The sequence below is a fragment of the Jatrophihabitans cynanchi genome (assembly GCF_027247405.1).
In the GTDB taxonomy this organism is placed as follows: domain Bacteria; phylum Actinomycetota; class Actinomycetes; order Mycobacteriales; family Jatrophihabitantaceae; genus Jatrophihabitans_B; species Jatrophihabitans_B cynanchi.
Genome location: NZ_CP097463.1, coordinates 1,420,918 through 1,650,136 on the forward strand (window position 1 = coordinate 1,420,918; position 229,219 = coordinate 1,650,136).

General features: G+C 70.4%; 211 protein-coding genes, 1 tRNA gene, 1 other RNA gene, 3 pseudogenes and 1 riboswitch (2 of these 217 running past the window's edge). Of the genes and pseudogenes, 117 read left to right on the plus strand and 99 right to left on the minus strand.

The features are described 5' to 3' along the window. Both M6B22_RS06875 and M6B22_RS06880 read left to right on the plus strand, forming a co-directional pair. Positions 1–229 carry the end of an ACT domain-containing protein gene (locus M6B22_RS06875; protein WP_269445025.1) on the plus strand. 467 nt of this gene lie to the left of the window's left edge, so 229 of the gene's 696 nt are visible here — the last part of the coding sequence; the start codon falls outside the window, past its left edge; the stop codon is at positions 227–229. Between the two features lie 405 nt (positions 230–634). Then, the gene (locus M6B22_RS06880) at positions 635–1,147 is read left to right on the plus strand and encodes a DoxX family protein (RefSeq protein ID WP_269445026.1); all 513 of its coding nucleotides are present in this window, start codon (positions 635–637) and stop codon (positions 1,145–1,147) included. A gap of 296 nt (positions 1,148–1,443) precedes the next feature. Here M6B22_RS06880 and M6B22_RS06885 read toward each other — a convergent pair. From M6B22_RS06885 to M6B22_RS06905, 5 genes and pseudogenes are all read right to left on the minus strand, one after another. After that, positions 1,444–1,734: pseudogene (locus tag M6B22_RS06885) on the minus strand (integrase core domain-containing protein); the annotation flags it as partial. 107 nt (positions 1,735–1,841) lie between these two features. Next, complete coding sequence (locus M6B22_RS06890) at positions 1,842–2,885, minus strand: tyrosine-type recombinase/integrase (RefSeq protein WP_269442920.1); 1,044 nt, start codon at positions 2,883–2,885, stop codon at positions 1,842–1,844. Then, positions 2,872–3,858: a tyrosine-type recombinase/integrase gene (locus M6B22_RS06895; protein WP_269442921.1), complete on the minus strand. Its 987-nt coding sequence runs from the start codon at positions 3,856–3,858 to the stop codon at positions 2,872–2,874. The genes M6B22_RS06890 and M6B22_RS06895 overlap by 14 nt, the downstream gene beginning before the upstream one ends. Next, entirely contained in the window at positions 3,855–5,060 is a 1,206-nt protein-coding gene (locus M6B22_RS06900) for a tyrosine-type recombinase/integrase (RefSeq protein ID WP_269442922.1), read from the minus strand. The genes M6B22_RS06895 and M6B22_RS06900 overlap by 4 nt, the downstream gene beginning before the upstream one ends. 189 nt (positions 5,061–5,249) lie before the next feature. After that, positions 5,250–6,094, minus strand: a pseudogene (locus M6B22_RS06905) (IS3 family transposase); the annotation flags it as partial. A 111-nt stretch (positions 6,095–6,205) separates the two neighbouring features. On the opposite strand from M6B22_RS06905, the gene M6B22_RS06910 reads away from it, so the two are divergent. Next, on the plus strand, positions 6,206–6,688 hold the full coding sequence (locus M6B22_RS06910; protein WP_269445027.1) for a helix-turn-helix domain-containing protein: 483 nt from the start codon (positions 6,206–6,208) through the stop codon (positions 6,686–6,688). 19 nt (positions 6,689–6,707) lie between these two features. Here M6B22_RS06910 and M6B22_RS06915 read toward each other — a convergent pair whose 3' ends face one another. After that, positions 6,708–7,046: a hypothetical protein gene (locus tag M6B22_RS06915; protein ID WP_269445028.1), complete on the minus strand. Its 339-nt coding sequence runs from the start codon at positions 7,044–7,046 to the stop codon at positions 6,708–6,710. Positions 7,047–8,034: 988 nt separating this feature from the next. Here M6B22_RS06915 and M6B22_RS06920 point away from each other — a divergent pair. The 22 genes from M6B22_RS06920 to M6B22_RS07025 all read left to right on the plus strand — a co-directional run bounded on the left by M6B22_RS06920 (position 8,035) and on the right by M6B22_RS07025 (position 31,364). Next, a complete protein-coding gene (locus M6B22_RS06920; RefSeq protein ID WP_269445029.1) occupies positions 8,035–8,490 on the plus strand; it encodes a hypothetical protein in 456 nt (151 codons plus the stop codon). Beyond that, on the plus strand, positions 8,487–9,419 hold the full coding sequence (locus M6B22_RS06925) for a hypothetical protein (RefSeq protein ID WP_269445030.1): 933 nt from the start codon (positions 8,487–8,489) through the stop codon (positions 9,417–9,419). Before M6B22_RS06920 ends, M6B22_RS06925 begins: the two co-directional genes overlap by 4 nt. 155 nt (positions 9,420–9,574) lie before the next feature. Next, positions 9,575–10,189: an SAF domain-containing protein gene (locus tag M6B22_RS06930; RefSeq protein WP_269445031.1), complete on the plus strand. Its 615-nt coding sequence runs from the start codon at positions 9,575–9,577 to the stop codon at positions 10,187–10,189. A 12-nt stretch (positions 10,190–10,201) separates the two neighbouring features. Next, the gene (locus tag M6B22_RS06935) at positions 10,202–10,990 is read left to right on the plus strand and encodes a hypothetical protein (RefSeq protein ID WP_269445032.1); all 789 of its coding nucleotides are present in this window, start codon (positions 10,202–10,204) and stop codon (positions 10,988–10,990) included. Continuing rightward, a complete protein-coding gene (locus M6B22_RS06940; RefSeq protein ID WP_269445033.1) occupies positions 10,987–12,606 on the plus strand; it encodes a CpaF family protein in 1,620 nt (539 codons plus the stop codon). The genes M6B22_RS06935 and M6B22_RS06940 overlap by 4 nt, the downstream gene beginning before the upstream one ends. Next, positions 12,603–13,487 carry a type II secretion system F family protein gene (locus M6B22_RS06945; protein WP_269445034.1) on the plus strand — a complete coding sequence of 295 codons (885 nt, stop codon included), beginning with the start codon at positions 12,603–12,605 and terminating at the stop codon, positions 13,485–13,487. Before M6B22_RS06940 ends, M6B22_RS06945 begins: the two co-directional genes overlap by 4 nt. Further along, positions 13,484–14,380, plus strand: a complete 897-nt coding sequence (locus M6B22_RS06950) for a type II secretion system F family protein (protein ID WP_269445035.1) — start codon at positions 13,484–13,486, stop codon at positions 14,378–14,380. The genes M6B22_RS06945 and M6B22_RS06950 overlap by 4 nt, the downstream gene beginning before the upstream one ends. A 76-nt stretch (positions 14,381–14,456) precedes the next feature. After that, the gene (locus tag M6B22_RS06955) at positions 14,457–14,687 is read left to right on the plus strand and encodes a hypothetical protein (RefSeq protein WP_269445036.1); all 231 of its coding nucleotides are present in this window, start codon (positions 14,457–14,459) and stop codon (positions 14,685–14,687) included. 106 nt (positions 14,688–14,793) lie between these two features. Continuing rightward, positions 14,794–15,189, plus strand: coding sequence for a TadE family protein (locus M6B22_RS06960; RefSeq protein WP_269445037.1), 396 nt, complete (start codon positions 14,794–14,796; stop codon positions 15,187–15,189). Continuing rightward, positions 15,186–15,662: a TadE/TadG family type IV pilus assembly protein gene (locus M6B22_RS06965; protein WP_269445038.1), complete on the plus strand. Its 477-nt coding sequence runs from the start codon at positions 15,186–15,188 to the stop codon at positions 15,660–15,662. The genes M6B22_RS06960 and M6B22_RS06965 overlap by 4 nt, the downstream gene beginning before the upstream one ends. Beyond that, positions 15,659–16,138 carry a hypothetical protein gene (locus M6B22_RS06970; protein WP_269445039.1) on the plus strand — a complete coding sequence of 160 codons (480 nt, stop codon included), beginning with the start codon at positions 15,659–15,661 and terminating at the stop codon, positions 16,136–16,138. Before M6B22_RS06965 ends, M6B22_RS06970 begins: the two co-directional genes overlap by 4 nt. Next, the gene (locus M6B22_RS06975; protein ID WP_269445040.1) at positions 16,135–19,485 is read left to right on the plus strand and encodes a LysM peptidoglycan-binding domain-containing protein; all 3,351 of its coding nucleotides are present in this window, start codon (positions 16,135–16,137) and stop codon (positions 19,483–19,485) included. The genes M6B22_RS06970 and M6B22_RS06975 overlap by 4 nt, the downstream gene beginning before the upstream one ends. Before the next feature lie 682 nt (positions 19,486–20,167). Beyond that, the gene (locus M6B22_RS06980; RefSeq protein ID WP_269445041.1) at positions 20,168–20,953 is read left to right on the plus strand and encodes a hypothetical protein; all 786 of its coding nucleotides are present in this window, start codon (positions 20,168–20,170) and stop codon (positions 20,951–20,953) included. Positions 20,954–21,086: 133 nt separating this feature from the next. Then, positions 21,087–21,446 (plus strand): hypothetical protein, encoded by a 360-nt coding sequence (locus M6B22_RS06985; protein ID WP_269445042.1) that lies wholly within the window; start codon positions 21,087–21,089, stop codon positions 21,444–21,446. Continuing rightward, entirely contained in the window at positions 21,443–22,741 is a 1,299-nt protein-coding gene (locus M6B22_RS06990) for a hypothetical protein (protein WP_269445043.1), read from the plus strand. The genes M6B22_RS06985 and M6B22_RS06990 overlap by 4 nt, the downstream gene beginning before the upstream one ends. Then, positions 22,738–23,304 (plus strand): DUF6112 family protein, encoded by a 567-nt coding sequence (locus M6B22_RS06995; protein ID WP_269445044.1) that lies wholly within the window; start codon positions 22,738–22,740, stop codon positions 23,302–23,304. Before M6B22_RS06990 ends, M6B22_RS06995 begins: the two co-directional genes overlap by 4 nt. After that, positions 23,304–24,098, plus strand: coding sequence for a hypothetical protein (locus M6B22_RS07000; RefSeq protein ID WP_269445045.1), 795 nt, complete (start codon positions 23,304–23,306; stop codon positions 24,096–24,098). The genes M6B22_RS06995 and M6B22_RS07000 overlap by 1 nt, the downstream gene beginning before the upstream one ends. Then, positions 24,095–25,588, plus strand: coding sequence for a hypothetical protein (locus M6B22_RS07005; RefSeq protein ID WP_269445046.1), 1,494 nt, complete (start codon positions 24,095–24,097; stop codon positions 25,586–25,588). The genes M6B22_RS07000 and M6B22_RS07005 overlap by 4 nt, the downstream gene beginning before the upstream one ends. Positions 25,589–25,762: 174 nt before the next feature. Beyond that, on the plus strand, positions 25,763–27,307 hold the full coding sequence (locus tag M6B22_RS07010) for an SCO6880 family protein (RefSeq protein ID WP_269445047.1): 1,545 nt from the start codon (positions 25,763–25,765) through the stop codon (positions 27,305–27,307). Next, positions 27,304–28,887: a hypothetical protein gene (locus M6B22_RS07015; protein WP_269445048.1), complete on the plus strand. Its 1,584-nt coding sequence runs from the start codon at positions 27,304–27,306 to the stop codon at positions 28,885–28,887. Before M6B22_RS07010 ends, M6B22_RS07015 begins: the two co-directional genes overlap by 4 nt. Next, entirely contained in the window at positions 28,884–30,737 is a 1,854-nt protein-coding gene (locus M6B22_RS07020; RefSeq protein WP_269445049.1) for a type IV secretory system conjugative DNA transfer family protein, read from the plus strand. The genes M6B22_RS07015 and M6B22_RS07020 overlap by 4 nt, the downstream gene beginning before the upstream one ends. A gap of 12 nt (positions 30,738–30,749) precedes the next feature. Then, positions 30,750–31,364: a hypothetical protein gene (locus tag M6B22_RS07025; RefSeq protein WP_269445050.1), complete on the plus strand. Its 615-nt coding sequence runs from the start codon at positions 30,750–30,752 to the stop codon at positions 31,362–31,364. On the opposite strand, the gene M6B22_RS07030 is transcribed toward M6B22_RS07025, so the two are convergent. Continuing rightward, positions 31,361–31,603, minus strand: a complete 243-nt coding sequence (locus M6B22_RS07030) for a hypothetical protein (RefSeq protein ID WP_269445051.1) — start codon at positions 31,601–31,603, stop codon at positions 31,361–31,363. The two genes, M6B22_RS07025 and M6B22_RS07030, sit on opposite strands and share 4 nt — an antisense overlap. 237 nt (positions 31,604–31,840) lie before the next feature. Between M6B22_RS07030 and M6B22_RS07035 the strand changes: the two genes are divergently transcribed. The 5 genes from M6B22_RS07035 (at position 31,841) to M6B22_RS07055 (ending at position 40,863) form a co-directional block, all read left to right on the plus strand. Beyond that, on the plus strand, positions 31,841–32,995 hold the full coding sequence (locus M6B22_RS07035; protein ID WP_269445052.1) for a PDDEXK nuclease domain-containing protein: 1,155 nt from the start codon (positions 31,841–31,843) through the stop codon (positions 32,993–32,995). Positions 32,996–33,579: 584 nt separating this feature from the next. After that, the gene (locus M6B22_RS07040) at positions 33,580–33,960 is read left to right on the plus strand and encodes a hypothetical protein (protein ID WP_269445053.1); all 381 of its coding nucleotides are present in this window, start codon (positions 33,580–33,582) and stop codon (positions 33,958–33,960) included. Next, positions 33,891–38,984, plus strand: a complete 5,094-nt coding sequence (locus M6B22_RS07045) for a hypothetical protein (RefSeq protein WP_269445054.1) — start codon at positions 33,891–33,893, stop codon at positions 38,982–38,984. The genes M6B22_RS07040 and M6B22_RS07045 overlap by 70 nt, the downstream gene beginning before the upstream one ends. A gap of 146 nt (positions 38,985–39,130) precedes the next feature. Then, the gene (locus M6B22_RS07050) at positions 39,131–39,472 is read left to right on the plus strand and encodes a hypothetical protein (RefSeq protein ID WP_269445055.1); all 342 of its coding nucleotides are present in this window, start codon (positions 39,131–39,133) and stop codon (positions 39,470–39,472) included. Then, entirely contained in the window at positions 39,472–40,863 is a 1,392-nt protein-coding gene (locus M6B22_RS07055) for a hypothetical protein (protein ID WP_269445056.1), read from the plus strand. The genes M6B22_RS07050 and M6B22_RS07055 overlap by 1 nt, the downstream gene beginning before the upstream one ends. 233 nt (positions 40,864–41,096) lie before the next feature. Here the strand turns inward: M6B22_RS07055 and M6B22_RS07060 are convergent, their stop codons facing one another. After that, complete coding sequence (locus M6B22_RS07060; RefSeq protein WP_269445057.1) at positions 41,097–41,309, minus strand: ribbon-helix-helix protein, CopG family; 213 nt, start codon at positions 41,307–41,309, stop codon at positions 41,097–41,099. 83 nt (positions 41,310–41,392) lie between these two features. Here M6B22_RS07060 and M6B22_RS07065 point away from each other — a divergent pair, with 83 nt between their 5' ends. The 5 genes from M6B22_RS07065 (at position 41,393) to M6B22_RS07080 (ending at position 44,749) form a co-directional block, all read left to right on the plus strand. Continuing rightward, positions 41,393–41,671, plus strand: coding sequence for a PH domain-containing protein (locus M6B22_RS07065; RefSeq protein WP_269445058.1), 279 nt, complete (start codon positions 41,393–41,395; stop codon positions 41,669–41,671). Positions 41,672–41,680: 9 nt separating this feature from the next. After that, positions 41,681–42,070: an E2/UBC family protein gene (locus tag M6B22_RS07070; protein WP_269445059.1), complete on the plus strand. Its 390-nt coding sequence runs from the start codon at positions 41,681–41,683 to the stop codon at positions 42,068–42,070. Continuing rightward, positions 42,070–43,446: a ThiF family adenylyltransferase gene (locus tag M6B22_RS07075; protein ID WP_269445060.1), complete on the plus strand. Its 1,377-nt coding sequence runs from the start codon at positions 42,070–42,072 to the stop codon at positions 43,444–43,446. Before M6B22_RS07070 ends, M6B22_RS07075 begins: the two co-directional genes overlap by 1 nt. 188 nt (positions 43,447–43,634) lie before the next feature. Beyond that, entirely contained in the window at positions 43,635–43,808 is a 174-nt protein-coding gene (locus tag M6B22_RS22115; protein ID WP_407935656.1) for a DUF6527 family protein, read from the plus strand. Next, the gene (locus M6B22_RS07080; RefSeq protein WP_269445061.1) at positions 43,805–44,749 is read left to right on the plus strand and encodes an SDH family Clp fold serine proteinase; all 945 of its coding nucleotides are present in this window, start codon (positions 43,805–43,807) and stop codon (positions 44,747–44,749) included. The genes M6B22_RS22115 and M6B22_RS07080 overlap by 4 nt, the downstream gene beginning before the upstream one ends. Before the next feature lie 30 nt (positions 44,750–44,779). Here M6B22_RS07080 and mobF read toward each other — a convergent pair whose 3' ends face one another. Further along, entirely contained in the window at positions 44,780–50,620 is a 5,841-nt protein-coding gene (mobF, locus tag M6B22_RS07085) for a MobF family relaxase (protein WP_269445062.1), read from the minus strand. Positions 50,621–50,783: 163 nt separating this feature from the next. Here mobF and M6B22_RS07090 point away from each other — a divergent pair, with 163 nt between their 5' ends. The 5 genes from M6B22_RS07090 to istB all read left to right on the plus strand — a co-directional run bounded on the left by M6B22_RS07090 (position 50,784) and on the right by istB (position 55,989). Next, entirely contained in the window at positions 50,784–51,143 is a 360-nt protein-coding gene (locus tag M6B22_RS07090) for a hypothetical protein (RefSeq protein ID WP_269445063.1), read from the plus strand. Positions 51,144–51,344: 201 nt separating this feature from the next. Next, positions 51,345–52,493 carry a hypothetical protein gene (locus M6B22_RS07095; protein ID WP_269445064.1) on the plus strand — a complete coding sequence of 383 codons (1,149 nt, stop codon included), beginning with the start codon at positions 51,345–51,347 and terminating at the stop codon, positions 52,491–52,493. Beyond that, on the plus strand, positions 52,493–52,789 hold the full coding sequence (locus M6B22_RS07100) for a hypothetical protein (protein ID WP_269445065.1): 297 nt from the start codon (positions 52,493–52,495) through the stop codon (positions 52,787–52,789). The genes M6B22_RS07095 and M6B22_RS07100 overlap by 1 nt, the downstream gene beginning before the upstream one ends. Before the next feature lie 849 nt (positions 52,790–53,638). Continuing rightward, positions 53,639–55,171: an IS21 family transposase gene (gene istA / locus M6B22_RS07105; protein WP_331459800.1), complete on the plus strand. Its 1,533-nt coding sequence runs from the start codon at positions 53,639–53,641 to the stop codon at positions 55,169–55,171. Between the two features lie 38 nt (positions 55,172–55,209). Then, positions 55,210–55,989, plus strand: coding sequence for an IS21-like element helper ATPase IstB (gene istB, locus M6B22_RS07110; RefSeq protein WP_407935657.1), 780 nt, complete (start codon positions 55,210–55,212; stop codon positions 55,987–55,989). 726 nt (positions 55,990–56,715) lie between these two features. On the opposite strand, the gene M6B22_RS07115 is transcribed toward istB, so the two are convergent. The 3 genes from M6B22_RS07115 to M6B22_RS07125 all read right to left on the minus strand — a co-directional run bounded on the left by M6B22_RS07115 (position 56,716) and on the right by M6B22_RS07125 (position 61,131). Further along, positions 56,716–58,734: a hypothetical protein gene (locus M6B22_RS07115; RefSeq protein ID WP_269445068.1), complete on the minus strand. Its 2,019-nt coding sequence runs from the start codon at positions 58,732–58,734 to the stop codon at positions 56,716–56,718. A 457-nt stretch (positions 58,735–59,191) separates the two neighbouring features. Then, positions 59,192–60,292 carry a DUF262 domain-containing protein gene (locus M6B22_RS07120; protein ID WP_269445069.1) on the minus strand — a complete coding sequence of 367 codons (1,101 nt, stop codon included), beginning with the start codon at positions 60,290–60,292 and terminating at the stop codon, positions 59,192–59,194. Positions 60,293–60,342: 50 nt separating this feature from the next. Continuing rightward, positions 60,343–61,131, minus strand: a complete 789-nt coding sequence (locus M6B22_RS07125; protein ID WP_269445070.1) for an FRG domain-containing protein — start codon at positions 61,129–61,131, stop codon at positions 60,343–60,345. Positions 61,132–61,251: 120 nt separating this feature from the next. On the opposite strand from M6B22_RS07125, the gene M6B22_RS07130 reads away from it, so the two are divergent. Genes M6B22_RS07130 through M6B22_RS07150 form a run of 5 tightly spaced genes read left to right on the plus strand, consistent with a single transcriptional unit; the run spans position 61,252 to position 67,498 of the window. Next, a complete protein-coding gene (locus M6B22_RS07130; protein ID WP_269445071.1) occupies positions 61,252–63,582 on the plus strand; it encodes an ATP-binding protein in 2,331 nt (776 codons plus the stop codon). Next, positions 63,575–65,242 (plus strand): DEAD/DEAH box helicase family protein, encoded by a 1,668-nt coding sequence (locus M6B22_RS07135; RefSeq protein WP_269445072.1) that lies wholly within the window; start codon positions 63,575–63,577, stop codon positions 65,240–65,242. Before M6B22_RS07130 ends, M6B22_RS07135 begins: the two co-directional genes overlap by 8 nt. After that, on the plus strand, positions 65,239–65,874 hold the full coding sequence (locus M6B22_RS07140) for a hypothetical protein (protein WP_269445073.1): 636 nt from the start codon (positions 65,239–65,241) through the stop codon (positions 65,872–65,874). The genes M6B22_RS07135 and M6B22_RS07140 overlap by 4 nt, the downstream gene beginning before the upstream one ends. Then, positions 65,871–66,323 (plus strand): very short patch repair endonuclease, encoded by a 453-nt coding sequence (locus M6B22_RS07145; RefSeq protein ID WP_269445074.1) that lies wholly within the window; start codon positions 65,871–65,873, stop codon positions 66,321–66,323. Before M6B22_RS07140 ends, M6B22_RS07145 begins: the two co-directional genes overlap by 4 nt. Continuing rightward, positions 66,320–67,498 (plus strand): DNA cytosine methyltransferase, encoded by a 1,179-nt coding sequence (locus M6B22_RS07150; protein ID WP_269445075.1) that lies wholly within the window; start codon positions 66,320–66,322, stop codon positions 67,496–67,498. The genes M6B22_RS07145 and M6B22_RS07150 overlap by 4 nt, the downstream gene beginning before the upstream one ends. 472 nt (positions 67,499–67,970) lie before the next feature. Here M6B22_RS07150 and M6B22_RS07155 read toward each other — a convergent pair whose 3' ends face one another. From M6B22_RS07155 to M6B22_RS07210, 12 genes are all read right to left on the minus strand, one after another. Continuing rightward, complete coding sequence (locus tag M6B22_RS07155; protein WP_269445076.1) at positions 67,971–68,180, minus strand: hypothetical protein; 210 nt, start codon at positions 68,178–68,180, stop codon at positions 67,971–67,973. A gap of 34 nt (positions 68,181–68,214) precedes the next feature. Then, positions 68,215–69,423, minus strand: a complete 1,209-nt coding sequence (locus M6B22_RS07160) for a DUF6551 family protein (RefSeq protein WP_269445077.1) — start codon at positions 69,421–69,423, stop codon at positions 68,215–68,217. Further along, on the minus strand, positions 69,420–69,776 hold the full coding sequence (locus M6B22_RS07165; RefSeq protein WP_269445078.1) for a hypothetical protein: 357 nt from the start codon (positions 69,774–69,776) through the stop codon (positions 69,420–69,422). The genes M6B22_RS07160 and M6B22_RS07165 overlap by 4 nt, the downstream gene beginning before the upstream one ends. Positions 69,777–69,803: 27 nt before the next feature. Beyond that, positions 69,804–70,166 (minus strand): single-stranded DNA-binding protein, encoded by a 363-nt coding sequence (locus M6B22_RS07170; protein WP_269445079.1) that lies wholly within the window; start codon positions 70,164–70,166, stop codon positions 69,804–69,806. A gap of 120 nt (positions 70,167–70,286) precedes the next feature. Further along, entirely contained in the window at positions 70,287–70,730 is a 444-nt protein-coding gene (locus tag M6B22_RS07175) for a hypothetical protein (protein WP_269445080.1), read from the minus strand. Then, a complete protein-coding gene (locus tag M6B22_RS07180) occupies positions 70,727–71,467 on the minus strand; it encodes a hypothetical protein (protein ID WP_269445081.1) in 741 nt (246 codons plus the stop codon). Before M6B22_RS07180 ends, M6B22_RS07175 begins: the two co-directional genes overlap by 4 nt. A gap of 21 nt (positions 71,468–71,488) precedes the next feature. Continuing rightward, positions 71,489–72,154, minus strand: a complete 666-nt coding sequence (locus M6B22_RS07185) for a hypothetical protein (RefSeq protein ID WP_269445082.1) — start codon at positions 72,152–72,154, stop codon at positions 71,489–71,491. Between the two features lie 6 nt (positions 72,155–72,160). After that, complete coding sequence (locus tag M6B22_RS07190; RefSeq protein WP_269445083.1) at positions 72,161–73,726, minus strand: C40 family peptidase; 1,566 nt, start codon at positions 73,724–73,726, stop codon at positions 72,161–72,163. A gap of 699 nt (positions 73,727–74,425) precedes the next feature. Continuing rightward, positions 74,426–74,677: a helix-turn-helix domain-containing protein gene (locus tag M6B22_RS07195; protein ID WP_269445084.1), complete on the minus strand. Its 252-nt coding sequence runs from the start codon at positions 74,675–74,677 to the stop codon at positions 74,426–74,428. A gap of 121 nt (positions 74,678–74,798) precedes the next feature. Then, positions 74,799–75,122 (minus strand): hypothetical protein, encoded by a 324-nt coding sequence (locus M6B22_RS07200; RefSeq protein WP_269445085.1) that lies wholly within the window; start codon positions 75,120–75,122, stop codon positions 74,799–74,801. 196 nt (positions 75,123–75,318) lie between these two features. Then, positions 75,319–75,391, minus strand: a tRNA-Ala gene (locus M6B22_RS07205). A gap of 89 nt (positions 75,392–75,480) precedes the next feature. Further along, complete coding sequence (locus M6B22_RS07210; RefSeq protein WP_269445086.1) at positions 75,481–76,719, minus strand: hypothetical protein; 1,239 nt, start codon at positions 76,717–76,719, stop codon at positions 75,481–75,483. Between the two features lie 405 nt (positions 76,720–77,124). On the opposite strand from M6B22_RS07210, the gene M6B22_RS07215 reads away from it, so the two are divergent. After that, positions 77,125–77,400, plus strand: coding sequence for an HU family DNA-binding protein (locus tag M6B22_RS07215; RefSeq protein WP_269445087.1), 276 nt, complete (start codon positions 77,125–77,127; stop codon positions 77,398–77,400). Positions 77,401–77,465: 65 nt separating this feature from the next. On the opposite strand, the gene M6B22_RS07220 is transcribed toward M6B22_RS07215, so the two are convergent. Genes M6B22_RS07220 through M6B22_RS07245 form a run of 6 tightly spaced genes read right to left on the minus strand, consistent with a single transcriptional unit; the run spans position 77,466 to position 83,129 of the window. After that, on the minus strand, positions 77,466–78,812 hold the full coding sequence (locus M6B22_RS07220; protein WP_269445088.1) for a MauE/DoxX family redox-associated membrane protein: 1,347 nt from the start codon (positions 78,810–78,812) through the stop codon (positions 77,466–77,468). A 33-nt stretch (positions 78,813–78,845) separates the two neighbouring features. Further along, positions 78,846–79,481 carry an SCO family protein gene (locus M6B22_RS07225; protein ID WP_269445089.1) on the minus strand — a complete coding sequence of 212 codons (636 nt, stop codon included), beginning with the start codon at positions 79,479–79,481 and terminating at the stop codon, positions 78,846–78,848. After that, on the minus strand, positions 79,478–80,005 hold the full coding sequence (locus M6B22_RS07230) for a copper chaperone PCu(A)C (RefSeq protein ID WP_269445090.1): 528 nt from the start codon (positions 80,003–80,005) through the stop codon (positions 79,478–79,480). The genes M6B22_RS07225 and M6B22_RS07230 overlap by 4 nt, the downstream gene beginning before the upstream one ends. Further along, a complete protein-coding gene (locus M6B22_RS07235) occupies positions 80,005–80,694 on the minus strand; it encodes a YcnI family copper-binding membrane protein (RefSeq protein WP_269445091.1) in 690 nt (229 codons plus the stop codon). Before M6B22_RS07235 ends, M6B22_RS07230 begins: the two co-directional genes overlap by 1 nt. Positions 80,695–80,706: 12 nt before the next feature. Further along, positions 80,707–82,479 carry a copper resistance CopC/CopD family protein gene (locus tag M6B22_RS07240; protein ID WP_269445092.1) on the minus strand — a complete coding sequence of 591 codons (1,773 nt, stop codon included), beginning with the start codon at positions 82,477–82,479 and terminating at the stop codon, positions 80,707–80,709. Then, positions 82,476–83,129 (minus strand): hypothetical protein, encoded by a 654-nt coding sequence (locus tag M6B22_RS07245; RefSeq protein ID WP_269445093.1) that lies wholly within the window; start codon positions 83,127–83,129, stop codon positions 82,476–82,478. The genes M6B22_RS07240 and M6B22_RS07245 overlap by 4 nt, the downstream gene beginning before the upstream one ends. A 67-nt stretch (positions 83,130–83,196) precedes the next feature. On the opposite strand from M6B22_RS07245, the gene M6B22_RS07250 reads away from it, so the two are divergent. Continuing rightward, entirely contained in the window at positions 83,197–83,757 is a 561-nt protein-coding gene (locus M6B22_RS07250; protein WP_407935658.1) for a sigma-70 family RNA polymerase sigma factor, read from the plus strand. 36 nt (positions 83,758–83,793) lie between these two features. On the opposite strand, the gene M6B22_RS07255 is transcribed toward M6B22_RS07250, so the two are convergent. From M6B22_RS07255 to M6B22_RS07275, 5 genes are all read right to left on the minus strand, one after another. Further along, positions 83,794–84,168 (minus strand): DUF3817 domain-containing protein, encoded by a 375-nt coding sequence (locus M6B22_RS07255; protein WP_269445095.1) that lies wholly within the window; start codon positions 84,166–84,168, stop codon positions 83,794–83,796. Continuing rightward, positions 84,169–84,585, minus strand: a complete 417-nt coding sequence (locus M6B22_RS07260) for a hypothetical protein (protein ID WP_269445096.1) — start codon at positions 84,583–84,585, stop codon at positions 84,169–84,171. Between the two features lie 57 nt (positions 84,586–84,642). Next, positions 84,643–86,778 (minus strand): PKD domain-containing protein, encoded by a 2,136-nt coding sequence (locus M6B22_RS07265; RefSeq protein WP_269445097.1) that lies wholly within the window; start codon positions 86,776–86,778, stop codon positions 84,643–84,645. Between the two features lie 238 nt (positions 86,779–87,016). Continuing rightward, positions 87,017–87,820, minus strand: a complete 804-nt coding sequence (locus tag M6B22_RS07270) for a thymidylate synthase (RefSeq protein ID WP_269445098.1) — start codon at positions 87,818–87,820, stop codon at positions 87,017–87,019. 308 nt (positions 87,821–88,128) lie between these two features. Then, on the minus strand, positions 88,129–89,598 hold the full coding sequence (locus M6B22_RS07275; RefSeq protein ID WP_269445099.1) for a glycosyltransferase family 39 protein: 1,470 nt from the start codon (positions 89,596–89,598) through the stop codon (positions 88,129–88,131). Positions 89,599–89,915: 317 nt separating this feature from the next. Between M6B22_RS07275 and M6B22_RS07280 the strand changes: the two genes are divergently transcribed. Genes M6B22_RS07280 through M6B22_RS07295 form a run of 4 tightly spaced genes read left to right on the plus strand, consistent with a single transcriptional unit; the run spans position 89,916 to position 93,132 of the window. Then, positions 89,916–91,904 carry a S9 family peptidase gene (locus M6B22_RS07280; protein WP_269445100.1) on the plus strand — a complete coding sequence of 663 codons (1,989 nt, stop codon included), beginning with the start codon at positions 89,916–89,918 and terminating at the stop codon, positions 91,902–91,904. Continuing rightward, entirely contained in the window at positions 91,901–92,362 is a 462-nt protein-coding gene (locus M6B22_RS07285; RefSeq protein WP_269445101.1) for an NUDIX domain-containing protein, read from the plus strand. Before M6B22_RS07280 ends, M6B22_RS07285 begins: the two co-directional genes overlap by 4 nt. Before the next feature lie 36 nt (positions 92,363–92,398). Beyond that, complete coding sequence (locus M6B22_RS07290) at positions 92,399–92,644, plus strand: hypothetical protein (RefSeq protein ID WP_269445102.1); 246 nt, start codon at positions 92,399–92,401, stop codon at positions 92,642–92,644. Between the two features lie 50 nt (positions 92,645–92,694). Continuing rightward, on the plus strand, positions 92,695–93,132 hold the full coding sequence (locus M6B22_RS07295) for a flavin reductase family protein (protein WP_407935659.1): 438 nt from the start codon (positions 92,695–92,697) through the stop codon (positions 93,130–93,132). A 41-nt stretch (positions 93,133–93,173) separates the two neighbouring features. On the opposite strand, the gene M6B22_RS07300 is transcribed toward M6B22_RS07295, so the two are convergent. Continuing rightward, the gene (locus M6B22_RS07300; protein ID WP_269445104.1) at positions 93,174–93,377 is read right to left on the minus strand and encodes a hypothetical protein; all 204 of its coding nucleotides are present in this window, start codon (positions 93,375–93,377) and stop codon (positions 93,174–93,176) included. Between the two features lie 91 nt (positions 93,378–93,468). Between M6B22_RS07300 and M6B22_RS07305 the strand changes: the two genes are divergently transcribed. The 3 genes from M6B22_RS07305 to M6B22_RS07315 all read left to right on the plus strand — a co-directional run bounded on the left by M6B22_RS07305 (position 93,469) and on the right by M6B22_RS07315 (position 96,028). After that, complete coding sequence (locus tag M6B22_RS07305; RefSeq protein ID WP_269445105.1) at positions 93,469–94,437, plus strand: class I mannose-6-phosphate isomerase; 969 nt, start codon at positions 93,469–93,471, stop codon at positions 94,435–94,437. A gap of 113 nt (positions 94,438–94,550) precedes the next feature. Continuing rightward, complete coding sequence (locus tag M6B22_RS07310; protein WP_269445106.1) at positions 94,551–94,805, plus strand: hypothetical protein; 255 nt, start codon at positions 94,551–94,553, stop codon at positions 94,803–94,805. Continuing rightward, a complete protein-coding gene (locus tag M6B22_RS07315; RefSeq protein WP_269445107.1) occupies positions 94,802–96,028 on the plus strand; it encodes a DUF6895 family protein in 1,227 nt (408 codons plus the stop codon). The genes M6B22_RS07310 and M6B22_RS07315 overlap by 4 nt, the downstream gene beginning before the upstream one ends. 272 nt (positions 96,029–96,300) lie before the next feature. Here M6B22_RS07315 and M6B22_RS07320 read toward each other — a convergent pair whose 3' ends face one another. The 11 genes from M6B22_RS07320 to ftsE all read right to left on the minus strand — a co-directional run bounded on the left by M6B22_RS07320 (position 96,301) and on the right by ftsE (position 103,881). After that, positions 96,301–97,131 (minus strand): hypothetical protein, encoded by an 831-nt coding sequence (locus tag M6B22_RS07320; protein WP_269445108.1) that lies wholly within the window; start codon positions 97,129–97,131, stop codon positions 96,301–96,303. Next, the gene (locus M6B22_RS07325) at positions 97,124–97,624 is read right to left on the minus strand and encodes a SigE family RNA polymerase sigma factor (RefSeq protein WP_269445109.1); all 501 of its coding nucleotides are present in this window, start codon (positions 97,622–97,624) and stop codon (positions 97,124–97,126) included. Before M6B22_RS07325 ends, M6B22_RS07320 begins: the two co-directional genes overlap by 8 nt. A gap of 389 nt (positions 97,625–98,013) precedes the next feature. Next, positions 98,014–98,382 carry a DUF5615 family PIN-like protein gene (locus M6B22_RS07330; RefSeq protein ID WP_269445110.1) on the minus strand — a complete coding sequence of 123 codons (369 nt, stop codon included), beginning with the start codon at positions 98,380–98,382 and terminating at the stop codon, positions 98,014–98,016. Then, on the minus strand, positions 98,379–98,801 hold the full coding sequence (locus tag M6B22_RS07335) for a hypothetical protein (protein WP_269445111.1): 423 nt from the start codon (positions 98,799–98,801) through the stop codon (positions 98,379–98,381). The genes M6B22_RS07330 and M6B22_RS07335 overlap by 4 nt, the downstream gene beginning before the upstream one ends. Before the next feature lie 16 nt (positions 98,802–98,817). Next, positions 98,818–99,191: a transfer-messenger RNA gene (gene ssrA, locus M6B22_RS07340) on the minus strand. A gap of 59 nt (positions 99,192–99,250) precedes the next feature. Beyond that, entirely contained in the window at positions 99,251–99,883 is a 633-nt protein-coding gene (locus tag M6B22_RS07345; RefSeq protein ID WP_269445112.1) for a hypothetical protein, read from the minus strand. A gap of 145 nt (positions 99,884–100,028) precedes the next feature. Then, the gene (locus tag M6B22_RS07350; protein WP_269445113.1) at positions 100,029–100,799 is read right to left on the minus strand and encodes a hypothetical protein; all 771 of its coding nucleotides are present in this window, start codon (positions 100,797–100,799) and stop codon (positions 100,029–100,031) included. A gap of 42 nt (positions 100,800–100,841) precedes the next feature. After that, positions 100,842–101,720, minus strand: a complete 879-nt coding sequence (locus tag M6B22_RS07355; RefSeq protein WP_269445114.1) for an amidohydrolase family protein — start codon at positions 101,718–101,720, stop codon at positions 100,842–100,844. 9 nt (positions 101,721–101,729) lie between these two features. Next, positions 101,730–102,227 (minus strand): SsrA-binding protein SmpB, encoded by a 498-nt coding sequence (smpB, locus tag M6B22_RS07360; RefSeq protein WP_269445115.1) that lies wholly within the window; start codon positions 102,225–102,227, stop codon positions 101,730–101,732. A gap of 2 nt (positions 102,228–102,229) precedes the next feature. After that, on the minus strand, positions 102,230–103,141 hold the full coding sequence (gene ftsX / locus M6B22_RS07365; protein ID WP_269445116.1) for a permease-like cell division protein FtsX: 912 nt from the start codon (positions 103,139–103,141) through the stop codon (positions 102,230–102,232). Between the two features lie 50 nt (positions 103,142–103,191). After that, complete coding sequence (gene ftsE / locus M6B22_RS07370) at positions 103,192–103,881, minus strand: cell division ATP-binding protein FtsE (RefSeq protein ID WP_269445117.1); 690 nt, start codon at positions 103,879–103,881, stop codon at positions 103,192–103,194. 142 nt (positions 103,882–104,023) lie between these two features. Here ftsE and M6B22_RS07375 point away from each other — a divergent pair, with 142 nt between their 5' ends. The 3 genes from M6B22_RS07375 to M6B22_RS07385 are packed head-to-tail and all read left to right on the plus strand — an operon-like array spanning position 104,024 to position 106,696. Then, the gene (locus tag M6B22_RS07375) at positions 104,024–105,010 is read left to right on the plus strand and encodes an ABC transporter ATP-binding protein (protein ID WP_269445118.1); all 987 of its coding nucleotides are present in this window, start codon (positions 104,024–104,026) and stop codon (positions 105,008–105,010) included. Beyond that, the gene (locus M6B22_RS07380; protein ID WP_269445119.1) at positions 105,010–105,804 is read left to right on the plus strand and encodes an ABC transporter permease; all 795 of its coding nucleotides are present in this window, start codon (positions 105,010–105,012) and stop codon (positions 105,802–105,804) included. Before M6B22_RS07375 ends, M6B22_RS07380 begins: the two co-directional genes overlap by 1 nt. 58 nt (positions 105,805–105,862) lie before the next feature. After that, positions 105,863–106,696: an ABC transporter permease gene (locus M6B22_RS07385; RefSeq protein ID WP_269445120.1), complete on the plus strand. Its 834-nt coding sequence runs from the start codon at positions 105,863–105,865 to the stop codon at positions 106,694–106,696. A 174-nt stretch (positions 106,697–106,870) separates the two neighbouring features. Here the strand turns inward: M6B22_RS07385 and prfB are convergent, their stop codons facing one another. From prfB to M6B22_RS07425, 8 genes are all read right to left on the minus strand, one after another. Beyond that, positions 106,871–107,992 carry a peptide chain release factor 2 gene (prfB, locus tag M6B22_RS07390; RefSeq protein ID WP_407935660.1) on the minus strand — a complete coding sequence of 374 codons (1,122 nt, stop codon included), beginning with the start codon at positions 107,990–107,992 and terminating at the stop codon, positions 106,871–106,873. A gap of 65 nt (positions 107,993–108,057) precedes the next feature. Then, positions 108,058–108,495 (minus strand): pilus assembly protein TadG-related protein, encoded by a 438-nt coding sequence (locus M6B22_RS07395; protein ID WP_269445122.1) that lies wholly within the window; start codon positions 108,493–108,495, stop codon positions 108,058–108,060. After that, positions 108,492–108,947, minus strand: coding sequence for a TadE/TadG family type IV pilus assembly protein (locus M6B22_RS07400; protein ID WP_269445123.1), 456 nt, complete (start codon positions 108,945–108,947; stop codon positions 108,492–108,494). Before M6B22_RS07400 ends, M6B22_RS07395 begins: the two co-directional genes overlap by 4 nt. Continuing rightward, positions 108,944–109,351 (minus strand): TadE/TadG family type IV pilus assembly protein, encoded by a 408-nt coding sequence (locus M6B22_RS07405; protein ID WP_269445124.1) that lies wholly within the window; start codon positions 109,349–109,351, stop codon positions 108,944–108,946. Before M6B22_RS07405 ends, M6B22_RS07400 begins: the two co-directional genes overlap by 4 nt. A 7-nt stretch (positions 109,352–109,358) precedes the next feature. Beyond that, entirely contained in the window at positions 109,359–109,565 is a 207-nt protein-coding gene (locus M6B22_RS07410) for a hypothetical protein (RefSeq protein ID WP_269445125.1), read from the minus strand. Between the two features lie 44 nt (positions 109,566–109,609). Further along, positions 109,610–110,557, minus strand: coding sequence for a type II secretion system F family protein (locus M6B22_RS07415; protein WP_269445126.1), 948 nt, complete (start codon positions 110,555–110,557; stop codon positions 109,610–109,612). After that, a complete protein-coding gene (locus M6B22_RS07420) occupies positions 110,554–111,414 on the minus strand; it encodes a type II secretion system F family protein (protein ID WP_269445127.1) in 861 nt (286 codons plus the stop codon). Before M6B22_RS07420 ends, M6B22_RS07415 begins: the two co-directional genes overlap by 4 nt. A gap of 1 nt (position 111,415) precedes the next feature. After that, positions 111,416–112,657: a CpaF family protein gene (locus tag M6B22_RS07425; protein ID WP_407935661.1), complete on the minus strand. Its 1,242-nt coding sequence runs from the start codon at positions 112,655–112,657 to the stop codon at positions 111,416–111,418. Between the two features lie 229 nt (positions 112,658–112,886). Here M6B22_RS07425 and M6B22_RS07430 point away from each other — a divergent pair, with 229 nt between their 5' ends. Continuing rightward, positions 112,887–113,036 (plus strand): hypothetical protein, encoded by a 150-nt coding sequence (locus M6B22_RS07430; RefSeq protein WP_269445129.1) that lies wholly within the window; start codon positions 112,887–112,889, stop codon positions 113,034–113,036. Between the two features lie 5 nt (positions 113,037–113,041). Here the strand turns inward: M6B22_RS07430 and M6B22_RS07435 are convergent, their stop codons facing one another. After that, entirely contained in the window at positions 113,042–113,713 is a 672-nt protein-coding gene (locus tag M6B22_RS07435; RefSeq protein WP_269445130.1) for a hypothetical protein, read from the minus strand. A 177-nt stretch (positions 113,714–113,890) separates the two neighbouring features. On the opposite strand from M6B22_RS07435, the gene M6B22_RS07440 reads away from it, so the two are divergent. Next, positions 113,891–115,312, plus strand: coding sequence for a hypothetical protein (locus M6B22_RS07440; RefSeq protein WP_269445131.1), 1,422 nt, complete (start codon positions 113,891–113,893; stop codon positions 115,310–115,312). 5 nt (positions 115,313–115,317) lie between these two features. Here the strand turns inward: M6B22_RS07440 and M6B22_RS07445 are convergent, their stop codons facing one another. After that, on the minus strand, positions 115,318–117,057 hold the full coding sequence (locus M6B22_RS07445; RefSeq protein ID WP_269445132.1) for an MFS transporter: 1,740 nt from the start codon (positions 117,055–117,057) through the stop codon (positions 115,318–115,320). Between the two features lie 45 nt (positions 117,058–117,102). Then, positions 117,103–118,305, minus strand: coding sequence for an acyl-CoA dehydrogenase family protein (locus tag M6B22_RS07450; RefSeq protein ID WP_269445133.1), 1,203 nt, complete (start codon positions 118,303–118,305; stop codon positions 117,103–117,105). A 259-nt stretch (positions 118,306–118,564) separates the two neighbouring features. Between M6B22_RS07450 and M6B22_RS07455 the strand changes: the two genes are divergently transcribed. From M6B22_RS07455 to M6B22_RS07465, 3 genes are all read left to right on the plus strand, one after another. Beyond that, positions 118,565–119,908: a S53 family peptidase gene (locus M6B22_RS07455; protein ID WP_269445134.1), complete on the plus strand. Its 1,344-nt coding sequence runs from the start codon at positions 118,565–118,567 to the stop codon at positions 119,906–119,908. 126 nt (positions 119,909–120,034) lie between these two features. Then, positions 120,035–121,330 (plus strand): magnesium transporter MgtE N-terminal domain-containing protein, encoded by a 1,296-nt coding sequence (locus M6B22_RS07460; RefSeq protein WP_269445135.1) that lies wholly within the window; start codon positions 120,035–120,037, stop codon positions 121,328–121,330. After that, positions 121,323–121,826, plus strand: coding sequence for a DUF1003 domain-containing protein (locus tag M6B22_RS07465; protein WP_269445136.1), 504 nt, complete (start codon positions 121,323–121,325; stop codon positions 121,824–121,826). Before M6B22_RS07460 ends, M6B22_RS07465 begins: the two co-directional genes overlap by 8 nt. 14 nt (positions 121,827–121,840) lie before the next feature. Here the strand turns inward: M6B22_RS07465 and M6B22_RS07470 are convergent, their stop codons facing one another. Continuing rightward, positions 121,841–122,146 (minus strand): AzlD domain-containing protein, encoded by a 306-nt coding sequence (locus M6B22_RS07470; RefSeq protein WP_269445137.1) that lies wholly within the window; start codon positions 122,144–122,146, stop codon positions 121,841–121,843. Then, complete coding sequence (locus tag M6B22_RS07475) at positions 122,143–122,829, minus strand: AzlC family ABC transporter permease (protein ID WP_269445138.1); 687 nt, start codon at positions 122,827–122,829, stop codon at positions 122,143–122,145. Before M6B22_RS07475 ends, M6B22_RS07470 begins: the two co-directional genes overlap by 4 nt. Before the next feature lie 33 nt (positions 122,830–122,862). Here M6B22_RS07475 and M6B22_RS07480 point away from each other — a divergent pair, with 33 nt between their 5' ends. Continuing rightward, complete coding sequence (locus M6B22_RS07480; RefSeq protein WP_269445139.1) at positions 122,863–123,996, plus strand: Mrp/NBP35 family ATP-binding protein; 1,134 nt, start codon at positions 122,863–122,865, stop codon at positions 123,994–123,996. A 22-nt stretch (positions 123,997–124,018) separates the two neighbouring features. Here the strand turns inward: M6B22_RS07480 and M6B22_RS07485 are convergent, their stop codons facing one another. The 4 genes from M6B22_RS07485 to sigE form a co-directional block, all read right to left on the minus strand. After that, positions 124,019–124,471 (minus strand): sec-independent translocase, encoded by a 453-nt coding sequence (locus M6B22_RS07485; protein ID WP_269445140.1) that lies wholly within the window; start codon positions 124,469–124,471, stop codon positions 124,019–124,021. A 150-nt stretch (positions 124,472–124,621) separates the two neighbouring features. Then, complete coding sequence (locus M6B22_RS07490; protein ID WP_269445141.1) at positions 124,622–126,214, minus strand: S1C family serine protease; 1,593 nt, start codon at positions 126,212–126,214, stop codon at positions 124,622–124,624. 45 nt (positions 126,215–126,259) lie between these two features. Next, on the minus strand, positions 126,260–126,784 hold the full coding sequence (locus tag M6B22_RS07495; RefSeq protein WP_269445142.1) for a zf-HC2 domain-containing protein: 525 nt from the start codon (positions 126,782–126,784) through the stop codon (positions 126,260–126,262). After that, positions 126,781–127,407, minus strand: coding sequence for an RNA polymerase sigma factor SigE (sigE, locus tag M6B22_RS07500; protein ID WP_407935594.1), 627 nt, complete (start codon positions 127,405–127,407; stop codon positions 126,781–126,783). The genes M6B22_RS07495 and sigE overlap by 4 nt, the downstream gene beginning before the upstream one ends. A 93-nt stretch (positions 127,408–127,500) precedes the next feature. On the opposite strand from sigE, the gene M6B22_RS07505 reads away from it, so the two are divergent. Together M6B22_RS07505 and M6B22_RS07510 are read left to right on the plus strand one after the other, a co-directional pair. Next, entirely contained in the window at positions 127,501–128,859 is a 1,359-nt protein-coding gene (locus M6B22_RS07505; protein WP_269445144.1) for a pyridoxal phosphate-dependent decarboxylase family protein, read from the plus strand. Between the two features lie 21 nt (positions 128,860–128,880). Further along, positions 128,881–129,519, plus strand: coding sequence for an O-methyltransferase (locus tag M6B22_RS07510; RefSeq protein ID WP_269445145.1), 639 nt, complete (start codon positions 128,881–128,883; stop codon positions 129,517–129,519). 123 nt (positions 129,520–129,642) lie between these two features. Here M6B22_RS07510 and M6B22_RS22120 read toward each other — a convergent pair. Then, positions 129,643–129,825, minus strand: a pseudogene (locus tag M6B22_RS22120) (DUF6176 family protein); the annotation flags it as partial. A 148-nt stretch (positions 129,826–129,973) separates the two neighbouring features. On the opposite strand from M6B22_RS22120, the gene M6B22_RS07515 reads away from it, so the two are divergent. From M6B22_RS07515 to M6B22_RS07530, 4 genes are read left to right on the plus strand one after another with little or no spacing between them, the layout of a single operon-like run. Next, positions 129,974–130,261: a DUF4031 domain-containing protein gene (locus M6B22_RS07515; protein ID WP_269445146.1), complete on the plus strand. Its 288-nt coding sequence runs from the start codon at positions 129,974–129,976 to the stop codon at positions 130,259–130,261. Between the two features lie 9 nt (positions 130,262–130,270). Continuing rightward, entirely contained in the window at positions 130,271–131,206 is a 936-nt protein-coding gene (gene cofD, locus M6B22_RS07520; protein WP_269445147.1) for a 2-phospho-L-lactate transferase, read from the plus strand. After that, on the plus strand, positions 131,203–132,555 hold the full coding sequence (locus M6B22_RS07525; protein ID WP_269445148.1) for a coenzyme F420-0:L-glutamate ligase: 1,353 nt from the start codon (positions 131,203–131,205) through the stop codon (positions 132,553–132,555). The genes cofD and M6B22_RS07525 overlap by 4 nt, the downstream gene beginning before the upstream one ends. Further along, positions 132,555–133,382 (plus strand): serine hydrolase domain-containing protein, encoded by an 828-nt coding sequence (locus tag M6B22_RS07530; RefSeq protein WP_269445149.1) that lies wholly within the window; start codon positions 132,555–132,557, stop codon positions 133,380–133,382. Before M6B22_RS07525 ends, M6B22_RS07530 begins: the two co-directional genes overlap by 1 nt. Positions 133,383–133,395: 13 nt before the next feature. On the opposite strand, the gene M6B22_RS07535 is transcribed toward M6B22_RS07530, so the two are convergent. The 5 genes from M6B22_RS07535 to M6B22_RS07555 all read right to left on the minus strand — a co-directional run bounded on the left by M6B22_RS07535 (position 133,396) and on the right by M6B22_RS07555 (position 140,161). After that, positions 133,396–134,322 (minus strand): DNA-3-methyladenine glycosylase family protein, encoded by a 927-nt coding sequence (locus M6B22_RS07535; protein WP_269445150.1) that lies wholly within the window; start codon positions 134,320–134,322, stop codon positions 133,396–133,398. Further along, positions 134,322–135,392: a mannose-1-phosphate guanylyltransferase gene (gene manB, locus M6B22_RS07540; protein ID WP_269445151.1), complete on the minus strand. Its 1,071-nt coding sequence runs from the start codon at positions 135,390–135,392 to the stop codon at positions 134,322–134,324. Before manB ends, M6B22_RS07535 begins: the two co-directional genes overlap by 1 nt. A gap of 74 nt (positions 135,393–135,466) precedes the next feature. Further along, complete coding sequence (locus M6B22_RS07545; RefSeq protein ID WP_269445152.1) at positions 135,467–138,592, minus strand: VCBS repeat-containing protein; 3,126 nt, start codon at positions 138,590–138,592, stop codon at positions 135,467–135,469. Beyond that, positions 138,589–139,122, minus strand: a complete 534-nt coding sequence (locus tag M6B22_RS07550) for a hypothetical protein (RefSeq protein WP_269445153.1) — start codon at positions 139,120–139,122, stop codon at positions 138,589–138,591. Before M6B22_RS07550 ends, M6B22_RS07545 begins: the two co-directional genes overlap by 4 nt. Positions 139,123–139,309: 187 nt before the next feature. Continuing rightward, positions 139,310–140,161 (minus strand): glycosyltransferase family 2 protein, encoded by an 852-nt coding sequence (locus tag M6B22_RS07555; protein ID WP_269445154.1) that lies wholly within the window; start codon positions 140,159–140,161, stop codon positions 139,310–139,312. A gap of 118 nt (positions 140,162–140,279) precedes the next feature. On the opposite strand from M6B22_RS07555, the gene M6B22_RS07560 reads away from it, so the two are divergent. From M6B22_RS07560 to M6B22_RS07590, 7 genes are all read left to right on the plus strand, one after another. Further along, entirely contained in the window at positions 140,280–141,764 is a 1,485-nt protein-coding gene (locus tag M6B22_RS07560; protein ID WP_269445155.1) for an LCP family protein, read from the plus strand. Between the two features lie 73 nt (positions 141,765–141,837). Continuing rightward, positions 141,838–143,088, plus strand: a complete 1,251-nt coding sequence (locus tag M6B22_RS07565) for an LCP family protein (RefSeq protein WP_269445156.1) — start codon at positions 141,838–141,840, stop codon at positions 143,086–143,088. 1 nt (position 143,089) lies between these two features. Further along, the gene (locus tag M6B22_RS07570) at positions 143,090–143,809 is read left to right on the plus strand and encodes a TIGR03089 family protein (protein ID WP_269445157.1); all 720 of its coding nucleotides are present in this window, start codon (positions 143,090–143,092) and stop codon (positions 143,807–143,809) included. 85 nt (positions 143,810–143,894) lie between these two features. Further along, a complete protein-coding gene (locus tag M6B22_RS07575; protein ID WP_269445158.1) occupies positions 143,895–144,911 on the plus strand; it encodes a YeiH family protein in 1,017 nt (338 codons plus the stop codon). A 5-nt stretch (positions 144,912–144,916) separates the two neighbouring features. Further along, positions 144,917–145,831: a LysR family transcriptional regulator gene (locus M6B22_RS07580; protein WP_269445159.1), complete on the plus strand. Its 915-nt coding sequence runs from the start codon at positions 144,917–144,919 to the stop codon at positions 145,829–145,831. A gap of 18 nt (positions 145,832–145,849) precedes the next feature. Beyond that, the gene (locus M6B22_RS07585; protein ID WP_269445160.1) at positions 145,850–146,767 is read left to right on the plus strand and encodes a TIGR03619 family F420-dependent LLM class oxidoreductase; all 918 of its coding nucleotides are present in this window, start codon (positions 145,850–145,852) and stop codon (positions 146,765–146,767) included. Positions 146,768–146,820: 53 nt separating this feature from the next. Then, the gene (locus M6B22_RS07590; protein ID WP_269445161.1) at positions 146,821–147,225 is read left to right on the plus strand and encodes a VOC family protein; all 405 of its coding nucleotides are present in this window, start codon (positions 146,821–146,823) and stop codon (positions 147,223–147,225) included. A 90-nt stretch (positions 147,226–147,315) separates the two neighbouring features. On the opposite strand, the gene M6B22_RS07595 is transcribed toward M6B22_RS07590, so the two are convergent. Next, a complete protein-coding gene (locus tag M6B22_RS07595) occupies positions 147,316–148,479 on the minus strand; it encodes an acyl-CoA dehydrogenase (protein ID WP_269445162.1) in 1,164 nt (387 codons plus the stop codon). After that, positions 148,440–149,507 carry a type IV toxin-antitoxin system AbiEi family antitoxin domain-containing protein gene (locus M6B22_RS07600; RefSeq protein WP_269445163.1) on the minus strand — a complete coding sequence of 356 codons (1,068 nt, stop codon included), beginning with the start codon at positions 149,505–149,507 and terminating at the stop codon, positions 148,440–148,442. Before M6B22_RS07600 ends, M6B22_RS07595 begins: the two co-directional genes overlap by 40 nt. Before the next feature lie 187 nt (positions 149,508–149,694). Continuing rightward, positions 149,695–149,780: riboswitch (ZMP/ZTP riboswitch) on the plus strand. 21 nt (positions 149,781–149,801) lie between these two features. Between M6B22_RS07600 and M6B22_RS07605 the strand changes: the two genes are divergently transcribed. Beyond that, a complete protein-coding gene (locus M6B22_RS07605; protein ID WP_269445164.1) occupies positions 149,802–151,271 on the plus strand; it encodes a glycine hydroxymethyltransferase in 1,470 nt (489 codons plus the stop codon). 10 nt (positions 151,272–151,281) lie between these two features. Here M6B22_RS07605 and M6B22_RS07610 read toward each other — a convergent pair whose 3' ends face one another. The 5 genes from M6B22_RS07610 to M6B22_RS07630 all read right to left on the minus strand — a co-directional run bounded on the left by M6B22_RS07610 (position 151,282) and on the right by M6B22_RS07630 (position 154,568). Continuing rightward, complete coding sequence (locus M6B22_RS07610) at positions 151,282–151,659, minus strand: DUF1501 domain-containing protein (RefSeq protein WP_269445165.1); 378 nt, start codon at positions 151,657–151,659, stop codon at positions 151,282–151,284. Next, entirely contained in the window at positions 151,605–151,835 is a 231-nt protein-coding gene (locus M6B22_RS07615; RefSeq protein ID WP_269445166.1) for a hypothetical protein, read from the minus strand. The genes M6B22_RS07610 and M6B22_RS07615 overlap by 55 nt, the downstream gene beginning before the upstream one ends. A gap of 237 nt (positions 151,836–152,072) precedes the next feature. Beyond that, a complete protein-coding gene (locus tag M6B22_RS07620; RefSeq protein ID WP_269445167.1) occupies positions 152,073–152,912 on the minus strand; it encodes a UbiA family prenyltransferase in 840 nt (279 codons plus the stop codon). 50 nt (positions 152,913–152,962) lie between these two features. Further along, positions 152,963–154,174, minus strand: a complete 1,212-nt coding sequence (locus M6B22_RS07625) for an amidohydrolase (RefSeq protein WP_269445168.1) — start codon at positions 154,172–154,174, stop codon at positions 152,963–152,965. A 31-nt stretch (positions 154,175–154,205) separates the two neighbouring features. Then, positions 154,206–154,568: an ArsC/Spx/MgsR family protein gene (locus M6B22_RS07630; RefSeq protein ID WP_269445169.1), complete on the minus strand. Its 363-nt coding sequence runs from the start codon at positions 154,566–154,568 to the stop codon at positions 154,206–154,208. Positions 154,569–154,620: 52 nt separating this feature from the next. Between M6B22_RS07630 and gndA the strand changes: the two genes are divergently transcribed. The 5 genes from gndA (at position 154,621) to M6B22_RS07655 (ending at position 160,204) form a co-directional block, all read left to right on the plus strand. Next, on the plus strand, positions 154,621–156,051 hold the full coding sequence (gene gndA, locus M6B22_RS07635) for an NADP-dependent phosphogluconate dehydrogenase (protein WP_269445170.1): 1,431 nt from the start codon (positions 154,621–154,623) through the stop codon (positions 156,049–156,051). Positions 156,052–156,086: 35 nt separating this feature from the next. After that, the gene (locus M6B22_RS07640; RefSeq protein ID WP_269445171.1) at positions 156,087–156,575 is read left to right on the plus strand and encodes an RNA polymerase sigma factor; all 489 of its coding nucleotides are present in this window, start codon (positions 156,087–156,089) and stop codon (positions 156,573–156,575) included. Further along, positions 156,572–157,162 carry a methylated-DNA--[protein]-cysteine S-methyltransferase gene (locus M6B22_RS07645; RefSeq protein WP_269445172.1) on the plus strand — a complete coding sequence of 197 codons (591 nt, stop codon included), beginning with the start codon at positions 156,572–156,574 and terminating at the stop codon, positions 157,160–157,162. The genes M6B22_RS07640 and M6B22_RS07645 overlap by 4 nt, the downstream gene beginning before the upstream one ends. Continuing rightward, a complete protein-coding gene (locus M6B22_RS07650) occupies positions 157,159–157,860 on the plus strand; it encodes a 2OG-Fe(II) oxygenase (RefSeq protein ID WP_269445173.1) in 702 nt (233 codons plus the stop codon). Before M6B22_RS07645 ends, M6B22_RS07650 begins: the two co-directional genes overlap by 4 nt. Positions 157,861–158,236: 376 nt before the next feature. After that, positions 158,237–160,204, plus strand: a complete 1,968-nt coding sequence (locus M6B22_RS07655; protein ID WP_269445174.1) for a CASTOR/POLLUX-related putative ion channel — start codon at positions 158,237–158,239, stop codon at positions 160,202–160,204. A gap of 104 nt (positions 160,205–160,308) precedes the next feature. On the opposite strand, the gene gnd is transcribed toward M6B22_RS07655, so the two are convergent. Continuing rightward, positions 160,309–161,328 (minus strand): phosphogluconate dehydrogenase (NAD(+)-dependent, decarboxylating), encoded by a 1,020-nt coding sequence (gene gnd, locus M6B22_RS07660; protein ID WP_269445175.1) that lies wholly within the window; start codon positions 161,326–161,328, stop codon positions 160,309–160,311. 29 nt (positions 161,329–161,357) lie between these two features. After that, the gene (gene pgi, locus M6B22_RS07665) at positions 161,358–163,019 is read right to left on the minus strand and encodes a glucose-6-phosphate isomerase (protein WP_269445176.1); all 1,662 of its coding nucleotides are present in this window, start codon (positions 163,017–163,019) and stop codon (positions 161,358–161,360) included. A gap of 202 nt (positions 163,020–163,221) precedes the next feature. On the opposite strand from pgi, the gene M6B22_RS07670 reads away from it, so the two are divergent. Further along, a complete protein-coding gene (locus M6B22_RS07670; protein ID WP_407935662.1) occupies positions 163,222–164,478 on the plus strand; it encodes a UDP-glucose dehydrogenase family protein in 1,257 nt (418 codons plus the stop codon). Positions 164,479–164,509: 31 nt separating this feature from the next. Here M6B22_RS07670 and M6B22_RS07675 read toward each other — a convergent pair whose 3' ends face one another. Together M6B22_RS07675 and M6B22_RS07680 are read right to left on the minus strand one after the other, a co-directional pair. Beyond that, on the minus strand, positions 164,510–165,106 hold the full coding sequence (locus tag M6B22_RS07675) for an acVLRF1 family peptidyl-tRNA hydrolase (RefSeq protein ID WP_269445178.1): 597 nt from the start codon (positions 165,104–165,106) through the stop codon (positions 164,510–164,512). A 9-nt stretch (positions 165,107–165,115) separates the two neighbouring features. Beyond that, a complete protein-coding gene (locus tag M6B22_RS07680) occupies positions 165,116–166,093 on the minus strand; it encodes an EamA family transporter (RefSeq protein ID WP_269445179.1) in 978 nt (325 codons plus the stop codon). A gap of 73 nt (positions 166,094–166,166) precedes the next feature. Between M6B22_RS07680 and M6B22_RS07685 the strand changes: the two genes are divergently transcribed. After that, complete coding sequence (locus M6B22_RS07685) at positions 166,167–166,703, plus strand: CGNR zinc finger domain-containing protein (protein WP_269445180.1); 537 nt, start codon at positions 166,167–166,169, stop codon at positions 166,701–166,703. Between the two features lie 236 nt (positions 166,704–166,939). On the opposite strand, the gene M6B22_RS07690 is transcribed toward M6B22_RS07685, so the two are convergent. Together M6B22_RS07690 and M6B22_RS07695 are read right to left on the minus strand one after the other, a co-directional pair. Next, complete coding sequence (locus tag M6B22_RS07690; protein ID WP_269445181.1) at positions 166,940–167,833, minus strand: ABC transporter permease; 894 nt, start codon at positions 167,831–167,833, stop codon at positions 166,940–166,942. After that, entirely contained in the window at positions 167,830–170,415 is a 2,586-nt protein-coding gene (locus M6B22_RS07695; RefSeq protein ID WP_269445182.1) for an alpha/beta fold hydrolase, read from the minus strand. The genes M6B22_RS07690 and M6B22_RS07695 overlap by 4 nt, the downstream gene beginning before the upstream one ends. A 108-nt stretch (positions 170,416–170,523) precedes the next feature. On the opposite strand from M6B22_RS07695, the gene M6B22_RS07700 reads away from it, so the two are divergent. Beyond that, complete coding sequence (locus M6B22_RS07700) at positions 170,524–171,567, plus strand: glycosyltransferase family 2 protein (protein ID WP_269445183.1); 1,044 nt, start codon at positions 170,524–170,526, stop codon at positions 171,565–171,567. 6 nt (positions 171,568–171,573) lie between these two features. On the opposite strand, the gene M6B22_RS07705 is transcribed toward M6B22_RS07700, so the two are convergent. From M6B22_RS07705 to M6B22_RS07715, 3 genes are read right to left on the minus strand one after another with little or no spacing between them, the layout of a single operon-like run. Then, a complete protein-coding gene (locus tag M6B22_RS07705; RefSeq protein ID WP_269445184.1) occupies positions 171,574–174,339 on the minus strand; it encodes a CDP-glycerol glycerophosphotransferase family protein in 2,766 nt (921 codons plus the stop codon). Positions 174,340–174,349: 10 nt separating this feature from the next. Continuing rightward, positions 174,350–174,862: a 5-(carboxyamino)imidazole ribonucleotide mutase gene (purE, locus tag M6B22_RS07710; RefSeq protein ID WP_269445185.1), complete on the minus strand. Its 513-nt coding sequence runs from the start codon at positions 174,860–174,862 to the stop codon at positions 174,350–174,352. Next, positions 174,859–176,034, minus strand: a complete 1,176-nt coding sequence (locus tag M6B22_RS07715) for a 5-(carboxyamino)imidazole ribonucleotide synthase (RefSeq protein ID WP_269445186.1) — start codon at positions 176,032–176,034, stop codon at positions 174,859–174,861. Before M6B22_RS07715 ends, purE begins: the two co-directional genes overlap by 4 nt. A 91-nt stretch (positions 176,035–176,125) precedes the next feature. On the opposite strand from M6B22_RS07715, the gene M6B22_RS07720 reads away from it, so the two are divergent. After that, positions 176,126–176,620 (plus strand): GtrA family protein, encoded by a 495-nt coding sequence (locus M6B22_RS07720; RefSeq protein WP_269445187.1) that lies wholly within the window; start codon positions 176,126–176,128, stop codon positions 176,618–176,620. A gap of 7 nt (positions 176,621–176,627) precedes the next feature. Here M6B22_RS07720 and M6B22_RS07725 read toward each other — a convergent pair whose 3' ends face one another. Then, on the minus strand, positions 176,628–177,107 hold the full coding sequence (locus M6B22_RS07725; protein WP_269445188.1) for a hypothetical protein: 480 nt from the start codon (positions 177,105–177,107) through the stop codon (positions 176,628–176,630). 181 nt (positions 177,108–177,288) lie between these two features. Between M6B22_RS07725 and M6B22_RS07730 the strand changes: the two genes are divergently transcribed. The 7 genes from M6B22_RS07730 to M6B22_RS07760 all read left to right on the plus strand — a co-directional run bounded on the left by M6B22_RS07730 (position 177,289) and on the right by M6B22_RS07760 (position 187,269). After that, positions 177,289–177,945, plus strand: a complete 657-nt coding sequence (locus tag M6B22_RS07730) for a hypothetical protein (protein WP_269445189.1) — start codon at positions 177,289–177,291, stop codon at positions 177,943–177,945. A gap of 4 nt (positions 177,946–177,949) precedes the next feature. Next, positions 177,950–179,521 carry a DNA polymerase Y family protein gene (locus M6B22_RS07735; protein WP_407935595.1) on the plus strand — a complete coding sequence of 524 codons (1,572 nt, stop codon included), beginning with the start codon at positions 177,950–177,952 and terminating at the stop codon, positions 179,519–179,521. Positions 179,522–179,553: 32 nt separating this feature from the next. Next, positions 179,554–180,366 (plus strand): hypothetical protein, encoded by an 813-nt coding sequence (locus M6B22_RS07740; RefSeq protein ID WP_269445191.1) that lies wholly within the window; start codon positions 179,554–179,556, stop codon positions 180,364–180,366. A 126-nt stretch (positions 180,367–180,492) separates the two neighbouring features. Further along, entirely contained in the window at positions 180,493–180,969 is a 477-nt protein-coding gene (locus M6B22_RS07745; protein ID WP_269445192.1) for a flavodoxin family protein, read from the plus strand. A gap of 77 nt (positions 180,970–181,046) precedes the next feature. Continuing rightward, positions 181,047–182,627, plus strand: coding sequence for an HD domain-containing phosphohydrolase (locus M6B22_RS07750; protein ID WP_269445193.1), 1,581 nt, complete (start codon positions 181,047–181,049; stop codon positions 182,625–182,627). A gap of 126 nt (positions 182,628–182,753) precedes the next feature. Further along, positions 182,754–183,833 (plus strand): class I SAM-dependent methyltransferase, encoded by a 1,080-nt coding sequence (locus M6B22_RS07755; protein ID WP_269445194.1) that lies wholly within the window; start codon positions 182,754–182,756, stop codon positions 183,831–183,833. Positions 183,834–183,867: 34 nt separating this feature from the next. Then, positions 183,868–187,269, plus strand: coding sequence for an error-prone DNA polymerase (locus M6B22_RS07760; RefSeq protein ID WP_269445195.1), 3,402 nt, complete (start codon positions 183,868–183,870; stop codon positions 187,267–187,269). A gap of 20 nt (positions 187,270–187,289) precedes the next feature. Here the strand turns inward: M6B22_RS07760 and M6B22_RS07765 are convergent, their stop codons facing one another. Next, positions 187,290–189,656: a putative bifunctional diguanylate cyclase/phosphodiesterase gene (locus M6B22_RS07765; protein ID WP_269445196.1), complete on the minus strand. Its 2,367-nt coding sequence runs from the start codon at positions 189,654–189,656 to the stop codon at positions 187,290–187,292. Positions 189,657–189,770: 114 nt separating this feature from the next. On the opposite strand from M6B22_RS07765, the gene M6B22_RS07770 reads away from it, so the two are divergent. The 7 genes from M6B22_RS07770 to M6B22_RS07800 all read left to right on the plus strand — a co-directional run bounded on the left by M6B22_RS07770 (position 189,771) and on the right by M6B22_RS07800 (position 199,101). After that, positions 189,771–191,846: a putative bifunctional diguanylate cyclase/phosphodiesterase gene (locus tag M6B22_RS07770; RefSeq protein ID WP_269445197.1), complete on the plus strand. Its 2,076-nt coding sequence runs from the start codon at positions 189,771–189,773 to the stop codon at positions 191,844–191,846. Between the two features lie 64 nt (positions 191,847–191,910). Further along, positions 191,911–192,348: a CBS domain-containing protein gene (locus M6B22_RS07775; protein WP_407935663.1), complete on the plus strand. Its 438-nt coding sequence runs from the start codon at positions 191,911–191,913 to the stop codon at positions 192,346–192,348. A 108-nt stretch (positions 192,349–192,456) separates the two neighbouring features. Beyond that, the gene (locus tag M6B22_RS07780; protein ID WP_269445199.1) at positions 192,457–194,124 is read left to right on the plus strand and encodes a GspE/PulE family protein; all 1,668 of its coding nucleotides are present in this window, start codon (positions 192,457–192,459) and stop codon (positions 194,122–194,124) included. Between the two features lie 34 nt (positions 194,125–194,158). Next, positions 194,159–195,274: a type IV pilus twitching motility protein PilT gene (locus M6B22_RS07785; RefSeq protein WP_269445200.1), complete on the plus strand. Its 1,116-nt coding sequence runs from the start codon at positions 194,159–194,161 to the stop codon at positions 195,272–195,274. Further along, positions 195,274–196,503, plus strand: coding sequence for a type II secretion system F family protein (locus M6B22_RS07790; RefSeq protein WP_269445201.1), 1,230 nt, complete (start codon positions 195,274–195,276; stop codon positions 196,501–196,503). The genes M6B22_RS07785 and M6B22_RS07790 overlap by 1 nt, the downstream gene beginning before the upstream one ends. 145 nt (positions 196,504–196,648) lie before the next feature. Beyond that, positions 196,649–197,362, plus strand: a complete 714-nt coding sequence (locus tag M6B22_RS07795) for a hypothetical protein (RefSeq protein ID WP_269445202.1) — start codon at positions 196,649–196,651, stop codon at positions 197,360–197,362. A gap of 290 nt (positions 197,363–197,652) precedes the next feature. Continuing rightward, the gene (locus M6B22_RS07800; protein ID WP_269445203.1) at positions 197,653–199,101 is read left to right on the plus strand and encodes an HNH endonuclease signature motif containing protein; all 1,449 of its coding nucleotides are present in this window, start codon (positions 197,653–197,655) and stop codon (positions 199,099–199,101) included. 3 nt (positions 199,102–199,104) lie between these two features. On the opposite strand, the gene M6B22_RS07805 is transcribed toward M6B22_RS07800, so the two are convergent. Next, positions 199,105–201,339: a putative bifunctional diguanylate cyclase/phosphodiesterase gene (locus M6B22_RS07805; RefSeq protein ID WP_269445204.1), complete on the minus strand. Its 2,235-nt coding sequence runs from the start codon at positions 201,337–201,339 to the stop codon at positions 199,105–199,107. A 149-nt stretch (positions 201,340–201,488) separates the two neighbouring features. Between M6B22_RS07805 and M6B22_RS07810 the strand changes: the two genes are divergently transcribed. From M6B22_RS07810 to M6B22_RS07860, 11 genes are all read left to right on the plus strand, one after another. Then, positions 201,489–203,894 (plus strand): putative bifunctional diguanylate cyclase/phosphodiesterase, encoded by a 2,406-nt coding sequence (locus tag M6B22_RS07810; RefSeq protein ID WP_269445205.1) that lies wholly within the window; start codon positions 201,489–201,491, stop codon positions 203,892–203,894. A 125-nt stretch (positions 203,895–204,019) separates the two neighbouring features. Further along, complete coding sequence (locus tag M6B22_RS07815; RefSeq protein WP_269445206.1) at positions 204,020–204,469, plus strand: prepilin-type N-terminal cleavage/methylation domain-containing protein; 450 nt, start codon at positions 204,020–204,022, stop codon at positions 204,467–204,469. 114 nt (positions 204,470–204,583) lie between these two features. Then, entirely contained in the window at positions 204,584–205,024 is a 441-nt protein-coding gene (locus tag M6B22_RS07820; protein WP_269445207.1) for a prepilin-type N-terminal cleavage/methylation domain-containing protein, read from the plus strand. Positions 205,025–205,113: 89 nt separating this feature from the next. Next, the gene (locus M6B22_RS07825; protein ID WP_269445208.1) at positions 205,114–205,548 is read left to right on the plus strand and encodes a prepilin-type N-terminal cleavage/methylation domain-containing protein; all 435 of its coding nucleotides are present in this window, start codon (positions 205,114–205,116) and stop codon (positions 205,546–205,548) included. 45 nt (positions 205,549–205,593) lie between these two features. Further along, positions 205,594–206,385, plus strand: a complete 792-nt coding sequence (locus M6B22_RS07830) for a prepilin peptidase (protein WP_269445209.1) — start codon at positions 205,594–205,596, stop codon at positions 206,383–206,385. Between the two features lie 15 nt (positions 206,386–206,400). Next, on the plus strand, positions 206,401–207,483 hold the full coding sequence (gene pilM / locus M6B22_RS07835) for a type IV pilus assembly protein PilM (protein ID WP_269445210.1): 1,083 nt from the start codon (positions 206,401–206,403) through the stop codon (positions 207,481–207,483). A gap of 46 nt (positions 207,484–207,529) precedes the next feature. Then, a complete protein-coding gene (locus tag M6B22_RS07840; RefSeq protein ID WP_269445211.1) occupies positions 207,530–208,219 on the plus strand; it encodes a hypothetical protein in 690 nt (229 codons plus the stop codon). After that, on the plus strand, positions 208,219–208,869 hold the full coding sequence (locus tag M6B22_RS07845) for a hypothetical protein (RefSeq protein WP_269445212.1): 651 nt from the start codon (positions 208,219–208,221) through the stop codon (positions 208,867–208,869). The genes M6B22_RS07840 and M6B22_RS07845 overlap by 1 nt, the downstream gene beginning before the upstream one ends. A 7-nt stretch (positions 208,870–208,876) precedes the next feature. Then, a complete protein-coding gene (locus tag M6B22_RS07850) occupies positions 208,877–211,123 on the plus strand; it encodes a putative Ig domain-containing protein (protein ID WP_269445213.1) in 2,247 nt (748 codons plus the stop codon). Further along, positions 211,120–211,716: a PulJ/GspJ family protein gene (locus M6B22_RS07855; RefSeq protein WP_269445214.1), complete on the plus strand. Its 597-nt coding sequence runs from the start codon at positions 211,120–211,122 to the stop codon at positions 211,714–211,716. Before M6B22_RS07850 ends, M6B22_RS07855 begins: the two co-directional genes overlap by 4 nt. Next, positions 211,713–213,275: an RICIN domain-containing protein gene (locus M6B22_RS07860; RefSeq protein WP_269445215.1), complete on the plus strand. Its 1,563-nt coding sequence runs from the start codon at positions 211,713–211,715 to the stop codon at positions 213,273–213,275. The genes M6B22_RS07855 and M6B22_RS07860 overlap by 4 nt, the downstream gene beginning before the upstream one ends. 53 nt (positions 213,276–213,328) lie before the next feature. Here M6B22_RS07860 and M6B22_RS07865 read toward each other — a convergent pair whose 3' ends face one another. Both M6B22_RS07865 and M6B22_RS07870 read right to left on the minus strand, forming a co-directional pair. Then, entirely contained in the window at positions 213,329–213,961 is a 633-nt protein-coding gene (locus M6B22_RS07865; RefSeq protein WP_269445216.1) for a PH domain-containing protein, read from the minus strand. A 56-nt stretch (positions 213,962–214,017) separates the two neighbouring features. Beyond that, on the minus strand, positions 214,018–214,809 hold the full coding sequence (locus M6B22_RS07870) for a biotin--[acetyl-CoA-carboxylase] ligase (RefSeq protein ID WP_269445217.1): 792 nt from the start codon (positions 214,807–214,809) through the stop codon (positions 214,018–214,020). Between the two features lie 84 nt (positions 214,810–214,893). Here M6B22_RS07870 and M6B22_RS07875 point away from each other — a divergent pair, with 84 nt between their 5' ends. Together M6B22_RS07875 and M6B22_RS21980 are read left to right on the plus strand one after the other, a co-directional pair. Next, positions 214,894–216,486, plus strand: coding sequence for an acyl-CoA carboxylase subunit beta (locus tag M6B22_RS07875; RefSeq protein ID WP_269445218.1), 1,593 nt, complete (start codon positions 214,894–214,896; stop codon positions 216,484–216,486). 65 nt (positions 216,487–216,551) lie between these two features. Further along, entirely contained in the window at positions 216,552–216,683 is a 132-nt protein-coding gene (locus M6B22_RS21980) for an acyl-CoA carboxylase epsilon subunit (protein ID WP_331459808.1), read from the plus strand. On the opposite strand, the gene M6B22_RS07880 is transcribed toward M6B22_RS21980, so the two are convergent. Beyond that, positions 216,643–218,112 carry an MFS transporter gene (locus M6B22_RS07880; RefSeq protein WP_269445219.1) on the minus strand — a complete coding sequence of 490 codons (1,470 nt, stop codon included), beginning with the start codon at positions 218,110–218,112 and terminating at the stop codon, positions 216,643–216,645. The genes M6B22_RS21980 and M6B22_RS07880 overlap by 41 nt on opposite strands. Positions 218,113–218,198: 86 nt before the next feature. Here M6B22_RS07880 and M6B22_RS07885 point away from each other — a divergent pair, with 86 nt between their 5' ends. Next, entirely contained in the window at positions 218,199–218,630 is a 432-nt protein-coding gene (locus M6B22_RS07885) for a MarR family winged helix-turn-helix transcriptional regulator (protein ID WP_269445220.1), read from the plus strand. Between the two features lie 12 nt (positions 218,631–218,642). Here the strand turns inward: M6B22_RS07885 and M6B22_RS07890 are convergent, their stop codons facing one another. Continuing rightward, the gene (locus M6B22_RS07890) at positions 218,643–219,440 is read right to left on the minus strand and encodes an S-methyl-5'-thioadenosine phosphorylase (RefSeq protein WP_269445221.1); all 798 of its coding nucleotides are present in this window, start codon (positions 219,438–219,440) and stop codon (positions 218,643–218,645) included. 237 nt (positions 219,441–219,677) lie between these two features. On the opposite strand from M6B22_RS07890, the gene M6B22_RS07895 reads away from it, so the two are divergent. Beyond that, entirely contained in the window at positions 219,678–220,823 is a 1,146-nt protein-coding gene (locus tag M6B22_RS07895; RefSeq protein ID WP_269445222.1) for an acyl-CoA dehydrogenase family protein, read from the plus strand. Further along, positions 220,820–221,419, plus strand: a complete 600-nt coding sequence (locus M6B22_RS07900; protein WP_269445223.1) for a Maf family protein — start codon at positions 220,820–220,822, stop codon at positions 221,417–221,419. Before M6B22_RS07895 ends, M6B22_RS07900 begins: the two co-directional genes overlap by 4 nt. Positions 221,420–221,630: 211 nt before the next feature. Here M6B22_RS07900 and M6B22_RS07905 read toward each other — a convergent pair whose 3' ends face one another. From M6B22_RS07905 to M6B22_RS07930, 6 genes are all read right to left on the minus strand, one after another. Then, positions 221,631–222,725 (minus strand): right-handed parallel beta-helix repeat-containing protein, encoded by a 1,095-nt coding sequence (locus M6B22_RS07905; protein ID WP_269445224.1) that lies wholly within the window; start codon positions 222,723–222,725, stop codon positions 221,631–221,633. A gap of 211 nt (positions 222,726–222,936) precedes the next feature. Further along, positions 222,937–224,385, minus strand: coding sequence for an adenylate/guanylate cyclase domain-containing protein (locus tag M6B22_RS07910; protein ID WP_269445820.1), 1,449 nt, complete (start codon positions 224,383–224,385; stop codon positions 222,937–222,939). A gap of 49 nt (positions 224,386–224,434) precedes the next feature. Next, the gene (locus M6B22_RS07915; RefSeq protein ID WP_269445225.1) at positions 224,435–225,199 is read right to left on the minus strand and encodes an ABC transporter permease; all 765 of its coding nucleotides are present in this window, start codon (positions 225,197–225,199) and stop codon (positions 224,435–224,437) included. Next, positions 225,196–226,104, minus strand: coding sequence for an ATP-binding cassette domain-containing protein (locus tag M6B22_RS07920; protein WP_269445226.1), 909 nt, complete (start codon positions 226,102–226,104; stop codon positions 225,196–225,198). Before M6B22_RS07920 ends, M6B22_RS07915 begins: the two co-directional genes overlap by 4 nt. Before the next feature lie 234 nt (positions 226,105–226,338). Continuing rightward, a complete protein-coding gene (locus M6B22_RS07925; RefSeq protein ID WP_269445227.1) occupies positions 226,339–227,859 on the minus strand; it encodes an acyl-CoA carboxylase subunit beta in 1,521 nt (506 codons plus the stop codon). Beyond that, positions 227,856–229,019 (minus strand): acyl-CoA dehydrogenase family protein, encoded by a 1,164-nt coding sequence (locus M6B22_RS07930; protein ID WP_269445228.1) that lies wholly within the window; start codon positions 229,017–229,019, stop codon positions 227,856–227,858. The genes M6B22_RS07925 and M6B22_RS07930 overlap by 4 nt, the downstream gene beginning before the upstream one ends. 55 nt (positions 229,020–229,074) lie before the next feature. Between M6B22_RS07930 and M6B22_RS07935 the strand changes: the two genes are divergently transcribed. Continuing rightward, on the plus strand, positions 229,075–229,219 hold the 5' end (the start) of the coding sequence (locus M6B22_RS07935) for a MerR family transcriptional regulator (protein ID WP_269445229.1). Its footprint extends 254 nt past the window's final position; the window shows 145 of its 399 coding nt (coding positions 1–145); its start codon is at positions 229,075–229,077; its stop codon lies off the right edge, out of view.

Consider the following 229,219-nt stretch of genomic DNA (forward strand, 5'->3'; position numbering starts at 1 on the left):
CTTTGGCGCCGAGGTGCTTGATGTCCGGCCGGCGGGAATGACGCTGCACCTGGCGGCCGACCCCCGGCACTGCGAGCATTTCGTCGCCGTGCTCGAGCCCTACACAATCGTCGAGACCGTGGCCGGCGCCGTCTGCGCGATCCGGCACCGCCGACCCAGCGCCCGCCCGGCGGCCCCCCGCCTCCGGGCCGCCGACGCGCCCGTCAAGCACGACCGGCTCAACGCCTAACCAAGGCTGGACGATATATGGCCAGCACCGCAATCCGCGCGCCGGCGGGCGGCGGGTTGCGAGCAGCAACCGGCGGCCGGGTTCGATCTGGAGATCACCGGCGAGCTGTGCCGCGTGCTGTTGTCCCGCGGCATGGTGCTGACCCGCCGGCTGGAAGAGGAGGCCAACCACGGGCAGCGGTGGGGCAAGCTCGGCTGTGGCTCTGGTGTCGCGGGCAGGAGGCCGCTCCGTCGGCAGGATCCGCGATAGCGGAAGCGATCACATCTTCCGCTCGTCTCGCGACCACGCGGCCGCGCTATGACGGGGCATCCACAGCTGCGCCAACCTCGCGGGCCGGACGGGCCGCGAGGCCGAGGAGGTCACGGGCGGGCAGCTACCGGCCCTGGCCACCGAGAAGGGAATTCGATGATCGCCAGTGATCTCTCCGTGTTGATCCTGCGGATCGGCCTCGCCGTGGTGTTCATCGCCCACGGTTACAACCACGTCTTCGGCGGCGGCAAGATCGCCGGCACGGCCCGGTGGTTCGCCGGGCTCGGCATGCGTCCCGGCATGCTGCACGCCTGGACGGCGAGCCTTACCGAACTCGGCGCGGGCCTGCTGCTCCTGCTCGGACTCGCCACACCGCTGGGCTGCGCCGGCGTCATCGGCACCATGGCGGTCGCCTTTGTGACCAACCACGTCCGCAACGGCTTCTTCATCTTCCGCCCCGGTGAGGGCTACGAGTACGTGTTGACGCTAATGATCGCGGCCGCTGCGTTGGGCGGCATCGGCGCCGGCCGGTGGTCCCTCGACCACACGATCGGTTGGTTCGAACCGGCCGGTTGGCCCGGGTTCACGCTCGCCGTCGTGGCCGGCCTCGGCGGCGCGGCGGTGCTGCTCGCAGCCTGTTGGCGTCCGGACCGCGAAGCGGAGCGGTGATGCTGCAGCTCGGTGGGAGCCAGAGTGAGTTCGAGGGGGTCAGTTTCCGTGCAAGATTTTGGCAGGCTGACGAACTCCCGTTCATCGGCTATGAGCGTCACGTTTTGACGGTGGTTCAGATCAGTGCGCTGGGCATGATCGCGGGTGTCCCGGGATCTGGTTAGCGTTCGACGAGAAGGTCGCTCGGACGCACACCTAGGCTGTCGGCGATGCGCCAGATGTTGTCCAGAGCGATGGGGTCTGCTGCACGAACGGGTGACAGGTTCGGTTAGGCCGCCTGGGTGGGCGGTTGGGGTCATGATTGCTTCGTACTCGATGGGGGTCAATCGGCCGAGCGCGTCTTGTCGCCGGCGGCGGTGGTAGGTCCGCTCGATCCAGGTCACGATCGCGATCCGCAGCTGTTCGCGGGTGCGCCACGGCTGCCGGTCCAGGACGTTCTTTTGCAGCAGCGAGAAGAAGCTCTCCATGGCGGCGTTGTCGGCCGCGGAGGCGACCTGGCCCATCGAGCCGACCATTGCGTGACGCGTCAGCGCGCGGTGGAACTTTCTTGATCGAAATTGCGATCCGCGGTCGGAGCTAAGCCGAATTCGGCTTAGCAGCGATTATGCCGAGGTCTGCGTTATGCCGAAGGTCGGCGGGATCCCCTTTGCTGGCAGGGCTGCGTGACTGATTCCTCGGCTTAACGATCCGGCGGTTAGCGGAGGCTGTAGAGGGCCTGCAGTCGCTCCTTCGTGAGTCGGCGCGCCTGGGGTGTCGTGACGGCTGGGGTGGCGGCATCGACGGCTTTGCGCATCATGTCGACGGTGGCGAAGGCGTAGAACGCCGAGGTGGTCGACATGTTCTCGTGGCCGAGGAGTCGCATGATGATCGGCAGCGCGATGCCCTGCTGGTAGAGGTCCATCGCTTTGGTCTTGCGCAGCATGTGGCAGTGGATGTCTTCGGGAATCGAGGGACATCTTCGGCGTGCGGTTGTGGCGGCGCGTTTGAGCACTGCGGCGACGGTGTCGGTCGACAGCGCGGTCGGTGCCCCGTTGTGCAAGCTGTAGAACACCGGGCGGGTCGTTTCGGTTCGGGCGATGCCGGGGTGGAACTCGGCGAGGTAGACGTCCAGGTGTTCGATCGTCTTCGCGGTGAGCGGGACGACGCGGGTCTTGTCACCTTTGCCGGTGAGGACCACATGGCCGGGCCGGTGCAGGTGCAGGTCGGCCAGCGTCATGGCGGTGAGCTCACCGACGCGGGCGGCGGTGTCGTAGAGCAGGATCAGCAGCATCCGGTTCCGCCGCGATTTCGGGGTGCGGCCGGTGAATGCGGCGAGCACCGCGCTCGTCTCGGGTTCGGTGAGGTACTCGATCGGTTCCCTCGCCGCGGTGGGTGCGCGCAGCGTCTTGGCTTGCTGGCTGACCGTGACGAGGGTGAGGTCTTCGGCCGCGCAGTAGGCCAGGAACGCTTTGACGGCGGTGAGCCGCAGGCCGATCGTCCGTGGCGCGTAGTGCTGCTGCCCGCCCATCCAGGCGAGCCATCCTTTCAAGTGCTGCCGGTCGAGATGGTCGAAGCTGACGTGTGCGCGGGCGACGTGGTGCTGTTCGGCGAGGTAGCGCAGGAGGCATTCCAGGCTGATCCGGTAGGCCTCGACCGTGTTCGCCGAGCGGTGCGCCATCGTCGGCAGGTAGACGTGCAGGTAGTCGCGGGCGTAGCGGTAGAAGTCCGGTTCGCGGGTCGCTCGGTCATGCTTGGTCATCGAATCCGACCTCCGGCAGCAGCGACTGGCCTGCGGTGGTGAGTCCGTCGTAGGCGTGCAGGAACTCCGGCGAGGTGTGGATGTAGTAGAACGTCGACTCGATGCTGGCGTGGCCCATGTAGCGGGCCAGGTAGGGAAGCATCGCCATGACGTCCTTGCCCTGCGCCATCCAGCGATCGACGTTGGCGTAGGCGAAGTGATGCCGGAAGGCGTAGGGCGTGGGCTGCACCCCGCCGCTCGGCCGTGAAAGAGCGGCCTGGTGCCAGATACGCCGGAAGATCTCATCGATGGTCGCGCCTGTGACCTCGTTGCCGGTCCTCGAGATGAAGAAGGTGGCCCGTGACGGTCCGAAATGCGCACGCGTGATGCGGTCGCACTTGGCCAGAACCCTCGTGACGTCGGCAGTGAGCGGGAGCCTTCGCGACCGGTTGCCCTTGGAGTCGACCACGTCGAGGGTCCTGTCGCGCAGGTGCACGTGCTCGGGGCGTAGCCGCCGGGTCTCCCCGGTCCGCAGCCCGCAACAGTGCATCAACGTGAAGAACGCGACCGACTGCCACCGCCACGGCGACGCCGCCCGCACCGCCGCCGCAGTAGCGAAGAACGCCTCGATCTCCGCCTCGCCGAGCAAGTAGGGGTGCGTGGGCAGGCGTTGAGCCTTCCACCGGTCCGACAAGACGTAGGCGTCACACTGCCCGTGGGCCTGCAGCCAGCGGCCGACATCGCGGATGTAGGACATCCAGGACCGGTAGGGGCCCGTGCGGGCCAGACGCTCGCTGACCCATCCCTCGACCGTGTCGCGGTCGAACACCGTCCGGTCGTGAGAGGTGCAGTAGGCGTCGAACTGCCTCAGGTACCAGACCCTGGAGGCGCCGTAGAACCCCATCTGCTCCTTGAACGCGAGGTAGGCGGCAAGGTGCGGTGCGAACGCGCTGGTGAAGTCATGGCCGTTCGCGGCCAGCGCCTTCGTGCTCATGGCCGCGCGCCGGCGGGGACGTCGAGGACGCAGTCGAGCAGGCGCACGACATCGACGCTCAGATACAGGTCAGTCGATTTCGGCCGCGCGTGGCCGAGCACGGCCGCGATGGTCGGCAACGGCACCGACGCCCTCAGCAGCCGTGTCGCGGCGTTGTGCCGCAACAGACGCGTGCTGCCCAGCACGTCCGCGACGCCGGCCCGACGGAACACCGTGGTGATCACCCGGTGGACCGTGGCGTGGTCGGCCAGCCGCGTGTGCGGGGCCACCGAACGCACGAACAGATGCTCGTCCGGCGAGTCTGGCCGCTGGTCAAGGACGTACTCGGCAAGCCGGTCGACTACCAGATCGGTCAGCGGCACTGTCAGCGGGTTGTGGGTCTTCTGCTGCACGAGGCTCGCGGTCCGTGCCCGCCAGTCGATGTCGTCACGAAGCAGACTGATGATGTCGCATGCGCGCAGCCCCGTCGTGACCGCAAGCAGCGTGATGGCAGCATCCCGTGCCGGTATAGCCGGCGTTGCGCATGCCTGCACGATCAGGCGCTGCGCCTCGTCCGGCAGCGCCGGCACGATCCGGTGAGAGCGCTTGAGGCCAGCCAACCCGAGCGCGTCGACCAGGTCGCTGCGGCCGGTGAACTTCAAGAACGGGCGGAAGTTCGACACGACCCAGAACAGCGACGACGTCTTCCACGTAGCCGTCAACGAGTTCAGGTAGCTCAGCACGCTCGCCCCGTCGGCGTCACGGAGACGGCGGATCCCGCCTGCCTCCAGGAACACCAGGTAATCGCGAGCGACCCGGCCGTAGGCATCCCGGGTCGCGGACGCGAGAGCCCGGTCAGCCATGTCGGCCTCCCACGCGCCAACAAGCCGGACGAACTCCCGCGAGACAGGACGGGGCCCGCCCCCGCCACGGGTGCAGCAAGCCAACTCGACCCGGCCCGTGGTGACGTAGGAGTTGAACACGCGGACCAGCCGTCCGTAGTCGAACCGGCGCTGCACGCTGAACCTGCCCGTCCGCGGGCTGATCGTCATCGCCGCGAACTCCGCACCCAGCGCCGGTGTGTACTTGCCGCCCCGCCCGTCGGCGAGTTGCGTCAACGCCCTGATCGACTTCTCGTAGTTGCCGATCGTTGACTCCATATAGCCGGCCGCGCGCAGCTCCGCGACAACAACCGACCCGATCCCCGTGACCGTCATGTCCATGGCCGTCTCCTCCTCCGCATCGCGAATGGACACGGCGGACGCTGCCACCGAACAGGCCCAAACGTTAGCCCGAGGAATCAGTCACGCAGCCCTGCCAGCAAAGGGGATCCCGCCGATCCTCGGCATAACGCAGACCTCGGCATAATCGGCGTGAACGATGCAGCCGGCGACGTCGGCGCCGGTGACCGCGCGTCGGGCGACGGCGTTCTCGAGCGCCGCGACGGCGAGGCGGGCCTTCATGCGCGAGTCGATGGAGTATCCGACGATCTTGTTGCTGAAGCAGTCCTTGATCGCGCAGCAGTACAGCTTGCCCTCGCCGGTCCAGTGTTCGGTGATGTCGACCAGCCACAGGCTGTTCGGCTCGGCCGCGGTGAAGTCGCGGTTGACCCGATCAGGGAAGGCCGGCGTGCCGGGCTTGCGCTTCTTCTTGCCGTTGCGGCCGCGCGGCTTGCCGAACACTGACCACCAGCCGTTCGCGGAGCAGATCCGCCACGCCGTGCGGTCGGCCATGGCCTGCCCCTCCTCGCGGGCCTCGTCGGCCAGGAACCGGTAGCCGAACTCCGGGTCGTCGCAGTGGGCGTCAAACAGCGCGTTCGCCCGGTGCGCCTCAATCCATTCGGCATCGGGCACCGGCTCGGCCAGCCAGCGGTAGTACGGCTGACGAGCGATCTGGAGCACCCGACACGTCACCGCGACGGGGATCCCGTCGACGGCCAGCTCACGGACGAGCGGGTACATCATTTCCCCTGGCTGCCCGGCAGGTTCGCCTGCGACAGATACGCCGCCGCCCGACGCAGGACCTCGTTCTCCTGCTCCAACAGCTTGTTGCGTTTACGCAGCTCACGCAGCTCGGCCGACTCACTGGTGGTGACACCGGGGCGCTTGCCCTGCTCGACATCATCGAGTGCAAGCCAGCGGTGCAGACACGACTCGGAGATCCCGAAGTCCTTGGCCACCTGCGCCACCGATGCATCACCGCTGCGAGCGACCCGGACAACGTCCTCGCGGAACTCCCTAGGGAACGGTTTCGGCACGGTCGACATCCTTCCAGCGGAGATCAATCTCCACAGATCAGATGTCACCTATCCGTGCAGCAGACCCGATAGCCTCCTGGGCACCTGTTTCGACCGATAAGGAGTGCGTGAGTGGCGGTGCCAAGGTTCCGCCCCGAAACGCTCATCGAGGCCAGGAAGAAGGCGGATCTCACGCAAGCCGACCTGGCAAAGCGGGCGGAGAGAATATGGGGGCCGTCTCGTGGCGAGCCGCCGGAAGACTCCGCCACAGAAGTTGCCCGCCGGGTTCGGGTCATGCAGGACCGGATCAGTGCGTGGGAGCGTGGCGTGGACGCGCCGACAGCACCGTACATACCGATGGTCGCTCGCGCGCTGAAGATCAACCCTCTAGACCTGTTCGACGTCGACCCTGCAGCTCCGCCGTTCACGGCACTGCGTCTAGTCCGTGGGTGGACATTGACGGCGCTTGCCCAGGAAACCGGGATCAACTACAGCTCGCTGCATCGGTGGTCGCGGGGTGTCGCGCCGATGCCGAACGAGGCCGCGGCGAAGCTGGCGAAGGCGCTGCACGTCACTCGGGCCGAGCTGGTCGCTTCGATCGATCGTGAGCGGTGACCGCAGGGTACGTGTCCCGCTACTGCACAGCAGCTGCAAGCAGGAACGCCATCGCAATCGCTGGCCCGTACGGAAACAGGCTGCGCCGATTGCCGCCGCGGGCCAGGGTGATCACTGCCTGCAACAGCGTGATGAGTACGAACGCGCCGAAGCCGACCAGGAACCCGACGCGGGTGGGATGCGCCAGGCCGAGCCCGCCCAGGATCGCAAGCCGGACATCACCGAACCCGACACCAAGGAACCGCCAGAAGAACCCGAAGATCAGTCCGGCCGCGAGGCTGACGGCGACGGCGCTCCCGATCCATTTCCAATGTCCGGCGGCGGCGGAGGCCGCCAGCACGAGCACGGCCGTGATCACCGCAGCCTGACGGACTAGCGGCGTGGGCACGCGTTGCGTGAGCGCGTCACACGTTGCGGCCGCAGCGAGCGCGTAGGCCCACACGAGTAGCGCTGGGACGAGCCACGTGCTGTCCGCTTGCACTGCGGCAACCGCACCCCCCACGCCCCCGACCAGTCCGCTCGGGGCCCCCCACCGGGCGGCTCGCCGGGGCATGTCGACATCAAGTTGCGCTAAGCCGCGCTGGACGAGGGCGGTTCCGGCCGCCACACCGAGGGCTGCGGCGCCGGCCGCGGTGAGGGCGATCGTCACGGGCTCGTCAAGATCTGTTGCGTTCACTCTCGCGGACCGCCTCCTTGCTGTTGTTGGCGCCAGGGCGCCGGTTCGCGAGCGTAGTCATCGGTGTGGGCACGGCACGCGCCAATCGCGGTCGTGCTCTTGCCGTCCGCTTGCTTTGAGATCAATCCTCACGACGGGATATTATCCCGCAATGAATCTGTGTCGCATTGCCGCATGCTCACCCCGCTTGTTGGGAGTGAGGGGAGACCCGTCCAGGAGGCGATGTGGGACAGCTGCGGGAGTTGCGCGCGCCCGTTGGCGGCTCGGATGGGTCGGTGACCTGGCGGCAGCCGGAGCAGACCATCTGCCCGAGGCTGTTGGTCCCGCGAATCTGCGCGCACAACCGCCACAGCTGCGGATCGCACGGCGGCCCTGGCTCACGCCGCGCTCGCGCGGAAGAAGGTATCCCACTGTGAAACCTGGACGTGGTGGGGCAATATGGACACCCTGCGACTTCGGATCATCCGGCCCGAGGCCCTGCAGCCGTCATTGTGGGGGTCTCGTGGCCCATCGATTGGCGATCACCGCCTCCCTCTTGGCCGCTGTCGTGATCCTGCTCGGCGGCTGCACTTCGTCAGGTAGTACGGATTCTTCGTCGAGCCCTCCAAGCTCGCCGGAATCCTCGACAATCTCGGCGCCTTCTACTTCCGCGACCTCCTCGGCGCCATCGTTGCCTACCTCAAGCGACTCCCCTGAGTCGACAGCTGCAGTCACCGTCTACAGACGCTGGGCGGCCGCGACCTACGCCGCCGAACGGTCACCGGCGAAGAACCACAGCAAAGACCTGCGGACCCTTGCGGTCGATCCGGCGCTCGGCGGATTCCAGGGGCTGCTGACACAACTGCAGATCGCCGGGATCGCGAACCGGGGCACGTCTCCAACGCCGCGCACGAGGGTGCTTCGCACCGAGTTGGCCGCCAAGCCGTACCCGAGGGTGACCGTGATCGACTGTCCCACGGTCTCCCCGTCGTGGGTCGCCTATGACGTCAAGACTGGAAAGCCCGTCAAGGTGACTCCCAACCCCGTCAAACCCCCCTATGCCATCACTGCCGAGGTGATCAAGTTCAAGGGGAACTGGGTCGTGTACCGAACGACGGCAGATCGGAAGCACACGTGTTCGCCATGAGTACGACGATTCGAGTGCTGGCGATCTTGGTGAGCACATTGATCGTTGGACTCACGCTCGACCCTGCAGCAGCGGCGTCACCATCCGGTGGCAAGACGATCACCATCTGCTACCCGGACGGCACCTGTGTGACGAAGGTGGTCGACCCCGGAGGCGGCGGCTCTGGGCGTGGGCAAGGTGGTTCCGGAGGCGGCTCTGGCGACTGTTCTTGGAAGGGCAAAGCCATTCCGTGCGTAACGAACTCGGGACACTTCAACGCCAACGACGGCTGCTACTACCGGGAGGCCAACCCGTATCCGACGTCCGGGCCGGTGTACGAGTCGTACAAGACCGGCGGCGGCGGGATCTACTGGGCGGACTGCTTCCTGAGCAGCGGGTCGGGTGGCTACGTGTGGCTGCCGAGTCCGCCACCCGGTCTCGGCCCGACACCGGCAATGCTTGCACGTCAGGCGTTCGACAAACTCACGATGACGAAGCCATCGACGGGACGCTACCCCAACGGAACGTTGAAGAACGGCGAGCCGTACACGGTCGTGCATGCCGCGACCTGGTACTGGACCGACCCGGCCGACTTCCAGTCGCTGACCGCGCGCGCGGCGGCGGGTGCGGTGTGGGCCGAGGTGACGGTGAAGCCGACGGCGTTGACATTCGTGCCGGGGGATGGGGACCCAGCGGTGTCGTGCGCGGGTCCGGGCACGGCGTGGAATTCCTCTTACGGGGTGTGGGATCCGTCGCCGAGCGGCTGCGACTACCACTATCCACATTCGAGCATCCACGAGCCGCACGATGTGGTGACCGCGACGTACGGGATCCGCTGGCAGGTGACGTGGGCCGGCTCGGGTAACACGAGGGGCACGTTGCCGGATCAGACGACGACCTCGCGCTCGACGTTTGCCGTCGCTGAAGTCGAATCGGTGGTGACGCGGTGACCACGCACGCGGACGGAACTCCGCCTCAGACGCTTCCGGGGAGCTACCTGCCGGCCGTGCCGCCCGCGGCACCGGCTCTGCCGCCGCCGGACCAGACACCACCACTGGCGCCGGTGCGCTCTGCGGCGGCGAGCCGTCGGACGAGCCGGCGCGGCGTGATCATCAGCGTTCTGGTGGTGCTCGTCGGCGGGTTAATCGCGTTCGCCGGCACTCAACTGCTGACGCAACACGCCAAGGTGCTCGCGGTGGCGAAGGACGTGCCGGTAGGCGCCCGGATCACCGACGACGACCTGACGACGGCCAGCGTGGTCAAGGACGCGAACCTGTCGCCGATACCGGCCTCGGACCGGTCCGAAGTGGTGGGGCAGGTGGCGCAGGTTGCGCTGGTGAAGGGGACGTTGCTGACTCGTGCCCAGGTCGGGCCGAGTAGCGGGTTCACGGCGGGCCAGCAGCTGGTGGCGTTGCCGTTGAAGCCGGGCCAGTTCCCCGGCCGCGGCCTGGTCGCGGGGCAGAAGGTGCTCATCGTCGCCACGCCGGGGGACAACGGGGCGGCGCCGACGACGGGCGGCTCGACCGGGAGCGGCGGGTCAACGTCGGGCGGCGGGACGACGCCGGGTGTCGACGGCACGGTGGTGGACGTCGGGGTGAGAGATCCGGCCACGCAGGTGACGGTTGTTGACGTGAAGGTGGCCGCAGCGGACGGTGTGCCGGTGGCGCGGCTGGCCTCGACGGGCAACATCGCGGTGATCCTCTTGCCGGCGGGTCGGTAAGGGGCCGCCGCGATGCTGACCGTGGTGACCTCCGGGAAGGCCGCGCCGGGTGTGACGACCTCGACCTGGGCGCTCGCGCTGACGTGGCCGCGTCCGGTGCTGGCGGCCGATTGCGACCCCGCGGGCGGAGACATGGCGCCGGGGCTGCTGGCCGGCCGGGTGAGTACCGAGCATGGTCTGTTGTCTTGGTCGACGTCGGCGCGGCGGGGCATTCCGGCGATTGCTGCGGCGACGATGTTCGCCCAGCACGTCGTGGAAGTGCCGGAGCACCGGGATACGTGGTTTCTGCCCGGGTTCACGAATGCGACGCAGGGCTTTTCGTTTGCCGAGGACACCTGGGAGCGGCTGGCTCTTGCGCTCGAGCGGGCCCGCTCGGCGACCGGGCGGGACGCGCTCGTCGACGCCGGCCGGCTGGTCGGCGATCGCGGGAACTGGCCGGTTTTGCGCGCGGCCGATCACGTGCTGCTGGCGGTGCGGCCGAGTGTGCGCTCGGTTCATGCCGCGCAGGATGCCATGACGAAGCTGCGGTACGAGCTTGGTGACCTGCAGAAGGTGTCGGCGCTGGTGATCGGTTCTGGGCCTTACCCGGCATCGGAAGTCGCGGGGTCGCTGCAGATGTCGCTGGGCGGCTCGCTGCCGGAGGACCGGGCGGCCGCGGCCATGCTGTCCGACGGCGGGAGCGGGTCGATCAGCCGGGCGATGCAACGCGCCCCGCTGTTCAAGGCAGCGTCGGAGTTGGCGCGCCGCCTGATGGCGGCCAGCGAGCCGGCTGCGGACTACGCAGCGGGAGCGGCACGATGACCGACTACTCCCGCGCCCCGTGGACCATGGACGAGCCGGCCGCAGACGTGAGCGGCGTGCGGCCGCCCGGGCCGGCCTCGCTGCCGAACGGCTCAGTGTCGCCGACGGCGGGCGGGCATGACGGGCCCCGCGTCCAGGACCGGCTACCGCTGCCGTCGCTCCCTCCCGTGACGGCAACGGCGCGCCGCACCGACCCCGTTCCGCCCGGCGCGGGCGTCGTCGAGGACACCTTGGGTGAGGACGACTACGGCGTCGTCGAGGAGCTGCGCAACCGGGTGTCGACGCGGCTGGCGGCCGAGGACAAGAACTACCCGGCGGCCGGCAAGCGGGAACTGACCAAGAAGCTGATCCGCAACGAGTACGAGCAGTGGGTGCTGCACGAGGCCAGCCGGGGCCGGGCCGCGCCGACGGAGGCGACCGAGGAACAGATCTTCGCCGCGGTGCTGGCCGAGCTGGACGGGCTGGGCCGGCTCGCGCCGCTGCTGGCGCGCACGAATGTGGAGGACATTCATTTCGAGGGTTGCGACTCGACGATGCTGCGGCTGGCCAGCGGCAAGCTGGTGGCGGGTCCGCCGATCGCGGGCACCGATGGCGAGCTGGAACAGCTGCTGCGCGCGATCGGTGCCCGGTCCGGTGACGGCCAGACCAGCCGCGAGTTCTCCTCCGCGGCACCGATCTTGAACGTGCGGTTGAAGGGTGTGACGGAGTTGGGTGCGCGGTTGCAGGCCGCGATGGACGTGCTGCCTCGCCCGGCCGGGGTGATCCGGGTGCACCGCTACAGCGACCCGAGTCTGGCCGACCTGCGCGCCCAGAACATGATCGATACCCCGATGCACGCGTTCTTGCACTACGCGGTGCTGGCGGGGTCGTCGGTCTTGGTCAGCGGCAATCCGGGGGTCGGAAAGACGACGCTGCTTCGCGCGCTGGCCTCCACGATCAACTTCAACAACGTCGTCGTCACGGTGGAGGACGAGCGGGAGCTCGGATTGCACCTGCTGCGCTGGAATCCGGACGAGCGGCAGATGACCCGCCGGCACGCGGTCTCGCGGTCGTTCGAGTCGCGGCTTCCCAACGCGGAGGGCAGGGGTGCCTTCACCATGTCGCACGCATTGAATGAAGCCCTGCGGGCCTCCCCCACCTGGGTGATCGTCGGCGAGGTGCGCGGCGCGTACGTGACCTCGCTGCTCGAGGCGGCAACGAGCGGCATCGCGTCGGTGATGTGCACGATCCACGCCCGTTCGGCCGAGGGCGTGTTCAAGAAGGTGAAGATCAACGCGTTGAAGGCCGACCCGGCTCCGGACAGCGAACTGATCATGGAATCGTTGTCGGAGCTGGACCTGGTCGTGCACGTGAGCCGGGACGAACGCGACGGCCGCTGGTACCGCTACGTGTCCGGAATCTACGAACTCGGCGAGGTCGGCGACTCTGGCAAGCCGGACCTAACGCCGATCTTCAAACCCCGCCGACCGGGCGAGCAGCCGGTCCCGTGGGGACCGGGCGCCCTGAGTGACGGGTTACGGGATCGGCTGGAGTCGGTCGGTTTCCACGCCGAGCAGTGGCTGAGCGAAGGCCGTTCGGATTGGCGCGACCCGGACGCGGGCGAGCGGGCGTCATGAACCCGGGCGTCCTGCTGATCACTATCGCCGGTCTGTTGGTCGCCGGCGGGCTGGTGAGCCTGGTCGCCGCCGCCCGCGGCGTGACGTTCCTACTCCCGAGGGAAAGAGGAAAGCGCGGTGGAGCGGTCGGGCTCAAGTTGACCCCGCTACACCTGGCGGGCATCGCAGTCGGGGTAGTGGTGCTGCTGGTCACGGGGTGGCCGGTCGCCGCACTCGGCGCCGTCGCAGGAGTGATCTTCGTGCCCGAGGTGCTGGGTGGCGGCAAGGCTGCGCAACGTCTGATCGTGCGGTCGCAGGCGCTAGCCGATTGGACGAGACGGCTGGCGGACCTGATCAGCTCGGGCGCCGCCGGGTCGACGCGGGAGGCGCTGAACCGGTCGCTGACCTCGGTGCCGGAGCCGATCGCGGCCGAGGTGAACCGGCTGGTGCGGCGGATGGGACCGATCGGGATCGAGCGGGCGCTACGTCGGTTCGCCGCCGAGGTCGGGGACCCGGCCGCGGACAAGATCGCCGGCGTGCTGATCTTGCGCGAACGCAACGGCGGGCCGGGCCTGGCCGACGTGCTCACCGCACTGGCTCAGGATCTCGACGAGCGGTCCCGGATGGTGCGCGAGGTGGAGGCCGAGCGGGCTAAGCCGCGCGCCAACATGCGCTTCATCGTCATCATCACCGCGGCGCTGATCGCCGGCATGATGCTGTTCGCGCACACGTTCCTGTCCACCTACAACAGCGTCATCGGGCAGATCACGCTGCTCGGCGTCGCCGCGGTCTTCGCGGTCGCGCTTCGGTGGATGCGCAAGCTGTCCGACCCGCCGCCGAACCCGACCGTGCTGGTCGACCCGGCACCCGTCCACTCGCGCAGTGCGGGGGTGCGGGCGTGACCGGGCTGCAGCTGGTGATCCTCGGCGGCATGCTCGCCGCTGCCGGGCTGGTGCTCGGCGTGCATGCGCTGCGCCCGGCGCCGCCGGCGCTCGCGGCCGCGCTGGCGCAGCTGTCGGCCGAGCCGACCACGGTGGCGTTCACCTTGCCGACCACGTCGACGCGTGACCGGTGGGACTGGCTTCCCCGCCGGCTGGCTGACGCCCTCGATGGGCACCTGGGCGTCTCTGGCGCCGACCTGAAGATCATCGGCTGGACGCGGTCCCAGCTGGCCGCCCGGAAGGTGACACTCGCCGTCACCGGGCTGATCGCGCCGTCGCTGCTCAGCGTCGTCCTCGCCTTCGCCGGGCTCGGCGCGCTGGCTGCGTTCCCGGTGGTGATCGGGCTGGCGATCGGCGCCGTCGCGTGGCTGCTGCCGACCCAAGAGGCGCGCGAGTTCGCGGCGAGGGCCCGGCTCGAGTTCCGCACGAACCTGGAGTTCTTCCTCACGCTGGTGGCCGGCGAGCGGCGTGCCCGCGGCTCGGTCGAGCAGGCGCTAGAGGAAGCGGTCGAGATCTCGGACAGCATGCCGTTCATCGCGATGCGCCGAGCCATCGCCCGCGCGATGCTCGCCGGGCAGAAGCCGTGGCGTGACCTGCGCGCGCTCGGTGAGGAGCTCGAGGTCGACGAGCTGCGCAACCTGGCCGACATCGCCGAGGTCGCCGCCGATGGTGCCGCGGTCTACAACACCCTGCTGGCCACCGCCCGCACGCTGCGCCACGAAGAACTGTCCGATGCCCGCACCGAGGCCAACGAAGTCAGTGAGCGGATGTCGCGCCCGCTGGCGCTGCTGGTCTTCGGGCTGACTGCGTTCGTGCTGGTCCCGTTCGCCTTGCGCATGTTCGGAGCCGCCTAACGATGCCTCACTTGTCCTGCGACCCCCGGCTCACCAATCCAACGAACGAGAAACCCCACATAGAAAGGGAAACGCCATGTCGACCACTCTGCTCCGCGCCCGCCGAGGCCTAGAACGGGTCTCGGCCGTCCTGCTGCTGACCACGTTGGCCACCCTCGCCTGGATGCGCGGGGAGACTGTGCGCGACGACCGCGGCTCGGACTCCTCGGAGAAGTCGCTGATGATCATCCTCGGCATCACGATCGGCGGCGTGGTCACCGCTGCGGCCGGCACCTACATAGCCACCAAGACCAAGCTGTTCAAGTAACAACTCCTCCGGACCGATGCCCCTCGCACCCGTGCGGACCCGAGCGAGATCCTCGCCCGAGGCCCCGACACACCACCCCGCAGCAGCGCGGCGCGGCCGGAGGCGAGTGCTCCCAGAACGCGGCGACCGAGGGTCGTCATCGGTAGAGTTCACGATCCTGTTCCCGATCATCGTGATCTTGCTGTTCGGCGGCCCGCAGCTGGCGATGTGGTACTTCGCCCGCGAGTCCGCGCAGGCCGCCGCCACGTCGGCCGCCCGCGCGGCCAGCGTCGTGTCGGCCACCCCGGGGGACGGGAAGACGGCCGCGGAAAGCTACCTGGCCCGCGTTGGTTCGGACACGATCACTGGGTACCGCGTCACCGAGACCGACACCGCGACCACGGTCACGATCCACATCCACGTGAATGTGCAGAGCATGGTGCCGCTGCCAGGCATCGACCCGACCGCGGATGTCACGCTCACCCGCTCCAAGGAGCGCTTCACTACCCCGGACTCGCCATGACCGCCCGCCGCGCACGGACGGCGTTCCGGTGGCGCGCGGCCGACGACGACCGCGGGTCGGAGTCGGTCGAGCTGGCGATCCTGCTGCCGATCGGGATCCTCGTACTGGCCGCCATCGTCGTCGGCGCACGCATCTGGCTGGCCGCCGACCGGATGAGCGGTGTCGCCGGCGCCGCCGCCCGCGAAGCCTCGATCGCTCGCTCTCCGGATAGCGCGCAGACGCTGGCCAAGACCGGCGCGAAACAAGCACTAGCCAGCGACGGGCTGCACTGCACCAACATCCGGGTCAACGTCGACACCTCCGGGTTCTACGCACCACCTGGCACCGCCGCGTCGGTCCACGTGGACGTCTGGTGCACCGTCGAGCTGTCCGATATCGGGGTCAAAGGGCTGCCCGGGGCCAAGACGCTGCACGACAGCGCCACCAGCCCCCTCGACCCAGCACGCGACTTGACTCTCGGGAGCGGACCATGACCGGCACGTTCACGCCGCCGATCATCGCCCGTCTACGCCGAGCAGTGCGCCGCGCAGCGCGTTGGTGTCGCGGATCGCGTCGAGACGATGGCGGCTCGGTCGCCGTGCTGATGTGTTTCATCGTGCTGCTCGGCGCAACCCTGGGCACATTCCTCGTTGACGCCGGCGCGAACATCTCCGCAGCGAACAAGGCCGACACCTACTCCTCGGAGGCGGCCCGGGCGGCCTCGATCGCCCTCGGTCCCATCCCGACCTCGGACGGCACGGCGACACTGCGGGCGGCAGCCGCGGCCCGCGCCTATCTGCAGAAGGTCGGGGTGACGACCTACGACGTGCACGTGGTCGGGCCGGCGACGGTGCAGGTCGAGGTCACCGCCACCGACACCGCCCCCATCCTCGGCTTCACCGTCAGCCAGACCAGGACCCACACCGCGCAGCTGCAAGTCGGTGTCACCAACGGGCAAGGAGTGGGATGACAACGCCACCCGGACACGCACCGCATCGGCGACTCATCCCCCTTGCGCGGGGGATCGGCGCGCTGATCGTGTTGGTGGCCATCGTCGGCGGCGTGCCGCTGCTGATGGCCGGCTTGCACCTGTCGCCGCATGGCGTGCCGTCGTTGCACCAGCTCAAGCACGATCTGACCAGCCACGACAACGGGCAGCTCGCCCTGGTCGTGATCGCGATCGGCGTGGGGATCTGCTGGGCCCTGTTCGTGTTGTCGCTGATCCCCGAGATCGTGGCCACGGCGCGGAAGCGGCCGTCGTACCCGCTGCCCGGTCTCGGCGGGTTTCAACGGCCGGCGGGCGCGCTGGTCGCGGCGATCGCGATTGGGTTCGCGATCGCGCCGATGATCACCGGCCTGGGTAGCCGCGCGTCGGCCGCTGCGGCGCCGCTGCCGGGTAGCGGTCAGCGGACCGCGGCGACCAGCGTGAGCGCACCGCAGGTGACGAGTCCTGGGCACGAGGGTTCCGCGGCGCGGCCGGCCGGGGCGCACGGCGCCGGGCAGCACGCCACCTCCAGCCACGAGAGGTCGGCGTCCCCGAGCACGCCGACGCATCATCCGACCTACGAGGTTCAGCGCCGCGACACCCTGTGGCAGATCGCCGAAGACCACCTCGGCGACCCGATGCGCTACACCGAGATCGCCGCGCTCAACCAGCACACGCTCGGCCCGGACAACCTGATCGTGGCCGGCATGCACCTGATCATGCCGAGCGACGCGACCGGCCTCACTCCGGCCGGACAGACCCACGGCCACCCGGGCGGGGACGCGGACACGGTTCGGGTGCGAGTCCAGCCCGGCGACACGCTGTCCGGGCTCGAGGAGCAGGTCACGGGCAGCACGAACTGGCAGCCCGGCTGGGACGCGAACCAGGGCCGGGTCGAGCCCGGCGGCGAGCACTTCGACGACCCCAACCTGATCAAGCCAGGCTGGGTGCTCGACATCCCGACCGCCGCCACCACAGCAACGCCGACGGCGCCGCAGACCCACCAGGAGCCGACACACCCCCGACAGCAGCCTGCGCAACATCGACCGCCGCAGCAGAACCAACCAGGGCAGCCCGGCCCCGGATCGTCCACGCCCACCCACCCCGCACCGGCGCACACGCCGGCGTCGACACCACCGGCCGCGTCGACCGCACCGTCCGCGACGCAGCACCGTACGGGTCCCGCGGACAGCCACCACGCGCCCGCGGCAGCAGAAGACCGCTACGTCGCCCTGACCGTCGGTGGCGGCCTGCTCGCGGCGTCGACCTTCGCGACGCTGATGACGCTGCGCCGCCGCAAGTTCCGGCACCGCCGCCCCGGACACGTGGTGGCGTCGCTGCCGCCGGACCTGGTGCCGCTCGAGCAGGTCCTGGTGTCTATCGGTCGCCCGGCGCTGGCCAAGATGACCTTCCTCGACTTGGCGCTGCGCGATCTCGCGAACCAGATCGGCGCGCGGCCGGACGGGCAACTGCCCGACGTCGCCAGCGCGGCGATCAACGACGACTACCTCGAGTTGTACCTGGCCAGCGACAACCCACCTCCCGTCCCGCCTGCGCCATGGCTACAGAGCGACCCGCTGCGCTGGACGCTCGGCCGCGACACCGACCTCGACCCGGCGGCCGCCGACCGACTCGCGCCCTACCCGTGCCTGGTGAGCGTGGGATACAGCGAGGACGGCACCGAGTACCTGCTCGACCTCGAGCACGCAGGCGCGCTGCATCTGGCCGGCGACCCGCGTCGCTGCCTGGACCTGGCCCGCTACATGGTGGCCGAGCTGGCCAACAACATGTGGAGCGACCACCTGACGGTCACCGTGGCCGGGTTCGCCGGCGAGCTCGTCCACGCGAACCCGACCCGGCTCGCGCACACGGACGATCCACACGCGGCGGCCGCCGCGGCGGCACGGGTCGCCGGCGAGAACCGGGACGTGGCCGGCGACGCCGGGATCGACGTGCTGGCCGGCCGGCTGCGCGGCACGGACGGTGACGTGTGGATGCCGCACGTGCTGCTCGCCGCACCGGGCGTGAACCGGGAAGATATCGAGCTGTTGCGCGGCACCGCCGCGGGCGGCCGCGCCGCGGTTGCCGTGGTGCTCACCGGCGGCAGGAGCGGCGACGACGTCCCGGTGGACGCCGCGGCGGACGGGCCGCTGGTACAGGTGACCAGTACCGGGGCGCTGGTGACGTCGCTGCTCCCAGTCGGTGACGTGCTGGCATTGGGTCTGCCCGAGGCCGACGCGCCGGACCTCGCACGGGCCATCGCGCTCGACCGAGACGGCGCGCTGGACGAACCGACACCGCGATCGACCGGAGAGCGGCCGTGGGACGCGTTCGCCGACGCGGCCGGCGCTCTGTTGCCGGAGTACACCGTGCCGCGCACCGCGAGCGGCCCAGCCGCGCTCGACCCGGGGCAGCCGGTCAGCTCGTCGCTGCTGCCTGGCCCGGACGAGGCGTACGTCGCAGCGGCGGCGACCACCGAGCAGGACCTGGTCCAACTGGCCCCCGCGGTGACGGTGGAGGCACGGGCCGCGGTCGAGCAGGCCGACCCTGATCTCGACGAGCTGGTGGCGGCGTGGCGCGACCCGGGGGCGCGGCTGGCCAAGCTTCAGCTGCTCGGCCCGGTGACGGTCACGGCCTACGGCCGTCCACCGGTCAAGCAGGAGGACTTCTGCACCGAGATCGTGGCCTACCTGTGGCACAAGCCGCACGGCGTGTCTACGGACGAGTTCGCCAACGAGCTGTGGCCGAACAAGGACTACAGCGGCACCGACTCCTACCCGAAGGACATGGCCAGCCGCACCCGGCAGTGGCTCGGGGTCGACCCGCGCACCGGCAAGGAGTACTGGCCGCGGGCGCGCCGCGACGGGGTGCAGGGCTACCGCCTGACCGGGCTGATGTGCGATGTCGACCTGTTCCGGCGGCTGCGCGCGCGCGGCGAAGCGCGCGGCGCCGAGGGACTGCCCGACCTGGTAGCGGCACTGGACCTGGTGTCCGGGACGCCGCTGAGCCGGCTACGTCCGTTCGGCTACGGGTGGCTGCCGGCCGGGGACGAGCTGCTCTACCAGGGCGCGGTCGCCGAGGTGGCACACCTCGTCGCCACCCGGGCGCTGGAGGCAGGCGACGACGCCGAGGCGCTGCGGGCCTGCGAGCTCGCGTTGGAGTTCAACGGTGAGGACGACTGGGCGCTGCTGCAGATGACCAAGGCGCACGAGCGTGCCGGGCGCGACGCGGAGAAGGAAGCAACGATCCTGCGGCTGCGCACGCTGGAGGATCCGCCAGCGCGGACGCTGGAGGTCATGCGTCGCAACGGCTGGCTTTCGCGCGGCGCGTGAACCGCGCGCGACTTCAGGCATCGAGGCAAGGCGTCCACGTACAGCTGTGATCGACGCTGCCGTCGGCCCCACGGTTCCGCTTGTCGGAACGCACCGGCTGCTTCCCACGATGCGCCGAGCAGCGGCGCGCCGGCCACGCCGACGACGAGCACGGTACAGCTCGCGGTGCACCTCCGAAGCGTGGCCCGCGCGGCGTCGGCTGCTGTCAACGGCGGGAAGTTATGAGCACCATCTGGAGCCGGAGGTGACAGGTCCCGCGGCTGCACGCGGCGGGTGACTGACCCGTCCGGCCGGCGTGCGTGCGACGTCGCGCGCGGAGCGGCTCTAACGCCGCTCGGCTCGCGCCGACCGTCGGAATCAGCCGGGCTGCGTCGCAAGTTGAGGGGCGTCGCTGGCGCGGCGTGAGTCTTGCCGAGAGTCGCCTCACCGGCCTTGCGTCAGGTCCACGACCCGCTCCTGCAGGAATTTCCTGCACCCCTGGCGGCGGCCGCGGTGGACTGGGGCGACCTTCACACCTCCCGGAATTGCTGGGGTACGACCTTCGTCTTGGTGCCGACGGCGGGCGCCGCGGCGTGCGATTGCGCTGCCAGCGCCGCCGCGCGGTCGCGTTGGGCGACTGACTGGTGGACCTCCCTGCGGAGCGTCTGGGCCACGCGCCCGACGTTCCCCGGAGGTATCACCGATGTACGGCTCGCACCCCCTCGGCGACTGGTCCCAGCTCGTCCACCGGCTCGATGCGGCTGGCATCCCCGGGCAGTGGTCCGGCGACGCGCGGCTGGCTGGCCTGCGCTCGATCGACGAGCTCCGGGTCTTGACCGCGCCGGGCAATCCGGGCCGCGCCGACGAGGTTCTCGCGGCCCTCGTCCACCTCGCCGCCGGCGAGGGCGCGGGCGACCATGACGCCGTCATCGTGCTGCTGCACCTGTTGCTTCCGGGGGCGCGCCGGATCGCCGAGCGGGTCCGTCATCTGGCCGCCGACCCGCTCGGCCTCGTGCTGGGTGAGCTCGCGCTCCAGGTGCACAGCTACCCGCTGTCGCGGCGCACGCACGCGTACGCCGCGAACCTGCTGATGACCACCCAGCAGGTGGTGTGGCGCGAGCTCAAGCGCTACCGCACGGACAGGAGCGTGCCGCCCGAGCTGCTGATCGACCCCATCGCCGATACCCACGGCCCGGACGGGTCCGGCGACGGTCGGCTGGGCGTGCTCGACCGTGAGGTTCGCGGGTCCGACGCAGAGGACATCGACCTGGTCGACATGCTCTTGTGGGCTCGCCGGACCGGCGCCGTAGACGCCGAGGACCTGGCCGTGCTGGTCGAGGTGGAGTACGCCCGCGAGACACCCGGGATCGCTGCGCCGCTGACGGTCGTGGCCGCCCGGCGCGGATGCACCGTGCGGACCGTCCAGCGCCGCCGTGACCGCGCGCTGCAGCGGCTGCGGGCCTACCGCGAGGCCTACCTGGTGGCGTAGCTGAGCTGGCTTCGGTGCACCCGTCCGAAGGCGCTCCAAAGTCTCCCGCCGCGGCCTGTCGTGTTCGGGGGTCGCCACACCGCTTGGTGGCAGTGAGAGCACCTCCACCCTCCACCGACCAGGAGCAGGTTCCATGCCAGACACTGAGGCCGTCGCCCTCGCGCCGCCGACACCCAGCCGCCCCACCACCGTCGGCGAGGTCGTCGAGTTGCTGGACCGCTACGCCGCGGCCGACCGAGACCTGGATGCGGAGCTCGAACGGATCAGGGCCGAAGTGTCCTCCTCGCGGCGAGTCAGCCAGGGCACCGTGACCAGGCTCGTGAGGCTGCTCGAAGGCTCCTTGGTGCCCGGCGTACGCGCCAAGGCCGACCTCGATGCGCTACCCGCGGCGCTGCGCCGGGCGGGCATCGCGCAGTGGGCCCGGCGAACCGCGTCACCGCCTCCCGGGCCAGTGCGGCGCACGGCGCTGCGGCCGCTCGGGAGCACCGCGTGAGCCCGCAGCCACTCGCCGAGGACCTCGACGAGCTGGAGGACCGGGACGCCGCCAAGTCCCGGACCGCGCCCGACGCCGCGGTGGCGCCCGCCACGATCCGCCAGCGCGTAGCGACCCGCGACTTGCTGGCCGCGATTCAGCAGGCTCGTCGTGCCGCTGGGCTTCACGACGCCGCCGCAGCTCATCCGCCTGTGGGAGATGGTGAAGCGTACGGGATCCGCGCGGCCCAGCGTCACGACCCCTTGGAAGGGAATGCGCCGGTGGCGCCGCCCTCGCCGGTGGCGAACGCCCTGGCGACAGACCTCCCCACCCGACCCACTTCGCCGCCTGACCCACCTGAGCCGTGGCTGCCGGAGCGGGACGGGCCGGTATCGCTGGCCGGCGTCGCCGCGCCCCGCACGCATATCCGCACCGGCCAGGCCGTCGCCGCCCCGGACAAGGCCGCGCGTCGACCGGCGCGGGAACGCAAACAGAGCCCACCGGCGCGAACCCGGGTGCTGGACCCGGGCATGACCGCAACCGCCGCCGGGGCGCCGCCCCGGCTGATCGTGGTCGCGGCCTGCGGCGGAGCCGGAGCGACCACGCTGGCCGTCCTGGTGGCCGCGGCACTCGCGGCAACACCTAGCGCGGTACTCGTGACCGCCGGCTCCGACCGAGGAGCGTTGAGCGGGCGTTGCAACGCCGTCGGCGGGGACCTTGTTGCTCTGGCCGAGTGGACGAGCCAGCACCCGCGCGTCGGGCTGCAGCCGAGCACGCCGGGAATGTCCAGCGGGGACGTCGGCACCGGGCCGATGGTGCTCGCCGCCCCGAATCGTGAGCTCGGCGGCGCCCACCTCGACGCGGCGACCGCAGCCGCGGTCCTGGCCGCGGCTGCGACGACGACGGCGGCGGTCCTCGTCGACTGGCGATGCCCGCTGCCACTGCCCGACGAGTTCTGGCCGATCGCGACGCACGTGCTGGTGGTCGCTCCGTTCACCACCCTTGGTCTGCTCGACGCCGAGTACGCGGTGCAGGCGGTCGAGAGCGCCGCACCGGCCGGCGGCGCGGCGCTCAGCGTCGCCGCCGTCGACGTCCGCGGCGGCGGACCGCGCCGAGGACGAGCGGCTCTGGCGCGGCTGCGTGCCCTCGGCGTTTCCGTCACCTCTGTGCCGCACGACCCCGCGCTGGCAGATGACCCGCAGGTGCACTGGCCGGCGCTGCGGCCCCGGACCCGCGCCGCTGTGACCGCGGTATTGACCCACGTGCTGGCCGCCGGACCGACCCACCACCTCACCTCTGAAGGGAACGCACCATGAGCATCGCCACGATCGTGTCGGCCGGTCCCGGCGTGACCGTCACGCCGAGCAACGGCCCCGGGTACGCCGCCTTCCAGGGACTCATCGGAGGCCTGCTCGCCTACGCCGGGTTGGCCGCGGTCGCGGCGGTCATGCTCGGCGGCATCGGCTGGGGCGTCGGCGAACGCCTCGGCTTCGACCGCGCCGGCAACGCCGGCAAGATGGGCGTGATCGCCGGCATGGCGCTCGGCTTCCTCGTCGGCGCCGCGGTGAGCCTGGTGAACAAGTTCATCGACGCCGGGGGCGGCACGGGAAACCTGTCGATCGCGGCCAACAGCGCGAACGCCCCGCTGTACAACACGATCAAACCGGTCGTCGGCTGGCTGATCAGCTACGGCGGCCTGGCCGCGGTGGTCGCCGTCGTCCTCGGCGGCATCGGCTGGGCCCTGGGCGAGCGCATGGGCATGGACCGGATGAGCCTGGTCGGGAAGATGGGCGTGTTCGCCGGCCTGGGCCTGGCCCTGCTCACCGGCGCCTGCGTCGCGCTGGTGAACTTCATGATCGGCGCGGGCGGCGGCGTGTGATGTCGAGCTACTACGACTACGACGACGCGTCGGGCCAACTGCATGGCTCGCGGCTGCGGATCATCGCGACGGCCGCCGGTGTGCTCATCGTGCTGTGCCTGACCTTCCTGGTCGGGTACGCCGCCCACGGCGGCGCGGCCGCCGCGACGAAACCCGGCCCGACCGATGCGCCGACCACGGCGTCGCCCTCGACAGGGGCGCCAGCCTCGGCGCCCACGATCCCGCCCACGGTGCAGCGCGGCCCGCTGCACCGCAACAGCGCCGCGGTGATCGCCGGCTACAGCCACGACCAGCAGGGCGCGGTCGCGGCCGCCGGCAACTACACCACGGCGCTGTACGTGCAAACCAACCGCACCCACGCCCAGGAGTTGACGGTGCTGTCCTCGATAGCGACATCCCCGGCCGACGCCGCCCGCATGGCCGGTGACTTCAGCAGCGAGGACGCCGCGCTGGCCAAGCTCCTCGACGTCGCCAACCTGCAGACTCCCGGAGTGATCGCCTACGGGCACCCGATCGGCTACCGAGTCGAATCGGCCAGCAGCACCGCGGCCACCATCGACGTGTACGTCGTCGGCGGGCAGGGCGTGGCCGACGCACCTAGCGACTCCGCCGGGGCCGGGGAGACCTTCTACGAGGTCGACCAGGTCGAGCTCGTCTGGCAGTCGGCTGACTGGCGGATGCGGAACTGGTCGCACTTGGTGCAGAACAACGGGCCGGAGTTGGCCACGGTGGCCGGACAGGGCTACCTGCCGTTCCCGATCGGCCAGACCGACCCGGCCGGGACCGGATCATGACCAGCGTCGCGGCACCGGTCGCTCCCGCGCGTCCGGGCGGCACCGCCGGGACCGCGCTGCGGCGACTCGTCCTCGGACCGGAACTGAGCCTCGACGAGCAGGCGGTGCTGCGTTCCGCGCTCGAGCAGCTGCCCGCGCGGCTGCGCCGCGTCGACGGGCACGGCTGGTGGCGCGGTACGCGCACCCGCCGGGTGATGCGACGCGCCGGTGTGGTGGCGGCCGTGTTCGTGGTGTTCGCCGTGCTCAGCATGGCCAGCGCCCCCGCGGCGCAGGCCTTCGACATCTTCGGGCCGGTCAAGCACGCCTTCGAAGACGCGATGAACTGGTTCATCGACCAGATCGCCCACGCCATCTGCGACTTCGTGGCCAACCTGGTGCACGGCATCCTCGGCTACGCCGACAAGGGCCTGGGCATCGACTTCAACGTCGCCTGGTTCAAGCACAACTACGAGAACATGATGATGGGCGGGTTCCTGATGGGTCTGGCGATCATGCTCGTGCAGTGCATCGCCGCGGCGCTGCGGCGCAACCCGACCCAGATGCTCACCGCGGTGTCGGCGACGTTGATCGGCGTGCTCGCCTCCTTCGTGTCGCTGTCGCTGATCATGATGGCCAGCGGCGCGATCGACGACTGGTGCGCCGCGGTCACCGGCGGGCACAGCATCGCCGACGGCACCCGGGACACCATCAAGGGCCTGGTCGACAAGATCGGCGGCATCGGCGCGATCCTGGTAGCGGTGCTCTACTTGGTGTTCTCGATCTTGCTGTTCATCGTGCTCATCGTGCGCCGGCTCGGCATCTTCGTGATCAGCCTGTTCATCCCGGTCTACGCCGGCGGGCTCGGCGGCGGCTGGACCAACGGCATGGTCAAGCGCGCCGCGGAGCTGCTGTTCGTCCTGCTGATGTCCAAACTCGCGATCATCGGCACCTTCACCCTCGGCGCCTCGATGCTGATCGGCGACACCAAGGGCCTCGACGTCGAGGTCAGTGTGGTCGGCGGCGTTGTCGTGATGGCCTTCGCCGTGCTGAGCCCGCTCGGGGTCATGTACCTGGTCGCGTTCGCCGACGGCCTGCTGGTCGGTCAGCTGAACACAGCGTCGAACTCGGGCCGAGGCGGGCTGTCGAATGCCCGCAACCAGCTTCGCGGCCACGATGGCCGCGGCAACCGCAGCGCGCTGGGCCGCGTCACCGGCGCCGGCAGCAAACAGGTCCGCTCCGCCCACGCCGGCGGCAGCAGCGTGATCGCTTCGGCCCGCCGCGCCGCGCAGCGAGTACGGCCAGGCGGCGCGTCCGGGTCCCGTCCCGGAGGTGGACACGGACCCACCGACCCCGCTGCCAACACCGCACGGCAGTCGCGGGCGCGCGGCGCACGCCGGGCCGCAGGCAGTAGCGGAGCCGCGGCGGGCCGACGTCCGAGCGACGGTGGTCAGGGCGGATCCTCGCCTCGCTCCGCGCTGCGGAAGAACCGCGGAGCCGGCGGAGCGGGCTAACCGGGGGGACAGCCCACCGCCACGTCAGGGGCGGGTCGGCGGCGGTCACGGGGATCGGTCACCGACCCGCCGCTGCGCGTAGGTCCGGAAAGGTTTCTGCCCCGAGCCTGTCGTGTTCGGGGATCCCCGCAGCGCTTGACGTCAGTGAGAGCACCCGACCATGAGAGGCCCGCGATGAGCGAACTGGACGGCACCAGGTACGCCTACGGCGACCTCGACCGCCGAGGGAAGTTCTTCGGCCTGCACGCGCCGCAGTTCGCCATCGGCTGGTTGGTGCTGTTCTCCCTCGTCCCGATGCTCAACGCCGGGTCCGCCGGCACCGTCGTGTGGCTGGTGCTGCTGGACATCGTGCTCGTCTACGTCGCCTTCGGTCGGGTCCTGGACCGCGGCCTGTGGGAGTGGGTGCCCGTCCTGGCCGGCCGGGTGTTTCAAGTGATGATGGGAGAGAACGTGCTGCGAGGGGGCCCGCGCGCTGACCGCGCGAATGAGACGAACCCGATCCTCAATGGTGTGGCGGGCACGCTGCGCTGGACCCGCCTGGAGGACGGCCGCGGTTCGGCGGTCGGTGTCGTCTACAACCCGAAGGAACGCTCCTACGCCGCCACCTTGCGGGTGCGGGCCGGCTCGTTCAGCCTGTTGGATTCCGGCACCCAGCAGGCCCGTGTCGACGGCTGGGGCAAGTTGATGGCCGGGCTGACCACCTACAACTCGCGGCTGATCCGGATGGCCGTGCACGAGCGGACCATCCCGGACTCCGGGGACGCGGTGCAGCGGCACTTCGACCACACCCTCGAGCAGGGGAGCGGGCCGGCCGGCCCGTCGCTGGACAAGCGTCGCCGCCAGGTGATCGGCGCCTACCAGCAGCTGATCAACGAGGCGGCGCCGACCGCGCAGCGTCACGAGTCGTTCATCACCCTGGTGATGAGCGCGAAGAGGGCCGCCAAGGACATCAAGCGCTCGGGCGGCGGCGAGGCCGGCGCGATGGCCGTGCTGTTCCAGGAGCTGCGCGCCTTCGAGACCAGCGTCAAACGCATCGGGTTGGTCAGCGAGGGCTGGCTGAACCCGCGCGATTTGGCTGCCGTCGTGCGCACTCAGTACGACCCGGCCAGCGTCGACACCATCGACCAGCGCGGCCGCGGTGAACTGGCCTCGCTGATCAGCGGCCGGCAGGTGGAGATGGCCGCCGGCGTGGACCCGTCCGCGGCCGGGCCGGTCGCCGGCCGCGCGGCGAACGACCACTACCAGACCGACTCGGCGTTCGCGCGGGTCTTCTGGTGCTCCGGGCTGCCGCGCATCGGCATGGAGGCGGCGTTCCACTCGCCGATGATCTTGGAGACCACCTACCGGCGGACCATGACCATGATCGTGGAGCCGGTGCCGAGCCGGAAGGCCGAGGCGCAGCTGAACCGCAAACAGCTGCGCGAGAGCGGCGACCAGCTGATCCGCGACACGTTCGGCAAGCGGACCACGATGCGCGATGAGCAGAGCGAGACCGAGACCGAACGCAAGCTCGCCGAACTGCTGGCCGGGCACGGCTACATGCGCATGGTGCTGCTGGTCGCCGTGTCGGCCGACGATTTGGAAGGCCTTGAGGAGGCCACCGGGGAGATCCAGACGCTGGCGAACCTGTCCCGCCTCGATCTGCGCACCCTGTATGCGCAGCAGTCGGCCGCGTTCGCCGCGACCTGTCTGCCGCTCGGGCTGGGGGTGGCCGCGTGACCCGGGTCCAGCGGGGTGAGCGCGCGGCCGCGGTCCGCTCCGAGCGGGCCGAGCGCCGTGCCGCGGCCAAGCACCCCCGGGAGCAGAAGATCGCCGTCCGGCGTGCGAAGATCGAGCAGCGCAAGCAGGTCGCTGCCGCGCGGCAGGCCGAGCGGCGCGGCAGTCGCGGGGTGAAGTTCTCCAACCGCGACTACGTGCCGATGCGGCTGCCGCCGTTCCAGGAGACCAGCGCCAACGTCCAGGGCCTGTACCCGTTCATCGCCGAGGCTGGCATCGACGCGCCCGGCATCCTGATGGGCCGCAACCTGCTCTCGTCCGGCTCGTTTACCTACGACGTCTTTGAGCTGTACAAGCGCGGCATGCTGCTCAACCCCAACGGTCTGATCCAAGGAACCGTGGGCAGCGGCAAATCGAGCCTGGTAAAGACGACCGTGGTGCGTGACGCCGCGTTCGGGATCAAGTCCGTGGTGCCGTGTGACCCGAAGGGCGAGTACACCCGCCTGGCGCGGTGGATGGGCTACGAGCCGGTGTTCCTCGGACCCGGGCTGCGGACCCGGCTCAACCCGCTCGATGTGCCGCCCCGGCCGTCCGGGCTTGACGACGAGGACTGGGTGCGGGAGATCAGCAACGCCCGCATCTCGCTGCTGGCCGCGTTGGCCAGCGCCACCCTCGGCCGGGCGGTGACGCCGGCCGAACGGAAAGCGATCACGACGGCGCTGCAGAAACTCACCGGCGTCGCCGCCGGCGCGGACGCCGACCGGCTGGCCACCCCGATCCTGCCCGACGTCGTCGACGCCATACTCGCGCTCGACGACTCCGACGCCCACGCGGCCGGGTTCGCCGACGCGCGCGCGTTCAGCGACGCCAGCCGCGACGCGTACCTGGTGCTGGACCGGCTGGTGCACGGCGACCTGGCCGGCATGTTCGACGGCCCCTCGACGACCCGCATCGACTTCGGCGACGACCTGGTGGTGCTCAACCTCGAGCGGCTGCAGGTGTCCGACGAGGCGCTGGCGCTGATCATGGCCTGTTCGCAGGCGTGGATGGAGCAGGCGCTGATGCGCCAGGACGGTGTCCGCCGCAAGATCTGGTACGACGAGTGCTGGCGCATGATGCGGGTCGGCAACGGCCACCTGGCGGCCCGCCTGTCGGCGCAGCAGAAGCTGTCCCGGCAGTGGGGAGTCGGCGTCTGGCTGGTGTTCCACAAGATCAAAGACCTGTCCGGCACCAGCCTGGCGATGCGCGAGATCGCCGAGGGCATGCTGTCCGAGACCGGCACCCGCGTCTCCTACCACCAGGCCGCCGACCAGCTCGACTTCAGCCAAGAGATGCTCTCGCTGACCGACGTTGAAGCGAGCGAGATCGGCGGCCTGGACGTCGGGGAATCGCTGTGGCAGATAGAAGTTCGCGGGAAGATGCGCAGCTTCCTCGTGGAGCACGTCTACTCCTCCAGCGAGTGGCCGCTGCTGCAGACAAACAGCAAGATGCTCGGTCTTCAGGTCGACACGGTCAACACTGACCACGCGGACCAGGCCGACCTCGACGAGGCCGGCGGCGCGGGCATGGGTGATGTCGCGTGAGCCGGGACCGGGACACGTCCCGGCGCGGCGGATACGAGGTGCTGATCGCGATCGCGGTCGGGCTGCTGCTGCTGGCCGCAGGCGCCGGCGTGACCGCCGACGTCGCGGCCGGACTGGCCTCGAGCATCTCCGGGCGCGGCTGGGTGTTCCTGCCGGTCAGCGAGGTCCCCAGCCTGCTCGGGGCGATGTTCACCCACGCCGGCGATCTCGCATCCGCGTACCCAGCCAGCGACCGCGACTCGCTCGCGGGCAACGGCACGATCTGGATCTGGATCGGCATCGCGCTCGCGCTGTACGCGATCGTGGTCGTGGTGTTGGCGGTGTTGCTGCTGCCGATGCTGATCACTCGGCCCGGTTATGAGAAACCGACTCGGGCGAGCAAGCTGCTCGGCGTCTCCGCGGTGCGGCGCGCCACCCGGCGGCTGCACCCCGCCGTCGCGGTCAAGGGCGGGCGGGCGCCGATCGGCGGGCCGCGGCTGGGGCGCATGCGCGGAGCCGGCGTGCCGCTCTACGCGAGCATCGAGGACTCGGTGCTGGTGATCGGCCCGCCGGGTGCCGGCAAGGGCACGGGGTTCATGTACCGGGCGGTGGCCGACGCGCTCGGCGCGGTCGTGTCGACCTCGACCAAGCCCGACGTGCTGCTCAACACGGTGGCGCTGCGACAACGCGACGGGCTACGCGGACCGCGAAAGGTCTGGGTGTTCGACCCGCAGGAGATCTCCGGCTGGCCGGAGGTGCTGCGCTGGTCGCCGACTCGGGGCTGCGATGACCCGACCACGGCGATCGTGCGTGCCGCGGGCATGGCCGAGGCATCCCAGGTCGGGAAAGGCGTCACCAACGGCGACTTCTGGGCCGGGCAAACCGCCGCGGTCATCCGCTGCTACCTGCACGCCGCGGCGCTGGGCAACAAGACGGCGATCGACGTCATGCGCTGGACCCGCAACCCCAGGGCGGAAGAGCCGATCACCATCCTCGCCGAACACCCCGGCGCGGCTGACGGATGGGCGGACGAGCTGGCCGAGCAGAAAGCGGCCCCACCCAATCAGGTCGGCAGCGTGTGGGCCGGGGTGCGGCGCGCGTTCGACTCACTCGCCGACCCGCGAGTGGCCCGAGCGTGCTCACCGAGACCCGGGGAGGGGTTCAGCCCGGAGGAGTTCATCGCCTCCGGCGATACCCTCTACCTACTCGGATCGAACAAGGCCACCTTGTCCGTCGCACCGCTAGTCGTCGCGCTCATCGAAGACATTATCGAGGCCGGGCGTCGGCTCGCCGCCTCATCGGCGGGGGAGCGGATGGCGCTGCCGATGACGCTCGCCCTCGACGAGTGCGCCAACATCGCACCACTGCCGTCGCTGCCCTACGTGCTGGGCGACGGCCGCGGCCAAGGCTTCCAAACGCACGTGGTGTTCCAGTCCCTCGCCCAGGCCCGCTCCCGATGGGGCGCCGAAGAAGCGGAGGTCATCTGGGACACCTGCACCTGCCGGATGATCCTTCCCGGCTCGGCCAACCAACGAGACAACAAGATGATCTCCGAGCTGCTTGGCGAGTTCGACGAGGTCGGGTTGCGGCGCAGTCGCGGTCGCGGCGCGACCAGCTACAACGAGGACATCCGCTCGCGGGCGACGCTGTCGGTCAACGGCGTGCGGGAGATCAAACCCGGCCGGTTCCTGCTGATCTACCGGCATCTGAAGCCGATCGAGGGTGAGCTGGAGTTGTCCTACCGAGGCCGCGAGGCGAAGCGGTTCACCGCGGCGCTGACCGAGGGCCGGCGATTGACCGGCCGCGGCGGCATCAACAACATCCCCGACGTCGGCCAAGCCGACCGCTTCGGCTCCGCCGCGGCCGGATAGCGGAGGCCGGTGATGAGCGAGCCCAGCCTCGGGATGCTCAACGAAGCGGTCCTGAACCTGACCCGGCGGGTCGGGGCACTGGAATCCGAGCTAGACCGCCCCGGCAGCGGCGCGGACCCGGCGCTGGAAGGCCGGGTGCGGCAGGTCGAGTCAGTGCTCACCGAGATCCGCAAGGTGGTCGCCCAGCTGGCGCAGAACAAGGCGGCCAAGGACGCGCAAACGCAGCTGCGCAAGCCGTGGCACATGCTCACCGCCGAGCAGGCCGAAAAGCGGTGGATCGAGCTGCGCGCCTGGGTGGAGTTCCTGGTGCAACGCAACAACATCGGCGCCAAGGAGATCCCCGACTGCTGGTACCTGCACGGCGGTCTCGTCGACGAACTCGAGGCACTTCGCTGGGCCTGGCTCGAAGCCAACCGGCCAGAGACCAAGGGCACCGACCCGATCTGGTGGCGCGAAGCGCTGGGCCGGGCCCGCACCCGCTGGCACCAGTTCAACCCGAACGGCTGCAGCACCCGATCACACAGCGAGTCCACGCCACGCCCGTTCACCGACGAGCGGGACTGGCGCAACTTCCTCGCCGAGGAACTTGCCGACCGGCCGGCCGACCGCCCCGCGCGTGCCAGTTAGTGTCCGCCGGGCCAGTGGTTGACGTAGGCGAGGACGACACCGGCCGCCAGACTCGACCGGACCAATCGGGACCGCAGGCAGGCCCACGGCGAGCGTCGCTCGGCAGCGGGTCCGGTGGCAGGGGCGTAGTCCTCGTCTTCGGCGTAGTCGTCGATGTCGGACTGGTTGCGCAGCTGCGACCAGAGCCCGAGGTTGCCCATCGTGTACGCGGCTGTCACCTGCTGGCGGAGATCACCCATGATGCTCACCAACCCTTCGCCCGCGGCCCTGTCACCTCAACGGTAGCGCCGCGGTGTGACATCACGGCCCAGTGTCTGATCGGCCCCTCAAAGGTCTCCCGGCCGCTCCGGTGCTCCGGGCACGCTCCCGTCCTCGGGGGAAGCGTCGTGTTCACCGTTGGTCGCCGCAAGCGCACGTTCGGACGGACCCGTGCCCACCAGACGGCGCCGTCGTTGCCGTGAGGCAGCATCGTGGATATGACCGACGAGAATGCTCCGACGCGACGGCGTGCCGCGGCCTTGGATGTCCCGGCCGGTTACCCGAAGCTGTTGGCGAAACTCAAAGCCGACATCCGGGCCGCGCGGGTTCGAGCCGCTCGAGTGGCAAACACCGAGCTGCTCAAGCTCTACTGGAGCATCGGTGCCGCGATCCTTGAGCGCCAGGCCGAAGACGGCTGGGGCGCCAAGGTGGTCGATCGGCTCGCCGACGACCTGCGTAGCGAGTTCCCGGACATGCGCGGCCTGTCGAGACGCAACCTGCACTACATGCGCTCGGTCGCCGAGTGCTGGCCGGAGCTTGAGCCATTTGTGCAGCAGCCCGCTGCACAACTTCCCTGGACGCACCTTCTCGTGCTCATCGACACCCTCGATACCCGGTCGGACCGCGAGTGGTACGCCGCCAAGGCGGCCGAAGGCGGCTGGTCCCGGCAGGTGCTGCGCCTGCAGATCACCCGCCGGCTCCGTGAACGCGTCGGCGCAGCGCCATCGAACTTCACCGGCCAACTGCCCGCTCCGGAATCCGACCTGGCGCAACAACTGACGAAAGACCCGTACGTCTTCGAGTTTCTCGACCTCGATGAGCGCTCGCTCGAGCGCGACGTGGAGCGAGCCCTCATGGATCGCCTGCAGGAGACCCTCCTCGAGTTCGGCCGCGGGTTCGCGTTCGTCGGCCGCCAGGTGCACTTCGAGGTCGACGGCGACGACTTCTACGTCGACCTGGTGCTGTTCCACGTCGAGCAGTTGCGGTACGTCGTCGTCGAGCTCAAGATCGGCCGCTTCAAGCCCGACTATGCCGGCCAGCTCGGCTTCTACGTCGCCGTCGTCGATGACCGACTGCGGCGCCCGACGATCCACGCCCCGACGGTTGGCATCCTGCTGTGCGCCAGCCGTAACGACGCGGTGGTCCGCTACTCCCTGGCCAACACAACAGCCCCGATGGCCGTCGCCAACTACACCGACCAGCCCTCCCCCGACCCGGCTGCGCTGCACCTTCCGGAGCCAGCCGAACTCACCGCGATCCTCGATGCCCCGCTCGCGGGCCACCCGGGGCGCACGCTCGGCGAAGCGCTCCCGGACGACAACATCGACAGCGCCGGCTCCGCGGACCTCAACGATCGCGACAGTGCGACGTGAGCACGGAGGCAAATGGCGGCCTTGAACTGCCAACCCTCGCTCGCCGCCATCGCGTTTTGTGCAGCGGGCTGCTGCACAAACTGGTGGTTGAACTCCGGCGCCGTGGGCCATTGCAAAGGTGCGGCGACATCGCTCCCTCGGCCGTAGCGCAGATGCGCCTCCGCCGCCGAGCCTGTTCACGACGGATCTGGTCGTCCCTGAGCGCGGGCGCCGCATCGGACACCGCCCCGCGAGCACTGGCTCACGAGCGGGGCTGTGCGACACACCGTTTCTGACTCTCGAGAAGTAGGCGCTATCGGGTTCAAGGCATCGCTGTCATCTCCACGGTGGCGCAGTGGTGGCGGCGGGAGCGCACCCGATACACCATTCGGGATATAATCCCGAATGGCGGTTGATGTCGTATTGACCGTGTCTCGGCGCGCTTGGTCGGGGTGTGGGGCACTCTCAGAGCACAGCACTGGCCGGCCGCGGGCTGGCGGCATAGGTGGGCCGTCATCGCCGCGACGACCCGGGCAAGGTCGACGGCCAGCTGTCGCTGGAGTTCCTGTGGGGCGCGGCTGGCGACGTGGCCGAAGGAGGTCAGAGTGAGCGAGCCGATGAGCAAGTACGGGGCGATGGCCCAGCGTCACTGGCGGACGAGGCTGGCGGGCCGGTACGCGGCGATCGAGGACCCGGCGAGCTTCTTCGCGGAGCTGGGTCAGGAGGTCAGCGACCGGATCGCGGCCCTGGAACTGGATCTGCGGGGACCGGAGCGGCCGGAGGCGGAGTTCCTGTCGCGGGTGGGCGCGAACAACATGGCCCGTCTGCGGGCCGAGGAGATCGTGCTGCAGGAGATGGTTCTGCTGCCCGCGGAGAACTCGGCCGACGGCGAGGACTCGGACGAGATGCCGCCGGAGTGGCGCATCCCGACGGCGCAGGAGACGGCGGCGGCCGTGATCGCATCGGAGGAGCGGGCGGCGCACTAGCCGCACCGTTCCCCCGGTTCCGGCCGGACCCGAACGGGCCCACCCGGCTAGGCGCCGGCGCGCGGGCGCGCGCCAACCTGGACGCCCTGCGGGTGCTGCGCCAGCTGCAGGCCGAACAGCGGCGAGCCCGGGCCGACGAGCTGCCCATCCTCGCGGCATGGTCTGGGTGGGGCGCGGTTCCGCAACTGTTCGACCCGGCTCGCGCAGAGTACGCGCGGCACCACGACGAGTTGGCCCAGCTGATCCCGGACGCCGAAGAGCTGCACGCCGCGGCCCGCTCGACACTGAACGCCCACTACACCCATCCGCGGTTCGCCGCCGCGATGTGGCAGGCCGCACGCACGCTCGGGTTTACCGGCGGCCGGGTCCTCGAGCCGGGCTGCGGGCCGGGCACGTTCATCGGCCTCGCCCCGGAAGGCGCCGAGGTGATCGGCGTGGAACTCGATCCGACCACCGCGGGGATTGCGGCAGCGCTCTATCCGGATGCGGACATCCGCGCCGAGTCCTTCGTCGACACCCGGCTGCCCGAGGGCTATGTCGATCTGGCGATCGGCAACGTCCCGTTCGGGACCGTGACGCTGACCGACCGCCGGCACAACCCGCGCAGCCACACGATTCACAACCACTTTCTGGTCAAGGCGCTGCACCTGACAAGGCCCGGTGGCATCACGATCGCGATCACGTCGCGGTACACGATGGATGCGGCCAACCCGGCGGCGCGGCGCGAGCTGGCCGAGCTCGCTGACCTGGTCTTCGCCGTGCGGCTGCCCGAACAGACGCACCAGGTGGCCGGCACCCAGGTGGTCACCGATCTGCTGGTGCTGCGCCGCCGCCTGCCTGGCGTCGAATCGGCCGGTGCGGCCTGGGAGCGGGTGGTCGACATCGAGGTCGCCCACGCCCAGGGCGCCGCGGACGGGAACCGTGCTCTGAGCACCGTGCGGGTCAACGAGTACTTCGCTGCGCATCCCGAACAGGTCGTGGGCGAGGTGAGTGTGGGGCGCGGCCAGTACCGCGATGACGAGCTGCGAGTCCGTGTCACCGGCGATGCCGACCCGCTAGCTCAGGTCGGCGAGCGGATCGCTTCGGCGGCCGAGCTGGCGGTCGACCTCGGGTTGACGCTGCTGCCGCGCGAGGCGATTCCGACGGAATCGCGCGAGGCATCCCCGGTCGCTCTCGTTCCTGCGGGTGCGCGCCGACCGGACGGTTTCCTGCAACGCGACCCGGATGGCAGCTTCGGCCGGGTCGAGGCCGGCGCCGTGGTCCCGCACCCGGTGCCGGGCACGCAACAGCGAGAGTTGGCGATCCTGCTCGATCTGCGCGATACCTACCTGCGGCTGGTGGAAGCCGAGGCCGCCGACCTGAGCGATGACGCGCAGCTCGACGAGTTTCGCCACGCACTGAATCGGCACTACGACGCCTACGCCGCCACCTATGGGCCGATCAACCGGTTCAGCTGGCGTCCTGGCCGCACTCACCCGGTCACTGGTGAAACGGCGCAGATCCGCGTTCCGCCGCGACAGGGCGGATTTCGGGACGACCCGTTCGCCGGCGCGGTGTACGCGCTGGAGAACTTCGACCCGCAGAGCCAGACCGCGACGAAGGCCGCGATCTTCACCACCCGGGTGGTGGTGCCGCGGGTGCGGCCGCTCGGCGCGGACACCCCGGCCGACGCGCTGGCGATCTGCCTGGACACCTTCGGCGAGGTGCGGCTCGGCGAGGTCGCGCGACTGCTCGGCGTCGACGAGGCGCAGGCCCGCGCCCAGCTCGGCGAGTTGGTCTTCGACGACCCGAAGACCGTGCTGTCCGAGGGCGAGGCGTCTGACGAGTCCGGCCGGCTGTTCCCGGCCGCGGCCTACCTGTCGGACAACGTGCGCCGCAAGCTCGACGTCGCGCGCGCCGCCGCCGAACACGACGCCCGCTTCGAGGTCAATGTCGCCGCCCTGCGGGCGGTCGTGCCGGCGGACATCGCCCCGGACGACATCGCAGTGCGGCTCGGCGGGTGGGTGCGTCAGCGCTACGTCCAGGCGTTCCTGCGCGAGACGTTCGGCAACGAGCACCTGCAGGTCGAGCACGCCGGCGGCACGCAATGGGCGGTACGCGGCGGCGGGTGGGGGGTGCTGGAGACCGACACCTGGGGCACGCCGGCGATGGCCGGCAGCAAGATCGCCGAGAAGCTGCTGCGCGCGGAACCGATCCAGATCTGGGTCGAGGTGGACGACGGCCGACGCGAACTCGACCTCGAGACCACCGAAGCCGCCCAGCGCAAGGCGGTCGAACTCAACGAGCGATTCGCCGAGTGGGCCTGGGAGGATCCGCCGCGGGCGACGGAACTGGCCGAGGAGTACAACCGTCGGTTCAACGCGATCGTGCTGCGCGACTACTCCACGACCGCGCTGTCGCTGCCGGGCCTGGCCCGCAGCTTCACGCCCCGGCCGCACCAGCTGGCCGCGGTGAACCGCATGATCCAGGAGCCGTCGGCCGGGTTGTTCCACGTCGTCGGCGCCGGCAAGACAGCCGAGATCGCGATGGGCGTGTGGGAGCTGCGCCGGCTCGGGTTGATCAACAAGTCGGCGATCGTGGTGCCCAATCATCTCGTCGACCAGTTCCGCAACGAGTTCCTGCAGCTCTACCCGCAGGCCCGCGTCCTGGCCGCCGGCATGCAAGACGTCACCCGACTCGGCCGCGGCACGTTTCTCGGCCGGATCGCGAACAGCGACTGGGACGCGGTAATCGTCTCCCAGTCCGTGTTCGCCCGCATCCCGCTCTCGACCGAGGCGCAGAAGGCCTACTTCGAGCGGCAATCCGCGCAGATCAGGTTGTGGCTGGGCTCCGCGCGCGAGCAGGGCGGGCTAACCGTCAAGCGGCTGGAAACGATGCTCGCCAAGCAGGAAGAGGCGATCAAGAAACACATGGAGGCGCGCCGCGACGACGGTCTGACCTTCGAGGAATGCGGCATCGACTACCTGGTCGTCGACGAGGCCGACATGTACAAGAACCTTCTCACCCCTTCGGCCACACCGGACCTGGCCATCCTCGGCAAACGTGCCTCGAAACGTGCCACCGATCTGGACATGAAGATCGACTATCTGCGCCGCACCCGGGGTGAGCGGGTGATCACCTTCGCCACTGGCACCCCGATCGCCAACAGCCTCACCGAGTGCTTCGTGATGCAGGCCTATCTGCGGCCCGACGTGCTCGCCGACGCCGGCGTCGAGTGTTTCGATCAGTGGGCCGCGACGTTCACCCAGCAGGTCACCGAGATCGAGGTCGCCCCGACCGGCGGGTTCCGGCTCAAGGCACGCATCGCGAAGTTCGACAACGTCCCCGAGCTGCTGCGGATGTTTCACATCTTCGCCGACATCCAGACCGCCGAGGACCTGCAACTGCCCACACCCACTGTTGCCGGCGGAGGCCCGGAGACGGTGGGGGTCGGCGCGTCCGACGAGCTCGCGGTGTTCATGGCCAACATCGGCGACCGTGCCGCGCGAATGGCTGCGCGCAGCGAGAAGGGCAAGGACAACGTCCTCACGCTGATGACCGAGTCGCGCAAGGCGGCCCTCGACCTGCGCCTGGTCGACCGCGACACGGCCGAGCAGACCAAGATCGACGCGGCCGCGGACCGCATCGCCACCATCTGGGGCCGCAACCGCGGCCGCGAATATCTCGGACCCGACGGCACCGTTTCGCCGCTACGCGGCGCGCTGCAGATCGTGTTCAGCGACCTGGGCACCCCGAAGGACGGCTTCAACGTCTACGACGAGCTGCGGACAGCGCTGGTGTTGCGCGGCATGCCGCGCGAGGCGATCCGGTTCGTGCACGAGGCCAACAACGACCGAGACAAGGCGCTGCTGTTCGCGGCCTGCCGCCGCGGCGAGGTGGCCGTCATCGTCGGCTCCACCGAGCGGCTCGGCGCCGGCACCAACATCCAGGCCCGGGCCGTCGCCAAGCACGACCTCGACGTCCCGTGGCGGCCCCGCGACATCGAGCAGCGCGACGGGCGCATCTTGCGGCAGGGCAACCAGAACGCCGAGGTCGAGATCATCCGATGGATAACACAGAAGAGCTTTGACGCCTACATGTGGCAGAGCCTGGAACGCAAGCAGAAGTTCATCGGGCAGGTGCTGCGCGGTCGGCTGGATATCCGGGAGATCGAAGACGTCGGGGAAACCGCGCTCAGCTACGGCGAGATCAAGGCGCTGGCCGCGGACGACCCGCTGCTGCTGGAGAAGGCGCAGGTCGACGCCGACCTGACCCGGTTGCGCCGACTCGAACGCGCCCACGACCGCTCCCAGGACCGGCTGCGCTGGCAGGTCGTGTCGATCGCCGACCGGAAGGCCGGACTCGAGCGTCAGGCCGACCAGCTCGCCGAGGTCCTGCCGCAGCGTCGGCCCACGAGCGCCGACGCGTTCACCATGACAGTTGGGGCCGCCACCTACGACAAGCGCAGCGACGCCAGCCACGCGCTGCGACGCAGCCTGGCAGAGCTGGCCCGCGACCTGGGCTACCAACGGGAGGCCGTCGTCTCGATCGGCTCGCTCGCCGGTCTGGCCCTCGAAGCACACGCACTTCGCCGTACTAGCGGGGTTGTGCTCGCCGTGCGCTGCCGCGGTGTGCCGCACACCTCGGTGGAGTTGTCCATCGAACAGCTACACGCGCTCGGCGAGGACAGCAAGGCCGTCGGGCTCGTCACCCGGCTGGAGAACCGCGTCGCCGGCCTCGACCACCGCCACGACGAGCTGCGAGCCGAGGCCGAGCACCTCGGCGTGGAGATCACCCGGGCGCGGCGGCGCATCGGCGCCGAGTTCCCGCAAGCCGGCGAACTGTCGGCGGCCAAGCTACGCGCCGCCGACATCGAAGCCCGCCTCACCGAGGCCGCCACCCCCCGCCGCGATCCCGCCTCCGATACATCTCCGGACCGCGGCCACAGCCCCAACGCCGAGCACGAACCCGGGCCGGGCCGCTGTGACCACGAGCCCGTAGCGGTCGGCGCGATTTCCGATGACATCGGCTGGGAGCCCGAATGAGAAGCCCTCGCGACCAGACGCCGGGGCACGCCGCCGGCGTGTCGGCCGCGGTTATCCACAACTTGACTCAGCACCGCCCGGGCCGCTGTCAAGCCGCTGACACTGCCAGTTCACCCAGCTACGACCCAGCCGAGCAGGAGGCCCCCATGACCAGCATCGATCCCGCCGATCGCACCGAGCGCGCCGGCAAGATCTCTCACGCGGCGGCGTTGCTCGACGCCGTAGCCCGAGACAGCGAACAGGCCGTCGACTTCGACGTGCCGCTGCGCTGCGGGCGAGCCGCCGGACGGCTGCACGCCGTGCTCGGGTTCACCCCTGCGCAGCTCCCGTTCGTCGGTGACGACGTGGCGGACATCGGCACCGCCATCGCCGAGGCGACCGCCGTCTTGTCGTCGCTGCCCGACGACGAGCTGACCGACCCCGTCCTCGACGCGATCCTCGACGCCCGGGCCGCCGCCGACGCGCTGCCTCAGCAAGCGGTGCAGTGATGGCCACCAGCATCCGCGACCTGATCGAGGCCCTCGAGACCGAGGCGCCCTACGACGCCGGCACGGAACGGCAAAGCATCGACGCTGCCGGCGCGCTGTCCGAGCTGGGTCGCGCGCTGCGGAACCTGGCCGCCGCCGGACTCGAGCTCGACGTCAACGGCCGCCGGGAAACCATCACTCGCGACCTGGCCGATTCCTGCACGGTGGTGGCCGCCCGGATGAACCTCGACCGCGACGGCCGGCTCACTCGTCTCGCCGGCGGCTTGGCCGACGTTACGGCCGTGCTGCGCGAGGAGACCGGTCGCGACCAACGCTGGGCGATCACCATCGAAGTCGCCAGCGCGGCCCGGGTGCTGACCACCTACGCCGCCGAAGGCAGCCGACGGCGCACCGCGGACCTGGCTTGGACGCATCTGACCGCCCGCGCCCTGATCGTGCAGGCCCTCAAGGACTCCCCCACCGTGCAGGGCCGCGCCGTGCTCGACCGCGCCGTGCCACGCTCGGCACTACCGGCCAGCTGGCCGGCATCACGGACCGCGCTCGAAGCGCTCACCGTCATCTCGGATCGGCTGCGCCGTTCCTCGGTCGAGCTCAACCGTCGGCCGACCCTGCTGGAAATCTTCGCCGTCACCCGCGCGGCCGAGTCGACCACGCGCTATGCAACCATCGCGGCCGCGGCGCTGACCGGCCAGCCGCTCCCGGACGCCCGCCCCGCAGCCGCGATCTGGTACGAAGTGCGCGATCGGCTGCGACCGTTCACCAGCTCGGCGCCGCTGCACCTGGAAGACCGAGACTTGGGCGTGTGGGCCCAACGTGCCCACAGCGAGCTGCGCCGCGAGTTCGGCCTGGCCGACCAGGTCCGGCTCATCGCCGACGACGGCGGCCTCAAAGCCGGTGCTGTACGCGACCTGCAGGCGATGGTCAACGAGGTGCCAGCGATCGCGACCCATCTGTCGATCGCAGTCCAGCAGCTCGCCGACCGAGGCGAGCTACACGCGATCGCTGATCGCTTGCCGTTCCGCGAGCAGCGCCTCGACCAGTTCTTGCAGCGCCGCGCCGTGGTCGCCGACCGGTTCGACGTCGTCACTGTGATGGACCGACTCGGCGATGCCGGCAAGCTGGCAGCAGAGCTGGCCACCACGCTCACCCATGCCGCCGGTCCGCACGTCGGCCAGCCGCAGCCAGACCTGCAGGCTGCCAACGCCGCGCTGGCCGCCAAGATCCGCCCCGACCCACACGCCGCGCTCGTGCAGCAGATCCGTGACGGCATGAGTGGCGACGCGGGTCCGGTCGTGTCGCTCGGCCGGGACGCCGGCGTGTACGAGGCGACATCTCACCCGTTCGAAACCGACACCGCCCTCGCCGCCGCGCCCGACTTTGACATCGGCTAAGCGAACTGCCTACGGGCCGCGCGTAGGCATGCCTGGGCACCGAACGTGACCAGCGGGCAATTTAGTTAGACCAAACCCACGGACGGACGACACAGGCGCCATTGACTTGCTCGGCGATGCTCGGATAGTCGAGCCGGGAACCGCGATCTGCCGAAGGGTTGAGACCAGTCCAGTTCGCGGTCAATCGATGATCGGAACCCGTGCGGGCGAGCCACCCGGCGACCGAATGCTTACTACTGATCGCTCCCGAGCATCCGTTGAGCGCGTTCAATCCGGTCTTTGAGCCCATCCTGGAATGACGAGTCGGCCTTGCGCGTCAGGATGTGTTCGGAGATCGCCGCCCGGATGATCTCCGAGATCGGTTGGTCGTCAACCAGCGCTACCGTCTCCAGCTCTTCGGCCTGGTCCGCAGAGAGTCGAATCGTCATGGCTTTCGCGGGTTTCATGTCGGCATTGTGACACCAGCGCACCGTCGTTGTCCAGTATCTCGGCATCATGGTATCTTGGTGTCACCGATCGAGGAGGACCGATGACCGAAGCGCATCCCGGGGGAAAGAAGCCCAAGGAGTTCCACATCAAGATCGACCGCGTGGAATATCACGTGGTCGAGGAAGAACTGACTGGCGCTCAGCTCCGCCAGTTGCCGCACCCACCCATTGGACCGGATCGCGACCTCTTCGAGGTCATCCCCGGCCAAGCCGACCGCAAGATCGACGACACGTACGTCGTTGAGATCGTCAATGGCAAGCGCTTCTTCACTGCGCCGGCGCACATCAACCCCGGCCACGAGGTCGCGGACCACACGTAGGAGAACGCGATGACCTTGCCGGAACCTGATGCGGAGTTCCTCGCGCACCGCGGCCTGTCCCACACCATTGCCATGGACGGGCCCATGACGTGCGTCCTGCTACAGGACTGGATCCTCCCGCAAGGTCTCAACGTCGCCACCGCCGACCTGCTCATCCGTCTGCAGCCCGGCTACCCCGACCTGCCCCCTGACATGTGGTGGTTCGCTCCCGCTCTCACCCTCGCCAACGGAGGTGTCATCCAGGCCACCGAGGTGACCGAGAGCCATCTCGGCCGCACCTGGCAACGTTGGTCTCGCCATTTCAACCCCGGCCAATGGCGATCGGGCATCGACGGGCTCGAGAGCTACGTCGCCCTTATCAACCGCGAGTTGGTCCGCTGCGCCGCGAGCGCAGCCTGATGACGACCACCCTGGTCGTGCCCGATCGTTTGGCCAGCAGACTTCGCGAACTGTCCACGTACGATGTCGAAACCGGCGGCGTGATCCTTGCACGCCTTGTCCGCACGCCTGAGGACAACATCCGTTTGCTCGCGCGGGAATTGCTAGAGGTTCCTGACCATGCATACGAACGGCGCGAGGCCCAGCAGCTCCTGATCAGCTCCGAGGGCTACGTTCCCGCCCTGGCGCGAGCCGAGGAAGCGGGATGCGTGCCGATCTGGTTTCACACCCACCCGGGTAACGATTCCAATCCTGCCCCCAGCCGCCACGACCTAACCGTCAACCGGTCGCTTTCCGATCTCTTCCGCCTCCGAGCAGACAGTCCTTTCTATGGCGCCCTGATCACCTCCTCCGATGACGGGACGATCACCTTCACCGGCAGCCTCGACGACGGCGTGTCCATTGCGCCGATCGACCGTCTCTGGGTCGTCGGACCGCGACTCGCGCTCTATCACGCATGCGACTCTGAACACCAAGGCGTTCTCGATATCTATGACCGAAACATCCGAGCGTTCGGCGGGCCGGTGCAGCGAGTACTCGGCGATCTGCGCGCCGGCATCGTTGGCTGCGGCGGTACCGGATCGGCCGTGGCCGAACAGCTGGTCCGCCTCGGCGTGCGCGACATCCAGCTCATCGACCCCGATGAATTGTCCGACAGCAACGTCACTCGGGTTTATGGCTCACGACTCAAGGATGTGGGCAGGCCCAAGGTCGAGGTGCTGGCAGACCACCTCGCCGACATCCTGCCCTCGATACGGGTTCGACCTATCCAGTCGATGATCACCGTCGAGGAAACTGCTCGTTTGCTCCTCGACGCCGACATTGTCTTCGGTTGCACCGACGACAACGCCGGTCGAATGGTGCTCTCCCGTCTGTCCACCTACCTGCTGGTGCCGGTGATCGATTGCGGTGTTCTGCTCAGCTCGGATGGCGCGGGTCGTCTCGACGGAATCCACGGCCGCGTCACGGTGCTTCATCCCGGACAAGCGTGTCTGATCTGTCGCGGCCGGGTCGACCTAGGCCGTGCTCGGAGCGAGATGCTCACACCCGAGGAACGCAACCGTCTCGTCGATGAAGGTTACGCCCCGGCGCTGCCCGGCGTGGAGCCCGCCGTCGTCGCCTATACCAGCGCCGTTGCCGCCGCTGCCGTCGCCGAACTCATCGAACGCCTCACTCACCATGGGGTCGATCCGGTGCCGAGCGAGGTGCTCCTTCGCCTCCACGACCGCGAGGTGTCGACGAACAATCAAGAGCCTCTCGACCGTCACTACTGCCATGACTCCTCCGGCAAGATCGGCCTTGGCCTCACCGCTCCGTTCCTGGACCAGACGTGGTGAGGCGCCTTCTCGTTTCCTGGTGGCACCGGCTGCCTTGGACCGGTCGGAGCTTTCGCGTTGTCCAGGTCGTAACAGCCGCCGACGAAATACCAGAGCGCTTGCCACACAACGGCGCAGTGCTCGTCGGCTCATTGGACAGGCCAACGTGGATTGCCTTCGACTGTCCGTGCGTCGACCATCATCGCGTGATGTTGAACCTCGACTTTCGGCGCCGACCGGCTTGGACCATGCCCTCTGCCAAACCACTCACCCTGCAGCCGAGCATCGACGAGTTTCGCGGCCGAGCTCGATGCCACTACATCGTTCGCAGGGGAAGAGTCCAATGGGTGCCCGACAAGCGCAACTCGGTGAGGACATCATGACGATTTCCGAAGGCAACGACGACGCGGATGACGTGGTCGACACCGAGGGCGTGCTCAAAGATGTCGTCCCGCCGATCAGCAAGACGCCGCTGTTTCAGGCCATCCATGCAGCCCGGTATCAGCGTCAGGCCCTGATCCGAGAGATTGAGTCCTCGACGGGCAACAAGGTGATTTCCTACGTCGCCGGCATCGCCGCTCCTGTCGATCGCGAGGATGTCGTCTGTTTCGTGGACCTGCTGCACAACATCAGCCGCGGTCAGGACATCGACTTGATCCTCCACACCGGCGGGGGCGACATCGACGCTGCCGAGAAGCTCATGACGATGGTGCGCAAGAAGACCTCAACCGGCCAGGTCCGTGTCATCGTCCCTGACTACGCCAAGAGTGCGGGCACGCTTATGGCCCTGGGTGCCGACCGGATCATCATGAGCGACACCTCCGAGCTCGGCCCGATCGACCCCCAGGTCATCCGCGCCGACCGCAACGGCAACCGCATGCGCCACTCGGTCAAAAACTACCTCGACGCTTACAACCAGCACCAAGACGCGCTGAAGAAGAACCCCAACGACCTTGCCGCTCAGATGATGTTGAACAAGCTCGACCCGGAGACCGTCCAGTTGTTCACGAGCATCATGAAGAGAGCGAGGGAGTTCGCCGAGAAGCAGCTGCACCGCGGAATGATGAAAGAGGTCGGCAACTGGAGCCAAGCGGTTTCCGCGCTGCTCGACAACTCACAGTTCCCGACCCACGGCCAGCCGATTTCTTGGGAAGACGCCTCAGACCCCAAGATCGGCCTCACGGTCGACTATCTCGATCCGAATGACGAGCTGTGGCAAAAACTGTGGCACCTCTACTGCCTCCAAGCTCTTGCGGTCAGGGACAAGCAAAAGCTTTTCGAGTCAGAGATCGCATCGATTTGCATCGACAGCCGCGCCGTCTAAACGAGAGGCCTGTTTCGACGAGCTGTCGGCTCAGAGTCCGTACCGCTCCGCCTCGATGTCAGACGCTAGGTCCTGCTCGACGGTGACGGCGAGCTCGCGCCGGTCGACGGCGGCCTCGGCTGGTTGGTCGGTTTGCTCGGCGAATAGGTCGTCGGCCGATGTGGGGACGACCAGCTCGACGAGGTAGGCGTTGAGCTGCTGCTGATCGGCACCGGTGCGCACTGCGATGTGCCGTAGCTGTCCTTGCATGAGTTCGGTGTCGGGCTGGCCCCACAGCATCTGCTCGCGGAGGTGGTCGGCGAGCAGCCGGGTCGCGTCGTAGGCGGCGTGTTCGGCGATCGGCAGGTCGCGCAGCGCCGTGCCGGTGCTGGACCAGTCGTAGCGGTCGAGCTTATCGTCGATGAGAACGCCGAGCAGGGTGTCGCGGCGGGCGGGGTCGGCCAGTGTGGCGGCGAGGTCGAGGGCGCCGTGGCGTTCGAGGATGGCTGCCGCATCCGCGTCCGCGGGCGGGGCAGCGACGGTGAGGGCGGCGGCGGGCACGCCGCGGGCGGTGAGCTTGTGGCCGGCGGCGAGGGTGGCCTTGCGCCCGGCCTCGTCGGGGTCGAAGCCGAGAACGACGGTGCGCAGGTCGGTGTGCTCGGCGAGCAGGTCGAGGTGGGCGTCTGTGAGCGCGGTGCCGCAGGTGGCGATCGGCACCAAGTCGAGGCCGCCGTGCGGGGGGTCGGCCTGCCGAACGGCGGCGATGGCGGCCTGGATGGCGAGGCGGTCCATCGGGCCTTCCACGATGATCGCGCGGGCGCCGTCGGTCAGACGGGCGACGGCTTCGGTGTCGAGACCGTAGAGGACTCGGCTCTTGTCATACAGCGGGGTGCCGGTGGGATTGAGGTATTTCGGGTTGTCCGGGTTGGTGTCGCCCGCGGGCTTGCGGCCGACGAACCCGATCGGCCGGTCGGCCTCGTCGAGCACGGGCAGCATCACGCGGTCGCGGAAGCGGTCGATGAGCTGTCCGTGGCGCGAGCGGGTGGCCAGGCCGGCGGTCTCGATCGCGGTGTCGCTGTAGCCGAGCCGGCGGAGATGATCGACGAGCAGGGTCCAGTGGCCCGGGCGGCTGGGCGCGTACCCGACCCGAGCGGTATCGGCTGCCTCGGCGAGGCGGCGCTGCTCGAGGTAGGCCACGGACCAGCGCTGGGTGGCCGGGTCGAGGGTCTGCATGCGGAACCAGTTCGCGGCCGCGGCCTGGATCGCGTACTGCTCGGCGAGCAGACGCGGTGAGGTGACCCGCGGCCGGGCGAGCGGGAACCCGGGCAGCGCGGTCGCGACGCGGGTCCCCGTGTCGAGGTCGTGGGTGGTGCTCACACCTGGACCAAGCGGTGCGGGAGGGGCCGAATGCGACATCGGCTGCACACCAATTTCCGGCGCGGCCGGTGCGCCCACCGGTCCCGCTTCTGAGGCCGGCACGGCTGTCGCCTCGGCGGGTGGTTCGATCCCGCGTAGGCCGAGCTCTTGGGCGGCCAAGCGGGCGCGTTGCCGCTGCTCGCGAGTCGTCTGCTCCCAGTCCTGCCAGGTCTGGTGCATGCCGACGACCGTGCGCAGCTCACGTTCGATCTCACGCAGGGTTTCCTGGCCGCGCTCGACGCGGTCGGTGGCTTGCTGGTGGCCGCGCCGCAGGCTTTCGATCGCGGCGTTGTTGCGGCGCCAGCGGCGCCGCTCGGCGGTATTGAGCAGTCCGGCGGCGACGGTGTGCTCCCGCTGCAGTCGGTTGACGCGGGTGCGTTGCGCCCGGGCGCGCAGCGACAGTGCGCGCAGGTCGTGCCCGACGTACGCGGGTTGATCGCGGGTCTCGATGCGCAGCCCTTCGGCGACCCACGCGCTCAGCTGGTCGGGCAGGAACGCGCGCATGGTGCCGGCCATCGCCTGCTCGGCCAGCGCCCGACGCGCCTGCGTCCAGAGTTCACGCGCTTCCGCGTCGCCCGCCGGTGGCCGGGCGCCGACCGGGTCGGTGCTCGGGCTGGTGACGTCGGTGCCGGGCTCAGGGACCGATGCGTCCGGGTCGGCGTCGCGGTCTGCGGCGGCCGCGCGGTTGCTGCCGGTGTCGGCGGCAGGGTCGTAGCCGGTCGCGTCCTGGTAGGCGACGACGGTGCGGGCCAGCGCCAGCCACGCCTCGCGGCGCGAGCGTAGCTCGGCCCGACCGTCGGCCGCGGCGGTGGGCAGCGGGCCGAGCGCACGCACCCAGGCCGGGACGGTGCCGTTCTCGTAGCCGCCGTCCTGACCGGCGGCGGCTTGGCCGGCCAGTTGCGCGGCCAGGGCCTCGATGCGTTGGTCCATCGCCGTGGCGACCTGCACGAGTGCGGCCGCGGCGTCGGCACTGACCGGGTCGGTGAGCGTGTCGCCGCGGGCTGCGGCGAGGATCCCGGTGGCTCGCTCGGACCAGGACAGCAGCACGCCACTACTGCCGTCCAGGTGTCCGGTGGCGGCGGCTTCGCGCCAGCGGCCGGTGATGGTTTCGCAGCGCCAGTGCAGCACGGCGGCGACGTCGGCGGCACTGCCGAGCTCACGCTGGGCGATGGCTTGGATCAGTAATTGCCGGGAGTCCCAGCCGAGCAGCTGCGCGGTTCCCAGCGCGCGCACCAGCGATGCCCAGGCGGGATCGGTCACGGCCCGGTCGGCGGCCTCCCGGCCGGCGTGCTCGGCGATCAGCTGCTCGTACGCGGCGCCGCGGACCACGGTCGACAGGTCGCCGAAGATGACCCGGAGCCGTTGCAGGCTGCTCGCCTCGACGTAGAGGTCGCGTTCGACGTCGACAACGGAGGCGGTGGGCTGGTCGTCGCGTTCCAGGATGCGGGCCAGCACGGACAGGTGGTGTTGTTCGGGCCAGCGTTGGTGCGGTTCGCGTTCGGTGTCGTCGGTGACGACGTAGACGTCGTTGGAGCGTTGGCCGCGGCTCATCATCACGTACAGCGCCTCGGCGCTGGTGGCCTCGGTGACCAGTCCGCGGGCGGTGGTGACGGTGCGGCCTTGGGCGGAGTGGATGGTGCCGGCGTAGGCGAGTTGCACGTTGGCCGTGACGTAGTCCGCGGGTAGCCGCAGCTTCCACTCGACGCTGCGTTCCTCGTCTCGATGTCCGATGGAGGTGACCGAGACGATGGTCAGCGACCCGTCGCGGTGGCGTTTGGTGACGCGCCAGGTGTCGCGGTTGGCGACGAACCCCTCCCCCGCTTCGGCGCGCAGTGTGCGCTCGTTGAGCCGGGTGACGATTAGGTCGCCGACGCCGGCGCGGTTGCCGTCTGCCAGCAGCACACCGTCGGCTTCGACCAGGCCGCGGGAGACGAGGTCGGCGCGGGCCCGGGCGGACAGTGTGGCGGCGGCGGCTTCGGTGTCGGCCATCAGCAGCGCCACACCGGCCCGCTGGCTATCGGCGCCGCCCGGGCCGACGCTTTGGTCTGTTTGGAAGGCGAGGTGGTCGGTGAGCCACGCCCGGTAGCTGGTCTCTTCCATGCGCGCGTGCGGCCCGGCGTGGATGCGGCCCCGCCGCTCGTACTCGGCGATCGCGTCCAGGTCGCGGTTGCGCAACGCGAGCGAGGCCGTGCATTCCCATTCGCGCAGCTGGCCGTGCTCGTCGCGGAAGCGGCGCACCGTGGACAGCACCGGGGCGCTGGTCCGTTCGATGACGGTGCGGAACATGCCGCCGGCGCCGATCGCGCCGAGCTGCTTGTCATCGCCGACCAGTAGCAGTTTCGCGTCGGCCTTGCGTACCGCGGTGAGGATCGCGTCCAGCTCGCGGGTGGTGACCATGCCAGCCTCGTCGACGATCACCAGCTGTCCGGGGCGCAGTGTCCAGTCCGGCCGCGGCGTGTAGGGCTTGCCGCGGCCGCGGGCCTCGTCGGCGGCCTTGACCTCCTTGCGGTGCTCGTGCAGCCACTTGGCCACGTTCTCGGCGCGGGCGCCGATCGATTCGGACAGCACCGACGCCGCGATCTGGCTGGGAGCCAGGGCCAACACCTCGCGGCTGCTGTCCCCTGCCGAACTCGCATGGCCGGCCACGCGATCCGTCGAGTCCGTTGCCGGGTCAGACACGGGTCGGGCGTGCCACGCGGCGGCGATCGCTCGCTGCACGTAGGTCTTGCCCGACCCCGCTGGCCCGACGATCGCCGAGACCCTGGCGCCGGTCGTCAGCGCGGTGTGCACGGCCGCGTCCTGGTCGTCGCCGAGCGGCACCCGGGCGATGCTCACGGCCAGGTCCGCGGCGCTGATCAGCGGCGCGTCGGCGTCCTCCAACGCGGCGAGGATGCGCTGCTCGGCGGCGACAGTGGAGCGTGCGGCGTACAGCACGTCGGCATGCTGGGTGTAAACGTTCTCGGCGTCGGAGGCGCGTCGCAGCGTCGTCCCGACGTCCAGCAGGTCCGGCGGCGTGACCTGCACCGATTCGGCCAGAATCCGGGTCACCAGCCGCTCGATGTGTTTCTGGTGCTCCTCGTACGGCAAGTCCGCCGATGGTGGAAGGACGCGGGAGATGGCGAGCACGGCATGGTGGCGGGTCCACACCGCTCGGGTCTGATTGAGTACCTGGACGGCGTCGGTGACGATCTGCGCATCTGTGCGCGGCTTGCGCCGGTCGCGGCCGGCCGCGTTGACGGCGCTGTTCAGCGCCGCGTCCGCGATCTGTGCCGGGTCGTGGCCGGCGGCGCTGAGTTCGTGCTGCCAGCGGGCGATCGCGTCGGCGGTGGACTCCGCGCCGGTCTTGTCCGAGCGGGTGGACAGCGTGAACCGCCGCGCCAGTTTGCGCCACCCGCCGGCGCTGACCCGGTCGCGGTGCTGCTCGTGGTGTCCGTCGGCGTCGTGCGCCGTGCTGTCGTCGCGCTCATGCGTGACCGCGCCGTTGAGGGCGTCTTCGATGGCCGCGCGGCGCTTGGAGAAGTGCTCGATTACCTCGGCCGGGATGCCGTCGACCTCGCGGATGGTGTGCCGCTCGTTGGTGCTGAACCGCACCCCGAGCCGGACGGCGAGTTCACTTTCCAAAGCCTGCTCATACACCGCGCGGGCCCCGACGCTCGCCGCGTAGACGGCGCGGCCGTCGACGGTGCGCCACTTGCCGTCGGTGCACAGCACGCGGTTCGCGACGATGGCGTGGGTGTGGATGTTGGGGTCTTGCTCGCGGCTCATGCGGTGCTCGAAGGCCGCGATCACCAGGCCTTCGGTGTCGATCTGACGCACGCCGTTCACGCCGGCGCGGGAGTAGGCGGCGTGGTCTTGCACGTACTCGAGGGCGGTGTCGACCGCGGCGCGGTGCGCGTCGAGGACGTCCTGCCAGACGGCTTCGCCGGCGACCGCCCCGAGCACGCTGACGCTCTTGACCGGTGTGAAGGTCAGCTCATAGGCGGCGACGGCCTGACGGTCACCCTCGGCCAGCACGCGGGCCCGGACCGCGTCGCGGGAGGCTTCGTCGGCGTCCTCGCCGAGGTCGGCGACCGCCCGTTCGGCCCTGTCTGCCGCTGATTCGTAGATGGCGAATTGCCGCCCCAGGTATAGCGCCTTCTCCGCCGCAGCCAGCGCGGCGCGCCGCTCCGGGCCCCTCAGCGACCGGTCGTTGAGTAGGGCGATGGCCCGCTGTTGCAGCTGCTCGTCGTAGTGCGGATGCCGGGCCTGACCGACCAGATTCTCCAGCTCGGCGGGCTGCACTGCCCCGGCCAGGTCGAGTGTTGACAGGCCGCGCCCAATCCACCGGCCCGGCGATTCGCCGTGTGCGTGCACGTCGCTGTAGTAAGCCAGCGCCTGGGTCGGCGACAGCTGCGCGAAGTCGTCGGCGCCCGAGGCGACCTGCCGAGTCAGGTACTTGCAGCCGGTGCCCGCGCCGACCCGCCCGACCGTCAACACCCGCCGATCATCGCGCGGCGGTTATCCACAGACATTGAGTAATGCAATGGGGTGTTCTTCCAAAGTGCGTGCACGGCGGGTGGTGCGAACGGTGTGGTACAAGGGGGTTTGAGTGCGCGCGGGCGACACTGCGGCGGCGGGTCGTGCGCTTACGCTGCCGGTCATGACGAGCACGACGAACGCGCAGGAAGTGGGCCGGCTGAAGAGGGCCCGCGAAGAGGCGCAGGCGAAGTTCAAGCGACAAGCCAAGCTGCTTGAACAGCTCGAAGCGACGGCGGCCGAACGGCAACGGGTCAACGAGAAATGGAGCGCCCAGCTGGCGGCGCTGGCCGAGCTCACCGGCGGCGCTGCGGCGGCCGCCGATCTCAGCGGCGTCACGAAGGGCGAGATCGAAGCCGCGGTCAAAGGCGTGAACCGCGGCGCGGTCGACGCGGCGCTGGAGGCGGCCAAGCCGCCGCCGCCGCGCCGGCGGGGCAAGGCCGCCGCTGGGGCGCGCCCAGAGCCGGCGGCGGGGACCGGCTAAGGCGGCACCGGCTGGGTTGCTCACGCGTGACCCAACCGTCAGAGAGGCCGAAGGGGAAAAGCGACGCTCCGGGGTCCGGTCGAAGAAATTCGACCGGACCCTGTCGTGTTCGGGGGTGGCCACACCGCTTGGCCGGGGTAGAGCGGCGTCGCGCCACCCGTGCCGCGGTGACGGGCGCCGGGCCCGACGAGGAGGCACGGCATGAGCGGTCCTAACGGCGCCGGCGTGAGCGGTGGCGTCAGCCAGGTCTACACCGAGGAAGGCGAGAGCTGGCTACGGGTCAGCCCGGGCCACTCGATCAGCGAACGGTGGCTGCAGGAGCGTGCGCCGGACCTGTACGCCCAGTGGTGGGCCGCGCCCAGCGGGGCGCAGCGCGACCAACTGGCGCACGTCATCGAGCAGCGGCTCGACGAGCTGGAGGCGGCGCCGACCTGGCGGCAGGCCGCGAACGCCGCCGGCGAACGGGCCGATAGCGCGCTGGTCGAGCGGGTCTCTCGCTACGAGGACCAGGCCGAGCGGCTAGGCATGATCGCGATCGACGACCCGACCCGCCCGGGCGAGCACCTACGGTTCCAGCACGAGGGCGATCGGCTGCGTGACGAGCTGGCGACCGCGCCGATCGACGCGCAACCCGAGCTGCTCACGCGTCGCCTCGAGGCGGCTGAGCTCGCCGCGGACCGACCGGTCCTCGAGGCCGCCTCCGGCTACACGGTGCAGGTCGACCGGCTCGCGGTCGGCGCGCTGGCCGGCAACCGGTCGAGCGAGCCGATGGCGGTGAGCGCCGACGCCGTGCGGGCCGAGATGATCGCCGAGCACCCGCAGGCCGCGCTGCGCGCGGACGTGCTTACCGCGGTCGCGGCCGCCGGCTATGACGCGCCACAGCTGCGCGGCGAGGTCGAACGGCATGGCGTCGACCTCGCACAGATCGCGCCGGCGCTACTGCCGGCCAGCGACTTCAACCAGCGGCACGCCGCCGCTATCGATGCCACCCTCGATCGAGAGATCGCCGCCGGCGGCTTCGACGGGCTGCCGTCCTACATGGCCGCCTGGCGGCACGCACGGCCCGCGACGATGAGCCTGCACGACACCGAGCGGGCCATCGTCGAGCATGTCGTAGCGGGCGTGATCACCTCCAGCGACCCGGGCGGCGCCGACGCACGCGCGGCGGATCGGATGTGGCAGCGGGCCGCCGACCGAGTCGCGTTGCGCGAATGGAGCGCCGCACACCGAGAACTGGAGGCACCGGTCGACAGGGTCGACGGGCCTGAGCGGCAGCTCGAGCTGGGCCTGATGCACTTCGACGACGCCGTCGCCGAGACCGGACACGATGCAGAGCAGGAGGTCGGCTAATGGCAGTCAGCGACGAGGACGGAACCGCCGAGCGGTTGGCGCAGACCCGCGCCGAGCGGCGACACATCCGGCGGCTGCGGACCGCGGAACGCCGCGACGCGGCGCACGAGCGCGGCGCCGAGCGGCGGGCCGAGCTCGAGACCGAGACCGGTTACGACCCGCTCACCACTCCCTCGATGTCGTCGGCCGACACCCGTGAGCTGCTTGCCGCGGAGCAGGACGCGTTGGCGCTGGAGCGAGGCAGCCTGGTCGCCGACTGCGGGCCAGAAGACGACCGGGAGATGGACATCATCTGACTCCCATCACCTATGTGGTTAAGACTTCGCACCCCTACAACGCCGACGAACCGGCGTGCCGTTGACATTGAACTAAGGCCGTCGCCTGCGGACTGCATACTCATGCGGCCTCGAACTCGACGGAGCGAGGTTGATCGCCACCACCGAACGGCGGGCGCGCGCGAGAGCCGTCGATAGGCTCGCTCGATGTCGCCATGCGTTGCGCGCAGATCAGTCTGTAAGGAACAAGTGCCGGCGCCGGGCCGATACGGTCTGCGGCGATCCGGTACCTGCCAGTGCACGGCGGCGGGTGCACTCGGCTAGCAAGGTACGAAGGGATCCCGGTCGGCGGCCTCGAGCATCAACACCGACGAGGTGCGACACGGGATCGCTGCCAGTCGGCTGCTTGGCGCCTGCGTTGTCTCCTTATGTTGGGCGTTCGTGACTAGCGTGCCGCCAGCGCTCATGCCGGATCTCGGCCCGAAACGGCCCGCACGATCACTTGGGACGACTACGCCGCCTGGGTGATGACGGAATGGGAGCAGCTGCTCGCGACGCAGCCGGCCGAAGACGCCGTCCAGAACTTCCTCGAACGCCATCCGTCACTTATCCCAGGCGCGTTCGGCGACGTCGGCCCGGGGCGGTAACAACGGCCCTCACCTTCAGGGGGTCTGGCGCGAGTGACAGCGGCCACGGGAAACTGCCCGGAGACGGCCATGTAGCTGCCCGGTGGCGGACATGAAAACTGCCCGCTGATGGTCATGGGATCTGCCCGACACGACGTCGTTCGCCTCGCCGCCTGCTGCGGTTGGGGCCCCTCTTCGGATCAGCTGGCGGTGCTGAAGCGCCGTCGACCCGAAGAGGGACAACTTGAAGTCTGCCGAGGAGATCATGCACATGTTGGAAGCTTTCGACTTGACCGGGTCGTTGCGCGACGCGGCCGAACTGGCTGGCTGTTCGCACCACACGGTCGCCAAGCACGTTGCGGCCCGCGACGCGGGTCAGCTCACCGACCAGGCTGCAGCGCGGCCGATGTTGATTGATGAGTTCTTGCCCAAGATGGAGGAGTGGATGGAGCACTCCAAGGGCAAGATCCGCGCTGATGTGGCGCACGAGAAGCTGCTCGCGTTGGGCTATCGGGGTTCGGAGCGCACCACTCGCCGTGCGGCCGCGACGGTGCGGGCGGCGTACCGGTCCGGCCGGATCCGGGTGCACCGGCCGTGGGTGACTGAGCCGGGGATGTGGCTGCAGTACGACTTCGGCGACGGGCCGGTGATCGACGGGGTCAAGACGATCCTGTTCTGCGCGTGGTTGGCGTGGTCCCGGTTCCGGGTGGTGTTGGCGCTGCGGGACAAGACGATGCCCAGCGTGTTCGCGGCCCTGGATGTGACGCTGCGCAGGATCGGCGGCGTCCCGACCTATGTGCTGACCGATAACGAGAAGACCGTCACCGTCGAGCATGTCGCGGGGATCGCGGTGCGTAACCCGCAGATGCTCGCGTTCGCCCGGCACTACGGGGCGACGGTGCACACGTGCGAGCCGGCCGATCCCGCGTCGAAGGGCGGCTCGGAGTCGACGGTGAAGCTGGCGAAGGCCGACCTGGTCCCGAAGGACACGAACCTGCTGGGCGCCTACGGCTCGTTCGCCGAGTTGGAGGCGGCCTGCCAAGCGTTCTGTGAGCAGGTCAACGCCCGGGTCCACCGGGTGACGCGGCGGGCGCCGGCCGAGATGCTGACCGAGGAACAGGCCCGGCTGCACCGGGTGCCGACCGTGGCGCATACGGTCGCGTTCGGGCTGACCCGCACCGTCGCGGCGAAGACGCCGATGGTCACCTTCGAGGGCGGGCAGTACTCGGTGCCACACGCGTTGCTCGGCCAGCAGGTCTGGGTCCGCAGCTACGGTGTCGGCGCCGGCGAGCAGGTGGTGATCGTGCACGTCGGCGAGCGCGGTCCGGTCGAAGTCGCCCGGCACCTGCGCGCGCGGCCGGGCAGTCCGCGGCTGCAGGACGCGCACTTCCCACCCGCTCCGGCCGGGCTGGCGCGGGCGCCGAAGGCGCGCACCGCCGCCGAGAGTGAGTTCCTGGCGTTGGGTGAGGGCGCGCACCTGTGGTTGGCCGAGGCTGCCGCCGCGGGCACCACAAGGATGCGGGTCAAGATGGCCGCCGCGGTCGGCACCGCGAAGCTCGTCGGTGCTGTCGAGGTGGACTGGGCGCTCGGGCACGCCGCGGTCAACGCCCGCTTCGGCGAGCATGATCTGGCCTCGATCCTCGAGCACCACGCCAGGACTCGGCCCGGCGAGCTGCACCGGGCCGGGGAGGATCGTTCCCTCACCCAAGGCACTGCGAGCTGGGCCGCGCTCGGTGCCGCCGGGGACGGCCTGGCCGAGGGCGGGGTGAGCGCGTGAGCGCCACGACCCGGACCGGGACAACGCCGAATGCGCTTATAGCGGCGGGTGTTCCGGCCGCACCGCCACTGCCGGATGACCTAGAGGCTGTGTTGCGTCGGCTGCGGCTGCCACACATCCGCCGGCTGGCGCCGGAGGTGCTCGCCACCGCGAAAGCGCAACGCTGGGAACCGGCCGAAGTGCTGCGGGCCCTATTCGCCGAAGAGGCCGCCGGACGCGAACGCTCCGCGCTGGCGACCCGGCGAGCGGCGGCGGCGTTCCCCACCGGCAAAACCTTCGACGCGTGGAAGCCGGACGCCTCCTCGATCCCGGCACCGACCCAGCAGGCGCTGCGCACCCTGGAATGGGTGCACCGGCGAGAGAACCTGGTGGTCTGCGGCCCGTCCGGGACCGGGAAGACGTTCCTGCTCGAAGCCCTCGGCCAGCAGGCCGTCGAATCCGGGCTCAAGGTCGCCTGGTTCACCCTGGAAGACCTCGGCGTGCTGCTGCGCCGACACCGGGCCGATGACACCGTGTCCAAGGCGATCGCCCGGGTCCTACGTGCAGATCTCGTCGTCGTCGATGACATCGGGCTCTTGCCGGTGGCCCAAGACGCCGCCGAAGGCCTCTACCGCCTAGTGGATGCGGCATATGAGAAACGCTCCGTGGCCGTGAGCTCGAACCTGCACCCGGCAGCGTTCGACGAGCTGATGCCCAAAACCCTCGCCACCGCGACCGTCGACCGACTGCTTCACCACGCCCACGTCTGCCAAACCAGCGGCGACTCGGTCCGACTGTCCCAAGCACTCGCCGGACAAGGAGTGCTGGCCTTGACCTGAGATCGCGGCCGGGTGGTGGCCAGCAGCTGGGCAGATCCCATGGCCACCACCGGGCAGTTCTCGTGACCGTCACCGGGCAGGTTTCACGACCGCCTCTGGGCAGAACTCAATGGCCCTTGACACGCGAGCCGCAGTTGCACGGCTCGGGATGTGACCAGATACCGGACTTAATGTGGATCAGCCGCTCCACGTCGATGATCACACCAATCTGTATCGAGATCGAGAAGCCGGACAGGCGTTGGTTCGACCAGACCGGTGACCCGCTGAAGGATTTCGTCCGCCCGCGAACAGCTCGTGAACTGGGATTCCTGGCTTTCTCGGCCCGAGAATGAGGCGATCTTCCGGTCAGCGTTCAGGCTCAACGTGTACGCCGACTATTCGCTGCGCCCGCAATTCCTCCTGATCTAAGGGCGACGAGACGAGCTTGACCCGCGTTGACTCATATCGCGTCAACGTCCAGACGCAACAGCTGTCTGGCTGTTCTTGGGTTTCGCGGCGCGACCTGCTTCCAGTCGGGCGACCGGTACCCGATCTCGCTGACGCGCACGAGGGGCAGCGCCCCCAGCGACCTGCAACGGTTCGACCATTCGAACGATCACGTTCAGGTGGGACCGAGAGAGAACGTCGCACGTGTCACCGACAGCTTCCGGGGCGGACCATGCTCACAATGAACGTGCGTGGGCCTGCTGATATCGAGGCCACGCAACCGGCGCTGGACCCGGCTCGTTAGATGCTTCGCCAGCGCTTCCTGTGTTGTTCGTCCTTGAAGTCGTCTGGCTGCAACTGCGCCCTACAGTCCAGCCGGTCGTTCAATCCACGGGAACGTTCGGAGATCGTTGGCAGGCGCGGGACCGGTCCCCACGTCTGCCACATGTGTCGAATAAGCTGCGTTGCGTCCAACGCGTCTACGTCGTTGAAGGACCCTGGACCGTCGGCACGGCCGAGTATCTCCTCTAGCTGTTCAAGCTGAGCGCAAATCGCCTTGATCCGAGTTAGGGCGGAAGTCAGTTCCGCGCAGCCGTGAAGGCAGGCACGTGCGTGCGCAATCCGCGCGCACGCCAGTCGGCGCATGTCAGGGGTCCATGGGTCGTCAGCCCCGTCGATGGCGTCCAGGACGTCGTCGGCTGCGATCCATGCGACCGATCGCGCGGCTACTGACTCGGACTCGTGGCGCTTACGCGCGTCCAGGTTCGCCGGGAGGAAGGTGGACAGCGGCATCGCCGTGAACGTGTTGAGCGCCCGCTCCCAGTGGACATCGACGAGGCGCAGCGCCGCCGTGCCCACCTCGACGACCGGATGTTCTGTTCCGTCGCGCCAGACGCGGAACGTTTCGACTCGCGGCAGTAATCGGCTGGCGAGAACTAACGCTTGCAAACATGGGTTGATGTTCTCAGTGTCGAGTTGCTCGACGTGCGCTTCGGCGACTCGGGAGTTGAACACAAGCCGACGGAGCCGCAGACCGTTCGTTCCAAAGAACGCCTCTGCGCGACGCCACGGCTGCAAGCGTCCCGGTTCGTCACAGGTCGGGGTGAGCAATCCTGGGTCGCGCTCTCCGGCGCGGTCGTGGGCGAACGCAGCTTCGCAACCTCGAACGAAAGACACTGCGCCGCTGAATGCGTGTACGACTTGTCGGGGAGTGAACTCCGCATCGTCGACGATGAAAACTTCGCGGTGCCCATCCCAGACGAGCGATTCGTGAGCTTGCCCGTTGCGGACGTCCCTCAGCACGGCAACGTCGAGCACGGATGCGAGCCAGTCGCCGTCACTCGCGATCGCAGCTTGAAGAGGACCGAGCGTTGGTGGAACGCTCCATTGCCTGCGGCTAAGGCAACGCATCGTCCACGCGTACTGCCGAAACGGTCCCTCGGTGATCCGCTTGTACACGTCGGCGAGCTGATGGGCTCGGGTTTCACTGTCGGCTTCGGACCTCAAGTCCTGCAGAGTCGCTATGACCCGCCGCCAGGTCTGTCGGAGTGCCTCGTCGCGCCCGTGCAGATACGCGAACGCGGCAGCTCTGTCCGTGGGCGCTTCCCGCCTGCTGTGGTCGAGCGCCCAAAGCATCTCGTGCATAGACGAGTAGGCGAGCACGGGATCGGGAGCGTCGGCGATCCATCCACAAATGCAGACGAGAGCGAGCACGTCGTCCACTGGCTCGACGCCAAGCGACGCGACATGAGGCAGCACTTGCCTCACGAGGCTTGTCACGTCGTACTTGAACGCTTCGAAGACCCGTGAGGCACTGAACTCTCCTGTCTCGTCGACTGGGCGAGTGCTTAGGCCGAACACGCGACTAAGACTGTCGTGCTCTTCTTGGCCCGTCGGCTTCTCTGGCTGCTCAAACTCGATACGCGCTGTCCCAGCAATCGACTGAGCGGGCTGCTCGTTCTCCACCACCGCAAGCACCGCCGCAACGGCCGTGTCCATTCGCTCGAGCGCCGATGACGCGTCGGCCGCGTTGAACGGTTCGAACGCGCACATCGCCATCAGACGCCAGATGGCTGTGCTCCGAACCTCGACGATCTTCTCAAGTTGGCGACGGATACCGTTGAATGGCCGCGTCAGGTCCACATCCTGTACTGCGTGATGTACGGCGGCGCCGGCTTCTCGAAGTTGCCGCACGTACGTGTTCCAAACACCGGCTGGCAAAGGCACGGTGCTCACGGCGGGGAACGCCCAGGACTTCCGCTCAAGCTCTGCTCGGACAGGTGCGGCGAGGCGTCGCCGAGCCTCGGCAGGGATAGTCACGGCACGAGCGTATTCGCGCTATCAGTCGAAGTCCGACTCGATATGCGCGGACGCACTCTGCTCACGTCGCGTGGATCCGCCGCCCGAACCGCCGGCCGTGAGCAGAAGCTAGGCCGCGGGCGCCGCCGAGACACCGGCGCCTCGGTCTGTCGAGCGCTCGTGTGCGCCCCGAACGAGGTGCACGGATCGAGATGACCCATAACAGCTGACGTGAACTTCCAGCCGATGTTGCACTGGATGTGGTCTCGCGAACGGTGTCCGCAGCCGCGTGGAAGCACGCGCATATCACTCGGGTCTCGAGCCCGCCGTTCATCGGAGTCTTGAGCCTATTCGGCGTTGCCGGCGTCGGTCCGAATGTCGATGGCATCTTCAGCGGGAACAGCAAGTAAGGCGTGAACTGAACCACCCGATCTCACATTCGTAGCTGGCGACCGACGGTTGGGTGAACTTGAGGGCGTTACGACTCCTCGGTTTCGTCGCGCTCGGGTAGTTCGCCATCAGCGATCCCATCGAGTCCGCCGAGCGGGTCGATCGCGGTGTAGCCCGCGATGTACGTTGCGAGAATTTCCGCGCGGCGGGCCAACGCTCGGCCATCGTTCGTCGACTGCACGAAGACGTTGTACTCGCGGAGTCTCGCGTTGGCCGGCCGGCCGTAGGCGGGCTCGTCCTCCACCATCTGCGCGGCCTGGCGTCTGAGCTGCTCGAATTCCGCCAACTTGCCTCGATCGACAGCATCCGCGAACGCCCGTTGTCGGAAGGCGATGTAGTAGACGACGACGGTGCCGATCGACGCGAGCAGTCGATCGTCCTCATCGAAGACGGTGACCATGCGGTCGAGCGTCTGCTGAGCGAGTGCTTGGTACGCCTGCATGTCAGCCGCCGTGATGCGGGGAGAGGCACCGCGTGTGGCTACGAACAGGTCGTAGAGAGTTTCAGCTTTGGTATCGGTGATCTTCTGACGGCTCGCGACCTGGTGCTCGATCGCGAGGAATTTGGCGCCGAGTTCCCGGTACTTGTAGCGGGCGCTCCGGATCGGCGAACGGATGACGAGCAGCTCGTGCTCGGCCAGTGTGTTCGCCGCGTCGCGGGTGGGTCCAGTGAGCGCGTTACGACGTTCGGCAGCATTGAGCGCCGCGGAGGCGTTCAATCGCTGGAACATCTCCTCGATCAGATCCCCGCTGTCGCTCGTAACACGGACGATCGGCAGCTCAAAGTCGACAAAGCGGCGGGCGAGCAGCGGATACTCGGCTTGGAGGGTGGATAGCGTCATTCCCGCTGCCTTGACGGCTTCGTCCTCGAAGAAGACGAAGTCTTCGGCCAGCTTGAGCTGGTCGGCGAGGAAGGCGAGGATGGCTTCCAGTCGTTGCTTTCCGTCGATGACGGCGTACTGGTAGGCAAGCCCTTCCGGGCTGACCCTTCGCACGGTCGCGGTCTCGAAGTAGAGCTTCGGCACGTCGAGGCCGTTGATGATCGAGTCGATGAGCGCGCTGCGGGCACCCGGTTTCCAGACGTCGCTCTCGCGCTGGTATGGCGGGTCGAGGTTGACCACGCCCTTCATTCGGTGGAACCGCGAGACTGTGATCTCGGGCAGTAGCTCCGTTCGTATTTTCATGCCGGCCCTCGCCCGTGGCCGGCCTTGATGCGATTCGCGATGCGATCAAGATCTCGATAGATGGAGACCTCGTTGAAGCCGAGAGTGTCGAGTTGTTCGCGCAGGTCGGGCTTCGCGTCACCTGGGACGACGAACGCTTGGAGGGCCTTCGCCTTCCGCAGTGGCTCTGGTTCGCTATTCGCGGTTGGCAGTTGCGAAACGGTGAACGTCCCGGTCTGGAAGCGAATCCGGTCGAACACCAACGGCGCGACGACGGCGCGGGGCTTGGAGGGGTTCTCCGCGTCCTTGCCCGGCAGATAGTCCTTGAGCTTTCCGTCCCCGTCCGAGAGCAGTCGCGGGTGGCCGCCATCGCTGTCGCCGGCCTCGACGTTCAGGTCGTTCGGGTGGAGGACGAAGAACTCTCCGTCCATCTCGACGCCGGTGTCCGCGGACTCTGACCCACGTTCGCAGGCGAAGAACAGTGCGACGAGCGGGCTTTGTGACCAGTCGAGGAGTCGCGTCGGCAGAGCATGGTGCTGGGCGAAGGTGATCCAGCCCCAGTCGTCGAACGCGTACTGAAGTCCGGCCGCTGCCGCTTCCTGGCGGAACCGTGCGAGCATTGCGCGTTCGCCAGTCCGGTGGCGTTCGATGCGGAACGCGGACGCCTCGAGGCGCCAACTCTGGTCGCGGTGGCCGCGGTACCAGACCTCGCGCCCGTCCGCCGTGATCGGTGCCAGTACCCGCATTAAGTCTTCTACGGACCCGATCGTCGGGGTCTCAGATTTTGCGTCGACCACTTCTGTCACAGCGGCCAAATTTAGCAGTGTCAACGGGGCTTGTAGATCGACCGAACTGTCGTCCGGCGCGGATAAGGTTCGGGGCAGGCTCCGGCGGACGGCTGGCAGCGACCTGGAGGGAATGGTTCGGTGAGTTCAGAGCCCCGCGTCGCCGTTGGGGAAGAGACGATCGACGTCACCCCGCACCCGCGGCTGCTCGCCGTCCTGGGCGATATCGAGTTCGCTCCGTGGCAGTGCCTGGCCGAACTGATCGACAACGCCTTTGATGACTTCCTGACCGCGCCGCCCGACGGTGAGACGCCGACAGTGGCGATCTCGCTGCCCGCGCGCGGGTCGGACCGCCGCGACGCGCAGGTCTGGATCAACGACAACGGCCGGGGAATGAGCCTCGACCACCTCAGTGGCGCTGTTTCGGCCGGTTGGACCAGCAACGCTCGCTACGGGAAACTCGGGCTATTCGGGATGGGTTTCAACATCGCGACCGCACGGTTAGGCAACACCACAACAGTTCGGACGACCCGAGCGGGTGACCCCGACTGGATCAGCGTCACTCTCGATCTACATAACATGGCCGCGAACGCCGACTTCGAGGTCCCGGTCGTCCGCGAGCCGAAAGACGACCTGTCAGTTCATGGCACCGAGATCATCATCAGCGGCCTGAAGCAGGAGCAGCATGAGGCCCTGTCCCGCCAGCAGGTCAAGATCCGCCGGGTCCTCGGGGACGTCTACTCCTATCTACTACGCGAAAAGGGCTTCTCTCTGCTCGTCGACAACACGGCGGTGCAACCACTGCTGCCGTGCGTGTGGAACCACGACCGTGCCGTTGTGGTCAGCGGCGAGCGGATCCCGGCCTACATCCCGATCGATAAGCAGCTCAGCCCACTGCTCGCCTGCTTGGACTGCGGCCGATGGCAGGATCTCGGCCTAACGCGCTGCGAGGAATGCGGCGGCTCGAACCTTGAAGAGCGCGAGCGACGCGTCACCGGATGGCTCGGGATCCAGCGGTACTCGCACAAGACCGACTTCGGCGTCGACTTTCTGCGCAACGGGCGCAAGATCCTTGTCCGCGACCTCAGCCTGTTCTCCTGGGCAGACCCCAACGAGCCAGGCGCGCGGCCGATCCCTGAATACCCCATCGAGGTGCCCAACGAGGGACGCATCGTCGGCGAGATCCACCTCGACCACGTCCGGGTCAACTACCAGAAGAACGCCTTCGAATACGACACACCGGAGTGGAAGTACGCGGTACGGGTGTTGCGCGGCGACGGACCGCTTCGGCCGCAGTTCGCGCGCAGCATGGGATACGACACGAACGAGTCGCCGATCGGACTGCTGTTCACCGGCTACCGCCGCCTCGACCCCGGACTACGTCGCCTGGTCCCCGGCGACGGGAAGACTGCGATCCACCAAAAGGCCCGGGATTGGGCCGAGTTGTTCCGCAAGGGCGTGGCCGACTACCAGGACGACACCGTCTGGTACGAAGCCGCCCGGCAACACGACATCCCGAAGCCGACCGTGCCACCAGAAGCAACCCAGCCCAGCGAAGACCCGGAGCTGGACGCCCGGACACGCCTGGACATCCCGGAACCGGGCGAGGCGACACCAGGCCCGATCGACCCGCCGCCGGCCCGCGAAACCGAGGAGCAGAAGCAGCAGCGCTACCGAACCGTCGGACAGGTCCTGCCCGACATTTCAGGAGAATATTCGCTGCCGAACTACAGCACCTGGAACGTCACCGTCTACGCCCTGTCCGGCACCGAGCTCCTCGACAACAACGAGCAGCACGTGCCGGTGTACGCGCAGGGACAACGCGGCCCCGAGGTTCACGTGTTCGTCGACCTCGAGCACCCGCTGTTCACCGAGTTCGGCAGCGACCCGCGCGAGCACGCCGTGCTGAGCATCGCCGAGTACATGCGTGAACGACGCGGCAGCAGCGCGGCGGTCAGTTCGATCGTGGCCGAGCTGAAGGATCGGTGCCTGCCAGACCAGAGGGTGACCCCATCGGCGCTGGCCGCGATCGCCCACTCCCTGCTCGCCCGGGTCCGCGACGCCATGCGCCCCGTGATCGCCGGCAACGCCGAAGGGTTCTGGTCGCTGATCGGCGCGGACGACCACGCCGCCACCGAGCAGACCTACGCCAGTGAAGGGCTGGACCGCGCCTGGGACGACGTACGCGCGGCGGGCGACTGGATCAGCTACGCGCCGGTGACCTCGGTCGCCCGGCTGATCGGCCAGCGCCCCGGCGACTTCTTCGACGGCAAGGTCTTTCGTGCCAGCTACGCCGCTTTCCAGGACAGCCACGCCCGGTCGCTGGCCGTCAGCCGCATCGTCGGCTACCTCAACGACGTCGGCCTGCTCGCCGAACGCCGCGCTCGGCCCCGCCCGGACGATCTGAACCGGGCGCGGCTCAGCTGCCGGTTGCTCGACGACGAGTTGGCGGAGGTCAGCACGGATGAATGACTCCTACCTCGACCCGCGGCTGCTCCTGCTCGGCGGCCCGGACCGGTTCACCCGCCAAGTCGAACGGCTGCTCGGCCAACTCGGCTACGCCGATATCGCCAACATCGACGGCTCCGGCGACAAGGGCGGCGACTTGTTGGCCAGCATCGCGGGAACGCAATGGGTCCTTCAGTGCAAGTGGCAACGACGCGGCTCGGTCCCCCAGGCCGGCGTCAACGAGGTCTCCGAGGCGATGGATCACTACCGCGCCGAACGCGGCGTCGTCGTCACCAACCTCGCACCCAGCCGAGACGCCGACACCCGGCGCCAGGCTCTGGCCAGGATCGGGCAGCGGATCGACTTCTGGACCGGCCACGACCTGACTCAGCTCTGGGAGCAAAGCCCTGACCGCGGTCCCCGCATTCGGCTGCGTGACTATCAGCGTGAAGCGGTCACTGCGCTGATCGACGATCTCGATACCGAAGGCCGCGCCCTGCTGGTTTTGGCGACCGGCCTGGGTAAGACCGTCGTCGGCGGCGAGGTGATCTCCCACCACCTCGACCTTGACCCGACCGCGGACATCCTGGTCGCCGCGCACACTAAGGACCTAGTGGCCCAACTGGAACGTGCCCTGTGGCGGCACCTGCCCAAGACCGTCAAGACACAGATCCTCACCGGCGACGAGAAGACAGCCGACCTACGAGGCGTCACCTTCGCGACCGTGGCCAGCGCCCTGAACGCGGCGCTCAGCGGGTACCGGCCGTCGCTGGTGATGGTCGACGAGACCCACCACGTCGGCGAGGACGGCCACTACAGCGCGCTGCTAGACGAGCTGAAAGACTCCAGCCAGTTCGGCGTCACCGCGACACCCTGGCGCGGCGACAGGTACGACATCGAAGACCACTTCGGGCCCGCCTCCTACAAGCTCGGCATAGAGGAGGGCATGCGTCGCGGATACCTCGCTCAAGTCGACTACCGACTGTTCGTCGACAACATCGACTGGGACGTCGTCAAGGACGTCTCTCGGCGCGCCTACTCGATGAAGGAACTCAATAGCAGACTGTTCCTGCCTCAACGCGACGAAGCCGTCCGAGACGAACTGCTGGCCGCGTGGAACTCCACCCTCGATCCGCGCGCGATCGTGTTCTGCCAGACCATCGAGCACGCCGAACGCATGGCCGAACTACTCAGCCGCACCCCCGAGTGGCGCAGCACCAAGGCGGTCCACACCGGACCCGGCATGTCGATGCGCGAACGCCAACTGCGGCTGCTGGACTTCCGCGCCGGACGGATCCCGATCCTCACCGCGGTCGACATCCTCAATGAAGGCGTCGACGTCCCCGACATCAACATTATTTGTTTCGCGCGAGTCACCCACAGCCGCCGCATCTTCGTGCAACAACTCGGCCGCGGTCTGAGGCTTCGCGAAGGAAAGCACAAGGTCATCGCGCTGGACTTCGTCAGCGACCTGCGCCGTGTCGCCGCCGTCTTGAACCTGCGCCGCCAAACCGGCGCCGACGAGATCGAAGTCATCCCCGACGTTCCGCTACCCCAGATCAGCTTCTCCGACGCCAAAGCCGAATCCCTGCTAGAGCAGTGGATCCTGGACGCCGCCTCGCTCGAGACGGCGAACGACGACGCCCGGTTGCAATTCATCGACCCCGAGATCCCAGCATCATGACTCGAGCAGATTCTCGCCGCGTACCGCCCGAACAGATCGATGCGGTCGTCAAAGCGCTCTACACCGAGGCAGACCGGCTCGATTGGGAACACCTATCGCCACAACGCCGGACCGCCCTATACGACACCTGGGTCACTGACCCGCAGATCGGCGCGGTGCTCACCGAGTTTATGAGCGCCGAGACGGCTCGGTCATGGATCAAAGACGGTCCAATGAAGGAGTACCGGCGAGCGCGCCAAGGCGCGGGGCGCTACGCCAAGTTCGGTTCCCGCCAGGGACCGACAGCGGCCCAGATCGTCGCTCACGCGCTCGGTACGGAAGCCGTGATCATGGACGGAACGGTTGGCGTCAAGCCGTTTCACTGTGTGGCCACGATGAACGGCGCCGGATCCACGTTCGTGGCGTGGGGTGAAGCCCGCAACTTCCGTCACCTGGTCTGGGCGGCGCTGAGCCACCTGACCGACAACCCCACCGACTCCGCGGCCCTGGTCATCATCGAGACGATGGCCGAGCCCACTCCCTCGGCGGACAAGGCTCGACAGGAGAGCATCGCCCAACGCTGCTCACTGGCGCTCAAGTACTACCGTGTCGCGAACGAGCGACGCCCGACCGCAGCCGGGAGTGAGCAGTGAACCGCGACGCGGCCATCACGTCGCGGATCATGGCTGCGGTCAAGAACACCGGCACTCGCCCCGAACTGGCGCTGCGCCGCGAGCTATTCCGCCGCGGCCTGCGCTACCGGGTCCGCACCAGGGTCCTGGGCCATCCCGACATCGTGTTCCCCACCGAGCGAATCGCATGCTTCGTCGATGGCGATCGGTGGCACGGCAACGGATGGAAGATTCGCGGGCTGGAGTCATTCGAGGCCGAGTTCGGGCACCGCAACGCACAATTTTGGAAAGAGAAGATCACCAGAAACATGCGGCGCGATCAGGACGTCAACCGCGGACTCGAACACGACGGCTGGACAATCGTTCGTGTGTGGGCCTCCGAAGTCGAGCGCGACGTCACCGCGGTAGCCGATCGCGTCGAGACAACCGTGCGCGCCAGTCGACAGAGGCGAACGGACACAGGCCGATGACCGGCCCTCTCACCTCGGTGGAACTCTTCGCCGGCGGAGGCGGCATGGCGCTCGGCACCCGCAAAGCCGGCTTTGAACACGTCGGGCTGGTCGAATGGAACAAGAACGCGGCCGCCATCCTTCGCCACAACGCGACCAAGCACCCCGATCTCTGGACGCCAGACCACGTACACGAACAAGACGTGCGCCTCTGGCTCCAACAAACCGACATAGAGTCCGACGTCGACCTCGTAGCCGGCGGCCCGCCATGCCAGCCCTTCTCCCTAGCCGGAGTGCACGCCGGCGACATGGACAACCGCAACATGTTCCCGGCGGCCATCGACGCCGTCCGACGCTTCCGGCCCCGCTTCGCTGTCTTCGAGAACGTCCCCGGCCTCACCCGACCGTCCTTCGCCCCCTACTTCGACTACATCAAGGATCAACTCGAGAAACCGACCGTTCGTCCAAAGCCCGACGAGCTTTGGACCGAGCACCACGCCCGCATTAAGAAGGCACAACCGACCGGACTGCGCTACGTCGTCCGCGAACACCTACTTGAGGCGGCCGACTTCGGGCTCGCCCAGAACAGACGCCGCGTCATCCTGGTCGCCATCCGCACCAACGTGCCCGGCGCCGAGACGTGGTCCGCGCCGGAACCGACGCACAGCCGCGACGCCCTGCTCTACGACCAGTGGGTCACCGGCGATTACTGGACCGAGCACGGCGAAGCAATGCCCGAACTCCCCGACGGGCTAGACACCCGGGTGCGCGACCTCAAGGAACACGGACGCCCCGAGAAGGAACGATGGCAGACCGTCCGCGACTGCATCCAGGGACTACCCGAGCCAGTAGACCGCCGACCAGCGACCGACATCGCCAACCACGAGGGCATCCCCGGAGCGCGGGCCTACCCCAAACACTCCGGAAGTCCGTTGGATTGGCCAGCAAAAACCATCAAGGCCGGCGTACACGGAGTCAGCGGCGGAGAAGCGATGATCCGCTTCGACGACGACACCCTCCGCTACTTCACGGTGCGCGAGGCCGCCCGGTTGCAGGGCTTTCCCGATGACTATGAATTCCCCGTCGCGCGATCCCGAAGCATGGGCGCCATCGGCAATGCCGTCGCCGTTCCCCTAGCGGAGCTGCTCACACATGGTCTGACACAGCTCAACTCGCATGGAATCGACGCACGCTAGAAGGCCCGCCAGGGCTTGTACGACACGTCCGAGCACGGCGATCGTCCCGTAGGCAAGCGGCTTGCGAGCAAACCTGCGGCGCTGACTTGCGACTTCGAATCTTCACTCGTCGCCGGATAGTCGCATCGCGCATATCGACGCTCCTCAGTCGCGTCGCTAGCCATGACGCTCGCGCCCTATTCGGCGATCCAGCGCGGGGCGAGTGCGACGCCGCCGCCTGGCACGATTGCTAACTTCATGCCCGCTCGCGGATAATCATGCAGTCGCGCAGATCACCCATCCAGACCCGGGAGAGGGTTCGCGCGCGCCGAGACCCAAAGTCGCTGGGGTGTCCTGGCGTGGGTTACCGCATGGGTCTCGGGGCGCGGCCACACGCGATGTAGGGCGAGCTTGCCGCGGACGCGCCGGCCCGGCTGGTTGGCGTCCATGATCGGATTGGCCTGCGGGTTCGCGATGGTTAGAACTCCACGCGTCACGGCGCGACTGCCTTGGCGGCGAGGTACTCCTCGAGCGCGGCATGCAGCGTGTGCTCGGCGGCGAGCTGCCAGGCCTCCACTCCTCTCTGGTGCGCGGTGTGCAGCTGGCCTTCGGCGGCGTGGACTCGGCGGGAGGCAGCGTCGACGCGGTCCTCGGCCCGGTCGTCGGTGGTCGTGGCGGCGATGCCGGTGGTCGTGGTGGTCATCGCTCCTCCATCGGGATGGGTGGTGGTGCTCGGGTCAGGCGGCGCGGCTGGCGTGGAATACGTGCAGCAGCGCTTGGGCGGTCTGGTAGTCCAATCCCCAGGCGTCCATGACGAACCGGACACCCCGGCCGCGTTCGAAAGCGCGCATGATTCCGGCTCGGTCGGGCACGCCGACCTCGGGGCTCTCCTCGCCCTCGAACGGGTCGACCTCGGCGGCTCCGGCGCGGGGAGTGGGACAGCTGTCGCCGCAGCCCGGCTGGTCCGGCGACGGGTCGCCGGCGGTGGCTTGGGCTCGCTGGTAGGCGCGGCGGACGCTGGGCGGGATGTTGCGTGTCCGCGCGAGGTCGTAGCCGTTCTGTTCGGCCCAGCGGCGGATAGCGGCGCGCTCCTTGCGTTCGCGGTTCCACGCGGCGCCGGCTTTGGAGGCCGAGGGCACTCGAGTGAAGAACGGCTCGAGGTGGCAGCCCCGGGCGGCGTTGTAGCGCTCGACGATGACGGCGGCGGACAGCCTCGGCACGGTGCCGCGGTGGGCTTCGCGCAGGGCGACGGCGCGGGCGCGCAGCTGGCGGGGGGCGATCGCGCTGAGCTGGGCGACGAGCCGCTCGCCGTGGAGTTCGTCGGCGTCGTAGTGGCCGAGCACGAGCGCGACGCCTTGCATGATGCCGCCGTCGAAGGCGTCCACGCTGCGGCCGAAGGCGCTGGTGAGCACGATCAGGACGTTGTCCAGCATCTGCAGCCCGCCGAGGTCGTCGACGATGGTCTCCAGCGCCTTGGTGGCACGGATGTTGCCGTCGGCCGGCGCTGGGTTGACCTGCAGCTGGTGCCGGTGCAGGACTTCGTCGATGGCCAGCACGGTGGAGTCGGCCATGCCGCGGCGAGCCCGCCAGCGGTCCCACCACGTGTGGTTGCGCCGGCTGGTGTCGATCTCGTGGAACAGGCAGGCCTCGTCCTCGATGCTGAGGCCGGCGTGGACGTTGCAGACCACGTGGGCGTGCTCGCCGTTGATCCGGGCGACGGTGGCCCAGCGGTGTTGGCCGTCGAGGATCGCGAAGCGGCCGTCGTCGCGTTCGCTGACCTCGAGCACGCCGAGCAGGGTGTGGTCGTACTCGCCGCTCATTTTCGCTACGCGAGGTTCGTCGAGGTCGCGCTGGTAGGTGGGGTCGGCGAACAGGGCCGCGACCGGTAGGGCGGTGATGTAGGTGCCAGGCGGTGGGGCCGCCGGCTGTGGCGCGGTGCTGGTCATGACTGCGCTCCCGGGGTGGGTCGCTGAGTGGGGGCCGCGCTGCTGAGCGGGGCCGGGTCCACGAGTTTGATGAGGGGGACCAGGTCGCTGTAGCGCAGGTCGACCCGATCGCAGTGACGGCACACGATCGCGCCGTCTGCGGGCCAGTGCTGGGTGTCGGCGAGGGTGACGCCGGCCGCCTCGTCGCCCATGTAGGCAGGCTTGGGCTGGTCGAGGCTGAAGGTCGCCGGGGTGAGGACCTCGACGAGTTCGACGGCGTGCAGCTGGTCGGCGTGGCGGCAGCCGGGGCAGGCCAGGGTGGTGGCCGCGGCGATGTCGGCGTGCTGCTCGGGGACGGTGGTCGCGTGGGACATGGGTTGCTCCAGGTGTCCGGGCCGCGGTTACCGGCCGCCGTTGCGGCGGGTGTTCACCGCGGGCGTGAAGCGGCTGGAGACGCCGTGGTGGTCGGCGGTGATCCGGTTGCGGATGCGCCGGGTGCCGTCGCCAGCGTCGTATTCCTCGACGGTCAGTTCGCCGGCGGCGAAGATCCGCGCTCCCCTGCTGGCGGTGCGGACGAACGCCTCGGCCGGCTTGCCCCAGACGGTGATCTCGTAGTCGATCGTCGGCCCGTCGCTGTAGCCGCCGTCGCCGGTGCGCACGCGCTGGTCGACGCGGACGACGACGTTGGCCACCTGCTTGCCCTCGCTGGTCTGGCGCAGGGTCGCGTCGGCGACGGCGTTTCCTTCGGTCACGCAGTAACTCATGTCGGGCCCCTTCCAAGGACTTGTGGTGCTATTACCTACAATGTATACATTTACGGTCGCAGGGTCACGAGCGACGCGCCGGAAGTTGCGCCCCAGGTCGCGTCGTGGCGGTGGCAGGAGTTAGAACAGGACGAGTTGGTCCCGGCGTGGGTCGCCGGCGAGCATTGCTGCCTGGAGCGCGCCGGGGTTCCACTCGCCGGACAGGGCGGCGCGGATCCCCCGGGCGCGGCCACCGGCCCCGCGGACGTCGGCCAGGCCGCGCTGGTAGCGGCCGCGGCGGGCCATCTGGGCGAGGTTGGCTGCCTGGCTGCCCGGGTAGAGGTGCAGCGGCCGCGCGCAGGAGGTCTCGTCGCAGGTGTGCAGCGCCTTCTCGGTCTCGCCGAGGCCGCCCCACTGCAGCTGGCACACGTAGCGGTGGACTCGGACGGTGCGCAGCTCGGCCCGGGCGCTGCCGAGCTGCATGGTGGGGTAGCCGTCGTCGGACAGCGACCCCACCCAGAACCAGCAGCCGGGAGTGCGGACCACGGAGGTGTCGACCTTTGGCGGCAGGTCGACCTCGATCACGTGTCGATGTTGCCAGCGCCATCTAACAGTTCCTCTCGGCTCCCCCGCGGGCTGCCGGTCGGTGCGGGGCTGGTGATCTCGGTGACGACGGCGCGGACTTCGTCTTGATCGGCGTAGCTGGCGTAGGCGGCCGAACGGACGTACAGCGCGGCGAGCGTGGGGTCAGCCACGGCGGCGGCGAAGTGCGCGTACTTGCGGCGGGCGTCGGCCGGGTCGTTGGCGTGGATGTCGACCAGTTCGGCGGCCGCGTCTCGGTACAGGGCGCTCTCGCCGCTGGGCTGCTCGGCGCCGCCGGGCTGGCCGATGGTGCGGCGGGCGACCTTCTGTCCGGCTCGGGTACCGGCTGACCAGACGCTGCGGGGGCTGGTGAACAGCCCGGCGACCAGACCGCGGCGCGCGGGGCGCCGGTCCTCGAGCAGGTCGAGCAGGGCGGCCAGGGACTCGGCGTCGAGCTGCTGCACGGCGGCGCTGCCCGTTCGGCCGGCGGGCCCGCGCCGCGTCGCGCGAGCGCGTGACTGTCGCTCGCCGGGCACGTCGTCGTCCTCGTCGTCGAGCGGGTCGTCCTCGTCGAGGGCGGTGGCAGGTGCGGCGCCGCTGATGGCGGCCAGGAGGAGTCGGCGGTCTTCGCGGTGCTCGCGGCGGGCCTGGCGCCGCCGGCGGGCGGCGGCGATGCCCCACACGATGAGCAGCAGCAGCACGGCGGCGAGGAGGACGATGTTGACGACGAACTTGGCCATGACGGATGGGCTCCTTCGGGGTCAGTGCTCGACCGCGGCGACGAGCCAGCGGCCGTGGACGCGGGTGACGGTTACTTGGGCGGCGAACTGGGACAGCTGCACCTGGCCGGTGGCGCAGGTCAGCGCGGTCAGGCCGGCGACGTACACGATGCGCCGGGCCGGACCGCTGGGCAGGGTGGTCGGGATGCTGGCGGTCAGGTGCCGCAGACCGGTGACACATTGGTCGGCCTGGATCTGCGCCCAGGTTGCTCCCCCGCCGCCGTGACGCTGGGTCTGTTCGGCGGCCTGCTCCTGGCCTGTGACGAAGGGGGCGCTGCGCAGCGTCCAGCTGCCTGGCTCGGGATCGAGGTATCTGGAGGAGTTGGCGGCGATGGCCCAGGCCCGCGCGGTGGTGAGCGGGTCGCGGGTGGCGGGCGTGGCGTCCGGAACGCGCGCCGTGGTGAGGCCGGAAGCTGGCTGGTCCGGGGCGCTGCTGCCGGTCGGTGTGCTGCGCCGCGCCCGGGTGCTGACCCGCGGTGATTCCGTCGGAATCACCCCGGCCGAAGGGGCCTCGGAACGGGCGGCGCTGGCCGTCGTCGAGGCGGGTGCGGATCGGTCCGGATCTTCGCTCGCGGAGCTGCACGCGGCGATGAGCCCGGCGATCGTGGTGAGCGTGGCGGCGAGGCTGCTCCGGCGGCGGGTAAGCATCGCGGCTCAGACCTTCGGGCGCAGCGCGCCGATGTAGCCAGTGCGGTACCAGGGGTCGTTGACCGACTCGATCTTTACGACCGAGCCCGAGTGCGGGGCGTCGATGAGCTTGCCGTTGCCGATGTACATACCGGTGTGCCCCGGCGGGTTGCCCTCGAAAATCATCATGTCGCCGGGCTGCAGCTGGCTCTTGTCGGTGATGTGCGTGAACGACGGGTCGGTCCACATGGCACCGGTGAAGTGCGGGACGGTGACGCCGGCCTTGCCCCAGGCGTAGAGCATCAGGCCGGAGCAGTCGAAGCCTACGATGTGACAGTCGTTCCACCCGTCGGTGCCGGCCACGCACCGGCCGAGGGTGGGGCCGTTCGTGTTGCCGCCAGCGAAGGAGTACGGCACCCCGAGTTGGGACAGCGCGGCGTTGACCGCGATCTGCGCCTTGGGGTTGCCGGGAACGCTGACCTGCGGCCCGCAGCCGGCGACGTGCTGGCCGGTGAGCGCGGCCACGATCACGCTCGCCGACTGCTCCCACTGCGCGTAGGCGTCGGGATAAGCCGAGCGCTGCACGGCCTGCGCGGCGTCGGTGAGGGCCATGTTCTGCCAGCCGTTGATCCGCTGCAGGTGTTGGTAGAACGCGGTCGCGGCGTGGGTGGGGCTGGTGACCTGTGCGACGCTGCCCCAGGCGGGCGGGGCCTGCTGGAACAGCCCGTACGCGCCGCCCGGACCACCCTTGAGGTTGATCAGTTTGGACTCCTGGATGGCAGTGGCCATCGCGATCACCAGGGCGCGTTGCGGCATGCCGAGCGCGCCGCCGACCGACACGATGGTCTTGGCGTTGGTCAGCCGTTCCCCATCGAGCGGGAAGCTCTGCCCGCTGGTGGTGGAGGTAACGGTGATGACGCCGGACGTGGCGCCGGGCGAGCCGGCGAGCGGCGGCAGGATGGGTCCGAGCGGTCCGCCGCCTGGGAAGGTCGGGGCGCCAGTGGTGTTGAACGCGCCGAGGTAGGCGCCGACGGTCTGGGCGAGGTTGGTCAGTCCGCCGGCGGTCGGTTTGCCGTTGCTCCACCAGGATGGGTGCTGTTTGACGGCGGCGGCGAAGTCGACGATCTGCCAGCCGGACTGGGCCTCCGGGTCGCTGGGGTCGGCGGCGTTCTCTCGGTTGACGATCGTTGTGTAGACGTCCTTGCCGGGCGCGGTAACCCAATACACGGTCCGGCCGGACAGCAGCAGCATCAACTCGTCGATGCGGGCGGTGTAGGCGTCGGCGCTGGAGTGGTCTTCGGCGGCCAGGGAGACCACGAACACGTTGGGGGCGGAGTCGGGCAGCGCGTTGAGCGCGTTCACGCCCTGCTGGGTGGTGCGGCCTGCCTTGACGTCGGCGTGCACGTCTCCTCCGGCCAGCTTGGCCGGCAGTTTGCCGGCCAGCCCGGTCAGGGTGGAGTCGCCGAACATCTCCACGCCCTTGCCGCCGACACTGCTGGGCAGCTCGCATGCGGTGTTGCCCGAGGATTCGTCGGCCACCTTGGCGCCGCAGGAGGCGAAGGCGATGAGCAGGCAGACCAGGAATAGGTTCACACTGCCGAAGGTCCCGAACACTTTGATGATGCGTCCGGCGGCGCGGGCCCCGCGGGAAAGCGAGCGGCGACGTGATCTCATGCGGTCGTTCTCCATCCGGGCGTCGACAGGTGCCGTCACCCCGGACAAGCGCCGCGGGACACACCCAACGCGACACGAACCGGAGAATTTCTTCGACCCGTGGGACGTGCGGGGAGCGGCCCGTGCCGCTCAAACCCGCGACCTAGCCGGCCAAGGTCGCAGTAGGTAATGCACTAGAAGTGATCAACGCCCCCGTGCCGCCAACAGGCATTGCCAGCAATGTAGATAATGAAGGCGCCGATGCCGCCATTGGCGAGCCGCTAGGCGAGAGGTGACAGTGTGACGACGCCCCGAGAGCGATTTAGCACCCAGGTTTCCGCAGCGGTGCAAGCGCGTGCGCGAGCGACTGTGCGAGGGATGATCGCGAGCCGCGATCCCGACTATTCCCTTGCACAGTTCACAGAGGATGCGCTCGAGGCGCACTGTCGGAAGCTCGAAGCCAAGTACAACGACAAGGAGCCTTGGCCTGAGGCCAGGCGTCAACTACGAAGAGGTCCACGCGTTCGTTGATCGAACAGGTCCGCAACATCGGCTGTCTTTGCTATGCGGATGCGTCGCGGCGTGATCGCTCGCGTTCGGGCGACAGCCGCGCGAACCGCCATTCGCCGAGCTCCTGCGCTAGCGATGCAGACGCGCTGAGCCAGTCGCCGTCCGGGCAACGCTCGAACTCGTTGCCTCACTCCCCTGGCGGAGCAGCTCGCGGAGCGGGTCCATCGGCACCCTGATCAACTTGCCGATCCGGAGCAGCGGCGTCGGCCACTGCCCCTCGCGAACCAGCCGGTAGGCCATTGTTCGGCCGATGCCGAGCATCCGAGCGGCAGTCAACAGATCTACAGCGATCGGCGCCTCGTCGTGATCGATCGTGGTCATGCCAGTCACCTCCAGAGTCGGCGCCTTGGACAGGCCCATCTACCCCGGACAAGCGGTGTGGCACCCCCCAAACGCGACACGGTATGGAAGGTTTCTGAGATCTGATGCCGTGGATGACCGGTCAGGTCAGACGCAAGCGCTCGCGGCGCCGGCGATACAGAGCCTCGTCGTAAGTCACACGGTCTCCCGTCACCACGCCCGCTATGACGTCGGCAACCGCCGAGTCCTCCGCGTCGCTCGACTCCCACTCCCGGTTCTCGACGACGACAAGCCCGCCGGCGCGAATGACGCTGATCGAAAGGGCGTCTGCGCGCGCTCGCTGGCGCACCCTACGTCGCCACGCGACGAAGTCACCCGGCACCGACTCGACCGGAAAGTGGACCGAGCCGTCGCGTCGTGCGGCGTCCACGATCCCGCCGAAGTCCGTGATCGCAGGACGGCTCATGTGGCCATAGTGGCACTGCAGCGCCACTTGAACGACCCGCCGAGGGTCAGACCCTTCATAAGCCCGCAGGAGGTGACGTGCCGGGGGGTCAAATGTCGCCACGTGACGCCCCTTGCCGGGGTCGAATGAGGGTCACACGCCCGATTGGAGCCTTCCTCGACCGGCGATGATGCCCGAGATTGCTGGGATTGATGAGTGGAGCTGAGGGGACTCGAACCCCTGACCCCCACACTGCCAGTGTGGTGCGCTACCAGCTGCGCCACAGCCCCAAACCTGGTTCGCGCGGCCACCGCCCGAACCGAAGGGCAATGCTACACGGCGCGCGGCAGCAACCCGCACACGCGACCCGACGCCTGCCTCAACCGCGGTAGGCGATCACGGCACCGGCCGTCGCGACCAGGCGCAGGCCGCCCGGCGCCTGCGTCGACACCGCGAGCGGCACGACCGGTGGAACATCTGCCGCCGGCCGCCCCTGCAGGTCGCAGCTGGCGATCACCTCGCCGACATGTGCCGGAGTAGAGCGCGGCGTCTCGGCGAACTCGCGCCGTTGCCGGCACCAGAAGCTCTCGCCGGCACGCGGCGACCGGACCGCGCCGGTGACCACGTCGAGCACGACCGGGCCGGCGGGCACGCGCAGCAGCACCGCACGGTCCGAGACGGCCACGCCGCCCGCGCCTGCCCCCGGCGCCAACGTGGTGGCGGCGCCGAACGAGCGTGACCAGAGCACCCGGCCGCCTTCCGGATCGAAGCCCTGCACCCGAACCGAGAAGCCCGACGTGGTGACCGTCGGCGCCCGGCCTGCCGTGCCGGCGTGATAGGTGATCGTCCCGGTGTACCGGCACCACACCGGGGTCGGCGGATCTGCGCCCAGCCACAGCGACGAACCGCACCCGATGGACGTGCCATGCTGCTGCCACCAGAGCCGGCCGTCCCCGATGTCGAAACCGGCGGTGAGCACGTCGCGCCCGGCGTGGATCGTCCAGGCCCGCCTGGTCACCGTTCCCGGGGGAATGCGCTGCAGCGTCCCCACATACATGTCGCCGTACTTCTCGAAGTCCCATCCGTTGTCGGTGGTGTAGCCGGGGTCGAACAGGTTCACGACGTCCTGGCCCCACACGTACTTGCCGTGGGCCCAGTGCTCGATGGACTCCGGGTTCCGGCTCAGCGGGTCGACCAGCCCGTCCCCCAGCCCGCGAGAGCCCTGCGCCACGGCCCGAAGCCGGCCCGAGCGCGGATCGAGCCGGTAGCGCCGGGGCGGTCCGGAGGGCACGGACGCGGCGGCGCACGGCACCGGGTCCGCCTCCGAACACGCAGCAGGAGTGTCCAGCCAGGTCATCGGCACCGACCGGGCACGGATCCGACCGGTGGCGGCGTCCACCAGCAGCAACCGCGCCCGGAAGGTATGCGGCGCCATCGACCCGAAGAACGCCACCTGCCCGTGCACCTCGGACACCTGCAGCGCAACGCCCGGAGTGGTCCCGGACGTGGACGCGCTGCGGCGCCACAGCATCCGGCCGGTCCGTGCATCCAGGCCGTACAGGTACAGGTGTGCACCGGTGTCGCCGTACACGAGGGCAGTCGTACCGATCACGCTCACCGGCGACACCGGCCGCACGCCGCGCGAGGCCCAGACCCGCACCGGCGCTGCCGGCGCGGGCGACGTGGTAGCGGGAGACGTGGCTGCGGGCGGAGCCGGCGCGCGGGAAGTCCCGGACGGCGCGGAGCCGGATCGCGAGGCGGTGGCCACCGGCCACCGGCGGCCACCGCCGCCCGTGCATCCCGCGCAGACGCACGCAGCGATCAGGGCCGCCACCATCCCGGATAAACCACGCATAGCGGCACGCTAGCAACGGGTCGGCGCTGCGCCCGGCGGTTATCCACAGGGCAGCGGGGGCCGCGCGATTGCGACACGCCGAAGCCGTAGACCCCCCTAAAGACGGGACCTCCAGCCGCGTCACCCATACTGGAGCCAGCAACACACCGACGATCAAGGGAGATTCCCGTGAACCGCAAGGAACTGGTGGCAGCCGTCGCCGACGCCGCGGACCTGGAGCAGAAGACGGTCGACGCTGTCCTGCGTGGCCTGCAGTCGACGCTCGAGGGCGCGGCCGCCAAGGGCGAGAAGGTCAGCGTGCCTGGCTTCTTCGCCATGTCGGTCGGCAAGCGTGCCGCCCGCGAGGGCCGCAACCCGGCCACCGGCGAGACGATCCAGATCGCCGCCGCCAACACCGTCAAGTTCACCGCAGGCAGCGCCCTGAAGGACGCCGCCAACAAGTAGCACGTCAGCACGGACGAAGGGCCGGCCCCGCGCGAGCGAGGCCGGCCCTTCGTGCGTCGAGAACGTCAGGGAGTGGCGGTCCCGCTCGGCGATGTCGAGGCGGTACCGGACGCAGTCGCGCTGCCGGTCCCTGACGGGGACGTGGTCGGCGACGGCGACGGCGCCGGGCCCTTCGCGTCGGCGGCGGCGATCGCGGCCTGCAGGGTGGCCAGCGAGTGGTCGGCCAGCTTCTTGCCGTTGACGTACACCGTCGGCGTCGAGTTGACGCCCTTCTGGCTGGCCTTGTCGGTCATCGCGGCCACCAGCGCCTTGTGCTCCTCGCCGGTCACGCACGAGCCGAACGTCGTCGACGCATCCGTGGGGATCCCGGCCGCGGTGGCGTAGGTGATCAGGTTGCCGTTCGTGCGACCGTTGGAGTTCTCCTCGGGCTGCACGAGCTTGCCCTGTTTGTCCTTGCCGTAAAGGTAGTTGTGGTACGCGACGAAGAAGTCGACGCTGACGTCCGAGGCGCACAGCGCGGCGTTGGCCGCGCGCGAGGAGTACCGGTTCCCGTTCGAGGCGCCGTCCAGGATCGCGATCGGGTGGAACCGCACCTGCGCCAGGTTCGCCTTCACGTCCGCGTCCAGCTTCGCGTGCACGTCCTGCTCGAACTGCTGGCACACCGGGCACTGGAAGTCCTCGTAGATATCCACGGTGGCCGCGGCCTTCTTGCCGTACACGACGCCGTTGGTGACCGACGCGTTCGTCGCGGTCAGGTCGCCCGCGATCTTCGCCCGGCCGGCCTGCACGCCGATGCCGATCACCGATACCAGGATCACCACGATCGCCAGCGACGAATTCACGTACAGCGCCCGCTCGCGCGCCTGCTTGCGTCGCGCCTCGAGTATCGCGTTGTACTTGCGCGCGCCGCCCTGTGAACGCATCCGCTTCGGCGACGGCGGTTCCACGTAGTCGTGCCGGGTCAGGTACTCCTCGAGCGAGAGCCGGGTCATCGACCAGATCACGAGGAACACCGCAAGGATCAGCAGCCCGATGTCGCGCAGGATGTCCAGCGTGTACGTGGTGTTCTGCGTCGACCCGCCGCCGCCGAAGCAGCCACAGCTCAGCTGCAGATCACGCGCGGCGGCCTGGATGAGCCCGACGAGGAACACCACGAACAGCAGCGCGGACACCGCGGCCGACAACCGCACCGCGATGCCGATGATCAGCAGCACGCCCAAGCAGAACTCCAGCACCGGCAGCCCGTAGCCGATCGCCTTGGACAGCCACTCCGGCGTCGCGTCGTACGCGCGCACCGCCTGGACGAAGGTCCGTGGCGAGTGCAGCTTGGACCAGCTGGCCCAGATCCACACCACGCCGAGGACGAGCCGGGCTACGGTTCCGAGCCAACCTCGGACGGTGATCCAGTTCACGAGCCGTGATTCTGCCGTAGTCGTCCCCATGGCCTACGACTTGGCCACGATCGGCAGGTCGTGGGCCATCTGCGCAGCCTCGTTCCCGTCGCCGCCGGAGTACACGTAGGACACCCGCGCGTAGTCGTCCGGCCCGTACAGCAGCACCTGCGTCGAGTGCGTCTGCCCGTCGTCCTCGGCCACCAGGATGTGCGCCGCCGCCTGCGCCGCGTCGATCTGCGCCTGCGTGCCACGCAGCCCGACGAACGTTGCGGCGACCCCGCCGTCGAAGTTGTGCAGCCACTGGGTGAGCACCGGCCCGGTGTCGCGCTTGACGTCGGTGGACACGAACACCACGTACGTCTGCTTCTGCACCGCCGCCGGGACCTTGAGCAGCGCGTTGTGGATGTCGGCCATCGTCGTCGGGCACACGTCGGGGCAGTTGGTGTAGCCGAAGAACAGCAGCGTCGGGTGACCTGCGGTCTGCGTGCCGAACGCGAACGGCTTGCCGTGGGTGTCGGTGAGGGTGAACGACGGCCGGGGCCGCGGCGTGTCCAGCCCGAAGCCCTGGTACAGCCCGGACGCCGTGTGGTCGTTCAGGCTCGACGGCTTCGGGTCGCGGCCGCCGGAACTCGAGCACGCGGCCAGCGCAAGCAGCGCGGCGGTCAGGAGGGCGAGAACGCGCTTCACCTGCTGCCTCCTGGGGACGGTGCGTTCGATCCGGTCGGGGCCGGCGCACCGAGCGCGACCACCGGCGCGGACACGTCGATCGTGCCGGCGCGCTCGAAGGTCAGCGCCAGGTTCACGCTCTGGCCGGGTTCGAGCTTGCCGAACAGTTGCTCGATCATCACATGCCCCTTCGCGACCGACAGGACCAGCTTGCCGTGTGCCGGGATCACCACGCCGTTCGCGACCGCGGTCATCGCCCCGTCCACGATCGTGTGCAGCACGGACGTCCGCCCGGCGCCGGAGACCACCGACAGCAACCGATCGTCGGCACCGCTGGTGTTGTAGACGGTGAAGTACGCGGCCGCGCTGTCCGTCGGCGGCGCAGGCTCGCGCACCCAGGCTCCGCTGACCACGATCGGCGCCGAGTTGCTGGTGCCCTCGTTGCCGCCTGGGAGGCCGAGCGGCACGGCACCGCGGATCAGGCCCGCGGCGCCGAGGGCGGCGACGGCGAGCCCGGCAACGACGGTGGGCAGCGGGACACGCATCAGCCTTTGACCGCCTTCGCACGCGAGACGAACGCGAACCCGAGCGCGCCCGCAGCAACGACGAGCGCGATCACCGCGAGCACGATGGCTCCGGTGTCACTACCGCCGTCGCTGCTGCTGGACGCCGCCGCCTGCGGCGCCGCGGACTGTCCCGCCTTGGCGAGCGTGAGCGTCGGCTTCGGGTGATCCGGTTCGGCGCTGCTGCCCGGCGCGGCGGTCTGGTTCCAGTTGACGACGCTTCCGTCGCTGTAGGTCTGGATCGTCGCGAACGCCAGGGTGTCGGTCCTCGGCAGCGGGCCGGCGCTCACCAGGAACTGGTCGAACTCCCCCGGCTTGATCGCATCGGCCGCGCTGTCGGCGGTCCAGTCGATCTCGGCGACCGCCTCGGTGATCGAGTCGCCGTCGTCGGTGGTGACCGGCTTGTCGAGCTTGGCGGTGATGGTCTTGAACGTCCAGCCCGGGTGCGGTTGCACGAGCACCGACGCGATCGGGGTGTCCGTCGGGAACCGCACCTGCACCTTGGTGGTGCTCGCCGTCGCGCTCTCGGTCGGCACGCGGAACGTGAGCACCGAGTACCCGCCCTGCGTCGCGCCGGGGGCGTTCACCGTGACGTGCGCCGAGGCCGCCCCGGCGAAGCCGATCACGGCGGCAAACGTGACGGCGAGGACGAACAGGAGGCGCTTTCGCAAGGTGATGCCCTTCTAGTTGAGGCGGATCTTGACGTCGACGGTGATGGCGTCGAACGTGCCGGTGGAGACGACGAGGCTGAACACCCAGGTGCCGGCGGCGGGCAGGTTGACGCTGTCCGAGCCGTACAGGTCGGTGCCGTTGGCGGTGAGCTTGATCGGGATCGGGCCGATCTTCTTGGCCGGCTGCAGCGCGGTGGCGGTCACCCCGGTGGCCTTGGTGCCGGGGCTGAGCGCGACCGCCGCGGTCACCGGCCCGTGCACGCCGGGTTCGACGGTGACGGTGACCGACCGTCCGTCGCCGAGCGGCGCGGACCCGGACACGGCCGCGCGGTCCTGGGCGGCGAGTGCCTCACGTCCGCGTGGCTGGTCGACCAGGACGGCGGTGGCGGCCAGCACCAGGGCGGCGAGCACCACCTCGACCAGCACGCCGCGCCGCATCCGCTCGTGCTCGACCGGATCCAGGGCGCTGTCCTCGGCGGCTGCTACCTCGGTGCCCGCCGCGTCCGTGTTCGCGTAGGCCAGCGGCATCCGTACCAGCCGGCGCTGGACGGTGCGGCGGGACAGGTCCGCCACCGCGATCAGGCCGAGGAACAGCAGCACCTTCAGACTGACCAGCCGTCCGTAGTCGGTACCCAGGATCGCGCGCAGCGAGCCGATGCCGCGCCAGGCCGCGTAGGTGCCGGTGACAGCCAGCGTCACCACCGCGGTGAACGCAACCCGCGAGAACACCGGCAGCGCGGTCCGCAGTTCGTCCGGTTCTCGGCGCGGCAGCAATGCGCCCACCACCAGTACCAGCCCGCCGACCCACGCGGACATCGCGCACAGGTGCAGCACGTCGGCGGTGAGCGACAGCCAGCGCGGATTGGTGGTCTCGGCGTGCCCGGTGGCCGAGTACGTGATCGCGACGCCGATCAGCAGCGGCCAGGCGGCGTCCTCGAACCAGGCTCGGCGGCGCACCGGTTGCAGCGCAGACCCGAGCAGTACCCCGAGCGCGCCCAGGATCAGCAGCCGGCCGCAGTGGAACTGGCCGTAGTCGGTGTGCAGCGTGCCGTCCAGCAGGCTCCAGTCGGCGACCTTGGACAGCCCGGTGCCGGCGGCGTACGGACCCTGCAGCAGCAGCTCGGCCACTGCGCCGGCCGTGGCCATCGCCCAGCCGGTCCACACGATGCGGACGGCGCGCCGGTCGTCCCGCCCCTGCGGCCAGACCGTCAGCAGCAGCCACACCCCGCCGAGCAGCGCGAAGCCGCCGTAGGACACCCAGCGCACCACGTCGAACACCGCGCTGGTGACGCCGTTGGTCGTCCCGCTCGACACGCTCGTCGCCGTCAGCACCCCGTTGCCGACGACGAAGCGCACCACGCCGGCGACCGGGTGCGAGTCGGCCGAGATGATCCGGAAGCTCTCGGTGTAGGTGCCGTCGCCGAGTCCGGGCTTGAGCTTGTTGGCGATCTTGCTGCCGTCGTTGCCGGGGTGGAACGCGGCGCCGGTGTCCACGCGGCGGCCGGTCTGGTCGGTGACGCGCAGGTAGCCCAGGCTGCCCAGCGTCACCGGCTCGTCGAAGGTGATGCTCACCTCCGCCGGCGCGGCCTTGAGCCGCGTGCCGTCGGACGGGGACGACTCGACGACCGACGCGTGCGCCTGCGCCGTGCCGGCGAAAGCGAGCGCCCCACCGAACAGCAGGAGCAGGAACAGCCCCGCCTTCGCTATGCGCGAGCTGTTCTTGCCGGGGTCCCCGCGAAAGTGCGGAGCGCTTCTTGCGGAGCAGTTTCGTGGGGTGGTGTTCATGCGACGCCACGGAGGTTGGGGCGGCCACGCTCGTCGTCGGCGCCGGATGCGGCGAACCGGCCCGGCGGCAGTGCCCGGTGCGCCCGGTCCAGCGCGATCAGCAGCAGCAGCCCGGTCAGCGCGGCCAGGTGCGTGCTGATCCGCCCGATCGACACGGCGCCGGCCGCGATGTCGTGCACGCTCAGCACGCCGAGCACCACGATGAAGGTGACCAGCAGCGGGATCAGCCCCGCCGCCCGCCGCGGCGCCACGGCACTGGCCAGGAACGCGACCGCGATCGCCATGTTCCACGCGGCGCCCTCGTGTGCCGCGTGCATCGACATCGCCATGCCCAGGCTGTCGCCGGTGAGCGCCGGCACCGCGATCGCCAACTGCACGATCCCGACGGCGAACAGGGCAATCCGCAGGACCAGGCGGCGACGAAGCACTCGGCGGGCAGGAAGTGCGATGTCGCGCGTGAGCGTCTCGGCGAGGTCAGGCGCGTCGGCAGTGCCCAACCGCAGTTGACGGGTCAGCCGGGTGGCGTCCTCGACCCATCGGGCACAATCGAGACAGGTGGCGAGATGGTGGTCGAGCACCGAGACGGACATGCCGATCGGCTCGCCGTCCAGGCGAGCGGACGCCGCCTCGCGGAACCGGTCACACCTCACGCAAGCATTAGTCGGCCAGACTGGCCGGAAAGTTCCCGCGGTGACGCGGGTCACGCAGAGGACGGCGATGGACGAGCAGCCGGATGAGGCCACCACGGCCGCGCTGCGCGCACGCCGTGGCGAGGCCGCCGCCGCGACCGCCTTCGTCCGGCTCACCCAGGCCGACGTGTGGCGGCTGTGCCGCAACCTCGGTTCGCCGGCAAGCGCCGACGACCTGACCCAGGAGACGTACGCGCGCGCCTTCGCATCGCTGCACCGGTTCGTCGGCCGCTCGTCGGCCCGCACCTGGCTGCTCGCGATCGCCCGGCGGGTGTGTGCCGACGCGGTGCGGGCCGCGGTGCGCGAGCGCGCCGCGGCAGCCGACGCGGCAACCCGGGCCGACCCGGCGGACACCGGCCGCGCGAGCAACGATCCGGCCGAATCCGTTGCGCTGCGGGCGATGCTGGACCGGCTCGATCACGATCGCCGCGAGGCGTTCGTGCTCACCCAACTGGTCGGGCTGTCCTACGCGGAGGCGGCCGACGTGTGCGGCTGCCCGGTCGGGACGGTTCGCTCGCGGGTTGCGCGGGCGCGCGCCGACCTGGTCGACGCGTTCGGCGGGCGGCGGCAGCGCTCAGCCAGCAACTGACGGGGCCTGCGGGCGACCGGCGGCCGCCCGCACCGATCAGCCGGCCGACTGGGTCAGCTGAGCGGGCTCGGCCGCGGTCAGCTTCGCCCGGATCTCGCGGGTGACGAAGTGCTCGGCGACGAAGGACATCGTCGGGATGGTGCCGGCGAGCATCACCAGCACGATGCGGGTCAGCGGCCAGCGCACCTTGAGCCCCAGGTTGAGCACGGTCGCCACGTACACCAGGTACAGGTAGCCGTGCGCGACCCACAGCAGACCGGTACCCGGCTCCATGTGCTTGACGTGCGCGACGTCCTTGAGAATCAAGGCGATCGTGCCCGCCAGCAGCACGACGCCGGTGGTGAACGCCATGATCCGGAAGCGCAGCAGCGCGCCGCCGATCCGCGACCGGGTGACAGTCGGTGTGCCCACTCAGCTCTCCTCGTCGGCGTAACCGGCGGTGCGATTCAGCCCGGCCAGGTACGCGTTGTACGCCGCATGCGTGTCGTCACCCGCCGGGGGCGGGGCGTCGGCGCTCTGCGGCATGACGTACCGACGGTAGGCCACCGGCTCGGCAAGCTGTGGCAGCGGCTCGGTCGGGTGTGACCCGGACGAGGTGTACCTGCCGCTTGCCGCGTCGCGCAGGATCCGCAGCCACATGCCGAGCGTGAACACCGCGAACGCCCACCACTGCAGGGCGTAACCGAAGTTCTGCAACGAGAAGTGCTTGGCGTTCGAGACGTCCAGCTGCCAGTGCCCGAGGAAGCCCATCGTGACCGCCCCCGCGAGCACCAGCAGGTGCCCGAACACCCACTTGGGCGCGAGGACGAAGCGGTAGCTGCGCGGCACGACCCAACGGTACGTCACACCGCGCAGCCACCCGGGCCGCAATCAGGAGGTCCTCGGTCAGCGCACCACGCGCACCCGCACCCGGCGCGTGGTGTGCACCCCCGTGTTGTCCCACGCCGTCTCGGTGATCGTGTAGCGGCCGGTCCTGCTGTAGCGGTGCTTGACCGCACTGCCGGTGGCCCGGTGGTGATCGCCGAAGTTCCAGGTGACCCGCACGATTCGCCCGCCGGTGTTGATGTCGCGCGAGCCGTACGCCGTGAACCGGTAGGTGTGGTTGCGGTGTACGCGGGTGCGGCCGTGGAACTGCACCGACAGGGCGCGGCCGACGGTGATCCTGGTGCTGCCCGAGGCGGTACGCCCGTAGCTGTCGCGGATCGTCAGCCGCACTGTGAACGTCCCGGCGTTCCGGAAGGCGTGCACGTTCGAGGTCGTCGCGGCAGTTCCGTCACCGTACGTCCAGGTCCGGCTGGTGATGGTCGCACCGGGCGCCGGCTCGGTGATCCGCGAGCCGAACGCCTCGTTCACCCGCAGCTTCATGACCGACGGGTGGCTGACCGCGACGGCCGGCTGGGTCGACCGGAACACCTGCAGGCCGCGCGGGGTCCCCACGCCGGACGCGCCGTCGTAGCCGGTGAGAGCGTTGCACTCGCCGCTGATCGGCTGCCCGCTCTGCTCGCTGCCGTCGTGCGGGTAGCTGCAGTCCAGCAGCCCGGCCCACCCCTGGCCCTGCGGCGGGTTCTCGGCGTCGTGCTGCGTCGAACCGTTCTGCAGGTTGTTCGGGTTCCCGGTGGACGGTGCGGTCTCGTCCTGCAGCGCGGTCGAGCAGCTCGTCGTGTCGTCACCCGCGCACCAGCCGTTGCCGCCGGTCTGCACGTCGTAGGTCGACGTCGGGTGGAACCGGTAGTTGTCGTACAGGTTCTGTGCCGGGTACGCCACGCCACCGGAGCCACCGGCCAGCGCCCACATCGCGGCCACCAGCGGCGAGGCCAGGGACGTCCCGCCGATCGTCCCCCAGTGGTTGCCGCCGCCGTACTGGCTGTAGTAGTCGAAGCCGGTCGCCGGGTCGGCCAGCGCCGCGACGTCACCGGTCATCCGCTTGCCCTTGCAGCCGGTCGCGGCGTATCCGCTCGCGGCGGCCTGGAAGCTCATCGCGTTGTAGCGCAGGCTGCACCCGCCGCCTGATGCGCCCTGGCCGCCGAACCAGAACCCGCAGCACATGCCGTTCTGGTCGTCCGCGCCGTTGTCGTTCCAGACCCACTCCTGGTTGCGGCTGCCGTCCGGATTGAGCTCCAGGCCGGTGCCCGCGACGGCGACGACACTCGGGTACGCGGCCGGGGTGTTCGGCATGTCATCGGACGCGCCGGCGTCCGGGCTGGTGGACCCACCGCCCGGGACATCGTTCGCGAAGTCCCAGTTGTACCAACCGTGATCGCCGGTCGACGCGGTGATCACCACGCCCGGGTGCTGGTAGGCGGCCTGGATCGACGGGCTGCCGCCGGCCTCGGGCCCGCCGTAGGAGTTGCTGACGATCCGCGCGCCGAGCCGCACCGCGGAGTTGACCGCGGTCGCCAGGTTCGCGTTGTTCGGTGTGCTCGCCTCGACCAGCAGGATCTTGCACTTGCGACACATCCCGCGTACCGCCTCGATGTCCAGCGCGATCTCTCCCGCCCAGCCGCTGTCGGCCGTGGGCAGGGGGGACCGCGCACCGGCCTGGTTCACCTTGCGGAACGAGGTGGACGTCTCGGCGGGGAAGCCGTAATAGCGGTCGAACGCGTTCAGTTCGGTGAGCGCGTACGGGTCGTCGAAGGCATCGACGATCGCGACCGTCTGGCCGGTCGCGGCCGACGGGTTCACCTGGTACGCGGTGCTCAGGTCGTCCGGTGTGAAACCGCCGCTCGGGCCGGTCTGCACCGAGTCCGGCACCACGTAGCGGATCGCGTGCGGCGTGCTCGCCGGGACCGGCACCCGCTTGAGCCCGAAGCAGGCCGACTCGCCCGGCTTGGGCTGCCCGCACAACGGGGCGATCCTCGCGTAGTGGACCGTGCCGGTGGCCGCAGCCTGCGGCCGCGGTGCTGGTTCGGTCAGCGGATGCCCCGCCGCCAGCGTCGCGGCGGTGCCCAGCTTCGTGGTGCCCGTCGCCGCGGCGGCCGGCACGGCCGACCCCAGCACGACCGCGAGCACTGCGGTCACCATCCCCAGCCATCGTGCCCAGCTCGTGCGTGATCTGGCCGGATTCGTCGTCCTCGCCATTGTCGTCCCTCCCGGTCGTGCGCGCCTGATCGGCGGCTCGCGTGATGCAGGTGCCAGGATCACGCCGGGAAATACATCCGGGGAAGATTTTGGGCCGAGGTTGGCGCAGATTGATGATGCCGCGGGCGGCGGCACGAAACGGGACGAAGCGGACCGGGATGCCGGGTCGGACCGGCCGGACTCAGACGGCGACGGGCGCCTTGATCGCCGGGTGGTGCTGGTAGCCGACGACGTCGAAGTCCTCGTAGGCGTAGTCGAACAGGCTCGCGGCGCGGCGCAGCGCCAGCGACGGGAACGGGAACGGCGCGCGCGCCAGCTGGATGCCCACCTGTTCGACGTGGTTGTCGTAGATGTGGCAGTCGCCGCCCGTCCAGATGAACTCGCCGACGTCCAGGCCGACCTGCTCGGCGATCAGGTGCGTGAGCAGCGCGTAGCTGGCGATGTTGAACGGGACGCCGAGGAACAGGTCGGCGCTGCGCTGGTACAGCTGGCAGGACAGCCGGCCGTCGGCGACGTAGAACTGGAAGAACGCATGGCACGGCGGCAGCGCCATGTCCGCCAGCTCGCCGACGTTCCACGCGGACACGATCAGGCGACGCGAGTCCGGGTTGCTGCGCAGCTGGTCGAGCAGGCCACTGATCTGGTCGATGCGCCGGCCGTCCGGGGTGGGCCAGGAGCGCCACTGCACGCCGTAGACGGGGCCCAGCTCGCCGTCCGGGCCGGCCCATTCGTCCCAGATCGTGACGCCGTGATCCTGCAGCCAGCGCACGTTCGACTCGCCGCGCAGGAACCAGAGCAGCTCGTAGGCGACCGAACGGAAGTGCACCCGCTTGGTGGTGATGAGCGGGAAGCCGGCGGCCAGGTCGTAGCGCAACTGGTGACCGAAGACGCTGCGCGTGCCGGTACCGGTGCGGTCGCTCTTGTGCGCGCCGGTGTCCAGTACCAGGCGCAGCAGGTCCTCGTACTGGGTGTCGACGCCTGCCATGAGTGGAGCCTAACGCCCGACACCGTCCGCGCCGTCCCGGTTAGCCGCGCGCCGTCACCGCGCCGGTTGCCATCGCTCCGTCACCGCGCCGCTCCCCCCACCGGATGACGAGATCGCGCCCGGCCCAGTTGCCCGCGCGCCGCCCCGGTTGCCCGCGCGCCGTCACCGCGCCGCTCCCCCCACCGGATGACGAGATCGCGCTCGGTTCCCCCACCGGGTGACGAAATCTGGCGCCGGAATTCGGTAACTGCGTGGGGGAAGCGCCGCAAGGCCCGCAGCCACAGAGCCCCTCATGCCGCAGTGGCCCATCAATCGGCGTGTTTGGTGTGCGGCCACACCGTGGCCCAGCCACCGACCGGGCCACGGCAGACGGCCACCGGTTCGCCCTGCTCCTCGTTGTCGACGCCTACGCCGTTGTCCAGCCGGGCGTGCACGGCGCACGAGGCGAACCACCCGCGCAGGTCGTCCAGCTGGCCGCCGACCACCACGGCGATCGTCGCCGAATCCGGCGGACGCCCCTGGAAGTACAACTGGTTCTGCCCGCTGTACACGGCCGGCAGCCCGTACCCGCCGCCATACCGGTCGACCGCGCCGGCCTCGCCGTAGTTGCTGGCGAACGCGATCGCCTGGCCCCGCTCGTCCGGGGTCAGCGTCCGATACACGCCGGCGATCTGCCGCACGTACACCGGCCAGCCGACCGAGTCCTGGGCGGCCTGGTTGATGTCGGGCACCGGTGTCGAGCCCAGTGCGGTCAGCGGGATGAGCGGCAGCGCCACCACGACGCTGACGAGCGCGTTCACCAGTACCGCGGCGACAACCCAACCGCGGCGCGCCCGCGTGCGCATCCACGCGGCCGCGGGCACGCAGCCCGCGGCGTACACCACGGCGAGCAGCCCGAGCGGGTAGTAGAGCTGCGAGCCCATCAGGAAGACCAGCACGAGCAGCACGCCGAAGGACGGGACGAGGAACCGCACCGGACGCCACTGCGGCCGCCGCGCCAGGGCCACCAGGCCGGCGACCCAGATCGGCACCAGCGGGGGGCCGAGCATGAGCAGCAGGAACGGCCACATCTGCGCGTGCACATCGCCCGCGTTGTGGTCGGCCAGCGCACGTCCCATCGTCAGCTGCGGCCAGTCGTGCGTGGCCTGGTAGGCGATGTTCGGCGCCGCGATCAGCAGCGCGAGCAGGCCGCCGGCAAGCACGTGCCGCGACCACAGCACCCGGCGCGGCCCGCTGATCAACACGCCAGCCACCAGCGCGGCGACCAGAACCGCCACGAGCAGCTTGTTGTAGGTACTCACCCCGGCCACCACGCCGGCGGCCAGCCACCAGCGGGGCCGGCCGCGCAGCTGGGCCCGGATCACGAACAGCAGCATCGCCGGCCACACCGGCAGATCGATGCTGGACGTCAGCAGCGTGTGTCCCATGACGAGCGGCACCGACGCGAACGCGTACCCCCACGCAGCCAGTGCCTGCGCGCCGCGTTCGCCGCCGAGTTCGCGTGCGATCAGCGCGATCACCACCACCGACACCGCAGTGGCCACAGTGGCCGGGATCCGCAGCGCCCACGGCTGGTCGGCGAGTGCGCGGAACACGTGCGCGAGCAGCGGGGTCAGCGGCGGCTCGTCGAAATAGCCCCAGCTCGGGTGCAACATCCGGAAGTACAGCTCGTCGCGGTGGTACCCGTACCCCTGGCTCGCCGCGCTGAGCAGGACCACCTGGACGAGGACCGCGGCGAGCACCGGCCGGGCCGCGAACGGCGGCGTCTCCCGCTGCACGCACCGAATCCTCCCGCAACCGGCAAGCCCGTTGTCCCCGCCGCGCCGCGTGGGGCCGTCCGCGGCCATCGGTCGTTGCCACCTCGGCGCCATCGGTCGTTCCCACCTCGGCGCCATCGGTCGTTCCCACCTCGGCGCCATCGGCCGTCCGCGCCCCTGGCGGCCCTGCGCCACTTCCCCCACCGACCGACGAAATCGCCACCGCTCCCCCCACGCCGGGACGAAATTCAGGCCCGAGATTCGGTAACCCGGTGGGGGGAGCGGCAACACACGCGGCGGCCGGGCGAGGACAGCCCGCCGGCGATACCGTGCAGGGCATGACCTGTTTCGACGACTTCGACGGCTACCTGTCCCTCGACCGCGTCACCGACCTGGCCCTGTCCCACGACGGCAGCCGCCTCGTCGCCACCGTTGCCCGGCTCAACTCCGAGGGCAACAAGCTGATCAGCTCGCTGTGGGAGATCGACCCGGGCGGCGCCACCCCGGCCCGCCGGCTGACCCACTCGGCGAAGGGCGAGACCGGCCCGGTGTTCGCGCCCGACGGCACGTTGCTGTTCACCAGCCAGCGCGAGGCCGAGGACGACGACCCGACCGCGCTGTGGCAACTCCCCGCCGGCGCGGGCGAGGCCCGCAAGGTCCTCACCCGGCCGGGCGGCATCTCCACCGTCCGGGTGGCGCGCGACGCGGGCACGCTCGTTCTCGCGACGCCGGTGCTGCCCGGCAGCCAGGACGCCGAGGCGGACGAGAAGCGGCGCAAGGCACGCAAGGACGCCAAGGTGGGCGCGATCTTGCACACCGGCTCGCTGGTGCGCTTCTGGGACCACGACCTCGGCCCGGACGAGGTGCGGCTGCAGGCCCTCGCGACAGTCGGCCAGGACGAGCCGCAGCCGCAGCCGCGCGAGCTGACCCCCGCGGCCGGGCGCGCGCTGGACGAGACGTCGTTCGCGATCACCCCCGACGGCGCCGCGGTCATCACCGGCTGGAACGTGTTCGACGAGCCGGGGCTGCCCCGCACCCAACTCGTCCGCATCGACACCACGACCGGCACGCGCACCGTGCTCGCCGACGATCCCGGCGCCAACTTCGGCGAGCCGGCGGTCTCGCGCGACGGACGGTGGGTCGTATGTGTGCGCGATCAGCTCACCGCGTACGACCAGCCGCCGCGGTACTCGCTCTGGCTCATCGACCTCGGCACCGGCGCGGGCCGCGAACTGGTGGGCGACCCGGACGTCTGGCCCGGCTCGCCGCAGTTCGCCGCCGACGCCAGCACGATCTTCTTCCTCGCCGACGAGCAGGGACACCGCCCGGTGTTCCGCCTGGACGTCGCCACCGGCGAGATCGCCCGGGTGACCCGCGAGGGGCATTACACCAACCTGCTCGTCGCGCCGGACGGGACGACGCTGTACGCGCTGCGCGATCACGTCGACCACCCGGCCACACCGGTCCGGCTGGACGCGACCGCCACCGACGGCGAAGCGGCGTGGCTGCCCGCGCCGGGCACGACCGAGGTGCCCGGCCGGATCGAGCGGGTCAGCGCCACGGCCGCGGACGGCACCGAGATCTGCGGCTGGCTGGCGCTGCCGGAGGTGGCCGACGCGCCGGCGCCGCTGCTGCTGTGGATCCACGGCGGCCCGCTCAGCTCGTGGAACAGCTGGAGCTGGCGCTGGAACCCGTGGCTGATGGTCGCGCGCGGCTACGCGGTGCTGCTGCCCGACCCGGCGTTCTCCACCGGCTACGGCGCGCGGATGGTCGAGCGCGGCTGGGGACAGTGGGGCGGCAACCCGTTCACCGATCTGATGACGATCACCGACGCGGTCGTCGCGCGGCCGGACATCGACCAGACCCGCACGGCCGCGATGGGCGGCTCGTACGGCGGCTACATGGCGAACTGGGTGGCCGGGCACACGGACCGGTTCCGCTGCATCGTCACGCACGCCAGCCTGTGGGCGCTCGATCAGTTCCAGGGCACCACCGACGTGCCCGGCTACTGGGTGCGCGAGTGGGGCGCGCTGACGACGCAGCCCGAGCGGTACACGCAGTGGTCGCCGCACCATTTCCTCGATGCCATCACCACCCCGATGCTGGTGGTGCACGGCGACAAGGACTACCGAGTCCCGGTCGGCGAGGCGCTACGGCTGTGGACCGACCTGAAGCGTGCGGGTGTCGAGTCGTCCTACCTGTACTTCCCGGACGAGGGGCACTGGATCCTCAAGCCCGGCAACGCCCGCGTCTGGTACGAGACGGTGTGGGCGTGGCTCGGCAAGTACGTCCTGGACGAGAAGTGGCAACAGCCGGAGCTGCTGTGACGGCAGGCAGGCGAAGCGCCGGGCTGCTGCTGCACCGCGCCGGCGGCACCGAGGTGCTGCTCGGGCACATGGGCGGCCCGTTCTGGGCGCGACGCGACGACGGCGGCTGGTCCATCCCCAAGGGCGAGTGCGAGCCGGACGAGCCGCCTCTGCAGGCCGCGTACCGCGAGTTCGTCGAGGAGCTCGGGCTGCCGGTGCCGGTGGGCGAGCTCGTCGATCTCGGCGAGCTGCGGCAGAGCAGCGGCAAGATCGTCGCGGTGTGGGCGCTCGCCGCCGACCTCGACCTGGCCGGGTTCGAGCCGGGCACCTTCGAGCTGGAGTGGCCGCGCGGTTCGGGACGACTGCAGGCCTTCCCCGAGATCGACCGGGCCGCCTGGCTGGACGTCGCGACCGCGCGCCGCAAGCTCGTCGCCGGCCAGGTCGCGTTCCTGGATCGTCTCGCCGCCGCGGTCGGTTGACGTTTGCCACCCTGGCCGTCCGGGCAGGCTGCCGTCATGGACGGCTACCTGCTGCAGGTCAACTACGGCGAGGACGAGACCCCCGTGCGGATCGCGTTGCGTGACTGCACGCCCGACGACGCGGAGGCCGAGCGGCAGGCGCTCGTCAAGCAGATCGAGCACGCGATCGACCTGACCGCGCCGCTGATCTACACCAGCGCGCACACCCCCGATCCGGATGCGAAGATTTCGATCGACCCGGGGCGGGTCACCGGCGTCGACCTCGTCGCACTGGTGGCCTGACGCTTCACGTGGACGCGTTCGCAACGATCGCCGCGCGCCTGGACTACCCGATGTTCGTGGTCACCACCGCGGCCGGCGACGAGCGGGCCGGGTGCCTGGTCGGCTTCGCGACGCAGGCGAGCATCGAGCCGGCGCGCTTCCTGGTCGGGCTCTCGGACAAGAACCACACCTACCGGGTTGCGCGCGATGCCGATCGGCTCGCCGTGCACCTGCTGTCGCGGCGGGACGAGGCTCTTGCGGAGCTGTTCGGCGAACACACCGGTGATCGCGAGGACAAGTTCGCCCGCTGCGGCTGGCATCGCGGCCCCGGTGACGTCCCGATCCTGGACGGGGCCGCAGCCTGGTTCAGCGGGCCGATCGTGCACCGCGCCCCGCTCGGCGATCACACCGGGTTCCTGATCGAGCCGGACGCGGGCGAATGCTCCGATCTCACCGGCGTGATCATGTTCCGCGACGTGCAAGGGCTCGATCCCGGCCACGACGCGTGAACCGCGCGGCAGCCGTCCGCTCAGACGCGGCAGCCGTCCGCTCAGACGCGGCTGCGCGGCATCGGCCCGGCCCAGCCGGACGTGCTGCTCGCGGGCCGGACGGCCGGTACCAGTACGCGCAGGCCGGACGTGCCGCACGCGGCCGCCAACCGGGCCTGGTTCTCAGCCGGGCGCTTCGCGTCGCGCCGGCGCAGGGCGGAGCGCTTCCAGCGGTCGACATACTCGTCGAAATCGACATTCACCATGGTTTCCCCCGAACCCATGCAAGGCGTGGATCCCCCAACCCACGCGGTACAAACACGGTAACACGCAGCGTTGCCCGAGAGAGGGGCGAAGATGACGACCCAGCATCGGCCGCACCCACCGGTCGTCCTCGGCCCGAACCTGCCGGAGACGTTCTACCGCGCGTCCGGCCGGCTTGCCCGGTTCCGCGGCGTGGACCTGCCGCCGCGTCCGGAGGACTGGGTGGGCTCGGCGACGCCCCGGTTCGGCCAGGCGCCGAGCGGGCTTTCCGTGCTGCCCGACGGCCGGCTCCTGGCCGACGCGATCGCTGCCGAACCGGCCGACTGGCTGGGTCCTGCCCGCGCCGACGCGGGGCTGCTGGTCAAGCTGCTGGACGCCGGCCAGCGGCTGCCCGTCCACGTGCACCCGGCGCGCCCGTTCACGCAGTCGCACCTGGCCAGCCCGTACGGCAAGACCGAGGCCTGGATCGTGCTCGATGCGGCACCGGATGCCTTCGTCCACCTGGGCTTTCGCCGCGACGTGAGCGCGGGCGAACTCGCGCGCTGGGTGCAGGCGCAGGACGTCGGCGCGTTGCTCGCGGCGACGAACCGGATCCCGGTCGCGGCCGGGGACTCGCTGCTCTGCCCGGCCGGCGCACCGCACGCGATCGGGCCGGACCTGCTGCTCGTCGAACTGCAGGAGCCCACCGACTTCTCCGTCCTGCTCGAGTGGGAGGGGTTCGACCTCGGTCCACGGGACGCGACCCTCGGCCTGCCGTTCGAGCTGGCCATGCAGTGCGTGGACCGGCGCGCCTACTCCACCGAGCGCCTCGCCGCGCTGCGCGGCACGGCGACGTCGCTGCTGCCCGCCGAGGCGGCGGAGTTCTTCGCCGCCGAACGCGTGGCGGGCGGGCAGGTCGTGACCGGCTTCGCGGTGCTGGTGGTCACCGACGGATCCGGACGGCTCACCGGCGAGTGGGGCGAGTTGGCGCTGTCGGCCGGGACGACGCTGGTGATCCCGTTCGCCGCCGGCGGATGCCGGCTGAGCGGTGCCGTGTCCGCCGTCAACTGCCGGCCCGCCTGAACCTGCGCGCCCCGGTATCACCCCCCGGCCGCGCGGCCTCTTGACGGACGCGGGGACGCGACATCCGGCCAACCCGACCGAGGACGCCCCGCGCAGACAAGGGGGTGACAGCAATGTCCCACTACGGCGACCGCTCGGTGGAGACACTCAGGGCGCTGGAGAAGGTCGGCGCGATCAACCTGGACGTCCTGATCAGCAAGGCGGCCGAGGTGCAGAGCGCGCTCAAGGAGGCCGGCGTCGACCTCGAGCCCGGCGAGATCTGCTATCGGTTCACCATGCACATCGGGCCGCACTTCGGCGACGTCGTCAGCGTCGCCGCCGAGGTGGAGCGACTCGGTTTCGCGATCGAGCGGGTCCAGCAGCGATGACAGTCTGCGTGTCCGGTGGCGGCGCCCCACCGGACGCCGCCACCGGCCACGCGCTCGAACTGCTCCATTCGGCCCTCGACGTCGTCGAACTGCTGGTCACGCACGTGATCGAACCCGGCCGGGCGGAGCAGGAGGGCTTCACCAAGGAGGTCGGCGAGATCGCGATGCTGCTGCGGCTCGCCGACCGGGTACTGACCGGTGACGCCGACCGGCAACGCATCGTCGACCTGGCCGGTCGCATCGCCTCACTCGCACGGTCGCCGGAACACCGCGGCGTGATCGTGCGCCGCCCGTCCCGGGCAGCGGCACACCTGCTTGCGCACGCCTGCCTGCAGCAGTTCGGCTGCATCGACCCGGCCTTCGACGAGCTCGCGCGGGCAGCACTTGCCGCGAGCGCCGCCGGGGCGAGCGAGCGGGTGCCGTACCGGCTGCTGGACGTCGCGTGGATCCGGCACCTGCTGCTCGGCGACGGCGAACTGGACCACCCCGCGCTCGCGCTCTCGCCGATCGCGCAAGGGGTCGACCTCGTCGGTGCCACGACCGAGGACGCGTATGCGTTCAGCCACGCGCTGCCGTACGCCACCGATTTCGGACGCCACCCGTTGCCCGGCTGGGCCGACACCCGCTGGCTGGCGGGCATCGCCGACGCGCTGGTACTGAAGGCGCTGGACGAGGACGACCTGGACCTGCTCGGCGAACTGCTGATGGTTCCCGCGCTGCTGCGCCGGCCCTGGTCGCCCGTGCAGTGGTTCGGCTGGCGGGTGCTGTGTGACACCTGGCGCTACTACGGCTTCGTGCCCGGCCCCGGGCTGCCGGCCGCAACCGCTGTCGAGTCCACCGCGCAGACACGCCGCCGCGTGCTCGGCACCGTCTACCACACGACGCTGGTCGGCGGCCTGCTCGTGGCGACCCTGCACTCGTGCGGGTACTGGCCGCCCGCCGAGCCGCCTGTGTCGACCGGCCGCGTGCTGCCGCCGGTCGGCGGTGTCGACCCGGCCGACACCGCGCTCGTCTGGCAGCGGGTCTGGCACCGGCTCGATGCGCACGAGCGGGCCGACCTGGCCGCGGTCCCCGAGGGAATGGCCCTGCACCGCGCGCTCGCACGCACCGACGTGGCTGCGATGTTGCACTCGCTGCGCAATACGCGCGCGCTGCTGCCCGAACCCTTGGTGAGCCAGAGCGCCGAACTGCTCAACCGGCTCGCGATCGTCGTCGGCGCCTGAGTCGTCCTCATGGTCAGGGCCGCGTTGTGGTCGACGGGCGGCGTCAACCTGCCTTGATCATGACGCGCGGTGTGGCCACTGCTCAGTCCGTTGGGCGCACCCGCGAGTCGCGACGGTGATCGCGTGGAAGAAGCCGTGCGTCAGTGGAGGGTCGCTGGTCTGGAGGATCGGCCGAAGCCGGGGTCGGCCGACGCAGGTGGACGAGGTCGCGCGCCATGGTTCGCAGCGAGAACGGAGCGAGCTCACCGATCGACGTGAACAGGCCGACTTCTTCAGTAAGTCCTGACCTCCGCGCGGTTGACGGCGAATCCGTGACGCGTCGCCAGATCGACGCAGCTGAGGAACGCCGATTCACTGCGGCAGGCGAGCGATCCGTGGCGCAGCGTCGAGCCGTAGGGCAGCACGGTGCTGATCGGGTCGAAGGGCTCACCACCAAGGCAGAGCCCGCGACTGACCTCGCCGCTGAGGATGCTCAACGAACTCGCGACCCAATTGAGGTGGCAGGAGCTCGGCGTGGGCGGCGTGGGGTAGGTGTGCTGGATGACGAGACACGTCACGCTCACCGTGCTCGCAGCGCCCATCATCCCGCAGACGATGTTTCCGCTAGGCGTCGTGAACTCGGCAATTCCCGGACGGGGCCTCATCGGCTGCCCGGCTTGGGAGGAGCCTTGCTGATAGCCGACTTCGGCCGTCGGCGCGCCGCCCTGGACGTAGTCGATCAGGTCGCTCGCGGTGGCCGGCATCGCGCCGTTCGGGGCCGGGTGAGTGATCACGCTCGTGGGCGGTGTGCCCACAGGGGAGGGCGGCGGGGACGCCGGCAGAGACGGCACCTGCCCTGTGGCATTGTGGTTGCCGATGGGCGTCCGGTCGTCGGCGTGGTCGCCGATCACCGTCACCATGACGGTGAGTGCGGCCACGGCCGCAGCTGCTGACAGCGCCGCGGTCACGGTCCGGGAATTCCGGGTGCACCCCCGCCGGCCGCGAGCGGATGCCGGCTCGCGCAGGCCGGCGAGCCGGTCCTGGATGACCGGACTGCGATAGTCGTCGGGGATCTCAGCTTCGAGTCGCGCGAACGCGGCCCACAGATCGCTCAGGTCAGGCATCTGGCGCCTCCCGCTGTGTGTAATCGATGCGGGGCGCGGCCAAGCCGCGCGAGAGGTGACTGCGGACCGTGCCCGGCCGGCAACCGAGCGTCTCGGCAGTCTCGTCTGTGGACAGTCCCTCGTAGAAGTGCAGGACGATCACCGCGCGCTGTTGGCGCGGCAATCTCCGCAGTCCGGCGAGCAAGGCATCTCGCTCGGCTAGCTCGTGTGCGCGGTCCGATACCGCGCAGTCCACGATCTCATCGCCGTACGGTCGCTGCCGGGCCCATTTGCGCTGCCATGAGATGTAGTGATTGACCAGCATCCGCCGCACGTACGCGTGCCTGTGATCGGCCGTCGCGACATCCGTCCACCGCTCGAACGCCTTGACCAGGACGTCGGAAACGAGTTCCTCGGCCAGATGCCGGTCGCCGCACAGTACGACAGCAAACCGCAGCAGCGCAGTCTGGTGCGCGGCCACATAGGCAGCGAAATCGTCCGCCGTCAGCCTCATCACACCCCCAAAGACGCAGCAACCACCCTCAGCGTTGAGCGGGTGATCAAATCGTGATCGCCGTGTGCACGCGCTCACCGGTTGTCGCTGCACAGGAAGACCAGCGATAGGCGCAACATCGCCGGCCAGTGGGCACAGACAACCGGATATCCGGTTGCGCGTCGGGCGGCTCGTCTGGATTGGCCGCGATCTCAGCGCAGTCAGCGCTCCGGACACGAGCTATGCCGACACCTCGGTCGGTGCCAGAGACGCGATCGGGGCCGGCAGCGGTACTGCCGGCCCCGAATTTCGCGAACAGGGTGCCGCCAACTTCGCGAACACCCCGCGGTGGTCCTGACGGGAACACAATCACACACGCGCGCGACGATCATCGGGTTGCCCACCGGGCTCTAGACCAGCCAGTCCTCGTCAGGTCGATCTGCGGCCTCGGCGGTGTCGAGCCAGTCGGACACCGCCTTGACGATCGCGGCCGAACGGCGCCCGGCTCCGCGCGGGAACCGGTTCGGCGGCACCAGCAGCAGCGGCGCCGCCGCCTGATCACCCGAGGCGTAAGCCTCTAACAAGAGCGGGCGGAAGTCCTTGATGTTCTCGGTGACGATGCGCCGTCCGGATGCGACGGCGTGACGAAACACCTCCGAGTCAGGCTGCGCGCGCAACTGCGGGTCGGCCACCACCGCGACGACGTCGTGCCCGGCCGCACGCAGTTCGGCCGCGATCGCGTCCGAGTAGTGCTCGTCGAGAAGTAGCTTCTCGCTCACGCGAGCAAGCGCTGCCGAGCACGCCAGCCCCCGAGCGCCTCCGTCGCGGCCCGCTCGTTCTCAGCGATCTGCGCGTCGATCTCGGCCGGAAACGACCCGTAGTACTCCAACGCCAGCTGAACCTGCGCCGGCGACAACGTCATCTCAGCGGCTGCCGCGGCGATTGCGCGCTTCTCGTCCTTCTCACGGGATGCCCGCACAGCGCCGATGACTTCCCAGACGTCCGGCCCGGCGACGAGGGCAGCCCGCCGACCGGACGGTCCGTCCCGGAAGACGATCCCGGGATGTTCCTGACTGCGCAGGCCTTCGTCGACCAGCCGCTGGGCCAGGCCGGAAGGTGTCGAGTCCAACAAGCCGGCCCGACGCCGCAACCGCTCCAGCAGTGCGGCGTCGAACCGGATCGACAGCGGATTCGTCATGCGCTACATCGTAGCGCAGTGGAGGTGGCGGGAATCGAACCCGCGTCCTCCGTCGCTTCAACAGGACTTCTCCGGGCGCAGTGTGCTGTGTCAGCCTCGGCTCGACCGGTCACGCACACAAGCCGGTCCGACGAGCCCAGTCGCTGTTTGTTGTCCCGTCCGGCGCCGCGACCGCGACTGACGGTGAGTCACCTAGCTGATGCCAGCGACCGGGCCGGTGACGGACCCGGGCTGACAGACTTGCTCGGGCTGCTTAGGCAGCGAGAGCGAAGTCGGCGCGACTGTTGTCGGCGCTTATTTTTTGTGCATCGCTTTTTTTACGAGGTCAGCAATGCGGTCCTCGGCCCGCTTCTCCTGTCTCGACGAACGGAGTCGAAACCGTTCACCCCCTGGTCGTGTACTGGTCGTGTACCACCCCAGCCTAACGCCTCCTGGCGCACGAGTAATCCTCACGCGGTGATGGTGACGCCCACGCGCCGCACCAGCGTCGTCAGCACCTTCGTCTGGGCGGCTGAAAGTTGCAGCACGTCCGCGGCCTCCTGGACGGACATGACCAGCCCGCCAGGTGCGGCGGCCGGCGGTTCCTGCCCGGCCGCACCCAACCGGCTGTCCAGCAGCGCGTTCACCTCCCCGGCCGTGCGCGGGTCGTCCAGCCCCCATTGGCCGAGGACGGCGAGCACGTCCGCCGGGATGCCGAGAACGCCGGCAAGTTGAGCCAGCAGCGACTCCAGATCGGGCGACGGCAACCGCTCCTCGACGGTCTGCAGCCGGTAGCCCTCCCCCATCTGTTCGTGTTCGGCGACGACGAACGTCCGGTCGGACGCCGCGGTCAGCGCATCGAGGACGGTGGCGGTGTCGTCCTGGCGCAGCGCGACCCACACCGCTGCGGGCAGCCCCGGAGCACCGTCCGGGGCGCTCGCCGCGAAGCGCACCTCGGGCGGCTCGGACTCCAGCCAGCCACGCACCTCCCGGCCGCGGACGACCGCGCCCAGCACCGCCACCACTCGGGCCGCCGCGTCCAGTTCCGCCTGGTACTCACGCAGCCGCGCCGATCGGGACTGCTCCTGGCTGGGCGAGCTCATGGGTCGAGTCTGCCCCGCGGACGCGCGCGAGTGCGGGAGGTGCGCGGCTTCGGCCAACCGTCCAGCCGACTACCCAGCCGACTGCTCAGCCGACTGCTCAGCCGACTGTCCAGCCGACTACCCAGCCGACTGCTCAGCCGACTGCTCAGCCGACTAGGAGGACGAGGACCGCAGCCACGGCGACCACCAGCGCGGCGATCGCCACCAGGGCCGCGGTGAGCCGGCGCGAGCGGGCGTGCCCGAGCTCCTCGTCGGTCGGCTCGGTGTCCAGCCTGCCGTACCGACCGGGCAGCAGCGGCGTGTCGCCGGCGGGCAGGTCCTCAGCGGTGACGACCGCCCCCGGCAGGCCCACCCAGGCGCCCGAGGCGACGAAGCAGGGCGCCGTCCGCAGGATCGCCTCGGCCAGCCCGGCCAGCCGGTCGTCGGCGTCCGTGGCGGGCAGGGCGACGTCGAAGCTGCGCAGCGCCAGCGTGGTGCGCTCCAGCTCGAGCCGCTGGATCGGGCCGGCCACCAACAGCCGCCGCACCGCAGGCGTCAGGATCCGGCGCGCGGCAACGGGATCGTCAGCGGTGACCAGGTAGAGCTCGTCGAACGCGGGATCCTCGAGCGGCACCGAGCTGGCGGCCAAAGCCGGGACACCCGGCCGGTGCAGCGCCGATCGGTGATCCACGACCAGACGCGGCACGCCGCCGGGCATGCTCACGGTCAGCAGCCGCCAGCGCTCACCGCTGCCGGGACGCGCGTACTCCTCGACCACGCCCAAATAGCCATAGGCCACGGTGTCGCGGCGGCGGGTCGCGGTCGCCCGGTCGGCGCCGCCACCGAACGCGGCCGGGTCGTCCAGGACCGCTCCGGCGAACCGGGCGAGGCCGGGCTCGGATGCGCCGCCCAGCATCGAGCCGCGCCGTTCGCGCATGTGCACCTCCGTCCGCGTGAGGCAGCCTAACGGCAGATGCGCCTACCCGCGCGGGATGCGCAGCAGCCGGGCGCCGTTGTCCCAGCACACCGCCCGCAGCCACCGCTCACCCAGGTCGAACCGCTCCAAGGCGGCCAGCTGCTCGGCGTACGGATACGGGATGTTCGGGAAGTCGCTGCCGAGCACCACCCGCTCGCCCAGGTCGCCCAGTTCGGCGACGATCTCCGGCGGGACGGGGGCCAGGGCCTCCATGAACCGGGTGCCGACCATGGTCGTGTCCAGGTGCACGTTCGGATACCGGCGTGCGAACGCGAGGTGCTCGGCGTACTCGGGCGCACCGCAGTGGGCGATCACCGCGGTCAGCCGCGGATGGCGGGCGAGCACCTCGCCGAACGGCCCGGGTCCGGTGTGCTCGCCGGGCAGCGGGCCGCTGCCGCAGTGCACCACCACCGGCACCGCGGCCTCGGCGAGCATCCCCCACACCGGGTCGAGCACGTCCTCGCGCGGGTCGAACGCGCCCACCTGCACGTGCACCTTGAACACCCGGGTGCCCGCGTCGAGGGCCGCGCGCACGTAGTCCGGCGCCCCCGGCTCCGGGTAGAACGTCCCGGTGGGTACGCAGCCGGGCGTCCGCGCGGCGAACTCGCGCGCCCACGCGTTGAGCGATCCGGCCATGTCCGGACGGTGCGGGTACAGCAGCGCCGGGAAGGCCCGCACCCCCAGTTCGGCCAGCGTGGCCAGCCGCTTCTCATCGGACGCGCGGTACTGCACCGGCCAGGCGACCCCGTAGTGCTCCTGCGCCGCGTCGAAGTAGCGCCAGACCGCGTCCAGCACCGGCTTGGGCATGAAGTGCACGTGGATGTCGATCAGCCCGGGAAGGCCGAGCCGGCGCCAGAACGCCGGGACGTCGGCATCGTCCACGCGTTTCTCCTAGTCCATGCCCTTGGCGCGCCGGCCGAGCGCCCTGCGCACCTCGCGATCGGCGTCCTTGCGGGCAAGGTCCTGCCGCTTGTCGTACGAACGCTTGCCCCGAGCCAGCGCGATCTCGACCTTGACCTTGCCTGCCGCGAAGTAGATCGACAGCGGGACGAGCGTCAGCCCGCTCTCCTTCGTCTTGCCGATCAGGCGCAGGATCTCGCCACGGTGCAGCAGCAGCTTGCGGGTGCGCCGCGGCTCGTGGTTGGTCCAGCTGCCGTGCGTGTACTCCGGGATGTGCACGTTGCGCAGGTAGATCTCGCCGTCGTCGATAGTGGCGAAGCCGTCGACGAGCGAGGCCCGGCCGAGGCGCAGCGACTTGACCTCGGTGCCGGTGAGCACGATGCCTGCCTCGTAGACGTCGAGGATCGAGTAGTCGTGCCTGGCCTTCTTGTTCTGGGCGATGATCTTGCGGCCGCCCTGTCGATTGCTGGAGGCGGCTTGGACGGACATGCCTACAACCGTACGTACAGGCGCAACGTGACAAACGCGGTGATGGCCGAGAGGACGACCCCGACGATCAGGCCACTGCCACCGGCGACCAGCACGTCGTTGACGTTCAGGTTCGGGATCACCCCGTTGCGCGTCGGCCCTTCGAACACGTTGTCCAGGACGTAGCTCTTTCCGGCTGCGATCAGCCCGATGGCGACGAATCCGCCGATCGCCGAGGCGATCACCGCCTCGAGCATGAACGGCAACTCGGTCATCCACCTCGAGGCGCCCACCAGGCGCATGATGCTGGTCTCGTTCTTGCGCTGGGCCGCCGCGACCTGGATGGTGTTCGCGATCAGCAGCACCGAGGCGAGCAGCACCAGCAGCGCGATCACGATCGAGAACCATCTGGCGCTGTCGATGATGTTCAGCAGCGTGTTGATCGTGTCGATCTGGTTGTTCACCCGGCCCACGCCGGTGACGCCCGAGTACTTGTCGTGGAACGCCGTGTAGTCCTTCTGCAGGTCCTTGAGCTTGACGGTGAACGACGCGGGCAGGTCGCCGGGGTGCAGGAAGTCACCGGTGGTGCCCTGCAACTGCTCCTTGCCGCGCTGGTACGCCTCCTGCTCGGAGACGTAGCTGGCGGACTTGACCATCGGGTCCGCGAGCAGCATCTGCTGCAGTGCCGCGGTCTCGGCGGGCGTTGTCTTGTGCTTGCAGTTCGGGTCACCGGTGTGCAGTTGCGCGCACAGGTACACCGAGACGTTGATCTTGTCCTCGTACTTGGCCTTGAACTTGGTGATCTCGGTGTTGGCGAGGATCGCCGCGCCGACGAACGCGAGCGCGATCGAGGTGCTGAGCACGAGCGCGATAGTCATCGCGGCGTTGCGCCGGATGCCGGCAGCCACTCCGGACAACACGAAATTGGCGCGCATGACTTCCTATCTGCTCGTGGACTGGTGCACGGGGGGCACTGGCGGACCGGTCAGCGGCCGACCCCGTAGACACCGCGGGACTGATCGCGAATGACCTTGCCGAACTCGAGCTCGATGACCCGCCGGCGCATCGCGTCGACGATGTTGTTGTCGTGCGTAGCCATGACGACGGTGGTGCCGGTGCGGTTGATGCGCTCAAGCAGGCTCATGATGCCCTGGCTGGTGTCCGGGTCCAGGTTCCCGGTCGGCTCGTCGGCGAGCAGGACGAGCGGCCGGTTCACGAACGCGCGGGCGATGGCCACCCGCTGCTGCTCGCCGCCGGACAGCTCGTTCGGCAGCCGCTGCGCCTTGCCCTGCAGCCCCACCAGGTCGAGCACCTCCGGAACGGTGCGCTTGATGGCCTTCGGCGACTTGTTGATCACTTCCAGCGCGAACGCGACGTTCTCGTAGACGGTCTTCTTGGGCAGCAGCCGGAAGTCCTGGAACACGCAGCCGATCTTGCGGCGCAGGTCCGGTACCTTGCGCCGGGCCAGCCGGTTCAGGTTCTTGCCGTTGACCGTCACGATGCCGGCGTCGGAGACCTCCTCGCGCAGCAGCAGGCGCAACACGGTGGTCTTGCCCGAACCGGACTGGCCGATCAGGAAGACGAACTCGCCCTTGTCGATGTCGAAGGAGACATCATCGAGCGCGGGGCGGGCACCGGCCGGGTAGACCTTGGAAACACTGTGCAGCCGGATCACAACGCGGAAGTTTACCGAACGGTTATCTAGCCGGCCGCCAAGACGAGCCCCGCGCGCGGCGGCCGCTCAGGTTCCGGGCGTGGGCTGTGTGCCCGTTGTGGGCGTAAAACGCAGTCGGACCCGGTTGCTAGCGTGGTCCAACGTGGTCGCCCCCTCCCCGCGTGCTGTCGCCGACGTCACGTCGCGCCCCGCCCCCGACCTGCTGATCGAGGCCCGCGGCCTGACGAAGACGTTCGGGGACTTCACCGCGGTCGACGGCATCGACGTCGCGGTGCCGCGCGGCGAGGCGTTCGGCTTCCTCGGCCCGAACGGAGCGGGTAAGAGCTCGACGATGCGGATGATCGCGTGCGTCGCGCCGATCACGTCCGGGTCGCTGCGGATCCTCGGCATGGACCCGGTCAGCCAGGGCCCGCAGATCAGGGCCCGGCTCGGCGTCGTCCCCCAGCAGGACACCCTCGACCTCGAGCTCACGGTTCGGGAGAACCTGTACATCTACGGCCGGTACTTCGGCATGTCGCGGGCCGCGCTGCGTCCGAAGATCGACGACCTGCTCGACTTCGCCCAGCTCACCGAGCGGGCCGACGCCAAGGTGGAGCCGCTGTCCGGCGGCATGAAACGCCGGCTCACCATCGCGCGATCGCTGATCAACGATCCGGACATCCTGCTGCTGGACGAGCCGACCACTGGCCTGGACCCGCAGGCCAGGCACGTGTTGTGGGACCGGCTCTACCGGCTCAAGCAACAGGGCGTCACGCTGGTGCTCACGACGCACTACATGGACGAGGCCGAGCAGCTGTGCGACCGGCTCGTCGTGATGGACGGCGGGCGCATCGTCGCCGAGGGGTCGCCACAGCAGTTGATCACGGCGCACTCGACCCGCGAGGTGGCCGAGCTGCGGTTCGCCCCGGGCGAGAACGCCGCGGCTGCCGAACGCATCGGCGACCTGCTGGACGACGCCCGCGAACGCGCCGAGGTGCTGCCGGACCGGGTGCTGCTGTACGTGGCCGACGGCGAGCAGGCCCTGGCGCGGGCGCACGAGGCCGGCCTTTCCCCCATCTCCAGCCTGGTGCGCCGCAGCACGCTGGAGGACGTGTTCCTGCGCCTCACCGGCCGATCGCTGATCGACTGATGAGCGCCGTAACAGCGCCCCCCTCGCGCAGTCACCTCTGGCAGGTCGTCGAGTACCAGCTGTACGTCGGGCGGCGGATCTGGCGCAGCATGTTCATCGTCGGCGTGTTCACCCCGCTGGCGTACGTGCTCTCGCTCGGCATCGGGCTGGGGACGGTGGTCAACAACCACGGCAACAGCCTGGGCGTGCCGTACCTGGTGTACGTCGCGCCGGCGTTCCTCACCGCGGCCGCGCTGCAGATCGCCGCGGCCGACTCGGCGTACCCGATCATGGCCGGCTTCAAGTGGATCCGCACCTTCCACGGCATGGCCGCCACCCCGCTCACCCCGGCCCAGATCTGCGACGGGCAGCTGATGTGGGTGGCGCTGCGCATCTTCGCCAACTCGCTCGTGTACCTGGCGATCATGGCCGCGTTCGGCGGCACTGAGCGCTGGTGGGTGGTGCTCTGCGTCCCGATCGCGACGCTCACCGCGATGGCGTTCGCCGCCCCGGTCGCCGCGATCGCGGCCACGATGGAGAACGAGGGCAACGGCTTCAACATGCTGTTCCGGTTCGTCGTCACGCCGATGTTCCTGTTCAGCGGCACCTTCTACCCGGTCAGCGAACTGCCGGAGTGGGGACGCTGGCTGGCGTACATCTCGCCGCTGTGGCACGGCACCGAGCTGGCCCGCGGGTCTGCGATCGGGCACCTCGCCGGCACCGCGGTGCTCGGCCACCTGGCCTACCTGCTGCTGTGGTTCGTCGTCGGGCTCGGGCTGGCCCGGTGGCGGTTCGGCGTCAGGTTGAGCAAGTGAGAACACGCCACAAAACCGCTCCGCAAAGCGCGCTCCACGCGTTCGCGGGGACGCCGACATGAGCGCTCCGCCGATCGCACCGGGGGCCCGCGCGTCGGCGACGTTCCGGATCCTGCCGCCCGGCATGTACGCCGGACGCAGTCACGTAGTGCTCGAGCGCGCGTTCAAGGTGTACCGGCGCGGCTGGATGCTGATCTTCTCCGGCTTCTTCGAGCCGCTGTTCTACCTGTTCTCGCTCGGCACCGGGCTGCACAACCTGGTCGGGACCGTGACCGGACCCGGCGGGCACGAGCTCAGCTACACCGCGTTCATCGCGCCCGCCCTACTGGCCTCGTCGGCGATGAACGGCGCGATCTACGACTCGACGATGAACGTCTTCTTCAAGATGAAGTACGGCAAGCTCTACGACGCGATGCTGGCCACCTCGCTCGGGCCGCTGGACGTGGCGGTGGGCGAGATCGGCTGGGCGCTCATCCGCGGCGGGCTGTACTCCGCCGGTTTCATGATCGTGATGGTGGCGATGGGGCTCACCGCGTCGTGGTGGGCGGCCGCGATGTTGCCGGCGGCGCTGCTGATCGCGTTCGCGTTCGGCGCGGTCGGGATGGCCGTGACGACGTACATGAAGACGTTCCAGGACCTGGACATGGTGCAGGTGGCGGTGCTGCCGATGTTCCTGTTCAGCGGCACCTTCTACAACCTGCACGTGTACCCGACGTGGCTGCGGATCATCGTGGAGTGCCTGCCCCTGAATCACGGGATCGAGCTACTGCGCGCGCTGAACGCGGGTGTGCTGGACTGGTCGATGCTCGGGCACCTGGCCTACTTTGCGGTGATGGCCGCGGTCGGGGTCGCCGTCACGGCCAAGCGGCTGGACAAGCTGCTGCTGCGCTGAGCGGCCTCAGGTGCCGCGCTCGCCCGCCTCAGCCCGGCGGTCGCCCGCCTCAGCCCGGCGCTCGCCCGCCTCAGGTGCCGCGCTCGGCCGCCTCAGCCCGGCGCTTCCCCCCTGCTGTTACCAGATCCGGGGCCCGAATTTGGTCACTGGGTGGGGGAAGCCGCGGCGCTTTCGTCAGCCGGTGGGGGAAGCGAGCTGCTGACCCCTGCGCCAACGGATGCCGGCCTCGATGAAGCCGTCGATCTCGCCGTCGAGCACGGACTGCGGGTTGCCGACCTCGAAGCCGGTGCGCAGGTCCTTGACCATCTGGTACGGGTGCAGCACGTAGCTGCGCATCTGGTTGCCCCAGCTGTTGCCGCTGTCCTTGAGGGCATCCATGGTGGCCTGCTCCTGTTCGCGGCGGCGCTCGAGCAGCTTGGCCTGCAGCACGTTCATGGCGCTGGCCCGGTTCTGGATCTGGCTGCGCTCGTTCTGGCAGCTGACCACGATCCCGGTCGGCAGGTGGGTGATGCGCACGGCCGAGTCGGTGGTGTTGACGCCCTGCCCGCCCGGCCCGGACGAGCGGTAGACATCCACCCGGATGTCGTCGTCGGGGATGTCGACGTGGTCGGACGACTCGACGACCGGCAGCACCTCGACGCCGGCGAAGCTGGTCTGGCGCCGGCCCTGGTTGTCGAACGGGCTGATCCGCACCAGCCGATGGGTGCCCTGCTCCACGCTCAGGGTGCCGTACGCGTACGGCACCCTGACCTGGAAGGTGGCCGACTTGATTCCGGCCTCCTCGGCGTAGGAGGTGTCCAGCACCTCGGTGGCGTAGTTGTGCCGCTCGGCCCAGCGCAGGTACATGCGCAGCAGCATCTCGGCGAAGTCGGCGGCGTCCACACCTCCGGCCTCGGAGCGGATGGTCACCAGCGCCTCGCGCGCGTCGTACTGGCCGGAGAGCAGGGTGCGGACCTCGAGTTCGCCGATGGCCTTGTGCAACGAGACGGCCTCCGCCTCGGACTCGGCCTTGGTCTCGGCGTCGTCGGCCTCCTCGCCCATCTCCCACAGCAGTTGCGCGTCGTCGGTGCGCCGGCGCAGCTCCTCGACCTTGCGGATCTCGCCCTGCGCGTAGGACAGCCGGGACGTCACCTGCTGCGCCTTCTCCGGGTCGTCCCACAGATCGGGCGCGGACGCCTGCGTCTCCAGGTCGGCTACCTCGCGGTGCAGTTTGGCCAGGTCGAGCACCTGCTCGATGCTCGCGAGGGTGGCCGAGAGTTCTTTGAGTTCAGCGGGGACGTCCACGACCGTCCAGATTACGCGAGCCGGCCCCGCCCGGTGGTCACCGAGTGCGCCGACCGTTGCCGCGTCGGGCGAATCCGTCAGGACAGCGGCGCTCGGGCGGAGGAGCGCGCGGACTGGTGAACGCCGCGGCCGAGACCGAACATCGCACCGAAGACGATGCCGGACGTCTGCTCGCAGCGCACCGTGAGCACGGTCGCGTCCTGCGACAGGCCGGTGACCGCCTGCACGTGTGCGCGGTCACCGTCGCGTGCGAGGTACGCGGCCACTGCGGCCTGCGCCCCGGCGAAGCGCAACTCGGCGCCACCGGCGAGGGCGCTACCGCGGGCCAGGTCGGCCGCGCTCGCCGCTGCGGCGGCCGCGGCGCCGTCGCACACGTCCTGCAGGCTGCGCTGGTGCACGAACGCGTCGCCGGCCGCGACCGACCCCGCCACCGCGAGCAACGCGACCAGGAAGAACCCGAGGATCAGCGGCAGGGTCGAACCGCGGTCGTCGTGCCCGAGCCGAAGGATGCTCACGGGACGCTGCGGAACTCGTCGACGTGCACGGTGTAGCGGCCGATCGTGGTGATGCCCCGCCCCTGCAGCACGCTCGGCACCGCCGGCAGGGCGGCGTGGCGGATCACGCACACGGTGAACTGCGCGCCGGGATCGAGCCGCGGCACCACCCGTGCCGAGTCGCAACCGGCCCCGGCCGCGACGAACCGCAGGTCGGCGTCGTCGTCGAGTCCCTGGTCGTGCAAGGCGATCCGCACCGCGGCGCGCACCCGCGCGGCGGCCTGGTCCGGCCGGTCACTGGTCGCGAAGGCGCGGCCGGCCTCGCGGGCGGCCTGGCTGACTGCCAGCGAGCTGCGCTGCACGGTGGCCACCGCCGCGATGAGGTAGACGAGCGGGAGCAGCACCACGATCGCGACGAAGACGAACTCGATGATCGCCGTCCCGTCATCGCCGGCGACGCGCCGTTCGCTCACGGCGTCGCCTCGATCAATGCGGACGAGCGGACGTCGATCGTCAGCGGCAGGTCGAACGGCAGCAGCGCCATCCGCAGCCGCCCTCGGCAGTGCACGGTACGCGTGGGCAGTCCGGACGAGTCGACGGCGTCGGCCTGCACGCACGGGATGTCCGCGGCGGCACGGGCGGTCAGCCCCTTGCCGATCAGCTGATCGGCGCGCTGCGCACCAGCGTCGGACGCTCCCGTGGTGCCGGCCGCGTAGCGGGCCGCGTCCGCGGCCGCGGAGGCGACGACGTTGCGGGCGTAGAACCAGAGCGCCACCTGCAGCACCGTGAACAGCAGCAGCACGAGCAGCACCGCGAGCATGGCGAACTCGACGACGCTCGCGCCGCGGTCCGAACGCGGCACGGCGAAACGTGCCATGTTGCGGCTACTTGCTGTTGCTGACCGAGTTGATCGCGCCGGTCACCGCGTCCTTGATCTGCGGCTCGAACACCGCCAGGATCGCGACGACCAGGATCGCGGACATCACGGTCACCATCACCCAGCCGGGCACGTCACCGCGCTCGGCGTCCTCACCGTGGGCCCTGGCGAGCGCGGCACGTAGCCACGCCGCGAAGAAGTCCAGGTTGCTCATCGTCGTCCTCCTCGGACTCGGGGTTTCGGGCATCACGGTGGCGGTCACCGGGCCAGGGACGTCAGCGTCAGCAGGCCGGGGTACAGGGCGAACAGCACCGTCACCGGCAACAGCAGGAACACGACCGGGACCATCATGGTGATCTCCTTGCGGCCGCCCGCCTCCAGCAACGCGCGCTTGCCCAGCTCGCGCACGTCCATCGCCTGCGCCCGGAGCACGTCGGCAAGCGGGGTGCCGCGCTCGAGCGCGACGACGAGCCCCTGCAGGAACCTGGTGAACGGCTCCAGGCTGGTCCGGTCGGCCAGTTCGGTGAGCGCGACCGTCAGCGGAGCGCCCGCGCGGGTGCGCGCTAGGGCGCCGTCCAGGTCGCGGGCCAGTTCGCCGCTGGTCAGCCGGCACACCCGCCGCAGGGCGTCGGCCGGCGCCTCCCCCGCGACGACCGCGAGAGCAAGCAGGTCCGCCATCACCGGGAACTCGGCCAGCATCACCTGTTCCCGCTGCTCGAGCTGGCGGCTGAGCCACCAGTCGCGGGCGAGCACTCCGAGCACGAGCCCGCCGAGCGCGCCCGCACCGACGAGAACCGGGTTGAACCGCCCGGCCAGCGAACTCAGCCCGGCAAGGGCGACGCCACCCCCGAGCAACCCGGCGGCGCCGCAGAGCACCTGTTCGATCCGGAAGTCCTCGACCGCGAGGTCGCTGCCGAGCCCGGTGAGGCGCCTGCGAACCGACGCGGTGCCGCCGACCAACCGGTCCAGCAGTCCGATCACGTCACGCAGTGCCGGGCCGAAGACCTTGCGGATCACCCCGAACGGTGCGGTGTCGGAATCCGGCGCGGTGAGCAGGCGCGAGGGCGGCGGCGTGTCGGCGAGGTACGGCGCGATCCGGTCCGCCAGCCGCACCGGCCGCATCGGCGGCAGCGCGCGCACCGCGATCACGGCACCGAGTGCAGCGACGAGGCCGAGCAGTGCGCCGATCAGCCAGCTCGGACTCATCGCAGAACCCGCCGATCCTCGGGCAGCCGTCCGATCCGCAACATCATCCGGTACGCGATCACGCACACCACCGCACCGATGGCGAGCAGCAGTGCGCCGCCGCCGGAGTCGTACGCGTGCAAGGTGGTCGACCTGGTGCCGAGCAGGAGCAGCACCACCCACGGTGCCGCGACCGCGAGCCGTGCCGCGTTCACGATCCAACCCTGCCTGGTCTCCAACTCGGCGCGGGTGCGGGCGTCCGAACGCAACAGCTCGGACAGCATCCGCAGCACCGAGCCGACGTCGCTGCCACCTACCTCGTGGGCGACGCGCATCGTCTCGCAGACCCGATCGCCCACCGGATCGGCCAGATCGGCCTCGAGCCGGTCGAGGCACTCGCCGAATCGGCCACTCGCGCGGTACGCGGTCGCGAACCGTCCGAACGCCGGTCGCAGCTCCGCCGGGCCGCGAACCGCCAGCGCCGACAGCCCTTCGGGCAGCGACATGCCGGCCCGGACGGCCGACGCGAGATTGTCCACGGCCTCGGGCCACAGTTCACGCAGCGCGACCTGGCGCTTACGGCGCATCCGGCGCAGCACGACGGTGGGCAGGAAGAAGGCGAAGACGCAGAAACACAGCGCGACGGTGAGCGTTCGCGTCAGGACCAGGACGACGAGCGACGCTGCTACCGAACAGCCGAACTGTGCGAACAGCAGCTGGGTCCCGCCGACACCGTCGACGCCCGCCTGCCGGATCAGCTGGTGCCTACGGGCCGCCCAGCCGGAGGTTCGCGGCGAGGTGACAAGCGGGGCTCGGCGGCCGCTGCGCCAGATCAGCAACAGCCCGATGCCGAGTGCGAGGCCGAGGACCGCTCCCACGTCAGGCCTCGCGCACTGCCGACTGCAAGGTGCGTTCGGAGCGCCGGCCCAAAGCGCCCAGCAGGTCGATGCCGGCCGCCTCGTACCGCTCCGGCCTGGGCGGGTACCCCTCACCCCGTTCCAGCCGCCCGCGGATCGTGGTGAACAGCTCGGTCGTCTCGATGACGTCGCCCTCGACCCGTCCGGTCACGCCGACGATCTCGCGCACCCGACGCGCCCCGCTCGCCTCGACGCTCAGGTGCACCACCAGGTCGACCGAGGTCGCCACGGTGGGCACGACGAATGCGGCCGACACGTTCTCGCCCGCCAGCAGCGGGAGCGTGCACATCTTCACCAGCGCCTCGCGCGCGGAGTTCGCGTGCAGCGTGCACATGCCGGGCAGCCCGGAGTTCAAGGCCACCAGCAGGTCGAGGCACTCCTCCTGCCGCACCTCGCCCACGATCAGCCGGGACGGCCGCATGCGCAGGGCTTCTTTCACCAGGCGCCGCAACGGGATCTCGCCAGTGCCCTCAAGGTTGGGCTGGCGGGTCTGCATGGCGACCACGTCCGGAAGCGGCACCTGCAGTTCGAAGACCTCCTCGACGGTGACCACCCGCTCGCGTGCCGGGATCGCTGCGCACAGCGCGTTGAGCATCGTCGTCTTGCCCGCCTGCGTGCCGCCCGCGACGAGAACGTTCAGCCCCGCCGCGACCGATGCCTCCAGGAACCGGGCCGCCTGCTCGGTGAGCGAACCCGCCGCGATCAGCTCCTCGAGCGAGGACAGCCCGAGCACGAACTTGCGGATGTTCACCGCCATGTGGCGGCGGGTGATGCTCGGGATCACGACGTGCAGCCGGCTGCCGTCCGGGAGCTGCGCGTCGACGAACGGCGTGGACAGGTCGAGCCGCCGGCCAGTGGTACGCAGCATGCGTTCCACCAGCTCGGCCACCTGCTCGCCGGTCAGGATCACGGTGGTGAGCTCGGAGCGGCCGCGGCGCGCGACGAACACACGGCCCGGTTCGTTGATCCAGATCTCCTCGATCGCCGGATCGTCGAGAAGCGGCTGCAGCGCGCCGAACCCGGCGACGGCGTCGTGCACCGCGCGGGCCACCAGGGCCGCGTCGCCGAGCGGCGGCAGCGGTGAGGTGGTGGCCCGGTTCAGGTACTCGGCGACCACCTCGTCGATAAGGCGAGCCACGGCGCCGGGGTCGAGTGCCGGGTCGATGCCGCGGCGACGCACCAGCTCGCGGACGTCGGCCTCGATGATGCTCTGCGCCGACGACGCCGATCCCGACAACGACAACCCCGAGAACGACGGCCCCGCCCCCGACAACACAGTGGCCCCTCCCAAATGCACTAAACCCGGCGCACCGGTGCACAGAGGGTACGACGGATCGGGCTCCAGGGGAATCGCTGAGCGGGATCTGTGGACGACCGGTGAGCGCAGGGGCCGGTGACAGTTTGATTGGGGTGAGAGCGGGAAGCCTCAGCTCATGTTGATGGACATCCTGATCGCCCTCGTCATCGTCGTGATCGCCGCCGCACTGGGCATCATCGTGCACCCGCTGCTCTGGTTGATCGTCATAGTCGCCCTGATCTGGCTCTTCACCCGCCGCGGCAGCTGGTCCCGTTCGCGGGTGTAGCTGCGCTAGGGCTGCTGGTGCTGCCGCGGGACGACGTGCACCGTCCGGATCGGGCTCTTCGCCCGGGCGTGGTGCGCGTCGCCGCGGTAGATCCAGCGGTATTCGACGGTGCGAGTCGGTCGCACCCGCAACCGCGCTGCCCCGTGCTGCGACGTGTGGACGACACCGACGAGGTGGAACGTCCCACCGGGCACGCGCGCGTACAGCTTCAGCCGGGCGTGCTGGACCGGCCGGCCTGACCCGTCCCGTACCCGTCCCACCACCGTGAGTGCCGTTCCGCGCGTGAGGCGCTGCGCGTGGCTGATGGTCACCGACGCCGGGCAGACGGTGACGGCGCGCCGCACCGCCGCGCCCTCGGTGGCCGAGAACTCGACCACGTGCCGGCCCGCGGCGACGCCGGTGAACCGGTAACCGTCGCCGCCCGTCACCGCGGAACGGTGCACGAAGCCGACGCGCGTGCCGTCGAGCTCGACCCGGTGGGTTCCGACGCCGGACGAGGTGTACCAGTCCCGGACGGTGATCGAGCCGAGCGCTGCGCCACAAGCGGCGTGCACCTGGATACCGCGGTACGCGAACGCCGTGCCGAGGACGGGACGGGCGCCGGCGGTTCCGGACAGGCTTGAGACGGACAGTGCGGCGACGGCGATGCCGATCGCGGCTCTACGGACTACCCCCACCAGTTCCCCAACCGGTCACGCCCGACACCCCCGCCAGGCTGGGAGAATCCTAAACGAAATCTTCACCGCACGCTGCCCCATCGGGCGCGGAAGACGGCGATTCGTCCGGTTCGAAAGGGAATCCGGGGCCGCGCGCCGCGCCCTACCCTTGCTGCAGCACCGCTCCCGGGGGTCAGCATGACGGTCCAGCACGATTCGGCGGCCCGTCCGCGGCCGGCACGCGCGGTGCACCCGCCGACCGGTCCCGAGCCGACCACGCCGACGCCGACGCCGGCACCGACACCGGCGCTGCTGCGCTCGCTCGCCGCGGCCGATGCCGGCTCGCGCGCCCGGGCGCTGGAGTCGGCACAGGCGAGCTCCGGCAACCGCGCCGTACAGCGCCTGCTCGGCGGTGCCGCGTCCGACCTGGTGGATCTCGCCACCCTGACCGCCGAGGCCGCCCGGCTGCTGGTGACCGGGCTGGTCGGCGGCGCGGGGGCGGTGACGAACGAGCTGACCGACGCGCTGTTCTGGTTCGCCCACCCGGACCTGCGCGGCGTCCGCATCGAACCCGGCACACCCGAGGCACGACAGTGGCTCACCATCCGCGATTCGGTCGTCCGCCCGTTGCTGCACCCGAAGCCGGGAACACCCGCCGCCGACGCGCACACAGCAGCCGCACCGACCGGCCTGACGCCGACGGACCACGTGGCTGCGCAGAGCGGGCCAGCGACGACGGCCGGTACCGGCGACCGCTACTTCACCCAGGACGCCGGCCACTACCAGGACACCAGTGGCGGGACGGTGCGCGTGTGGATGTACGGCTCGTCCGCCGCGAACGTCTGCAACATGACCTCGCTGACGATGAGCCTGGTCAGCATCGCGGGCGAGAGCGAGTTGCGCAGCAGGTTGATCGGGCTGCTGCACACCGCGGGCATGCATGAAGGTGCCCAGGTGCAGGTGGGCGGGAGGTGGACGCCGCTGGCCACCGCGCTGGACGACCCGAAGCTCGTCGCCCGCATCGAGACCCTTGACCTGGTCACCGCCGCCGCGATCGGCACGTCCAGCGGGTACGGGTCGGTGACGAAGGCGGCGACGATCGCGCGCATCGCCAACGCGACCGGGCTGGCCACCGCGTCCGAGGCGACCGGCGCGATCCACCTGACCGACGCCAAGGTCAGGGCGAAGGCGGCCGCGCTGCTCGCCGCCGGCAACCGGGTGATCGCCGGGACGGTGAACCACTACATCTACCTGCTGGAGGTCCGCGACGACGGCGTGCTCGTCCACGACCCGGCCGGCGCCCGGGTGCAGCCGGACCTGACCGGCAAGCTGTTCCTGCACAACGGTTCGGCGGCGCACCTGGCCGGCGAGTTCCTCGGCTTCGACGCGACCCGCCGCGAACGCGCGGTGCGCCGGCTGTCGCAGAACCCGTCGCTCGCGCCACTCGTCGATCGGCTGCAGTCGATCGCGGCGATGAGCGGCGCCGACCGCGCGGCGGGGCTGAAGGCATTGCGCAAGGACTTTCCCGGCGACCACGAGGCCGGGGAGCGGAACTACTACGCAGCAGGCGAGTTCGCCGAGAACGACCTGCGGCTGCGCGTCACCGTCACACCGACCTGACGCGCTCAGGCCGCCTCGGCGGTCGTGGTCGCCCCGACGGCGTCGTCGACATGGATGTACCGGGTGCCCCGGAACAGCGAGGCCACCGCGCCGATCACCGACATCACGATCGCCATGCCGAACGCGATCACCAACCCGTGGTGGAACGGTTGCGAGATCAGGTGCGGGAAGAACTCGCGGCCGGCGAGCGTGGCCTGGTCCGAAGCCGGCAGTGTCGACAACGTCTGCTTGCCCACCAGCGTCTGGATCGGGTTGTAACCGAGGAACGCGGCGAACAGGCTGCCTACCGGCGGCGCGTTCGCGACCGTGGTGGCGGCCGCCTGCGGCACGTGGTGCGCGAGCAGCCCGCTCTTGAGGGTGGCCGGCAGCGTCGCGGCCAGCCCGGCGATCATCAGCGAGAAGAACACGCCGATCGACAGCGAGAAGCCGGAGTTCTGGAAGGTAGCGCGCATGCCGGACGCCGCGCCGCGCTGGTGCGCCGGGACGCTGTTCATGATCGCGGTCGTGTTCGGCGCCGAGAACAGCCCGGAGCCGATCCCGTTCAGCACGAGCAGGCCGGCGAACTGCCAGTACCGGAAGTCGGTGGGCAGCAGCACGAAGCCGAGGAAGCTGAGCGCGACGAGCAGCAGCCCGCCGGTGGCGAACGCGCGCGCCCCGAACCGGTCCGACAGCGCGCCGGACAGCGGCCCGGCCACCAGGAACGCGATCGTCAGCGGAACCAGGTAGATGCCCGCCCACAGCGGGGTGTCCTCGAACTTGTAGCCGTGCAGTGGCAACCAGATGCCCTGCAACCAGATGATCAGCATGAACTGCATGCCGCCGCGCGCGACGGACGCCAGCAGGCCGGCCAGGTTGCCCGCCCAGAACGCGCGGATCCGGAACAGCGGCATCGCGAACATCGGCGCTTCGACCTTGGTCTCGACGAAGCAGAACACCACGAGCAGCAGCCCGCCGCCGATCAGGCCGAGCAGCACCCACGGGTTCGTCCAGCCCATCGTCTGCTGCCGGTACGGCTGGATGCCGTAGGTGATCGCGACCAGCACCGCGGTGAGGCCGACGCCGAACAGCAGGTTGCCCCACCAGTCGACCTTGGACGCGCGCCGCTCGCCCAGTTCGTGCAGGCTGCGGTAGGACCAGAACGTGCCGATGATCCCGAACGGCACGGACACGAAGAACACCAGGCGCCAGTCGACCTCGGCGAGCAGGCCGCCGGCGATCAGCCCGATGAACGAGCCGGCGAGCGCGGCGACCTGGTTGATGCCCATCGCCATGCCGCGCCGGTCAGCCGGGAACGCGTCGGTGAGGATCGCTGTCGAGTTGGCGAACAGCATGGCGCCGCCGATGCCCTGCACGACGCGCCACACGATCAGCCACATCGCACCGCCGCCCCCGTGCATCGGGTCCACCGCGAGCGCGATCGAGCCGAGCGTGAAGACGGCGAAGCCGGCGTTGTAGATCCGGACCCGGCCGTAGATGTCGCCGAGGCGCCCGAGCGAGACGACCAGCACCGCCGTCACGACGAGGAATCCCATCAGGATCCACAGCAGGTAGCTGATGTTGCCCGGCTGCAGCGGATCCAGGTCGATGCCCCGGAAGATCGCGGGCAGCGCGATGATCACGATCGAGGCGTTGATCGTCGCCATGAACACGCCGAGCGTGGTGTTCGACAGCGCCACCCACTTGTAGTGCGGGTGGTCCTTGTCTCGTTGCAGGGACGCCAGGCGGCCCGAGGTGCGCTGTGCCATCAACGCCATTGTAGGTAGTTAGGCGAACTAAAGGTCAAGCGATCTCTACTGTGAAGCCTTGTACTCGCGAAGCAGGCCGCGGCTGATGATCGTCTTCTGGATCTCCGAGGTGCCCTCGCCGATGAGCAGGAACGGCGCCTCGCGCATCAGGCGCTCGATCTCGTACTCCTTGGAGTAGCCGTAGCCGCCGTGGATGCGGAACGCCTCCTGGGTCACCTCGGCGCAGTACTCGGATGCGAGCAGCTTGGCCATGCCGGCCTCGACGTCGTTGCGCTCGCCGGCGTCCTTGAGCCGGGCGGCGTTCACCATCATCAGGTGCGCGGCCTCGACCTTGGTCGCCATCTCGGCGAGCTTGAACGCGATCGCCTGGTGGTCGGCGATCTGCTTGCCGAACGTCCTGCGCTGCTGGGCGTACTGCACGGCCAGCTCGAAGGCGCGGATCGAGATCCCGCACGCGCGGGCGGCCACGTTGACCCGGCCCACCTCGACGCCGTCCATCATCTGGTAGAAGCCACGTCCGCGACCCGCCTCGCCGCCCAGGATCGAACCGGCCGGCACCCGCACGCCGTCGAGCACCATCTCGGTGGTCTCGACGCCCTTGTAGCCCATCTTCTCGATCTTGCCGGGGATGGTGAGGCCCGGCCGGGTCTCGCCGAAGCCGGGCTCCTTCTCGATGAGGAAGGTGGTCATGTTCTTGTAGACCGAGTCGCCGCCGAGCTCGTCCTTCACCAGGGTGGCGACGACGCCGGCGCGCGAGCCGTTGGTCAGCCACATCTTCTGCCCGTTGAGGACGAACTCCGCACCCTCCTGAGTCGCCTTGGACTTGATCGCCGAGACGTCCGAACCGCACTCCGGCTCGCTCATCGAGAACGCGCCGCGGATCTCGCCGCTGGCCATCTTCGGCAGCAGCCGCTGCTTCTGCTCGTCCGTGCCGTGCTGGTTGATCATGTACGCGACGATGAAGTGGGTGTTGATCACTCCGGAGATGGACATCCAGCCCCGCGCGATCTGCTCCACCACCAACGCATAGGTCAACAGCGACTCCCCCAGGCCGCCGAACTCCTCAGCGATGGTCAGCCCGAACAGGCCCATCTGCTTCATCTGCTCGACGATCGCCTCCGGGAACTCGTCGGCGTGCTCGAGCTCCTGCGCGTTCGGGATGATCTCCTTGTCCACGAACGTCCGCACCGCGGACAGGATCTCGGTCTGCACATCCGTCAGGCCGGCGGTCTGGGCAAGGCGCGCCATCGCGGTGTCCTCCAGGTGAGGTCGCGCCGGAGCGCGCGAAAGGTCTCGGCAGGGGTCGGCGGAAGTATCCCCCGCGCCTTGCGGCCGCGTCCCGGCAAGCCGCGTGAGATGACTCTCAGCAGCACCGCCGCACAGTCAATTCCCATCTTCCTGCTGATTTGCCGCGAACCATTCCAAGCTGATGATCGGCTGAGTAGGTTCCAGACGAGCCGACCCCATCCGCGGCCGGCCAGGACGGCACTCGAAAGGGACGCAGCACATGCTCACTCGACGCCGCGCCGGACGGACCACCAGATTCGCCGGCACACTCACCGGACTCACCGCGCTCGTCGCGGGCGCGATCGTGCCGCTGGCCGCCCCCGCGGTGGCCGCCGGCGGCATGACGCCCGCCATCGGCGTACACCCGGACGCGAAGGTGGTCGGCCAGGCCACCGGCCGGGACGGCACCGTGCTGTTCGGCTGCCAGGTCACCACGCCCGCCGGCTGCTACGGGCCGGACCAGATCCGCGCCGCGTACGGCGTGGACAAACTCGCCAACTTCGGCCTGGACGGCCGCGGCCGCACCATCGTCATCGTCGACGCCTTCCAGAGCCCGACGATCCAGCACGACCTGGACACCTTCGACGCGCTGTGGGGCCTGCCGGACGCGACGGTGAACATCATCGCGCCGCAGGGGCTCACCCCGTTCGACCAGAACGACGCGAACCAGACCGGCTGGGCCGGCGAGATCACGCTGGACGTGGAGTGGGCGCACGCGATCGCCCCCAAGGCGAGGCTCGACCTGGTGCTGGCCAAGTCCAACGACGACGCCGACATCCTGGCCGCCACCAGGTTCGCGGTCGACCACTCGCTGGGCGACGTCATCTCGCAGAGCTTCGGCGAGGCCGAGCAGTGCATGGATCCCGCGCTGCTGAAGGCGCAACACCGGCTGTTCCAGCAGGCCACCCGCAAGGGGATCACGCTGCTGGCATCGGCCGGCGACCAGGGCTCGGCACAGCCGACGTGCGACGGCACCTCGTTCTTCAAGGCCGCCAGCACCCCGGCGACCGACCCGAACGTCACCGCGGTCGGTGGCACGATCCTGGACGCCGACGGCACGACCGGCGCGTACCACAGCGAGACGACCTGGAACGAGCCTGCCTTCCAGGCCGCCGGCGGCGGCGGGTACTCCGTGCTCTACCGCGAGCCGGCGTACCAGGTGTTCAGCCAGCGTAGCCACATGCGCGCCGTCCCGGACGTCTCCTACAACGCCGCGATCATCGGCGGCGTCCTGGCCGTCTGGAGCTCGTCCGGCCAGGGTGCCGACCTGGTGTTCCGCTTCGGCGGCACGAGCGCCGGGTCGCCGCAGTGGGCCGGGCTGGTGGCGCTCGCCGACCAGGCGCGGCACGGCCGGGTCGGGATGATCAACGACACGCTGTACGCGCTGTCGCTGTCGCGGCACACGTACAACGCGGTGTTCCACGACGTCACCACCGGTGACAACACCTACCACGGCGACGTGACCGTCCCCGGCTTCGCGGCGACGCGCGGCTGGGACGCGGCCACCGGTCTGGGTACCCCCAAGGCCGACCGGTTGGTCCCGATCCTGGCGATCAGCAGGTAGTCCGCGAACACCACCTTCGGCCCCGGCTCCGGCCGGGGCCGAAGCCCGTTCCGGGCGCGACGCCGGTGCCGGACCGCGCGCACCTGCGTCCGCCGCCCGGGCCCGGCGACGGTCTAGCCTGCTGACGTGAGTCCGACGACGCGCGTCTTCATCGCCCGGCTGTCCGGGATCGGCGTCTTCGACCCCAACGGCGACCAGCTGGGTCGGGTGCGCGACGCCGTCACGACCATGCGCATCGACCGGCAGCCACCGCGCGTGCTCGGGCTGGTCGTCGAACTGCAGCACCGGCACCGGATCTTCGTGCCGATGGGCCGGGTGATGCGTATCGAGGTCGACGCCGTCGTGCTGTCCAGCGGCACCGTCAACATGAAGCGGTTCGAACGGCGCACCCACGAGGTACTGGTGCTGTCCGAACTGCTGGACCGCTCGGTCACGATCATCGACGACCGCCAGCAGGTGAGCATCGTCGATGCGGGCATGGAGCAGAACCGCGCCCGGGACTGGGTGATCAGCAAGCTGGCGGTGCGCACCGCGGGCAGCAGCCGGATCGGCCGCCGCCGCGGACAGCTGTTCCAGGTCGCGTGGAACGAGGTCGAGGGGCTGGCGATCCGCGAGGCCGACCAGGGCACCGACACGCTGCTGTCCATGCTCTCGGACCTGCGCGCCGCCGACGTCGCGAACGCGCTACAGGACATGCCCGACAAGCGCCGCCTCGAGGTGGCGTCCGCCCTCGACGACGAGCGGCTCGCCGACGTGCTGCAGGAACTGCCGGAGGACGATCAGGTGAGCCTGCTGTCCTCGCTCGCCGACGAGCGCGCCGCCGACGTGCTGGAGGCGATGGACGACGACGACGCGGCCGACCTGCTCGGCGAGATGCCCGCGGCCGACCAGCAGCGGCTGCTCGAGCTGATGGAGCCGGAGGAGGCCGAACCGGTCCGCCGGTTGATGACGTACGGCGACTACACCGCAGGCGGGCTGATGACCTCGGAGCCGGTGGTCATGCTCCCCGACGCGACGGTGGCCGAGGCGCTCGCCCTGGTGCGCAACCCGGAGCTGTCGCCCGCGCTGGCCGCGCAGGTGTTCGTGGTGCGCCCGCCGCAGGCCACCCCGACCGGCCGGTTCCTCGGCACGGCACACCTGCAGCGACTGCTGCGCGAACCACCGTCAGCGCTGGTCAGCGGGATCTGCGAGAAGGACACCGGCACGCTGCGTCCCGATGCGCCGATCGAAGAGGTGACCCGGCACCTGGCCACCTACAACCTGGTCGCCGTGCCCGTGGTCGACGAGCACGACCGGCTGCTCGGCGCGGTCTCGGTCGACGACGTGCTCGACCACCTGTTGCCCGTCGATTGGCGTGACGCCGACGCGTCCCGCGATCCGGTAGGCGACGCCACGACCGATGCGGTGAGCCGCAATGGCTGACACGCGGACCCGGCTGGACCAACCCCGGGAAGAGCGCCGCGGGCTCCGGCTGCAGTACGACGCCGAGGCGTTCGGCCGCTTCACCGAGCGCATCGCGCGCTTCCTGGGCACCGGGCGCTACCTCGTCTACCAGACCGTCGCCATCATCGTGTGGCTCGGCTACAACGTCGCCGCGCCGAAGAACTGGCGCTTCGACCCGTACACGTTCACGTTCTTGACCCTCATCCTGTCGCTGCAGGCCGCCTATGCCGCGCCGCTGATCCTGCTCGCGCAGAACCGGCAGGACGACCGCGACCGGGTGAACCTGGACGCCGACCGCGAGGAGGCGCGCCAGTCCAAGGCCGACCTGGACTACCTCGCACGCGAGATCGCCGCGGTGCGAATGGCGCTCGGCGAGGTGGCGACGCGTGACTTCCTGCGCTCGGAGCTGGGACGGGCCGAGGCGGCGCGCGCCGAGGCGGCCCGCGAGCGCGAGGCGGCACCCGACGCGTCCTGACCGACCGTTCGCGCTCAGACCGCCCGCAGGCCGGCCGCGGTGACGGCGGCGAGGATCACGACCACCAGGAACGGCGCTCGCCGCCACACGGCGACCGCCGCGGCCGCGAAGCCGGCCAGCCGCGCACCGTCGAGGTCGTAGTGCCGGCCGTTCGCTGCGCCCTCGACCACGACCAGAGCCGCGAGCAATGCGACCGGGACCAGTTCGACGAGGCGCCTGATCCGCGGATGGTGCAGCACCTGGGCCGGCACGAAGTAGCCCGCCAGCTTGAGCAGGTAGCAGCCGACGACGGTGCCGATGACCAGCCACCAGAGGTTCATGCCGGCGTCTCGCGCAGCCGGGCGGCGAGCAGCAGCGCCCCGCACGAGGCGAGCACCGGGACGCCGGGCGGGGTGAGCGGGATCAGCGCGAGCGCGATCACCGCGGCGCCGAGCGCCACGCCTCGCTCCAGCGCGCCGCCGCGCAGCCGCGGCGCGAGCAGGGCGAGGAACGCGGCGGGGATCACCGCGTCCAGCCCGAACCTGGTGGGATCGCCGAGCACCGTGGCCCCGGCCGCGCCGATCAGCGTCGACAGGTTCCAGAAGGTGAAGACACCGCCGAACGTCCACCAGAACGCGGTGCGCGAGTTCGCCACGCTCGTCTGGCTGACCGCCATCGCCGTCGACTCGTCGATCGTCCCGAGCGCGGCGGCCATGCGCCGGACGCCGCGTACCTGCAGCAACGGCGCCAGCCGCATCGCGTAGAGCGTGTTGCGCGCGCCGAGCAGCAACCCGCTGCTCAGCGCGGCGGCCAACGTCCCGCCACCGGCGACCACGCCAACCACCGCGAACTGGGTACCGCCGGTGAACGCGAACAGCGAGAGCAGGCAGGTCTGCAGCACCGACAGCCCGGCTGCCACCGACGCCAACCCGAACGCCGCGCCGTATGCACCGACCGCGATCCCCACGCCGAGGGAGTCGCGGATCACTGCCCGTCGCGGGGCGTGCTGGGCAGCTGAGGTCATCAGCCCTGATCGTAGGCACGTACGATCGAGGGCGTGTCACGACCCGATGAAGCCGCTGTCCGCGCCGCCCTCGCCACGGTGAACGATCCGGAGATCCGCAAGCCGATCACCCACCTGAACATGATCCAGGCGCTGGAGATCGGCGACGACGGCGCGGTGACCGTGACCGTGCTGCTGACCGTCCCCGGCTGTCCGATGAAGGACAAGATCACCCACGACGTCACGGCCGCGCTCACGCCGCTCGAGGGCGTGCGCTCGGTCGACGTCCAACTCGGCGTCATGACCGACACGCAGCGGACCGAGCTGCGCCAGCAACTCCGCGGCGGCGCGCCGGCGAACGAGATCCCGTTCGCCCAGCCCGGCTCGCGCACCCGCGTGTACGCCGTCGCGTCCGGCAAGGGCGGGGTGGGCAAGTCCTCCGTCACGGTGAACCTGGCCGCCTCGCTCGCCGCGAAGGGCCTGGCGGTCGGCGTGCTGGACGCGGACATCTACGGCTTCTCGGTACCGCGCATGCTCGGCGTCACCGGCAAGCCGACCCAGGTCGAGCAGATGATCATGCCCCCGGTAGCGCACGACGTGAAGGTCATCTCGATCGGCATGTTCACGCCGGGAAACACCGCGGTCGTCTGGCGCGGCCCGATGCTGCACCGCGCGCTGCAGCAGTTCCTGGCCGACGTGTTCTGGGGTGACCTGGACGTGCTGCTCATGGACCTGCCCCCAGGCACCGGCGACATCGCGATCTCGGTCGCCCAGCTCGTCCCGTCCGCCGAACTGCTCGTGGTGACCACACCGCAGCTGGCCGCCCGCGAGGTCGCCGAGCGGGCCGGGTCGATCGCGCTGCAGACGCACCAGCAGATCGTCGGCGTGGTCGAGAACATGAGCTGGCTGGACCTGCCCGACGGCAGCCGGATGGAGCTGTTCGGCTCCGGCGGCGGTCAGGCCGTCGCCGACTCGCTGTCGCAGTCGACCGGCACGAACGTCCCGCTGCTCGGGCAGATCCCGATCGACCAGCAGGTGCGCGAGGGCGGCGACGGTGGCGCACCGGTGGTGATCAGTGACCCGGCGTCCGCCGCCGCGCAGGCGCTGGACGCGATCGCGGACAAGCTCGCGCAGCGCCAGACGAGCCTGGTCGGCCGTTCGCTGGGCCTGGCACCGGCCCGCGCCTGAGGCCGGACCGCGGCCCGAGGCCTCAGGTGGCGTCGGGGTCGAACGGGGCGGCCTCACCGCGGCCGAGCGGTTGCTGCCGCGCCACGCCGGCCGGCTTGGTCAGCGAGATCTGCGAACCATCGTCGTAGGACCCGCCCTCGACCGGGTCGTAGGACGTGCCGGGCCGGCCGGCTTCGTCCGGGCCCAGGATGGTGTCCTGCAGGTAGCTACGCGGGTTCAGGCTGCGCAAGTCGACGTCATCGCCCAGCACCGCGCGCTGGATTGCGGTGCGCGGGTTCAGGTTGCGCAGGTCCAGCTCGGCGAACTCCGGGCCCAGCTCGTCGCGCAGCTGGGTGCGGGCGCCCTGGGCGAGATCGCGCAGCGTCCGCAGCATCCGGGCGGCATCGCGCGCCAGGCCGGGCAGCCGATCCGGACCCAGGATGATCAGGCCGACGACGCCGAGTACCACCAGCTCGAGCGGCCCGACGTTGAACATGCCGCCGAGTCTAGGCGCAGTGGCCGGCCGCGCACGAGAACGCATCCCCAGTGCACGGGCAACGGCGGGCGGGGTGCCGTCGGCGCGCGAAGAGTGCTGCTGGATGGTGGTGCATCCATCATCCGTACTACGGCCGAATCGGCGGCCTACTCAGGCCGAACCGAGCGTGATCGTGGTGGTCTTCTTCGCGCCCTTGTGGAAGTAGGTCACCGCCACCTTGTCGCCGGGCTTGTGCTGCTGCACGATCACCACGAGCTGGTCGTAGCTGACGATCGCGTGCCCGTCGGCGACCACGATCACGTCCCCGTTGGCCAGCCCGGCCTTGGCTGCGGCACCCCCGGGCGCGACCTGCTCCAGGTACGCGCCCTCGCGGTTCCCGTCGGTGACCGACCGGCCCTGTGCGTCGAGCGAACCGTGCACCGCGCTGCCGGACTTGATCAGCTGACCGGCTATGTCGCGCGCGTAGTTGATCGGGATCGCGTAGCCGATGCCGCTCACCGGCGTCTGCTGGCCGGAGGAGTCGGTCACGCTGAACCGGCCGGCCGAGTTGATGCCGACCACCGCGCCCGCGGCATCGACGAGAGCGCCGCCGGAGTTGCCCGGGTTGATCGCGGCGTCCGTCTGTACCGCGTTCAGGTACGCATCGGACGAGCCGTCGTCGCTGAACACGTGCACGGCGCGGCCGAGCGCCGAGACGATGCCCGCAGTGACCGTGCCCTCGAGCCCGAGCGGCGAGCCGATCGCGATCACCGGATCGCCCACCGCGAGCGCGTCGGAGTCCCCGAGGGACGCCACGGTGAGCTGCTCGCTGGGCACTTGCAGCACGGCCAGGTCACTGATCGGGTCGCGCCCGACGATCTGCGCCTTGGCCTGCGCCTCGTCGGAGAACGTGACGACGATCGACGCGTCGGTGCCCTTGGCGGCGTCGGCGACGACGTGGTTGTTGGTCAGGACGTAGCCGTGCTTGTCGATCACCACGCCGGACCCGACCGCGTACGCCGTCGAGGTGGTCACCGCGATCGACACCACCGCGGGGCCGACCCGCTTGGCGATCTCGGCGACCGAGCCCGGCGGCCGGTTCGCCGGCTTGTCCACCTGCGCCAGGCTGACGTTGTCGCGGTGCAGCACGCTGTCCGCGCGGTTGGCCAGCCAGTAGCCGGCGCCACCCCCCAGCGCCCCGGCCACGAGCGCGGCGACCAGCACCAGCATCAGCGCGCTGAGCCCGAGCCTGCCACGCCGCCCGGGGGCGGAGCCGGTTTGCAGCTCCTCCTCGTCCGCGTCGACCGGCACCGGGGTGTCGTCCGGGTCGACCTCGTGGTCGAGATCCGGGTCGAGCTGGGCCGGCGTTCCCTGGTGGAAGATCGCGCCGCTGCCGAGCCAGTACGGCGCGCTCGGGTCGCGCCACGGGTCGCGCGGGGCGTCCGGCTTCCACCAGGGCGATTCGGGCGCCCGGCCGGCGGGCGCGATCCGGCTGCCCGGGGCGGGGTCGAAGCCGCCGGCTGACCCCGGCGCCGCGCCGAACGCCTCACTCAGGAGCTGCGGCACCGGCTGCGGCGGCACGTGTCGCGCGGCGATCCGCTCGCCGGGCATCGGGGCGAACGGTCCGGCCGCCGGAGGCCGTCCGAACACCGCCCGCTCCTCGGGCGAAACGGTTGGCGGCGGTGGCGTGTACGGCGGCTCGGCCGGACGCGGGGCGAACGCGCCGGACACGTCCGGTGGCCGGGCGTACGGCTCGTCACTCACGAGACCGAGTCTGCCTCAGCAGCGCCCGCCGCGCAGCGGCGCACCTCAGTGCCCGTCGTCGGCCGCGGGTGCGTAACCGGCCGGCTGCACGTGCGCCGGGATGTTGGACGCCGGCGGCGGGACCGGCTCAGGCCGCTGGGCTCCGCTCGCGTGGGCGGCCGAACCGGCCACGAGCACGCCGGCGACCGCAACCGCCGCCGCGGTGCTGATCATGGGCCGCCGCCGGTGTGAACGCTCCGGCCCCGGCTCGGGCGCGAGGGCGGCCACGCCGACCGGGGCCATCGAGCCGAAGGTGGCGAACATGGTCGAGCCGTCCGGGCCGATCGCGGTGGGCAGCACGCTGATCGCCGTGCTCGCCGGGACCTCGCGCAGCCGGTCCAGCAGGCCGGACGGCAGGCTCGGCGCGGGCGCCGCCCGCAGCGCCCAGACCGCCTCGCGCTGTACCGCGACCGAGTACGCGCACTCCGGACACTCGGCGGTGTGCCGGCGGGCCCGCTCCCGGGCGTGGCCGGTCAGGACGTTGTCGGCGAACGCCGCGATCGCCTCGTCCGAGAGGTGCTGTGGTTTCACAGCGCCACCTCGGCCCGCGATGCGCCCGGCTGCGCTGCGCGAGAGCCGCCTCGAACGGACGGCGCGTGGTGGGCCAGGGCCTCGCGCAGCAGCACCCGGCCACGGTGGATCCGGGAGCGCACGGTGCCCACCTTGATGCCGAGCGTCGCGGCGATCTCCTCGTAGGACAGCTGCTCGAGGTCGCACAGCACCACGGCGACCCGGAAGTCCGGCGGCAGCGCGTCCAGCGCGGCCTGGATCTCCGGGTCGAGGTTCATCTGCTCGTACACCTGTTCCGGCCCGGCCTCGCGCGAGGCGAGCCGGTCGCCGACGTCGTCGGGCAGCGCGTCGAAGCGGATCCGCTGCCGGCGGCGCACCATGTCCAGGAACAGGTTCGTCGTGATCCGGTGCAGCCAGCCCTCGAACGTCCCGGGCGTGTACTCGGCGAGCGAGCGGAACACCCGGACGAAGGTCTCCTGGGTCAGGTCCTCGGCGTCGGCGCGGTTACCGGACAACCGGAACGCGAGCCGATACACGCGGTCGGCGTGCGTGCGCACGACCTCGTCCCAGGTCGGCGGCACCCAGGGCTGCACGGTTGCGGCCTCTGCCGTCAATTGCCTCACCTCAGACTCGTAGCGGACCATTGTCCCCTGCGACCAAACCAGCGACAGCTGTCTGTGAGGTAAACGCCTCAGCGCCCGCTCACGTTCCCAGCCGCCCCTCTAGTCTCAATGCCCGTGCATGCCTTTACCTCCGGCGATGACGAGACGATACGTGCACTGCTGGCGTACTGCCTGGAGCGGATCTCGATGGACGCCCCGCTGGACCGGCCGCTGACCCCGGCCGAGTTGGAGGCGCTGGCCGGCGGCTCGATCACCCCGGCGGGCATCGGCGGGCCCGAGGCACTGCGGCTGTGGGCCGAGGTGCTCGGCCCGGCCTGCCTGTCCGTGGACCACCGGCGGTACCTGTCGTTCATCCCGAACGCACCGACCAAGGCGGCGACGTACTTCGACATGCTGGTCGCGGCGTCGAACGTGTACGGCGGGTCGTGGCTGGAGGGCTCCGGCGCCGTCTACGCCGAGAACCAGGCACTGCGCTGGATCGCCGACCTGGCCGGGTTACCCGAGTCGGCCGGCGGGGTGTTCGTGCAGGGCGGGACGATCGGCAACCTGTCCGCGATGGTCGCCGCCCGCGAGTCGGCCCTGCACAAGCGGGGCGGCCGGCCGGCGCGTTGGTCGGTGTGCGTCACCGAGGAGACGCACTCGTCGGTCAAGCACGCGCTGCGCGTGGTGATGGACGTGGACGTGGTCGAGGTGCCGGGCGACGACAGCGGCCGGATGCTGGGCTCGACGCTGCGGGACACGGTGCACGCGCTGCCGGCCGACATGCGCGACGGCATCTTCGCCGTGGTCGCCACCGCCGGCACCACCAACCTGGGCGTCGTCGACGACATCGCCGGGATCGCCGACGTCGCCGAGGATCACGGCTGGTGGCTGCACGTCGACGGCGCGTACGGCGGCGCCGGGCTGGCCGCCCCGAGCGTGCGGCACCTGTTCGACGGGGTGGAGCGGGCCGACTCGTTCATCGTCGACCCGCACAAGTGGCTGTTCGCGCCGTTCGACTCGTGCGCGCTGCTATACCGCGATCCGGTCCAGGCGCGTGCCGCGCACACCCAGCACGCCGGCTACCTCGACCCGGTGACCGTCGAGGGCGAGTGGAACCCGTCCGACTTCGCGATCCAGCTGACCCGGCGTGCCCGGGGCCTGCCGTTCTGGTTCTCCCTCGCCGTGTACGGCACCGACGCCTACCGCGATGCGCTGGAGCAGACGCTCACCGTGTCGCGCGAGGGCGCCGAGCTGATCCGCGAGGCGCCGCACCTGCGGCTGCTGGTCGAGCCCGAGCTGACCGTGCTGATCTTCGAGCGGATCGGCTGGAGCGATGACGACTACACCGCCTGGAGCGCGAAGCTGCTCGCCGACCAGATCGCGTTCGTGACGCCGTCCCGGCACGCCGGTCAGGTCTGCACCCGGTTCGCGATCGTCAACCCGCGCACCAGCACCGAGGACCTGGCCCTGATCATCGACTCGATGAAGTGATTCGGCGATAGGGTGCAGCGCATGGCCGACGCGATGGTGAACCTGGACAGCGTGGCGTACGCCGAGTCGTTCGTTCCGGAGGACGAGGTGATCGCGACGGCCCGCGATCGCGCCCGCGAGCTGGGCTGCGTCCCGATCGGTCCCGCGGGCGGGGCACTGCTGCGGGTGCTCGCCGCCGCGACCGGCGCGCACGCGGTGGCCGAGGTAGGCACCGGCGCCGGTGTGTCCGGGCTGTACCTGCTCGGCGGGATGGCCGCCGACGGCGTGCTCACCACCGTCGACGTCGAGGGCGAGAACCAGCGGGCGGCGAAGGAGGCGTTCACCGAGGCCGGCATCGCCGCGACCCGCTACCGGATGATCAACGGCTCGGCGGCCGAGGTGCTGCCGCGGCTGCGCGACGGCGCGTACGACCTGGTGTTCGTCGACGCCGACAAGACCACCTACGCGGTGTACTACGAGCAGGCGGTCCGGCTGCTGCGTCCCGGCGGCGTGGTGGCGTTCGACAACGCGCTCTGGCACGACCGGGTCGCCGACCCGGCCCAGCGCGACGCGGACACCGTCGTGCTGCGCGACCTCGGCAAGGCGGTCCGTGACGACAAGCGGCTGCTGCCGGCACTGCTGCCGGTCGGCGACGGCCTGCTGGTGGCCGCCAAGCGCTAAACCGGGCGATCGCCCGGCCGGTCGCCCGGTCGCAGCGCCCAGTCGAGCACCGCGCGCCGCACCCTCCCCGCTATTCGGGCCGTGGACGCTGACCCAGTAGAGATAGTCGTCCTCGCCCTCGCGCAGCCGGAACACGATCTCGATCGCCATCCGCTCGCCGTCCAGTGTGGCGACGCACTCCTCGACCCGGTCGTCGAGCATCCTCATCCACCGGTCGGCCTCGGCGCTCGCGCCCGGCAGGACCTTCCCGCGGGACAGCTCGACGACGAGTCCTTCGGGGATGCTGGCCGGCCGGTGCTCGCTCATGCCGCCGATGCTGCCAGCTCGGCGCCGTCGACCGGTGGTACTTCCTGATCTGTCGGACGCGCGTACGACAAACTCGGACACAGACCGGCCCTCGGGCGGCGTCCCGGCGCCTCCAGCGGACACCGGCCGGCCGCGCTACCGTCGGCCGGTGGCCTGCTATGTCGACACGGTGCGCGCGTACCCCGGCGCCGGGCTGCGGCACACCCACTTCTGCCACCTGCTGGCCGACAGCCGCGAGGAACTGCACGCGATGGCCGACGCGCTGGGGATCCCGCGCCGCTTCTTCCAGGACCACCCCTGGCGCTGGCACCACGACCTGCCCGAGCACATGCGCCCCCGCGCCGTCGAGCTGGGCGCCCGGGAGGTGGACCTGCACACGGTCGGCAGGCTGCTGCGCGAGCGACGGGCCGGGTTGGGCGATCCGGGCGTCGCGTAGGTTCGACGGGTGCAGATCACGGTTCTGGCCGGAGGCGTCGGCGGCGCCAAGTTCCTGCGAGGCGTCCGCGCCGCCTGCCCGGGCGATGAGGTCACGGCGATCGTGAACACCGGCGACGACGTCACGTTGCACGGGTTGCGGATCACCCCCGACCTGGACAGCGTCATGTACACCCTGGCCGACGCGAACGACCTCGAGCGGGGCTGGGGACGCGCCGGTGAGAGCTGGCGCATCCAGGACGAGCTGAAGGCGTACGGCGCCGAGCCGTCCTGGTTCAACCTGGGCGACCTCGACATCGCCACCCACCTGGTGCGCACCCGGATGCTGGACGCCGGCTACCCGCTCTCGGACGTCGTCGCCGCGCTGTGCACGCGCTGGCACACCGGGATCCGGCTGCTCCCGATGACCGACGAGCGCTGCGAGACGCACGTGATCGTCGACCTCGACGGCGGCCGGCGCGCCATCCACTTCCAGGAGTGGTGGGTCAAGCACCGCGCCGGGCTGCCCGCGCACGGCTTCGTCCAGATCGGCCTCGACGACGCCCGCCCGGCCCCGGGCGTGCTCGAGGCCATCGCCACCGCGGACGCCGTGCTCATCGCTCCGAGCAACCCGGTCGTGTCCATCGGCACCGTCCTCGGCGTGCCCGGGATCCGCGAGGCGATCGCCGCCACGCCCGGCCGGGTCGTCGGCGTGTCACCGATCATCGACGGGGCCCCGGTGCGCGGCATGGCCGACGTCTGCCTGCCCGCGATCGGGGTCGAGGTGAGCGCCGAGGGCGTCGGCCGGCACTACGGCGCTCGTGCCGATGGCGGGGGGCTGCTGGACACCTGGCTGATCCACAAGAGCGACACCGCCGACGTCCCCGGTGTCGACGTGCGCGCGGTACCGCTGCTGATGACCGACGACGAGGCGTCCGCCGCGATGGTCCGGGAGGCGCTGCGATGACCGGAACCCGCCCCGATCACGCGTCGGCGCGCGTGGAGATCCTGCCCGTGCTGGGCATCGGCGAGCTGCGCCCGGGCGACGACCTGGCCGCGCTCATCGTCGAGCACGCGCCGCCGCTGCAGGACGGTGACGTGCTGGTGGTGACGTCCAAGGCCGTGTCCAAGACCGAGGGCCGGCTGGTGGTGCTGGACGACACCGACGAACAGGCCCGCGAGGCGGCACGCCAGCAGGCGATCGACGCCGAGACGGTGCGGGTGGTCGCCAGCCGCGACACGCTGCGCATCGTCGAGACCCGGCACGGCCTGGTGCTGGCGGCCGCCGGTGTCGACGCGTCCAACGTCGCCCGCAACGAGCTGGCGCTGCTGCCGCTGGATCCGGACGCGTCGGCGCAACTGCTGCGCGAGAGCATCCGGGAACGGGGCGGCGTCGACGTGGGCGTGGTCATCTCCGATTCGATGGGGCGCCCGTGGCGGGCCGGCATCACCGACACCGCGATCGGCGTCGCCGGGCTGACGGCGCTCACCGACGCCCGCGGCCACACCGATGCGTACGGCAACGTGCTGTCGGTTACCCAGGTGGCCGTCGCCGACGAACTCGCAGCCGCGGGCGATCTGGTCAAGGGCAAGTTCGGCGGCGTGCCGGTCGCCGTGGTGCGCGGCATGGCCCGCGACGGCAAGCTCGACGACGACGGGCAGGGCAGCCGCAGCCTGATCCGCGGCTCGGCCGACGACCTGTTCCGACTGGGCACAGCCGAGGCGATCGCGATCGGCCGCGAGGACGTCGGCTGGGCGACCGAGATGCCGCCGCCGCTGCACGCCGACGCCGTCGAGGTGGTCACCGCGCTGGTCCCGCGGTCGGACGAGGATGCCGCGGTGCGGCAGGGGTTCCTCGGCTTCCTCGCGGCGCGACCGGACGCGATGTGGCGTTCGTGCGCGCCCGGGCACCTGACCGCCAGCGCGCTCGTCGTCGATCCGTCCCGTGGGGCGGTGCTGCTCACGCTGCACCCGCGCGTCGGTCTGTGGCTGCAGGTCGGCGGCCACTGCGAACCGGGCGATCACACCGTGCTCGACGCGGCCGCCCGCGAGGCGCGCGAGGAGAGCGGCCTCGGCTCGCTGTCCTTCGACCCGGCACCGCTCGGGCTGGACGTGCACCCGATCACCTGCTCGCTCGGCGTACCCACCAGGCACTTCGACGTCCGCTTCCTCGCCGTCGCGCCGGAGGGTGCCGAGCCGGTGCAGAGCGAGGAGTCGCTCGACCTGCGCTGGTTCGCCTTCGACGAGCTGCCCAACGGCGCGTCGTCGGACCTGCCCCGGCTGGTCGGGGCGGCGCGCGAGCGGCTCGGGCTGTGATGGACGCGGACGTGCTGGCCGCGGTCGGCAGCTGGCCGGTCGACTCCGCGGCGGTCGCGGTGGTCGGCCCAGCCGGAGTGCTCGCGTCGACCGGACCGCTCGACACGCCGTTCGCCCTCGCGTCGGTGACCAAACCCCTTGCGGCATTGGCGATCCTCGTCGCGGTCGAGGAGGGCGCGATCGAGCTGACCCACCCGGTGGACGAGGCGCTGGTGCCCGGCGCGACGCTGCGCCACCTGCTCGCGCACGCGTCCGGGCTGGCGCCCGAGCAGCCGATGCGCTCGTTCCCGCCGGCGGTGCGCCGGGTGTACTCCAACGTGGGCATCGAGCTCGCCGGCGGGCTCGTCGAGAAGGCCACCGGCATGGCGTTCGGCGACTACTTCACCGACGCCCTGGTGCGCCCGCTCGGGCTGACCGGGACCTCGCTGCCCGGCTCGCCCGCCCGCGACGGGGTCTCGACGGTGGCCGACCTGGCGCGTGTGGTGCAGGAGCTGCAGGCCCCGAGCGGGCTGCTGCACCCGGACACGCTGGCCGACCTGCGCACCGTGCAGTACCCGGGGCTGCGTGGCGTGCTGCCGGGGTTCGGCGGGCAGCCGGACAACAGCTGGGGGCTGGGCTTCGAGATCCGCGACCACAAGTCGCCGCACTGGACCGGCTCGGCGAACTCGCCGGAGACCTACGGGCACTTCGGGCAGAGCGGCACGATGTTCTGGATCGATCCCGCGGCCGGAGTGGCCCTGGTGGCGCTGGCCGATCGCGACTTCGGGCCGTGGGCGGCACATGCCTGGCCCGCGCTCAGTGACGCGGTGCTGGCCGCGGCCCGCTGACCGCTCGACAGCCTCAGATCCGGCGGATGTCGTTCGGGGCGAAGCGGGGCCCGAACTTCGGCGGCGTGACACCGGACAGCTCGATCAGCCGCACCACCCGTGCCCGCTGACCGGCCCACGGGACGAGCAGGTCGAGCATCTGCGCGTCGGTGCCGCGCGCCCGGCCGGTGAGCGCATGCACCACCAGGTCGGCCAGGTGGAAGTCGCCCACGCTCACCGCGTCCGGGTCGCCGAACGCGCGCAGCGCGGTCTCCGCCGCGGTCCACTCCCCCACCCCGGGGACGACGCGCAGCCGGGCCATCGCGGCGGCGGCCGGCATCATCACGCACTCCTCCAGCCGGCGCGCGACGGTCGCCGCGGCCCGGATCGCCCGCTGCCGCTTGCCGTCCACGCCGAGCCGGTGCCAGCCCCAGGCGGGCACGTCGAGCAGCTCGCGCGGGCCGGGCGGCACGAACAGGTCCGCACGCGGACCGGGCGCCACGGTGCCGAACCGGCGCAGCAGCCCGCGCCAGGCGGTGTGCGCCTCGGTGCCGGTGACCCGCTGCTCCAGCACGGCGGGAACGAGCGAGTCGAGCACCAGCCCGGTGGCGGGCAACCGGACGCCGGGGTTCGCCCGCTGCGCGTCCCGCAGCCGCGGCCACGCCGCGACGTCCACCGCAGACCAGTCGTCGCCGTCGCCGAGCAGCGCCGGCAGCCGGTCCAGCAGCCAGGCCGCGCCCGCACCCCAGGCGTCGGCTCTCGCGCCGTCCGCGACCGCCCGCACCGCCAGCGTGCCCGGGCCGGCCGGGGTGTGGCAGGCCCACCAGAACGTCCCGTCCGGGTCGACGCGGTGCGCCGGGTCGCCGGGGCCACGGCGCAGCGGCGCCAGCGTGCCCAGCACGTTCACCGGGCGGCACGCGGACCACTGCCGCGCCAGCGCGGCCGGGGCAACCGCCGTCATCACAGGTCGCTGGAGAAGCGGATCGCACCGTCGGTGAGCTCGGCGTCGGGCCAGACGCGCGCGCCGCCGCACAGTTCGATGCGGGCACCGATCCGGGCGCGGTCACCGATCACGGCGTCCTCGAGCACCGTGCCCGCGCCGATCGTCGCACCGAAGCCGACCACCGATCGGCGCACGACCGCGCCCTCGGCCACGCGGCTGCCGTCGAACAGCACCGCACCGTCGAGCACCGCACCCGCGCCCACCGTGCAGCCGGCGCCGACCGTCGTCCCGCCGGTGACCGTCGCAGCCGGATCGACCGTCGCCCCGGCGAGCACGAGTGCCTCACCGGCCGGCCCCGGCAGCGCCGGCGACGGGGCGAGCCCGCGCACCAGGTCGGCCGAGCCGGCGACGAAGTCGGCCGGGCGGCCCAGGTCGCGCCAGTAGCCGGAGTCGACGTAGCCCGCCACCAGCGCGCCGGCGGCGAGCAGCCCGGGGAACGTCTCACGCTCGACCGACACCGCCCGCCCGGCCGGGATCGCCTCCACGACGGACCGCTTGAACACGTAGGCCCCGGCGTTGATCTGGTCGGTGACCGGGTCGGGGTCCTTCTCCAGGAACGCCGTCACCCAGCCGTCCGGGTCGGTCGGCACGCAGCCGAAGGCACGCGGATCGGGCACCTTCGTCAGGTAGAGGGTGACATCGGCCGCGCTGTCGTGGTGCCGGGCCAGCAGCGCGCGCAGGTCGACACCGCACAGGACGTCGCCGTTGAAGATCATCACGGTGTCGCCGCGCAGCCGGTCCGCCACGTTGCGGATGGCGCCACCCGTGCCCAGCGGCTCGTCCTCGACGACGTACTCGAGCTCGACACCGAGGGCGGTTCCGTCACCGAAGTACGACTGGAAGACCTCGGCCCGGTAGGAGGTGCCCAGCACGATGTGGCGCACGCCGGCATCCCTGATGCGCGCGATCAGGTGGGTCAGGAACGGGACGCCGGCGGTCGGCAGCATCGGCTTCGGCGCCGAGAGGGTGAGCGGGCGAAGGCGCGTGCCGAGGCCGCCCACCAGGATCACCGCGTCGGTCGAACCCACTTGTTGGTAGTCCCTTCGTGCGCGCGAAACCCGCCTCAGCCTGCCACACCGGTGGGGTCCGGGCGGGCTGCGCCTCAGAGCGCCAGGAGGGTGAAGCTCTGCCAGCCGGAGATGCCGATGCGCTGCCGCGGGTGCAGCGTCAGCTCGCCCCGCCCGTCCGCGCGGATCAGCCAGAGCGCTCCGGCGGTGTCCCGCGCGACGAGGTCGGCCCGGCCGTTCGCGTCGAGGTCACCGGCCACGATCCGGTCGTAGCCCTGCCATCCGGTGGCCACCTGCACCGGCGCCGCGAACGGCTGGTCGGGGACGTGCCGGCTCAGCGAGACCCAGGCGGTGCCGTCGGCCCGCTTGGCGAGCAGGTCGGCCATCCCGTCACCGTTCAGGTCGACTGCGGTGAGCAGGTCGGTGGCCCGCACGCCCGGCGCGGAGACCAGCTCGCGGGACGCGTAGGAGAACGGTTCGCTCATGTTGCCGGTATTGGGGTACAGCCAGGCGGCGTTCGCCGCGGTGATGCCGAGCAGGTCGGGACGGCCGTCGCCGGTGAAGTCGCCGAGCACCAGGCGCGGGAAGCCGGTCCAGCCGGAGAGCCCGATCCGGGCCCGGGTCGGGAACGGCCGGGTGGCCGAGATCACCCCGAGGTAGAGCCACAGCGAGCCGTCGGTCCGGACGCCGACGAGATCCGGGACACCGTTGCCGTCGACGTCCCCCTGCAGCACGGTGGCGAAGGCGTTCCAGCCGGACACCCCGACCTGCGTACGCGCAAGTAACGGCTGGGCCGCCGCGCCGGTGTTCGGGAAGAGCCACAGCCCGCCACGCGAATCGATGGTGACGACGTCGGCCAGCCCGTCGCCGTCGACGTCCCCGGCCATGATCTGCGCGTAGCCGTTCCAGTTGCCCAGGCCGACGCGGATCCCGTCCGGCCAGCGTGACTGCCCGCCGTCCTGAGCCAACGAGACAACACCGTTGCGCTCCCGGTACAGCACGTCGGCGTGGCCGTCGCCGGTGAAGTCGGCCGCGGCCATCGCGCTGAAGTCCTGGCGCCCCGTCAGTCCGGTCTGGTTCCGCCCGGAGAACGGACGCGACAGCGAACGCCGGTTCGGGTATAGCCACTGGGTGCCGTCCGCGCTCGTCGCGATCAGGTCGACCCGCTTGTCGCCGGTGACATCGGCCAGCAGGATGCGGTCGAAGATGTTCCAGCCGGACGTCCCGATCATGGCGCGCTTGCCGAACGGGTGCGTGACGCTGCCGCCGTTGCGGTACAGCCACAGCGACCCGTCCGGCCGGCGGGCGACCAGATCCGCCCGGCCGTCACCGTCGACGTCCCCGAGCGCGATCCGGTCGAACGCGTTCCAGCCGTAGGCGCCGATCCGCACCGCGTGTCCATAGGGATGGCTGGCGCTGCCGGTGTTGCGGTACAGCCACAGCGTCCCGTTCGGCTTGGTGGCGACCAGATCGGCCCGGCCGTCACCGTCGACGTCACCGAGCATGGTGCGGTCGAACGCACTCCAGCCGTACGCGCCGATCATCTGCCGGACCGGGATGATCTTGGTCGGGGGCTGCGCCTGATAGCGCCACAGGGTGCCGCTGCCGTCGGGCCGTACCGCGATCAGGTCGGCGGACTGTTGTGCGCGCGGCACCGGCGTCGCGCCGGACAACAGCCGGTCGAAGGCCTGCCAGCCGGACGTGCCGATGGTGACCCGGCTGCTGTACGGACGCGTGATGCTGGCCCCGGCGCGATAGAGCAGCAGCGAGCCGTCGGATTTCGAGCCGATCAGGTCGGCGCGGCCGTCGGCGTCCACGTCCTGCGCGATCAGCTGCCGGAAGCCCGTCCACCCGGACACGCCGATCTGCGCCGCCCGGCGGAACGGTGCGGTGGGCGCGCCGCCGTTGTGGTACAGCCAGAGCGAGCCGTTCGCCTTGACCCCGAGCAGGTCGCTGCGGCCGTCGCCGTCGACGTCGGCGGCGACCAAGGTCCGGAACGCCTGCCAGCCGGACGCGCCGATGCGAATCCCCGGCGCATACGGGCTGCTGACCGTGCCGGTGTTGCGGTAGAGCCACAGCTGTCCCGAGGGGGTCCGGGCGATGAGGTCGCTGCGGCCGTCGCCGTCGACGTCGGCGGCGACCAGCGTGTCGAAGGCGTTCCAGCCGTACGCCCCGATCCGGGTGCGTCCGGAGTAGGGCAGGCTCGTGCCGTTGTTCCGGTACAGCCAGAGCGAGCCGTCCGGACGCACGCCGATCAGGTCGGTGCGGCCGTCGCCGTCGACGTCACCGCTCGTCAGCCTGGACAGGTGCTGCCAGCCGGAGAGCCCGATCTGCACTGCGCTGCTGAACGGATGCGTCGGGGTGCCGCCGTTGCGGTAGTACCAGAGCGTGCCGTCCGGCTTGGTCGCGATCATCCCGCCACGGTCGAACGGTTCACTCGGCGGGGCGAACCACTCGTTGAAGAACACCCAGAAGTTGCGGTTGCCGTAGGCGCTGCACTTGTCGCCTGTGCCGTGCAGGTTGGCGAGCGCGGCCGCGTTCGGCTGGTAGGGCGTGTAGATGTACAGCCCGGCCGTGGCCTGGTTCTGGATGAAGACGGTGCCGGCGCCGCAACTCGTGTTCGGGTTGTACTGGATCGAGTTGTTCCGGCCGGCGATGTAGTTGTAGAAGGTGGGGTGCAGCCGGTAGTACCGGAACTGGTAGGCCGCCAGATAGACCTGGTTGAAGAAGCCCTTCGAGCTGGCGTCGCACCCGGTGCTGTCCGGGCAGTTCGCCCCGGTGGCGAAGTCGTAGGCGTACTGGCTGGGCATGGTTGCCTGGACCAGGCCCTGTTCCTTCTGCACCAGCACGAGCAGCACCTGCGGGTTGATGCCGCACGCCCGGCCGACGTTGTAGAAGATCGCGGCCGATGTCTCGCTGGAGCGGCCGGTGTACGCCGCACAGATGCCGGCCTGCGCGGCGTGTGACGACGTGCGCGTCGAGTAGTCCTTCAGGCAGGTGTAGCCGCTGGCGCAGGCAGGCACCTGCTTGTCCAGGAAGGACTGGATCTGGGCCACCGACATCGTCGAGGAGTTGTAGAACTCGCTGTCGCTGATGATGTTTCCGGCCTGCCACTCGGAAGCGGTGAGCGCCGCCGACGACGGTGCGGGACCGGCGACGACCGCAGCCGCGGCCAGCACGGCGGCCGCCGCCGACAGCAGCGCTACCACGCGCCGGCTCATCGGGTCACCGTGATCGTGACGGGGTCGGACGAGCCCGTCGCGCTGGGCGAGGTGAACGTCACCACGGCGGTCCACGCGCCCGGGCTCAGCTCGGCTCCGGGAATGGTCAACACGCCGCACGACGTGGACGACGGCGTGATGGTGGCCTTGTGCGACGCGGTCCGGGTGAGCGAGCCGCGGCGCATGGTGAGCGTGCAGCTGCCGTCACGGATCACCTTGTCCTCGACGTTGGCACCGACCTCGGCGACCTGTTGCGCCGCACTCCAGTCGTGGAAGCTCAGGAAGATCCGCACCGTGCTGACCGGCCGGGTCGTGGCGGGCCGGGTGGACGGTGCCGTGGACGGTGCCGTGGTCGACGCGGTGTTCGACGCGGTGGTCGTGGCCGGCCGGCTGTCGGTCGGCAGCGCGGTGGAAAGACCACTGTCCGTGGGCACCGGGGTGCTTGGCGAGTTCGGCAAGCTCGATGCCGGGTCGCTCGAGGACGACGCGGCGCCCGGCGCACCGGTGGTGCACGCGCTGATGAGGGTCACGGCAGCGGCGACGGCAGCGACTACGGCGACGAGTCCTGGGCGCAACTCGGCTCCCGAGTGGTCTGGGGCTGGTGTTAATGGTGGTGCCCGAGTGATGTGGGGGGTGGACTCACGGTACCCCACGATCCAGGGCCGACCAGGCCCAAACAGGTGCAAACCCTCAGCCCACGAGCGATTCGCGGGCGGTTCAGCGCCCCCGGCCCAGCCACCGGGCCACGACGGCGCGCGCGCCGAGGCCGGCCCGCAGCACCACCCGGACCGGCCACCAGCGCCAGCCGGCGTAGCGCCGCGACAGGTACGCCCAGACGCTGCGATGCCGGTCGGCGGCCAGCTGCGCCCGGTCGATCGCGTCCTGTTGCCGGCTGCCCCCGATCACTACCGCCGACGGGACGTAGACGTTGTGCCAGCCGGCCTTGGCGAACCGCTCACCGAGCTCGAGATCCTCCAGGTAGACCAGTTGGTCGGCCTCGAAGCCGCCGATGGCGTCGAACGCGTCGCGGCGCAACAGCACGCAGGTGTCCACCAGCCAGCCGGTGGTGCGCTCGGCCGGCGCCTCGCGTGCCCGCCGGTATGCACCGGTCCAGCGGTTGTTCGGCAGCCACCGTCCGAACAGGGCGTGCCCGATCCCGCTGGACAGCGAGGGCACCGACCGCGCGGACGGGTACACCGTGCCCTGCGCGTTCTGGATCAGCGGGCCGAACGCGGCGCCACGAGGCCACCGGCGGGTGGCGGCCAGCAGGGCGTCCAGCGAGCCGGGCGTCCAGATCACCGCCGGGTCGGCGAGCGCGACGAACTCTGCGGTGGTGTCACGCACCCCGAGGTTGGCGGCGCGGCCGTAGGACACCTCGCCGGTCTCGACCACGCGCAGCGCGCTCGCGTCGATCGCGTCCGCCAGCTCGACCGGCTGCGCGCCGTGGTGTGCGAGCACGATTTCCAGCGGCGCGGCGGTCGCGATCCGGACGGACTCGAGGAACGCGGGCAGACCGGGCGCACAGTCGTGGATCACCGCGACGACTGCGACGGGCTCCCCGTGGCTCAACAACGCTCCTGGCGGACGCGGGATGGGTGTTCTGGCAGCCTACCGGCGGCCGGACACTCGGCGAATCGCCCCCGCGGTTACCGGGTTCGGCCCGATCGCCGGGCTAGCCTTCGCAGTCGTGGCCGACACGCAGCCCGATCGGACCCCGGCCCGTGCGCGACCGGTGCTCAGCGCGCGCACCCGGTTCGGGCTGCGCGTGAGCGTCGCGGCCCTCTCGTTCGTGCTGCTGGTCGGCAGTGGCTACGCGTGGGCGACGTTCCAGAACTTCACCAGCGACGTCCCGCACGGTGCGCCGGTTCCCGCACTCGCCAAGGGGCAGAGCGATCTCGACGGCCACGACACGAACGTGCTGCTCGTCGGCAACGACAGCAGGGCCGGGGCCAGCCGCGCCGAACTGAAGGCGCTCAGCGCGGGTGGTGGCGGCGGCGGCGCCAACACGGACACGATGATGGTGCTGCACGTTCCCGCGAACGGTAAGGCCCCGACGCTGATCTCGATCCCGCGCGACTCGTGGGTGACGATTCCCGGCTACGGCAAGGGCAAGATCAACTCCGCGTACGGCGACGCGTACACCAGCGCGAAGAACGCGCACCGCAGCGAGCAGGACGCGCAGAGCGCCGGGCTGTTGCAGACGATCAAGACGATCGACCTGCTCACCGGGCTGCACATCGATCACTACATGCAGGTGAACCTGCTCGGGTTCTACCGGATCAGCAACGCGATCGGCGGCGTGAGCGTGTGCCTGAACGCCGCGCAGAACGCCCGGACCGACTCCGACGCGTACGGGCACGGGTACTCCGGCATCGACCTGCCCAAGGGCGTCTCGGTGATCAAGGGCAAGCAGGCGCTGGCGTTCGTGCGGCAGCGCCACGGGCTGCCCAACGGGGACCTGGACCGCATCAAGCGACAGCAGTACTTCCTCGCCTCGGCGTTCGGCAAGATCACCTCAGCGGGGGTGCTGCTGAACCCGTTCAAGCTGCACGACCTGCTCACCGCGGTCGGCTCGTCGTTGCTCACCGATCCGTCGCTCGACCTGCTCGATCTCGCCCGGCAGGTCCAGTCCGTGGCCAGCGGCACGATCAGGTACCTGACGATTCCGAACCTCGGGCCGCAGCTGATCTACCCGGACGGCATCGAGACGGCGATCGTGGGTGTCGACACCGCGGCGATGCCCGGGTTCATCCGCCAGTTGCGCGGCGAGGCGGCCGATCCGGACCTGGCCGCGGCGAAGGCGGCCAAGCCCGCGACGGTCACGCTGGACGTGTTGAACGGCACGGACATCGTCGGCCTGGCCGGCCGCAACGCGGCAGCGCTGCGCACGCTGGGCTTTCACGTGGACGTCGTCGACTCCGCCGGCAACACCGCGTCCAAGACGCTGATCCAGTACCCGGCTGGCGCCCAGGCGGCGGCGAAGGCGGCCCGGGCAGCGGTCCCCGGCGCACAGCTCGTGCTGACCTCGACCGTGAAGCGGGTCACCGTGGTGCTCGGCACCGACGGGCGGCAGGCGGCCACGCTGGCCCGTTCGCCGAGCAGCGCGACCACCAGCCACGCGCCCGCGAAGCCGGCGCGCAAGGCCAACGGCGGCCTCGGCTGCATCAACTGAGCCGCACTGCGCCGGCTGAGTGCCCGGCGCGTGCTCAGCGGGTTCTCGGCGCCCGCGACGGTAGCCTCGGACCGTGCCCAGCCCCAGCTCCGACGACGCCGCCAGCGGTGGGCCGGGGCAGCGCGGCGCGCTGCCGGCCCTGCCGCCGGAGCTGGACCCGCGCGGCCGGCGGGTCGCCCGCAGGGAAGCTCGCAGCACCCCCGGCCCGACGGCACGACCGGCCCGGACCGGGCCGGCACGCACCAAGCTGATCGTGCTGGTGGTGTGCACCGCGCTGTCCGTCGGGCTGGTCGCCTTCGCCGGCACCTACTGGTGGAGGTTCCACCAGTTCAAGTCGAACCTGAGCCGGCTGGACATCTCCGCCGCGCAGGCGACGAGCCCGGGCGACATCGACGGCGGCGACCAGAACATCCTGGTGGTCGGCAACGACGACCGCACCGACATGACCGATGCCGAGGTGCACGAACTGCACACCGGACGCAGCGGCGGCAGCCTGAACACCGACACGATGATGATCATCCACGTGCCGGCGGACGGCTCCCGCGCCACGCTGATCTCGTTGCCGCGCGACTCGTACGTCGCGATCCCCGGGCACGGCAAGGCGAAGCTGAACTCCGCCTATCCCGACGCCTACACCGCCGCGCACGGCAGCCGGGCCAGCAAGCGCACCGCGGGCGCGAACCTGCTGGTGCGCACCGTGCAGGCGCTGACCGGCCTGCACGTGGATCACTACGTGCAGGTCGACCTCCTCGGCTTCTACCGCATCAGCAACGCGATCGGCGGTGTCACGGTGAACATGTGTGCCGCGGTGAAGGAGAAGAACTCCGGCATCCACCTGCACAAGGGCAAGAACGTGATCAAGGGGGTTCAGGCGCTCGCGTTCGTCCGGCAGCGCTACGGCTTCCCGAACGGGCTGGGCGACCTGGACCGGGTCAAGCGCCAGCAGTACTTCCTCACCGCCGCGTTCCGCAAGATCGTCTCGGCCGGCATCGTGCTCAACCCGTTCAAGCTCCAGGATCTGCTCGGCGCGATCTCCAGTTCGCTGTACGTCGACCGCTCGCTCGACCCGCTCAAGCTCGGCAGGCAACTGGAGAACCTCACCGCCGACAAGATCACCGGCAAGACGATCCCGACGGACGGCTTCGCCGACACGGACGTCGGCAGCGTGGTCGTCGTGCACCCGAGTGCCGTGCAGGCGTTCGTGAACGCGGTCGTGCACCCGGCCGCGACGAAGTCGGCGACCCGCAAGGCGACCGCTGCCAAGAGCACGAAGAAGGCCACCAGCACGAAGACCGCTGCCATCGACGCGAAATGCATCTACTGACATGGGCTCACCCGAGCAGTTGTTCGCGGACCTGCTGGCGGCCGATCCGGGCCGCCCGTTCATCACCTACTACGACGAGGCCAGCGGTGAGCGCACCGAATTGTCGGCGCGATCGCTGGCCAACTGGGTGAGCAAGACACACCACCTGCTGACCACCGAACTCGGCCTCGGCGCGGGTGACAGCGCACTGCTCGCGCTGCCCGCGCACTGGATCTCGCTGCCGCCGCTGCTGGGCGTGCTCACCGCCGGGCTGGCGTTCACCGACAACCCGGCGCAGGCGGCGGTCGCGTTCGTCTCGCCCGACACCGTGGCTTCGGCCGGCGCGGTGCCCGACCGGTACGCGGTAGCGCCGGACGCGGCGGCGGTGGGCTTCCGGGACGACCCGCCGGGCGGCGCGCTCGACTTCGTGGCCGCGGTGCGTCCACAGGCGGACGCCTGGGCGAGCGTGCACTTCGGTGCCGGCCCCGGCGATCCGTGCCTGGACGGGCACAACCGCGGCGAGGTCACCGAGTGGGCGCGGCGACGCGCCGAGGCGCTGGGGCTGTCGGCCGGCGCGCGCGTGCTGTGCACCCGGGACTGGGTTACCCAGGTCGACTGGCTGGACACCGTGCTCGCCCCGCTGTCGGTGGGCGGCTCGCTGGTCTACGTCCGCAACTGCAGTGACGAGGACGTGCTGAGCCGCCGCGCCGGGCAGGAGCGCGCGAGCGTCCGCATCCGGTGACCGGCCGAGCCATAGGGCAGCGCTATGGGCGGCCCAGGCAGCCGAGCGGTGCCGCGGGGCGCCCCGGCCGGGAACAGTTCGACAGGTGAGCGCCACGACCCGCCGAGCCGACCCGCTGCGTGCGTGCGCACCGCTGGTCCCGGGTGTCGCGTTGGCTGCCGCGATCGCGCTCGTCGCCACCGGCATCGGGCACGCGCTGCCGTTGCTCGGCGCCCCGGTGGCCGGGCTCCTCCTCGGGGTCGCGCTCAGCCGCGCCGTGGCCGCGCGTCCACCACTGCAGCCGGGCGTGGCGTTCGCCGGGCGGACCCTGCTGCAGGTGGCGGTCGTCCTGCTCGGGTCGGCGCTGTCGTTGCGGCAGGTGGCGCACGTGGGCGCGTCGTCGCTGCCGGTGATGCTCGGCACGCTGGCGGTCTGCCTCGCACTCGCCTACCTGCTCGGCCGGTGGCTCGGCATCGGACGTGACCTGCGCACCCTGATCGGCGTCGGCACCGGCATCTGCGGCGCGTCGGCGATTGCGGCGGTGAGCCCGGTGATCCGCGCCCGCAGCGCCGACGTGGCCTACGCGATCTCGACGATCTTCCTGTTCAACCTGGTCGCGGTGCTGGCCTTCCCGCCGCTCGGCCACCTGCTCGGGTTGAGCCAGCACGACTTCGGGCTCTTCGCCGGGACGGCGGTGAACGACACGTCCTCGGTCGTGGCCGCGGCCAGCACGTACGGCTCGTCGGCGACCGACTACGCGGTGGTGGTCAAGCTGACCCGGACCCTGATGATCATCCCGATCTGCCTCGGGCTGGCGGCGCTGACTCGCAGCGGCGAGCGCGAAGCCAGTGCACTGCGGCGGGTGACCCGACTGGTGCCGTGGTTCCTGGTCGGGTTCATCGTGCTCGCCGCGCTCAACTCGCTCGGCTGGGTTCCGTCCGCAGCTCACCAACCGCTGCGGGACGCTTCGGTCTTCCTGATCACGCTCGCCTTGACCGCGATCGGGCTGCGCACCGACGTCGCCGGCTTGCGCCGGGCAGGATCGCGGCCGTTGCTGCTGGGCCTGCTGCTCTGGGTCGCGGTGGCCGGGACCAGCCTCGTCCTGCAGTGGGCGGCAGGATAGGGCGCGTGCCCCTTCCCGCCTGGACCCCCGACCTGTCGACACTCGAGCTGTTGCTGTCGGTCGCCGAACTCGGCAGCGTGGGACGTGCCGCGACGGCGCACGGGATCAGCCAGCCGAGCGCGAGCGCGCGGCTGTCCCGCCTGGAACGACGGGTCGGTGTCGCCCTGCTGGTGCGTACGTCCCGCGGCAGCGAGCTGACTCCTGCGGGCGAGGCGGTGGCGACCTGGTCGCGCGCGGTGGTGGATGCCGCGCAACTGCTCACCGACGGCGTGCTCACGCTGCGGGCGGACCGGTCGGCGCGGTTGCGGGTCGCCGCCAGCCTGACCGTGGCCGAGTACCTGATGCCGCCGTGGCTGCTCGCGCTGCGCCGCGCCCATCCCGGCCTCGAGGTCGCGGCCTCCGTCGCGAACAGTGCCGGGGTCTGCGCCCGGGTGCTCGCCGGTGATGCCGACCTGGGCTTCGTGGAGATGCCGTCCGTGCCGAGCGGGCTCAGTGCCGTGCAGGTCGGGACGGACCGGCTCGCGCTCGTGGTCGCGCCCGACTACCCGCTGGCCGCGCGGGCGGCGACCGGCGTGTCGGCTCGTGACCTGTGCGATCAGCCGTTGCTGGTGCGCGAGCCGGGATCGGGCACCCGCGAGGTGTTCCTGTTGGCGATCACCCCCGCGCTCGGCGCGCGGCCGGGGCTGCCGCATGCCACCGAACTCGGCTCGACGACCACGATCCTGGCGACCGCGCGCGCCGGCGGCGGGATCGGGGTGCTCAGCGCCAGGGCCGCGGCGGCGGACCTGCGGGCCGGGACCCTGGTCGAGATCGGTGCGCCCGAGCTGGATCTGCGGCGGCCGCTGCACGCCGTCTTCCTCGGCCGTCGCCCGAGCCCGCTGGCCAACGAGCTGATCCAGCTCGCCCTTGCCGGCGGCTGACGTGGTAGGCATCAACGCATGGACGTGAGCTTCGCGCTGCCGACGTCCGGTGCGTGGGCGACGCCGGAGAACATCACCGAGATCGCGCGCACGGCGGACGAGCGCGGGTACCGGGGCGTGTGGACGTTCCAGCGGGTGCTGTATCCGGCCGACTCGCAGCTGCCGGCCGTGTACCGCAGCGTCCTGGATCCGCTGATCGCACTCGGCTTCGCCGCGGCGGTGACGTCCCGCGTCCGGCTCGGCCTCGCTGTGGTGAACGGCCCGTTCTACGCGCCGGCGATCCTGGCCAAGCAACTTGCGGCGATCGACGTGCTGTCCGGCGGACGGCTCGACGCCGGCATCGGGCTGGGCTGGGCGGCAGAGGAGTACGCGGCCGCCGGCGTGCCCACCGAGCATCGCGGCCGCCGGTTCGACGAATGGCTCGACTGCCTCGATGCGCTGCTGACGCAGGACCCGGTCGAGTTCGCCGGTGAGTTCTACACGGTGCCGCGCTCGTTCGTCGCGCCTGCTCCGGTGCAGCGGCCCCGGCCGCCGGTGCTGCTGGGTGGCACGGCACCGGCAGCGCTGCGCCGTGCGGGCACGCGCGGCGACGGGTGGATCAGCTTCAGCCGGGCGAGCGTCGAGGACGTGCGGTCCGGGGCCGGTGCCGTGCGCGACGCCGCGGAGCGCGCGGGCAGGTCTCGTGACGATGTGCGCTGCGTGGTGCGCGGGGTGGCGCGGGTGCGGGACGACGCGGTGCCCGACCCTGACCGGGCACCGCTGCACGGCACCGTGGCGCAGATCCGCGAAGGCTTGGCGCGCTATGCCGACTGCGGGGTCGACGAGGTGTTCCTCGACCCCAACTTCGACTCCGAGCAGGTCGGCAATCCGGCGGCGGACGCGGCCGCCGCCATGGCCAGAGCGCGTATGCTGCTGGACGCCTGCGCGCCGGGGTAGTGCGACCGGCTTTCCACTCCGGGACGTTTCGACGACGGGACGGGCGAGGTTCGATGGCAACTGTCGGAGTGCGCTACATAGTCGACGATGTCGACGCCGCAATCGCCTTCTACTGCGGGCAACTCGGCTTCAGCGAGGTCATGCATCCGGCGCCGGCGTTCGCCATGCTCGAGCGCGGCGACCTGCGCCTGGTGCTGAGCGCACCTAGCGGCGGGCCGGGCGGCGGTCAGGCGATGCCGGACGGGACGCTGCCTTCGCCGGGCGGCTGGAACCGGATCCAGCTCGAGATGCCCGACCTGGATGCTGCGGTCGATGCGTTGCGCGCGGCCGGTGCGCGGTTCCGCAGCGAGCCGATCACCGGTGTCGGAGGCAAGCAGGTGATCGTCGAGGACCCGGCGGGCAACCCGATCGAGCTGTTCGAGCCCACCCGCGAGGAAGCCAGACTCGCCCGCGACTGACCACCGCGGCGACGCGAGCGCGGTCGTGCCAGTGCACAACCGGGCCGTGATGCGCGCGGCTGTGCGTGCTTCATGCGGCCCGGACTGCCTCTATTTCACCAATTGGCGCGCCATCACCATGCGGTTGATCTGGTTGGTGCCCTCGTAGATCTGGGTGATCTTCGCGTCGCGCATCATCCGCTCCACCGGGAAGTCCTTGGTGAACCCGTAGCCGCCGAACAGTTGCACCGCATCGGTCGTGACCGACATCGCGGTGTCCGAGGCGAACACCTTCGCGGCCGCCGAGGTGAAGGTCAGGTTCGGCTCGTCGCGTTCGGCTCGCGCCGCCGCGGCGTAGACCAGATGCCGGGCCGCCTCGATCCGCATCGCCATGTCGGCGACCATGAACTGGATGCCCTGGAAGTCGGCGATGCGCTTGCCGAACTGACGCCGCTCCTTGATGTACGCGACGGACGCGTCCAGCGCGCCCTGCGCGATGCCGAGCGCCTGCGCGCCGATCGCCAGCCGGGTGTGATCGAGCGTGCGCAGCGCGGTCTTGAATCCGGTGCCCGGTTCGCCGATGATCCGGTCGGCCGGGATGGTGCAGTTCTCGAAGTAGATCTCGCAGGTCGGGCTGCCCTTGATCCCGAGCTTGCGCTCCTTGGCGCCGACCGAGAAGCCCGGGTCGTCCTGATGCACGACGAACGCGGAGATGCCGTTGGCGCCATGCTGCGGATCGGTGACCGCCATGACGGTGTAGTGCGTGGAGACGCCCGCGTTGGTGATCCAGCACTTGGTGCCGTTGAGCACCCAGTGCTCGCCGTCCAACACGGCCCGGGTGCGCATCGCCGCGGCGTCCGAGCCGGCCTCGCGCTCGGACAGCGCATAGCTGAACATCGCCTCGCCGGAGGCGAGCGGCGGCAGCACCTGCTTCTTCAGGTCCTCGGAGCCGGACAGGATGACCGGTTGGCTGCCCAGCTTGTTGACCGCCGGGATGAGCGAGGACGACGCGCACACCCGGGCGACCTCCTCGACGACGATGCAGCCACTGATCGCGTCGGCCCCCATGCCGCCGTACTCCTCGGGCACGTGAACGGCGTGGAAGCCCGAGCGCACCAGCGCGTCCCGCACGTCGTACGGGAACTCGGCCGTCTCGTCGATCTCGGCCGCGCGCGGTGCGATCTTGTCCTCGGCGAGTGCGCGAACGGCTGCGCGCAGCATCCGTTGCTCGTCGCTCAGCCGGTAGGAGTCGAAGTCAGGATTACCGATGCCCATGGGTAAATAGTAGGACGACCAAGTATCTGGACGGCAGTCGCGGTCAGCTGGATACTCGCGTCGGCAGCGCGGACGTCCGGACGGTCCAGCGACGTTCGGGGCGACCAACGCCCAGGCCGCGCGTGAAGGCGTCCCGCAACCTGTCCGGTGACCGGCGCGAAGGAGGCCAGGTCGTCCGATCCCCAGCGCACCACGATCAGCCGTCCCCGCTCCAACTGCTCCTGCCGCCGCTTCTCGTCCCGAATCCGCTCCCAGCCGGCCTTGTACTTCTCCCAGCCGTCGGCCTCGCCGATCACGCCGAACTCGTCCCAGTAGAAGTCGACTCGCCCGGCGAAGCGGCCGTCGACGAAGATGTCCGGCTGCAGATCCGGCGGCGGCAGGCCCGCGTCGGCGATGGCCAGCCGCGATCGCGACTCGAGCGCCGACTCGGCACGACCGTCGGCGAGCGCTGCCGCAGCGCGTGCACGCTCGACCCCGGCTCGACCCGCGGCTGCGCGCACCGCCAGCTTCAACTCCCGCGCGGTCAACAGGCCACGCTGCAGCGCGCCATCGGCGGTCACGACGCCGGCAACCACGCCGCGTTCGCGGGCGATGTCGACCACGGTCCGCGCCGGCATCGTGAGCCGAAGGCCCCGCAGTCTGCCCGGATCGCCGGCGTCGAGCCGGGTCCGGTGCAGATGCACGCCCCGGACCGCACCACTGTGTGACGGGAGCACCGTCAGGCACGGCACCTCCGGCACCTCGAGTACCGGCAGGTCCATCAGCACCGCCGCCGCACAGTGGCTGGCCAGGCTGCGCGGCCGGCCGAGCAGCGCTGCTGCAGCGGCACGGGCATGTCGGTCCCGCTCGTCCAGCCAGCTGAACCCGGTCGGCTCGGCCGGACGCGCCAGCACGCCGGGGCGCAGCACGACCAGGTCGCCGCAGCTCACCGCGTGGCGCATCGCCGAACGCGTCCACCCGGCCGCGCGGGCCTGCGCGACGGTGAACACGGCACGCTGGCCGGCCGCGACGTCGGGTACCGGGCGCACCAGGCGAGCCTGCCGCAGCGGCCGCACACGCGCGCCCCGTCCGACGCCGCTGTGGATAACCCGCGCGCCGGGCGTGGCCGGCGCCGTTGCCCTTCTCGTGGTCGCTGCGAAGATCAACTAGCGACCACCAGGAGGGCAACGGCGCGGGAATGGCACCGGCGGACCCAGCGCCCGGGCACTATGCTGGCTGACGAGCTGTGACTGGCGCTTCGTAAGGTGGGCAGACCACCGGGGAGCAGCTCCGCACCGCCGCCGCGCGCCTGGGCTTCCCATTCGACGAGGAGGAGCCGCGCCGTGTCCGAGAACGCGAACAGCAACGTCCTGCCCTTCGACGCCTCGACCGCGTCGTCCGCCTACCGAGCCGCGCTGGACCTGATCGCCGCGGTCGAACCCGACGTCGCGGGCGCGATCCGGGCCGAACTGGCCGACCAGCGCAGCTCGCTCAAGCTGATCGCCAGCGAGAACTATGCCTCCCCCGCGGTGCTGCTCACGATGGGCAACTGGCTCTCGGACAAGTACGCCGAGGGCACCATCGGGCACCGCTTCTACGCCGGCTGCCAGAACATCGACACTGTCGAGCAACTCGCCGCCGACCACGCGAAGGCGCTGTTCGGTGCACCGCACGCGTACGTCCAGCCGCACAGCGGCATCGACGCGAACCTCGTCGCGTTCTGGGCGATCCTCGCGCAGCGCGTCGAGTCGCCCGCGCTGGCACAGGCGGGCGCCAAGCACGTCAACGACCTGTCCGACGACGACTGGCAGAGCCTGCGCAAGGCGCTCGGCGACCAGCGCGCCCTCGGCATGTCGCTGGACGCCGGTGGCCACCTGACGCACGGGTTCCGGCCGAACATCAGCGGCAAGATGTTCCACCAGTCCAGCTACGGCACCGACCCGGAGACCGGGTTGCTGGACTACGACGACGTGGCCGCCAAGGCCCGGGAGTTCAAGCCGCTGGTGCTGATCGCCGGCTACTCGGCCTACCCGCGGCGGATCAACTTCGCGCGGATGCGCGAGATCGCCGACGAGGTCGGCGCGACGCTGATGGTCGACATGGCGCACTTCGCGGGCCTGGTCGCCGGCAAGGTGTTCGCCGGCGACTTCGACCCGGTGCCGCACGCGCACGTCACGACCACGACCACGCACAAGTCGCTTCGCGGCCCGCGCGGCGGCCTGGTGCTGTGCCAGCCCGAGTACGCCGACTCGGTCGACCGGGGTTGCCCGATGGTGCTCGGCGGCCCGCTCGGCAACGTCATGGCCGCGAAGGCGGTGGCGCTGGCCGAGGCACGCCAGCCGATGTTCCAGCAGTACGCGCAGAACGTGGCGTCCAACGCGGTCGCGCTCGCCGACGGGTTGATGCGGCGCGGCGCACGCCTGGTCACCGGCGGCACCGACAACCACCTCGCCCTGATCGACGTCTCGACGTTCGGGCTCACCGGCCGCCAGGCGGAGTCGGCGCTGCTCGACAGCGGCATCGTCACGAACCGCAACGCGATCCCCCGCGACCCGAACGGGGCCTGGTACACCTCGGGCGTGCGCATCGGCACCCCGGCGCTCACCAGCCGGGGGTTCGGGCCCACGGAGTTCGACCGCGTCGCCGAGCTGATCGTCGACGTGCTCTCGGCGACCACGCCCACCGCGGCGGCCAGCGGTGGCGCGTCCAAGGCGAAGTACACGATCGGCGACGGCGTGGCCGACAAGACCCATGCTGCGGCGGCCGAACTGCTCGACGCCAACCCGCTCTACCCGGGCATCGACCTGGGCTGAGCCGACAGCGTCAGCTGCGTGCCACCCCGAGCGCGCGCACGCGGTGGCCGGGGAACACGTGGGACAGGCCGCCGGCGCGCAGCCGCGTGGCGGCCAGCTCGCCGAGGATGTCGAACGGGTTGTTCCAGCCGGGCACGTCCCCGTCCGGCAAGGTGGCGGTGGACAGCTTGGCCCACCGGCCGTGGACGCCGCCGACGATCCCGCCGCCGAGCAGCCAGGTGACGCCGCCGTGCCCGTGGTCGGTGCCGCCGCTGGCGTTCATCGCAACGCGCCGGCCGAACTCGGTCATGACCACGACGCTCACCCGCTTGCGCCGTGCCGCGCCGAGATCGGTCATGAACGCGGCCAGCGACTTGGCCGTCTCGCCCAGTTGCCGGTCGAAGTCCACGCCTCGTCGGTGTGCGTGTCCCAGCCGCCGACGTCGACGGTCGCCACCTGTAACTCGGCGCGCAGGATCGCGGCCAGGTCCTTCAGCGCGGTGGCGAAGCCGTGCTTCGGGTAGGCCGCACCGTTGCGCACCCCGGAACCGGTGCGGGCGCGCTTCGCGGTGGCCAGCGCGGCCATCGTCGCCGGGACGTCGGGCCGAAGCTGAACCGCGACAGCACCAGATTGGTGGGGTCCCAGGCGAGTGGCGCCACGCTCGTGCGGTGGGCGTGCGCGGCGGCCTGGCGCAGGGTCGGCCAGACGCGGTTGCTCATCAGCAGTTCCGCGACGTTCGAACTGCACCGTCACCCCGCGTCGGTGCGGCAGCTCCGTTCCCGCCGCGTAAGGCTAGCGTAAGAATCTGCGCGCAGTCGTCGGTCAGCGCAGCCGGTGCCCGTCGGCGACGATCACGGCCAGCTCCAGCGCGACGACGACGAAGATCGCGTAGAAGGCCAGCTTGCCGGCCGGCCGCCGCCACAGCACCGCCGGGCCCAGCACGGCGACCACGACGCTGACCGCGAACGCGAGCCAGCCGAGCAGAAAGGGGACGCCCGGCGGCCCGAACGCTGCGCAGCCGGTGGCCGCGACCAGCAGCGGGCCGGTCAGGGCGAGCGACGCTCGGGCGCCGATCCGGTGGGGCAGGCCGCGGATCCCGGTCGCCCGGTCGCCCGCGAGGTCCGGCAGCACGTTGGTCAGGTGCGCGGCGACGCCCAGGCAGGCTCCGGCCGCGATCGGCCAGGCAGCGGGCGCCGGATGGCCGGGGACGGCGAGGACCGCGATCGCGGGCAGCGCGCCGAACGCGGCCGCGTACGGCAACCACGAGAACCAGGTCGCCTTCAGCCACAGGTTGTACAGCCAGCCGCCCGAGACCGCGGCCAGGTGCAGCAGGCCGGCCCGCCAGCCCAGGGCGAGCGAGCACGCCACGCACGCCGCCAGCGCGACGGCGATCGCCACCTCGACGGTGCGGTGCGCCAGCTCGCCGGTGGCGATCGGCTTGTCGGTGCGGGCGACGGCCCGGTCGCGCGCCGCGTCGAGGCGGTCGTTCGACCAGCCGATCGAGAGCTGCCCGGCCAGCACGGCGAGCGCGAGCAGCGCGCAGGTTCCGGCGCCGTTCCCGGCGGTGACGGCGAGGACGGTGGCGAACGCGGTGACCCCGGCGCTGGGTGCCGGGTGACACGAGCGGGCCAGCGCCGAGGCGCTGCGCAGCACGCCGCTCACCCGCCGCCCTGATCGCTCGGCTGACGGCTCCCCGGCGGTCACCGTCGCCGCTAGACCCGGTACGGCGAGCTGACCACGCCGGCGCCGTCCCGCCACTCGTAGACGGACACGCCGTTGACGAACACCCGCCGCGCGCGGCTCATCACGTCCAGCGGGTCACCGTCCCAGATCACCACGTCACCGTCGCGGCCCACTTCGAGCGCGCCGACCCGATCGGCCAGGCCCATCATCTGCGCCGGGTTGACGGTGAGCGAGCGCAGCGCATCGTCGCGGCTCATCCCCTCCTTCACGGCCAGCGTCGCCTGGTGCACCAGGAAGTTGATCGGAACCACCGGATGGTCGGTGGTGAGCGCCACCAGCACGCCGGCGTTCGCGAGCCGGCCCGGGTTGGCCAGCGTCCGCTCGCGCAGTTCCACCTTCGAGCGGGTCGTGAACAGCGGGCCGACGATGCACGGGATCTGCCGCTCGGCCAGCACGTCGGCGAGCAGGAAACCCTCGGTGGCGTGGTTGACGATGAGCCGGTAGCCGAACTCGTCGGCCAGCCGGATCGCCGTCGCGATGTCATCGGCCCGGTGCGTGTGCTGGCACCACGGCAGCTCGCCGTCGAGCACGCGGACCAGCACCTCGCACGTCGGGTCGCGGTCGAACGGATCGCCCTTGCTCGCGGCGGCGTCCCGCTTGGCGCGGTAGTCCTGTGCCTTGCCGAACGCGTCGCGGATGACGGCGGCCACGCCCTGGCGGGTCGAGGGCAACTCCTTCTTCTCGCCGTACACCCGCTTGGGGTTCTCGCCGAGCGCGCTCTTCACGCTGGTCGGGGACTTGACGATCATCTCGTCGACGATGCGGCCCCAGGTCTTGATCGCCACCGTCTGGCCGCCGATCGGGTTGCCGCTGCCCGGCTTGACCACGACGGTCGTCACGCCCCCGGCCAGCGCATCGGCGAAGCCACGTTCGGCGGGGTTGATCGCGTCGAGCGCGCGCAGCCGGGCGCCGTTCGGGTCGGTCATCTCGTTGGTGTCCTGGCCGGCCGGACCCTCGCCCTCCTCGTGCACGCCGACGTGCGCGTGCGCCTCGACGAAGCCGGGCAACACCCAGTGCCCGCTCGCGTCGATCGTGCGGACGCCGTAGGGTACCGCGACGTTCGCGCCGACCGCCTCGATCACGCCGTCGGTGATGAGCACGGTCGCGTTCTCGATCGGGTCGGCGGCGCCGGGGACGACCCGTCCGCCGACAATGGCCACGCTGCCGCCGTGAGGATTCATCATTCGAACGTAGCCAGGACCGCTACCGGCGTCATACCTCGGCGATCATCGCGCGCACCGTCGTGTCCGAGCGGGCCACCGCTGCCGCGCCCGAGTCGGCCGTGATGATCGGGCGCTGGATCAGGATCGGGTGCGCCGCCAGCGTCTCGATCCAGCGGGTGCGCGCGGCCGGCTCCTTCGGCCAGGACGCCAGCTTCAGCTCCTTCGCCTCGGCCTCGCCCATCCGGGTGATGTCCCACGGCTCGAGGCCGAGCCGGGCGAGCAGCGAACCGAGCTCGACCGCGGTCGGCGGGTCGTCCAGGTACCGGCGCGTGGTGTAGGTGGCGCCGGCCTCGTCCAGGATCGACAGCGCGGTCCGGCACTTCGAGCACGCCGGGTTGATCCAGATCTCCATGCCCTCAGCCTGCCAGGAAATCGGCGCAATCGCGGGACCGTAGGGTTGGGCCATGGCGACAGCAGACATCGGAGTAACCGGCCTCGCGGTGATGGGCCGCAACCTCGCGCGCAACCTCGCCCGGCACGGCCATGTGGTGGCGCTGCACAACCGGTCGGTGCAGCGCACCCGTTCGCTCGTCGCCGAGCACGGCGACGAGGGCACGTTCGTGGCGAGCGAATCGCTGGCCGAGTTCGTCGGCTCGCTCAAGTCGCCGCGCGCGGTGATCGTCATGGTCAAGGCGGGCGAGCCGACCGACGCGGTGATCGAGGAACTCACCCCACTGCTGGACGAGGGCGACATCGTGATCGACTGCGGCAACGCGCACTTCGCCGACACGCGCCGGCGCGAGGCCACCTTGCGCGAGCACGGCATCCACTTCGTCGGCTGTGGGGTGTCCGGCGGCGAGGAGGGCGCGCTGCTCGGCCCGTCGATCATGCCGGGCGGTTCGGCGCAGTCGTACCAGAAGCTCGGGCCGATCTTCGAGTCGATCGCGGCGCAGGTGGACGGGACGCCGTGCTGCGTGCACGTCGGACCGGACGGTGCCGGGCACTTCGTCAAGATGGTGCACAACGGCATCGAGTACGCGGACATGCAACTGATCGCCGAGGCGTACGACCTGTTGCGGGCCGGGCTCGGCGCAGAGCCGCCTGAGCTCGCGGAGATCTTCCGCACCTGGAACTCCGGTGACCTCGAGTCGTTCCTGATCGAGATCACGGCCGACGTACTCGCCCACGTCGACGACACCACGGGCAAGCCGTTCGTCGACATCGTGCTGGACCAGGCCGAGCAGAAGGGCACCGGGCGCTGGACGGTGCAGACCGCACTCGACCTGGGCGTGCCGATCACCGGCATTGCCGAGGCGACGTTCGCGCGGTCGCTGTCCGGACACGCCGAGCAGCGAAGCGCGGCGCGGGCGGCGCTCAGCCAGGAAAGCGGCATCCAGGTCGACGACCGCGAGCAGTTCATCGAGGACGTGCGGCGCGCCCTGTACGCGTCGAAGGTGGTCGCCTACGCGCAGGGCTTCGACCTGATCACCGCCGGCTCGGCCGAGTACGGCTGGGACGTCGACCGCGGCGCGATGGCGACGATCTGGCGCGGCGGCTGCATCATCCGGGCCCGGTTCCTGGACCGCATCCGCGAGGCCTATGACGCCGACCCGGACCTGCCGTCGCTGCTGGTCGCCCCGTACTTCGCCGACGCGGTCAGGGCGGGAGTTCAGTCGTGGCGCCGCGTCGTCGCAACGGCGGCGCTGGGCGGCATCCCGACGCCCGCGTTCTCGTCCTCTCTCGCGTACTACGACGCGCTGCGCCGGCTGCCGCTGCCCGCTGCGCTCATCCAGGGCCTGCGCGACAACTTCGGCGCGCACACGTACCGGCGCACCGACCGGGACGGCTCGTTCCACGTGCAATGGGCCGGGGACAAGGCCGAGCACCCGGCCTGATCTCACGTTCGGCATGCGCGAGGCGTCTACCTGATGTGAACCGGATACCGTTCGAGCAGGTCGTCACGCAGCACGGCCCTACGGTGCTGCGGGTGTGTCGCGCGGTGCTCGGACGCGACGACGCCGAGGACGCCTGGTCCGAGACGTTCGTGGCCGCCCTGCGGGCCTACCCCGACCTGCCGGCGGACGCGAACGTCGAGGCCTGGCTGGTGACGATCGCCAAGCACAAGGCGATCGACCAGCACCGCGCGTCGGCCCGGCGTCCGGTGCCGGTCGACCAGTTGCCGGAACGGCTCGTCGAGAACCCGCCGGATCTCGACGACGCCCTGTGGCCGGCGCTCGCGGACCTGCCGCGCAAGCAACGCGAGGCGATCGCCTACCACCATCTCGCCGGGTTGCCGTATGCCCAGGTCGCGAAGCTGCTCGGAAACTCCGAGGCGGCAGCGCGCCGGGCCGCGGCCGACGGCATGAGGACGTTGCGCGCCACGCTGCGCGCCCCACGACAACAAGGAGCCTTCCGATGAACGATCTGCTTGAGCCCTTGAACCCGGACGATGCGACGATGCGCCGGCTGCACGCGCGGCTGGCGGCTGCTGCCGAGGCCGACGGCCTGGTGGACGTCGCGTACCGCACCGTCGACTCCCCCGTCGGGACGCTGCTGCTCGCCGCGACCCCCGCGGGAGTGGTGCGGATCGCGTTCGAACAGCAGGGCCACGACGCGGCACTGGCCGCCCTGGCGAGCCTGGTCAGCCCGCGCGTGCTGCGCGCCCCCGCCCGGCTCGACCCGCTCGTCCGCGAACTGGAGGAGTACTTCGCCGGGACGCGACGCACGTTCGACCTGCCGCTGGACCGCCGCCTCGCCTCGGGTTTCCGCGCCGAGGTGCTCGCCCACCTGCCGGAGATCGGCTACGGCTCGACCGCGAGCTATGCCGACGTGGCGCGGCTGGCGGGCAACCCGGGCGCGGTGCGTGCGGTGGGGACGGCGTGCGCGCGCAACCCGCTGCCGATCGTGCTGCCGTGCCACCGGGTGGTGCGCTCGGACGGGACCCCCGGGCAGTACGCGGGCGGGCCGGAGGCCAAGCTGACGCTGCTCGCCCTGGAGGCGGCATGAGCAACTCGGTCGATCGGCAGGACTGGGCTGCCGTCGCGGCCGAACTCGACCGAGCCGGGTGCGCGCCGGTCGGCCGACTGCTGGATGCCGCGCAGTGCGGCGAGGTGTCCGCGCTGTACGACGACCCGTCGCGCTTCCGCAGCACGATCGACATGGAGCGCTACCGCTTCGGCCGCGGGCAGTACCGCTACTTCGCCCGTCCGCTGCCGGCGCTGGTGGACGAACTGCGGCACGCGCTCTACCCGCGGCTGCTGCCGATCGCACGCGAGTGGGCCGAGCGGCTCGGCCGGGATCCGCTCTGGCCGGACACCCTGGACGAGTGGCTGGACCGCTGCCATCGGGCCGGGCAGAGCCGGCCGACGCCCATCCTGCTGCGCTACGGCACCGGCGACTGGAACGCGCTGCACCGCGACCTGTACGGCGACCTGGTGTTCCCACTGCAGGTGGTGATCGGCCTGGACGTCCCGGGCGTGGACTTCAGCGGCGGCGAGTTCCTCATGCTCGAGCAGCGGCCGCGCGCCCAGTCGCGCGGACTGGTCCGGGTGCTGGAACAAGGTCATGGGCTGGTGTTCACCACCCGCGAGCGTCCGGTGCGTTCGGCGCGCGGCTGGTCGCGCGCGCCGATGCGGCACGGGGTGAGCGAGGTCGCCTCCGGTCGGCGGCACACACTAGGCCTGCTCTTCCACGACGCCGCCTGACCCGCTCGATGCCGATCCGAAGCACGCGTCTGCAGGCAACAACGTCAGCGGAGGACGAAATCCGCGCATGCGCATCCACGCGCATCGTGCTCTGCTAGCACCCTTGCGCGCAGAGCCCGATGCGGCGGCACTTACACCAGGTCGGGCGGCCCACCGATACGTCGCGCTGCCGACGGCGCATCACCCGCGCGACGCCGTCACGGTCCGTTCGTTGCGTCGAAGACCTGCGCGGCCCGCACAACCGTGCGCGCAGATCCATGGCTCGGCCAGAGGAGATCACGCCGAGGTCTGGTACAGGCGACCGCGACCTCGGTATCCTGACGCGGCTCCCGACCGGGGGCCGGGCGCTGCCCGTGACGGGTCGAAGGGCGCGCGCATGTCGCACGACAAGCAGCCGAGGCCGGCCCGGACGATCACCGCCCGGCTGCGCTACCGCTTCGATCTCGCACTGTCTCGCGGACCGCTGATCATCATCGGTTACGTCGGCGCCGTCATGCTCGTGATCATCCTGGTGTCGGCGTCGCTGCTGACCGTGCTGCGACTGGCGGGCGTCAACGGCGATCCGCACGGCCTGTCCTTCGCCGAGGCGTTCTGGCAGGCGCTGTTGCGGGTGATCGACACCGGCACGATCGCGAGCGACCAGGACTGGGCCACGCGGGCGATCAGCTTCGTCGTGACCCTCTCCGGGATATTCCTGGCCGGCTCGCTGATCGGCCTGATCGCGAACGCGGTCGACCAGCGGATCGACCACCTTCGCAAGGGCCGCAGCGAGGTGCTCGAGGACGGGCACACGCTGGTGCTCGGCTGGTCCGAGCGGCTGCCGGTGATCTTGTCCGAGCTGGTCATCGCGAACGAGAACCAGCGGCGGCAGAGCGTGGTCGTGCTTGCCGACCGGGCGAAGGACGAGATGGAGGACGAGCTGCACCGGCTCGTGCCGAACACCAGGACGACCCGTGTCGTGTGCCGCACCGGGGACACCGGCAGCATCGACGACCTGCGGCTGGTGAACATCGAGGGCGCCCGGTCGGTGATCGTGCTGGCAGGCGCCGACGGCGACCCCGGCGTGGTCAAGGCGCTGCTGGCGGTGCGCAGCATCGACCCGGACCTGACCCGGCTGCGGGTGGTCGCCGAACTGCTCGGTGCCGATCACGCCGAAGCACTGCGGGTGTTGACGGACCGGCGCATCGCCACCGTGCGTGCCGACGAGGTCATCAGCCAGGTGACCGCGCAGGCCTGCCACCAGAGCGGGCTGGCCGGCGTGTTCCGCGATCTGATCGATTTCGACGGCGACGAGATCTACTTCTCCCGCGTGCCGGAGTTGACCGGGCACACCTACCGGCAGGCGCTGCTCGCCTTCCCCGACTCGTCGGTGATCGGCATGCTGCGGGACGGCCGGACCCAGCTCAACCCGCCCGGCGACACCGTTTTCGCCGAGGGCGACGAGGTGATCGTCGTGGCCGCCGACGACGACCGGGTCGTGTTCGGCGGCTTCCAGGACGTGCAGGTCGGCGCGGTCTCGGGCGCGCTCCCGTTCGCCGAACCCGCCCGACGCGTCGTGATCGTCGGCTGGAGCCCGCTCGGTGAGACCGTGCTGCGCGAACTGGACCAGTTCCTCGGGACCGGCTCGGTCGTCGATCTGCTCATCGATACCGCGGTGCTCGCTGCGGACGAGGTCGTGCTGCCCGCGTGCGCCAACTGCACCGTCGAACTGCACGCACTGCCGGCACACCCGCAGCCCTTGGTGGACATCGTGACCGCCCGCGACTACGACGAGGCGATCGTGCTGGGCTACCGCCACAAGCTGACGCCCGCGCAGGCGGATACCCGCTCGATGCTGACCCTGCTCGCGCTGCACAAGGCGTGGCGCTCACATGGCCGGCGGCCCCGCATCGTGGCCGAGATGCTGGATCGCTCGAACGTGGCGGTGGCGCAGACGACCGGGGCGGACGACTTCATCGTCAGCGACGAGCTGTCCAGCCTGATGATCGCCCAGCTGTCTGAGCGGTTGGAGCTGCAGGACGTCTTCGCCGAGCTGTTCGACACCGAAGGCAGCTTCATCTCGCTACGCCCCGCCGGGCTCTACGCGACCACGACTGCGACCACCTACGCGCACGTCGTCGCGGCGGCCGCCCAGCGCGGCGAGAGCGCCCTGGGCTATCGCATCGGCGAAACCGTGGTGCTCAACCCCGCCAAGGTGACGCCCCTGACGTTCGGTGCGGACGACCAGGTGCTGGTTCTCGGGCAGCGGGCCGGCCGTCCGCCGACGGCACCGGCCCTGGCCGGCGTGCTGGACGCGTCCCCTGCGCCCGGGCTGAGCGGCCCTGCCCTGCTTGATCAAGACTGACTTGTGGTCGCTCCGCAGCCACAATTCGGCGTTGATCAATCGCCACCGGCTCCTCGCACGCGCTCAGCCGCGCACCAGGGCGTCGAGTTCGGCTGCTCATCGGGTCACTCGCCGGTGGGCAGCTCCACGTGGCCGCCGAACTCCTTGCGCATGGCCGAGAGCAGCTTGTCCGCATACACCGCCTCGCCGCGGCTGGAGAACCGCGCGAACAGCGCCGCGGACAGCACCGGCACCGGCACACCCTCGTCGATCGCGGCCTTCACCGTCCAGCGGCCCTCACCGGAGTCGGACACCCGGCCGGCGATGCCCTCCAGCGAGGGGTTCTCGTACAGCGCGTCGGCAGTCAGGTCGAGCAGCCACGACGCGACGACCGAGCCGCGCCGCCACACCTCGGTGACCTTCGCGATGTCCAGGTCGTACTGGTAGTACTGCGGCTGGTCCAGCGGCGTGATCTCGGCCGAGTGCTCCTGCTCGAGCGCGCCGGCGTTCGCGTGCTCGAGCACGTTCAGCCCCTCGGCGTACGCGGCCATCACGCCGTACTCGATGCCGTTGTGCACCATCTTCACGAAGTGCCCCGCGCCGGACGGGCCGCAGTGCAGCCAGCCCTGTTCCTCCGGTGTCGGGTCACCCGAGCGCCCGCGCGTGCGCTCCACCGAACCGAGACCCGGCGCGATCGAGGTGAACAGCGGCGCACAGTGCCCGACTGCCTCGTCCGCTCCACCGATCATCAGACAGTAGCCGCGCTCGAGTCCCCACACCCCGCCGCTCGTGCCGACGTCCAGGTAGTGGATGCCGCGCTCGGACAGTGCGGCCGATCGGTCCACGTCCTCGCGGTAGTTCGAGTTGCCGCCGTTGATGATGATGTCCCCCGCGTCCATCAGGTCCGCGAGCTGCTGCACCACCTTGTCGGTGATCCCCGCCGGGATCATCACCCACGCGACGCGGGGCTGCTCCAGCGCGTCGACGAACTCCTGCAACGTGTTCGCGCCGACCGCCCCCTCGCCGGCCAGTGTCGCGACGGAGTCGGCGTTGGTGTCGAAGGCGACCGCGGTGTGCCCGTCGCGCATCACGCGGCGCAGGATGTTCGCGCCCATCCGACCGAGTCCGACCATTCCGAGCTGCATGCGTTCTCCTCTGACGACGGGCCGCGCGGCTACTTCTGAGCTCGTGCTGCCGCACGATACCGGCGGATGAGTGCGTTCGTTGAGCTGTCGTGTTCCAGCTCCGGATCCTGCTCGGCCGACAGCTCGCCGGCCACCTTCTTGGCGAGGACCTTGCCCAGCTCGACGCCCCACTGGTCGAAGGAGTTCACCGACCAGATCGTGCCCTGGGTGAACACGCTGTGCTCGTACAGCGCGACCAGGGTGCCGAGCGCGTGCGGCGTGAGCCGCTCCAGCAGCAGCGTGTTGGACGGGCGGTTGCCCTCGAACACGCGATGCGGCACCAACCAGTCCGGCGTTCCCTCGGCGGCCACCTGCTCGGCGCTCTTGCCGAACGCGAGCGCCTCGGTCTGCGCGAACACGTTGGCCGTGAGCAGGTCGTGGTGGTTCGCCCCCGAAGAGGCGCTCAGCGGGTTGAGCGAGTGCGTGAAGCCGATGAAGTCACACGGGATCAGCTCGGTGCCCTGGTGGATCAGCTGGTAGAAGCTGTGCTGCCCGTTGGTGCCCGGCTCGCCCCAGTACACCGGCCCGGTCGCGTAGTCGACGCTCGTGCCGGAGAGCGTGACGTGCTTGCCGTTGGACTCCATCGTCAGCTGCTGCAGGTAGGCCGGGAAGCGTTTGAGGTACTGGTCGTACGGCAGCACCGCCTGCGTCTGCGCGCCGAAGAAGTCGGTGTACCAGACGGTGAGCAGCCCGAGCAGCACCGGCAGGTTCGCCTCGAACGGCGCGGTGCGGAAGTGCTCGTCCATCGCCCGGAAACCCGCGAGCAGCTCGCCGAACGCGTCCGGGCCGATCGCGATCATCGTCGACAGCCCGATCGCCGAGTCCATCGAGTAACGGCCGCCGACCCAGTCCCAGAACCCGAACATGTTCATGACGTCGATGCCGAACGATTCGACGGCCTCGGCGTTGGTCGACACCGCCACGAAGTGCCGAGCGATCGCCGACTTGTCCTTCAGGGCGGCGAGCACCCAGTCGCGGGCCGTGCTCGCGTTGGTCATCGTCTCGAGCGTCGTGAACGTCTTGGACGACACGATGAACAGCGTCTCGGCCGGATCGAGGTCACGCGTGGCCTCGGCGAAGTCGGTGCCGTCGACGTTGGACACGAAGCGGAACGTCAGCTCGCGCGCGCTGTAGTGCCGCAGCGCCTCGTACGCCATCACCGGGCCGAGATCCGAGCCGCCGATCCCGATGTTCACGACGTTGCGGATCGCCTTGCCGGTGTGCCCGAGCCATCGCCCGGCACGCACCCGGTCGGCGAACTCGCCCATCCGGCCGAGCACCTCGTGCACGGCCGGCACGACGTTCACCCCGTCGACCTTGATGCGATCGCCCTTGGGTGCCCGCAGTGCCACGTGCAGCACGGCGCGGTCCTCGGTGACGTTGATCTTCTCGCCGGTGAACATCGCCTCGATGTGCTGCCGCAGCCCGCTCTGCTCGGCCAGCTGCACCAGCAGGCGCAACGTCTCGTCGGTGATCCGGTTCTTCGAGTAGTCCAGGTAGATGCCGACGGCCTCCGCGGTGAGCCGCTCGCCCCGATCGGGCTCACGCGCGAACAGGTCGCGCAGGTGGGTGCGCTCCAGCTCGGCGAAGTGCGCCCGCAACGCCGTCCAGGCGGGGCGCTCGGGAAGGGTCGGCATCGTCGGGTGGGTCATCGGCTGTGCCTGCGTCCGCGGTTGCCCATACCTGCATCCCTACCAGACACTCGCGCCCGACCGCACGGCGCGCACAGCGTGCAGCGGCGCGTCGGGCGGCCAATAGGCTGCGCGGGTGGATGTGAACTCACCAGCGGCGCCCGCGAAGCCCCGGATCTCCGTCATCGGGACCGGCTACCTGGGCACCACACACGCCGTGTGCATGGCCGAGCTCGGCTACGACGTGATCGGCCTGGACGTCGACGCGGCGAAGCTGGACCTGCTGCGAGCGGGGACGGTGCCGTTCTTCGAACCCGGCCTGCCCGAGCTGCTGACCAAGGTCCAGGGCGGCGGCCGGCTGCGCTTCACCGATTCGTACGCCGAGATCGCGCAGTTCGCCGACGTCCACTTCGTCTGCGTCGGCACCCCGCAGCGCAAGGGCGAGCTGGCGGCGGACCTGCAGTACGTGGAGGCGGCGTTCAGCTCGCTCGCACCCCATCTGGACCGCAAGGTGCTGGTCGTGGGCAAGTCGACGGTGCCGGCCGGCACCGCGGTGCGCATGGAGCAGCTACTGGCCTCGCAGGCGCCGTGCAAGGACGTCGAGCTGGCCTGGAACCCGGAGTTCCTGCGCGAGGGGTTCGCGGTGCAGGACACGCTGCATCCGGACCGGCTGGTCCTGGGCGTGCGCACGGAGTGGGCCGAGCAGCAGCTGCGCGCGGTCTTCGCGCCGATGATCGAGTCGGGCACTCCGGTGGTGCTGACCGACTTCGCCACGGCCGAGCTGGTGAAGGTGGCCGCGAACTCGTTCCTGGCGACCAAGATCTCGTTCATCAACGCGATGGCCGAGGTGTGCGAGGCGACCGGCGCCGACGTCACCAAGCTGGCCGAGGCGATCGGGCACGACGCGCGGATCGGCCGGCGCTTCCTCAACGCCGGACTCGGCTTCGGTGGCGGCTGCCTGCCCAAGGACATCCGCGCGTTCATCGCCCGCGCGCAGGAGCTCGGGGTCGATCAGGCCGTGTCGTTCCTGCACCAGGTCGACGCGATCAACCTGCGCCGCCGCGCCCGCGTCGTCGACCTCGGGCAGGAGCTGCTCGACGGGTCCTGGACCGATCGCCGGGTCGCGGTGCTGGGCGCGGCGTTCAAGCCGGATTCGGACGACATCCGTGACTCCCCCGCGCTGGACGTGGCTGCCGCGATCGGTCGGCGTGGCGCGAACGTGCTCGTCTACGACCCGCAGGCGCTCGACAACGCTCGGCAGCTGTACCCCGACCTGCAGTACGCAGCGTCCGCCGAGGACGCGGTGCGCGATGCCGACCTGGTGATGCTGCTGACCGAGTGGCGCGAGTTCCGCGACATGTCGCCGGAGCGGATCGGGACGCTGGTGCGCCGGCGCAACATCGTCGACGGGCGCAACGTGCTCGATCCGGCGCAGTGGCGCGCGGCCGGCTGGGTGTACCGGGCCCTGGGTAGGCAGTAGCTCAGCTCGAGCCCCGCTTCGCCGGACGCTCTCACGGGTCGAGGGTGATCCGCACGGCCAGGAACTGTTCGGGCGTCGCCTGCAGCACCTTCAGCCGCGGGTCGGGCACGGCCAGCAGGCGCCCGGTGACCAGTGGCCGCAGCGGGGCGAGCCGGGTGTCGGCGAGCACCTCGTCCACGGCCCGGCGGTCGCCGCCGCACACCAGCGCGTCGAGCGGGCCGGGTAACAGGATCCGGGCGGCGATGTCCGCGGCGTCGGCGAAGGCCGCCTTCGACTGGTTGGCACGCCGCCGCGCATAGCGTTGCTGCGACCAGCCGCCGGCCTTGGTGGTGCCCTGCACGTAGGACGAATCGACCTTGGACGTGATCAGCTCGGTGCCGTCGAAGATGCCGGCCGCATGCCCACCGCGGCGCACCAGCAGCACGCCGACCCGACGCGATCGCTCGGCGTGCTCGGCCAGCTCGCCGGCCAGCGGCGGGAACGGGACCTCGATCCACGCCTGCGCGCCGTCGCTGCCGGTGAGCGTGACCAGTTCGGCGCCCGATTCGGTCTGCGTCGGCCCGTGCCGCTCGGCGAAGCCGGCCAGCCAGCGCCGCAGCCGGGCCGCGGGCACGGTCACGGTGCGCATGCGTGCACCCTATGCGCGCCGCTTCCCCCCCGCTGTGACCAGATCCGGGCCCAGATTTTCGCCGGCCGGTGGGGGAAGCGGCGGCTCGTCGTCGGCGCGGACGAGGGCGATACCGGCGAGCACGATCAGCCCGCCCGCGGCCTGTAGCAGGCTGGGCCGCTGCCCGAGCAGCACCCAGGCGAACAGGGTCGCGAACAACACCTCGGTCAGCCCGACGAACGAGGCCAGCCGCGCCCCCAGCCGGCGAGCCGCCTCGATGCCGGCGATGTAGGCGAACGCGGCGGCCACGAGCGAGAGCCCGAGCACCGGCACCAGCCAGCTGGTGCGGTGGCCTGCGAACGTGACGTCCGCCGTCCCGGCCTGGAAGTCGATCAGTCGCACCGCCCCGGACACGCCGAGGGTGACCGCGCCGACGGCCATCCCGGCCCACGCCATGGCGACGGGCGGCAGCGCCTCGTCCGTGCGGGCGGAGACCACGAAGAACACGGCCAGCCCGGTGGCCGCGCCAAGGCCCCACAGCACGCCGACCAGGTCGACCCGCTGCGTACCGGTCAGGTCGAGCACGAGCACGAGCCCCGCGATCGCGAGCGCACCACCGAGCACGGTGCGGCGCCGTGGCGTGTGGCCTTGCACCAGCCACGTCCACAGCACCACCAGGACCGTCCCGCTGTACTCGAGCAGCAGTGCGACGCTCACCGACAGGTGTTCGACGGCGTTGAAGTAGAACAGCTGGCAACCGGCCACCGCGACCAGCCCGTAGGCGGCGATCGCGGGCAGGCTCGGGCGCAACAGCCCCCAGCGGCCGCGCATGCTCAGCACGGCGGGCACGGTCAGGATCAGCGCGGCCAGGCCGATCCGCACCGTCACGGCCGCGCCGGGCGACCAGCCGGAGGACATCAGTGAGGACGCGAACGAGCCGGACGTGCCGAAGGTGGCCGCGGACACGACGGCGAGCCCCAGCCCCAGAGCCGCCGCACGTGTCGTCATGAGTGAGCACCCCGTAATGAGTGAATGTAACTATGCTCGTGACACGTTAGGGCCCGCGATGAAAGGAGTCAAGGTGCTTTTTGCTCATGACACCGAGGTGGCGCTGGCCGCTGCCGCCGCCCTGGTGAACACCGCCAACACCGATCCGGACGAGTTGGCGGACGTCGCCGCCCTGGACGCCTTCGTCGCCGCATGGGGTTGGACGGGCAGCCGCCGGCACGACCGGGCCGAGCTCGAGGAGGTGCGCAGGCTGCGGCCCCGGCTCCTGCAGCTGTGGAAGGAAGACGACGACGGCGCGGTCGCGATCGTGAACGCGCTGCTGCGCGACGCGCGCGCCCTGCCGCAACTGGTCAAGCACGACCAGTGGGACTACCACCTGCACGCGACCTCGCCGGACGCGCCGCTGGCCGACCGGATGGCGGTCGAGGCGGCGATGGCAATCGTCGACGTGATTCGCTCGGGCGAACTGGCCCGGCTGCGCACCTGCGCTGCCGACGACTGCGACGACGTTCTGGTCGACCTGTCCAAGAACCGGTCCCGGCGATTCTGCGACAAGGGTTGCGGCAACCGGGCCAACGTCGCCGCGTACCGGGCCAGGCAGCGCGGCTGAGCCACTGTGATCTGTGCCGCGGTACGGAAGCTCGCGGCCCCGGCTGCCGTTGTTACAGGCGCCGGCCCTGGATGCGACGGTGCGAGCCAGCAGACGGCACCGCGAGGTGCGGCAGTCGATGCATGGGCGATGCGGGAGGTTCGATTCCTCCCGACGGCACGGATCCGGTGTTGCCTACCGGAAGCCCTGAAAGCACCGCGCTGTCAGCCGCTTGTGAGCCGTCATCCAGCATCGGCTCAGCTGGTGATGTCCTTGCGCTCGAAGCGCAGCCAGGCGATGGCCAGGAAGACCGCAGCGTAGATCAGCGCCAGGCCGGTGCCCCGCATCATGTCGTCCCACACCACCTTCTGGTTCAGCGCGTCGAGCCACGAGTAGTTGAAGTGGGTGGGCAGGTAGCGGCGGTACGGGTCCAGCGCGGTGATCTGGTCCAGGATGTTCGAGACCACCACCAGCAGCGTGGCGCCGCCGACCGCACCGAGCGGGTTGTCGACCGACACGCTCAGCAAGAACGCGAGCGCCGCGACCACGAGCGACTGGCCGCACACGTAGACGACCACGATCCCCAGCCGCCACAGCGATTCCGAGCCGGTGAACGAACCGCTCACGGGTGACTTCGCCGGTGCGCCGCCGAAGAACACGGTGCCCACCGCGAGCGCCCACACGGGCAGCAACAGTTGGACGCCGAAGCTGAGCGCCAGCGCCACCGTGAGCTTCTGCCGCAGCAGCCGCGCGCGTGGCACCGGGATCGCCAGCAGGTAGCGCAGCGAGGCCCAGCTGGCCTCGCTGGCCACCGTGTCGCCGCAGAACAGCGCCACGAGCACGACGAGCAGGAAGCCGGTCGCCGCGAACTCGACGAACAGCGCGAAGTTCGAGCCGCCTGTCGTCGCCAGGTCCACGAGCGTCGGGCCGTCACGGCCCTGGTCCGGCGTCCCGCCCAGCTTGAACGCCAAGGCGACGATGATCGGCAGCGCGAGCACCACCAGCACCGCGATCTGGGTGCGCCGCCGCCGCAACTGCCGGACGAACTCCACCCGCAGCCGCAGCGTGCGCCCGGGACGGAAATCCGGCGGGGTCCCCGGTGGCTTCTGCGCCAGCCGCTGATGGACGCCTCGGAAGGTCGGTGCGCTCATTGCGTCGAGGTCTCCTCTCCGATGAGGTCGAGGAAGACGTCCTCGAGCGCGCGCCGGGCGGGAACGGTGCGCACGGCGACCCCCGCGGCCACCAGCAGTTCGGCCGCGCGTACCGGATCGTCGACGGCCAACTGCACGCCACCCGCGCCGGCCACCTCGGCTACCGACCCGGCCGCGACCAGCTTGCCCTTGTGCATCACGACCACGTGCGTACAGGTCTGCTCCACCTCGGCGAGCAGGTGGCTGGACACCACCACCGTCCGCCCGGTCGCCGCATAGCTCTGCAACACCTCGCGCATCTCGGCGATCTGCGGCGGGTCCAGGCCGTTCGTCGGCTCGTCCAGCACGAGCACCTCGGGCAGACCGAGCATCGCCTGCGCGATGCCGAGCCGCTGCTTCATGCCGTGGCTGTAGGTCTTCACCTTGCGCTGCACGGACGCACCGAGCCCGGCGATCTGCAGCGCGGTGTCGAAGTCGGCCTCGGCGTCGGGACGTCCGGTGGCGGCCCAGTACAGCTGCAGGTTCTGCAGCCCGGACAGGTGGGGCAGGAAGCCGGGACCCTCGATGAACGCGCCGATACGCGCGAGCACCGGCGCGCCGGGCACCACGGGATCGCCGAAGACGTGGATCGAGCCGGACGTCGGCGTGATCAGACCGACGAGCACGCGCAACGTGGTGGTCTTGCCGGCGCCGTTCGGGCCGAGCAGCCCGACCACCTGCCCGGGCTCGACGCGGAAGCTCACCCCGCCCACCGCGCGGTACCCGTCGCCGTACTCCTTGACCAGGTCGGTGATCACGATCGGCACCGCCGACAGATCGCCGGCATGGCTGAGCGAGCGCCGCCGGCGCACCAGCACCAGCCAGACGCCGGCGGCGATAGCGAGCACGACCGCGCCGCCGGCTATCAGCCAGGCCTGCGGAGTGCCCGCCTTGCGCACCGTGCCGGCGACGACGGGCACGCTCAGCGCGCCCGAGCCGGCGAGCGCGATCGTGTAGATGCGCGGGTCCACCGGCAGCTGGTACGCGAGGTCGGTCGTCGCGACCGTCAGCGCCAGCCGGTGTCCGCCGGCGACGTCCTGCACGATCGAGGGCAGCGTGACGGTGACCGTCTTCGGCACGCCCGGCTGCAGTCCGGTGACGTACAGCGGCTGCACCAGGTTGCTGGGCAGCACGGACGTGCCGTCACGAGCGACGTCCCGCAGCGCGGCGAACAGCGTGGCGTCGCCGCCGGTGCTCGACGTGATCGTCAGCCGTACCGTGCCGCCGCCGGCGACGAAGGCACGCTGCCGAAGTGGATCGGTGCGGAACGTGGCGACCTGGCCGGGGATCTGCGTCAGCTGGCCGGCTACGCCGAAGCGTCCCGCCTGGCCGAGCAGGTTGCCCAGCAGCGGCACCGCGCTGATCGCCGCCGGGTTGCCGCCTGCGGGCGCGGTCACCTGCTGAGCCGCGCCCGCGAGCGTGAGCGATCTCGCCCGGCGCGGCGTCGCGCCGATGCCGGGGTATCCGGCGACGTCGAGGGTCTGCGCCACCGCGCCACCCTGATCGGACGAGAGCGAGGCGCCGGCCTCGTCGATGCGGAAGGTCTGCTTCGCGCCCACCCGGCCGGCGAAGACGTCACCGAGCCAGGACACCAGCGCGGCAGTGGCACCGGCGGTGCCACCGCCGGAGTCGTGCCCGCCGAGGCGCCACTGCACCCGCACGGCAGTGCCGTGCGCCGCGATGCCGCGCGCGTTCGCGTCAGCCTCGGACAGCCCGAACAACGAGTCCTGCTCGCCCTGGGTCAGCAGCGTCGGCGCGGTGATCCTGTCCAGCACGTGCGCCGGGCTGGAGGCCTCGAGCAGCCGCAGCAGGGCATCGTCCGGCCGCCCGGTGCGTGCCGCCCGCTGGTAGGCCGCGCAGACGTCGGGCGCGAACCGGCCGCACCCGGGGGTGCCACCGAAACCGAGCGCCGTCTCGAACAGGTAGCCGGCCCACAGCTTCTTGAACACGCCGGGCCCGGTGCCCGCCCCGTTGGGGAACAGCGCGTGGCCGAGGTCGTTCCAGGTGATGTCCGCACCCACGGCCGAGATGCGCGGATCGGTGCCGGCGAGCAGCAGGGCGAGCGCGCCGCCGTACGACGCGCCGGCGACGGCGACGCGCGGCTTGCCATCGCGGTGCTCGACCTGCGGCAGCCCGGCGAGGTAGCTGACCAGCAGGCTCGCGTCCTTGACCTCGTAGTCGGGCGAGTCGAGGTGGATCAGCCCGCCGGACAGCCCGAAGCCACGGGCGGTGTACGCGAGCACCACATAGCCGTCCTTGGCCAGCGTGCGCGCCTCGCCGGCCAGGTCGGCCTTGCTGCCGCCGAAGCCGTGCGCGAGCAGCACGGCGGGCGCCGGGGTGTGTTCGGGCAGGTACAGCGTGGTGTCCAGCCGGACCGGGGTGCCCGCTTCGGGCGTGCCGGCGAGGAACTGGTAGCGAGTGGTGACCTTCGGCGAGCCGCTGCCGACGGCGACGAACACGGCGATCAGGGCGAGGACGACGACGGCGACGGCGGCGATCCATCGGCGCGAGCGCAGTCGGGGTCGCCAGCCGCGTCGCGTCATTTCGCCAGCGTACGGACGCGCGGCGCATCGCCGCCTCAGGGTCGACCCTGGCCCGACCCCGAGGTCGGCGAAGTCCGTGCCCGCGGGCGAGCCGGGTAATCTCACGCGGTGACCGAAGCGAGCGACGAGCAGCCGCTACCCGGCGTCTCGTACGTGATGCCGGTGCTCAACGAGGCGCACTACATCGAGTCCGCGGTCACCAGCATCCTGGCCCAGCGGTACCCGGCGCCGACCGAGATCGTGCTCTCGCTCGGGCCGTCCAGCGACGACACCGACGCGATCGTCGAGCGGCTGCACCAGCGCGACCCGCGGATCCGCGCCATCCACAACCCGGCCGGGCACATCCCGCACGGGCTGAACCTGGCGATCCGCGACAGCCGCTACCCGGTCATCGTGCGCGTCGACGCGCACACCGAACTACCCGCCGACTACACGCTGCGCGCCGTCCGAACGATGCTGCGCACCGGTGCGGCGAACGTCGGCGGCATCATGGCCGCCGTCGGCCGGCCGGGCGTGCAGGCCGCGGCCGCGCGCGCGTACAACAGCCGGCTCGGCCTCGGCGGTGGCGCGTACCACAGTGCCGACGTCCCGGCCGGTCCTGCCGAATCGGCCTACCTGGGCGTGATGCGGGCCGAGGTGCTCGCCGAGATCGGCGGCTACGACGAGAGCGTGCGGCGCGGTGAGGACTGGGAGCTGAACCACCGCATGCGCAGCGCCGGCCACCTGGTGTGGCTGGACCCGCAGCTGAAGGTGACGTACTGGCCGCGGCGGGACCTGCCGGCCCTGGCACGCCAGTTCTACTCGACCGGGGTGTGGCGCGGCGAGCTGGTGCGGCGGCTGCGGCACGCGAACCCGGTGCGCTTCTTCGCCCCGCCGCTCGTCGTGGTCGCGACTGTGCTGAGCGTGGTGCTGGTGCCGCTCTGGGCGGCGGGCGTGCTGCCCGGCTGGTGGGGGCTGTTCGCGCTGGTCGGCCTCGGCCCGGTCGCGTACCTGCTGCTGCTCGTGGCGATCGCGCTGGCCGGCGGCGGCGGGCTGGCCGGGGGTGCGCGCTATGCCGCGGTGCTGGCCACGATGCACTTCGCCTGGGGCGCCGGGTTCCTGCGCGGCGCGGCCCACGGCGCGCGCGACGCGGTCGACACGTCCCGCGTCTGAGGCCTCTCAGCCCAGCCAGCCCTCGTCGAACAGCCGCCGGACGACCCGCTCGCCCGCCTTGCCGTCGTCGAAAGGGGTGAACCTGGCCTGCCACGCCAGGTACCGGTCGGCGTCGATCGCGCCTGCCAGGACCGCGGCACGCAGGTCGGGACCCGTGGTCACGACCGGACCGGGCGCATCGGCCAGCAGGTCGAAGTAGAAGCCGCGCAGCACGTCGCCGTAATGCGCGATGTCCGGCGTGTAGAAGACCATCGGCTTGCCGGTGGCGGCGAAGTCGAACATCACCGACGAGTAGTCGGTCACGAGCAGGTCGGCGGCCAGCATCAGGTCGGCGACGTCCGGATAGCTGGTGACGTCGATCAACCGGTCGGCCTGCAGGTCCTGCCCGAACGCGAGGGTGCGCGAGTGGCCGCGCACGAGAAGCACGTGGTCGGACGGCAATCGGGAGGCGAACGCCGCCAGGTCGAGGTAGTCGACCATCTCGTCGCGGTCGTCGCGCCATGTGGGCGCGTACAGCACCGCGCGGGCACCGGACGGAACGCCGATCACCGCACGCACCCCGGCCGCGCGCGCCGGTTCGGCGAAGACGTCGTTGCGCGGGTACCCGGTCGTCCAGATCGGGCCACCGAACGCGTAGGAGGTCCGGAAGATCTCGGCGCTGTAGTCGTTCTGCGCGAGCAGCGCGTCCCACCGCCTGCTCTGGCGCGAGATGGCGAAGCGGCGCCGTCTGCTCATGTCCGGACGGTCGCGGGCGAGCCTCTTGAGCATGGTGCCGTGCCAGGTCTGCAGCACGTGCTGGTGCGGCCGGCGGTGGAAGTACCAGCGCAGCCAGTCGTTCACGACCAGCACCCGAGCCGACGCGCGGACCCGCCACCACTCGGCGGTGCCCTCGATCAGCCGGATCGCGCCGGGCGGCACGGCCACCGATCCATCGGCGACGCTCCAGTAGCGCACCACGTCGGGATGTTCGCGCGCGAGCACCCGATCGATGCCCAGCGGGTTGTCGCACGCCGCCCGCCCGTAGAAGCTCTCGAAGTAGACGGCGTTCTCCGGCCGCGGGCGGGCCCGGGCGTACGCCGGTGACGGGGGGCGTCGCGGCGCGGGCCCGCCCTCGCCCTCGGCGTACGGCGGCCCGATCCGCACCACGAGGCCGCCGTCCTCGGCGACTGCGCGGGCGCGGTAGAGCGGCTGCAGCGTCGCGACCGCATCGGCGGCGAGGTCGACGCGGGTGGTGGCGCGGGTGGTGGTCGGGCTGCTGGACTCGGCGGCGAGCAGCGTCAGCCGGTACTCGCCGGACGGCAGCGCCAGCCCGTCCGCGCCCCACCGGCTGACGAGCAGCGAGAACTCGGCCACCGTGCGCCCGGCGCTGACCTCGACCGTGGCGTCGATGCGTGAGCGTGGGCCGTCCAGCCGTAGCGCGTCGACCGGCCGGTCCAGCTCCAGGTGCAGACCGCCGGGTGTGAAGCGCAGCGCGGTGATCCGGGCCCGCTCGTGCCGTGCCGCCGCGGGCGCCGGCAGTTCGGTCCCGAGCCGGCGCAGGATCTCGGCGAGCACCCGGTCGGTCGCGTGCTCGTCGACGTGGTCGAAGTGCTCCTCGCGCAGCCACCGGGTGTGCGCGGCGATCGCCGCGGCGGTGGGCGAGGCGGCATCGGCGAGCGCGTCCAGCAGTTCGAGTACCTGCTCCCAGCTCACCACGTGCCGGCCCCCGCTGAACATGCGGTACGGCTCGTAGAGCCCACGCGAGAGCGTGTACGTCTCCAGGTCCGGCGCGAGGAAGACGGTCGGCGAGTCCAGCAGTGCGAAGTCGAACGCGATCGAGGAGTAGTCGGTGACGATCACGTCGACGGCGGGCAGCACCGGGTTCACGTCGTTGATCGCGGCCGCGGTGAGCAGCAGCACCCGCGCCGAACGGGCCGGGCCGGCCGCGTAATCACCGTGCCCGAGCGGGTGCACGCGCACGATCAGCACGCTGTTCGTGCGCTCCAGCCACGCGGTGATCTGCTGCCAGGTCGCGGCGTCCGGTGCGGACGGGTCGTGCTCGCCGTCGCGCCAGGTCGGCGCGTACATCACGACGCGGGTGGCCGGCGGCAGGGCGCCGACTGCGCCTTCGAGCAGGTCGCGCGCGGCGGCGCGGCGGCCGGCGGGATCACCTGCGAGCAGCACGTCGTCGCGCGGATCGCCAGTGACCGCGATCCGCTCGCGCGGCACGCCGAACGCGCTGCTGATCCGGCTCACGATGCGCTCGGACGACACGGTGAACAGCTGGATCTGGCCGCCCGCCGCCCGGATGCCCCGGGCGAGCAGCGCGCGCACCACCCGGCTGTTGCCGAGCACCGCGGAGCGAAGCGCGGCCGGCGAGTCGAGATGCAGCTTCTTGAGCGGGACGCCGTGCCAGAGCTGCACGACGAAGCCGCCGCGGACGCCGTAGCGGTTCACATCGCCCAGGCCGTGCGTCACCACCAGCACCCGGGCGCGCAGCGTCAACCAGAACCCACGCGCGCTGAGCTTGGCGACCGCGTCCAGCCCGAGCCGACGCGCGGTGTCCAGCTCGGGCGCCGTGGTGGCCAGCCACACCAGTCGCACGCGCGGGTCGAGGCGGGCGCGGGCCAGGCGCAGCAGCGGCAGCGCGCCCTCGCCGGGGCCGATGCCCGAGCCGAACACCCAGAGCGTGTCGGTGCGCGGCACCAGGAACGTCGCGATCGCGCCGAGCGCGTAGGCCGGTAGCCGACGCAGCGCGCGGGCGTTGCCGGTGCCGAACGTGAACGTCGCCATCGCGTCCTGGTCAGCCCGCCGTGCCGGGGGCGAGTCGTTCCTGCAACGCGACGTCCTTCGCCCGGGCCGAATCGGCGAGGGCCCGCTGGAACGCGAGCATCCGGTCCGTCAGGGCCGGGTCGGCCGCGGCGAGGATGCGGACGGCGAGCAGGCCGGCGTTGCGCGCGCCGCCGACGGACACCGTGGCCACCGGCACCCCGGCCGGCATCTGCACGATCGAGAGCAGCGAGTCCAGGCCGTCCAGGTACTTCAGCGGCACCGGCACGCCGATGACGGGCAGCGGGGTGAGCGCGGCGACCATGCCGGGCAGGTGCGCGGCGCCGCCGGCGCCGGCGATGATCACCTTCAGCCCGCGACCGGCGGCCTCCTGCGCGTAGGACGCCATACCGAGCGGGGTGCGGTGCGCGGAGACGACACGGACCTCGTGCGCGACGTCGAACTCGGCCAGTGCCTCGGCCGCGGCGCCCATGACCGACCAGTCCGAGTCCGAGCCCATGATCACTGCTGCTAACGGATCGCTCATCGCTGTGGTTCTCCGTTCATCAGGTAGTGCGCCGCAGCGGTAGCGCGGGCACGCACCTCGGCGAGATCGGTGCCGAGTGCCGTCACGTGGCCCACCTTGCGTCCGGGACGAAACCCCTTGCCGTACAGGTGAAGCTTCACGTCCGGCCAGTTCGCCATGAAGTGGTGCACCCGCTCGTCGATGCCCTTCGGCTCGACGTCGTCCGGTCCGGCGAGCAGGTTCGCCATCACCACCACCGGCGCGGTGAGCGTCGTGATGCCCAGCGGGTAGTCGAGCACGGCGCGCAGGTGCTGCTCGAACTGCGAGGTGCGCGCGCCCTCGATCGTCCAGTGCGCCGAGTTGTGCGGGCGCATCGCCAGCTCGTTCACCAGCAACCGCCCGTCGGTGGTCTCGAACAGCTCGACGGCGAGCACACCGGTGACACCGAGTTCGGCCGCGAGCCGCAGCGCGATGCCCTGCGCCTCGTCGGCACGCTCGTCGGACAGGTCCGGGGCGGGGGCGATCACCTCGACGCAGATCCCGTCGCGCTGCACGGTCTCGACCACCGGCCACACCGCGCCCTGCCCGAACGGCGAGCGCGCGACGTCGGCGGCGAGCTCGCGCCTGATCGGCACCAACTCCTCGGCCAGCAACGGGGTACCGGACGCGAGCAGCTCGGCCGCGGCAAGCGCGTGCGCGACCACCCAGACACCCTTGCCGTCGTAGCCGCCCCGGGTCGCCTTGAGCACGATCGGCCAGCCGACGCGGGTGGCGAACTCGTCCAGCGCCGTGGCGGGATCGTCGGCCGCGTCGAGATCGACCCAGCTGGGACAGGCGATTCCCAGCTCGCCCAGCCGGCGCCGCATCGCCGCCTTGTCCTGCGCGAAGTGCAACGCCTCGGCCGTGGGGTGGACGGTGACCCCGGCTGCGGCCAGCGCGACGATGTGCTCGTTGGGGACGTGCTCGTGATCCCACGTCACCACGTCACAGCCGACGGCGAACGCCTGCAGGTCGGCCAGCTCGTGGTAATCGCCCACGACCACGTCGTGGGCGACGAGCGCCGCACCGTCGTCCGCCGAGTCGGCCAGCACGCGCAGCGACTGGCCCAGCGCGATCGCCGCCTGATGGGTCATCCGGGAAAGCTGCCCGGCCCCGACCATGCCGACTACGGGCAGTCCGGTGCGGGCGTCCACGCGATGCAGCCTAACGGTCCCGCTGCGGGGCCGGCCGGGCGGCAGTCACAGCAAAACACGCGGTCCCTGCCGCGTAGGCTCTGCCCTCATCATGTCGACCACTTCCGGCCGCGCCGGCCTGAGCGCGTACCTGCGCAAGTCGTGGCGCATCCTGCTGAAGGAGATCGCCGCGTTCGGGGCGGTCGGCCTGGTCTCGCTGGTGATCGACCTGGGGCTGTACAACCTGCTCGCGCCGCACGGCTGGCTCAAGGCCAAGTTCGTGTCGACGATCGTCGCGACCGCCTTCGCCTACTTCGGCAACCGGAACCTGTCCTTCTCGCACCGGGCGCGCACCAGCATCGGCCGGGAGAGCTCGTTCTTCGTCGGCATCAACCTGATCGTGCTACTCGTCTCCGAACTGGTGCTCGCGCTGTTCGCCTACCCGCTCGGGCAGCGCGACGACCACGTCGTCATGAACGCGGTCAACCTGGTCACCATCGGGCTGGGCACGGTGTTCCGGTTCTGGTCCTACAAGCGGTTCGTGTTCTTGCACCCGGACCGCGTGCACGCGCGCGACGTCGACCTGGACGCCGAGCTCGCCGAGTAGATCGGCGTCAGTCGCCGCCGCCGATGTCGGTGTCGTACGCCTCGAAGATCAGGTCGGCGCCCTGCTGGCGATGGCGGATCAGCTGGGTGAGCAGGGCGGTCGCCTGTTCGCGCACGCCGGCCACGTCACCGATGGTCACCGGCGGCTCGGTGGCGCTCACCAGCTCGGCGAGCGCGTCGGCGATCCGGTGATGCTCGGCGGTCAGCGCGTCGACGGCGTTCGTCAGCCGCAGGTCGCCGGCCAGGATCGCCTGGTGCAGCCCGTCCGGCCCCTCGGTCACCTCGATGTGCTCGCGGAAGTCGTCGGCCAGTTCGACCAGGACGCTGCGCACCCGCTCGCCCCAGATCAGCGGACGGCCGACGGCGGGTGAGGCGAGCGCGTGCTCCAGCGCGCTGAGCGATTCGCGCAACTCGGCGCGGCGCTCCCGGACGGCGGCGAGCTCGGCGATGTGGGACCTGGCGGTTGATGATGCGGCGGTGGGGTCCATCGGGGGGCCTGCCTTCCGATCGGGTCCTGGTCCATGCTGCTTCACCGCGCGCCGCACGTCCACCGCGATTGCCGAACTCCGCGGTGTACGGCGTGTTGGCGCTGGGCGTGCTGGTCGCTACCGTGTCAGTTGCCAGGCCGGCCGGATTGACTTCGTCGAACGGTTGTTCGATAGTTAAGCCGTGCTCGAGGTGGCGATCCGCAAGGCCGATGGCGAGGTGGCCATCGACCTCGGCGGCCGTGCTGCTCCCCCGTTGCCGGTCGATCCCGCGCTGGGCTCGTTGCTGCCCGGCGGGCTGCGCCGCGGCAGCACGGTCGCGGTGGGCGGGTCGATCTCGCTGCTGCTGGCGCTGCTGGGCACCGCCTCGGCCGGCGGCGCGTGGTGCGCCCTGGTCGGCTTCCCGCACATCAGCGCCGAGGCGGCGCGCGAGTACGGGGTCGAGCTGTCCCGGCTGGCGGTCGTGCCGGCTCCCGGCGAGAGCTGGACGACCGCGGTCGGGGCACTGCTCGATGCTGTGGACGTGGTGGCGGCCCGGCCGCCGCGCCGGCTGGCACCCGGCGACGTGCGCCGGCTGGCCGCACGGGTGCGGGCGCGCGACGCGGTGCTCGTCCCGTTCGGCGACTGGCCGTCCGCCGACATGCGGCTGTCGGCCGAAGCGGGGCCGTGGAGCGGGATCGGCGCCGGCCACGGCCGGCTGCGCGCGCGGCGGGTGAGCGTCACCGCCACCGGCCGCGGGCAGGCCGCCCGCCCGCGCAGTGCCGAGCTGTGGCTGCCGTCGGATGCCGGCGGCGTCCGCCCGCACGAGCCGCTGGCTCCGGTCGTCGAGCTGGCCGGCTGATGAGGTGCCGCGCATGAGGACGGCGGCGGTGTGGTGTCCGGACTGGCCGGTGACCACGGCGCGGGTGGACGCCGGCGCCCCGGCCGAGGCGCCGGTCGCGGTGCTGGTCGGCAACCACGTGCTGGCCTGCTCGCACGCCGCGCGCGAGTCCGGGGTGCGCCGCGGGCAGCGCCGCCGCGAGGCCCAGTCGCGCTGCCCCGACCTGCTGGTGCTGGCGCGCAACGAGGCCGCCGAGGCGCGCGCGTTCGAGCCGGTGGTCGCTGCGCTGGAGTCGATCGCGCCCGGCGTCGAGATCACCCGGCCGGGCCTGGCCGCGATCGGCATGCGCGGCCCGACCCGCTACTTCGGCGGCGAGACCGGGGTGCTGCACGCGCTGGCCCGTGCGGTCGGTGACCTGCCCGTCGTCACCCGGGCCGGACACCGCGCCGAGGGTGGCGTGGACCTGCTGATCGGCGTGGCCGACGGCGCGTTCGCCGCCGAGCAGGCCGCCCGGCGTGGGGTGATCGTCGAGCCCGGCGAATCGTCCGCGTTCCTGGCCACCCTGCCGGTCGAGACGCTCGAGGCGCCGGCACTGGTCGACCTGCTCCGCCGGCTCGGCCTGCTCACCCTGGGCGCGTTCGCCGCGCTGCCGTCGCGCGACGTGCTGGCCCGCTTCGGCCCGGACGGCGCGTGGGCGCACCGGCAGGCGGGCGGCCGCGACGACCGTCCGGTTGCCGGCCGCCGGCCGCCGGTCGAGTTCGCCGTGACGCTCGAACTGGAACCGGCACTCGATCGCGTCGACTCGATCGCGTTCTCCGCACGCGGGGTGGCCGAGCAGTTCGTCACCGACCTCGCCGCGCACGGGCTGGCCTGCACCTGCCTGGAACTGCAGGCGGCCAGCGCCAACGGCGAGGAGACGGTGCGGCGCTGGCGGCATGCGGGCGTGCTGGGCACCAGTGACGTCCTGGACCGGGTGCGCTGGCAGCTCGAGGGCTGGCTGTCCGGGCCCGGGCGTCCCACCGCAGGGGTCGTGCGGCTGCGGCTGGTCCCGATCGAGGTGGTGCCGACCGGGGCGCACCAGCAGTCGCTGTGGGGCGGCGCCGGCGAGCAGGACGAGCGCGCCCGTCGCGCCCTGGCCCGGGTGCAGACGCTGCTCGGGCACGGTTCGGTGCTCACCCCGGTGCTCGACGGCGGACGCGAGCCGGCGCAGCGCAGCCGGCTGGTGCCGTGGGGGGACGAGCCGACGCCGGTGCGGTCACCGCAGCAGCCGTGGCCGGGACAGTTGCCCGCGCCTGCGCCGTCCGTGCTGCTCGACCCGCCACGTCCGGCGCAGCTGCTCGACGACAGCGGGCAGGCCGTGGTCGTCACCGACCGCGGCGCGGTCCCGCGGCCACCGGCCCGGTTCGCCGTCGGCGACGAGCGGCCGGTCGTGATCACCTCATGGGCCGGGCCGTGGCCGGTGGACGAGCGCTGGTGGAGCGATGGTGGTGCTCGGCACGTGGTGCGCTGCCAGATCGTCGACGTCCGCGGCCGTGCCTTCCTGGTCAGCGGCACGATGCCCGCCGGGTCGTGGCAGGTGGAGGCGATCTACGACTGAGCGTTCTGCCGTCCGTTCCGTAGAGTCGAACCATGATCGGAACCCACCGCGTACGAACCGTTGCCGCACTCGCCCTGGCGGCCGGCGCCGCCTGCGCCCTGGCCGCGTGCAGCAGCACCACCGACGGCTCGCCGGCCGGTGGCACATCGACGGCGCCCACGACCGGGAGCTCGACACCGGAGCCGACGTTCACCTCGACCGCGGCAGCGCCCACGACCGCGATCACCACGGCCGCGCCGACGACCGGCGGACCGAGCACCCCGCCCAGCGAAGCGGCGCTCAGAGCGATGGTGTTGCAGCAGACGGACCTGCCCAGCGGCTGGACCGCAACGGCGTACCAGCCCGACCCGACGGATGCGAAGAACAAGGCGCAGTTCGCGCAGTGCACCAGTCACCGCAACACCGAGTCGGACAAGGTGAGCGAGGTGCACTCGGACGACTACAACTCCGGCCCGTCACAGCTCTCCTCGCAGGCGACCAGTTACTCCTCCGCGGATGCGATAGCCGAGGACACCGCGGCGATGCAGAGCCCGAAGGCGACGAGTTGCTACGAGCAGTTGGCGAAGACCGAGATCCCGGCCAGCCTGCCCACCGGCATGAAGGTCGATCGCCTGACGGTGAAGATCAGCAAGCCGGCCGCCGGCGACCCGAGCAACGTCATCGCCTGGGGCGATGCCACCGTCGTGGTGTCCCAGGACGGGAAGCAGACGACCGTCTACACCGCGGCCGCCTTCATCGTCGGCCCGCTCGTCGAGGCAGAGGTCGACTTCACCAACGTGGGCTCGCCGATCCCGGCATCGGTGCGGCAGCAGCTCGCCACGATCGTCGCCGCCCGCGTCGGCTGATCGCTGCTGCGACACGTTCTTAGTTCTCGTTCCGGCGGCGGTCGTTCGGACGATTGTCGTGGCACGACGACAACGACGCGTTCGGCGCGTCCGGCCGGCGTTGCGCCGACCCGCTACCGTGCAGCCATGACCTCGCAGCCGGCCAGCAAGGTGCTGCTCGTGGTTCACCACACGACCTCGCCTGCGCTGCAGCAGCTGCTCGAAGCGGCACTGGACGGGGCACGGGCCGACGGCATCGAGGGTGTCGAGGTACGGGTCCGTCCGGCGCTCGGCACCTCGGTCGTGGACGTGCTCGAGGCGGACGGTTTCGTGCTCGGGACGCCGGCCAACATCGGTTACATGAGCGGGGCCCTCAAGGCCTTCTTCGACCTGGTGTACTACCCCACGCTCACGGCGAAATCCGGCGCACCGTACGGCCTGTACGTGCACGGCAACAGCGACACCGCGGGCGCCGTGCGCGCGGTCGAGTCGATCACCAAGGGCCTGGGTTGGGAGCGGGTGCACGAGCCGGTCACCGTCATCGGCGGTGCGACCGAACAGGCGTCCGAGGCCGTGTGGGAACTCGCTGCGACGGTGGCCGCACGGCTCGCCGGCTCGGGCTGAACCGACCGGCCGGAGGTGCTGCACGGCCGACTCGCGGACTCGCGTGCGGCGGCCCGTCCCGCGCGTAATCTGCCAAGATGACTCGCGGACCGGCAGCGGGCGGTATCCGGCTGGCCGAGTTGCTGGGCGTCATGTCCCTGGGTGTCGACCTGGGGATGGGCCAGCCGATGGAACATGTGCTGCGGCAGTGCCTGATCGCGCTGCGCCTGGCGGAGCGTGCCGGGCTCGACGAGTCGCAGCAGCTGGTTGTCTACTACACCTCGATGCTCGCCTGGGTCGGTTGTCACGTCGACGCCTACGAGCAGGCCAAGTGGTTCGGTGACGACCTGGCACTGAAGGCCGATTTCCGAAGGGTCGACTTCGCTGGTGCGAGGGCGCAGAAGTTGTTCGTCCTGCGCCATCTCGGTGCGGGGGAATCGGCGTTGCGACGCGCCGGGGTGGGCCTCGGCTTCGCCCGTGACGGCGGAGCCCGCGCCGCTGCGGACATGATCAGCAACCACTGGCGCGCCGCCGACGATCTGGCCGAGCGGTTGGGCCTCGGCGCCTCGGTGCGCGACAGCATCGAGCAGACCTTCGAGCGCTGGGACGGCCAAGGGGTGCCCAAGGGTGCCAAGGGCGGCGACATCCTGACGACCTCGCAGCTGGTGAACCTGGCCGATGTCGTGGAGGTCTTCCACCGGGCCGGCGGTGTGGCTTCCGCGGTCGAGGTGGCCCGCCGGCGCAGCGGTACCCAGTTCGCGCCGGAGCTGGTGGAGTTGTTCTGCCGAACGGCCGCGGAGCTGTTCGCCGACCTGGAGACGTCGACCACCTGGGACGCAGTCATCGCTGCCGAACCCGCCTCGGGTGTGTGGCTCTCCGACGCGGAGTTCGTCGTGGCCTTGGAGGCGATCGCGGACTTCGTCGACCTCAAGTCGCCGTACACGATCGGCCACTCGCGCGCGGTCGCGGATCTGGCACAGGCAGCGGCCCGCCATCACGGGCTCTCGGAGGCAGCGGCCCAGACCGTCCGAACGGCCGGCCTGGTCCACGACCTCGGACGGCTCGGCGTCCCCAACACGATCTGGGACAAGCCGGGTGAGCTCACCGAAGCGGAGGCCGAGCGGGTCCGGATGCACCCCTATCTGACCGAACGGATGCTGGCCTTCTCCGACGCGCTCGCGCCGCTGGGAGCGATCGCGGTCCAGCATCACGAGCGTCTGGACGGCTCGGGCTACCCGCGCGGGCTCGGCGGGGACACGCTGAGCCCGGCCGGCCGGATCCTGGCGGCCGCCGACACCTATCGCGCCTGGCTCGAACCACGACCGCACCGCAGCGCGGGAACCGTCGACGAGGTGGCGGCGCGGCTGCGGGCCGAGGCCCGCGCCGGGCGGTTGGACGGAGGCGTCGTGGATGCCGTGCTGCGCGCCGCCGGACACCGGGTCAGCAGTCGGACGGACTGGCCGGCCGGACTTACGGCACGCGAGGTTCAAGTGCTCCGGCTGTTGGCGCGCGGGCTCTCGAACAGTCAGATCGCCGACGAACTGGTGATCTCCCGCAAGACCGTGGGCAACCACATCGAGCACATCTACGCCAAGATCGGCGTCTCCAACCGGGCGTTGGCGAGCCTGTTCGCGTCCAGGCATGGCTTGATGAGCGGCGTGACGGCTGACCCGATCTGAAACCCCGGCGCGGAGTTCTCCGGCCCGAAGATGGGGTCGTTACCCCATGTCCCGCGGCCGCGTCCTGCCTAGCGTCGAGCGGGTGATCCGACACCCGGATCCGCGCTATGGAAGGAGTGAGCGGCGATGACCGAGGTGAAACAGCACACCGAGGTGGACTTCGACAAGCTGATGGCGTTCGTCTTCCGTTCCGTCGGCGAGGTCGGGGCAACCCTGAACACCGGCCTGGTCGTCATGGGAGACAAGCTCGGCTTCTACCGGGCCATGGCAGCCTCCGGCCCGACGACGCCCAGCCGGCTGGCTGCGGACACCGGCACCAGTGAGCCGTACGTCCGCGAGTGGCTCAACGGCCAGGCCGCCGGCATGATCGTCGAGTACGACGCGGCCACCGGGGAGTACACGCTGCCGCCCGAGCACGTCGTCGCCCTCACCGACGAATCCAACCCGGCATTCCTGCCCGGCTTGTTCCAGATCGCCCTGGGCACGGTCCAGGACTCCTCGAAGATCATCGAACTGGCCCGCGACGGCTCCGGGCTCGGCTGGGACGAGCACAACCATGACGTGCACGAGGGTTGCGAGCGCTTCTTCCGGCCCAGCTACAACGCACATCTGGTAGCCGATTGGCTGCCGGCGCTCGACGGCGTCCTCGCCAAACTCGAGACGGGCGCGCGGGTGGCCGACGTCGGCTGCGGCTACGGCGCCTCGACCATCATCATGGCCCAGGCGTTCCCGAACTCGACGTTCGTCGGCTACGACTACCACGAGGACTCGATCGACACCGCTCGCTCCCGAGCCCTCGTGGCGGGCGTCAGCAACCGGGTCCGGTTCGACGTAGCGTCGGCCGACTCCTTCGGCGGGACCGGCTTCGAACTGGTCACCACCTTCGACGCGCTGCACGACATGGGCGACCCGGTCGGTGCGGCCCGGCACGTGCGCCGCAGCCTTGCCGAGGACGGCACGTGGATGATCGTCGAGCCGATGGCCGGTGACCACGTCCAGGACAACCTCAACCCGGTCGGGCGTGCCTACTACGGGTTCTCGACCCTGCTGTGCACCCCCGCTTCGCTCTCGCAGGAGGTCGGGCTGGCGCTCGGAACCCAGGCTGGCCCGGCCCGGATCCGGCAGGTGGTCACCGAGGCCGGTTTCACGCGTTTCGCCAGGGTGGCCGAGACACCGTTCCACCAGGTCCTGGAGGTCAGGCCGTAAGCCGCATCGAACGGAAGTTCTATATACTGGACAGATGGGCTGGCAGAACCCGGCGATCCCGTGGCACGAGCTGGAACGGCAGCTGTCCGGCCGGCCGGCCCGCGTCCACGACGAGCCGCCCGAACATCCCCCGCCGGCTACCCCTTCATTGGCGGGGGAACCCCCAGCTTCCCGCAAACGCCCGGCATACACGCCCACCCCGCTCGTCCACCCCACCGCGACCGTGCCGTACGCGGAGTTGCACGCGCACTCCTCGTTCAGCTTCCTGGACGGGGCGTCCGCGCCGGAGGAGCTGGCCGAGGAGGCGGTGCAGCTCGGCCTGCAGGGGCTCACCCTCACCGACCACGACGGCGTGTACGGGGTGGTGCGCTTCGCCGAGGCGGCCGAGGCACACGGGCTGGCCACCGCGTTCGGTGCCGAGCTGTCGCTGGACGTCCCGGTACCGCTCACCCGTACGGAGAAGGCCGTCGCGGCCCGGGTCGGCACGCCCGATCCCTCCGGCAGCCACCTGCTCGCGCTCGCCCGCAACCCTGCCGGATACGCGAGCCTGTGCCGGGTGATCAGCGCGGCACAACTGCGCGGCGGCGCCAAGGGACGTCCCGTGTACGACGCCGACGAGCTCGCGCACGCCGCGGCGGGCAACTGGCTGGTGCTCACCGGTTGCCGCAAGGGGGCGGCGCGCCAGGCCCTGGACGCCGGCGGCACGGCGGCCGCCCGGCACGCGCTGGCCGACCTGGTCGGCCGCTTCGGCCGCGACAACGTGGCCGTCGAGCTGACCCATGAGCTCGACCCGCTGGCCGACGAGCGGTACGAGGCCCTGGCCGGGCTGGCCGCCGAGCAGCACCTGCAACTGGTGGCCACCACCGCCGCGCACTACCACGCTCCCCCGCGCCGTCCGCTCGCCACCGCGATGGCCGCGGTCCGGGCCCGCAGCACGCTGGACGAACTGGACGGCTGGCTGCCGGCCTGGTCCGGGCAGCACCTGCGCTCGGGCGAGGAGATGGCCACCCGGTTCGCCCGCTGGCCGTCTGCCGTCGAGAACGCGGCCCGGCTGGCGGCCGAGATCGCCTTTCCGCTCAAGCTGATCGCGCCGGACCTGCCGCCCTTCAGCTGCCCGGACGGGCTCAGCGAGATGCAGTACCTGCGCCGCCTCACCTACGCCGGCGCGGCCGCCCGGTTCGCCGGCAAGCCGCACGAGAGACGCGCCCACGACATGCTCGAGCACGAGCTGGAGATCATCGAGCAGCTGCACTTCCCGGGCTACTTCCTGGTCGTGTGGGACCTCGTCCGGTTCTGCCGCGAGCAGGGAATCCTCTGTCAGGGCAGGGGATCTGCCGCCAACTCGGCCGTCTGCTACGCCTTGGGCGTCACCGCCGTCGACGCCGTCTACTACGAGCTGATGTTCGAGCGCTTCCTGGCGCCCGAGCGCGGCGAACCGCCGGACATCGACATCGACATCGAGTCGGGCCGCCGCGAGAAGGTCATCCAGTACGTCTACGCCAAGCACGGCCGCGAGCACGCGGCGCAGGTCGCCAACGTCATCACCTACCGGCCCAAGTCCGCGGTACGCGACATCGCCAAGGCGCTCGGCTACTCCACCGGACAGCAGGACGCGTGGAGCAAGGAGATCGAGCGCGGCTACTACTGGACCAGCGAGACCGAGGCGGACACCGAGGGCGTCCCGCCGCAGGTGGTCGCGCTGGCCGCTGAACTGCAGAACACGCCGCGACACCTGGGGATCCACTCCGGCGGGATGGTCATGTGCGACCGGCCGGTGATCGAGGTGTGCCCGGTCGAGTGGGGCCGGATGCAGGGCCGCACCGTGCTGCAGTGGGACAAGGACGACTGCGCCGAGATCGGGCTGGTGAAGTTCGACCTGCTGGGCCTGGGGATGCTCTCGGCGTTGCGCTACTGCTTCGACCTGGTGCGCGACCACCACGGCGTCGAGTACGACCTGGACGGCATCCCCAAGGAGCAGGAGTGCGTCTACGACATGCTCTGCGCGGCCGACTCGATCGGGGTGTTCCAGGTGGAGTCCCGCGCGCAGATGTCCACCCTGCCCCGGCTGCGTCCACGCAACTTCTACGACCTGGCGATCGAGATCGCGCTCATCCGTCCCGGCCCGATCCAGGGCGACTCGGTGCACCCCTACATCCGCCGCCGGCAGGGCACGGAGCCGATCACCTATCCGCACCCGCGACTGGAAGGACCGTTGAAGCGCACGCTCGGCATCCCGCTGTTCCAGGAGCAGCTGATGCAGTTGGCGGTCGCGGTCGCCGACTTCACCCCGGCCGAGGCGGACCAGTTGCGCCGCGCGATGGGTTCCAAGCGCTCGCGGGACAAGATCGGCGTGCTGAAGATCCGGCTCTACGACGGCATGGCGGCCAACGGCATCACCGGTGCCGTCGCCGACCAGATCTACGAGAAGATCCAGGCGTTCGCCGCGTTCGGTTTCGCCGAGTCGCACTCGATCTCCTTCGCGCTGCTCGTCTACGCCTCGTCCTGGCTCAAGCGGCACTACCCCGCCGCGTTCTGCGCGGCGCTGCTGAACGCGCAGCCGATGGGGTTCTACTCGCCGCAGTCGCTGGTGCACGACGCGAAGCGGCACGGCGTCGAGGTGCTGCCGCCCTCGCTCGCGCTGTCCGCGGCGGGAGCGGCACTGGAATCACCCGAGCGCCCGGATTCCCCCGAGCGCACAGCGCAATCGTGCGGGTGCGGGCAGGCACCGCCGCAACCTGCCGTCCGGCTCGGGCTGTCGAGCGTGCGGTCGATCGGCGACGAACTGGCCGACCGGATCGTGGCCGAGCGCGCCGCCGCGCCGTACACCTCGATGGCCGACCTGTCCCGCCGCGTCGGGCTGTCCGCCGACCAGGTCGAGGCGCTGGCGACGGCGGGCGCCTTCGACTGCTTTGGGCCACCGCGCCGCGAGGCGCTGTGGGCGGCCGGTACGGCGGCCACCGCCCGTCCCGGTCAACTGGACGTGACGGTGCTGGTGGAGGCCGCGCCGGACGGCATCCCGGAGATGACCGGGCCGGAGCAGCTGATCGCGGACATGTGGGCGACCGGCATCACCACCGACGTCTACCCCACCGCCGCGATCCGTTCTCGCCTGGCACGGCAGGGCATTCTCACCGCCGCTGCCGTGAAGGCGGTCCCGGACCGCACCCGCGTCACGATCGGCGGCGTGGTCACCCACCGGCAGCGGCCGGCCACCGCACGCGGGGTTACCTTCCTCAACATCGAGGACGAGACCGGGATGGTGAACGTGGTGGTGCCCGAGGTGGTGTGGCAGCGGCACCGGCGGGTGGCCCGCGAGTCCGGCGGCCTGCTCATCCGCGGCATGGTCGAGGAGACCGAGGGCGTCACGAATGTCTTGGCCGAGCGGATCGACAAGCTGCACCTGGGCATCCGCACCCGCAGCCGCGACTTCCGCTGACCGTCAGGGCAGCAGCGGGCTCAGCCGGCGTCGAGCAGGCCGTCCTCGGGCGCCGGCAGGTAGGCGAGGTCGGATTCGGACGCGGCGCGGCGCGCGACGTTCTCGGCGACGCGCTGGCTCAGCGGGCGCGACATCAAGAAGCCCTGCCCGCTCCAGCAGCCCATCTGCGTCAGCCGCTCGCGCTGCGCAGTGTCCTCGATGCCCTCGGCGACGGTCGACAGGTCCAGCTCGTGGGCGAGCCGGATGATCGCCTCGACGAGCCCGAAGCCGTCGGTGCGCTCTCCGGCGAGCTGGTCGACGAACGACTTGTCGATCTTCAAGATGTCGATGGGGAAGTTCCGCAGCTGACCCAGGGACGAGTAGCCGGTGCCGAAGTCGTCGACGGCGACGCGCACGCCCATCTTCTTGATCTTGTGCAGCGCATCGACCGACCGGCGCGCATCCGTCACCAGACTGGTCTCGGTGATCTCGATGACGAGCTGCTCGCCGGCCAGCCCGCTGCGGCGCAGCGCGCCGGCGACGTCGGCCACCAGATGCGGGTCGATCAACTGACGTGGCGACAGGTTCACCGACATGGTCAGGGCACCCTCGGGCGTCGCCGGCCAACCCGCAGCCGCCGCGCAGGCCCGCTCCAGCACCCAGCGTCCGAGCGGGACGATGAACCCGGTCTCCTCGGCCAGCGGGATGAAACGCATGGGACTCAGCGCGCCGAGCGTGGGGTGGTGCCACCGGACGAGCGCCTCGAAGCCCTCGAGCCGGCCGCCGTCGAGCGCGAACTGCGGCTGGAACTCCAGGTAGAACTCCTCGCGCTCCAACGCGCCGTCGAATGCGTTGGTGAGCCGCAGCCGTTCCACCGCGCGCGAGCGCATCGACGGCTCGAACATCGCGTAGCCGTTCTTGCCGTTGGACTTGGCCTCGTACATCGCGGCGTCGGCCTCAGCGAGCAGTTGCTGCCCGGACTTGCCGGCCGTGCCGAGCGAGATGCCGATGCTCGCCGACACCACCAGCGCATGGTCGTCCAGCCGGACCTGCTCGTGCAGCAGCCGCACGATGCGCCCGGCCACCGCCGTCGCATCCGAGGGGTCGACCACCTGGTCCATCAGCACGGCGAACTCGTCGCCGCCGAGGCGGGCGACGGTGTCCCCGGACCGGACGGCAGATGCCAACCGGTCGGCCACCGTGATCAGCAGCGCGTCACCGGCCGGGTGGCCGAGGCTGTCGTTCACGGTCTTGAAGCCGTCCAGGTCGCACAGGATCAGGCCGACCGTTCCGCCGTTGCGCTCGGCGGCCGACAACGCGTGCTGCAGCCGGTCGGTCAGCAGCGCGCGGTTGGCCAGGCCGGTGAGGCTGTCGTGGAAGGCCTGGTGGCGCAGGTCGGCCTCGAGGTCGTCGCGGACAGCCAGCGCCTTGCGGAGCGTGGCGGCCTGCTCGGCGAGCTCCTGCGCCTGCCCGGACAACCGCCCGACCATCCAGTCCATCCGCAGCAGGATCATGCCGATCAGTAGCAGCGAGGTGACTCCGAGCACGCCGATGTCAGCCCGCCGCAGCGCGATCCCGGAAACGACCAGCAGCGCCGGCGGGATGGCGGCGGAAATCGCGACCGTGGGCATCCAGGTCGAACGTCCCATCGGCTCCGAACGCACTGACGCAGGTTGGGCGGCCATCGAGGGATGCAGCGCCGCCACACCGATCAGCACGTAGTTGAGCAGCCACGTGACGTCGATGGCGCTGCCGTCGGTGTAGGCACCGTGCAGCTCGAGCAACAGGTAGCCGATGTCGCCGATCAGCATCACGACCATGGCCACCGCGACGATCTTGTGCGCGGCGCTGCGAGCCCCGCCGAACAGCAGCGAGCTGGCGAGCACGAAGACGATGCCGACGTCCATGATCGGGTACGCGGCCAGCGTCACCTTCGCGAGCCAGGTCAGCGAGCTGTCCCCGGCGTAGCTGCCGATCAGCAGCCGCCAGCACAGTGCGAACGCGCCCATCGTCACGATCGCGGCGTCGGTGCGGCGCTCGCGGGTGCCCCGGCCGGAGACCTGACGCCCCAGGCGCAGCACCGCGACGAACAGGAACGGGTAGGCGAGCAGGTAGAGCACGTCGACCAGCGACGGGTCGGGCAGTTCCCAGCCCATCTGGTCGTACACGATCGCCAGCGCGTCCGCCAGCATCGAGAACGCGCTGCCGAGCGCGAAGAACACCCAGGTGAGCCGGTCAGCCGGCCGGTGCCGGTGAATGCCGAGCAGCACCGCGAGCGCGCCCGCGAACCCGATCACCAGATAGATCACGGAGTGCGCCAGGCCCTGGCTCGGGAGCAGGAAGTAGACGGCGATCAGCGCGGTGCCTACCCCGAGCGCGATCTGCCAGAGCGAAGGGCGCCACGTCATGCCTGTCTAGTCGGCGGGCGGTGGCCGAATCTGAGGCATGATCAGCAGGCTCTGGCGCTAAATATGTCCGGCCGCCGGCCGATGGACATCCCAAGAGTCCACCCGGGAGTGTCCATGACCAGCAGGCGTAACGAGTTCTCGCTGCGCACGATCTCGATGTCGTCCATCACGTGGTACGCATCAGTCGCTGTGGGCTGGACGCTGATCGCCTACGCGGTCTATCGGCTGGCCGTCACGCCCGAGGTGGACATGGTCGCCGAGCTGGCGATGACCGCCTGCCTGCTGATCGCCCTGGAGCTGCTGCCCCTGGTGCAGGGCCGCGGGCACGACCCGCAGGGCGTCGTCATGTCCACCCCGTTCGGCTGCGCGATGCTCTTCATCTGGGGCCCCTGGCCGGCCATCCTGATGGTCGCCATCGCCTCGATCTCCGCCGACGCGCGGGCCGGCAAGCAGTGGTGGAAGCCGACCTTCAACGCCGGGCAGTACAGCATTTCGCTGTACTGCGGTTACCTGGTCATGGTCGCGGCCGGGAACAAGCCGACGCTGAGCGACCCGCTCCGCTCGTTCAGCCTCGCCGACATGGTCTGGGTCATCGGCGTGTGGGCCGTCTACTTCGTCGTCAACCTCGCGCTGGTTGCCGCGGTCCTGACGTTCCGCCGCAACTTCCGCAGCATGTTCACGGACGACTTCCTGCACTACAGCGCCATGACGTTCTCGGTGCTCGCGCTTTCCCCGCTGGTCGTGATCCTCGCCGAGACCACCTGGGAGCTGCTGCCGCTGCTGCTCATCCCGCTGCTGCTGCTGTACTACACCGCGCAGCTGTCCCTGGAACGCGAGCACGCGGCCTCGCACGACCCGCTGACCGGGCTGCCCAACCGCAGCGCGCTCAGCTTCGCGCTCGAGGAGGCGTTCGACGAGTACACGCACACCAGTCGTCCGTTCGGTCTCATGCTGATCGACCTGGACGACTTCAAGCTGGTCAACGACACCCTCGGGCACCAGATCGGGGACGAGCTGCTCACCGAGTTCGCCGAGCGGCTGCGCCAGTCGGTACGCACCGCCGACCACGTCGCCCGGCTGGGCGGCGACGAGTTCGCGGTGGTCGTGCTCGACGCCGATCAGGACGAGATGCTGCAGGTGGCGACCCGGCTGCGCACCGCGCTGGTCGAGCCGGTCCCGCTCTCGGCCGTGGAGCTGGAGGTCGAGGTCAGCATCGGCCTGGCGGTCTGCCCCGAGCACGGCACGGACAAGGACGAGCTGCTGCGCCGCGCGGACATCGCGATGTACACCGCGAAGGCCGATCGCACCGGAGTCGCGGCGTACTCGGTGCATCGCGACCAGAACTCGGCCGATCGACTCAGCCTGCTCGCCGAACTGCGCAAGGCCCTCAACACCGACGAACTCGAGCTCTACTACCAGCCGAAGCTGGCCACCCGCGACGGCTCCACGCTGGGCGTCGAGGCGCTGCTGCGCTGGCAGCACCCGCAGCGCGGCAAGGTGCCCCCGGACCTGTTCATCCCGCTCGCCGAACGGTCCGGGATCATGCCGCTGCTGACCGAGCGGGTGATCGGCCTGGCGCTGGCCCAGATGGCTGCCTGGCGGGATGCGGGCATGTACGTGCCGATTGCCGTCAACGTCTCGCCGTCCGACCTGATCGGCGACCGGCTGACCGATGTGATCATCGCCGGCCTGGACAGCTACTCGCTCCCCGCCGCGATGCTGCAGTTGGAGATCACCGAGCGGATGGCCACCCAGCAGATCGAGGCGGCCAACAACACGTTGCACCGGCTCCGCGCCCTCGGCGTCACCATCAGCCTGGACGACTTCGGTACCGGGTACTCCTCGTTGCTGCGCCTGCACATGCTGCCGGTGGACGAGATCAAGATCGACCGGGTGTTCGTCGCCGCGATGTCCGAGGACACCGAGTCCATCGGGATCGTGCGGGCGCTGGTCGACCTGGCCCACGCGCGCGGCCTACCGGCGATCGCCGAGGGCGTCGAGACCCAGGACGAATGGCAGGTGCTGTACTCGCTGGGCTGCGACGGCGTCCAGGGCTGGCACGTGGCGATGCCGATGCCGCACGCCCAGGCAACGGCCTGGGTGAAGGCGCGCACGGCCCTGAGCCCGCTGGCCCCGCGGGCGCACCCGACGCTCGACCGGGGCGTCACCTCCCACGAGAAGGCGATCTGAGCTAGCGTCGGAAGCGATGTCGGACCGCGCCGACCCGGCGCCTGATGGACTCGCGAGGTGGGCCGTGCAGATCTCGGACGTACTCCGGTACAAGGGCGATGAGGTCATCACGACAACTGCGCAGACCCCGGTTCGCGAGTTGCTACGCCTGCTCGCCGAACACCGGATCGGCGCCCTCGTGGTCGTCGCCGGCGAAACCGAGGCCGCCGCTGTGTCCGGAATCGTGTCCGAACGCGACGTGGTACGCCGGCTGCACGACCGTGGCGCGGACCTGCTGGACGCGACGGTGGGCGAGATCATGACCAGCACGGTGATCGGCTGCACGCCGCACGACTCGCTGGACAGCATCGCCACCACGATGACCGAGCGGCGGGTGCGGCACATGCCGGTGCTCGACGAAGGCCGCCTGGTCGGGATCGTGTCCATCGGTGACGTCGTGTCCGCGCGGATGCGCCAGCTCGAGCAGGACCGCGCCCAGCTCGAGCAGTACATCACCGGCTGAGCCCGCTACCCCTCAAGTCCGCTGCGTCCGGGCCGATGGTCTGGACGTAGAGCGCCGCGTGCCCGCGGTGCTCCCTGCACGGCGCGCCGCGTCGAAGGAGGGGGTGCCATGTATCCGTCCTATCGACCCCTGCTCGACGCGCTGCAAGCGCGGGGTGCGGACGCACACGCGTTGCAGGAGGCCGCTGACGAGGCCGACCGGAGCGGGCGCTCCATCCGCGACATCCTGATCAACGATCAGGTCATCACCGAGGTCGAGCTCACCGAGGCGTCCGCCGACGCCGCCGGCCTCAACGCCGTCGACCTCGTCGGCTACCCGATCGACGCCGCCGCGGTCGCGAAGATCCCGCTGCCGATGGTGCTGCGGCACCGCCTGCTGGGCATCGGCATCTCCGGCGACGAACTGGTCGTGGCGATCACCGATCCCGACGACGTCGTCGCGATGGACGACGTGCGCGCCGCGACCGCCATGGACATCCGCCCGGTCGTGGTGGCACGCAGCGAACTGCGCAGGATCATCGACCGCCTCAAGCGCGAGGAGAGCGACCTCGCCGACGTCGCCGCGTCGCTTCGGCCGGAGGACGACTCGGCCTTTGCGAACATCTCCGCCGGCGACGACGCCCCCATCGTCCGGTACGTGAACTCCCTGCTGGAACAGGCGATCCAGAACCGTGCCTCCGACCTGCACCTGGAGCCGTCCGAGAAGGACCTGCGGGTGCGCTACCGGATCGACGGCGTGCTGCACGAGGTCGACCGGGTGCCGGCCGGCGTCCAGTCGGCGCTCATCTCGCGGTTGAAGATCATGGCCGCCGTCGACATCACCGAGCGGCGGGTGCCGCAGAACGGTCGCATCACCGTCCGGCTGGACAAGCACACCGTCGACCTGCGCCTGGCGACCCTGCCCACGGTGTGGGGCGAGAAGATCGTGCTGCGTGTCCTGGACACCGGCGGCATCGACCTGGAGCTCAAGAAGCTCGGTTTCGCCGAGGACACCTACGCGCGCTTCTCCCGCTCCTTCACCAAGCCGCACGGCATGGTGCTGGTCACCGGGCCGACCGGCTCCGGCAAGTCGACCACGCTGTACGCGACCCTCGCGGAGATCAGCAAGCCCGAGGTCAACATCATCACGGTCGAGGACCCGGTCGAGTACCGGCTGGCCGGCGTCAACCAGGTGCAGGTGAACCACAAGGCCGGGCTGACCTTCGCCGCGGTGCTGCCGGCGATCCTGCGGTCCGACCCGGACGTCGTGCTGATCGGCGAGATCCGCGACAAGGCAACCGCGCAACTGGGCGTCGAAGCGGCCCTCACCGGCCACCTCGTGTTGTCCACCCTGCACACCAACGACGCGCCGAGCGCGATCACCCGGCTCATCGAGATGGGGATCGAGCCGTTCCTGGTGGGTTCCTCGCTCGACTGCGTGCTCGCCCAGCGGCTGTCCCGGCGACTGTGCGAGTGGTGCAAGGACGCCTACGAGCCGTCCGACGCCGAGCTCGAGGCGATGGCCTGGCCGACTGACCAGCTGAAGGCGCCCGAGCAGCTCTGGCGTCCGGTCGGCTGCCGCTCGTGCGGCCAGACCGGCTACCGGGGCCGGCTCGCGATCAACGAGGTCATGCCGGTGACGGAGGAGATCGAGCGGTTGGCGGTGCGGCACGCATCGTCCACCGAGGTCGGTCACGTGGCGGTCGCCGAGGGCATGGTCACGCTGCGCGAGGACGGCCTGCGCAAGTGCACATCAGGACTTACCACCGTCGAGGAGGTGCTCCGTGTCACCGTTTGAGGCTGGATACCGTCGAGCCAGGACCCTGCAGCCGGTGCTCTCCAAGCACCAGTCGGCGCTGCCGGGCCCGCAGCCCGACGAGGACGCCCGCAAATACCTGGACGACCTGCTGACACTGACGGTTCGGCGCGGCGGCTCCGACCTGCACATCACGGCCGGCATCCCGCCGGCGATCCGGCTGCACGGCTCGCTGGCGCCGCTCGAGGACCACGAGCCACTCGCCCCACAGGACACCGAGTTGTTGCTGCGCTCGATCCTCGACGACGACAAGTGGGAGCGGTTCGAGAACACCCAGGAGCTGGACACCGCGTACTTCGTCGAGGACGCCAGCCGGTTCCGCGTGAACGTGTACCGCCAGCGCGGCTCGATCGGTGCCGCGTTCCGCGTCATCCCGCACCACATCCGCAACCTGGCCGAGCTCGGACTGCCCAACGACGTCGAGCAGTTCGCCCACCTGCCGCGCGGTCTCGTGCTGGTCACCGGACCCACCGGGTCGGGTAAGACCACCACCCTCGCCAGCCTGCTGGACGTGGCGAACCGCACGCGCAGGGCACACATCATGACCATCGAGGACCCGATCGAGTACCTGCACACCCATCAGAAGTGCGTGGTGAACCAGCGTGAGGTCGGCGCCGACACCGCCGACTTCGCCGTCGCGCTCAGGCACGCGTTGCGCCAGGACCCGGACATCATCCTCGTCGGCGAGCTGCGTGACCTGGAGACGACGTCGGTCGCGGTCACCGCGGCGGAGACGGGCCACCTGGTGCTCGCGACGCTGCACACGCAGTCGGCCGCGCAGACCGTCGACCGTCTCATCGACATCTACCCGCCGCACCAGCAGCAGCAGATCCGCGCGCAGCTGGCGAACTGCCTGCAGGGCGTCGTCACCCAGGCGCTGGCCCCGACCCGTGACGGTAACGGCCGCACGATCGTCTGCGAGATCATGATCGCGACCCCTGCGGTGCGCAACCTGATCCGCGAGAGCAAGGTGCACCAGATCCCGAACGTGCTGCAGTCCTCGGGCGAGATCGGCATGATCAGCTTCGACCAGCACCTCGCACAGCGCTACAACCAGCAGCTCGTCAGCATGGGCACCGCCCTCGAGCTGGCGCATGACCAGACCGAGTTCCGTCGGCTTGCGAGGGTGTGATGGCTACCAAGACCTTCAGCTACGAGGCGCTGGACGCGTCCGGCGCGCTCGTCAAGGGAAAGATCGACTCCGAGTCGTCCGACGCGGCCGCCACTGCGCTGGCCAACCAGCGCCTGGTGCCGATGTCGATCGCCGGCGCCGGTACCGGGTTGCAGAAGGAGATCAAGCTCCCCGGCTTCCGCGGCGGGACGTCGCTGAAGGACCTGGCGATCTTCGCGCGGCAGTTCGCGTCGATGACCTCGTCCGGTCTCACCCTGCTGCGCTCGCTCGCGATCCTCGAGGAGCAGACGTCCAAGCCGAAGCTGCGTGAGGCGATCACCCAGGTGAAGCTGGAGGTCCAGGGCGGCGCGACGCTGTCGTCGTCGATGGCCCAGCATCCGGACCACTTCCCACCGCTGATGGTCAACATGATCAAGGCCGGCGAGACCGGCGGCTTCCTCGACGACGCGCTTGCCCGCATCGCGCGCATGTACGAGGCGGACGCGAACCTGCGTCAGAAGATCAAGTCGGCGATGACCTACCCGGTGATCGTGCTGATCTTCTCGCTGCTCATGGGCACCGGCGTGATCTTGTTCATCGTCCCGATCTTCGAGAAGATGTTCAAGAACCTCGGTGGCAAGCTGCCGCTGCCCACCCAGATCCTCGTCACGCTCTCGCACAACATGCTGTGGATCCTGCCGGTCGTCCTGATCGGCACGTTCGCCGGTTTCCGGGCGTTCCGCAAGGCTGTCCAGACGAACGCCTCGTTCCGGCTCAAGGTCGACCGGTTCAAGCTGCGACTTCCCGTGTTCGGCGCGCTGTTCACGAAGTTGGCCATCAGCCGCTGGGCGCGGAACCTGGGCACCCTGCTCGCCGTCGGTGTCCCGATCATCCAGGCACTGGACGTCGTGGGCGGAACGTCCGGCAGTGCGGTGATCAACGAAGCGATGATCGAGGTGCGTGACTCGGTGCGGCTCGGCGGCCAGATGTCGGCGCCGCTGGCCAAGCACCCGCTGTTCCCGAGCATGGTCGTGCAGATGATCGAGGTCGGCGAGGAGACCGGCCAGATCACCGACATGCTGGACAAGGTTGCCGACTACTACGACCGCGAGGTGGAGACCGCGACCGAGGCCCTCACCTCGGCGCTCGAACCGCTGCTGGTCGTGCTGCTCGGCGCGGTCATCGGCGTGATGGTGATCTGCCTGTACATGCCGATGTTCTCGATCTACCAGCACATCCAGTCCAACTAGTCCAGACCCCGCCCGCCGGTCGACGAACCGGCCCGATGATCGAGACTTTCCCCAGATCAACTCCGCGTGTAAGATCCTCGTGAACTTGCGCCGGAGTGGCGCGTAGGGTGCAGGCCGTTCGCGGTCTGCAGGAGGTGGGGACCTCGTGCACCAGCAGTTGCGGCTCGTCCTGTCGCTGTCCGGACCGATCCGGGACGCGATCTTCGAGGAGGAAGCGGCCATCTTCGCGCGCACGTACGGCGTGGACCGGGCCGATCACATCGCCGAGTTCGCGCCGTTCGAGAGCGCGTCGGTATTCCTCGCCGTGCTCAACGGGCGCGACGACGTACTCGGGTTCATGCGGATCGTCACGCCCGGCCCGACCGGGTTGAAGACGCTCGTCGAGGCCGGCGGGCCGCCCTGGTGGATCGACGGCGGCCGGGCAGCGCGCGCAGCCGGCATCGACCCCGAGGACACCTGGGACGTGGCGACACTCGGCGTGCCGCGCGGTGCCGGATCCAAACGCATGATGATCACCGCCGCGCTCTACCACGGCCTGGTCATCGCGGCCCGCGAGAACCACGTCCGCTCGCTGCTGATGACGGTCGACGAACGGGTCCGCGCAATCCTCTCCGTCATGGGACTCACCACGTTCGCGCTGCCCGGCGCGAAGCCGGGACCGTTCTGCGGGTCCCCCGCGAGCACCCCGGTCTGGGCGCACTGCGCGCAGATGCTGGACGGGCAGCGGCGCAACAACCCCGAGGCGTACCGGCTCATCGCGCAGGGCATCGGCCTGGACGGCATCTCGGTGCCCACCGCCGACCAGTTCGCGCTGCCGTACGCGGGCGTCGCGATGATGAGCGGTGCCGTCCCCGCCTGACCCGAACTGACGCCATTCGTTGAGTGGCGGGTTATCAGTTGAGTGGCGGGCAACAGGTCGCCACTCAAGGTGCAAGTCGCCACTCAGTGTTGAGTAACGGCGAGGCGAACGAGGGCGTCGCGCTTGAGTCGGCTCGCGCTGCTGGTCGGCTCGCGGTGCTTCGATCGCGTTTCGGTGGTGAATTGCGCCTGGTATGGCTGCGCTGACTCTGTCGAAATATGCCGATAAAATAAGGCGAAAGTCTCGACGATTACCTTGACTTGTCGGTCGCGTACTGTAGAATCAGACGCATGGGCGAATCAGATCAGATCGTGGTCGACCGGATCACCGTCGACCTGGTCGACCCCGCCCTGTACACCCCGCTCCCCACTGCGTCGGACGTGCTGCACCGGCCCGATCAGGTCGCCGAAGCCGCCACCGTGCTCACCCCGTCCGGAGCGGTACTGACCGCGATGGAATCACTGTTACCCACGCGGCTGTCGGGCACCGGCTTGATCGACGCGCTGGCGGCGTGTGACCGGTTGCGGGCGCTGGTCGACGCCAAGCAGGTGGAACTGCTGGCCGAACTGCGTGATCGCGACTCCGACGGCACCCAGTTCCTGCAGGACGAGGTCGGCTGCGCGCTGCACCTGGCGCCGGGCACCGCCCACGAGCGCCTGCAGTCGGCCAGCGAGCTGACCGGGCGGCTGTGGGACACGTTCGAGCTGATGCGCGGCGGCTACCTGTCCGCGGTACACGCCAGGATTCTCGCGGCCGCCTGCGCGGACCTGCCCGACGCGATCGTGGCGAAGGTGCAGGCCCAGGTGCTCAAGCGGGCGCCGGGGCAGACACCCGGTGAGTTCCGCGCCTCGGTCCGCCGCGCGATCGCCAAACATGATGCGAAGTCGCAGGCCGAGAAGCACCGGCAGGCTGCTGAGCAGCGGCATGTGCGCAAGGAACACGTGGACGATGGGATGGGCTGGTTGAACCTGTTCGCGCCGACCGACGGCATCGAAACGGTGTGGACCGCCGTCAACGCCTGGGGACAGCGAACCAGCCGCGACGATACCCGCACCGCGGACCAGCGGCGTGCCGACGCACTGGTGGAGATCTGCGCCGCCGCGCTGGCGATGCCCGGCGTGCCGGTCGAGCACGGGCTACGGCCGACCGTGAACGTCACCCTCGCCGCCTCCACCCTCGCCGGACAGGACGACCAACCCGGGTATGTGAACGGGGAACCCGTCCCCGCAGATGTCGCCCGCCGGATGGCGAACCAGCCCGGCGCCCGTTACCACTACTGGCCTGTCGATCAGGCGGGTCGGCTCCTCGACCAGACCTGCCCCCAGACGCCCAACGCAGCCCACGCACCCTCGACGTCAACCGGGCCGGTGATCGACAGCAGCCTGATCACCGACCGCTACCAGCCCACCACCGCGATCACCCGGCACGTCATCACCCGCGACCAACACTGCGTCATGCCCGGCTGCCGACGCAGAGCCCACACCTGCGAACTGGATCACCGCACACCCTGGCCCGACGGCCCCACCAGCGTGACCAACCTCGAACCCCTCTGCACAAGGCACCACGACCTCAAACACCACGCCCGCTGGACCCTCACCCGCACCCCCGACGGCACCTACCACTGGACCTCGGCAACCCGACACCACTACCACTACCGACCACCCGAACTACCCGTACCCCAACCCGAACCACCGAAGCAGACCGGACCCGACCCCAACGACCAACCACCGCCCTACTGATCGCTAGTCGGCCGGCCAGAACGACGACGCGCGCGACGCGATCCACTCCGGTACCGCCTCCGGCGGCATCGGCCGGGCCAGGTGATAGCCCTGCAGCACGTCCGCGCCCATGGCGACAAGTGCGGCCGACGTCGCGCCGTTCTCCACGCCTTCGCCCACGACGCGCAACTCGAGTGCGTGGGCCATGTGCAGCGTCGACTCCACGATCATCCGGCTGCGACGGTCACTTACCATCGCCGAGATGAACGAGCGATCCAACTTCAGCTCGTCCAGCGGCAGGTCCCGCAGGTAGGCGAGCGACGAGAACCCGGTGCCGTAGTCGTCGATCGAGATGCCCAGGCCGAGCCGCCGGAGCTTGTACAGCGTGGCGCGGGTCCGCTCGGGGTCGGCGAGGAACGAGTCCTCGGTGACCTCGATCGTGAACGAGGACAGCTCGACCGCGCCGTCCAGCGCCTCGCGCTCCAGCCGCCGGCTGAATACGCCGCTGAGCAGTTCCGGCGCGGCGCAGTTCAGCGACACGCGCACATCCATGCCATCGGCCTGCCAGCGGTGCAGATCCGCGACAGCCCGGGCGGCCACGGCCTCGGACACCGCGGCCATCAGCCCGGTCTGGCGAGCCAGCGGAAGGAACGCGACCGGTGGGATCAGGCCCTGAGTCGGATGCTGCCAGCGCACCAGTGCCTCGAGCCCGTACACCTCCAGCGTGCTCGCGTGCACCTGCGGCTGGTACCAGAGCACCATCTGGCCGGACACGATCCCGTGCCGCAGTTCCTCGGCGAGCTGCAACTTCGCTCGCGAGTGCTCGTCGTGAGCCGGGTCGTACAGCAGGGCACCGGCCCCACTCGTCTTCGCCTGGTACATCGCGACGTCCGCACGCCGCATCAGCGCCACGCTCTCCTTGTCACTCGGCTCGCGCACCGCGACGCCGGCGGCGGCGTCGACCACGAGCTCGAGGCCCTCGACGTACGTCGGTTGCGACAACGCCGCGCGCGCCCGCTGCGCGATCTCCAGGACAGCGATCGGGTCGTCGTCGGACACGGTGAGCGCGAACTCGTCGCCGCCGAAGCGAGCGACCTGGATGCTCTGCGGCAAGGCCTCACGCATCCGGCGGGCGCAGATGGCCAGCACCCGGTCACCGGTCAGGTGTCCCAGGGCGTCGTTGATCTCCTTGAATCCGTTGAGATCCATGAGCACCAGGCTGAGCGGACGGTTGGCCGCGATGTGCTCGTCGACGCGCGCGAGCACCGCGCGACGGTTCGGCAGCAACGTCAGGTCATCCGTGCGCGCCAGCGCGAACGCCTCGGCGGCATCGCGGGCCTCGCGCAGCGCCAGCACCAGCCGGCCACCCGCTGCCAGCAGGGTCACCGCTCCCGGGATGACGACGTACGGGGCGATCGCACCACCCGGGTGCACCGCGAGCACGACCACCGCGGCGACCGCAGCGCACATCAGGACCGGACCCGGCACCGCGCGCGAGGCGGGCAGCGGCGCGTCCGGGCGCAGTCGGCACGCGGCACCGATGATCAACGCGAAGCCCGCGCCCCAGAGCAGTGCGGTGAGCCGCGTCGTCCCGACGTTGCCCAGGGTGACGTTGCCCACGAACGTCGTGTCCGCCGCGGCCATCGCAAGAAAGCCCAGGGCGAGAGCACCGGTCAGGCGCGAGCGCGAGCGCACCCGCAGCGCCACCTGCCCGATGACGAGCAGCGCGAGCACCAGATCGGTGACCGGATACAGCAGGGCAATCAGTAGCGGAGCGCCGCCGCCGAAGCGGTTTGCAAGCGGAGTCAGCAGCAGCACGCTCGCCACCGAGGCGCTGCCGCCACACAGCACAGCCACCTCCAACCAGGTGCTGACCGCATGTCCCGCGCGATGCTCGGTGTCCATCAGCAGGTACAGGACGAACGCCAGATAGGCCACCAGGAACAGCAACTCGCCGGCGGACAGGTGCCGTCCCGACGCAGGCACGGTCGCCCCGGCCACGAACGCCGATTCGGCTGCCCAGACGATCAGACCGACAAGCAGCAGGCGCAAGGCAGAACGACGCCGGGTGCGTCGGCGCAGCGCCAGGACCAGCCGCACACACAGCACCAGGAAGAACACGACCAGGGTCGTGAACAGCACCCCGCGGTTCGGCTCGGCCGCCGCGCCACGGACGAAGAGGTCGACCAGCAGGCCGCCCGCCATCACCGCCCACGCGGCCACGCCGAGCACACGGTCCAGCTTGGGCGTGCCGTCCATGGGAATGGCTGTCCTTCGGGTGGGCGTTCGCGGGCGGTTGAGTCGTCCCCTTCTCAATCGGCCGCCGACGGCGAACCTTGACCGCTCAGGTCGGCGAGCACCGCGCCGATTGGGTCGCAGACCTCACATCAGAGCCCGGAGGTGTGGCAATGAGCTCGACGCCCGCCGTGCAGACGCCGCGCCCCGTCGCCTCGGTGGCGACGGACACGGCGCGACGGGCGCTGCCCGCGGCATCGCGGGCGCAGCCGTGGATCGCACCGGCCCTGGCCATGCTGGCAGTCTGCGTTCTCGGCATCGTCCAGCTGCGCTCCGGCGAGCACGTCCGGCTCTACCTCGACGACCTGGCGCAGTTGGCGGCTCCGGCGCTCGCGGCCGCGTGCGCGACCTGGGCCGCGCTGCGGCACCGCAACCGGCTACGCGCGGCCTGGGCACTCATCGCGCTCGCCTCCGGCGGGTGGGCAGGTGGGCAGCTGATCTGGTGCTGGTACGAACTCGTCCTCGGCAGTGAGACACCCTTCCCGTCCATCGCCGACGCGGGCTACCTCACCTTCGCTGCCGGCTCAGCGGTGGGTCTGCTGCTGTTTCCCGCACTGCGCGGACGCCATGGCCGGATGCGCTGGTTCCTGGACTCGTGCACGCTCGTGTGCGCCCTGTTCGCGGTGTCGTGGTCGACCTCGCTCGGCGCCGTGGCCCACGCGGGCGGCGACGGCACGTTCGCGTTCGCCGTGTCACTCGCCTATCCCATCGGCGACATCCTCGTGCTGAGCATGGCACTGTCGGCACTCTGCCGCCCGGGCGCCCGGATCCGCGAGCTCGCCCTGCTCAGCGTCGCGATGATCGCGATGGCCGTCGCCGACAGCGCCTTCACCTATTTGAACGCCATCGACGCCTACCGCACCGGCGGTCTGCTCGACCTCGGCTGGGTCGTGGCGTTCGTCCTGCTCGCCGTCGCCGGCTGGAACGCCGCGAGCAGCGCGCGCCGCGCTGCGGCACCGGCCGATTCCGGCACCCGTCCGGCGGCGGTGACGATGCTGCCGTACCTGCCGCTGATCGTGGCCGCCGCCGTGCTTGCCGTCCGCTACGGCATGGGGAAGGCGCCGGACGGTGTGGAGCTGGGCAGCATGTCCATCGCGCTCGGACTGCTGTTGCTGCGCCAGTACCTCACCGTGCGTGAGAACCGCGATCTGATCGACACGCTCGCGGCGCGTGAAGCGCAGCTGCACCGCCAGGCGTTCCACGACCTGCTCACCGGCCTGGCGAACCGCGCGCTGTTCAGCGACCGCGTGCACCACGCGCTCGAGCTGCACAGGCGCGACAGCCGCCCGCTCGCCGTCCTGTTCTGCGACCTCGACGACTTCAAGATGGTCAACGACACCCTCGGCCACGGAGCCGGCGACGAGTTGCTCAAGCAGGTCGCCGTCCGGCTGCGTGAGCTGCTGCGCCCCGGCGACACGGTGGCGCGCCTCGGCGGCGACGAGTTCGCAGTGCTGCTCGAGCACGGCAACGGCGCGATCGCGGTGGCCGAACGGCTCGTCGACTGCTTCAGCCAGCCGGTCGACGTCGCCGACCTGTCGCTCACGGTGCGAGCGAGCATCGGGCTTGCCGAACTGGGCCCGACCGACCTGACACCCACCGCAGACGAACTGTTGGCTCACGCCGACATCGCGATGTACGCGGCCAAGCGGGCCGGCAAGGGTCGGCTGGCGCGCTGGCACGCCGGCATGACCCCGCCGAACGCCGACGACCTGCGACTGCGTCAACCGCTGACCGCCGCGGTGACCGATCGCCGGATCGAGTTCGCCTACCAGCCGATCGTCCGGCTCGCCGACGGAAGCGTGCTCGGCTACGAGGCGCTCGCGCGCTGGTCCGTTGCCGGACAGCCGATCAGCCCGGCCCGCTTCATCCCGGTCGCCCAGCGGGCCGGACTGCTCGGCCAGCTGACCGAGCAGGTTCTCGACGATGCGACCGCACAGCTGAGTCAGTGGTCGCGCCGGCTCGGCCACGACCGGCTGCGGATCGGGGTCAACGTCCCGGCGATGCTGATGACCGATCCCGCCCTGCCCGCCCTCGTCGCCCGTGTCGTGGACCGCAACCGGCTGCAGCCCGCACAGCTCGTCATCGAGATCACCGAGGATGCGCTGGTCGAGGACTTCGAAGCCGCGCGCCGCGTCGCGCTGCTGCTGCGCGACGTCGGCGCCCGGTTGTGCATCGACGACTTCGGCAAGGGGTACTCCTCGCTGGTGCGCCTGCAGCAGATCCCGTTGCAGTCCCTGAAAATCGACAAAAGCTTCATCCAGGACATCGACCGCGAGCCGGAAGCCGAACGGTTCGCGGCCGCGCTGATCGCGCTCGCCGGCGACCTCGGCCTGGACGTGGTGGCTGAGGGCATCGAGCGCGCGCCACAGGCCGCGCTATTGCGCCGGCTCGGCTCAACCTTCGGCCAAGGCTTCCTGTTCGCGCGGCCCAAGTTCGCCGGCCAGATCGACCCCCGCACGAACTATGCCGATTCGGGCGATTGCGCGGCGCCGCGCGCCGAGGTCCCGGTCGACGCCTAGCACATCCAGAAATTGTTGTGCGGCTTCGCTCTCAACTTCTTGAGACTTACGCCGATTTCACGTCCCGAGGGACACCAGATTCGGCACCTCCTCGCCGAGCCCCGACACGAGCCAAGGAGGCTCTTATGTTCAATCGTCTGGCAAAGCTCCGCGAGGAGCGCGCCCAGGGTGAGAAGGGCTTCACCCTGATCGAGCTGCTGGTGGTCGTCGTGATCATCGGCATCCTGATCGCGATCGCCATCCCGCTGTACCTGAACTACCAGAAGGGCGCCAAGAACAAGTCCGCAGAGTCGGACGTGCGCAACGCGGTCTCCACCGTCGAGCAGTGCATCTCGGACGGTGGCAGTGTTCCGGCTGCGGCGGCTGTTACCGGCAGCGGCACGAAGGGCGCTGACCTCGTGTTCACCTGCGGGGCAAGCGGCACGCAGACGGCCAAGGTCGGCTCGGACAACACGCTGACCTACACGCCCGGCACCGACACCTACAAGCTCGTCGCGGCGAGCAGCGGTGGCGGAAAGAGCTACTGCTACAACAGCTCAGTCGGCGGGTCGGTCAAGGAAGGCACCACCTGCTAGTCGGTTGGGAGGGGAGCGCCCTTGCGCCCCCTCCCAACGTTCGACACCACGTCGGTCAGAGGCACACACCGCGCAAGAACCCGATTCACACATCAGAGCCAAGGAGGCTCCCCCATGTTCAACCGTCTGGCAAAGCTCCGCGAGGAGCGCGCCCAGGGTGAGAAGGGCTTCACCCTGATCGAGCTGCTGGTGGTCGTCGTGATCATCGGCATCCTGATCGCGATCGCCATCCCGCTCTACCTGAACTACCAGAAGGGCGCCAAGAACAAGTCCGCAGAGTCGGACACTCGCAACGCCGTCTCCGCGGTCGAGCAGTGCATCGCCGACAGCGGCAGCGTTCCCGCATCCGCCGCGGGAAGTGCCACTAAGGGTGCCGACCTGGTCTTCAACTGCCCCGATGCTGCCAACCAGCAGAAGGCGAAGGTCGGCTCGGACAACACCCTGACCTACACCGCTGTCGGTACCACGTCCTACACCCTCAAGGGCACGAGCGGTGGCGGCGGAAAGAGCTACTGCTACGACAGCTCGGCCGGCGGTTCCGTAGCGGAGTGCTGATCGACGAATCACGTCGCTGGTGGGGCGCACGCTCGTGCGCCTCACCAGTTCCGTGGACAGAGCGGACAACGGTGAACCGGAGGAAATCGATGAGCAAGGACCGCGTGGCGCACGATCGGGGCTTCACCCTGATCGAACTGCTCGTTGTAGTCGTGATCATCGGAGTACTCATCGCCATCGCGATCCCGCTCTATTTGAACTACCGCAAGAACGCGACGGACAAGGCGGCGCAGTCCGACCTGCGCAATGCAGTGGTCACACTCGAGCATTGCCGCAGCAACAACAACGGATACCCGTCCGACCTCGGCCCCCGGGCCGGCGACGCTTACGCATCCCTGACCGGCTGCTCTGACGCGCGGATCAACCTTTCTGGCAAGACAACGCTGATCTATACCGCCTTCGCGGAGGACCACCTGAGCACCTGCAGTTCCGCACCATGCGAGACGTACTCCCTCACTGCCACGGACACCGATGGCGGCAAGACTTTCAGCTACCAAAGCTGGACCGCAGGCTCGATCACTTGAACGTCGCAGTAACGACGTCGGAACGACTGAACAGAAGGAGTTGACATGCCGATCCTGATTGCCGCTGTGGCGCTGCTCGGCCTTGCTGTCGGCTCCTTCCTCAACGTCGTCATCCACCGGGTGCCGCGCCATGAGTCGCTGGTCAGCCCCGGGTCGCACTGCCCGCAGTGCGATCACGCCGTTCGCACCAGGCACAACGTGCCCGTCTTCGGCTGGCTGCTGCTGCGCGGCCGCTGCGCCGACTGCGACGCCCCGATCAGCGCGCGCTACCCCATCGTCGAGGCGGCCACCGCGGTCCTGTTCGTAGCGGTCACCGTTCAGGTCGCACACCTCGGCTTGCTCGCGGCGCTGCCGGCCTACCTGTTCTTCACCGCAGTCGGCGTCGCGTTGACCGCGATCGACCTGGACACCATGCGGCTGCCGAACGCGATCGTCTTCCCGTCCTACGTCATGCTCGCCGCGTTGCTCACGCTCGCGTCGCTGCTGCACGACGGACCGACGCCCCTGCTGCGCGCCTTGATCGGCGCCGCAGCACTGTTCACCTTCTTCCTCGCGCTCGCCCTCGTCTACCCGACCGGCATGGGCTTCGGCGACGTCAAGCTCGCCGGCGTCGTCGGCGCTGCACTGGGCTTCCTGTCCTACCCGGCCGTGATCGTCGGCGCCTTCGCCGCGTTCGCGATGGGCGCGTGCGTCGGCATCTGCATGCTGATCACGCGCCGTGCGCGGCGCACCACGGCTTTGCCGTTCGGCCCGTTCCTCGTGGCCGGAGCGCTGCTCGCCCTGTTCGCCAGCGCACCCATCGCCGACTTCTACACCGGACTCGTCCAGCGAGCCTGACCAGATGGAGACACCATGAAGCACCGCCAGGTCGGCCTCAACAAGGTCGGGGTCATCAACTCCGACGGCCACGCCATCGGCATCGACATCGGCGCCACCGCGGTCCGCGCCGCAGTGCTCGCGCCGGGCACCCTGGACGGCCGGCCCTCGGTCACGGTCCACGGTCTCGGCCACGCCGACCTGCCGCAGGGCACCGTCGTCAACGGTGTCGTCGCCGACAAGGACGCGCTCACCGCAGCGCTCAAGCGGATCTGGCAGGAGAACAAGTTCGAGTGCCGCAACGTGATCCTCGGCGTCGCCAGCCAGCAGGTGCTGGTCCGCGACATGCAGATGCCCAACGTGAGCGCCGAGAAGCAGGCAAAAGCGCTGCCGTTCCTCGCGCGGGACGTGATCGCCCTGCCGATGGACCAGGTGATCCTGGACTTCGCGCCGCTCGCCGAGCCCGAGCCGGGTGCCGAGACGATCGCCGGCCTGCTGCTGGTCAGCCCCCGACAGCCTGTCCTGGCGGCGGTCCACGCGGCCGAGGCTGCCGGCCTGCGTGTCGCGCGCGTCGACCTGTCGTCGTTCGCGGCGCTGCGCGCGATCGCCGACGAGCACCTGTCCACCGAGGCCGTGGTCGATCTCGGTGCACACCTGAGCACGATCGTCATCCACCACCTGGGCGTGCCCCGACTGGTCCGTACCCTCAGCCGCGGTTCGAACGAGCTCAACGACAAGCTGATCGAGAGCCTCAGCCTCAGCCCGCAGGATGCAGAGGCGGCCAAGCGGCAGAACGGGTTGAGCGGCCCGAATGCCGATGTCGCCCGCGTGCTGAACGCGGCGATCCGTCCGCTGCTCGCCGAGATCCGGACGTCGGCCGGGTACTTCCGCTCCACCAACGACGTCGGCCCCATCGAGCGCATCTCACTGGCCGGCGGCGGCGCCCAACTGTTCGGACTCGCCCAGCTCATCGAGTCCGAGATGAGCATCCCCACCCGCGTCGTCAGCCCGTCCCAGCACATCCGCAACCGGCTCGCGTCCAAGCACGTGCGCGAGGACATCGGCGAGGCGGCCGCAACCGCAGTCGCGGTCGGCCTGGCGATGGGAGCAGCAGCGTGATCACCCCGAGACACTCGCCCCGCTCGCCGATTGGAGGGGACCCCAGATGACCGCAGTACTCAGCAGCAGCAGCGCGCCCCGGGTCTGGAACGCCATGCCCGGCTGGGGAATCGCCGCCGATCTCACCCCGCCCGAACTGGTCGCGATGCGCCGCCTGCGGACGTTGCGCAAGCTCATCGCCGGCGGCCTCGGGTTCGTCATCGTGCTGTGCATCGCGGGCTATGCGTACGCGTGGAACCAGCACTCGGACGCTTCGAGCGCGCGCGACAACGCCACGGCGCACAACAGCCAGTTGACTGCGCAGCAGAACCGCTACTCCGGCGTCACCCAGATCGAGGGCGCGGTGTCCAGCGTGCAGGGGCAGATCAGCAGCCTGATGAAGACCGACGTCGACGTCACCAAGTTCGTCACCGCGGTGCGCGGCGCGTTGCCCGGGACGATGGCGATCACCCAGTTCGGCATCACCTTCAACGCCGCCAACGCGGCCGCCGGCGTGCCGCAGGTGGTCGGCGGCAGCACGGTCATCGGCAAGGCGACGCTGTCCGGCACCGGGCGGACGCTGAGCGACCTGTCCACCTTCCTCGACAAGCTCGGCGCGATTCCCGGAATCGTGAACCTGGTCCCGGGCAGCAACGCGGCCGGCGAGCACGGAGCGACCCAGTTCAGCCTGACATTCGATCTGACCGATGCGCTCTACAGCCACCGGTATGACGCGTCCAAGGCCGGAGGCAAGTGATGACCCCCTTGCAGGACCGTCGAGTCTGGATCGGCGGCGGACTGATCGCCGCGTTCCTGGTCGCGATAGCCGGCTGGTTCTTCGCGATCAGCCCGGAGCTGTCCTCGGCCGACTCGCTGCGCAGTGAGACGGCCAACACCGAGATGCTCAACATCAGCGCGCAGGCCAAGCTGAACGCGCTGAAGAACAAGAGCGAGCACAAGGACGAACTGGTGTCCTCGCTGCGGTCCGCCCTCGCCGCCCTGCCTGCGGACAGCGGCCTGCCGGACCTCACCCGGCAGGTCAGCGCGCAGGCGAGCGCGACGCACGTGACGCTGACCAGCATCACCGTCGGCGCGACGACCGCGGTCGGGGCGCCCGCGGGCGCACCGGCGAACGTCACGAGCGGCGGGCTGAGCGCGACTGCGATCACGCTGAGCACGAACGGAACCCTGGCGCAGCAGGTCGCCTTCCTGCACGCCGTGCAGGTCGACGGCCCGCGCCGTGCCCTGGTCACGTCGGTCCAGCTGACGCCCAGTTCGGACGCGGGTTCCGGATCGGTCGACGGCGCATCCACCTGGACGATCCAGCTCTCCGTGTTCTCGCAGCCGCAGACCGCCCAGCAGCGCGCCCAGCTGGACAAGCTGCTCGCCGGCAACCTGACCCGATAGGACTGTGATGGCCGCCCGGCTCTCGCTCCGCAGCCTCCTCGCCCGACGCCGCCGCGCGTCGGACGAGGACGGCTTCGTGCTGCTCGAGTCGATCGTGGCCATCAGCATCATCACCATCATCATGAGCGCCCTCGGTGTGATGTTCCTGGGCACGATGGCGTCGGCCAACCAGCAGCGCGCCAAGCAGGGCGCCATCCAGGTGGCCGACTCCACGCTGGAAACGCTGCGCGGCCTGCACCCGTCCAGCCTGATATCCGGACGTGACCAGTCGAGCGTCAGCGCGCAGTTCGGCGCCGCCACCACGCTGGTCGCACCGTGGCTCGCGACCATGGACCAGGCCTACGACACGGCAGCCGCTGCCGGCAGTGGCGCGACTGCAAAGGTGCCCACCAGCCCGACCACAGTGAAGCCCAACACGATCAGCTACGCCGTCAACCAGTACCTCGGCTCGTGCTACCTGAACACCGACGTCACGAACAGCAACTGCGTCCCCAAGGCACAGGCACCGGCCGGCGCGGCAGAGTTCGTGCGCGCGGTCATCGCGGTGTCCTGGACCGGTGCGCACTGCAACCTGGCCAGCTGCAGCTACGTCACCGCCACCTTGCTGAGCCCGATGAGTGACCCGGTGTTCAAGCTGAACCAGCCGCTGCCGGCAGCTCCGGTCCTTGCCAGCAGCACCACGCTCAGCTACGCCGTGGGCGACGACGTCCTGGCAGATCCCTCCGCCCAGCTCACGGTCGCGAGCGGCGGCGTCCCTCAGTTCTTCTGGGCGATCACGTCCGGTGCACTACCCACCGGCGTGACCATGAGCACGCTCGGCCAGCTCTCCGGCTCGCCGGATCTGAGCACGGCGAACAAGACGTTCACGATGACCGTCAAGATCACCGACGCGTTCCTGCGTTCGGACACCGGCACGCTCGTCATCAAGGTGCTTCCGCCGCTGGTGGCCACCTGCCCGGCGAACCAGTCGGCCTTCTACAACGAGTCGGTCGGCACCGTCTCGGCCACCGCCACCGGAGGCACCGGCACCGGGTACACGTGGAGCGACCCGGGCACGAGCCTGCCGCCCGGCCTGAGCATCTCCTCGGCCGGCGCGATCACCGGCAAGCCGACGACCGTGGGCACCTACCCCGTCACCGTCAAGGTCGCCGACTCGAGCGGCACCCGCACCAAGACCTGCTCGTTCCAGTGGACGGTCAACTACCGCCCGCTCGGCGTCACCAACCCGGGTCCACAGGTCAGCACCGTGGGCGCTGCGCCAAGTCCCGCCGTGCAACTGCTAGCCAGCGGCGGATCCGGCCAGTACACCTGGACGGCCACCGGGCTGCCCGCCGGACTGAGCCTGACGAGCGGCGGGCTGATCACCGGTGCCGCGACCACGGTGGGCACCACGTCGGTCACCGCCACCGTCACGGACACCAAGGCGGGCTTCACCCAGCAGCTGACCTTCGCCTGGACGGTGGCCGCCAAGCCGACCGTCAAGGCGATCGCCGACCAGACCTCGACGCAGACCGGCACCGTCACCGTGCCCGTGACCACCACATGCGACAACACCCCGTGCACCTACACGTTGAACAACGCGCCCGCCGGTTTGACCGCGACCGCCTCCGCGATCGGCGGCACGATCACCGGCGCTGCCGGCAGCTACTCCAGCGTCACCCTCACCGTGAAGGACGCGGACGGCGTGAGCGTGACCTCCCCGCCGTTCAGCTGGACGGTCAACCCCGCGCCGTCGATCACCGACCCCGGTGACCAGGAGGTGGCGCCGAACGGCACGGTCGGCCTGACCCTGTCGACAGCCGGCGGAACCGGTGGGCTGACCCTCACCGCGTCCGGACTGCCCACCTGGCTGTCGATGGACGCTACCGGGAAGTTCACCGGCACCGCCCCCGCCACCCGGGGCGCTGCCGGCACGGTGATCGTGAAGGCCACCGACTCGCTCGGGGTCAGCGCCAGCATCTCGATCAAGTGGTACGTCGACGACCTGAAATGGACGACCATTCCGGACCAGAGCACCCAGCACAGCACGAGCAGGACGACCAGGAGCGGCTCGCTCAGCCTGTCCGGTTATGTCCTCGGCGGCTCGGGCACCAAGTCGTACGCCCTGGTCAGCCCGCCGGCCTGGATGTCCTTGAGCGGATCGACGATCTCCGTCACCGCACCGACGTCAACGACGTCCAAGACCATCACCGTGAAAGTCGGTGACGGCACCGGCTACTCGGTGACGACCAGCTTCACCTGGACGATCACATGACCGGGCTGCGCCGCCGGCTGGCGGAGGACGAGCGCGGCACGACCATGATGGAGATGGTCGTGGGCATGACGATCCTGGCGATCTTCATGTCCATGTTCACCACCGCGATCTTCATGATGACGCGCACCGCGAACAAGGTGCAGTCGGTGACCGGCACCGCGAGCCAGGTCAACCAGGCCTTCCTCAAGCTGGACAAGCTGGTGCGCTACTCCTCCGCGGTCAGCACGCCAGGCACCGGGACGTCCGGCGACAAGTACGTCGAACTGCGTTTCACCAACACCGGCAGCGAGAGCTGCACCCAGCTGCGCTTCGACGGTCCCACGCAGCAGCTGCAACAGCGCAGCTGGACGGTGAACTCCAGCGGCAACGCCTCGACCGCCTCGGCGTGGCTGCCGATGGCCAGCAGCATCGCCACCGGTTCCTTCACCCAGCCGGCAGATCCTGCCGCGCTCTATCAGCAGCTGACCGTGAGCGTCAGCGCCACGACCGGATCGACGCAGCCCAGCACCACGACGAGCGCGATGACCTTCACCGCACTCAACAGCAACCTCAGCCAGACCGGCTCGGTCTGCGGGCAGCAGGGGCGGCCATGATCACGCGCAGACTCCGCGCCCGCCTGGCACGCGGCGGCGAGGACCGGGGCTCGATGGCGATGGTGTTCCTGGTCATCATCGTCGGCGTCGCGCTCGGTGGACTGCTGCTGCCGGTGATCATCTCGCAGACCCGCAGCACGACGTTCGACTCCACTCGCATCCGCTCGCTGGACGCGGCCCAGGCCGGCATCGACATGGTCGTCGGGCAGATCCGCAGCACCAGCGGCGGCGGCACCTACGGCGATCCGGGGCTGCTGCCGTGCGGCCCGATCGCGGGCACGGTTACCGGCACCAACCCGGGCAGCTACACCACGACCGTCGCGTACTACAAGATCGACCCGATCGCCAACCCGGGCGCGACGAAGATGATCTGCGCGCCGAACTACGGGCCGTACGACCCGGTGACCAACACCCGGACGCCGAAGTTCGCGCTGATCACCTCCTCCGGCGTCGCGGGCGCGATCGGCAACGGCGGCAGCGCGGGACGAACCCTGGTCACCACCTACGTGTTCAAGACCGACGACACGAACGTGTCCGGCGGCGTCATCCGGATCTTCCCGGACAGCAGTGGCATGCAGTACTGCATGGACGCCGGCAGCAACCCGGTGGCCGGCAGTCAGATCCGGCTGCAGGTGTGCAGCACGGCGAACCCGCCCGCCGCGCAGCAGGTGTTCGCCTACCGCACCGACCTGAGCATCCAGCTCGTCTCCAGCGCAGCCGGCGGCAATGTCGGTCTGTGCCTGGACGCCAAGACCCCGCACAGCAACGGGTACCCGCTGTACCTCGACACCTGCGCGCCACTTGGCTCGGCCACCTATGACCAGGAGTGGAGCGTTGACGACAACGCGCACCTGGAGGGCGCCAAGTCCGACAAGAGCGGGCTGGACGGGTACTGCATCAACGTCGCCGCGCAGTCGGCCGGCCAGGCGCTCACCCTGCAGGGTTGCACCGGCGGCACGACGTCCACCACCCAGACCTGGGTGCCCGACCCGCGCGCCGGCGCCGGCATGGCCGGGGCGAAGTACAAGCAACTGGTGAACTTCCTGAAGTTCGGCAACTGCCTGGACGTCACCGGCCAGAACACCGGTGCGGCCTACCTGATCCTGTACACCTGCAAGCAGAACCCCAACCCCACCAGCGTCACCTGGAACCAGATCTTCACGCCGACCCCGGCACTCGGAACCAAGCCCACCGTGACCGAGCTGATCACCGCCGGCAGCGACAACAAGAAGTACTGCCTGAAGAGCCCGTTCACGCTCGGCGGCTACGTCACGGTGACCACCAGCGGCTGCACCGGCAAGCCTGCGACCGACCCGTCCAACCTGGTCTGGACGGTCAACCAGGTCCAGGACGCGACCGGCGCCGATCTCTCGTACGACCTGAAGTACACGATCAAGGACTACAACGGCAACTGTCTGGGCCTAGGGGCGAGCAACGACCTGCACGACGGGCAGTATCCGAAGGTGGTCGTGACCACCTGCGACGGCTCGACCTCGCAGAAGTGGAACGCCGACCCGAGCCTGTCCGACTTCGGCCTGCAGAACACCTCGGAGAAGTAGCACCTTCCGCGCCACCATCACGCCGGCGGCGCTCGCCGGCTGAGGGGCGCAGTTCAGTCCTGCGGCGGGTAGGGCTGCGGCGGGTAGGGCTGCGAGTACTGCTGGGTCGGGTAGCCGGGCTGACCGGGCTGCTGCGGCGGCTGACCCTGCGGGTAGCCCTGATAGCCCTGATACCCCTGCGCGGCGCGCTGCCGCCGTGACGCGTCCTCCTCGATCAGGCGGTTCAGCAACTGCTGCTGCTGCTCCGAACGCGGCACGTCGGTCAGCGTCTCCTGGCCGTGCTCGCCGGCCGACTCGATGGTGACCGTGCCCGCCTTGACGATGCGGTCCCACAGCGACTGGGTGAACGCGACGTCGCTGATCCGCTGCAGCGAGATGTCCCGGCCGGCGTGCCGCAGCACGCCGCGGCGGATCAGGATCCGGTGCGTGGTGAACACGTAGTGCGTGGTGCGCCATTCGATCCACGGCTTGAACGAGAGCCAACACAGCAGGATGAACCCCACCACGATGATCGCGATGATCAGGATCGAGTGCGCCGAACCGTCCGGCGCGAACCCGATCCCGAGCCCGGCCGCGGCGCAGATCAGGATGAACCACAGCGTCGCCGGAACGAGCGTGATCCAGTGCGGGTGCAGGTGCTCGACGACCTTCTCGTCGCTCTGCAGCAATTTGTCTGGGTACGCCACGACAACCTCCCGGGAACGGCTGACGTAACGCTAGCGGTTCGGCGCCGGATTTGGCTTCAGGCGATCGGCCGCAGGTGCTCGACGTCCCCGGCTCCGATCACGCTCTCGCCGCCGTCGAGCGTCGTCACCAGCAGCCGGCCGGCACTGTCGACGTCCCGCGCGACGCCCTCGATCCGCCGGCCGTCGAGCGCCGTGACGGCCACGCGCAGCCTCAAGGTGGAGCAGGCCTCGCGATAGGCCGCCGCCAGGCCGCACGCCTCCGCGTCGCCGCCGACGTCGTCCCACTGCGCCAGGCGCGCGTCCAGGCGATTCAGGATCGCGACGAGCAGCCGCGTGCGATCGACCTCGCCCGCCCCGCACAGCGCAAGCGAGGTGGCGGTCTCCACCGGGAGCTCTTCGTCGCTCGTCGAGACGTTGAGCCCGATGCCGATGACGACGGCCTCGCCGCTGGTCTGCGCCAGGATGCCGGCGAGCTTGCGGCCGTCCGCCGCCGCGAGCAGGTCGTTCGGCCACTTCACGGACACCTCCACGCCGGCGGCCTCGCTGACCGCCTCGCGCAGGGTCACCCCGGTCAGCAGCGGCAGCCAGCCCCAGGTGGCGATGGGGGCGGCCGGGCGAACCAGCACCGAGAACGTCAGCCCGGCACCGGGCGGCGAGGTCCAGCCGCGGTCCAGCCTGCCGCGGCCGGCCTGCTGCGCCTCGGCGACCAGGACGCTCCGGTCCGGGGCGCCGGTGTCGGCGAGCAGGTCGGCATTCGTCGAGCCGGTCTGCTCCACCACCTGCACGCGGGCCCATCGGCCGCCGAGCGCCGCACGCAGCTCGTCGGCGTCGAGTGGGGTTCGCGCCATGCGTTCACGGTAGCGCCGGAGCGGCCGCGAGATCGGTCACTACCGGATACGGGGTTGCGATTGTGGCAATTAGGCTCAGCGGTTATGGCAGCAGAGCCCCATCCGAACGAGCTCGACCCGCACAGCACGGCCGGCAAGCTGGCCGACCTCGAGCACCGGTACGACGAGGCGGTACACGCCGGTTCCGCGCGGGCCGTCGAGAAGCAGCACGCGAAGGGCAAGAAGACGGCCCGCGAGCGCGTCGAGGCGCTGCTCGACCCGGGCTCGTTCATCGAGCTGGACCAGTTCGCCCGGCACCGCTCCACGACGTTCGGCATGGAGAAGAACCGCCCGTTCGGCGACGGCGTGGTGACCGGGTACGGCACCGTCGACGGCCGGCCGGTCTGCGTGTTCAGCCAGGACGTCACCGTGTTCGGCGGCGCGCTCGGCCAGGTCTACGGCGAGAAGATCGTCAAGGTCCTGGACTTCGCGATGAAGACCGGCCGCCCGGTCGTCGGCATCAACGAGGGCGGCGGCGCGCGGATCCAGGAGGGTGTCGTCTCGCTCGGTCTCTACGGCGAGATCTTCCACCGCACCGTCCGCGCCTCCGGCGTCGTCCCGCAGATCTCGCTGATCATGGGTGCTGCCGCCGGCGGGCACGTCTACTCCCCCGCGCTCACCGACTTCGTCGTGATGGTCGACAAGACCTCGCAGATGTTCATCACCGGCCCGGATGTGGTCAAGACGGTCACCGGCGAGGAGGTGACGCTCGAAGAGTTGGGTGGCGCCCGCACTCACAACACCACCAGTGGCAACTCGCACTACCTCGCCAGCGACGAGGACGACGCGATCAACTACGTCAAGGCGCTGCTGTCCTACCTGCCGTCGAACAACCTCGACCCGCTGCCCGTGTACGACACCGAGGCGTCGACGGAGGTGGAGGCCTCGGACGCGTTCCTCGACTCGTTCATCCCGGACTCGGCGAACCAGCCGTACGAGATGCGCGAGATCGTCGAGCACCTGCTGGACGACGGCGAGTTCCTCGAGGTGCACCCGCTGTTCGCGCAGAACGTGATCGTCGGGTTCGGCCGGATAGAGGGGCACCCGATCGGCGTGGTCGCCAACCAGCCGATGCACTTCGCCGGCTGCCTGGACATCGACGCCTCGGAGAAGGCCGCGCGATTCGTGCGCACCTGCGACGCGTTCAACATCCCGGTGCTGACGCTGGTGGACGTCCCCGGCTTCCTGCCCGGCGTCGGGCAGGAGCACCAGGGCATCATCCGGCGCGGCGCCAAGCTGATCTTCGCCTACTCCGAGGCCACCGTTCCGAAGGTCACCGTGATCACCCGCAAGGCCTTCGGCGGCGCGTATGACGTGATGGGCTCCAAGCACCTGGGCGCCGACGTCAACGTCGCCTGGCCCACCGCGCAGATCGCGGTGATGGGCGCCCAGGGCGCGGCGAACATCCTGCACCGTAAGGCGATCGCCAAGGCCGACGACCCCGAGGCGGTGCGCGCGGAGCTCGTCCAGGAGTACGAGGACACCCTGGTCAACCCGTACGTCGCCGCCGAGCGCGGCTACGTCGACGCGGTCATCGCGCCGTCACAGACCCGCGCCTACGTGGTGAAGGCACTGCGCATGTTGCGAAACAAGCGCGAGTCGCTGCCACCCAAGAAGCACGGGAACATCCCGCTGTGAGTGCTGATCTGCGCATCGTCCGCGGCGAACCCACCGCCGAGGAGCTCGCTGCACTCGCCGCGCTGGTGACCGCAGCGGCAGCGGGCGGCGATGCCGAGGCACCACCGCCCGCACGCGGGCGCTGGAGCGACCCCAGCTGGGCGCACCAGCGGCCGCTCACACCAGGACCGGGCGCCTGGCGTTCCTCCGCACGCTGACCAGCCGCAGCACCGTCAGCAGCACGCCCACCGCGGACACCCCGACCACGACGCCGATCGCCGCGCTCATCCCGGGCAGCAGCCGGCCGGGCACCACGGCACCGTCCGAACTCGAACCGAGCACGGCGGAGATGACGGCCAGCACGATCGCGCCGCCGACCTGGATGCTCGTGTTCACCAAGCCGGACGCCAGCCCCTGCTCGTGGTCGGCGACACCGGACGTGGCCTGGGCGTTGATCGACGGGAACGACAGCGCGAACCCGATGCCGAGCAGGACCATCGTCGGCAGCAGGAAGTCGGCGTACGACATCCCCGGGTGCACGCGCAGGAACAGCACGTAGCCGGCGAGCATCGAGGTGAGCCCGAGCAGGATCAGCACCGACGTGTGCACCCGCTCCAGCACGAGTCCCATCCGGGTCGCGCTCGCAGCCACGATCAATCCGGCCGGCAGGAAGCCCAGCGCCATCGCGATCGGCGACCAGCCGAGTGAGTTCTGCAGGTACAGCGTCACCACGAACTGGAAGGCCGCGTAGCCGCCGAACAGCGCGGCACCGGAGACGTTCGCGTGCACCAGCGAGGCCGACCGCAGGATGCCGAGGCGCAGCAGCGGCCGCTCGTGCCGGCGTTCGGCGGCCACGAACAGCGTGCCGAGCGCGACGCTCACGGCGAGCAGCCCGATGGTGCGCAGCGATCCCCAGCCGTGTTGCGGAGCCTGCACCACGGAGTACACGAGCAGCAGCAGGGACGCGGTGCTGGTGAAGGCACCGATCAGGTCGAAGTGGCTCCAACTCACCCGCTCGCGCGTGCCGCTCGGGATCAGCCGGATGCCGGCGATCAGCAGGGCGAGCGCGACCGGACCGGGCATGAGGAAGGTGGCGCGCCAGCCGAGTTCGGTGAGCAGGCCGCCGAAGATAAGGCCGGAGGAGAAGCCGCTCGCCCCGCTGACCGTGTAGATGCTCAGCGCGCGGTTGCGGGCCGGCCCCTCGGCGAAGGTGGTCGTGATGATGGACAGCCCCGCCGGCACGGTGAACGCGGCGGCGGCGCCCTTGACGAAGCGCAGCGCGATCAGCGCCGTGTCGTTGCTCATCGCGGCGGTAGCCATCGAGGCCAGCCCGAACACCGCGACCGCGGTCAGGAACACGGCGCGTCGGCCGAGCAGGTCGCTGACCCGGCCGCCCAGGAGGAGCAGACCGCCGTAGCCGAGCACGTAGCCGCTGACCAGCCATTGCAGGGGGCCGGGCGAGAGCCCGAGATCGGAACCGACGGACGGAAGGGCGACGCCGACCATCGACACGTCGAGCGCATCGAGGAACAGCGCTCCGGACAGGACAGCCAGCAGAGCCCACACGGCGGCGTTCCACCGGGTATTCGGCTCGATGACGCGAGGAAGCGAGCGACCTGCCCTGGGGCGGGTCTGGGTGAGAGTCATGCCGACTAGCTTCATGCATCTGCATCTAATGTGCAAGCATTTTCTTCGCAAGCATATTGTGCAGCCGCATGTGCTAGCATGCGGGCATGGCCACGACCAGCGACGACGCCCTCGCCGCGCAGTGGCACGAGCTGATGGGCCGCTACCAGCGGCTGACCTGCACGCTGGACCGCGAACTGCAGGCGGCGCACGACCTCACGGCGAGTGACTTCGAGGTGCTCGAACAGCTGCACGACACCACTCCGGTTCCCAAACTGCGCATGCACGAACTCGGCGATCGGGTCCACCTGACGCAGAGCGCGCTGTCGCGCCTGGTCGCCCGGCTCGAGCGTGACGGGCTGCTGGAGCGCAGCATGTGCGCCGACGACCGGCGGTCGGTGGTGGTCACGCTCACCGACGAGGGGGCCGCGCGCTACCTGGCCGCCCGGCCCACCCAGCGGGCGATCCTGCGTTCGGACGGTGCCGGCTGTCTCGGCAACTCCCCTGCGGCGGCCCCGGCAGTACCCGCGGTCCGCTGACCGCCCCGTCCGCTAAGGCAGCACGAACCCGGCCGGGTGCGCAGAGACGTCCGCACAGCTGCAGTCCCCCTGCGCGGCCGGTAGCGCCTGCACCGTCGCAATCAACATTTCGCGCATCCGCGGCAGGTTCGCCGCGAAGGCCGCGAGCACCTCGGCGTGGGTCACGCCGGCGCCGACGTGCACCCCTGCGTCCAGGTCGGTGACCAGGGACAGGTTCGTGTAACACAGCGCCAGCTCACGGGCCAGCACCGCTTCGGGCATCCCGGTCATGCCGATGATGGACCAGCCGTTGCGCGCGTACGCCTGGGACTCGGCCCGGGTGGAGAAGCGCGGGCCGCCGATCACGACCAGGGTGCCGCCGTCGGTGACCGGCACATCGGTCGCGACGGCCGCGGCGCGGCCGCGCGGGCAGTACGGGTCGGCGAACGAGATGTGCCCGACCCCGGCCCCGTCGGCGAAGTAGGTGCTCGGCCGCCGGGCCGTCCGGTCGACGAGCTGGTCGGGCACCACCAGCGTCCCGGTCGGAAGCGCCGGGTCGAGCGAGCCGACCGCCGACAGCGACACCACCTGGCGTGCTCCCGCGGCGCGAAGCGCCCACAGATTGGCGCGGTACGGCACCTCGTGCGGGGCATAGCGGTGATCGGCACCGTGCCGCGGCAGGAAGGCGACCTCGCGCCCGGCGAGCGTGCCGAGCGCCACCGGCGCGCTCGGTGCCCCGTACGGCGTGTCCAGCTCCCGGGTTCGGGCACCGTCCAGCAGCCGGTAGAACCCCGACCCGCCGATCACGCCGACCACATCCGTGACTGCCATGACAGGCAGGTTAGCGCCCGATCCGGCGGCGAGCCGCAGTGCCAGGACTTGCCAAATTCGCGAACTTCGAGATGATGTCCTAGAGAAGCCGGAGCGCGGGAACCCCCGATCCTCGCTCCGGCTTCCCTATGTGAGCATTCTTTGCGACGTGCGGCGCCTGCAGCCTCCGTCGCCGGCGTCCCGGCGCTCGCGCGCACTTGATACAAACGACGCACGCACACCGCCCCGGGAGTGGCCATGGACCGCAAGCACTTCGACGCCGAGCACCTCGCCTTCGCCGAGGCGTTCCGCGCCTTCGCCGACAAGCAGCTCGTGCCGCACTACCTGGACTGGGAGCGGGCCGGTATCACTCCGCGCGAGGTCTTCGCCGAGGCCGGCCGCAGCGGCTTCCTGGGCATGCAGGTGCCCGAGGAGTACGGCGGCGGGGGCACGAGCGACTTCCGCTTCAACCAGGCGATGAACGAGCAGATCGCCGACGCCGGGATCACCGGCTCCGGGCTCGGCCTGAGCCTGCACAACGACACCTGCCTGCCCTACTTCCTCACGTTCTGCAACGACGAGCAGAAGCAGCGCTGGCTGCCGGGCATCGCCGCGGGTGAACTGATCACCGCGGTCGCGATGACCGAGCCCGGCGCCGGTTCGGACCTGTCCGGCATCCGCACCAGCGCCCGGCGCGACGGCGACCACTACGTCGTCAACGGGGCCAAGACGTTCATCACCAACGGCATCAACGCCGATCTGGTGATCACCGTCGTGCGCACCGGGGAGGACCGGCACAAGGGTCTGTCGCTGCTGATCGTCGAGCGCGGCACCGACGGCTTCGAACGCGGACGCAACCTGGACAAGCTCGGCCTGCACAGCCAGGACACCGCCGAACTGTCCTTCAGCGACGCCCGCGTGCCGGTGGCGAACCTGCTCGGCGAGGAGGGCGCGGGGTTCGCGCAGCTCACCCAGAAGCTGCCCCAGGAACGGATGTCGATCGCGGTCGCGGCAGTGGCCGAAGCCCGCGCCGCGTTCAACGAAACGCTGCGCTACGTCAAGGACCGCAAGGCGTTCGGTACCAGCATCGGCTCGTTCCAGAACACCAAGTTCGTGCTGGCCGAACTGGTCACCGAGATCGACATCGCGCAGGCCTGGGTGGACCTGTGCGTCACCCGCCTCAACGCCGGTGAACTCTCGACGGCGGACGCGTCGAAGTCGAAGTGGTGGTGCACCGAACTGCAGGGCCGCGTGCTCGACAAGTGCCTGCAACTGCACGGCGGTTACGGGTACATGAGCGAGTACCCGGTCTCGCGCCGGTTCGCCGACGCGCGGGTCACCCGCATCTACGGCGGCTCCACGGAGATCATGAAGAGCGTCGTCTCCAAGTCGCTGGATCTGTGAGGCTCGTCCTCGCCTCGGCCTCCCCCGCCCGGCTGCAGACGCTCCGCTCCGCCGGGCTCGCCCCCGAGGTGATCGTCAGCGGGGTCGACGAGGACGCGATCACGGCCGGCAGCGCGCGCGAACTGGTCCAGGCGCTGGCCGACGCCAAGGCCGAGGCGGTGGCGGACACGCTCGCCGCCGAACCCGCCCTCGTGCTGGGCTGCGACTCACTGCTCGAGTTCGACGGGCTCGCGCTTGGCAAGCCCGAGGACCGGGCCGAGGCCGAGGCACGCTGGCGCCGGATGCGTGGCGGGCGCGGCGTACTGCACACCGGGCACTGCCTGATCGACGCCGGCCGGCACCGCCGCGCCGTCGCGACCGTGGCCACCACGGTGCGCTTCGCCGACGTCAGCGACGCCGAGATCGCCGCATACTGCGCCTCCGACGAGCCGCTGCACGTGGCGGGCGCGTTCACGATCGACGGGCTGGGCGGATGGTTCGTCGAGGCGATCGAAGGCGATCACCACAACGTGGTCGGACTGTCCCTTCCGGCGCTGCGCGGCATGCTCGCCGAACTGGCTTATCAGCTCACCGATCTCGGGTACCCTGCGCCCTGACGTCGCTGGGCTACCTGGCGGCTGACGCCGCTGGGCTACCTGGCGGCTGACGCCGCTGGGCTACCTGGCGGCTGACGCCGCTGGGCTACCTGGCGGCTGACGCCGCTGGGCTACCTGGCGGCTGACGCCGCTGGGCTACCTGGCGGCTGACGCCGCGGTGCCACGGCGGACTGCGACCGCCGTGGCACCGGTCCCCCTCGGATGGAGCTTGTCAGTAGCTCGGGACGCTGCCGTGGTGCTGCGCCACCCGCACGAACCTGTTGTGGCCGCCGGTCACCGTCACGTCGCCGGCGGTGAAGATGCCGTAGTGGTCGTCGTGGATCAAGTTGTACGCGACCTTGATCGTGAGCGGTGTGGCGCTGCCCAGGTAGATGCCGGTCGTCTCCGGGTCGGACTGGTCCTGGCGCAGGTTGTTCGTGCCGATGACGTTGCCGATGACGGAGTTGCCGCGGAAGTCACTCGCCGTCCCGTCCGGCAGGGCAGGCACGTGCGAGTGCACGACCACGCCCCCGTGCCCGTTGCCGTGGAACTCGTTCCAGGCGATGGTGTTGTTGCGCACGATGCCGTTCGGGATCGGGCTCGCCATGATCACGCCGCTACCGGCAGAGGCGTCGGGCGCGGTAGGCGTCGAGAGCCCGTTGTCGTCGGAACGGTTGAACGTGACGACGTTCCCGATCACACCCGCACCGGTGTGGTCGGCCAGCGCGATGCCGCAACCGCCGAAGTTCTCGTTGGTGACGTTGCCCGACACCAGGTTGTGCGCCGCCGGTTGACCGAGGTCGTCGGACACGTTGATGCCGACCCCGTTACCCACTGCGCGATTGCCCACCGCCATCGAGTACGACGTGCTGTTCAGGTCGATGCCCGAGCCGAGGTTGCCCTTGACCGTGTTGCCGATGATCCGGACGTGGTTCGCGGTGACCGGCCCGTGATCGGTCAGCCCTGCAGTGAGGATCCCGTCGGCGGGCGCGTTGCTGCTCGGATCCAGTGGGCTGGCGTTCTGCACGGTCAGCCCGCGGATCGTCACCCACGACGCCGATGTGCCTACGCCGTAAGGCATTCCGGTCGCGTCGATGACCGCACCCGGCCGGCCGGCGAGGGTCATCCGGTGCGTGATCGTGAACATGCCGTGGTAGGTGCCGCGGCAGACCACGACCGTGCCGCCGTCCGCTACCGCTCCGATCGCGGCCTGGATGTCGGTGAACCCGGCGTGCCTGCACCAGTGGTCGTGCTGACCTGCGACCGAGGCCGCCACGTAGACGGTGTGCGGTGCTTGGTACGGGTGGGCCGCGGCCGGCCCGGCCATCGCCAAGCCTGCAACGGCCGTCGCCAACGCGGTCGTGAGAACTGCAGCACGGCTGTGTACACGCATGAATCCCGCCCCCTCCAGGCCGATCCCAGCGCGCCCCACGCAGGCTGGGACTGTGCGCAAGCTAGCACCGCCCGAGAACTCGGGCCAGGGACGAATCGGACAACCGTTCTGTGAATGCCGCGAGCGGCATGGAATGTCCGGGTGATCAGCCGGTCCAGATACCGGTGGCGACCGCGCGCCCGCGCAGCAGCACCTCACCGCCCTCGCTCCAGTGCGTCCGCTCGGTGTCGGCGCAGCGCGCGAGCACCGCGGCGGACGCGAGCACGCCGCCCGGGACGCTCTTGGCCAGGTCGGTCAGCCGCGCGGCCTCGTTCACCGCATCGCCGACAACCGTGTACTCGAGCCGGCTGTGCGCGCCGATCTGCCCGGCTACGACCCGACCCGCGGCCACCCCGATGCCGACCTCGACCTCGCCGAGGGCGCGCACCCGGTCCCGGATCTCCCGCGCCGACCGCAGTGCGCCACCCGCCGGATCCACCAACTCGACCGGCGCGCCGAACACGCACAGCGCCGCGTCGCCCTCGAACTTGTTGACCAGGCCGCCGTTGCGCTCGACCGCCTCGACCACGATCTGGAAGAACCGGTTCAGCATCGCGACGAACTCGCCCGGCTCCCTCGTCCTGGTCAGCGTGGTCGAACCGGTGATGTCGACGAACAGGGCGACCACGTCACGCTCCTCGCCGGACAGCGTGACCCCGCTGCGCAACGCCTCTTCGGCCACGGCCGGCCCGACGTGCCGGCCGAACAGGTCCTGGATGCGCTCACGTTCGCGCAGCCCGGCCACCATGTCGTTGACGCCCTTCTGCAGCAGGCCGATCTCGCCGGGATCCTCGACGTGCACCTGCGGCAGTTCGCCGCGACCCACCTCGGCGAGCGTGCCGACGAGGCCCCGCAGCGGCGTGCCGATGGAACGGGCCGCGAGCGCGGTCGAGGCCGCGCCGACGAGCAGCGCCACGCACGCGGTGACGATGCTCGCCCCGCGCACGTGGGTGCGATCGGACGGTGCGAGCAGGATCATCAGGATTCCGAGCACGGGAACGCCGGATGTCAGCAGCCAGATCAGCATCAGCCGGGCGCGGACCGACACGAGCGGGCTGTGGCCGGGCGGATGTGCTTGTAGTGCACGGCGGATCACCGGCTGGGCCACCCGCGCAACCAGCAGGTAGGTGACCCCTGCCGAGCACAGCCCGGACAGCAGGACACCGGCGGCTATGTCGAACGCCGTGCCGCCGTCGAGGCCGACCGTGATCGCGATGATCGCCACCACCGCCGTGTCGATCAGCCAGATGACCGCGGCGACCGCCGCCATGTCGAGCGGGATGCGCACGGCCCGCCGGGCGCTGTCGGCGTCGGGATCCTGTCCGCGCAGCACCCAGTGCAGCGTGCGGTGCTGCAGCAGCACCGCGGCGCCCATACCGGCCAGGACCGAGGCCACCAGGATGATCAGGGCCGAGGTGATCAGGACGACCGCCTGGTGATGCGTGGTGTTCGCGTTCAGAGCGAGCACGAGCAGCGAGACGATCACGGCACCGACGACGTTGGCGCCCACGCCGACCACGGCCAGCCCCAACACCGTCCGCACGACGAACGGCATCCGGCTCACCGGGCAATCCTCGCATCGCGGCGGTGTCCGCGCCTGCCGGTCAGGGGTCGACGCGCACCATGCGCCAGGCCCCGGCCACCAGGGTGGCAGCGACGTAGCCGGTCAGCACAGCCAGCCCGGTCCACGGCGCGAAGGAGTGCGGGTCGCTGTGGCCGGCGATCGCCTGCATGCCGACCTGCGACGGAAGCCACCGGCCGACGAGGTGGACGACGCTTTCCGGAAGGATCTGCACGATCACCGGGGCGACCACGAGCAGCGACGCCAGCCAGGTGATCGCGGATGCGGACGAGCGGGTCAGCGCGCCGATCGCGACGCCCCAGACACAGATGAGGACCAGGTACAGCGCGCCGGCGCCGAGTGCACGCGCCAGGTTGTGAGCGCCCCAGCCGACGGACAGCCCGGCGGTGCCGAGCAGCGCCTGCCCGACCGCGTACGCCGCCGCGCAGGCGCCGGCGGCGGCGATGCACGCGACCGCGGAGTGGGTGCCGAGCTTGGCGGCCAGCACCCGTAGCCGGGCCGGCTGGGCGAGGAAGGTCGTGGTGATCATGCCGGTCGCGTACTCGCGGGTGATGCACAGCACGCCGAACACGCCCACGGCGAGCACGGCGGCGTTGATGCCCTGCAGCGACGTCCCGATCGAGTCGAACCGGCCGCGTTCCACCGCGCTCATGTGCGCGGCACTGCCGGCCATGGCGGCCGCGACGACGGCACTGACCACGACCGCGAGCCCGATCGCGACCGCGACGGTGCGCGAGGTGCGCTGCAGCGGTAGCAGCTTGTGCCACTCCATCGACAGCGAGCTCATGCTGCTTCCACCGCCGCCGTGTACTCGCAACTCTGCGCGGTCAGATGCATGAACGCGTCCTCCAGCGACGCCTGCTGCGGCGACAGCTCGTACAGCACGGCGCCGACCCGGGCGGCCACCGAACCGACCTGCTCGATCGGCATGCCGACCACGTCCAGCGCGTCGCCGGAGCGCCACAGCGTCGCGCCCTCCTGCTCGAGCGCGGCGGCGAGCACGTCCAGTTGCGGGGTCCGCACCCGCACCGAGCTGTCGACGCGGGCAGTGAAGCTGGCCATGCTCTCGGCGGCGATCAGCCGGCCGCGTCCGATCACCACGAGCTCGTGCGCGGTCAGTGCCATCTCGCTCATCAGGTGGCTGGACACGAAGACCGTGCGTCCCTCGTCCGCCAGCGAGCGCATGAAGGTGCGGATCCAGTGGATGCCTTCGGGGTCCAGCCCGTTGATCGGCTCGTCCAGCAACAACACCGGCGGATCGCCGATCAGCGCGGCCGCGATGCCGAGCCGCTGCCGCATGCCCAGCGAGAACGCACCGACCCGGCGGCCGCCGACCGCGTCCAGCCCGACCTGCCCGAGCACGAGTTCGGCCCGACCGACCGGGATGCGGTTCGCGGCGGCCAGCCAGCGCAGGTGATCCAGCGCCGAGCGGGCCGGATCGACGGCGCCGGGATTGATCAATGCGCCGATCTCGCGCAGCGGGTGGGCCAGGTCACGGTAGCGGCGGCCGGCGATGGTCGCGGTGCCCGCGTCCGGATCGGTCAGGCCCAGGATCATCCGGGCGGTGGTGGTCTTGCCGCTCCCGTTGGGGCCGAGGAAGCCGGTGACGGCGCCTGGCCGGACATCGAAGCTGAGGTCCTCAACCGCCGGGCAGCCGCGGAATCGCTTGGTCAGGCTTCGAACTTCGATCATGCGGGCGGCTCTCTGAGGGGCATCGCACTGAGTATCGGTCACCGCGGCCGGATCGTTAGCGCGTTGTTATCCGACTGCCAGGTTCCGTCCGCCGCAGGGCCTCGATCCGCACCCGGCGCCACGCCTGGTATCCCGCGTCGGGGCCTAGTGGCTCTTCCGGGCGGGTGCTCAGCGCCGCCAATACCGCCACCACGTCCTCTGCAGTGGCGTTGCCGCGGACCCGCACGACCGCGCTCATGTGGGTGGGACGCCGTGGCGCTTGGGGGCGATCGAGCGGGACTTGCCGACGAGCACGGCGTAGCGCCGCACGAGTTCGGCGCGCAACTCGCTCGGCTCGATGATCACGTCCAGCACGAGGTCGGCGGCCAGCCGCAGCAGGTCGACGTCCTGCTCGTACTCGGCCCGCTTCTGCGCGACGAAGCTCTCCCGTTCGCCGGCGTCGTCGATCTGCTCGATCTTGTTCGCGTACACCGCGTTGACCGCGGCCTGCGGGCCCATCACCGCGATCTTCGCGGTGGGCAGCGCGATGCAGGCGTCCGGCATGAACCCGGGACCGGCCATCGCGTAGAGGCCGGCACCGTACGCCTTGCGCACGATCACCGAGATCTGCGGCACTGTCGCCTCGGCCACCGCGGTGATCATCTTCGCGCCGTGCCGGATGATCCCCTGCCGCTCGACGTCGCTGCCGATCATGAAGCCGGGGACGTCCGCGAGGTACAGCAACGGCACGTTGAACGCGTCGCACAGCCAGATGAAACGGGCAGCCTTGTCGGCCGAGTCGACGAACAGCACGCCGCCACGCACCGCCGAGTTGTTCGCCACGATGCCCACCGGCCGGCCGTCGATCCGGCCCAGCCCGGTGATCAGTTCGGCCGCGAACAGCGGCTTGACCTCGAAGAAGGAGTCGGCGTCGATCAGCCCCTCGATGATCTCGTGCATGTCGAAGGGCACGGACTCTTCGGCAGGCACCACGTCGTCGGCCAGCTCGACCGTGCTCGCCTCGGCCGCGACGTCCGGCGCCGGCTCGCGCCAGCAGGACGGCAGGTAGGAGAAGAACAGCTTCGCCTGCTCGATCGCGTCCGCGTCGTCGACCGCGAGGTTGTCCCCGCAGCCGGAGACGGACGCGTGCATCCGCGCGCCACCCATCTGTTCCAGGGTCACCTTCTCGCCGACGACCATCTCGGCCATCCGCGGGGAGCCCAGGTACATCGAGGCGTTGCCCTCCACCATGATCACGATGTCGCAGAACGACGGGATGTACGCGCCACCGGCGGCCGACGGCCCGAACAGGCAGCAGATCTGCGGCACCTTGCCGGACAGCGCGACCTGGTTGTGGAAGATCCGGCCTGCGCCGCGACGGCCGGGGAACAGCGCCACCTGGTCGGTGATGCGTGCGCCCGCGGAGTCGATCAACCAGAAGATCGGCAGCTCCTCGGTGAGCGCGCGTTCGGTGATCCGGATGATCTTCTCGACGGTGCGCGCGCCCCACGAGCCGGCCTTCACCGTCGGGTCGTTGGCGACCACCAGCACCGGGCGGCCGTCGACGAGGCCCTGGCCGGTGACCACGCCGTCCGCGGGCAGTCCGGCCTGCAACGCGTTCGCGAGCTGGCCGTCCTCGACGAAGCTGCCCTCGTCCATCAGCAGCGCGATCCGGTCGCGGACGTACAGCTTGTGCTGCGCCGCGAGCTTCGCCGCGGCCTTGTCCGGCGCCGTGAGCGTCGCGTCGCGCGCTGCGCGGATCGCCTTGTCGCTCATGCGACCGGCAACCCGAGGCCGCGGGCGATGAGCATGCGCTGCACCTCGGACGTCCCTTCCCCGATCTCGAGGATCTTGGCGTCACGATAGAACCGCGCCACCGGGAACTCCTCCATGAAGCCGTTGCCGCCGAAGACCTGGGTGGCTACCCGGGTGGCGGTGACCGCGGCTTCGGACGAGTACAGCTTGGCGATCGCCGCGGCCTGCTTGATCTCGGCCGTCGAGCGGCCGGCGTCCTTGAGCGCGGCCGCCTTGTAGGTCAGCAAGCGAGCCGCCTCGACGGAGACGGCGAGGTCGGACAGCGAGAACGCCACCGCCTGACGTGCTCCGATCGGGACGCCGAACGTGTGCCGCTGTTTCGCGTAGCGCACCGAGTGCTCCAGGCACGCCTGCGCCAGCCCGACCGCGAGCGCCGAGATGGCGATGCGGCCGTCGTCGAGCACCGCCAGGAACTGGGCGAAACCCTTGCCACGTGTACCGAGCAGGTTGCCCTCCGGCACGCGGCAGTCCTCGAAGGTGAGCCCGTGCGTGTCCGAGATGTGCCAGCCGAGCTTGTCGTAGGCGGGTTCGACGATGAAACCGGGCGTGCCGCTGGGCACCATGATCGCCGAGATCTCCTGCGGTCCGGTGCGCGCGGTGACCGTCACGACCGAGGTGATGTCGGTGCCGGAGTTGGTGATGAATGCCTTGCTGCCGTTGATCGTCCACTGCCCACCGTCCAACTCGGCGCGCGTGCGGGTGGCTCCCGCGTCCGAGCCCGCCTCCGGCTCGGTCAGCCCGAATGCGGCCAGCGCCCGCCCGGCGACCAGCTCGGGCAGCCAGGCCTGCTTCTGCTCCTCGGTGCCGTACGTCAGGATCGGGTTGATGCCGAGCCCGACACCGGCCTCCAGCGTGATACCGATCGACTGGTCGACGCGGCCCAGCTCCTCGATCGCCACGCACAGCGAGGTGAAGTCCCCCCCACCGCCGCCTCCACTTCCGCCGTACTGCTCGGGCACGACCAGGCCGAACAGGCCGAGGTCGCCCATCGCCCGCACCACCTCCAGCGGCAGGTGATGGTCGCGGTCCCAGCCGGCCACGTACGGGGCAACCTCGCGCTCGGCAAAGTCGCGGACCACTGCACGGAAGGACTCGTGCTCGCTGGACAGTTCGAACGTCATCACTGCTCCTGAGGTACCCTTGACGTTAACGTCAACGTAAGGCAAGGATAGCGCGATGACCGGCTCGGCGGAACGGTCCCGCACCTGGACGGTCGGCGAGCTCGCCGACGACCTGGGCGTGACCACCCGCACGCTGCGCTTCTACGAGGCCGAGGGGCTGATCACGCCGAGCCGCGCCGGGACGAACCGGGTCTACTCGC

Bases quoted from the DNA above. Each gene is read 5' to 3' on its own strand.
- M6B22_RS07165 (WP_269445078.1), bottom strand. From the start codon at position 69,776: ATGTCCCACGCGACCACCGTCCCCGAGCAGCACGCCGACATCGCCGCG.
- M6B22_RS07030 (WP_269445051.1), bottom strand. From the start codon at position 31,603: ATGGGTGATCTCCGCCAGCAGGTGACAGCCGCGTACACGATGGGCAAC.
- M6B22_RS07595 (WP_269445162.1), bottom strand. From the start codon at position 148,479: ATGGGCATCGGTAATCCTGACTTCGACTCCTACCGGCTGAGCGACGAG.
- M6B22_RS06965 (WP_269445038.1), top strand. From the start codon at position 15,186: ATGACCGCCCGCCGCGCACGGACGGCGTTCCGGTGGCGCGCGGCCGAC.
- M6B22_RS07910 (WP_269445820.1), bottom strand. From the start codon at position 224,385: ATGCCGTTCGTCGTGCGGACGGTGTTGGGGCTGGCCGTGGTCGGCGTG.
- M6B22_RS07615 (WP_269445166.1), bottom strand. From the start codon at position 151,835: ATGGCCGCGCTGGCCACCGCGAAGCGCGCCCGCACCGGTTCCGGGGTG.
- M6B22_RS07790 (WP_269445201.1), top strand. From the start codon at position 195,274: ATGGCTACCAAGACCTTCAGCTACGAGGCGCTGGACGCGTCCGGCGCG.
- M6B22_RS07010 (WP_269445047.1), top strand. From the start codon at position 25,763: ATGAGCGAACTGGACGGCACCAGGTACGCCTACGGCGACCTCGACCGC.
- smpB (WP_269445115.1), bottom strand. From the start codon at position 102,227: ATGTCCGTCCAAGCCGCCTCCAGCAATCGACAGGGCGGCCGCAAGATC.
- M6B22_RS06955 (WP_269445036.1), top strand. From the start codon at position 14,457: ATGTCGACCACTCTGCTCCGCGCCCGCCGAGGCCTAGAACGGGTCTCG.
- M6B22_RS07720 (WP_269445187.1), top strand. From the start codon at position 176,126: ATGTCGACCACTTCCGGCCGCGCCGGCCTGAGCGCGTACCTGCGCAAG.
- M6B22_RS07870 (WP_269445217.1), bottom strand. From the start codon at position 214,809: ATGGCGCGAACCCCACTCGACGCCGACGAGCTGCGTGCGGCGCTCGGC.
- M6B22_RS07800 (WP_269445203.1), top strand. From the start codon at position 197,653: ATGGGCGAATCAGATCAGATCGTGGTCGACCGGATCACCGTCGACCTG.
- M6B22_RS07745 (WP_269445192.1), top strand. From the start codon at position 180,493: ATGACCTCGCAGCCGGCCAGCAAGGTGCTGCTCGTGGTTCACCACACG.
- M6B22_RS07890 (WP_269445221.1), bottom strand. From the start codon at position 219,440: ATGGCAGTCACGGATGTGGTCGGCGTGATCGGCGGGTCGGGGTTCTAC.
- M6B22_RS07195 (WP_269445084.1), bottom strand. From the start codon at position 74,677: ATGACCACGATCGATCACGACGAGGCGCCGATCGCTGTAGATCTGTTG.
- M6B22_RS07760 (WP_269445195.1), top strand. From the start codon at position 183,868: ATGGGCTGGCAGAACCCGGCGATCCCGTGGCACGAGCTGGAACGGCAG.
- M6B22_RS07465 (WP_269445136.1), top strand. From the start codon at position 121,323: ATGGCTGACACGCGGACCCGGCTGGACCAACCCCGGGAAGAGCGCCGC.
- M6B22_RS07180 (WP_269445081.1), bottom strand. From the start codon at position 71,467: ATGGCCAAGTTCGTCGTCAACATCGTCCTCCTCGCCGCCGTGCTGCTG.
- M6B22_RS07820 (WP_269445207.1), top strand. From the start codon at position 204,584: ATGTTCAACCGTCTGGCAAAGCTCCGCGAGGAGCGCGCCCAGGGTGAG.
- M6B22_RS07510 (WP_269445145.1), top strand. From the start codon at position 128,881: ATGGCCGACGCGATGGTGAACCTGGACAGCGTGGCGTACGCCGAGTCG.
- M6B22_RS07055 (WP_269445056.1), top strand. From the start codon at position 39,472: ATGGCCACCAGCATCCGCGACCTGATCGAGGCCCTCGAGACCGAGGCG.
- M6B22_RS07230 (WP_269445090.1), bottom strand. From the start codon at position 80,005: ATGCGTGTCCCGCTGCCCACCGTCGTTGCCGGGCTCGCCGTCGCCGCC.
- M6B22_RS07135 (WP_269445072.1), top strand. From the start codon at position 63,575: ATGAATGACTCCTACCTCGACCCGCGGCTGCTCCTGCTCGGCGGCCCG.
- M6B22_RS07840 (WP_269445211.1), top strand. From the start codon at position 207,530: ATGACCGCAGTACTCAGCAGCAGCAGCGCGCCCCGGGTCTGGAACGCC.
- M6B22_RS07755 (WP_269445194.1), top strand. From the start codon at position 182,754: ATGACCGAGGTGAAACAGCACACCGAGGTGGACTTCGACAAGCTGATG.
- M6B22_RS07805 (WP_269445204.1), bottom strand. From the start codon at position 201,339: ATGGACGGCACGCCCAAGCTGGACCGTGTGCTCGGCGTGGCCGCGTGG.
- M6B22_RS06890 (WP_269442920.1), bottom strand. From the start codon at position 2,885: ATGACCAAGCATGACCGAGCGACCCGCGAACCGGACTTCTACCGCTAC.
- M6B22_RS07695 (WP_269445182.1), bottom strand. From the start codon at position 170,415: ATGACGCGACGCGGCTGGCGACCCCGACTGCGCTCGCGCCGATGGATC.
- M6B22_RS07885 (WP_269445220.1), top strand. From the start codon at position 218,199: ATGGCCACGACCAGCGACGACGCCCTCGCCGCGCAGTGGCACGAGCTG.
- M6B22_RS07880 (WP_269445219.1), bottom strand. From the start codon at position 218,112: ATGACTCTCACCCAGACCCGCCCCAGGGCAGGTCGCTCGCTTCCTCGC.
- M6B22_RS07825 (WP_269445208.1), top strand. From the start codon at position 205,114: ATGAGCAAGGACCGCGTGGCGCACGATCGGGGCTTCACCCTGATCGAA.
- M6B22_RS07630 (WP_269445169.1), bottom strand. From the start codon at position 154,568: ATGGAGATCTGGATCAACCCGGCGTGCTCGAAGTGCCGGACCGCGCTG.
- gndA (WP_269445170.1), top strand. From the start codon at position 154,621: ATGGCGACAGCAGACATCGGAGTAACCGGCCTCGCGGTGATGGGCCGC.
- M6B22_RS07705 (WP_269445184.1), bottom strand. From the start codon at position 174,339: ATGGCGACGTTCACGTTCGGCACCGGCAACGCCCGCGCGCTGCGTCGG.
- M6B22_RS07875 (WP_269445218.1), top strand. From the start codon at position 214,894: ATGGCAGCAGAGCCCCATCCGAACGAGCTCGACCCGCACAGCACGGCC.
- M6B22_RS07305 (WP_269445105.1), top strand. From the start codon at position 93,469: ATGACGACCCAGCATCGGCCGCACCCACCGGTCGTCCTCGGCCCGAAC.
- M6B22_RS07725 (WP_269445188.1), bottom strand. From the start codon at position 177,107: ATGGACCCCACCGCCGCATCATCAACCGCCAGGTCCCACATCGCCGAG.
- M6B22_RS07830 (WP_269445209.1), top strand. From the start codon at position 205,594: ATGCCGATCCTGATTGCCGCTGTGGCGCTGCTCGGCCTTGCTGTCGGC.
- M6B22_RS06880 (WP_269445026.1), top strand. From the start codon at position 635: ATGATCGCCAGTGATCTCTCCGTGTTGATCCTGCGGATCGGCCTCGCC.
- M6B22_RS07925 (WP_269445227.1), bottom strand. From the start codon at position 227,859: ATGAGCGACAAGGCGATCCGCGCAGCGCGCGACGCGACGCTCACGGCG.
- M6B22_RS07295 (WP_407935659.1), top strand. From the start codon at position 92,695: ATGTTCGTGGTCACCACCGCGGCCGGCGACGAGCGGGCCGGGTGCCTG.
- M6B22_RS06945 (WP_269445034.1), top strand. From the start codon at position 12,603: ATGAACCCGGGCGTCCTGCTGATCACTATCGCCGGTCTGTTGGTCGCC.
- M6B22_RS07670 (WP_407935662.1), top strand. From the start codon at position 163,222: ATGGCCGAGCTCGGCTACGACGTGATCGGCCTGGACGTCGACGCGGCG.
- M6B22_RS07200 (WP_269445085.1), bottom strand. From the start codon at position 75,122: ATGAGCCGTCCTGCGATCACGGACTTCGGCGGGATCGTGGACGCCGCA.
- M6B22_RS07690 (WP_269445181.1), bottom strand. From the start codon at position 167,833: ATGAGCGCACCGACCTTCCGAGGCGTCCATCAGCGGCTGGCGCAGAAG.
- M6B22_RS07445 (WP_269445132.1), bottom strand. From the start codon at position 117,057: ATGGCACAGCGCACCTCGGGCCGCCTGGCGTCCCTGCAACGAGACAAG.
- pilM (WP_269445210.1), top strand. From the start codon at position 206,401: ATGAAGCACCGCCAGGTCGGCCTCAACAAGGTCGGGGTCATCAACTCC.
- M6B22_RS07780 (WP_269445199.1), top strand. From the start codon at position 192,457: ATGTATCCGTCCTATCGACCCCTGCTCGACGCGCTGCAAGCGCGGGGT.
- sigE (WP_407935594.1), bottom strand. From the start codon at position 127,407: ATGGTCCGCTACGAGTCTGAGGTGAGGCAATTGACGGCAGAGGCCGCA.
- M6B22_RS07380 (WP_269445119.1), top strand. From the start codon at position 105,010: ATGAGCGCCGTAACAGCGCCCCCCTCGCGCAGTCACCTCTGGCAGGTC.
- M6B22_RS07930 (WP_269445228.1), bottom strand. From the start codon at position 229,019: ATGACGTTCGAACTGTCCAGCGAGCACGAGTCCTTCCGTGCAGTGGTC.
- M6B22_RS07335 (WP_269445111.1), bottom strand. From the start codon at position 98,801: ATGACGAATCCGCTGTCGATCCGGTTCGACGCCGCACTGCTGGAGCGG.
- M6B22_RS07850 (WP_269445213.1), top strand. From the start codon at position 208,877: ATGGCCGCCCGGCTCTCGCTCCGCAGCCTCCTCGCCCGACGCCGCCGC.
- M6B22_RS07240 (WP_269445092.1), bottom strand. From the start codon at position 82,479: ATGAACACCACCCCACGAAACTGCTCCGCAAGAAGCGCTCCGCACTTT.
- M6B22_RS07005 (WP_269445046.1), top strand. From the start codon at position 24,095: ATGACCAGCGTCGCGGCACCGGTCGCTCCCGCGCGTCCGGGCGGCACC.
- M6B22_RS07860 (WP_269445215.1), top strand. From the start codon at position 211,713: ATGATCACGCGCAGACTCCGCGCCCGCCTGGCACGCGGCGGCGAGGAC.
- M6B22_RS07290 (WP_269445102.1), top strand. From the start codon at position 92,399: ATGGACGGCTACCTGCTGCAGGTCAACTACGGCGAGGACGAGACCCCC.
- M6B22_RS06925 (WP_269445030.1), top strand. From the start codon at position 8,487: ATGAGTACGACGATTCGAGTGCTGGCGATCTTGGTGAGCACATTGATC.
- M6B22_RS07585 (WP_269445160.1), top strand. From the start codon at position 145,850: ATGGACGTGAGCTTCGCGCTGCCGACGTCCGGTGCGTGGGCGACGCCG.
- M6B22_RS07680 (WP_269445179.1), bottom strand. From the start codon at position 166,093: ATGACGACACGTGCGGCGGCTCTGGGGCTGGGGCTCGCCGTCGTGTCC.
- M6B22_RS06980 (WP_269445041.1), top strand. From the start codon at position 20,168: ATGTACGGCTCGCACCCCCTCGGCGACTGGTCCCAGCTCGTCCACCGG.
- M6B22_RS07050 (WP_269445055.1), top strand. From the start codon at position 39,131: ATGACCAGCATCGATCCCGCCGATCGCACCGAGCGCGCCGGCAAGATC.
- M6B22_RS06940 (WP_269445033.1), top strand. From the start codon at position 10,987: ATGACCGACTACTCCCGCGCCCCGTGGACCATGGACGAGCCGGCCGCA.
- M6B22_RS06895 (WP_269442921.1), bottom strand. From the start codon at position 3,858: ATGAGCACGAAGGCGCTGGCCGCGAACGGCCATGACTTCACCAGCGCG.
- M6B22_RS07060 (WP_269445057.1), bottom strand. From the start codon at position 41,309: ATGAAACCCGCGAAAGCCATGACGATTCGACTCTCTGCGGACCAGGCC.
- M6B22_RS07470 (WP_269445137.1), bottom strand. From the start codon at position 122,146: ATGAACCTCTGGTGGCTGGTCATCGGCACCGTCGTCGGCTGCTACCTG.
- ftsX (WP_269445116.1), bottom strand. From the start codon at position 103,141: ATGCGCGCCAATTTCGTGTTGTCCGGAGTGGCTGCCGGCATCCGGCGC.
- M6B22_RS07065 (WP_269445058.1), top strand. From the start codon at position 41,393: ATGACCGAAGCGCATCCCGGGGGAAAGAAGCCCAAGGAGTTCCACATC.
- M6B22_RS07920 (WP_269445226.1), bottom strand. From the start codon at position 226,104: ATGATCGAAGTTCGAAGCCTGACCAAGCGATTCCGCGGCTGCCCGGCG.
- M6B22_RS07155 (WP_269445076.1), bottom strand. From the start codon at position 68,180: ATGACCACCACGACCACCGGCATCGCCGCCACGACCACCGACGACCGG.
- M6B22_RS06970 (WP_269445039.1), top strand. From the start codon at position 15,659: ATGACCGGCACGTTCACGCCGCCGATCATCGCCCGTCTACGCCGAGCA.
- M6B22_RS07350 (WP_269445113.1), bottom strand. From the start codon at position 100,799: ATGCGCGAACGGCGCGGCTCGATGCTGGGCGGCGCATCCGAGCCCGGC.
- M6B22_RS06900 (WP_269442922.1), bottom strand. From the start codon at position 5,060: ATGGACATGACGGTCACGGGGATCGGGTCGGTTGTTGTCGCGGAGCTG.
- M6B22_RS07525 (WP_269445148.1), top strand. From the start codon at position 131,203: ATGACCGGAACCCGCCCCGATCACGCGTCGGCGCGCGTGGAGATCCTG.
- M6B22_RS07530 (WP_269445149.1), top strand. From the start codon at position 132,555: ATGGACGCGGACGTGCTGGCCGCGGTCGGCAGCTGGCCGGTCGACTCC.
- M6B22_RS07170 (WP_269445079.1), bottom strand. From the start codon at position 70,166: ATGAGTTACTGCGTGACCGAAGGAAACGCCGTCGCCGACGCGACCCTG.
- M6B22_RS07740 (WP_269445191.1), top strand. From the start codon at position 179,554: ATGATCGGAACCCACCGCGTACGAACCGTTGCCGCACTCGCCCTGGCG.
- M6B22_RS07675 (WP_269445178.1), bottom strand. From the start codon at position 165,106: ATGCGCACCGTGACCGTGCCCGCGGCCCGGCTGCGGCGCTGGCTGGCC.
- M6B22_RS07415 (WP_269445126.1), bottom strand. From the start codon at position 110,557: ATGAGTCCGAGCTGGCTGATCGGCGCACTGCTCGGCCTCGTCGCTGCA.
- M6B22_RS07750 (WP_269445193.1), top strand. From the start codon at position 181,047: ATGACTCGCGGACCGGCAGCGGGCGGTATCCGGCTGGCCGAGTTGCTG.
- M6B22_RS07150 (WP_269445075.1), top strand. From the start codon at position 66,320: ATGACCGGCCCTCTCACCTCGGTGGAACTCTTCGCCGGCGGAGGCGGC.
- M6B22_RS07325 (WP_269445109.1), bottom strand. From the start codon at position 97,624: ATGAGGCTGACGGCGGACGATTTCGCTGCCTATGTGGCCGCGCACCAG.
- M6B22_RS07440 (WP_269445131.1), top strand. From the start codon at position 113,891: ATGACGGTCCAGCACGATTCGGCGGCCCGTCCGCGGCCGGCACGCGCG.
- M6B22_RS07280 (WP_269445100.1), top strand. From the start codon at position 89,916: ATGACCTGTTTCGACGACTTCGACGGCTACCTGTCCCTCGACCGCGTC.
- M6B22_RS07625 (WP_269445168.1), bottom strand. From the start codon at position 154,174: ATGAATCCTCACGGCGGCAGCGTGGCCATTGTCGGCGGACGGGTCGTC.
- M6B22_RS07345 (WP_269445112.1), bottom strand. From the start codon at position 99,883: ATGAGCTCGCCCAGCCAGGAGCAGTCCCGATCGGCGCGGCTGCGTGAG.
- M6B22_RS07095 (WP_269445064.1), top strand. From the start codon at position 51,345: ATGAGCGGTCCTAACGGCGCCGGCGTGAGCGGTGGCGTCAGCCAGGTC.
- M6B22_RS07915 (WP_269445225.1), bottom strand. From the start codon at position 225,199: ATGAGCTCGCTGTCGATGGAGTGGCACAAGCTGCTACCGCTGCAGCGC.
- M6B22_RS07570 (WP_269445157.1), top strand. From the start codon at position 143,090: ATGGGCTCACCCGAGCAGTTGTTCGCGGACCTGCTGGCGGCCGATCCG.
- M6B22_RS07025 (WP_269445050.1), top strand. From the start codon at position 30,750: ATGAGCGAGCCCAGCCTCGGGATGCTCAACGAAGCGGTCCTGAACCTG.
- M6B22_RS07410 (WP_269445125.1), bottom strand. From the start codon at position 109,565: ATGAGCAACCTGGACTTCTTCGCGGCGTGGCTACGTGCCGCGCTCGCC.
- M6B22_RS07320 (WP_269445108.1), bottom strand. From the start codon at position 97,131: ATGCCTGACCTGAGCGATCTGTGGGCCGCGTTCGCGCGACTCGAAGCT.
- M6B22_RS07070 (WP_269445059.1), top strand. From the start codon at position 41,681: ATGACCTTGCCGGAACCTGATGCGGAGTTCCTCGCGCACCGCGGCCTG.
- M6B22_RS07895 (WP_269445222.1), top strand. From the start codon at position 219,678: ATGGACCGCAAGCACTTCGACGCCGAGCACCTCGCCTTCGCCGAGGCG.
- M6B22_RS07120 (WP_269445069.1), bottom strand. From the start codon at position 60,292: ATGAAGGGCGTGGTCAACCTCGACCCGCCATACCAGCGCGAGAGCGAC.
- M6B22_RS07430 (WP_269445129.1), top strand. From the start codon at position 112,887: ATGTTGATGGACATCCTGATCGCCCTCGTCATCGTCGTGATCGCCGCC.
- M6B22_RS07645 (WP_269445172.1), top strand. From the start codon at position 156,572: ATGAACGATCTGCTTGAGCCCTTGAACCCGGACGATGCGACGATGCGC.
- M6B22_RS06995 (WP_269445044.1), top strand. From the start codon at position 22,738: ATGAGCATCGCCACGATCGTGTCGGCCGGTCCCGGCGTGACCGTCACG.
- M6B22_RS07315 (WP_269445107.1), top strand. From the start codon at position 94,802: ATGACAGTCTGCGTGTCCGGTGGCGGCGCCCCACCGGACGCCGCCACC.
- M6B22_RS07810 (WP_269445205.1), top strand. From the start codon at position 201,489: ATGAGCTCGACGCCCGCCGTGCAGACGCCGCGCCCCGTCGCCTCGGTG.
- M6B22_RS22115 (WP_407935656.1), top strand. From the start codon at position 43,635: ATGTTGAACCTCGACTTTCGGCGCCGACCGGCTTGGACCATGCCCTCT.
- M6B22_RS07035 (WP_269445052.1), top strand. From the start codon at position 31,841: ATGACCGACGAGAATGCTCCGACGCGACGGCGTGCCGCGGCCTTGGAT.
- M6B22_RS06935 (WP_269445032.1), top strand. From the start codon at position 10,202: ATGCTGACCGTGGTGACCTCCGGGAAGGCCGCGCCGGGTGTGACGACC.
- M6B22_RS07080 (WP_269445061.1), top strand. From the start codon at position 43,805: ATGACGATTTCCGAAGGCAACGACGACGCGGATGACGTGGTCGACACC.
- M6B22_RS07160 (WP_269445077.1), bottom strand. From the start codon at position 69,423: ATGACCAGCACCGCGCCACAGCCGGCGGCCCCACCGCCTGGCACCTAC.
- M6B22_RS06985 (WP_269445042.1), top strand. From the start codon at position 21,087: ATGCCAGACACTGAGGCCGTCGCCCTCGCGCCGCCGACACCCAGCCGC.
- M6B22_RS07815 (WP_269445206.1), top strand. From the start codon at position 204,020: ATGTTCAATCGTCTGGCAAAGCTCCGCGAGGAGCGCGCCCAGGGTGAG.
- M6B22_RS07770 (WP_269445197.1), top strand. From the start codon at position 189,771: ATGACCAGCAGGCGTAACGAGTTCTCGCTGCGCACGATCTCGATGTCG.
- M6B22_RS07000 (WP_269445045.1), top strand. From the start codon at position 23,304: ATGTCGAGCTACTACGACTACGACGACGCGTCGGGCCAACTGCATGGC.
- M6B22_RS07405 (WP_269445124.1), bottom strand. From the start codon at position 109,351: ATGGCACGTTTCGCCGTGCCGCGTTCGGACCGCGGCGCGAGCGTCGTC.
- pgi (WP_269445176.1), bottom strand. From the start codon at position 163,019: ATGACCCACCCGACGATGCCGACCCTTCCCGAGCGCCCCGCCTGGACG.
- M6B22_RS07310 (WP_269445106.1), top strand. From the start codon at position 94,551: ATGTCCCACTACGGCGACCGCTCGGTGGAGACACTCAGGGCGCTGGAG.
- M6B22_RS07655 (WP_269445174.1), top strand. From the start codon at position 158,237: ATGTCGCACGACAAGCAGCCGAGGCCGGCCCGGACGATCACCGCCCGG.
- M6B22_RS07265 (WP_269445097.1), bottom strand. From the start codon at position 86,778: ATGGTGACCGCAGTGCTCGCGGTCGTGCTGGGGTCGGCCGTGCCGGCC.
- M6B22_RS07845 (WP_269445212.1), top strand. From the start codon at position 208,219: ATGACCCCCTTGCAGGACCGTCGAGTCTGGATCGGCGGCGGACTGATC.
- M6B22_RS07545 (WP_269445152.1), bottom strand. From the start codon at position 138,592: ATGAGCCGGCGCGTGGTAGCGCTGCTGTCGGCGGCGGCCGCCGTGCTG.
- M6B22_RS07270 (WP_269445098.1), bottom strand. From the start codon at position 87,820: ATGGCAGGCGTCGACACCCAGTACGAGGACCTGCTGCGCCTGGTACTG.
- gnd (WP_269445175.1), bottom strand. From the start codon at position 161,328: ATGCAGCTCGGAATGGTCGGACTCGGTCGGATGGGCGCGAACATCCTG.
- M6B22_RS07475 (WP_269445138.1), bottom strand. From the start codon at position 122,829: ATGACCTCAGCTGCCCAGCACGCCCCGCGACGGGCAGTGATCCGCGAC.
- M6B22_RS07650 (WP_269445173.1), top strand. From the start codon at position 157,159: ATGAGCAACTCGGTCGATCGGCAGGACTGGGCTGCCGTCGCGGCCGAA.
- M6B22_RS07855 (WP_269445214.1), top strand. From the start codon at position 211,120: ATGACCGGGCTGCGCCGCCGGCTGGCGGAGGACGAGCGCGGCACGACC.
- M6B22_RS07905 (WP_269445224.1), bottom strand. From the start codon at position 222,725: ATGGCCGGGCCGGCCGCGGCCCACCCGTACCAAGCACCGCACACCGTC.
- M6B22_RS07100 (WP_269445065.1), top strand. From the start codon at position 52,493: ATGGCAGTCAGCGACGAGGACGGAACCGCCGAGCGGTTGGCGCAGACC.
- M6B22_RS07455 (WP_269445134.1), top strand. From the start codon at position 118,565: ATGCTCACTCGACGCCGCGCCGGACGGACCACCAGATTCGCCGGCACA.
- M6B22_RS07075 (WP_269445060.1), top strand. From the start codon at position 42,070: ATGACGACCACCCTGGTCGTGCCCGATCGTTTGGCCAGCAGACTTCGC.
- M6B22_RS07765 (WP_269445196.1), bottom strand. From the start codon at position 189,656: ATGACGTGGCGCCCTTCGCTCTGGCAGATCGCGCTCGGGGTAGGCACC.
- M6B22_RS07535 (WP_269445150.1), bottom strand. From the start codon at position 134,322: ATGACGGCGGTTGCCCCGGCCGCGCTGGCGCGGCAGTGGTCCGCGTGC.
- M6B22_RS07185 (WP_269445082.1), bottom strand. From the start codon at position 72,154: ATGCTTACCCGCCGCCGGAGCAGCCTCGCCGCCACGCTCACCACGATC.
- M6B22_RS07385 (WP_269445120.1), top strand. From the start codon at position 105,863: ATGAGCGCTCCGCCGATCGCACCGGGGGCCCGCGCGTCGGCGACGTTC.
- M6B22_RS07140 (WP_269445073.1), top strand. From the start codon at position 65,239: ATGACTCGAGCAGATTCTCGCCGCGTACCGCCCGAACAGATCGATGCG.
- M6B22_RS06975 (WP_269445040.1), top strand. From the start codon at position 16,135: ATGACAACGCCACCCGGACACGCACCGCATCGGCGACTCATCCCCCTT.
- M6B22_RS07090 (WP_269445063.1), top strand. From the start codon at position 50,784: ATGACGAGCACGACGAACGCGCAGGAAGTGGGCCGGCTGAAGAGGGCC.
- M6B22_RS07590 (WP_269445161.1), top strand. From the start codon at position 146,821: ATGGCAACTGTCGGAGTGCGCTACATAGTCGACGATGTCGACGCCGCA.
- M6B22_RS07250 (WP_407935658.1), top strand. From the start codon at position 83,197: ATGGACGAGCAGCCGGATGAGGCCACCACGGCCGCGCTGCGCGCACGC.
- M6B22_RS07485 (WP_269445140.1), bottom strand. From the start codon at position 124,471: ATGTTCAACGTCGGGCCGCTCGAGCTGGTGGTACTCGGCGTCGTCGGC.
- M6B22_RS07450 (WP_269445133.1), bottom strand. From the start codon at position 118,305: ATGGCGCGCCTTGCCCAGACCGCCGGCCTGACGGATGTGCAGACCGAG.
- purE (WP_269445185.1), bottom strand. From the start codon at position 174,862: ATGAGCGATCCGTTAGCAGCAGTGATCATGGGCTCGGACTCGGACTGG.
- M6B22_RS07300 (WP_269445104.1), bottom strand. From the start codon at position 93,377: ATGGTGAATGTCGATTTCGACGAGTATGTCGACCGCTGGAAGCGCTCC.